Source organism: Microbacterium phyllosphaerae (assembly GCF_050628115.1).
Classification (GTDB): Bacteria; Actinomycetota; Actinomycetes; order Actinomycetales; family Microbacteriaceae; genus Microbacterium; species Microbacterium phyllosphaerae_A.
Genome location: NZ_CP192502.1, coordinates 3,373,183 through 3,597,580 on the forward strand (window position 1 = coordinate 3,373,183; position 224,398 = coordinate 3,597,580).

Consider the following 224,398-nt stretch of genomic DNA (forward strand, 5'->3'; position numbering starts at 1 on the left):
CGCATTGGCGATCTGCAGCCACGCCAGCGCCCGCCGGTCGACGACGCGTCCGCGTCGGTGCTTCACAGCCTCCGCCTCGTCGAGGTAGCGCTGCGCGATGTCCGCACTGGGCGGCGCGATAGCCTCGTGCCCCTGGATCGGCTTCTGCTCCATCGCGTGACCCCCTTCGCTTTCCATCTGGAAAGCTCACTACTTTCCTAATGGAAAGCGCGTGCGAGATCAACCCCCAGGACATGACGAAGGCCGCCCCACACCTGGGGCGGCCTTCTCAAGAATGTTCTGCGCGATTGTACGCTGGCTCGCTTCGCCTTATCGGCGGAGACCCAGGCGTGCGATCAGCGAGCGGTAACGCTCGATGTCGACGCTCTGGAGGTAGCCGAGCAGACGACGGCGCTGACCCACGAGCAGGAACAGGCCACGACGCGAGTGGTGGTCGTGCTTGTGCTCCTTCAGGTGCTCGGTGAGGTCCTTGATGCGCTGCGTCAGCATCGCGGCCTGCACCTCGGGGGATCCGGTGTCACCGGGGTGCGTCGCGTACTCTTCGATGATCGCCTTCTTGACGTCTGCTTCCAGTGCCATAGATTCGATCCCCTCTCTGCTTGTTGCGCGGCGCCCGACGCCTGATGCGAGGGCTCTCTTTATCCGCGGCCGATCGAACGGCAACCTGAAGAGTCTACCAGGACTGAGTGGCGCTGCGTGACCGCCGGCGGCCTCGACTCCTCGCGCCTCGGATACGCTCGGATCATGCACGACAGGCACGCGGCGTGAGCACGGCTCGCAGTCATCTGATCGATCTCAGTCCGCTGAAGGCCAGCCCGGCGTTCGCCCGCATGTGGACCGGCTCCGTGCTCGCCGGCATCGGCGGGCAGCTCACGATAGTGACCGTGATGCTGCACGTCTTCGCCCTCACCGGAAGCACCTTCGCGGTATCGATGATCGCCGTGGCGGGGCTCGCGCCGATGATCCTCGCCGGCCTCTACGGCGGGATGCTCGCCGACGCGTTCGACCGACGTCGTGTCGCGCTGGTCGCCGCGACCGTGACCTTCGCATCGACCGCCCTGCTCGCCGCTCTCACCTGGACGGGTGCCGAGACGATCTGGTGGCTGTACATCCTGAGCATCGTCAACTCGGCCGCCAACTCCGTCGGGATGGCGACCCGTACCGCCATCGTTCCGCGCCTCATCCCCCGGGACCTGCTGGCCGCGGCATCCGCGCTCAACGGCGTCGCGTTCGGCCTGACCGTGATGGCGGGCCCCGCCCTCGCGGGCGTCCTCGTCGCCCTCACCGGATACGGGTGGACCTACACGATCGACGTCGTCCTGATGCTGTCGATGTTCCTCGGGCTCTGGACCCTTCCGGCGTTGCGGCCCGAAGGCGAGATCGTTCGTCCGGGACTCGCCTCCCTCGTCGACGGATGGAGGTTCCTGAAGCGGGCGAGCAACATCCGCACGCAGTACGTGATGGACATCATCGCGATGACCTTCGGGCAGCCGCTGGTGCTCTTCCCCGCCCTCGGCACCGTTCTGCTCGGCGGCGGAGCGGTGACCACGGGCATCCTCACCGCGGCGGTCGCCGTCGGGACGTTCGCGTCGAGTCTGTTCTCGGGGCGCGTGGTGCAGTACCGCTGGCACGGCAGAGGAATCGAGCGAGCGGTAGAGGCGTACGGCGCATCGATCCTCGCCTTCGGGGTGGTACTGCTGATCGGCGCGTTCTCGGAGCCCGCGACGGAGAGGACCCCGAACGTCGCACTGATCATCGCCGCGTGCATCGCTCTCGCCCTGTCTGGGGCATCCGACAACGTCAGCTCGATCTATCGGAACACCATGATGCAGGCGGCCGTGCCGGACACCATGCGGGGTCGACTGCAGGGTGTGTTCATCATCGTCGTCGCGGGAGGACCGCGGATCGGCGCACTGTACGCGGGAACGCTCGCATCGATCACGACGCTGTGGTTCCCCCCGCTGCTCGGCGGAATCCTGGTGATCGCCCTCGTCGCCCTGCTCGCACGACGCAGCTCCCGATTCCGGGCCTACGACGCAGAGAACCCCGAGCCCTGAGGGCCCGGGGTTCTCGAGATCACCTGATGATCAGTCCTGCTGCAGAGCGCCCTGCAGGTCGAGGCTGATCGTGACGTCCTTGCCGACGAGCACGCCACCGGTCTCGAGCGCCGCGTTCCACGTCAGGCCGAAGTCCTCGCGGTTGATGACGGTCTTCGCCGAGGCACCGGCCTTGTAGTTGCCCCACGGGTCGGAGCCGAAGCCGCCGAAGTCGAGCTCGAAGCTGACCGGCTTGGTGATGCCGCGGATGGTCAGGTCACCATCGACGAAGAGCTCGCCACCCTCGGCGCGTGCACCGGTGGAGACGAACTCCATCGTCGGGAAGTTCTCGGTGTCGAAGAAGTCGCCCGAGCGGAGGTGCGTGTCGCGGCCCTCATCCTTCGTGTCGATCGAGGTGACGTCGACGCTCGCCTCGACGCGGGCTTCGAGGGGGTTCTCGGGGGCGACGAGGGTCGCGCTCTTCACACCGAAGGTGCCGCGCACCTTGGAGATCATCATGTGGCGCACGCTGAAGGTGACCTCGCTGTGCGACGGGTCGAGCACCCAGGTGCCTGCGCGGTAGCCGGGAATGTCGATGCTGGTCATGGTTTCTCCTCGGGAGACATCAGCCGCACTGTGCGGCAACGGATGAGGGGCCGCGTTCACGGCGTCACGGGTAACAACTTACATGCAGATGCATGTATTCCCCTGAATGCAGAAGTTCTTGCCGGTGTATGACGAAGGCGCCGTGCCCCGAGGGGCGCGGCGCCTTCCTGTGTCGAGCGACTCAGCCGACGGCGACGAGGTCGATGATGAAGATGAGGGTCTTGCCGGACAGGAAGTGCCCACCTCCGACGGGGCCATAGGCCAGGTGCGGCGGGATGATCAGCTCGCGGCGTCCGCCGACCTTCATGCCGGGGATGCCGTCCTGCCAGCCCTGGATCAGGCCGCGCAGCGGGAACTGGATGGTCTCGCCACGACCCCACGAAGAGTCGAACTCCTCGCCGGATTCGAACTCGACACCTGCGTAGTGCACGGTCACGGTGTCGCCGGGCTTCGCCTCGGTGCCGTCTCCTTCGATGATGTCGCGGATCACGAGCTCCGCGGGAGCGGGACCGGTGGGGGCGTCGAACTCAGGCTTTGTGCGATCAGTCATGCTTCCATCCAACCCGAGCCTCGGGGCACTGGTCAACGCGGTGACGACTGCTCAGAGCGAACACGAAGACGGGCCGCCCTGGCCGGGGATCCCGCCGGCTTCCCCGAAGGTCTTGACACTTGCTCTCGCCGGGTGCACCCTGTTTACAGACCAACTCAGCGCCCGGTAGACATGCAGGCATCGCCGCAGCACCGGGCGCTGAGTCTGTCATGAGGCGTCGCGCCAGGCCGTCTCAGATCGCGGCGGGATCGACCCCGTCCGCATATCCGATGAGGATCGATGCGAGTTCCTCGGGACGGCTCAGCGCGACGCAGTGGCTCCCCCGGATCTCATCCGCGACGAGGCCGAGGCGTGTTCGAGCGAGATCACGCAGGAAGTCCGGTGGGAAGAACCTGTCCTCGGTGCACACGACGACACGTGTCGGCATGCTCGGCCATGATGCCAGCGGCCAGCCGGCGACCATCGCCGCTGAGGAGGGATGCGCACGCTCTCGCCGCATCGCCTCCTCGGCCAGCGAGCGGTCGACGTCGTGATAGAACCCCACGAACGGATCGGCGTTTCCCGTGAGCCCGCCGTCCAGGACCGCCTGTGCGGCGGACGCCGCGCCGAAGCCGGTGTTCTGCCACCACTCGTCGGGCGACTCCCCCGGTGAGGGAATCATCGCCGCGAGCATCACGAGGGCGTCGGCGGACAGCCTGTCGGCGACGATCGGCGCCGTGAATCCGCCGAAGGAGTGGCCGACCACGACCCCGCCTCGGCGACCGCCCACATCCGCGACCACGGCATCCGCGTAGTCGTCGAGCGTGAGCGCCTCGTCATCGCCGGGCAGGTCGGGCGCGAAGACCTCGTGCCCCCGCTCCTGGAGAGCCGCCGCCACCAGATGCCATGACCACCCCGTATCTCCTGCACCGTGCACGAGGACGAAGGCGGCCATGGGCTCTCCCTGACTCAGTAGGCCAGCAGCGCAGCTCTGGTGGCGCGTGTCCGCGCGAGCAGAGCCTGCTCGTCTGCCGGAGCCATCGGATCGCGTCCGGTGATCGCGCGCTGGCGGACGGATGCGAGCGTCGTCGCGTCCTTGATGAACTCCCGCATGAGCGGGCGGCGGTCTCCGCGCAGCTGCGATGCCCAGCCGAGCCCCGTCTTGCGTCCGGCCGGCGTCGCCAGCATGGTGACCTCTTCCGGCGTGAACCACCCGGCTGCGGCATAGTCGCCCAGGCGCGCCTTGGTGAGACGTGACTCCTCGCGCCGGAGAGCGATGATCCCGAAGATGAAGCCGACGAACAGCGGCACCTGGAGCACGAAATACAGCAGGAAGAAGTTCGCGAACGACGATCCGTTCCACAGACCGTGCAGGAACATCGCACCCAGCATCCCGAGGAGCCCGAAGCCGAGCACGGCGCCCGTGGACGCATGGCGTCGGGCCGCCAGGCCGATCGCGAGGCCGGTGAGCGAGGTGAACATGGCATGGGCGAACGGCGACATGATCGCGCGGAGGATGAAGGTGACGGTCAGCTGCTCACCGCCGCCCTCGATCAGACTGATCGCGAAGTACTGGATGTTCTCCGTGAAGGCGAATCCCGCGCCCACGAGAGCGCCGTACACGACGCCGTCGACCGGACCGTCGAAGGCGCGACGGGCGATGAGGAAGATGAGGAAGACGCCGAAGCCCTTCCAGAACTCCTCGACGATGGGAGCCTGGATGACCGCACCGGCGACCTCTCCCCTGAACCCGAGGACCGCGGTCAGTCCGAGATCCACGAGAAGCGTGAGTCCCACTGCGGCGATCGCGCCCCACGCGATCGCGAAGAACACGAGCGACTTGGGCTCGGGTTCCCACCGGTCGATCATTCGCACCACGAAGAAGACGATCGCGAGCGGGACGAGCGCGAGAACCAGGCCGATGATCGAGGCGAGCGGGCCGAGGAACAGCCCGAAGTACGCGATCAGGGCGAGCAGCAGCAGCCCGAGGAAGCCGAACAGCGAGTAGAGGGCGATACGGCCGCCGCGACGGGCAGCGGGCAGGGCGGGCAGCCCCTGTGCCGGGGAGGGAGCCGCGGGTGCCGGCGGAGAGTAGGGAGTGGGCTGAGCGAGCACGGACGCGTACGCCGGACGCTGCGTGAACTGCGCGGGCATGTAGTTCGACTGCGCGTACTGCTGAGCGGAGTACTGCTGCGGAGCCGGCGGCTGATACCCCGGCTGCTGCTGCGGGTACGCCTGCGGCTGTGCGTATCCGGGCTGCGGCTGCGGGTATGCCTGCGGCTGAGGGTATGCGGGCTGCGGCTGCGGCTGCGGCGCGGCGGGAGGCTGCCCCGGTGTCGGCGCCTGCTGGGCCGGAGGCTGCTGCGGCGCGGGCGGCGGCGTGTACGGCGATGGCTGGGACGGTCCTCCGGAACTCATAGGCAAAAGCATATGGGGAACAACCAACTTCCCCACGGTCTGGTGACTTCCTCCAGCAATTCCCGTTGCTCACCGGATAGCGTAGGAGCATGCGGTTCGCTCATCTGCGTCGTGCCGACTCTCCCGCTGCGCATCTCGCAGTGGTGGAGGGTGCCGATGCCATCCTCGTCTCCGACCTCCTTCCCGACCCCCCTGCATCGCTGCAGCAGCTGATCGAAGGCGGAGAGCAGACGCTCGCCGCGCTGCGGTCGGCTCTCGCAGGTACGCATGCCCCTCGGCATCCGCTCGACGGCTGGGAGTTCGCCTCCGCGGTCATCGCTCCCCCCGCCGTCCTCGCGGTCGGTCTCAACTACGCGGCCCACTCGAGCGAGCTCGGCCTGAAGACCGACGCGGCGCCGACCGTCTTCACCCTGTGGCCCAACTCGCTCACCGGACACGAGCAGACCACATCGTGGCCGCGCGCGCTGAGCGAGGCCGTGGACTACGAGGCCGAGCTCGGCGTTCTGATCGGCACGCCCGCCAAGGACGTCACCGAAGCAGAGGCACTCTCACACGTCTGGGGCTACACGGTCGTCAACGACATCACCGCACGCAACGTCCAGTTCTCCGAGGCGCAGTGGTCTCGGTGCAAGTCCTTCGACGGCTTCACACCGACCGGTCCGTTCGCCGTCACGGCCGACGAGATCGCCGACCCGCAGGACCTGCACATCTGGGCCGTCGTCGACGGTCAGACCGTGCAGGACGCGAGCACGGGTCAGATGGTGCGCTCGGTCGCGAAGCTCATCGCGCACCTCTCGCAGTCCTTGACGCTTCTGCCGGGCACGCTGATCTCGACGGGCAGCCCCGGCGGTGCCGGCTACTCCCGTGACCCACAGATCTTCCTGCGCGATCGTTCGACGGTGACCGTCGGCATCGACGGCATCGGCGAGCTGACCACCCACACCCGCGTCGAGGGCTGAACGCCTGGCACTCACACACGCAGAAGGGGCCACGGCGGATATCCGCCGTGGCCCCTTCTGCGTGACTCGTCAGATCTCGATGAGATCCTCGGGGGCGATGACCGGGATCGCCGCTGTGATCGCCTCGAGACCGGAGAGGCGCGCCGGCGACAGCTGCTTGATGACCTCTTCACGCGACATCAGACCGGCCTCGACGACCAGATCGGCCACGTTGCGGTTCGTGAGAAGCGCGGTCTTGGCCAGCGCCGCCGCCGCGGCGTAGCCGATGAACGGGGTGAGTGCGGTGATCACGCCGACAGATGCTCCGACCATCGCCCCGAGCCGGTCGCGGTTGGCGGTGATGCCGTCGACGCAGTTCACGCGCAGCGTCCACATCGCCTGGCGCATCCAGGTGATCGACTGGAAGATCGAGTGCGCGATGACCGGCTCGAAGGCGTTGAGCTGCAGCTGACCGGCCTCGGCCGCCATCGTGACGGTCATGTCCGCACCGGCGACGGCGAAGGCGACCTGGTTGACGACCTCGGGGATCACCGGGTTGACCTTGCCGGGCATGATGCTCGAGCCCGCCTGCATCGCAGGCAGGTTGATCTCGCCGAAACCGGCCTGCGGCCCCGACGACAGCAGCCGCAGGTCGTTGCAGATCTTCGAGAGCTTCATCGCATTCCGCTTCAGCGTCGACGAGAACGACATGAACGAGCCGGTGTCACTGGTGGCCTCGACGAGGTCGGCCGAGGTGACGAGGTCGAGCGACGTGATCTCGCGCAGGTGCTTCAGCACGGCGGGCGCGTAGTCGACGTGGGTCGTGATGCCGGTGCCGATCGCCGTGGCCCCCATGTTGATCTCGAACATGAGCGAGGCGTTCTCGGTGAGACGCGTGTGGTCGAACCCGAGCGTCGACGCGAACCCGTGGAACTCCTGGCCGAGCGTCATCGGCACGGCGTCCTGCAACTGTGTGCGACCGACCTTGAGCACGTCGTGGAACTCATGCGACTTGTTGAGGAACGACACGCGCAGCAGGTCGAGTTCCTCGAGCAGCGAGCGCAGCGTCAGCGACAGGCCGATCTTGACGGCCGTCGGGTAGACGTCATTGGTGGACTGGCTGCGGTTGGTGTGGTCGATCGGTGACAGGAACGCGTAGTCGCCCTTTTCGTGACCGGCGAGCTCGAGGGCGATGTTGGTGATGACCTCGTTGGCGTTCATGTTCGTCGAAGTCCCGGCACCGCCCTGGATGACCCCGACCGTGAACTGGTCGTGGAACTCCCCGTCGATCACGCGCTGCGCCGCGCGGTCGATCAGGTCGGCCCGCTCGGCATCGAGGACGCCGATCTCGCGGTTGGCGCGAGCGCTGGCCTGCTTGACCATCGCGAGCGCGACGATCAGGTCGGGGTAGACCGAGATCGGACGCTTGGTGATCGGGAAGTTCGCATCGGCGCGAGCAGTGTGGATCCCCCAGTACGCGTCGGCGGGAATCTCCATGCTCCCGAGCGAATCGGTCTCGGTACGGGTGAGGGCAGGCGCGGCAGAAGCCATGTCACATCCTTGTGGGTAGTGGCGAGTGTGTGGTGCGGGGGATGCATCCAGTCTACGCCCGAGCGCATGCGCCGACAGGGATACGACGGCGCGTCAGCGTTTGCGCGAGAACGCCTCGAGCCGCTCTTCCGGGCTGAGCCCCGCCATCCGCTCGAGCCACGCCGGAGAGAAATGATCGCCGGTCGGGGCGTCGGTGACCGGAACGACACTGTGCGTGATCGTGTCGGGTCGCACGTGCACGATCTGGAACGCCTGAGCCGCATCCATCCCGTTCACGTCGGCCGCCGGCCGGGCGACGTTCATCGTGTAGCACGTCGCCGAGGAGACGCTCACCGGCACTCCGGCGAACGTTCCATGTGCCGAGTAGTGCAGATGCCCTGCGAGGATTCCGCGCACATCGCTCCCCCGGACGACCTCGGCGAGCTCGTCCTGATGCCGCAGCTCCAGGATGTCGAACAGCGGGACGTGGCTCGGGAGGGGCGGATGATGCATCGCGAGCAGAGTGCCGTGCGGTGCGGGTTCGTGGAGCAGGTCGGCGAGCCATTGGAGCTGCCCGTCGTCGAGGTCGCCGTGATGCCAGCCGGGCACGCTCGTGTCGAGGGCGATCAGTCGGAGCCCGTCGAGATCCCAGACCCCGGTGATCGGCTCCTGGCTCGGCTCCTGGTCGAGCAGTCCTTCGCGCAGCGCCGGACGCTCGTCGTGGTTGCCCGCGACCCAGACCACGGGGGCGCCGAGCTCCTCAGCCACCGGCTCGACGGCGGTGCGCAGGCGCCGATAGGCGTCGGGCTCCCCGAGATCCGTGAGGTCACCCGTGATGACGATCGCCGCAGGGTGCGGGTGCACGGTCCGGATCGCGTCGAGTGTGCGAGCGAAGTTCGACTCCACGTCGTAGCGACCGCCGAGTCTCGCGCCTCCGGCGAGGAAATGCGGATCGCTCACGTGGATGATCACGTGGGACGCCGGCTCGTGACGGCCGAAGATGAACTCGGAATGCGCTGCCATGATCTCCAGCCTAGGCGCGACCCCGACACCGCCACGAGGAGCAGCACCACGTCAGCTGTAGTAGTCGAGATAGGGTTCGTGCATGGCGAAGAACCAGACCAGACGACGACTGATCGCGGACGCCGGGCTCTCAGTCCTCGCGACGGAGGGGTCGCGCGGACTCACGCATCGAGCCGTCGACCTCGTCGCCGGCGTCCCCGTGGGCACGACGTCGAACTACTTCCGGAGCCGCGACGCCCTGGTGGAAGGGCTCGTCGACCGAATCGGGGAGCGTCTCGCCCCGAGCGAGGCAGACCTCGCTCGACGCTCGTCGGAGACGCCGAGCAGGGAGCTGTTCGCGGACTACATCCGCGACATCGTCCGACGCCTCACCGAGGATCGCGACGTGACGCTCGCACTCTTCGAGCTCCGGCTCGAGAGCAGCCGCCGACCCGAGGTCGCTGCTCTCATCGGCGCCTGGCAGCGTGCCGGGCTCGCCGGAGACGTGGAGTTCAACTCGTCTGCGGGACTCCCGGGCGGCCGACGTGAGATCGCGCTGTTCCACTACGCGATCGACGGACTGATGCTCGATCGGCTCACCACTCCGATCGATCCGGACACCTCGACGGATGACATCGTCGACGACCTCGTCGCAGGACTGCTGCGCTGACTACACCCGACTCTCGGCGACCGGTCAGTGCCCGACGACGATGATGAGGATGCCGGCCACCACCGCGACAGCGCACAGTGCGAAGCATCCGTAGGCCCCGAAGAGCGCCACACGCCGTTGCCCGTCGGTCAGAGGGCTCTTCTTCGCCGCCTTGGCGGCCTGCTTCGCGGCACGCTTGAGCTCTTTCTCAGTGATCACCGTGATCGCATCGGTGAACTCGGCAGGGCTCACGACCGGCGCGCGCCCGCTGCGGACCAGCAGACGGAGGCCGAAGGCGTAGAACGTCACCACGGCGCAGGCGCCGACGAGTGCTGCGATGAATACCTGGACGAATGCGATCCAGTCGATGTCGACGCTCACTTCGACTCCTCACTGCTCGCCGTGTCGGCATCCTCGATCTTCTTCGCCGGTTCGAGGCCCTTCGCCGCCTTCTTCGCGGCTTTCGCCCTCGCGTCGGCCTTCGCTTCAGCCTTGGCCTTGGCATCGGCCTTCGCCTGGACCTTGACCTGCTCGCGCGCCTCCGCACGAGCCTTCGCCTCGGCCTTGGCGTCGGCGATGCGCTGCTGACGGCGGGTGGGCGGCGTCGTGTCGGGCTGCTCGATCGCGAGACCCGACTCCGCCACGTCGCTCATCGCGTTCGCGGGGGTCACGGCGTCCTTGCGCGAACGCAGGAACAGTCCGACGATGACCGCGAGCGCCAGCACGGTGTCGATCGCGATGCCCCAGTTGCCGAGCCACGTGATCAGGAGCGCTGCGAGAGCACCGACGGCGCCGGCTGCGGGAAGCGTAAGCAGCCAGCCGATCGCGATGCGGCCGGCGGTGCGCCAGCGCACGGTCGAACCACGACGGCCGAGACCCGATCCGATCACGGATCCCGACGCGACCTGCGTCGTCGAGAGAGCGAAGCCGAAGGCGCTGGATGCGAGGATCGTCGCGGCCGTCGAGCTCTCTGCCGAGAAGCCCTGTGCGGGCTTGACGTCGGTGAGACCCTTTCCGAGGGTGCGGATGATGCGCCAGCCACCGAGATAGGTGCCGAGCGCGATCGTGACCGCACACGCGATGATCACCCAGAGGTGCGGGTCGGCCTGCGAGCTGCTCTGCCAGCCGACCGTGATCAGCGCCAGGGTGATGACGCCCATCGTCTTCTGCGCGTCGTTCGTGCCGTGCGCGAGCGCCACCAGCGACGAGGTGAAGATCTGTCCCCAGCGGAAGCCGTCGCGCCCGTCTGGCTTGCCGTCGTAACGCCGCGTGATCGAATACGCCAGCTTCGTGGCGGCGAACGCGATGATTCCCGCGGTGAGCGGGGCGATGAGAGCGGGGAGGATGATCTTCGACAGCACCATGCCGAAGTCGATCCCGCCGACTCCGACTCCGATCAGTGTGGCCCCGATGAGGCCGCCGAACAGCGCGTGGGAGGAGCTCGACGGCAGACCGAGCAGCCAGGTGAGCATGTTCCACGTGATCGCGCCGATGAGACCGGCGAAGATCATGGGCAGGAACACATCGCCTTGGATCGTGTCCTCTCGGATGATCCCGTGCGACACGGTCTTGGAGACCTCTGTCGAGAGGAATGCCCCGACCAGATTCAGGACTGCCGCGAGAAGCACCGCGGTCTTGGGCTTGAGAGCACCCGTCGCGATGGGCGTCGCCATCGCGTTCGCGGTGTCGTGGAACCCGTTGGTGAAGTCGAAGAAGAGTGCCAGCAGGATAACCAGCACGACGATGAGGGCTGCGGTTTCCACCGTTCGCTTTCGGTCGTTGAGGAAGAAGGAGGTGTCGACGGGATCGACGTGACGAACGAAGAGTTCACCGTGGGTTTGACTTCCGTTAACCGGCCCCGGGCAATCTTCCCACCCTGTCGGGTGCCGGTCAACTCGACCTGGGCTAGCGTGGGAGCCGTGACTGATGCCCCGATCGCAGACCGCCGCTCGACACTCCGCACTCACCACGGGGACACCTTCGATGACCCGTATGAATGGCTCCGTGAGAAGGACTCCCCCGAGGTGATCGCGCATCTCGAGGCGGAGAACGCTCACACCGAATCGGAGCTCTCCCACCTCGCCGACCTTCGCGAGACGCTGTTCCAGGAGATCAAAGGTCGGGTGCAGGAGACGGACCTCTCCGTGCCGACGCGGCGCGGCGACTGGTGGTACTACAGCCGCACCGAGGAGGGCTCCCAGTACGGCATCCACTGCCGCACCGCCGCAGCGGAGGACGATTGGACTCCCCCAGTGCTCGAACCGGGCGTGCCCGTGCCCGGTGAGACCGTGCTGCTCGACGGCAACGTCGAAGCCGAGGGCCACGAGTTCTTCTCGCTCGGTGCGTTCGACACCTCGGACGATGCCACCAAGCTCCTGTGGGCGACGGACTTCGAGGGCGACGAGCTCTACACCGTGCACGTCCGCGACCTCATCACCGGAGAGACTCTCGCCGACGAGATCCCCGACACGGGAGGCGCTTTCTTCACCCCGGACGGCACAGGGATCCTCTACACGACCAGAGACGACGCCTGGCGACCCGACACCCTCTGGCTGCACCGCCTCGGCACTCCTGTGGCCGAGGACGTCAAGCTCTTCCACGAACCGGATGAGAAGTACTGGCTGGGTGCCGGCATCACGCGCAGTCGCCGGTATCTGGTGATCGCCGTCGGATCCAGCATCACGAGCGAGGAGTACCTCGTCGATCTGGCCGGCGATCTGACCGCGCCACCCGAGATCGTCTGGCCTCGGCGCGAGGGCGTCGAGTACTCGCTCGAGCATGCCGTCGTCGACGGAGAGGATCGCCTGTACATCCTCCACAACGACGGCGCACTCGACTTCGAGCTCGTCTCGGTCGCCGCATCCGCCCCGCAGGGTGAACGTCGTGTCATCCTGGCGCACGAAGCGGGGCGCCGACTGCTCGGCATGGACGCGTTCCGCGAGTTCGCGACCGTCGAGTACCGCAGGGAGGGACTCGAGCGAGTCGGGCTGCTCGACTACTCGACGGATGCCGTGCAGGACATCGTCTTCGACGAGCCGCTGTACTCGGCGGGAGTCAGCGGCAACCCTGAATGGCACTCGCCGTACCTGCGCCTCGGCTACACCTCGTTCGTGACACCCGGCACCGTGTACGAGCTGAACCTCGCGACGCGCGAGCTCGAACTCCGCAAGCAGGTCGCTGTCCTCGGAGGCTACGACCCGCTCGACTACGGGCAGCAGCGCGCCTGGGCCACGGCATCCGACGGCACCAGAGTGCCGATCTCGCTCGTCTGGAAGCGCTCCTTCGGCGATCCGGGCTCCGAGGCTCGCCCTGTGCATCTCTACGGCTACGGGTCTTACGAGCACTCGATCGACCCGGGCTTCTCGGTCGCCCGCCTGTCCGAGCTCGACCGAGGTATCGTCTTCGCCGTCGCACACGTGCGCGGTGGCGGCGAGATGGGACGGCAGTGGTACGAAGACGGCAAGCTGCTGAACAAGCGCAACACGTTCACGGACTTCGTCGCGTGCGCCGAGCACCTCGTCGCGCAGGGCATCACGACTCCCGGGCGACTCGTCGCCGAGGGCGGCAGCGCCGGAGGCCTGCTCATGGGCGCCATCACGAACCTCGCTCCCGAGCTCTTCGCCGGAGTGCTGGCCGCAGTTCCGTTCGTCGACGCGCTCACGACGATCCTCGATCCCTCGCTCCCTCTCACCGTGATCGAATGGGACGAATGGGGTGACCCGCTGCACGGTGCTGACGTCTACGAGTACATGAAGTCGTACTCGCCGTACGAGAACGTGCGTGATGGCGTCCAGTATCCGCGTATTCTCGCGGTCACCTCGCTCAACGACACCCGAGTGCTCTATGTGGAGCCGGCCAAGTGGGTCGCGGCGCTGCGGGTCGCAGGCGCCTCGGACGCGCTGCTCAAGTGCGAGATGGTCGCCGGGCACGGCGGAGTGAGCGGACGGTACAACTCCTGGAAGGAACGTGCCTTCGAGCTCGCGTGGATCCTCGACACGGTCGGGCTCGCCGCGCGCTGATCCCCCTGCGACGAGAACGGGCCGATCCGGTGAGGATCGGCCCGTTCTCGTGAGGGGTATCTCGCCGTCGGCTCAGCCGAACAGGGCCGCAGCCTCGTCGTAGCGACTGCGGGGAACCGTATTGAGCTCGCCGAGAGCCTCGGCGAACGGGACCCGCACGATGTCGGTGCCCTGCATGGCGACCATCTGGCCCCACGCGCCGTCGACCAGAGCATCGGCGGCGTGCAGTCCGAGTCGCGTGGCGAGCACGCGGTCGAATGCGGACGGTGATCCGCCGCGCTGGATGTGGCCGAGGATCGTCGCGCGGGTCTCGATTCCGGTGATCCGCTCGATAGCCGGTGCGAGCTGGTCGCCGATACCGCCCAGACGGGGGCGGTTGAATGCATCCATCCCTTTATCGCTGTACGCCTCATCCATGCCGAGCAGCTTGAACCCCTCGGAGACCACGACGAGAGGCGCGCGTCCACGATCGTGGGCGCTGGAGACCAGCTCGGTGATGTCGTCGATCGACATCGGAACCTCGGGGATGCAGATGGCGTGCGCGCCCGCCGCCATACCGGCGTGCAGCGCGATCCAGCCGACGTGGCGGCCCATGACCTCGGCTACCATGCAGCGCTGGTGCGAGTCTCCGGTGGTGCGCAGACGGTCCATCGCGTCGGTGGCGATGTTGACGGCCGTGTCGAAGCCGAACGAGTAATCGGTGGCACGGAGGTCGTTGTCGATGGTCTTCGGCACGCCGATGACGTTGATGCCGTCCTTCGCGAGGCGGTCGGCCGCGGCGAGGGTCCCCTCGCCGCCGATCGCGATGATGCCGTCGATCTTGTGGCCATAGAGCGTCTTGGCGATGTTCTCCGCGCCGCCGCGCTCGCCCTCGTAGGGGTTCGTGCGGCTGGTGCCGAGGATCGTTCCGCCGACCTTCGACAGGCCCTTCACCTCGTGCCGGGTCAGGGGGAAGAAGTCTCCGTCGACGACTCCTCGCCATCCGTCGCGGATGCCGACGAACTCGAGGTCGTAGGTCGTGGTGCCCTTGAGCACGATGCCGCGGATAACCGCGTTGAGTCCGGGGCAGTCGCCACCGCTCGTCAGAATGCCGATCTTCATGCTTGCCTCAGACGGGTTCAGGGGAAGGGGAAAAGGCGACGCTGCCTGCGATCGACACTAGTGCCCCGACGCGCGGACGCGCCATTCGAGGTGACGAAAACCGGCGATCTTGCGGTCGCTTCGGGACGATTCGCAAGAAATGCGCCGCCGGGGACTTCAGAACGAGAAATCGGCGCCAAGAATAGAGATTCTTAACGCCGATCTTTCGAGAGCTTCTACCGTCAGGCCGCTCCGAGGGCTTCGCGCAGAAGGTGCATGAGAGCCCCGAGCTGCACGGGCTCCGCAGCCGCGTCATCGACGGCCTCGCCGTCGAGAGCCCGCGCCGCGAGCCCCTGCTTCTGGTCGATGAGCTCGGCGATCTTCGCGTCGACGGTGTGAGCCGCGATGATCCGCCACGCAGTGACCGGCTCGTCCTGACCGATGCGGTGCACACGGTCGATCGCCTGAGTCTGCTCCGCAGCAGTCCACGAGAGCTCTGCGAGGACGACGTTGGATGCCGCCTGCATGTTGAGGCCCACGCCGGCCGCCGTCAGCGAGCACACCGCGATGCCGACGTCCGGATCGCTGTTGAAATCGTCGATCGCCTGCTGACGCGCGGTCGAGGTCTGGTCTCCACGGATGGACACCGAGCGGATGCCGGCCGACGCGAAGTGCGCCTCGGCCTGATCCATCACGTCGATGTGCTTCGCGAAGAACACGACCTTGCCCACCGAGCGCTGCAGCTGTGCTGCATAGTCGGCCGCGAGCTGCGCTTTCGCCTGTCCGATGCGACGCACCATGGTGAAGACGTTGTCGCCTCCGGTGCCTGCGGCCTTCGACTCCTCGAGTTCGTTCTGCGCGACCAGGCGCACGATGTCCTCGTCGATCTCACCCGGTGCGAGTCCGCGTTCGCCGCGAGCCTCGATGATCCTGCGGTAGCGCGCCGCGAGACGCTCTCCGAGCTCGCGCTCGGCCTGACGGATGCTGCGCCCGAACTCGTCGTCCAGTTGCACCGGCAGATCGGCGATGAGCTTGTCGGGGAGGTCGGCCGCGACGTCCTTCTTCTTGCGGCGGACGATTCCCATGGAGATGACCGCTTCACGGGCCTCGGGATAGAAGGCCTTGTCGGCAGGCGTGAAACCGGTCGCGTCGAGCTTCTCCATCAGCTCGGGGCCGGGCTTCTCGCCCGTCGTCCAGCCGAGGAAGCGCCAGATCGCGTCGAAGTCCTCGACGTCGTTGATCAGGGGCGTTCCGGTGAGTGCGAGCATCAGCGGGTTGCCGCCCGGCGTGCGTTCGCGGACTCGGTTGGCCAGCGACAGCACGTTCTGGGAGCGCTGCGAGCTGAGGTTCTTGATGAAGTGCGCCTCGTCGACGACCATGCCCCGGAGGCCGATCGACGCGAGCCACGACATGTGGCGATCGAGGATCTCGTAATTCACGATGAAGATGTCGGCGAACGCGTCGATATCGGCGCCATCGCCCTGGATGACCGTCGCCCTGCGCTGCGGCGTCCATCGCTCGACCTCGCGCGCCCAGTTCATCTTCACGACGTTGGGCACCACAACGAGAAGCGGGTACGCGCCCGCGACGGATGCCGCCAGCACGGACTGAGCCGTCTTGCCGAGGCCGGGTTCGTCGGCGAGGAGGAAGCTCCTGTGCCCCTCACGCACAGCCTCGAGGAAGCGCGACTGGTGCACCATCACCTCGAGACCCTTCGGCGAGAGGTGGTCGTACTCCGGTGCGGCCGGCAGATCCATGCTCGCTGCGCCTCCGCCGGCGCCAGTCTCGAACGCCTTGTAGAGGGGGCCCATGAGCTCCCAGCCGTCGAGCCGACGACGAGGGGTCGTGCTGGCCCGCGGGGTGAGGTCCGGAGCGAGGAACGGGTTCGCGAGCTGGCGCGATTCGACCGACGGCGGGGTCACCTGACGCTCGGCGATCGCCGCGGACACGACCGACGTCTGCACGGGCGCGATGTCGGCGATGATGAGCTCTTCGGGTGCGAGTTCCGCGCCCGATTCGAGCAGCCAGTCGCGACGCATGCGCTTCGCCACCGGCGACGTCGCCTGATCGGCTTCGAGCAGCTGGATCAGCGACGTGTCGCGGGCAGCGGTCTTGGCGAGGATCGTCGCCACGCCGTCGAGCCGCTTGAGCAGCTCCGCACGGGCGGCATCGGCGATCTCGGTGTCCGCCTTGACCCTGGCGCGCTCTTCGCGAACCAGGAACGCGATCACCTGGAACTTCACCCGGTTCGTCGGGCCCAGCTTTCCGCGCTGCGACTTCGCCTCGATCTCGCGCACCTTGCGTGCGAGGATCGGGATGAGGGGCGCCTCATCGTCGCGACGAGACGTCTTCTTGCGCCGCGTTGCGGCAGTCGCCGTGGTCGGCATGCTCCTCCTGAGCGTGAAGGCTGAGCATCCACAGGATGCGGCAGCCGTTCTCGATGTCCGCGTGTGGCGTGAGCCAGGACCGTACGAACAGTAGTTCCGGTGGTCATCGACGCGCGACTCGGTCGCGAGATCCGTCAACCACCGTCGCCTATTCTACGCCATGCCGACCATCGGACCGAGATCACGTCACGGAGAGTTGGCGTGGAGTTCAGCTTCGCGGAGCTTCGAGGACCCGTTCGGCGTCGGTGACGTCGGCGGCCATCTGCGACTTGAGCTTCTCGATGCCTTCGAAGGCGACCATGCCGCGCAGACGCTCGACGAACTCGACGGTGACGTCGTGGCCGTACAGATCGAGGTCGGTCTCGCCGAGCACGTGCGCCTCCACCTGCCGCTCGAGGACGTCGTCGAAGGTCGGGTTGGTGCCGACCGAGATCGCAGCCCGGTGACGGATCCCGGTCTCGTGGTCGACGAGCCATCCGGCGTAGACCCCGTCGCCCGGCACGAACGAGTCGACCGAGGCCGAGAGGTTCGCTGTCGGGAATCCGAGTTCTCGACCGCGCTTGAGACCGTGCACGACCTCGCCCCGCACGTCGACGTGGCGGTCGAGCACGCGCGCGGCAGTCGTCACATCGCCGTCCATCAGCAGCTCGCGGATCCAGGTCGACGAGACCCGTCGATCGGAGCCGTCCAGGAAGACATCGTCGACGACTTCGACCGTGAAACCGTGCTTCGGCCCCAGCTCCCGCAGCAACGCGGGTGTACCCGCTCCCCCGCGTCCGAACCGGAAGTCCTCGCCCACGAGCACCGTCGACACGCCGAGCGCTCCGACGAGGATGCTCGTGACGAACTCCTCGGCGCTGCGCGCGGCGAACTCTGCGTCGAAGGTGAGCAGCAGGGTCGCGTCGAGTTCGAGTTCGCCCAGGAGCTCGAGCTTGCGCTCGACGGTGACGACGTTCTCGGGGCAGCGATCAGGTCGCAGCACGGCGAGCGGGTTCCGGTCGAACGTGACGGCCACCGTGCGAAGGCCGGACTCGTCGGCGACCTGCTTCAGCCGGCGGATGACCGCCCGATGACCGGCATGGACGCCGTCGAACTTTCCGATCGCGACGACGGAGGGGCCGAAGTCCTCCGGGACCTCCTCGGGGTCGCGGAAGACGATCATGCGGACACCTCGGCGGCGGGTGCCTCCTGCACAATTCGGGTCGGTCGATGGGTGCGCAGCCACCAGATACCGAAGACGGGCAGCACGAGCGGGATGAAGACATAGCCGCGCCCGAACATCGACCAGACTGTGTCGTGCGGGAAGAGATCGGGGAAGAAGACGCTGAGCGCGCCGATCACCAGGACACCGGTGAGCTCGAACACGATCGCGACCCACGCCACGACGTACCAGCCGCGCCGATCAGCGAGCACGAGCGCCAGGGTCGCGAGGATGTAGACGACAGCCGCCAGCGCCGAGAGCGAGTACGCCAGTGGCGCCTCGTCGAACTGCCGGAAGATCTGCACGAAGCTTCGACCGGTCGCCGCCAGCGCCATGACGGCGTAGACGATCACGAGGACACGGCCGATGCCGGTCATCCGGGAGGTGGGGACGGTGGTGCTCATAGCGCCACTCATTCTAGTTCCGGGCCGGAGACCTCGGATGCGCACCAGGACGCTCAGGCCACCTGTATCGTCCAGATGACGTGCATTCGCCAGACCATGATCGCGACGGCGAGCCCGGCGACTCCGAGGATGACCGTGCTCCACCGGCTTCTCTCCATCAGGGCCCACAGCACAGCGCCGATCGGCAGCAGCACCGCGGAGACGAGATAGACCCAGTACTCCAGCAGATCACCGGTCGGGGGGTTGCCGACGAGCGGCGCCACGATCGCGACGACGACCTGGACGATCAGAAGCAGTTCGACGAGCGCGAGCGCACCGACGGAGAAGTCGCTCGGACGCCGACCCGCGAGGCCGAGGATGATGCAGAAGAGTCCGGCCGCGGTCGCGACCGCGATCTGAGCGATCGTCAGCCAGAGGATCACCGGGTCACCTCGGGCATGTTCATCGCGCTCTTCAGGTCGGCCCCCCGGCGCTCGACGACGCCGATGAGCACGCCGTCCTCGTCGATCGCGGCGGCCAGAGTACCGCTCAGTCGAGAGGCCTGATCGGTGAGCCGTTTACCGTGCCGGAGATCCCTGGCATCCACCGCCGAGACGGGGAGCGGATCGAGCACACGTGCTGCCGCAGCAGCCGGAGTGAGAAGCGCCTTCTCGACGATGTCGTCGATCACCACGGCATCCGCGACGTCGAAGTCGCCGACTCGGGTGCGTCGTAGAGCGGTGAGGTGTCCTCCGACACCGAGGGCTGCGCCGAGATCGCGGGCCAGTGAGCGGATGTAGGTTCCGGACGAGCAGTCGACCACGACGTCGAGGTCCAACGATCCGTCGCCCGAGCGCTCGGCGACGATGTCGAACCGGGAGACCGTGACATCGCGCGCGGCGAGCACCACCTCTTCCCCCGCCCGCACCCGGTCGTAGGCGCGTCGGCCATCGACCTTGATCGCCGACACCGAGCTCGGCACCTGCGAGATCGCCCCCGTCAGCGCGGCGACACCCGCCGCGACCCGCTCCGGTGTCACCGCATCCCACGCCTGCTCGGGCGCGCGCGTCAGGATCTCACCGTCGGCGTCGTCCGTTCCGGTCGTCTGCCCGAGTCGGATCGTCGCCTCGTAGGTCTTGTCCGCGCCGACGATGTAGGTCAGCAGCCGCGTCGCGCCTTCGACGCCGATCACGAGGAGGCCGGTGGCCATCGGGTCCAGAGTCCCCGCGTGCCCGACCTTGCGGGTTCCGAGTGCGCGGCGCGTGCGCGCGACCACATCGTGGCTGGTCAGTCCAGCGGGCTTGTCGACGAGGAGGATGCCGGGCGAGACCATCCATCAAGCCTACGGTGCGACCGGCTGCTCAGCGTCCCGCCTCCGGTGCGCTTCGGTTCGCCTAGGCTGACGAGGTGCCCTCGACGTCTCATTCCGCTGCTGCGACGATGGAGCCTCTGGCTGCATGGTATCGGGAGGCCGCACGCGATCTTCCGTGGCGACGCCGAGAGTTCCACGAGGAGTTCGGCGCCTGGGGCACGCTCGTCAGCGAGTTCATGCTGCAGCAGACGCCGGTGACCCGGGTGATCCCGCATCTCGAGGCCTGGCTCGCGCGATGGCCCACCCCGCGGGCTCTGGCAGGCGCCACCCCTGCCGAGGTCGTGCAGCAGTGGGCGAACCTCGGCTATCCCCGGCGCGCACTGTGGCTGCACCGTGCCGCGATCGAGATCACGGATCGTCACGAGGGCGTCGTCCCCAGGGACGTCGAGCCGCTTCTGCTCCTCTCAGGCATCGGCGACTACACCGCCAGAGCGGTCGCCGTCTTCGCATACGGTGACCGGCATCCCGTCGTCGACACGAACACGCGTCGCGTGCTCGCGCGGGCGATCCTCGGGCAGGCGCAGCCCGGCTCGCCGTCTCGCCGGGACCTCGACCTCATGGACTCTCTGCTCCCCGCCGGCGACGCCGAGTCCGCCGTGTTCAATGCAGCCGCGATGGAGCTCGGCGCGACGGTCTGCACGTCACGGTCGCCTCGGTGCGAGATCTGTCCACTGATCGACGACTGCGCCTGGGTCGCGGCCGGACGCCCCGACACGGGCGACACTCGCCGGCGCCAGGCGACTTTCGAGGGTTCGGACCGTCAGGCCCGAGGCGCGGTGCTGCGCGTCCTTCGCGCTGCCGCCCCGGGACCGGTGCTGTTGCAGGGCGTGCTGCCGGACTGGCCGGACCCGCTTCAGCGCGACCGGGCGATCGATTCGCTCATCGCCGACGGGCTCGCCGAGGCCGACGGCGAGACCCTCTCACTCCCCCGTTGACACTCGAGCGTCGAACAGGTCCCTCAGACGTACTGGCCGATGCGGTGCGCCGTGACAGTGAGCTCGACACGCGTGCGTACCGCGAGCTTGACGAACACGCGCCCGAGGTGCACCTCGACGGTACGCACCGAGATGTGCAGCGCCTCGGCGATATCACGGTTCGACGTGCCTTCGACGACCAGCATCGCCACCTCGAGCTCTCGCACTGTCAACAGCCCCTCCCACACCCGTCGGCATGACGCGAGCGGATCCGAGGTGGGAACCGAAAGATGCTGACCCGCATCCAGACGATCCAACCTGATGCTGACCGCACGAGCCCACGCGGTCGCCCCCGATACCTGCAAGAGGCTCAGGGCGGAGGTGAGGTGCTCACGGCCTATCTCGGTGTCTCCGCGGATGAGCGATCGCGTTCCGATCATCGCTTCGACGCGTCCACGTGAGAATGGAGACGTGAGGCGCCTCGCCGCATCGGCCACGTGAGCGCGTTCTGTCCGCCACTGCTCGTCAGAGCATCTCGTGATGCGCAGACGAAGTTGCTGGGCGAGCGCTATCTCGGGCGGTTCGATCCGCTGCGGTCCGCCAGCGATGGGCTCCGCACCGACGATCGCCTCCTCCAGTCCGGGCACGGAGAGCGTCGTCTGAGGCGCGCCTCGTTCGAGCCACAGCCGCATGAACGAGACGGCATCGTCGGTCGAACCCGCCAAGAACGCCTCGATGCCGCGGTCTACGAGCTGGTCGAAGCGCGCCGGAGCCGGCAGCGCGGCACTGAGGGCCCGCGAGAACGGCCCGAGACGTCCGAGGACCGCCAGATCGAGGCGACGGGCGATCACGACACCCAGTCCCGCGAAGGGCAACGTCACTGGCAGCTCCAGTGATGCCCGGATCATCAGGGCGCGGGCGGCTGCTATGTCGCCACGCCACATCAACAGCAGCACCTCGACGATGGCTCGGTAGGCTCCGACGAGCGGGCTGAACTCGAACCCTGCGACGAACGGATCGACCTCGATGCCCAGACCCGAGTCCCCGACGGCGAGCAGCCGCAGGCCTCGATCGACATCGCCATCCATCGCTGCGCGCAGGGCCCGCACCATCCCACCGGTGAGCGGCCCGGCACCTCGCACGTCCGCGATCTCCCGATCGCCGAGCACGAGCCATGCGAGTGCCACCACGGGGTCGCGGAGATCCTTCTCCGTGTTCGTCCTCGTGCTGCCCTCCCGCAGCGCATCCAACCACGATCGCATGCCCTGACGGTCGCCTCTCTCCGCGCAGAGGACGGCAGCGAACGCCGACGCACGTGTCCAGGAGTACCAGTCCTCCGCGTCGTCGCTCTGCGGCTTGAGCGCCTGCGCGTCGACCTCCGGTACAGCGCCTCGCAGATGCGCCAGCGCGACGAGTAGACCACCGAGTCCTTGCAGCCTGTACCGTTCGTCTCCGCCGGGGAACAGATCAGCGAGCTGCTTCGCTGCCTCGATCGCGAAGCCCGCGGCTATCGCCGCGACGCCCGCCACGACGGTCGCCTCGTCTCGCTGCGTCCCACTCGCGTGCGCCGCCGCCTCGGCAGCGAGATGGAATGCACGCTCGCTCAGACCGGACTCGGAAGCCTCTCGAGCGATGCGGATCAGCTCACGCGCTGTGCCCGGCGATCCTCCGAGAGACGCTCGCGCCCGATGCCACTCCGCGTCGACATGCTCCCCCCGGCTCTCGAAGATGAGGTGCAGCCGTTCGTGCACGGCGGCTGCCGCCGAAGATGAGCTCGTTGCACGGAGCCAGATGGCCAGACGCGGGTCGGCGAGTCTCACCCGACCCGCGTGGATGTCGAGGAGCGGACCGACGGCGCCGACGGCGAGATCGGCTGCCGAGCGGCCCCCGAAGTCGAGGAGCGGATCGAGCCTGTCGTCGAGACGCAACGAGACTGCGATGAGCAGGTCGCGATCACCGGGGTCGAGCACGAGATGCGCGTAGAGCGCCTCGATCGATTCGACCATGGGCACCGGCGTCGGGAGAGGCCTCAGCCCGTGGCGCTGACCGGGATCGAGCTGGGACACGACCGCTCTGACGGTCGGCGGATCGGCCGTGAGCTCGGAGATGAGGCGCGCGACGACGTGCGGCGCACAGCTCAGATCATTCTCGAGCAGATCCTCGAGTATCTCTTCCACCGCAGCTGAGGCGACCGAAGCCGCTCCGTACGCACTCAGAACGTCGATTCCGAACCCCCCAGGCCCCCGGGGCGAGCGCCCGTTGAGCTGAGGGTATCAAGCCCCTCGAGCCCTCAGACGAGGGCTCCGATATTCAGGACTGCGTGTCGTCGTCGTCCTGGCGGATGTACGGGTCTGCATCGCCTGCGTGGGATGCGGAGGACGCGAGCTTCGCCACGTCGGCATCGCGCTGCTGAGCTTCGCGGAGGAGCGCCGAGATGTGGTCGGCGTTCTCCGGCAGCGCGTCGGGGATGAACTCGAGCGTCGGGACGAGTCGAGTGCTCAGCTGCTTGCCGACTTCGCTGCGCAGCATCCCGGTCGCGGACGTCAGAGCCGCCCCGCTGGAGAGACGCTCCTCCTCGGTGCCGAGCACCGTGTAGAAGACCGAAGCGTGCTGCAGGTCCCCGCTCACGCGGACGTCGGTGATCGTCACGAAGCCGAGGCGCGGGTCGCGCAGCCCCTTCTCGAGTCGCTCAGCGAGGATCACACGAATGCGATCGGCCAGACGTGCCTGTCGTTCACCAGCCATTGTTCTCTCCCTCTACGTACCCTTCGGGCGAGGATGCATGACGCATCCTCGCCCGAAGACATATATCTGACTCGATCAGCCGCGAGGCTTCTCGACCAGCTCAGTGGTCTCGATCTCGTCACCGATCTGGATGTCGTTGAACTTGCCGAGGCCGATACCGGCCTCGTAGTCCGTGCGCACCTCGGTGACGTCGTCCTTGAAGCGACGCAGCGACTCGATGGCGAGGCCGTCGGCGATCACCACACCGTCGCGGATGACACGAGCCTTGGCGTTTCGCGTGATCGTTCCCGAGCGCACGATGACACCGGCGATGTTGCCGAACTTCGAAGAGCGGAACACCTCGCGGATCTCGGCGACACCCGACTGGACCTCTTCAAACTCCGGCTTGAGCATGCCCTTGAGCGAGCTCTCGATCTCGTCGATCGCGTTGTAGATGACCGAGTAGAACCGGATGTCCACGCCTTCACGCTGAGCGCGCTCGCGCGCCTTCGTGTCGGGGCGGACGTTGAAGCCCACGATGATCGCGTTGTCGATCGTCGCGAGGTTGACGTCGGACTCCGTGATCGCACCCACACCGCGGTGGATGATGCGGAGCTGCACCGAATCATCGACCTCGATCTTGAGCAGCGACTCCTCGAGTGCCTCGACGGCACCGGAGACGTCACCCTTGATGATGAGGTTGAGCGACTCGACCTTGCCCTCTTCGAGAGCGCGGGTGAAGTCCTCGAGCGAGATGCGCTTGCGGGCCTTGGCCAGCTGTGCGTTACGCTCGACCGCTTCACGCTTCTCAGCGATCTGACGGGCCATACGGTCCTCTTCGGTGACGATGAAGACGTCGCCGGCACGCGGCACGGAGTTCAGACCCTGCACCTGCACCGGACGCGACGGGTAGGCCTCGAGGACCTGCTCGCCGTTCTCGTCCGCCATCGCACGCACTCGGCCGTAGGCCGTTCCGGCGACGATAGCGTCTCCGACGCGGAGCGTTCCGGACTGGATCAGCACCGTGGCGACCGAACCGCGCCCCTTGTCGAGCTTCGCCTCGATGGCGACACCGCGAGCGGCCTTGTTCGGGTTGGCCGTGAGGTCCAGACCCGCGTCGGCCGTGAGCAGCACCGCGTCCAGAAGTTCCTGGATGCCGGTGTTGGCACGTGCGGACACATCGACGAACATGACGTCTCCGCCATACTCCTCGGCGACCAGACCGTACTCGGTGAGCTGCTGACGGACCTTGGCCGGGTTGGCGTCGGGCTTGTCGACCTTGTTCACCGCGACCACGATCGGCACGTTCGCCGCCTGGGCGTGGTTCAGCGCCTCGACCGTCTGCGGCATGATGCCGTCGTCGGCCGCGACCACGAGGATCGCGAGGTCGGTGACCTGCGCTCCACGTGCACGCATGGCGGTGAATGCCTCGTGACCCGGGGTGTCGATGAAGGTGATGGCACGCTCGATGCCCTCGTGCTCCGTCCACACCTGGTACGCACCGATGTGCTGCGTGATGCCGCCGGCTTCACCGTCGATGACGTTGGTCTGACGGATCGCGTCGAGGAGTCGGGTCTTACCGTGGTCGACGTGACCCATGACGGTGACCACCGGAGGACGGATCTCGAGGTCGTCCTCGCTCTCCTCCTCGAGCTCCTGCTCGAGGTTGAGACCGAAGCCTTCGAGGAGCTCCTTGTCCTCGTCCTCGGGCGAGACCATCTGGATCTTGTAACCGAGCTCGGCACCCAGGACCTCGAACGTCGCCTCGTCCAGCGACTCGGTGGCCGTGGCCATCTCGCCGAGGTTGAAGAGGATCGTCACGAGGGTTCCGGGCTGAACCGTGTAACCGGTCAGCGTCTCGATCTTGTCGGCGAAGTCCGCGATGGATGCCCCACGGCGCATGCGGATGATCTCCCCGTTACCGCGGGTGACATTGACGCCACCGACGACCGGGGCGCTCCGCATCTCGAATTCCTGCCGCTTCGCCCGCCGCGACTTGCGCTGCTTGCTCTTGCCGCCACCCTTGCCGAACGCACCAGCGGTACCTCCACCGGGGCCACGACCGCGACCGCCACCGCCACCGGGACGACCTGCGAAGCCACCGCCGGGACGAGCGCCTGGGCCCGCACCGGGTCCACCGGCACCGCCGGGACGACCGGGTCCACCCGGACGCTGCTGGAACGGTGCACCACCGGGACGACCGCCCTGACCGCCGCGCGGAGCGCCGGGACGGGGGGAACCGGGACGAGGCGCACCAGGACGCGGGGCGCCGGGACGCGGGGCCTGCGGACGCGGGATGTTACCCGGCGTCGGGCGCTGGCCCATTCCCTGCGCCGAGGCGAAGGGGTTGTTCCCCGGACGCGGACCGGTGGGACGCTGTCCCATGCCCTGCGCGGTGGAGAACGGGTTGTTGCCGGGGCGCGGAGCGCCGGGCTTCGGAGCTCCGCCGTCGTTCGACTTCGGAGCAGCGGGTCCGGGGGTCGCCGCCGCCGGAGCAGCAGGCTCGGCCTGAGCCTCGGCTGCAGGAGCAGCGACGGGCGCCTCCGGAGCAGGCGCCGGCTTGGGTCCGGGCTTCGGACCGGGAGTCGGCGCACCGGAACCGGGCTTCGCAGCACCGGACGTCGCAGCATCGGGCGTTGCCTCTGCCGACTTCGCAGCGGTCTTGGCAGCACCGGGCTTCGCAGCACCGGGCTTGGCAGCACCGGGCTTGGCAGCAGACTTCGCTGCTGCAGCGGGCGCGGCGTCGCCGGACGACTTCAGCGAGGCGTCCGACTCGATGGCAGCGCGCAGCTTGCGCGCCACCGGAGGTTCGATGGTCGAAGAGGGGCTCTTGACGAACTCTCCGAGTTCCTTGAGCTTTGCAAGTGCGATCTTGCTGTCGACGCCGAGTTCAGCGGCGATCTCGTGTACGCGTGGTTTACCAGCCACAATTCTCCTGTCTGGGGTCGGTCCACCCAGACAGGGCAGACCACTAGTCGCGGACGGGTCTCATTTCGAGCCGTTCACTTTGTTTCCATAGCCGTTCAGCCTTTGTTTCTTGGTGGGTGCTGTTCGATGTTCCGCGTATCCAGATCGCTGGAGACGCGCAGTGCTCGTCCGAAAGCCCGACGCCGCAGAGCGGCATCCATGCATTCCGGTGTCGGATGAACCCACGCGCCTCGCCCCGGCAGGACAGCACGCTCATCGACGATGAGCGTCTCGTTCTGGGACACCACCCTGAGAAGAGCGGCGCGGGGAGCACGTGTGCGACAGCCGACGCACATTCGTACGGGTTCCATCTTACACCTGTGTTCCCGTCCGACTCACGCGAGGCGCGCGAGTCGGACGTGACGAGCGGTCAGTCCAGGACGCTGTCGGGCTGAATATCGATCTTCGCGCCGGTGAGCTTGGCAGCGAGGCGGGCATTCTGCCCCTCCTTGCCGATCGCGAGCGAGAGCTGGTAGTCCGGCACCAGGGCGCGCACCGCCTTGGTGTTCGCGTCGAGGATGAACGCGCTTGTCACCTTGGCCGGCGAGAGGGCGTTGGCGACGAAGGGCGCGAGTTCCGGATCGAAGTCGACGATGTCGATCTTCTCCCCGGCGAGTTCTTCGGTGACGGCACGGACGCGGCGGCCCATCTCGCCGATGCAGGCGCCCTTGGCGTTGATGGCCGGGTCGTTCGCCCGAACGGCGATCTTCGTGCGGTGGCCGGCCTCGCGGGCCAACGAGACGATCTCGACGAGCCCGGCGGCGATCTCAGGGACTTCCAGCGCGAAGAGCTTGCGGACGAGCCCGGGGTGCGTGCGCGAGACGGTGATCTGCGGCCCCTTGAGGCCCTTCGCGACACTGGTCACGTACACGCGGAGGCGCGACCCGTGGGTGTATTCCTCGCCCGGCACCTGCTCCTCCGGAGGAAGGATCGCCTCGACGGCTCCGAGATCGACGTGGATCATGCGGGGATTCGGGCCCTGCTGGATCACTCCGGCGACGATGTCGCCTTCTTTGTCCTTGAAGTCGCCGAGCACGACGTCGTCCGCGATGTCCCGCAGACGCTGGCTGATGACCTGCTTGGCGGCGAAGGCCGCGATACGTCCGAAGTCGTCGGGCGTGGCATCCTCTTCGCCGATGATCGCGCCCTCTTCGTCCTTGACGACCTGCAGCACGGCGACGTGCCCGGTACGACGATCGAGGTCGACGCGAACGCCTTCGGGGGTGACTCCGTCTGCGGAGACGTGCTTCGAGTACGCGGTCAGGATGGCCTGTTCGATGATCGAGACGAGTTCATCGAAGGGAATCGCCTTCTCCTTCTCGATCCCACGCAGCAGACTCAGTTCGATATCCATGACGGCTCCCTATTCAGCTCTCGTCGCGCGGGTGTGCTCGCACGACATCCGTACCACGATACCCTGTGCCCACCGCCCCATGCCACGGCGGCCGCCGCACCGTCGCGGCGCCAGGACCGCAGGAGGACCCAGTGACCACGTACGACACCATCGTCATCGGAGCCGGGATGTCAGGACTGACGGCTGCGCGCATGCTCGCCGATGCCGGTGAGAGGGTGCTGGTACTGGAGGCTCGCGATCGCGTCGGGGGTCGGATGAACACCGACAGGACCGCCGGGTTCCCGGTCGATCTCGGCGCGTCCTGGGTGCACGGGATCGAGAGGTCGCGCCTGTGGGACCTCGTGCAGGCTCTGGACATCCCGACGATCGAGTACACGGTCGGCAGCTTTCAGGCCGGTGGCCGCCCGATCGAGAACTTCGACGGGGACGGCAGGCCGCTGGATGCCGCGAGCACGGCGCAGTGGGTCGATGACGTCGCGATGGCCGACCTTCTTCTGGTCGAGGAGATCGCGGCGTCCTCCCCCGGCGACACCTACCTCGACGTGACCGAGCGCGCGCTCGACCGCTCCGGGTTCGATCCGGAGCGCATCGACGAGGTCCGCGAGTTCTTCCGGCACCGCGTCGAGGAGCAGTGCGGGGCCTGGATCGGCGACCTCGACGCGCACGGGCTCGACGAGGACGCCATCGACGGCGACGAGGTGATCTTTCCGCGCGGATACGACGAACTCCCCCGTCGCATCGCTGTGGGGCTCGACATCCGGCTCGAGCACATCGTGACGCGGGTCGCTCGGACGCCGGACGGGGTCGTCGTCTCGACCGCCGCCGGCGACTTCTCCGCCCGCAGAGGGCTGGTCACGGTGCCGCTCGGCGTGCTCAAGGCCGGTTCGATCGACTTCACCCCGCCCCTGCCCGACGCCGTCGCGGGCCCCGTCGGGCGTCTCGGAATGGGCGTCTTCAACAAGATCTTCGTCCAGTTCCCGGAGCGCTTCTGGGAGGAGGAGAGCTATGTGATTCGCGCGCTCGGCGACGCCGGTGAGCACTGGCACTCCTGGTACGACGTGTCAGCGGTCAGCGGGCTGCCGACCCTCCTCACCTTCGCCGCCGGCCCGTTCGGACGTCGCATGCAGGAACTCGCCGACGAGGAGATCGTCGCGGACGTGCTCGCCGCGCTGCACAGGCTGTACGGCGACGCCGTCGGCGCGCCCACAGCGCACTGGATCACCCGCTGGGGGCATGACCCGTTCTCGAACGGGTCATACTCGCACCTGGCCGTCGGGTCATCGCATCACGATCACGACGACGCGGCAGGCCCCGTCGACGGCGTGCTGCACTTCGCGGGCGAGGCCACCTGGGGCGATGAGCCCGCCACGGTGGGGGCCGCCTATTACTCAGGCCACCGCGCCGCCGAGCGCATCCTCGGGCACGAGGTCGATCTCTCCTCGTTCGCTGCAGGGATCAGAGCGCGGGAGCAGAATCCAGCGAGTTGATCGCACCGATCAGACGGAAGAGGTTGCCGACCTGGCGCTGGTCGAGGTGAAGCGCGAGCCGCGGCAGGTGCAGCACGTCGTCGTCGGCGACCTCGGGCGACCGGGGCGCGGACCGCTCGATACTGCCACTCACCAGCATCCCGCCGAACTGCCCGTTCAGACGATCGAGCTCGGCATCGGTCGGTTCGGTGCGGAGGCGGAGCACGAGGGTGTCCCCCACCCAGCGCAGCGAATCGTAGTTGCGCCAGAAGCCGGCGATCACTGCGGCCGCCGACTCGACCGAGTCCGTGATGACGACGCGGTCGAAGTCGCCTTCGGAGATCACTCCCGTCGGCGCGAGATCCTCGTCGATGAAGCGCTTGAGACCGTTCCAGAACGTACCGCCGGGTTCGTCGAGCAGCACGATCGGCGTCGGCTCGGCCTTGCCCGTCTGCTGCAGAGTCAGAAGCTCGAACATCTCGTCCAGAGTGCCGAATCCGCCCGGAAGGCAGATGAAGCCGATGGACTCCTTGATGAGCATGAGCTTGCGGGTGAAGAAGTACTTCATCGCGACGACGTGGTCGCTTCCCGCGACGAGGCTGTTCGCCTTCTCCTCGAACGGCAGTCGGATCGAGACCCCCAGCGAGAGTGCGGGACCCGCGCCTTCAGCCGCGGCCTGCATGATTCCGGGGCCGGCGCCCGTCACGACCATCCAGCCGTCTGCGGCGAGGGCCTCGGCGACGGCTCGCGCCTGGACGTAGAGCGGATCGTCCTGCCGCGTGCGCGCCGATCCGAAGACGGTGACCTTCGGCACTCCCTCGAAAGGAGCGAAGAGCCGGAAGGCGTCGCGCATCTCGGCCAGCGCCGCGGACGCGATCTTGAGGTCGAGCCTGTTGGTGCCGTCCTCGCCCAGCAGGATCGCCGTTCGCATCATGCGCATCACCAGACGCCGATCGGTCTTGACACCGGCCCCGTCCAGCACGGCGTTGATCTCAGAGCTGAGCGTTTCCGGCAGCGGTTCCTCGGTCATGTCTCCAGACTGTCACGCGTGGTCCGACGCGTGTGCGTCGCAACGCCGCTGGCGATCATGTGGCGCTCTTCCTGTCAATCCCCGTGCCTCTCGGTCGCGCGAGTACGAAGCTGTCGACATGACAGAGATCACTGGACCTGAAGCCCTCGCCCGAGTCGCCGAGCTGGTGGAGGACATCGACTTCACGATGCTGACGACGACAGACGACGACGGCAATCTCGTGAGCCGCCCCATGTCGACGCGGCAGATGGACGACGCCGGCGACATCTGGTTCTTCACTGCGGAAGACACCGAGAAGGTCGAAGAGGCGCGCGCACACCGTCAGGTCGGCCTGTCGTACTGCGACGCCAAAGGGATGCGATATGTGTCGGTCGCCGGCAACGCATCCGTGGTGCACGACCGCACGAAGATGGAGGAGCTGTACTCGCCGTCGCTCGATATCTGGTTCGAGGAGGGCCTCGACACGCCCGGCATCGCCCTGCTGAAGGTCACTCCCACGGTGACGGAGTTCTGGGAGCCCGCGAAGGGGAAGATCGCCATGGCAGCGGGAGCACTCAAGGCGCTCGTCACCAAGGACACGCCCGACGACGACATCATGAACCACGGTCGCATCGTCTGCTGATCTCGACCCGCTCATGAGAATGCCGCGCACCCCCGGGCAGGGGATGCACGGCATTCCGCGTGGCGGCGATCAGAGTCCGCTGAGCCTTTCGAAGGCTTCGGACACCGAGACCGCGTCGCGCTCACCGGTGCTGCGATCCCAGAGCTCGACCTGACCTTCGGCCGCACCGCGCCCGACGATCACGATCTTCGGAACGCCCACGAGCTCGGCGTCGCCGAACTTGACTCCGGGCGACACCTTCGGGCGGTCGTCGTAGAGCACGTCGAGACCTGCGGACTCCAGCTGCGCCGACAGGTCGGCGGCCACATCGAACGCGACCTGATCGCGACCGGCGGCGACGACCTGCACGTCGAACGGAGCGACCGATGCGGGCCAGATGAGGCCCTTCTCATCGTTGTTCAGCTCGGCGATGATCGCGAGGATGCGCGTCACGCCGATGCCGTACGACCCCATCGTGACGGTGACGAGCTTGCCGTTCTCGTTCAGGACCTTGAGCCCGAGAGTCTCGGCGAAGAAGCGGCCGAGCTGGAAGACGTGCCCGATCTCCATGCCGCGTGCGAGCTCCACCGGGCCGGAGCCGTCAGGAGCCGGATCGCCCGCGCGGACGTTGGCGATCTCGACGATGCCGTCGGCGAAGAAATCACGCCCTGCGACGACCGAGTGTGCGTGCTTCTCGTCCTGGTTGGCGCCGGTGATCCAGCTGGTGCCCTCGCTCACGCGGGGGTCGACGAGGTAGCGGATACCCGTCGCGGACTCCTCTCCGAGCACAGCGCCGGTCGGTGACCAGGGGCCGATGTAGCCCTTGACGAGCAGCGGATTCTTCTCGAAGTCGTCTGCCGTGGCGGTCTCGACCTCTGCGGGCGCGAACGCCACCTCTGCGCGCTTCTCATCGACCTCGCGGTCACCCGGGATGCCGACGACGACGAGCTCTCGTGTGCCGTCGACGTGGGTCAGCGCCAGAACGACGTTCTTGAGCGTGTCTGCAGCGGTGTAGTCGCCGTCGAGATGCGCGTTGGAGTGCGCCACGAGCGTCTGGATCGTCGGCGTGTTCGGCGAGTCGAAGATCACCGGGGCGGCCTCCGCATCGAATGCGATCGCGTCGGGCACGGCCGTCGTGAACGCCTCCACATTCGCGGCGTATCCGCCGGCGCTGCGGACGAACGTGTCTTCGCCGACGGGAGTCGGGTGCAGGAACTCCTCGCTCCTCGCCCCGCCCATCAGGCCGTTGTCCGCGTTGACGATCACGTACTCGAGTCCCAGACGCTGGAAGATGCGCTCGTACGCGTCGCGCTGAGACTGGTAGCTCGTCTCGAGCCCGGCATCCGAGGAATCGAACGAGTACGCGTCTTTCATCGTGAACTCGCGACCACGGAGCAGACCGGCGCGCGGACGTGCCTCGTCGCGGTACTTGTCCTGGATCTGATAGATCGTCAGGGGAAGATCCTTGTACGACGAGTAGAGATCCTTCACGAGCAGGGTGAACATCTCCTCGTGCGTGGGAGCGAGGAGGTAGTCCGCGCCCTTGCGATCCTGGAGGCGGAAGATTCCATCGCCGTAGGACTCCCAGCGACCTGAGAGCTCATACGGCTCGCGGGGAAGCAGTGCGGGGAAGTGGACTTCCTGCGCACCGGCGTTCGCCATCTCCGCACGAACGATGGCCTCGATTCGCGACTTGACCTTGAGCCCGAGCGGCAGCCACGTGAACACTCCTGGAGCGGCACGCCGGATGTAACCGGCGCGGATCAGCAGCTTGTGACTGGTGACCTCTGCTTCTGCAGGGTCTTCGCGGAGGGTGCGGAGGAAGAAGTTCGAAAGACGAGTGACCACCGGGCAAGTCTACTGACCGGTGGTCACTCGTTCTCGCGATGCGTCAGTTGAGGGCGGGGAGTCCGTTCGGGATCACGCCGCCGGCGTACAGGCTCGCCGCGAGGTCCTGCACGGCCGTGAGCGCCACGCGCTGCGGAAGCGGGCCGTAGGAGATGCGAGCGACGCCGAGCTTCTCGTACTCCGAAGCCGCGAGGGTGCCGGGCAGCCCGATCACGCTGAGCTTGCCCTCTCCGAGGCCCTCGACGAGCTGACGCGTGATGTTCGCGTCGAGCATGCCGGGAACGAAGACAGCGGTGGCGCCGGCATCGAGGAACGCACGTCCGCGCTGGATCGCGTCGGCGACGCTCTCGGCCACCGGCCGGTGACCCGCGCGCACGAACGCGTCGGTGCGGGCATTGAGGGCGAACGGGACGCCCTCGGCCTCGGCCGCCTTGACGATCGCCTCGACAGCCGCGACCGACTCGTCGAACGGCTTGAGGCGGTCTTCGACGTTCGCGCCCACCACGCCTGCGCCGATCGCGAGGCGCGTGGTCTCGCCTGCGTCACCGTATCCGTCGTCCAGATCCGCGGTCACCGGCACGGAGACGGATGCCGCGATGCGCCCGACCATGTCGATCATGATGTCGCGGGTGATGGTGCCGTCCTCGAATCCGAACGACGCGGCGATGCCGTGCCCGGCGGTGGCGATCGCCTTGGTCTCCGGGAGCTTCGCGACCGCTCGGGCGGATACGACGTCCCACACATTGACGACGCGGAGGATCTCCGGTGCTTCGTAGAGTCCGATCAGGGTCTGGGCTTTCGCAGCAGTGGTCATGCCCCCACGCTAACGCCCAGTATTCCGGTCGGGGCCGGACGGACACGCGAATCACTGATTTGGGGGATGTTTTGAGAACCATCCGACGGCGTCGATTCTGCCGGTTGAGATTCGCCGGCGGCACGTCCCGCGTAGCGGGCGACATAGTGTGGGGTCATGCCTCAGCGCCGATCCCACGTTGCTCCGTCCGCCGCGCAGACGGAACTCGCTGCGGCGCTCGCCGCTCTGAAAGAGTCTCTTGATGCTCCGGCAGACTTCCCCGCTGCAGTACTGGCGGAGGCGGCGGCTTCGGATGCTGCGACTCCCGAACTCGACCTGCGCGACATCCCGTTCGCCACGCTCGATCCACATGGGTCTCGTGATCTCGACCAGGCCTTCCACCTCGAGCGGCGGGACGCCGGATACACCGTTCGCTATGCGATCGCTGATGTGCCCGGATTCGTGGCGCCCGGCGGTGCGGTGGACGAGGAGGCCCGTCGTCGAGGCCAGACGCTGTACGCGGCGGACGGCATTATCCCCCTGCATCCGAAGGTGCTGAGCGAGGATCGTGCGTCGCTGCTGGCGGATGTGGATCGTCCCGCGCTCGTCTGGACCTTCGCCCTCGATTCTGCAGGAGCTGTCGAGGAGTTCCGGCTCGAGCGGGCCCTGATCCGGTCGCGCTCGCAGCTCGACTACGTCAGCACCCAGGCAGCGCTCGACCGGGGCGAGGAAGGCCCCGCCACTCTGCTCCCCGAGATCGGTGCTCTGCGGATCGCACAGGAGAAGCGCCGAGGCGGCGCGAGCCTGAACCTCCCGGATGAAGAGGTCGTGCGAGGACTCGACGGCACCTATTCGATCGAACGTCGGCACCCGCTTGCCGTCGAGGAATGGAACGCGCAGCTCTCTCTCATGACGGGTATGGCGGCCGCTTCCCTGATGATCGAGGCCGGCATCGGCATCCTGCGGACGATGCCTCAGCCCGACGAGAAGTCCTTCGAGGCGTTCCGTCATCAGACCGAGGCGCTCGGCCGTCCGTGGACGACGGGGCGATATGGCGACTACCTGCGCGAACTGGATCGCGCTGACCCCATGACCCTCCCGATCCTCGAGGCGGCGGCGTCGCTCTTCCGCGGAGCGGGATACGTGGCCTTCGACGGCTCAGTACCGCCCGACACCGAGCAGGCGGCCATCGCCGCACCTTACGCGCACGCCACGGCACCACTGCGTCGTCTCGTCGATCGCTGGTCGCTCTCGATCTGCCTCGCTCTGTCCGAGGGGCGTGAGGTGCCGGTCTGGGTGCGCGAGTCCCTCGCTGATCTCCCCCAACTGATGCAGGAGTCCGGTCAGCGCGCGTCCAGGCTCGATTCCGCGACGATCAACTGCGTCGAGGCTGCACTGATGACTCCCCTGGTCGGCTCCACTATCGATGCGACCGTGATCGAGATCCGCGGCGAGCGGGCGACGGTCCAGATCGCCGATCCTGCCGTCACCGCCTCCGCCCCGATCCCGGACGGCGCCGCCCCCGGAGCCGTCGTGCAGCTCCACGTCGTGCGCGCCGACATCAGCCGAGGTGAGATCGAGTTCTCTGTCTGAGCGCCTAGGCTCTGGGCCATGCCGATCTCGCCATACCTGAGCGACCTCCGTAGGCGCGTGGGTCATGCTCTCCTTCTGCTCCCCGCGGTCACGGCGGTCATCCGGCGGGACGATCGATTTCTGCTGTGTCGGCAAGCGCACTCGCTCGAGTGGGGACTCCTCGGCGGCGGAATCGAGCCACACGAGAAGCCGGAGGACGCGGTCCTCAGGGAAGTGCGGGAGGAGATCGGCGTCGCTGCCACCGTTCACGGGATCGTGGGGGCTTACGGAGGCGGGGATCTGCTCGTGAGCTATCCGAACGGCGATCGTGTCGGATACACGACGATCGCCTACTCGTGTTCAATTCCGGTCGACACGGAGTTGCTGCTCACAGACGGTGAACTCATCGAGACGGGGTGGTTCACCACGACGGAGATCGCGCGGCTTCCGCGCGATCGATGGGTGGACAGGATCATCCGCGATGCCTCCCATCCCGGTGGGGTGCTGGTTGCGGATCAGATGAGCGTGGTTGAGAAAGCCGTGTGCTACGTCATCGCGCACGATCGTCTGCTCGTCTTCACCCACGACGACACCGACATACTCGCCACCGGCGTTCAGGTTCCTGCGGGAACCGTGCGCGACGACGAGAGCCCGGCACAGGCCGCTGAGAGAGAGTTGTTCGAGGAGACCGGCCTCCGAGGCTCCGTGACGCGCAGCCTCGGCGCCGAGTTCTACGATCTCACCCCGCTCCGCGATGAAGTGGCCCTCCGACACTTCTTTCGGTTGGAGGTCGTCGATCCCGAGGTCTTCGCCGTCTGGCAGGCCGGCGAGGCCGATCCAGAGATCGGCGACTCGCCCGTCTCATGGACATGCCGGTGGATCCCGCTCGCTCAGGCGCATGTGCTCGCCGGTGGCCTCGGCGCTCGACTCGGCGCAGCGCTCCGCTGACGCCGGAACGCGCACGGGCGATCGCTACTCTTACGACGTGGACCACCTCGCTGTCGCTGAACGATTCGTCGCCGCCCGCTACCCGGGGGCAGGCGTCGCCATCGTGGCGGGCAGCACCGCACGCAGCGAGCGCACCCCGACGAGCGACATCGACCTGCTGCTCCTCGGAGACGAGATCTTCGACGCCGATGACCAGACGAGCGAGGCCTCGACTCACGAGTTCGAGGGCGAGATCGTCGAGGTGTTCGCGTACACACCGGCAGGATTCGACGAGTGGGCCGACCGAGGCATCGCGCAGCACCGACCGGTGATCGTGCACATGCTCGTCGAGGGCACCGCGATCCGAGACGACGGCCGCCTCGCCGCTCTCCGCCGTCGATGGCAGATGATCCTCGACGCGGGTCCCTCACTCAGCGCGCAGGAGTCCGCCTTTCGTCGCTATGTCATCACCGATGTGCTCGACGACCTCAGAGACGCGGCAGACCCCCTCGAGCAGCAGGTCGAGGCCGCAATCCTGTTCGAGAGGATCGCTGAGCTCATTCTTCTCAGCGGGGGACGCTGGATCGCGACCGGCAAATGGCTTCCGAGACGGCTCCGGAACTTCAGCAGCGAGCGCGCCGATCTGCTGAGCATCCCGCTGCTCGACCGCGACTACGCGACCTTCGCCGCCCGTGTCGAAGACGAACTCGACCGTGCAGGCGGCCGGGTACAGAGCGGCTTCGTGCGCTGACCACGGCTCAGGACGCGGGCACAGCCCGCGTCGTCATGACCAGAAGCTGCGGATCCGTCAGGTCGAGCGTCACCGAGATCGAGACGAACTCGGCGAGGGATGCCACGTGCGTGCCGCCGCACAGGATCTCCGCCGTGCCTTCGGGAAGCTCGCAGTGCCAGCTGCGGCGGTCCACGATCGTCGGGCCCTCGGTCACCACTCGGCTCGACGCGCCCGACGCGACCCACGCGGCCAGCCGTGCGTTGATCGACGCCTCACGATCCGCGAGTGTGGCCACGAACGTCTCGGTGTCGAATCCTGCCCTGCGCAGGCTCTTGCCCAGGCGGTACTCGTCGACTGCGCCGTCCGCGTGGATACGGCTGGACTGATTGGCCTTGCCCTCGAAGTTCGGCGCGCCCAGAGCATCCTCTCCCGGATCCTTGCGCCACAGATCCGCGAGGGTGCGGTCGAGTGCCAGAGACGCCAGATGACACGCGGTGTGCCCTCGGCTGAGACCGGCCCGACGGGTCGAGTCGACAGACAGTTCCACGCGTGCGCCCTCCACCAACCAGGACGGGGCCTCTCCGTCGAGCGGATGACCGACGAGCCAGGTCCACCCCTCGGCGCCGCGCTTCGCGGGGATGTCGGAGCCGACCGCGAACTCGCCCTCGTCGGACACCGCGGCCATCACAGCCTCGGTGACGCGGACGGCGGACCCCTCGAAAGCGATCTCGCCGCTGTCGCCCGGCTGATCGGGCCACGTGTGATCGACCGGGTGGAACGGCGTCGCGTCCACGATGACGACCGAGCCTGCGGACGTCGATTCGACCCGGGCGACAGTGCTCGATCCCGAGACATCGCCGCCGGCGAAGGACACGACGGTTGACGAGGACATGGGGCTCCTTGAGAGGTTCATGACGAGCGCCGCCCCTCGCAGGAAGGGTCGTGCGATCGAATCAGTGGGACGGCGGGATGGTGAAGCTCGCGAGCTTGTCCCGGTCGACGACGAGGATCCCATCGGATTCTCCGGTGAAGACGCTGCTGGTCCACCCGAATCTGATGCGGGTGGTGTCGCCCTCCGTCGTCGCGGACAGGACTGTCATCCGGGCTCCGGCACCGATAGCGTCGGTATCGGCCCAGCTGCGCACGCCGTCGCGCCCCCCTTTGACGGTGCCCCAGTCGCTCACGAAGCCCCCTTCAGTGAAGGCACCGACGAAGGCCTCGGTGTCAGCCGCGTTGATCGCATCGACAAGCGCCTGGACGGGGGCGGGTACGGCCGGCTTCGGCGACGTCATCTCACGCGTCCCGACACTCAGACCGTGACGACCTGGGCGGTGCCGAGCGGCGCCTCCGGTCCCATGTCCGCGGCGATCCGGTTGGCTTCTTCGATCAGTGTCGCGACGATGTCGGCCTCGGGCACGGTCTTGATGACCTCGCCCTTGACGAAGATCTGGCCCTTGCCGTTGCCGGAGGCGACCCCGAGGTCTGCCTCGCGAGCCTCGCCCGGTCCGTTCACGACGCAGCCCATGACCGCGACGCGCAGCGGCACCGTCATGTCCTTGAGTCCCTCGGTCACGTTCTCGGCGAGCGTGTACACGTCGACCTGCGCGCGTCCGCACGACGGGCACGAGACGATCTCGAGCTTGCGCTCACGCAGGTTCAGCGACTGCAGGATCTGGTGCCCGACCTTGACCTCTTCGGCGGGCGGCGCCGAGAGGGACACACGGATCGTGTCGCCGATGCCCTCGCCGAGGAGGATGCCGAACGCCGTGGCGCTCTTGATCGTGCCCTGGAACGCTGGCCCTGCCTCGGTCACGCCGAGGTGCAGGGGCCAGTCGCCTCGCTCGGCGAGCAGGCGGTAGGCCTTCACCATGACGATGGGGTCGTTGTGCTTGACCGAGATCTTGAAGTCGTGGAAGTCGTGCTCCTCGAACAGCGAAGCCTCCCAGACGGCACTCTCGACGAGCGCCTCTGCCGTGGCCTTGCCATATTTCGTGAGGATGCGGCGGTCCAGCGATCCGGCGTTCACGCCGATGCGCAGCGAGACGCCGGCGGCCTTGGCTGCCTCGGCGATCTTGCCGACGTTGCCGTCGAACTCGCGGATGTTGCCAGGGTTCACGCGCACGGCACCGCAACCGGCGTCGATCGCGGTGTAGATGTAACGCGGCTGGAAGTGGATGTCCGCGATCACCGGGATCTGACTCTTCATCGCGATGATCTTCAGCGCGTCGGCGTCATCCTGATGGGGAACGGCGACACGGACGATCTCGCATCCGGATGCGGTCAACTCGGCGATCTGCTGGAGAGTCGCGTTGATGTCCGTCGTCTTCGTGGTCGTCATGGACTGCACGGTGACGGGGGCGTCACCCCCGACGAGCACCTTGCCCACCTTGATCTGGCGAGACTTCCGGCGCGGGGCGAGGACTTCGGGGATCTTCGGCATCCCAAGGTTCACTGCTGGCACAACCCCCAGCCTACGCCGCCTGGATGCACACAGGCTGGATGTCGGGCGGCTCGGACGCGCGTCATCCGGCCGGGGCGGCGGTTCCCGGTGTGATAGTTTTCAGCCCATGCTCGCGAACTTCACCTGGTGGCCCGCCTCTTAGGCGGTGTGTTCGCGTTCCCACGAATCCAGACCGCCTCCGGGGCGGTCTTTTCGTTGAGCCGAGCCGGAGCCACGCACAGGAGACACCGATGACCCTCTCACGTCTTGCCGAGCTCACCGCAGATCCCACGGCCTCGTTCGTGCTGATCGCGCGCGACGGCGCCGCCACCGTCGAGCTGCTGACAGGCGAAGTGGTCGACGTCGACGTGCTCGCCGACATCCCGCTCACGATCGACGGGACTCCGCGCGAGATCTTCGCCATGGTGCCCTACCGCCAAGTGCGCGAGCGCGGATTCGTCGCCCAGGATGACGGAGCGCCGCTGCGCTGCATCGTGGTCGACGAGCATCTGACTCTCCCGGCTCCTGCGCTGATCGCCGATCTGCCGTCCGCTGCCGTCCCCCTCCGCAACGGCGGATTCGACATCGCCGACGAGGAGTACGCCGCGATCGTCGAGACCGTGATCGCCGACGAGATCGGCCGCGGCGAAGGCGCCAACTTCGTGATCCGCCGCGACTTCACCGCCGAGATCGACGTCGACGACCGCACTGCCGCCCTCACGTGGTTCCGCGCCCTGCTCACGCACGAGCGCGGCGCCTACTGGACCTTCGCCGTCATCACCCCCGGGCACATCGCCGTCGGCGCGAGCCCCGAGGCGCACGTCGTCGCCCGCGGCGGCGTCGTCACGATGAACCCGATCTCGGGCACCTTCCGACACCCCGCCGGCGGTGCCACCAAGGAGACGCTGGTCGACTTCCTCTCCTCCACGAAGGAGACCGAGGAGCTGTTCATGGTCGTCGATGAGGAGCTCAAGATGATGAGCGCCGTCTGCTCCGACGGCGGACGCATCACCGGCCCGCACCTCAAGGAGATGTCGCGCCTCACCCACACCGAGTACATGCTCCGCGGGCGCAGCGCGCTCGACCCCCGCGACATCCTCCGCGAGACCATGTTCGCGCCCACCGTCACCGGCTCGCCGATGCAGAACGCGTGCGCGGTCATCCGCCGCCATGAGAAGAAGCCACGCGGGTACTACTCCGGCGTCGCGGCGCTGTTCACTCCGAATGCCGAAGGCGGGCACGATCTCGACGCCCCCATCCTCATCCGCACGGTCTATCTGCAGGGCGGCTCGCTCAGCGTGCCCGTGGGAGCGACGCTCGTGCGCCACTCCGACCCTCACGGCGAGGTCTCCGAGACACACGGCAAGGCGGCCGGAGTGCTCGGCGCGATCGGCGCGATCGACCGGGACAGTGCTGCTGAGGCTCGCGAGGACGCGGATGCACCGGGAGCACCGCAGTCCCTCGCCGCCGACCCCACGGTCGCCGCGCTCCTCTCTTCGCGCAACGCGCGTCTCGCGGACTTCTGGCTGAACCCCCAAGGCGACGACCTCACAGGTCCGTTCGCGGGGAAGACGTCGATCGTGGTCGACGCCGAGGACCGTTTCACGACGATGCTCGCCCACCAGCTCCGCCACCTGGGCCTCGACGTCACAATCCGCGCATGGAGCGAGGTGACCGATGCGGAGCTCGACTCCGCCGACCTCGTCGTCGCCGGCCCCGGACCCGGCGACCCTCGCGACACCGACAGCGATCGCATCGCCCGGATGCGACAGGTCGTCTCGGGCCGCGTCGACGCGGGCGCGCCGCTTCTCGCGGTCTGCCTGAGCCATCAGATCCTCAGCGACAGCCTCGGCATCGACCTCGCCCCGCTCGGCGCACCGCATCAGGGGTTGCAGAAGGCTGTGCCCGTCTTCGGCGAGGATGCGTCGATCGGCTTCTACAACACGTTCACCGCCAGGGTCGCACCGGGAACCGCATCCGTGGGTGCCGTCCAGGTGTCCGCGGACCCCGTGTCAGGAGACGTCTACGCACTGCGCGGCGATCACTTCGCATCAGTGCAGGGCCACTTGGAGTCGATTCTCTCCCGCGACGGCATCCGCACTCTGGAGCGCCTGGTCTCGCACGCGCTCTCCTGAGCGGCGCTGCGGCCGCTCGCTCAGCCCCCGAAGAGCTTCACCGGGTTGAAGAGATCGGCGAGCAGCAGCACAGCGCCCATCGCGATGAGCAGCGTGGCGACGACGACGGTCAGCGGCACGAGCCGTGTGGCGTCGACCGGCGCGGGCGGCGGACGGCGGAAAAGCTTCGCCCAGGCGCGACGGATGCCGTCCCACAGGGCGACGACGACGTGACCTCCGTCGAGCGGCAGCAACGGGATCAGGTTGAACACGAACAGAGCCACGTTCAGCGAACCGAGGAGGCTCAGCAGGATGGAGAAGCGATTGAGGATCGGCGCGTCCGTGGCTGCGACCTCGCCGGCGATGCGACCGACGCCCACGACGCTCAGCGGTCCGTTCGGATCCCGCTCGCTGCCCGTCACCAGAGACACGCCGGTCTCCCAGATGCGGACGGGGAGGGTCAGGATCATCGAGCTGACGCGCGCGACGGTGTCACCGGCCATCTGCGGGCCGGCCGACAACGGCTGCTGCACGAAGCCCATCTGCGCGCCCATGCCGACGTAGCCGACCTCCTTGACCACGGGTTGGCCGTCGTCCCCGATGACCGGCTGTCCGCTCGCATCCGTGATGGTGCGCTCGGCCTCGATCGGCGTGATGGTCAGAGTCTTCTCCGCGCCGTCGCGGAGTACGACGAGATCGAGCGTCTCGCCCGGAGCCGCCTGCACGATCGCGGTCGCCTCCGCGAAGGTCGACACCGGCTGACCGGCCACCGACACCAGCACATCACGAGGCTTGATCCCCGCCTCCGCGGCCGGCGTCGCCGGGTCATCCGCCGAGCACTCCGTCGCCGTGGAGCCGGCCGGCAGCACGCACTCGCTGACGGATGCGATCGTGGTCGTTCCCTGCTGGACGCCGATGCCCGACAACAGGACGGTGAAGATCACGATCGCGAGGAGGAGATTCATCAGCGGGCCGCCGAGCATCACGATGACGCGTTTCCACACGGGCAGGCGGTAGAAGACCCGATCCTCGGCACCCTCCGCGATCGTCTCGTCGTTCGCGGATCGCGCGTCCTGCACGAGAGCCCGGAAGACGCCCTTCGCAGGTCCCGATGCGGCGGATGCCGGGTACATCCCCGACATCGAGATGAAGCCGCCGAGCGGCAGGAGCTTGAAGCCGTACTCCGTCTCGCCGATCCGCTTGGACCACAGCCTCGGCCCGAAGCCGATCATGTACTGGCCGACACGAACGCCGAAGAGCTTCGCGGGCAGGAGGTGGCCGACCTCGTGCAGGCCGATCGAGAGGCCGAGGCCGATCAGCATGAACACGATGCCACCCAGATAGAGCAGTGCTTCCACTCCCCCAAGCTAGTGCTCGCACCCTAGGAATAAGCCCCACGCCGCGACAGGGCTCGCCGCACAATCCCATTAGGCTTGTCAGGTGACCTCCCGCCAGCTGCGACTCCTGCGCGCGGCTTCGGCATCGGCGGTCGCCACGCTCCTCGCGGCGACATCGCACACGGTCGCCGGCGGCGCAGCGCCGCATCCGCTTCTGGTGCTCGCCGTCATGACGCTCGTCGTCCCGATCGCCGCTCTGATCATCGGCGCGCGCGCCTCTCGGCTCCGGGTCGCTGCGACCGTGCTGGCGAGCCAGGCGGCTTTCCACGTCATGTTCCAGCTGCTGGGCGCTCCGACCGGGACCACCGTGCTCTCCGGGCACCAGCACCACCTGGATCTCTCCGCCCTCGGCCCGGTGGCTGCGGCAACCGCCCCCGACCTGCTCATGGTGATCAGTCACCTGGGCGCGGCGACGATCACGATCGCACTGGTCTGGCATGGCGAATCGATGGTGCGTGCCGTCGCGGGTTGGATGCAGGCACAGCTGCGCCGCGCGGTCACCGTCTTCCGCCCGAGCCACCCGCATCCGAACCCTCCCGTCTTCGCCCTGCCTTTGCCGGTCGATCGCGCTCTCTCCATCTCTCTGTCGCGTCGAGGCCCCCCGGCGATCATCTGATCGTCACATCGCCTCACCGAGGCCTTCCTCACCCCGCGGATGCCGCGCTCATCTCTGCGCGCCCGCACGACAGCAATCAGGAGTTCCACCATGCCTTCCATCACCCGTCGCAACACCAGCGCCCACCGCACCCTCACCACCCGCCGCAAGGTCGCCGCCGGACTCATCGGAGGCGCCGTGCTGGCCCTCGCGATCCCCGCGATGGCCAGCGCCCATGTCAGCGTCAGCCCGGACGAGCTCACCGCAGGAGACCACGGCGTGCTCACCTTCTCGTTCGCCCACGGCTGCGACAACTCGCCGACCACCTCACTGAAGGTGACGATGCCCGAGGGGCTCGCCTCTGTCGCTCCCACCATGGACAGCGACTGGACGATCGACATCGAGAAGGGGGATGACGGTCTCGTCAGCGCCGTGATTTACACAGCCGTGACACCGGTGCCGAACGAACTGCGCGGCGCCGTCAGCATGTCGGTCGGGCTCGACGAGGACACTCCCGAATCCCTCGCGTTCCCAGTGATCCAGACCTGCGTCGAGGGCAGCACCGAATGGACGCAGCTCGCAGAGGACGGCGAGGACCCGCACAGCCTCGATGCCCCCGCCCCCGTGGTCGAGGTCACCGCCGCAGCAGTCGACGGCCACGGCGAGCACAGCTCTGCTGAGGAGGCCGGAGACGCGGACGACGCCGACTCCGCTGCCGCTGAGACGGACTCCTCGAACGCACTCGGCACGGCGCTGGGCGCGGGTGGCCTCGTCGCCGGCGTCGCCGCCCTCGTGGTCTCCGTACTGGCCTACCGCCGCAAGGCGTGACACCCCGGCGCGTCTCCTCGGCTCGATGGGGCCGAGGAGACGTGCCGCACCCCGTGATCTCTCCGGAGCCGTGAGATCATGGATGCGACATGTCGATTGAACAACAACCGAGCCTGCCTCCCGTGCTCCGCCCCGCGAACCCGCCCCGGCGTGAGCTGTCCGAACTCGCCTCTCGATTCGCGCGAGACGTCCGCGGGGAGGTGAGCGGTGTCGCCCTGTCGGGGATCACGCTCGCCACTGCCGACCTCCGCCCGGGCGAGGCCTTCGTCGCGATCCGAGGTGTGAACCGCCACGGCGCGGAGTTCGCGGTCACCGCCGCCGAGAAGGGCGCCGTCGCGATCATCACCGACGAGGCCGGCGCCGAGATCGCGGAGCCCGCGGGCCTCCCCGTGCTCGTCGTCGACGACCCGCGCGCGGTTCTCGGCGCCCTGAGCGCCTGGGTGTATGGCACCGGAGCAGGCGAACCTCTCCCGCTGCTGTTCGCGACCACCGGGACGAACGGCAAGACGAGCGTGTCGCACCTGCTCGAGGGCATCCTCGACCAGCTCGGCGTGGTCACCGGACTCTCCTCGACCGCCGAGCGGCACATCGCCGGCGACGTCATCGTCTCGAGACTCACCACCCCTGAGGCATCCGAGATGCACGCTCTGCTCGCGCTGATGCGCGAGCGCGACGTCGAGGCAGTGGCCGTCGAGGTCAGTGCGCAGGCGCTCTCGCGTCACCGAGTCGACGGCATCCGCTTCGATGTGGCCGGTTTCACGAACCTCAGCCACGACCACCTCGACGACTACGCCGACATGGAGGAGTACTTCGAGGCGAAGCTCCCCCTCTTCCGCCCTGACCGCGCGAGGCGCGGTGTCGTCTGCCTCGACTCCGCCAACGGGGCGATCGTGGTGGAGCGCGCGGAGATCCCTGTCGTCACCGTCGGGACGCCGTCCATCGCGGCCGACCCCGATGCCGCGGCTCGCGCCGACTGGGTCGTCGCGATCGATGACGAGCGCGCGTCCGGGACCACCTTCACGCTGACGGGTCCCGCGGGATCCCTCACGACCACCGTCCCGGTGATCGGACCCCACATGGCCGCGAACGCCGCTCTGGCGATCGTGATGCTGCTCGAAGGCGGCTACGCGTGGGACCGGATCGTCGCAGCCCTCGAGCGCGACGGCGGCATCGACGCCCACCTGCCCGGTCGCACGCAGCTCGTGTCCGGCGACACGGGCCCCGTCGTCTTCGTGGACTTCGGGCACTCCCCCGACGCCTTCGAGAAGACTCTCGCCGCCGTGCGCCGCGTCACCCCGGGCAAAGTGCTGATGCTCTTCGGCGCAGACGGCGACCGCGACGCCAGCAAGCGCTACGACATGGCTCGCACGGCCGTCGAGGGCAGCGACATCCTCGTCATCACGGACCACCACCCTCGCTTCGAGGACGCGGAATCGATCAGGGCCACTCTGGTCGCCGGAGCCCGCCGAGCACGCCCGGACGCAGAGATCCACGAGTACTCGCCCCCCGAGGCGGCCATCGTCGCCGCCGTCGGCCTCGTCGGCGAGGGCGACTCGATCCTGTGGGCGGGTCCCGGACATCAGGACTACCGCGACATCCGCGGGGTGCGCACCCCGTACTCGGCGCGCGAACTCGCTCGCCGCGCTCTGCGCGCGGCGGGATGGCCGGTGCCGGACTCGCACTGGCCCGTGCCCTATCCCGACGAAGACTGATCGCGATCGGTGGCCGCGGTGATCGGCTGCGGCCACCGGTCGTCTCAGGTTGTGGCGATCAGCTGGTCCGCCGTGCGCCGAGCCCAGTTCTCGGCCTCGGCCAGCGTCTCGACCGTGAGCGTCTGCGGCGGCTCATGGGCATCGACCACCCGGGCGATCGTGTCGACGATCCCGAGGAACGGCAGCCGCCCTTCGTGGAACGCGTCGACCGCCTGCTCGTTCGCGGCGTTGTAGACCGCGGGGAACGTGGCCCCCGCACGGCCCACGGCCTTGGCGAGAGCGACAGAGGGGAAGGCCTTGTGATCGAGGGGTTCGAAGGTCCAAGACGTCGCCTCGGTCCAGTCGAGCGGGCGCCCCACTCCGCCGACGCGACTCGGCCAATCGAGTCCGAGTGAGATGGGCAGGCGCATGTCGGGCGGTGATGCCTGGGCGATCGTCGACCCATCGACGAACTCGACCATCGAGTGCACGATCGACTGCGGATGCACGACCACCTCGATGTCGTCGTAGGCGACGTCGAAAAGCAGGTGGGCCTCGATGACCTCGAGCCCCTTGTTCACGAGCGTCGACGAGTTCGTGGTGACCATCCGGCCCATGTCCCAGGTGGGATGGGCGAGGGCCTCCTGCGGAGTCACCTCGGCCATCTCGTCACGCGAGCGTCCGCGGAACGGTCCGCCGGATGCAGTGACGACGAGACGTCTCACCTCGGCGTGGGTTCCGCTGCGCAGCGCCTGAGCGATCGCGGAGTGCTCCGAGTCGACGGGGACGATCTGATCGGGGGCCGCAGCCGCGAGAACGAGCTCGCCGCCGACGATGAGCGACTCCTTGTTCGCGAGAGCGAGAGTCCGCCCCGCTTTCAGCGCCGCGAGAGTGGATCCGAGCCCGATGGATCCGGTGATGGCGTTGAGCACGACGTCGGCTTCGACATCGCGCACCAGCTGCTCGGCCTCGGCGGCGCCGAGCGCCGTGCTCTCGACCTGGAACGTCTGAGCCTGTTCGGCCAGCATCTCGGCGTTCGAACCGGCAGCGAGGCCGACGAGCTCGAATCGACGGGGGTTGGCACGGATGACGTCGAGCGCCTGCGTGCCGATGGAACCTGTGGAGCCGAGGACGATGATGCGACGCATGCCGCCAGCCTATGGCAAGCCCTCGGCTCCTCAGCCCTTACGGAGCCTGCTCGATGGGCGTGGTCGCGAGGACGTCGACGACGAAGACCAGGGTCTCGTTCTGCAGCTCGTTGCCCTCGGATGCGCCGTAGCCGTCCTTCGGGGGCATCGCGACGATGACCTGGGATCCGACCTGCTGACCCTCGAGTGCCATCTTGAAGCCGGTCACGACGCCGCTCGTCTGGAACTGCGAGGGCTCCGCGTCGCGGCTCCAGCTCGAGTCGAACTCGGTGCCGTCCGACCACTTGACGCCGCGGTACTGCACGGTGACCAGGTCGCCCGCGCCGACGACGGCTCCGTCACCCTGCTTGAGGACGGCGACCTCGGTCTCCGTGGGCGCTTCCGAGTCCGGGATGGTGATGGTGGGCGAACCTGCGTCGTCGAGCTCCACGGTGGGCATGCCCTCGGTCGCATCGACGTCCGAGCCCGAGGCGGTCTTGGGAAGCTGCTCGATGGTCTCGACGTAGAGGACGCTCGGGTTCATGCCCTCCTGAGCGGCCGGCAGCGTCAGCACGACACTCGAACCGATCGGGAGGCACTCCGCGGCGACCGTGAAGACGGTCGACTGGGTGGGATCGACGATCTGCTGAGGCTGCTGCACCGCGAGAAGAGCGGACAGCACGCCGTCGGGGCCGCGCTCCGAGGTGCTGAGCACCTCGTTGGTCGTGGCATCCACGAGCTGGTAGCGCAGCGAGACGAGATCGCCCGGCATGACATCGTCGCCGTCGCCCTCGACCACGACGGAGCGCTGGGCTTCGGCGAGATCTGCATCTGCGGGAACCGTGACCTTCGCGTCGGCTCCGGTGCCCTCGACGGACACGGCGTCGGAGCCTGCGCCGGATGCGAGGTCGGCGAGGCAGGAGCTCTGCGCCGACGGATCGGCCGTTCCTGTCGATTCCGGTGCCGCATCGCCGGAGCAACCGGCGAGGAACAGGGTCGCCGCAGCGACGGTGGACAGGACGATGAGCGGACGCTTGCGCACAGTGAGACCTCAGGATCGCGGGCGGGACACCCCATCATCCCCCATACCCCTTTGTCGATGCTGGGAGGCGCGCTCTGGCGCTTCATTCCCACCGAGGCATGGATCCGGGGGTAATCTGCTCTGATGACGTCAGAGCAGTCCGTGGAGCCCGAATCCTCGCCCGCAGAGACTGAGAAGCCTCGTCACGCCGGCTTCGCCTATGCGCTCGGACGCAGTCTCATCACGCCGCTCGCGCGCACGATCTACCGTCCTCGCATCGAGGGAAGGGAGAATGTGCCGAAAGACGGACCCGTCATCTTCGCGAGCAATCACCTCTCCTTCATCGACTCGATCGCGATTCCGGTCGCGGCTCCACGCCCCGTGCACTTCCTCGCGAAGTCGAGCTACTTCGAAGGACCAGGACTCAAGGGCTGGTTCAGCAAGACCTTCTTCGAGTCCATCGGGGCGATCTCGGTGCGCCGCGGCGCCGGCAAGGCCGCTCTCGATGCACTCGACGTGCAGCGTCAGCTGCTCGACGAGGGGCTCGCGGTCGCGCTCTACCCGGAGGGAACGCGCTCGACCGACGGACGTCTGTACAAGGGACGCACAGGGGTCGCCTTCCTCGCACTGCAGACCGGTGCACCGGTAGTCCCCGTGGGGCTGATCGGCACGGACAAGGTGATGCCCGTCGGCGCCAAGGTGCCGACGCTCAAGGAGCGCATCACCGTGCGGTTCGGCGAGCCACTGGATCTCTCCCCTCACGGCCCCGCCACGAGCGGCCGCGCGCGTCGACTCGCGACCGACGAGATCATGGCGGCGATCCACGCACTGTCCGGGCAGGAGCTCGCCGACGCGTACAACGAGGCGCCCGCTCAGGGCACGATCGAGAAGATCAAGCAGGCCCTCCCGCACGAGCGCCGCTGAGGTCTCGGATCCGGAGATCTCCTGCAACGGCGGTCGCGCGGCGATGACCGGGTGCGGCCCGCAGCGTCAGCGCACGCGTCAGGGCTGAGCGCGCACCGTGGCTTCGTGGCGCACCGGGAAGTTCATCGAGTTCGCGATGAAGCACCACGCGTTCGCCTGTGCGTGCGCGCGCTCGGCTGCGTCGATCATGGACGCATCGGCGACCACCACCTCAGGGCGCAGCATCACCTCGACGAAGGCACCGCCTCCCGTGCCGTCCTCGCGCATCATGCCCGAGGCTGTGTCTCTGTATGAGACGACCACGACACCGGCGGTGACGCACGCGTGCAGATACGAGAGCAGATGACATTCGGAGAGTGAGGCGAGCAGGAGGTCCTCAGGGTTCCACCGCGACGGATCGCCGCGGAACGGCTTGTCGGCGGATGCCAGGACCTCGGGCTTGCCCTCGACCTCGAGCGTGACGTCGCGGCGATAGTCGCGATATCCGCTGGTGCCTGTGCCGGAGTTCCCGGTCCACGTCGACGTGAGTGAGTAGCGGTGCTCGCCGAGAGGCGCGGGACGATCTGCCATGCCGACAGTCTGCCAGCCGCCTGGAACATCCGGCGCGCACGGCGCTGTCGCAGCCCCCTGCTGAACGGACGATATCCTTGGGGGGTGCTGGAGACTCTCACCGTTCAGGATGCTGTTGAACTCGCCGTCGTCGAACGGAGCGGGTTCGTCGAATCCCGCCATGCGGGAGCGGCGGTGGTCCTCTCCCCCGACGGCGACGTCATCGCCCGTCACGGCAATGCGGATGCTCTGATCCTGCCCCGGTCGAGCCTCAAGCCGCTCCAGGCGGTGGCGTGCATCACGGCCGGCGCCTCTCTCGAAGGCGAGCAGCTCGCCATGTCGACGGCGAGCCACAGCGGCACGGATCGGCATGCGGCCGTCGTGCGCGATGTGCTCACCGAAGGCGGACTCACCGAAGACCACCTCGCGTGCCCGCCGGCCTGGCCCGGAGACACATCCGCTCGCGACGAGCTGGTGCGCGAGCACGGGGCACAGACCCGCATCCGCATGAACTGCTCCGGCAAGCACGCGGCGATGCTGCGGGCCTGCGTGGCGACTGGCTGGCCCACCGACGGGTACCTCGATCCTGCGCATCCTCTTCAAGCGCACATCCGTGATGTCATCGAACGCCTCACCGGTGAAAAGGTCGCGCACATGGCGATCGACGGATGCGGAGCACCGGTGTACGCGCTCACGCTGACGGGCCTCGCACGGTCGATCCATCGGATCGGTACCGCCTCTGACCGCTCCCCGTTCGCGCTGCATCGTGTCGCTGGATCGCTGGTGCGCGCAGTCCGCGACAATCCTTGGACGATCGACGGCCCCGGTCGCCCTGACACGATAGCCATCGAGAAGCTCGGAGTCTTCGCGAAGGGCGGCGCCGAGGGCGTCATGGTCATGGTCGCTCCGAACGGGACCACGGTCGCTCTGAAGATGCTCGACGGCGGTGCTCGCGCCTCCACGATCGTCGCCGCGACGCTCCTCGCACGAGCAGGCGGACTGACGGACGCCGAGGTCGCGACGCTCGGCGCCGCGCTCTCGCTCGAAGTGCTCGGCGGAGGCAAGGACGTCGGAGTCATCCGCCCCGGCAGCGGCATCTGAGGCCACCCGCGGCAGGCTGGTCCTTCTCGCTAAACCCGCAGCAGTCCTCGCGGGAGCCGACATCACCGCGCTCCGACGAGCGCGGGGATCACCACGCGTCGCGGCGCGGAATCTCCCGACAGCGACCATGCACGCCCGGCATGAGGGCGCGCATATGGAGGGAGTTCTCGGATGCCAGCCAGCTGCCGCAGGTCCGTGGCGCTCTCGGATCTCACGAGCACCTCGCCATCACTGCGAACCCGCTGCCACAGCCCCCAGTGGCGCTGCCATGCGTCCGACTCGCCGATCAGGATCATCGGACGCCCGGTATCCGATGGCTCTGCCGGCTCACCCGAGACCGAGAGGACATCGCACTCGGGATAGGCGCGAGCCAGCATCGCGGCGACCACGGACACGCCTGGCGTGACGAGAGCGGTCACTGCTGAGCGTGGACTCCACGTCGCCCACTCATCGGCGTGTGCCGTCGCGCGCAGCATGCCGGTGGCGCGAGGCGGTTCCTCCGGAACCCATGCGATCTGCAGCTCACGATCTCCCAGCCGCAGACGACCCGTCGGACGATCGCGACCGTACCCTTCCGACTCCCCACCTGCGGCCAGATGGTCGATGCGGCTGGGCATGCGCAGCAGCCCACGCGTCGGCAAGGAGTCGAGCAGCCTCCCGACCTGCCCGGACGCGCGCGTCGCCGTCACCACGAAGGTGGTTCCTCCACCACTCCGCAGAATCTGCTCCCACAGCTGCGCCAGATGCTGGCCGTACTCGATCGGCAGGTCGTTGATCTGCGCATCGATGTCGTCGCAGAGCACGAGTGCGCGCCTCGGCCCACCGCCCGACGCGAGAGCGACCACCGCATCCCACGCGCGCTCGGCATCTCGGGGGATCCACAGCGCCTCCGGATGCTGCCTCGCCAGAGCGCGCAGGGCCGACGTCCGGCCGGATCCGGGCGCACCGATGAGGCTGATTCCGCGATCCGCGCCGACCGACAGGACCTCGAGCGGCTGACTCTGATGCTCCGGGTCGTCGACCCGCCCGAGGATCAGTTCTCCTCGCGCGAGCTTCCCGGGGCTCAGATCGGCCAGAGGGAGTACCGTCGGCAACGCGGGAAGCCAGGGGCTCTGAGGCGTTTCAGCCCCGGCCCAGGTCGCTGCCACAGCACGGAGGTCTGCAGCGCCGGTGAGGGCGACTCTCAGAGAGACAGGTTCAGAGTCCTGAGGGCGACGGGCGAGGGCGAGCCCCCTCGACTCCACACCACCCGGAAGCTCGGCGGCCGCATCGGTGCCGATCACCGCACGACTGTCTGCGGCCTCACCGACGCGCAGACTCACCCGCAGCGGACAGTTCGCCGCGAGCGCATCCCGGATCACCCCGGATGCGCGCTGGGTTCCGAGGATGAGATGCATGCCTAGCGCTCTGCCGCGAGCCGCGATGTCCGTGAACACGACACCGAGGTCGGTGTGCTCCTGCAACAGCGCAGCGAACTCATCGACGACGATCACCAGCCTCGGCATCCCGATCTCTCCGACGTCGCGCACTCCGGCTGCCGCAAGGACCGCCTCTCGTCGACGCAGTTCCGCCGTCAGGCTCGAGACGCCTCGCCGTGCGCCCAGCTCATCGAGATCGGTGATCACCGCCGCGACCTGCGGGAGTGCCCGCAGCGGCTCGAAGGCTGTCCCGCCCTTGAAGTCCGCGAGCACGAAGATCACCCGCTCCGGGCCGTACGCGCTCGCGATGGCCGTCACCCACGACACCAGGAGCTCGCTCTTGCCGCTGCCGGTCGTTCCCGTGACGATGGCATGGGGCCCGTCGTCGACGATGTCGAGAATCAGGTCGTCGCGCTCGCCCCGGCCGATCGCGGCAGGCAGCCCGCGCTCAGACACCGGTTGGGTGAGATCTTCGAGCCGCACTCCAGCGGGCAAGGTGTCGAGCTCCCCGGTGTCGTCGACGCGGGACTCGCCCACGGCCACCGCCTGTGCGTGCGACAGGCACTCCGCAGAGACCTCCACGATGCCCTCGGGGGTGCGGACTGTCGCGCGATGCGGCTCGACGATGTCGATCACCGTGGTGATGCCCTCCGGCACATCGTCGTCGCAGGCAAGCAGCCAGAACATCGCATCCACCGCCGGTCGCGTATCACCGCTCCGCGCGATGCCCAGCCGGAACGCCCTGCGACGAACGGGCCCGGCATGAGGGAAAGCAGACACACCCCATTCATCGAGGTGGTCTCCCACGATCGCGAGTTGCGCGGCGCCGAAACGCAGACACAGCTGGACGACCAGTGCTCGTGCAGCGGCATCGACGATCGGTGCAGCGCCGCGCAGCGCGACGCCACTACCGAGAGCCACGGCGATCGGCACCTTCTCGAGCCGGCCGCACCTCGAGCGGAACTCCCGCTCGCGCTCTCCATCCCCTCCTGCCGCCCTGACCGTGCTTCGGGCGATTCCGCTGCCGACGACGATGTCGGTGCCCGCATCCGGCGCATCCAGTCCGCGCAGCGGGGGCTGCTCCAGGCACGACGCGGCGTCCGGCTGCCGGTGCCAGCGGATCTGACGCTCTTCATCGTGAAGCCGGGCGAGCTGGGCCTCTGCCGCCGACCAGGCTACGGCGCTCTCCGCTTCTGCCAGCCGATGCGCCTTGCGTCGGGAGCGCGCACCGTCGATCAGCGATGCGAAGATCATCAGCGGTCCGAGCGCCGCGAAACACAACGAGAAGAGCGAACCGGTCACGAGCCAGAGGACCACGCCGGCGACCACCGGCACGAGCGCCGCGATGAACGGGGTCGGCGGTCGGCGCGGCGGGGCGGGGGCAGCAGGGATCGTGATCGGCAGGGAGTCCATGCCGATCAGTCGACACCATCGAGGGGCCGCGTCGGGCGCCCTCCACAGCAGTCGGGACCTATTCGGTGGGAGCGTCCGATGTGGAGGAAGATTCGTCCGCTACCTGCACGATGACGAGCGTCACGTTGTCACGCCCGCCGTTCTCGAGAGCTGCGGCGAGCATGGCATCGACAGCCGCCGCAGGATCGGCGTGCTCACGAAGGAAATGCTGGATCCCGTAGTCCGTCAGCTCTTTCGTGAGGCCGTCCGAGCAGATGACGAAGCGATCTCCGGCGCGTACCTCGAGAGTGACGTAATCGGGAGCGGTCAGCTCGCTCGCCCCGACAGCGCGCGTGATGACGTTGCTGTACGGGTGCCCCTCGGCCTCTTCCGGGCTGATCTTGCCCGCGGCGATGAGCTCCTGGACGACCGAGTGGTCGGTGGTCACCTGCACGAGACGGTCGTCGCGAAGAAGATAGACCCGCGAATCGCCGATGTTGAGTGCGGCCCAGTGCGGCTCGTCATCCTCGAACTCGAGGAACACTCCGGTGAGTGTCGTTCCCGTCCCCTCGTCGGTCGTCTCCGGGTGGTCGGCGATGTCACCGACAGCCAGCTGGAGAGCACCCTCGATGGACTCACGCTCGACGGATCCTGAGGCGACGACGGCCTCGAGCCGGTCGACCGTGCTCCGGCTCGCGATCTCGCCACCGGCATGGCCGCCCATGCCGTCGGCGACGATGAACAGGGGATAGTCCGCGAAGAACGCGTCCTGGTTCGTCTCGCGTCTCTTGCCGACGTCGGTGACTCCTGCCCAGGAGAGCAGCAGCGTGCGCTGCGCAACCGTGACGCTTCGCGTCTTCGTCGTCGTGTCAGACACTCATCGCCTCCGAAATTCCTGCGGGTCGGGCCGCGCCGGGATACTCACACATCGTAGTGGACACAACGACGCTCGCACCCGCGCGCCCGGGTCTCGGCAACGCGAGAAGAACGGTGGCGCCGACCCGGCGCTGCGACGTGAGCATTCCCCCACGCTATCGTCTCCACCCGACACGCCTGGAATCGGCGAACACGATCCCGATACGCAACAGAGCCCCCGACCGGAGTCGGGGGCTCTGCATCACGTGATCAGGCCGGAGGCTGCGTGGGGTTCGTCGGCGGCACGGGCGGTGCTGCCGGCGGAGCTGCGGGCGGTGCCGGCGGGACCTGCGGTGCGGCAGGAGGTGCCGACGGTGCTGCCGGGGGCACGCCGGGAGCCGACGGCGCCGACGGAGCAGCGGGAGGCGCATAGCCGGGCTGAGCGGGCGGCGCGTAGCCGGGCTGAGCCGGGGGCGCGTAGCCCTGAGGAGCAGGAGGTGCGTAGCCCTGGGGAGCGCCGTAGCCCTGCGGGGAGCCGTAGCCGGGGCCGGCCGCCGGACGCGGCTGCACGGGGATGCCCTGCCAGACGGTGCGGTCGGCGAGGAAGCCGTTGTTCGCCCACGATGCCGGAGCGATGTTCGGGTTCCAGCGCGACTTGTCGAAGGCGTTGATTCCGAGCCACACGAGGGAGAGGAAGACGTACAGGATGACCCAGACGGAGTCCTTCTGCAGCTTGAGACCGACGCGCCACGCGGCGAGGACCGCGACGATCGCGAATCCGATGCCGACCAGCCAGCCGAGAACCGGGATCCAGGTCAGCAGGCTGGCGAAGACGAGCCACGGGCTCACATCTCCGAGCTTGAAGAAGATCATGAGGTTGTAATACGGAACCCAGGCGCGCCACTTGCCCTCGACGCCGGCCTTCTCGAAGATCTTCATGAGGAAGAGAGCACTGAGCACGTAGCCGCCGACGGCGAACACGAAGATGAAGATGGCGTAGATCGCCCAGAAGGCGGCCGCTGCGGCCCCGCCTCCGTCGTAGTTATACGATGACGCGATCGCCGCGCTTACGTCGCCGATAAATGAGAACATGAACCCCTCCGGATCCGATGGAGCAGACGCCTTGCGCGCCGCGACACCCACCATAGCGGGGTCGCGATATACGGGGCAACGACACACGCAGGAGAGCCCGCCTGTGTGACGCTGTGTCACTCGGCGACGACGAACTCCAGGATTCCGGGCTCCGGCGCGTCTCGGAGCACGATACCCCGTGACGCGGCCCAGGTGCGCAGGGTGCGCGCCGACCGCACCCGCGGACGGTCTTCGGCAAGGGCCCGGGTCAGCAGTCCCTTGGACTTCTTGTTGAAGTGGTTGAGCGCCCGCCCGTGCTCGGTCACCACCCGCACGTACGCGGAGGGGACGGAAGCAGGCACCGGCCCGAGCGCGACGTAGGCCTCGCTTCGCAGGTCGAGGACGAACGCCGGGTCCTCCCCCGCGATCGCTTCGGTCGTCGCGTCTGCCCAGTGACGGCGCAGCGCCGACAGTCCCGGCAAGGACGTGCCGGCCGCCAGCCGGTATGGCGGGATGGCGTCGAGGGCGCCGATGGGCCCGAGCGGCGCCGAATGGATCCACGCATGCGACCCGAGCCAACGTCGGGACGCCGATGACAGCGTCTGTGCGTCGAGGGCGTCGTAGAGCACTCCCGTGTAGCGATCCACCGCGGGCATCGTCGCGGCGGAGCGCAGCATCCGGTTGTGGACCACGTCAGCCGCCTGCTTCGGGCTCAACTTGAGCACCTTGAGTGCGGCCGCCTCGTCGGCTGCGAGATCGATGAGCGAGTCGATCACGGCATGACGTTCGCCGTGCAGACCGGGAAGCGCGAGAGCGCTGACATCGAGGGGTGCACCGTTCCCGCCGGGGCGCTTCGTCTCTGACGGGGGAAGCAGGATCTTCATGGGACCTCGGGAATACAGACGCGTCCGCCTCGGCTCCCACTGGGGGCGCCGAGGCGGACGCGATGAACTGAACTGATCAGGCGATGAGAGCCGCGTTGCCCGCCACGATCGTCAGGACGTCGCTCTCCATCGAGAGGAAGCCGTCCTGTGCGTTGGCGAGCACCTTGGTGCCATCCGTCTGCGTGATGCGGACCTCGCCCTGGGCGAGGATCGCCAGAACCGGCTCGTGGCCGGTCATGAAGCCGATCTCACCTTCGACGGTCTTGGCGACCACGAGGCTCGCCTCTCCCGTCCAGACCTCCGCGTCCGCGGAGACGAGGCTGACATGCAGCGCCATGGTCAGCCGTTCTCCTTCTGGATCTTCGCCCACTGCTCTTCGACGTCGGAGATGCCACCGACGTTGAAGAATGCCTGCTCGGCAACGTGGTCGAAGTCACCGCGCGTGATCGCATCGAAGGACTCGATGGTCTCCTTGAGCGGGACGGTCGAACCCTCGACACCCGTGAACTTCTTTGCCATGTAGGTGTTCTGCGAGAGGAACTGCTGGATGCGACGTGCACGCGACACGACGATCTTGTCCTCTTCGGAGAGCTCGTCGACACCGAGGATGGCGATGATCTCCTGCAGTTCCTTGTTCTTCTGGAGGATCTGCTTGACCGTGGTGGCGACGCGGTAGTGGTCCTCGCCCAAGTAGCGGGGGTCCATGATGCGCGACGTCGAGGTCAGCGGGTCGATGGCCGGGTACAGACCCTTCGACGCGATCTCACGCGAGAGCTCCGTGGTGGCGTCGAGGTGGGCGAACGTCGTCGCCGGGGCCGGGTCGGTGTAGTCATCGGCGGGCACGTAGATCGCCTGCAGCGAGGTGATCGAGTGGCCACGGGTCGAGGTGATGCGCTCCTGGAGGAGGCCCATCTCGTCGGCGAGGTTCGGCTGGTAACCCACGGCGGAGGGCATGCGGCCCAGCAGCGTGGAGACCTCGGAACCGGCCTGCGTGAAGCGGAAGATGTTGTCGATGAAGAGCAGCACGTCCTGCTTCTGCACGTCACGGAAGTACTCCGCCATCGTCAGAGCCGAGAGGGCGACGCGCAGACGCGTTCCCGGCGGCTCGTCCATCTGGCCGAACACGAGGGCCGTCTTGTCGAAGACACCCGCCTCTTCCATCTCGTGAATGAGGTCGTTGCCCTCACGAGTGCGCTCACCGACACCGGCGAACACCGACACACCACCGTGGTCCTGCGCCACGCGCTGGATCATCTCCTGGATGAGGACGGTCTTTCCGACACCGGCGCCACCGAACAGACCGATCTTTCCACCGAGCACGTACGGCGTCAGGAGGTCGATCGACTTGATGCCGGTCTCGAACATGGTGGTCTTCGACTCGAGCTGGTCGAAGTTCGGAGCCTTGCGGTGGATAGGCCAGCGCTCGGTGACTTCGATCGTCTCGCCGGGCTCGAGGTTCAGGACCTCGCCGATCACGTTGAAGACCTTGCCCTTGGTGACGTCGCCGACGGGGACCGAGATGGCCTCACCGGAGTCGCGCACCTCCTGGCCGCGGACGATGCCGTCGGTCGGCTTCAGGGCGATGGCGCGAACGAGGTCGTCGCCGAGGTGCTGAGCGACCTCGAGCGTGATCTCGACGGACTCGTCGCCGATCGTGATCGTGGTCTTCAGCGCGTTGTAGATGTCGGGGATCGAGTCGTGCGGGAACTCGATGTCGACAACCGGACCGTTGACGCGTGCGACGCGCCCGACGACCGCGGTCGCCGGCTGGTCAGCCGTGGCGGTGGTGGTCATTTTCGTCTCTTTCCTGATGGTCTATTTGCTCGACGAGAGTGCGTCGGCGCCGCCGACGATCTCCGCGATCTGCTGCGTGATCTCCGCCTGACGCGCGTTGTTGCGCAGGCGGGTGTAGTCGGTGATGAGCTTGTCGGCGTTGTCGCTGGCCGACTTCATCGCCTTCTGCGTCGCAGCCTGCTTGGCAGCAGACGACTGCAGGAGAGCGTTGAAGACGCGGCTCTGGATGTACACCGGCAGGATCGCGTCGAGGACTGTCTCGGCATCCGGCTCGAACTCGTACAGCGGGTAGACGGCGCTTCCCGCTTCCGAGTCATCGGCTTCCGCGATCTCCAGCGGAAGCAGGCGCACGGATTCCGGCGACTGCGTCATCATGCTGACGAAGCGGTTGTACACGAGGTGGATCTCGTCGACGCCGCCCTCGTCCGCACCGCGGGAGAAGTCCTCGAGCAGCGTGGCCGAGATCTCCTCCGCCGTGTGGAACGACGGGGTGTCGGTGTCGCCGGTCCACTCCGCGGCCGCCGCGATACGACGGAACTGGAAGTAGCCGACGGCCTTGCGACCGACGAGGTAGAACACCGGCTCCTTGCCCTGCCCGCGCAGGAGCTCCGCCACCTCGAGACCCTCACGGAGGATCTGCGAGTTGAAGGCTCCGGCAAGACCGCGGTCCGACGAGAAGATCACGACCGCGGAGCGGCGGATCGTCTCGGGCTCGCGGGTGAGCGGGTGGTCGACGTTCGAGTGCGTCGCGACGGCGGACACGGCCCTCGTCACGGCTCGCGCGAAGGGGCTGGACGCCTTGACGCGTGCCATCGCCTTCTGGATGCGCGAAGCCGCGATGAGTTCCATCGCCTTCGTGATCTTCTTGGTCGTCTGAGCAGAAGAGATCTTCTGCTTGTAGACCCTGAGTTGAGCGCCCATGAAATCAGTTCCTCACGCGATTACGCGCGACGACCCTTGACGATCTTCTCCTGGTTGACGTCCTCAGCCTCGGCTGCAGCGTGCTCCTCGTGACCGGGAGCGCCGATGGCCTGCCCCTTGCCACCCTGGAACTCCAGGAGGAAAGCGTCGGTGTGCTTCTCGAGCTCAGCCACCGTGTCGTCGTCCAGGACGTTGGTCTCGCGCAGGGTGTCGAGGACCTTCGTGTTGCGACGGAGGTAGTCGAGCAGCTCGCGCTCGAAGCGCAGCACGTCCGAGACCTCGATCGTGTCGAGCTTGCCCTTGGTTCCGGCCCAGATCGAGACGACCTGCTCCTCGACGGGGTACGGCGAGTACTGCGGCTGCTTGAGCAGCTCCGTCAGACGCGCACCACGCGAGAGCTGGCGACGCGACGCCTGGTCGAGGTCGGACGCGAACATCGCGAAGGCCTCGAGCGAGCGGTACTGAGCGAGCTCGAGCTTGAGCGTTCCGGAGACCTTCTTGATCGACTTGACCTGAGCGTCACCACCGACTCGCGACACCGAGATACCGACGTCGACCGCAGGACGCTGGTTGGCGTTGAAGAGGTCGGACTGCAGGAAGATCTGGCCGTCGGTGATCGAGATCACGTTGGTCGGGATGTACGCCGAGACGTCGTTCGCCTTGGTCTCGATGATCGGAAGACCGGTCATCGACCCTGCGCCGAGCTCGTCGGACAGCTTCGCGCAACGCTCCAGCAGACGGGAGTGCAGGTAGAAGACGTCACCCGGGTAGGCCTCGCGGCCCGGCGGACGACGCAGCAGCAGCGAAACGGCGCGGTAGGCCTCTGCCTGCTTGGACAGGTCGTCGAAGATGATCAGGACGTGCTTGCCGCCGTACATCCAGTGCTGACCGATGGCCGAACCGGTGTAGGGAGCCAGGTACTTGAAGCCGGCGGGGTCGGAGGCGGGAGCTGCCACGATCGTGGTGTACTCCAGGGCGCCGGCCTCTTCGAGCGCGCCCTTCACCGAGGCGATGGTCGAGCCCTTCTGGCCGATGGCGACGTAGATGCAGCGCACCTGCTTGTTGACGTCGCCCGACTCCCAGTTGTCCTTCTGGTTGATGATCGTGTCGATCGCGATCGCGGTCTTGCCGGTCTGGCGGTCGCCGATGATCAGCTGACGCTGGCCGCGGCCGACGGGGATCATGGCGTCGATCGCCTTGATACCGGTCTGCATGGGCTCGTGCACCGACTTGCGCTGCATGACGCCGGGCGCCTGCAGCTCGAGCTCACGCGAGCCTTCGGTAGCGATCGAGCCGAGGCCGTCGATCGGGTTTCCGAGCGGGTCGACGACGCGACCCAGGTAGCCGTCGCCTACGGGCACGGAGAGGACCTCACCCGTGCGGGTGACTTCCTGTCCTGCTTCGACACCGGTGAAGTCGCCGAGGACGACCACACCGATCTGGTCCTGGTCGAGGCTCAGCGCGAGGCCCTTGGTGCCGTTCGCGAAGGCCACGAGCTCGTTGGCCATGACGCCGGGCAGGCCCTCGACGTGCGCGATTCCATCCGCTGCGTCGATGACGGTGCCGACCTCGGTCGCCGCTGCCCCGGTGGGCTCGTAGGCGGCGGCGAAGTCCTTCAGCGCGTCACGGATGACGTCGGGGCTGATCGATAGTTCTGCCATTGTCTTCCCTTTGTATCTGGGTGCGCGGTTCCCCGCGCGAAGTCGTGTTAGCCCGCGAGCTTCTGGCGAAGGTCGGCGAGTCGAGCGGAGATGCTGCCGTCGATGACATCATCGGCGATCTGCACGCGCAGGCCTCCGACGACGGCGGGGTCGAAGACCTCGTTGAGGGATACGTTGCCGTCGTAGCGGCTCGAGAGTGCGGCGCTCAGGCGGGTGCGCTGTGCGTCGGTCAGCGGCTTGGCGGTATGCACCGTCGCCACCACCCGGTCACCCTGGTCCGCGACGATGCGCGTCGCCCGCGACAGCATCTGCCGGATGCGACGTTCACGCGGCTGGCGGACCAGCGACGAGACGATCAGCGCGGCGGCGTCACTGACGCCCCCGGCCAGGAGCCTCTCGACGAGAGCACCCTTGGCGTCCTCTCCCCCGAGGCGGGTTCCGAGCGCGAGCTCGAGATCCGCGTTCGCGGCGATGACCCGGGAGAAGCCGAACAGCTCTCCCCCGATGTCGGCCTGGGGACTGGAGATCGCCGCGGCACGGATGGCCAGTTCCTCGACGCCGTCGACGAGCTGCGACGTGGAGGACCAGCGCTGAGCGACGACGGTCTTCAGGACGTTCTGCACGTCCTGGGAGAATCCGCCGAAGACCGCCGACACGACGTTCTGTCGCGCCTCTGCCGGAGCCGAGGGATCGGTGAGCGCGCCGCTCAGCTGAGACGACTCCGCGACGGTCCTGGCAGCTGCGAACAGCTCCCTGGCCGAGTCGAGAGTGACGTCCTTCGCTGCGGCAAGCGACTGAGTGGATGCCGCGAGTGCCTGAGTGGTCGCGCTGCCCATTACTGAGCCGCCTTCTCGGATGCTTCGAGGTCGGCGAGGAAGCGGTCTACGACCGCCGTCGCGCGAGCATCGTCCGAGAGCGTCTCGCCGACCACGCCACCGGCGAGGTCGATGGCGAGCGAGCCCACCTCGCTGCGCAGCGACACGAGAGCGGTCTGACGCTCTGCCTCGATCTGCGTGTGCGCGGTCGCCGTGATGCGGGCTGCCTCGCTCGACGCGGTGTCCTTGGCCTCGGCCACGATCTTCTTGCCGTCCTCGCGGGCGGCCTCGCGGATCTCTCCGGCCTCGGTGCGCGCCTCGGCGAGCTGCCGGGTGTACTCCTCGAGAGCGGCCTCAGCCTGCTTCTGGGCCTCGTCGGCCTTGGCGATGTTGCCCTCGATGGCGGCGGACCGCTTGTCGAGCATCGCCGTGAACTTCGGAAGGGCGACCTTCCACACGACGACGAGGATGACGAGGAACCACAGGCCCGACCAGATGATGTCGTACCACGCAGGGATCAGCGGGTTGTGTGTTTCACCCTCTGCTGCGAGGTTCGTGACAAGAGCGTTCAGCATCCTGTCTCCTTCAGAAGTCGGTAGAGATTACGGGAAGGGGATGAATCCGACGGCGATGCCGACGAATGCAAGCGCCTCGGTGAAGGCGATACCGATCCACATGAGGACCTGGAGGCGGCCGGCCAGCTCGGGCTGACGAGCGACACCCTCGATGGTCTTGCCGACGACGATGCCCACACCGATGGCCGGGCCGATTGCGGCGAGGCCGTAGCCGACCGAAGCGAGGTGACCGTTGATGTCTGCGAGAACCGTAGTAGCGTCCACGGGTTTTTCCTTTCGTTGGGTGGGACGGCAGTTGCCGACCCGCTCAGTGCTCTTCTGCGACCGCGAGCTGGATGTAGACCGCGGTGAGGACGGTGAAGACGTATGCCTGGAGGACGGCGACCAGAATCTCGAAGAGAGTGAAGGCACCGCCGAAGGCGAGGGTTCCGACACCGAGGGCGGCCCAGCCGCCACCTGCGGTGAAGAAGAAGAACTGGGTGGCCGCGAAGCACAGCACCAGGAGCATGTGACCGACGACCATGTTCATCAGCAGTCGGAGCATCAGCGTGACGGGCCGGATGATGAAGGTCGAGAGGAACTCGATCGGCGTCACGATGATGTAGACCGGCCAGGGCACGCCCGCCGGGAACAGCGCGTTCTTGAAGAAGCCCAGCGGGCTCTTCTTGATACCCGCGTAGATGAAGGTGATGTAGCTCACCAGTGCGAGCGTCAGCGGCACGGCGGCGATGCTCGTTCCGGCGATGTTCAGGAACGGGATGATTCCCGTGATGTTCATGAACAGCACCATGAAGAAGATCGTGGTCAGGATCGGCAGGAATCGGTTTCCGTCCTTGCGCCCGAGGAGGTCGTGCGCGATGTTGGAACGGACGAAGTCCAGCCCCATCTCGACGACGCTCTGGAAGCGGCCGGGGACGATCTTCATCCGGCGGGTTCCGAGAACCAGGATCAGCACGACGGCGACCACCGCGATGAACTGGACGAGGTGGATTCGATGGACGGGGATACCCGCCACAGTGAAGAGGATCTCCGGGAAGAACTCGTCGATCGAAGGTCCGTGGAACTCGCCATCAGTGGCGAGTTTGGGCATCAGGGTCGCAGCAAGATTGAACAGCGCGGGCTCCAGCTTCGGGGCACCGGTCAGAACCGGGGCGACGATGGTCGGTGTGCTTCAAGCGCAAGCGCTCGCGAACGAGCGGCGGGCACGTCATAACACTATCAGAATCTGAGGGTGTCCTAAGACCGCGGGGCGTCTTCTGCCGACCCGTCTTCGTCGCGGGACTCGGGGATCAGGTCGTGGCGTCCTGGGGCACGATCCTCGGGCACGACGGTCGGCAGCTGCACACCCGGGGCATGGTCGGTCGGCGCCTGCGTGGGCAGAGACGCGTCGCTCACGTTCGGCAGTCGCATCTTCGTGATGACGATCACATCGATGATCAGCGTCGCCACGACGCCCGTGACGATCGAGAGGAAGAACACCATCGGGCTGACCCACGGCTGACCGCTCAGAACGATCATGATCACCACGAACAGACCGAGCTTGAGCAGCCAGCCGCCCAGGACGATCGCGAAGAACAGCTGCACGTAGAGCGGGTCGCCGAACCAGCGGTTGGCGATCAGGATGCTCAGCGCCGTGATCCCGAGGAACAGCATGGCGAGCACGACCCCGAGCAGGCCGCTCACGAGCCCCTCCACCCCGTCGACGAGAAAGCCGATGCCGCCGGCCACGAGCGCGAGGACCACCATCGAGAACGCGGACCAGAGCAGAGTCCTCCGCAAGATCGGATTGCTGGAAACGGGGCTCGGGCTCACGGGGACTCCACGGGTGTCGGGTCGGGCTCAGCAGACGCCGCGGACTTCCGTCGGCGCAGAGGATTCAGGGTGATGACGAGGCACGCGGCGATGCCGATGACTCCGAAGGCGACGCCGGGGATGTACTGGCCGGGCCAGTCCTCACGGGCGCCCACGTACATGAGGAGGACGGCGAGGGAGATCACAGCCGTCCAGGCGTAGAAGATCAGTACGGCATCGCGATCGCGGTGACCGAGATCGAGCATGCGGTGGTGCAGGTGCTTGCGATCGGGAGAGAACGGCGACTTGCCGGCGTTCATACGGCGGAGCACAGCAAGGCCGAAGTCGAGGAGCGGCAGCAGCACGACCAGCAGCGGCAGCAGGATCGGGATGAAGGCTCCGAGGAGCTGGGAGCGGCCGAGGCGCTCCGGGTCGAGCGCTGACGGCTCGAGCTGACCGGTCACCGCGATCGCGGAGGTGGCCATCAGCAATCCGAGGACCAGAGCGCCGGAGTCTCCCATGAACAGCTTCGCCGGGCTCCAGTTGAACGGCAGGAATCCGAGGCACGCGCCGATCAGGACCGCCGCGAGGAAGGAGGCGAGGTTGAAGTAGCTGGAGGCACCGGTGTCACGGGTCAGGATGTAGGAGTACGCGAAGAACACGCCGTTCGCGATCAGGCACACCCCGGCGACGAGACCGTCGAGGCCGTCGATGAAGTTGACCGCGTTCATCACGATGACGATCGCGAACATCGTGATCGTGATGCTCAGCCAGCTGGAGAACACGATCAGGTCGCCGAAAGGCAGCGACAGGATCTGCAGCCCGCCACCCACCGTGATGATTCCCGCGGCGAGGAACTGCGCGCCGAGCTTGATCATCCAGTCGAGATCCCAGAGGTCGTCGACCACGCCGATGATCGCGATCAGCAGCGACGCGGCGAGGATCGACCACATGGTCTGGGGAGGCATCCACATGTTCGCGAAGAACGGGTTCGCCGCAGACACTCCGATCGCCGCCGCGATTCCGAGGAAGATGGCGACCCCACCCAGACGCGGGGTCGGCGTGGTGTGCACGTCCCGCTCGCGGATGCTCGGGTAGAGCTTGAACCGCAGGCTCAGCCGCCAGACCGCCCAGGTCAGCGCGAACGTGATGGCTGCGGTCAGGATGATCGTGAAGAGATACTGCTTCACGAATCCCCGTCCGATTCCGCAGGCTCCTCAGCGGGCTCGAGCAGGTCGCCGAGCACCTCCTCGAGCCGTTCACGGCTGACAGCGCCGGCGCGGAGGATGCGCACTCCGCCCGTCGCCGGCTCGGCCCCACGAGGAACGAGAGAGGTGGCGTCGACGATGGTCGAGGCGATGCCGTCGCGGCTCACGCCGTCGGCGAGGTAGACGGAGACGCTGTCACCGAGCATCCGCTCGGCATCGAACGCCGAGATGGCCGCATCGCGACCGGTGAGGTTCGCGCTCGACACCGCGAGCGGACCGGTCTCGGCGAGCAGTTCGAGCGCGACACGCCCTTCGGGCATGCGCACGGCGACGGTGCCCTGGGTCTCCCCCAGGTCCCAGACGAGCGACGGCTGCGCCGGCAGCACGATCGTCAGGCCACCGGGCCAGAACGCGTCGACGAGTCGCTGCACGGGCTCCGGCACCGACTCCGCGAGCGCATGCAGGGTCTCCTTGGTGCCGACGAGGACGGGCGGCGGCTGGTCGCGACCTCGGCCCTTCGCATCGAGGAGTCGCTGCACCGCGGCGGGCGAGAAGGCATCGGCGGCGACGCCGTAGACGGTGTCGGTGGGCATCACGATGAGTTCGCCGCGGGCTATGGCCTGGCGGGCGTGGCGCATGCCGGCGAGGAGCTGGGACTCGTCGCCGCAATCGAAGATGGAGGACATGACGATCCGATTCTAGTTGGGGATGCCTGGGCGGTTCGTGTCCGCTTTCAGGGGCGCAGAGCGGTCGTGGCCCGATCGCGCAGGGTCAGGTCGCGATGCGTCGCCGCTGCACGCCATCCGTCGCGGGTGAGGATGCTGCGGATCTCCTCCCCCTGCAGTTCCCCGTGCTCGATGACGAGCAGTCCGCCCGGATGCAGAAGCTCGAGGGCGCGGACGCTGAGGACACGCACGATGTCGAGTCCGTCCTCTCCTCCGTACAGAGCCATCGAGGGGTCGTACAGTCGCACCTCGGGGTCGCGGGGCACCGCTGCGTCCGGCACGTACGGAGGGTTGGAGATGACGACGGACGCCGTGCCGTCGAGATCGCCGAAGGCGTGGGCGAGGTCCTCGTTGACGAGGGTCAGGTTGTCGATCCCTGCGGTGTTGCGCGCCGCCCACGGATAGGCATCGGGAGACAGCTCCGCCGCGAAGATCCGGGAGTGGGGAACCTCAGTGGCCATGGCCAGGGCGATGGCTCCGCTCCCGGTGCCGAGGTCGACGCCGATGGGCTCGGGTGACGGCGACCCCAGAAGGGCGTCGATGGCGTACTGCACGACGGTCTCGGTCTCGGGCCGGGGGACGAACACGCCGGGTCCGACCGCGAGCTCGAGGTGCCGGAACGGTGCCGTCCCGGTGATGTGCTGCAGCGGCTCTCTCGCGGAGCGGCGAGCGACGAGCGCGTCGAAGGCGGCCGCAGCATCGTCGGGGATCGTGTCGCCCCTGATCACGGCAGCCTGCACCTCGCCGCGCCGCGCGCCGAGGACGTGCCCCGCCAGGAGTTCCGCATCGACGAGCGGATCCGAGACGCCGGCCTCCCCGAGTCGTCGGGCGGCGGCGTGCACCGCGGATGCGAGGGAGATATCAGGCATGAGCACAAGCGTAGAGCGCGGGAAGGTGTCATATTGCCCGACCCCCGGGAGTGCTCGCCTAGGCTGGAGCCGCAGTCACCCCGCACAGGAAGGCTCCCCATGCCCGGTATCCATTCCGACATCACCAGCGCGTTCGGCAACACTCCCCTGGTTCGCCTGAACCGGGTCACAGAGGGTCTCGGCGCGACCGTGCTCGCCAAGCTCGAGTTCTACAATCCGGCGTCGAGCGTCAAGGACCGGCTCGGCATCGCGATCGTCGACGCTGCTGAGGCATCCGGCGAGCTGAAGCCCGGGGGCACGATCGTCGAGGCGACGAGCGGCAACACCGGTATCGCACTGGCGATGGTCGGTGCGGCGCGCGGCTACAAGGTGATCCTCACGATGCCCGCGTCGATGTCGAAGGAGCGGCGCATGCTCCTCAAGGCTTTCGGCGCCGAGCTCGTCCTCACCGACCCGACGAAGGGCATGACGCACGCGATCTCCGAGGCTGAGTCCATCGCCGCCCGGACGCCGGGTGCCGTGCTGGCGAAGCAGTTCGCCAATGAGGCGAACCCCGCCATCCACCGCCGGACCACAGCCGAGGAGATCCTCCGCGACACCGAGGGCTCCGTCGACTACCTCGTCGCGGGCATCGGCACCGGCGGAACCATCACCGGCGTCGGCCAGGTGCTGAAGGAGCGCGTCCCCGGCGTACAGATCGTCGCCGTCGAGCCCAAGGACTCCCCCATCCTGACCGAGGGACACCCCGGACCGCACAAGATTCAGGGCATCGGACCGAACTTCGTGCCGCCCATCCTCGACCGTGACGTCCTCGATGAGGTCATCGACGTCACCTTCGACGATGCCATCCGGGTCGCACGAGAGACGGCGAGCCGTGAGGGCATCCTCGTGGGCATGTCGAGCGGTGCCGCGATCTGGGCCGCTCTGCAGGTCGCGGGGCGCCCGGAGGCCGCTGGGAAGACCATCGTCGTCATCATCCCCTCGTTCGGTGAGCGCTACCTCTCGACCGCTCTGTACGAGCACCTGCGCGAATCCTGATCCGTCCGATGGGCATGATCGGCCGAATGCGCGAGGACATCGCGGCAGCTCGACTTCGCGACCCCGCCGCTCGCAGCGCAGCAGAGGTGGCACTCCTCTACCCCGGGCTGCACGCCATCTGGGCGCATCGCGTCTCTCATGCTCTCTGGCGCCGGCGTCTCCGTCTGCTGGCACGTGCGACATCGCAGGTCTCGCGCTGGCTGACGGGCATCGAGATCCACCCCGGTGCGCAGATCGGGCGGCGGTTCTTCATCGATCACGGCATGGGCGTGGTCATCGGAGAGACCGCCGAGGTCGGCGATGACGTGATGCTGTACCACGGGGTCACGCTCGGAGGACGCACCAGGGACTCCGGCAAACGGCATCCGACTCTCGGCGACGGCGTCGCCGTGGGTGCGGGAGCGAAGATCCTCGGACCGATCACGATCGGCGAGGGCTCTGTGGTCGGCGCGAACGCCGTGGTCACCCGCGACGCACCCGCAGACAGCATCCTGGTCGGGATCCCGGCGAAAGCACGGGCACGCGTCCTCGGCGAAGACACCAAGGCGATGCTCACGGCGCCCGACTACTCCATCTGAGAGTCCCTCCGGCTCCTGTCCGGATGCCTCAGCGCGCCCGCGACTTCTCGACCTTCTTGCGCAGGAAGATCAGCGGCAGCAGCACGCTGCCGAGCGCCGTGATGAGCCATACGATCACGGCTCCGAGCAGCCAGCCGGTGAGATCGACGATGCGCAGGCCGCCGACCGGCAGCAGCACGACGACCACCAGGGCGATCAGAGTCGACACGATCCCGATGCCGCCCATCAGCACCGGCGCATAACGGTCGGCGATCTTGCTGACCCAGGGAGCGAGCACGCTCTGCACGATCGCGAAGATCAGGATGCAGATGACGAAGCCCCACCACTTGTCCCACTGGATCTGGAAGCCGTCGAGCACGAGATCGGCGACGATGAGGCCGAGACCTGCGGACACGACGTACAGGAGCGCGCGGAAGAGGAACGTGATCACGGCCCGAGCCTAGCGCCACCACACGGAGCAGCAGGGAAAAGCAGTGTGATCGTGACAAGTGCGAGAAGTGCGCCCGAGCACGACCGTGGGGAGCCGGCGCACACCGGCTCCCCACGGTCTCGCGTCACTGCGCCACGAAGAAGGGGATGGCCCCGGACAGGATGCCGACGCCCAGCATGACGAGCGATACGACCGTCGCACGCCACAGCACCTTGCGGTGGTGATCGCCGAGGTTGACGCTCGCGAGCGAGACGAGCAGCAGGATCGCCGGCACGAGCGGACTCTGCAGGTGCACAGGCTGTCCGATGATCGACGCGCGCGCCATCTCGACAGGGTCGATGCCGAACGCGGCGGCGCTCTGGGACAGCACAGGGAGGATGCCGAAATAGAACGCGTCGTTCGACATGAAGAACGTGAACGGGATCGACAGGAGCCCCGTGATGGGCGCGAGGAACGGTCCGAGCGCCGGCGGGAGCACGTCGGTGATCCAGGTAGCCATGGCATCGACCATCCCGGTGCCCGACAGGACCCCGACCAGCACGCCGGCGGCGATCACCATCGACACGACCCCCACGATGCTCGGCGCGTGAGCGACGATCTCGGACGCCTGATCCTTGATCCCGCGGAAGTTCACCAGAAGGGCCACAGCGGCACCGACCATGAAGACGTACGGGAGCGGCATGATGTCGAGCACCAGCAGCACCATCACGGCGAGCGTGAGCGCGAGGTTGAACCAGATCAGCTTCGGTCGGAGTGTCGGACGCGCGGGGTCGAGCATCGTGTCGGCCATCGCGGTGTCCGCGAGGTCGACGCTCGCAGCGGCGACGGGGCCGCGCCCACCGGACACCACGACGATGTTGCCGGTGCGCAGCGCGGCACGGGCGCCCGGTGTCGCATCGGAGCCGCGGAAGAGCTTGGGAAGCGTCGAGAGCGCCCCGCCGTCGACCCCGGTGAGCCGCCCGTCGGAGTCGAGCCGTCCGAGCCGTCTGCGCTCCTGCAGGCCGAGCATCCACGCGAAGCCCAGCGTCACGAGGATGCCGACACCGAGGGCTGGGAGCATCGGCACGAAGATCTCCGTGGGCTGCAGGCCGAGGGCTGTCGCCGCGCGCACCGTCGGGCCACCCCACGGCACGATGTTCAGCGTGCCGTTCATGAGTCCGGCCACGCAGGTGAGCACCACGGGGCTCATGCCGAGCCGCAGGTAGATGGGCAGCATCGCAGAGGTCGTGATGATGAACGTCGTGGACCCGTCTCCGTCCAGGGAGACCGCACCCGCGAGGATCGCCGTGCCGAGCACGACCTTCGCGGGGTCGTCGCCGAGCAGGCGCGTGATCATCCGGATGAGCGGGTCGAACAGGCCGACGTCGATCATGATGCCGAAGAACATGATCGCGAACATCAGCAGCGCGGCGGTCGGCGCCATGGTGGCGATCGAGTCGAGGATCATGTCGCCGAGGCCAAGGCCCGCACCGGCGAAGAGGCCGAAGACGGTGGGTACCAGGATCAGCGCCACCATGGGCGTCAGGCGCTTCGTCATGATCAGCGTCATGAACGCCAGCACCATGGTGAATCCGAGGAGGACGAGAACCCACTCCGGCGGCACGAACGCCACGTCGTACGTGGGTGCCTCTTCTGCGGCCGCGGGCAGGGCGGTGAGCATGTCGGGCATACGGTGACTCCTTCGTCGTCGCACCGTCATCTGCGACGGATCCTGACGAGACTAGGCAATGCGCCGTGTGCGGGTGCGGTATCCCGCATTCCCGGACGTTGTGCGCGTAGCGTGGGTTCTGCGCATATTGCGCGAAAGGAGCACCGTGTCGAGGACGACGACGATCAGACCGCGTTTCGCGACGCGCACGCTCCTGCTGCACCTCGCCACCGTCGCGCTCGTGGTCGCGCTGTGCACGGGCGTGTACCTCGCTGTCGCCGTCCAGCAGCTGCGCGCCGAGGCCGAGTCCACCGCTCTCGGCATAGCCAGGACGCTGGCAGAGGATCCGCAGGTGCGGGCAGAGGTCGCGCTCATCTCTGCCGCGAACGATGCACCGGACGCCGAATCGCTCAGAGACGGAGATCTGCAGCGCATCGCGATGGGCGTGTCGGCCCGCACGGGTGCACTGTTCGTCGTGATCACGGATGAGGATGGCATCCGCCTCGCCCATCCGATCAGCTCGCGCATCGGCGAAGTCGTCAGCACTCCCTTCGAGGAGGTCCTCGAAGGGAACGAGATCGTGGACTGGCAGACCGGCACGCTCGGCGAGTCCGCGCGGGCGAAGGTCCCCGTCCGCGACGACGCAGGGACGCCCGTCGGCGAGATCAGCGTCGGGTTCGAACGAACAGGGGTCTTCGACGACCTGCCCCCGCTGCTCGCCGTGATCGGGCTCACCGCGCTCGGAGCTCTGGCGCTGGCCGCTCTCGCATTCCTCGTCCTGCGCGGCCGCTGGGAGCGCCTCACTCTCGGAGTCCAACCCGAGGAGCTCGTGGCGCTCGTGCAGAACCAGACGGCCGTGCTGAACGGCGTCGATGACGGAGTGCTCGCCGTGGACACCGCCGGGATCGTCAGGGTGAGCAACGACGCCGCGGACCGGATGCTGGGACTCGACACCGCGGTCGGCCGCCCTCTCGCGGAGCTCGGGCTCCCTTCTGCAGTGCTCGAGACCGTCACGGGCGATCGGATGCGATCCAGCGCCGTCGTGGACGACCGAGTGCTGTACCTCGATTCGCGCCCCGTGGTGCGTGACGGACGCGCGCTCGGCGATGTGCTGATCGTCCGCGATCGCACCGACCTCATCGCCCTGACCGAACGGCTGGAGACGGTGCGCACCATGACCGCTGCGCTCCGCGTGCAGCGGCACGAGTTCGCGAACCGGATGCACGTCGCCGCAGGACTCATCGACGCCGAACGGGTAGCGGATGCGCGGGCTTTTCTCGGAGAGCTGGTCGAGCGCGGCTCGGTCGCCTTCCCCGTCACGGGCCTCGATCTGCTGGGCGACCCTTTTCTGCACTCCTTCCTCGGCGCCAAGGGCGTCGAGGCGGGTGAGCGCGGCGTCGCGCTGCGCATCGCAGACGAGACACAACTGGTCGGAAGTGTGGCAGCGCCGGAGGACGTCGCTGCCGTGCTGGGCAATCTGATCGACAACGCCGTGACAGCGGCCGTCGCCGGAGAGAGGTCCCCGCGCTGGGTCGAGGTCGCCGTGCTCGGCGACGGTGATGCGCTCGTGGTCACGGTGGCGGACTCGGGAGCGGGTCTCGGCGATGTCGACCCTCTGTCGCCGCGCCCCTCCTCCGACGCCCGCACCCGCGAGAACAGCAGCACCTCCGAGGACGCCACCGGCCCTGGCGACGCCGACACCGGCGTGCACGGTCACGGCATCGGGCTCCCTCTGGCCCGCGAGATCGCACGACGAAGCGGCGGCGAGCTCTGGATCATCGACCCCGGAGGAGCGCACCATGGCGCCGTGTTCGCGGCGCGCATCAGCGGCGCCGTCTCCCCCATCACGACAGCTCAGAAGGAGAATCCATGACAGACCCCGTGCGCGTCCTCATCCTCGACGACGACTTCCGCGTCGGGCAGCTGCACAGGGGAATCGTCGACGAGCAGCCCGGCTTCATCGCGCTCGAGCCGGTGCGATCCGTCGCGGAGGCTCGGGAGAGCATCCGCTCCTCGCGTCCGGATCTGCTGCTGGCCGACGTCTATCTGCCGGATGGCGACGGAATCGCACTCGTGCAGGATGCCGGCGTCGATGCGATCCTCATCTCGGCGGCCGATGACGCTCCGACGGTACGTCGTGCAATGAGATCGGGCGCCGCGGGGTATCTTCTCAAGCCGTTCGACCGACGCGCACTCACCGGACTGCTCGACCGGTACGTGCGCTACCGCAACCTCCTCGCCGGGGACCGTCCTCTGCAGCAGGACGACGTCGACCGGGCGCTCGCGATCCTGCACGGCTCGGGAGAGCCGGTCTCGGTCTCGCGCTCCGCCACCGAACAGCTCGTGCTCGCCGCCCTCGGCGACGGAGAGGCGTCGGCGGCAGAGGTCGGAGAGCGCGTCGGGATATCCCGGGCCACGGCACAGCGTCATCTCGCCGCGCTCGCTGCGCGGACCGTGGTCGAGGTGAGGCTGCGTTATGGAGCCACCGGACGACCCGAGCATCGTTACGCGGCACGGATCTGAGGACGAGCAAGCGTCGACGCTCGGCAGCGGAGCAGGACTCCGGTCAGGACTCCGAGCCGACGGCGGCGAGCCGCGCCTCTTCGTCCGCCTGAATCGCACTCTCGATGATCGGCTCGAGCGCGCCGTCCATCACCTGGTCGAGGTTGTACGCCTTGAATCCGGTGCGGTGGTCGGCGATGCGGTTCTCGGGAAAGTTGTACGTGCGGATGCGCTCGGAGCGGTCCATGCCGCGGATCTGCGACTTGCGCGCGTCGGATGCCGCGGCATCCAGTTCTTCCTGCTGCTTCGCCAGCAGTCGTGCACGCAGCACGCGCATCGCAGCCTCGCGGTTCTGCAGCTGCGACTTCTCGTTCTGCATCGACACGACGATGCCGCTGGCAAGGTGCGTGATGCGCACGGCCGAGTCTGTCGTGTTCACCGACTGACCGCCAGGCCCCGAAGAGCGGAAGACGTCGATCTTGAGATCGTTCTGGTTGATCGCGATCTCGTCGGGCTCATCCACCTCGGGGAACACCAGCACGCCGGTGGTCGAGGTGTGGATGCGGCCCTGCGACTCGGTCGCGGGCACACGCTGCACCCGGTGCACGCCGCCCTCGTACTTGAGGTGGGCCCAGACGCCCTGAGCGGGATCCGTGGACGATCCCTTGATCGCGACCTGGACGTCCTTGTACCCGCCGAGATCGGATTCATTGCGCTCGAGGAGCTCGGTCTTCCAGCCCTTCGACGCCGCGTACTGGATGTACATCCGAAGCAGGTCAGCGGCGAACAGCGCCGATTCGGCACCGCCCTCCCCCGCTTTGATCTCCATGATCACGTCTCGCGCGTCGTCCGGATCCCGCGGGATCAGCAGGCGCCGGAGTTTCTCCTGCGCCGCTTGAACGCTCTCTTCGAGACCGGGGACCTCATCGGCGAACGCATCGTCCTCGCGGGCGAGTTCACGTGCCGCGTCCAGATCGTCGGATGCCGCCACCCACGCCTCGTGGGCGGCGACGATCCTGGACAGCTCGGCGTAGCGGCGGTTGACGCGCTTCGCTCGAGCAGCATCGGCGTGCACCGCCGGGTCGGAGAGTTCCTCCTGCACCCGGCGATGCTCGTCGATCAGAGTCTGGACGGACTCGAACACAGTGGCTCCGCTCAGCGGATGTTGTTGTCGTGACCGTGCGCGCCCGAGGGGAGCGTCGGGATCGACTTCTGCATCTGCACCAGGAACTCGACGTTCGAGTGGGTCTCCCTGAGCTTGCCCAGGACGACCTCGAGAGCCTGCTGCTGGTCGAGGCCCGCGAGGGCACGACGCAGCTTCCAGGTGATCTTGACCTCATCGGTCGACAGCAGCATCTCTTCGCGGCGGGTGCTCGACGCGTTGACGTCGACGGCCGGGAAGATGCGCTTGTCGGCGAGCTGACGCGACAGACGCAGCTCGCTGTTGCCGGTGCCCTTGAACTCCTCGAAGATGACCTCGTCCATCTTGGAGCCGGTCTCGACGAGAGCCGTGGCGAGGATCGTGAGGGATCCGCCGTTCTCGATGTTGCGCGCGGCGCCGAAGAAGCGCTTGGGCGGGTACAGCGCCGACGCGTCGACGCCGCCCGAGAGCACGCGTCCGGATGCCGGAGCCGCGAGGTTGTACGCACGGCCGAGGCGGGTGATCGAGTCGAGCAGCACGACGACGTCGCGGCCCAGCTCGACGAGACGCTTGGCGCGCTCGATGGCGAGCTCGGCGACCGTGGTGTGGTCTTCTGCCGGACGGTCGAAGGTCGAGGCGATGACCTCGCCCTTGACGGTGCGCTCCATGTCGGTGACCTCTTCGGGGCGCTCGTCGACGAGCACGACCATGAGGTGGACCTCGGGGTTGTTCTGCGCGATCGCGTTGGCGATCTGCTGCAGGACGATCGTCTTGCCGGCCTTGGGCGGAGCGACGATGAGGCCGCGCTGTCCCTTGCCGATCGGGGCGACCAGGTCGATGATGCGCTGGGTCAGCTTCTCGGGAGCCGTCTCGAGACGCAGACGCTCCTGCGGGTAGAGCGGGGTGAGCTTGCCGAACTCGACGCGGGTGGCCGCGTCGTCGATCGACAGGCCGTTGATCGAGTCGACCTTGACCAGCGCGTTGTACTTCTGACGGCCCTGCTGCTCGCCCTCGCGAGGCTGCTTGATCGAGCCGACGATCGCGTCGCCCTTGCGCAGGTTGTACTTCTTGACCTGTCCGAGCGAGACGTAGACGTCGCTGGGGCCGGCGAGGTAGCCGGTCGTGCGGACGAAGGCATAGTTGTCGAGCACGTCGAGGATTCCGGCGATCGGGATCAGGACGTCGTCCTCGCCGATCTCGGTGTCGAACTCGTCGGTCGGCGCTCCGCCGCGGCGCTTGTTGCGCTGACGGTTGCGGCCGTTGCCGCCCTCGTCATCGGAGACGTTCTGCTGCTGCGGCTGCTGAGCCTGCTGCTGCTCGCCGGCCTGACCGTTTCCGTTCTGTCCGCGTCCCCGGTTGCGGCTGCGGTTGCGGTTGCGACCGCGGCCACCCTGCTCGTCGCCGCCGTCAGCGGAGTCGGAGGAGGAATCGGCGGCGGGTGCGGAGTCTGCCGGGGCGGACTCGGCGGGCTTCTCGGCGGCCGGAGCGTCGGAGTCTGCCGCAGGCTTCTTGGCGGTGCGTCGTCCGCGACCGGTGGTCTTCGCAGGCGTGTCGGACGAGTCGGCGGCAGGAGCCGCATCGCCGGCCGGAGCAGCGTCAGCGGCAGGAGCTGCAGACGACTCGGCCGCGGCGGGTGCCTCGGCGGCGGGCTCGGCGTCGGCCTTCTTCGCGCGGCTGCGACGAGGAGCCTTCGCCTTGGGTGCGGCCTCGGCTGCCGGAGCGTCGGCGGCGGGCGCCTCGGACTTCGCGGGCGCCTCGGACTTCGCGGGCGCCTCGGACTTCGCGGGTGCGCTGTCCGCGGCAGCAGCGGCCTTCTCAGCCTTGGCGGACGCCGTCGCGGTGGTCGCGCGGCGCGGTGCACGCTTGCGGGCCGGGGCGACTTCGGTCGCAGCGGTGGTCGCGGCGTCGGAGCTCGCGGCCTTGGCCGGAGCAGCGGCGGCGGGTGCCGCCTGGTCGTTCTGGGTCTCGGAGAAATTCTCCACGAGTACTCCCTCTTTGGTCTCGGAGACGTGAGCGGTACGCGCACAACGGGTGCTGCGCGCGGTCGCACGGGCTGACGCTCGGCGTCAGCCAGCCTCGGCACTGGGTTCTCGAAAAGAACGAGTTCTCGGTGAGAGCAGTGCCACAGGGGTTTGCGTGCGGGTCTTGCAGAGTTGCAATGGGGCCAGATTCACGCAGTTACGTGGAGCCCTCCGCTCGATTCCCCACTGTACCACCACGCACGTCGACCGCGAGCAGCAGCGCTTCCCACGGGGTGTCGGTGGTGGACTCGGCGAGTTCCACGGCATCCTGACGACTGCCGGGGCCGTCGGCGAGCACGAGCACACTGGGTCCGGCGCCGGACACCACAGCGGCGAAACCCGCGGAGCGCAGAGCCTGCACGAGGCGCTGCGTCTCGGGCATCGCCTCGGCGCGATAGTCCTGATGGAGGCGATCGGCCGTGGCGTCGAGCAGCAGCTCGGGGCTCTGGGTGAGAGCCGCGATGAGCAGCGCCGAGCGAGAGACGTTGAACACCGCATCGGCGGTCGACACCTGAGGCGGCTGCAGCGAACGGGCCTTCGAGGTCGACATCGTGTACGAAGGGACGAGCACCAGCGGAGAGACACCGCGGTGCACGAGCAGCTTCTTGTGCTGCGCGCCCCGCTCCCCCATCCACGCGATCGTGAGTCCACCGAAGAGGGCGGGTGCCACGTTGTCGGGGTGCCCTTCGATCTCGGTAGCGAGGCGCAGCATATCGGCGTCGCTGATCTCGACGTCACCCTCGAGCAGGCCCTTGGCCGTCAGGATGCCTGCGGCCACGGCCGCTCCGGAGGAGCCGAGACCACGACCGTGCGGCACCCCGTTCTCGGCCACGATGCGCAGACCCGGAAGCGGACGATCGACGTCGGCGTAGACATGCGCGATCGTACGGACGATCAGGTTCGACGCATCACGCGGGATCTCGGCCGCGCCGGAACCCGAGACCTCGATCTCGACCTCACCGGCGGGGAGTTCCGTGACCACGAGGGTGTCGTAGACGCTCAGCGCGAGACCGAGCGTGTCGAAGCCGGGGCCCAGGTTCGCGCTGGTGGCGGGTACGGTCACCTCGACCGTGCGCGCTGATGCCACCGTCATTCGCCTTCCACGCGCAGCACAGACACGACGCGCTCGACGACCGAGCTGTCGGCGAGTGCGTCGACGGTCGCGCTGAGAGCCGCATCGGTGGCGCGGTGCGTACCGATGACGAGACGGGCGGTGGGCTCGGCTTCGCCCTCGACCGTCTGGACGACAGTGGCGACCGAGACGTCGCCGTCGCTCAGGATCCCGGCGACGGTCGCGAGGACACCGGGGGCGTCCGAGACCTCGAGAGTGATCTGGTAGCGCGTGGTGACGTGGCCGATCGGCACGACCGGCAGGTTCGCCCTGGTGGACTCCCCGACGCCCACGCCGCCGGCGATGTGGCGTCGAGCTGCCGAGACGACGTCGCCGAGAACGGCGGATGCCGTCTGCACGCCACCGGCACCTGCGCCGTAGAACATGAGCGATCCGGCCGCCTCCGCCTCGACGAACACCGCGTTGTTCGCGCCGTGGACCGACGCGAGCGGGTGGGTCTTCGGGACGAGCGCCGGGTAGACGCGCACCGAGATCGACTCGGCGCCGTTGGCCTCGATGCGCTCGCAGACGGCGAGCAGCTTGATCACGAATCCGGCCGCCCGAGCCTCGTCGATCATCGATGCGGTGATCGAGGTGATGCCCTCGCGGTAGACGGCGTCGAGCGGGACGGCCGTGTGGAAGGCGAGGCTGGCGAGGATCGCGGCCTTCTGCGCTGCGTCGTAGCCCTCGACGTCGGCCGTCGGGTCGGCCTCCGCGTAGCCGAGGCGCTGTGCGTCGGCGAGCACGTCGGCGAAGTCGGCGCCCTCGGTGTCCATGCGGTCGAGGATGTAGTTGGTCGTGCCGTTCACGATGCCCATGATGCGCACCACCCGGTCGCCGGCGAGCGAGTCGCGCAGCGGGCGGATGATCGGGATCGCACCGGCGGCAGCGGCCTCGTAGTAGACGGAGGCGCCGACACGGTCGGCAGCCTCGAACAGCTCGGGGCCGTGCGTGGCGAGCAGCGCTTTGTTGGCGGTGACGACGTCTGCGCCGGAGCCGATCGCCTGCAGGATGCTCGTGCGCGCCGGCTCGATTCCGCCGATCAGCTCGATCACGATGTCGGAGCCGAGGATCAGCGACTCCGCATCGGTCGTGAACAGCTCCTTCGGCAGGTCCGTCTCACGGGGTGCGTCGAGGTTGCGCACGGCGATGCCCGCCAGTTCGAGCGAGGCCCCCGCGCGGTCGGCGAGCTCGTCGCCGTGACGCAGCAGGAGGTCGGCCACCTGGGAGCCGACCGCGCCGGCGCCCAGAAGCGCCACCCGAAGTCGTCGGTACTCAGTCGTCATTGCTACTCCTTAGGAGGGTGGATCAGTCGTGTGTCGTCGGTCGCCGCATCGCGTGACGCGCGGCTCACCGGTGGTTCTGGGGCATGTCGATGCCCGCATCCCGAGAGAGGACATCGGCGATCGTCTCGCCGCGGACGATGACCGTCGACCGACCGTCGCGAACGGCGACGATCGGAGGACGCGGAACATGGTTGTAGTTGCTCGCCAGCGGAGCGCAGTACGCACCCGTCGCAGGGACCGCCAGGAGGTCGCCGGGCGTGACGTCGGCCGGGAGGAACTCGTGATCGACGACGATGTCACCCGACTCGCAGTGCTTGCCGACGACGCGGCTGAGCTGCGGAGCGCCGACGCCGACTCGTGAGGCCAGGCGGGCCGAGAACTGGGCTCCGTAGAGTGCGGGACGGGCGTTGTCGCTCATGCCTCCGTCGACGCTGATGTATCGACGGGTCGCACCGGACTCCAGCGCCACGTCTTTCGTCGTCCCTACCTCGTAGATCGTCACGCCGGCGGTGCCGACGATGGCTCGGCCGGGTTCGAACGAGAGTGCCGGAATAGCGATGCCGCGTGCCGCACAGCCTTCGGCGACCGCGGTCACGATCTCTCCCGCGAGCGTCTCGATCGGTGTCGGGTCGTCGACGCTCGTGTAGGCGATGCCGAAGCCGCCGCCCAGATTGAGCTGAGGCACGGGCCCGCCCTCGAGGAGTGCGGCATGGAGCTCGAGCACGCGGGACGCGGATTCACGGAAACCGGCGACGCCGAAGATCTGCGAGCCGATGTGGCAGTGGAGACCGGCGAAGTCGATGCCGGAGATCTCGCGGATGCGAGCGACGGCCTGCTCCGCTTCGGGCAGCGGGAAGCCGAATTTCTGGTCTTCGTGGGCGGTCGCGAGGAAGTCATGCGTCTCGGCGTGCACGCCGCTGATGACCCGCACCAGCACGCGCTGGGTCGTGCCGGTCCGAGCGGTGATCGCCGCCAGCCGCTCGATCTCGATCTCGCTGTCGACGATGATCGTCCCGACGCCCACCTCGACGGCGCGTTCGAGCTCGGCGACGGACTTGTTGTTCCCGTGGAAACCCATCGATGCCGGAGCGACTCCCGCGGCGAGAGCGACCTCGAGCTCTCCCCCGGTGCACACGTCGATGCGGAGTCCCTCATCGACCACCCATCGGGCGATCGTCGTGGTCAGCAGCGCCTTGCCCGCGTAGTAGACCTGAGCGGTCGTGCCGTGGTCGGCGGCGGCCGTGTCGAAGGCGAGCCTGAACGCCCGTGCGCGGGTGCGCACCTCGTCCTCGTCGATCACGAGGAGCGGTGTGCCGTAAGTCCGGGCGAGCGCGGTGGCGGCGATGCCGGCCAGCTGGACGACCCCGTCGGAGTCGCGGATCGTGGACGCAGGCCACACGGCGGTCGGGAGATCGTTCGCGTCGTCGGGCTCGACGAGCCATTCCGGGGCGAGCGAATCGGCAGGGGAAAGCAAGGAACACCAATCGTGGGACGGGTCTCGGGCGGGAACGCGCACTGCGAGGTTGACCCCGATTCTAGGGCACCCTCCATGCCGCATCCGTCATGGTGACGCCCGACGTCAACCCCCTGAAAGCACTTGTCGGCCACTCGTAAGGTGGTGGCATGAGCACCGACTCCGCAGCACCCGATGCCGACCGTCCCGGCCCGATCGCGCGAGTGAGCGCGGCGGCCATCCGCTGGGCGCTGACGCGGCGGCCGGTCCGCGCTTTCCTGCTGTACTCGGAGCGTCGAGGCCCCATGCTCGCCGACAGCGTGACGTACCGGGCGCTGTTCAGCGTGTTCGCGGGCGTCCTGCTCGGGTTCTCGATCGCGGCGCTGTGGCTCGCAGGCAATCCCGACGCATGGAAGGCGATCATCGCGGCAGTGCAGTCGGTCGTTCCCGGTCTCATCGGCGAAGGAGGCGTCGTTGATCCCGACGACCTGCGCGAGCCGATCTCACTGTCGATCACTGGTGCAGTGTCGACCATCGCTCTGGTCGGCTCCGCGCTCGGCGCGGTCGGGTCGCTGCGTACAGCGGTCCGGGTGCTCGCCGGCACCTCGCACGCGGACATCCTGTTCATCTGGGTCATGCTCCGCAACCTCCTTCTCGCAGTCGGCGTCGCTGTGCTCTTCGTCGCCGCGGCGGCGGTCACCTTCATCGGGCGTATCGGCATCACCTGGATCTCAGGCCTGTTCGGCATCGCCGACGACTCCCCCGCGGCGACCTGGAGCATCCGCATCGTGTCGCTCGTCGTCGTGCTCGCGCTCGACACCGCCCTGATCGCCGGTGTCTTCCGGCTGCTCTCGGGTACTCGTCCGTCTGCACGATCGCTGTGGGCAGGCTCGCTGCTCGGCGGGATCGGGCTCCTCGTGCTGCAGGAGCTGTCGGGGCTGTTCATCGGAGGTGCCACCAGCAATCCGCTGCTCGCGTCGTTCGCCTCACTGCTGGCGCTGCTGATCTGGCTCAATCTGTCGACCCAGGTGATCCTGATCTCCTGCGCGTACATCGTCACATCGGAGGAGGAGCGTCGCGACCGCGTGCACGCCCGATTCGGTGCGACGACGTTCCCGCAGCGGCGCGTGCAGCGTGCCGAAGCCGAGGTCGCTCTCGCGACCACGGAGCTCCGCGCCGCGCAGAAGGCCGAGAAGGAGTTCCGCACCGGCACCACCGCCGACTGACCTCAGCTCTGGGGGCACACGCCGTTGTCGAGCAGGCTCGCGTCGGTCGCGATCGCACCGTCGACGTCCACGTCGATCACAGCCTCCGTGCCGTCGATCTCGAGCCCCGTCAGGGTGATGCCGGCGGGGAGCTGGTCGGCGATGCACACACGTTGCGTCTCGGTGAGGCGATCGCCCAAGGATCCGAGAGAGGATCCGACCTGATCGGCGTCGACCTCGAGGCCGCCGATCGTGAGCCCCACGGGCGTCAACTCGAGGTCTCCCTCCGCGATGCCCGGCGTCACAGTGAGCGAGACCGGGATCGCGATGCCGAGGACGCTCACAGTTCCGGCGACGGTCGCGTTCGGAGCCTCGAGCGTCACGGTGTCGACGGGAAGATCGGTGCCGGCGAGCAGGGTGGTGAACTGCGATTCGTCGATCCGGATCGTCCCTGTCGCCCCGCTCAGGTCGCCGCCACGCAGCGGAACCCCGGTGGCGGTGACGTCGACCGCGCCGGTGATCCCCTGCAACGTCACCGAATCCGAAGAGAGATGGAGGGTGTCGAGCGTTCCCCCGATCAACTGCGGGATCAGGATGCCGTCAGCCTGTACGTCGAGCTTCTGGTCGGCGGGCAGATCGAGCTGATCGATCACGATCCCGCGGACGATTCCGGGAAGGACCGACCGCACCACGAGCTCCGCTGCGACGGCCAGCAGTGCCAGCACGACCACGATGATGAGCAGCACCCACGGCCACCTCTTGCGCTTGCGCTTCGCGGGCGCGGCGACAGCATCCGCAGCCCCCTTCTCGCCCGGGATCACGAGCGTCGGATGCTCGGAATCAGCGGCGGGATAAGGGAGGGTGTGGTTGTCGTCGCTCATGCTGCCATCCTGCCCTACGGCGCGGACGGAAGCCGAGTCACATCCGCTCGGGAGCGGACACGCCAAGGAGGTCGAGACCGTTGCGGAAGACCTGCCCCGCGGCATCGTTGAGCCACAGGCGCGTGCGATGCACTGTCTCGATCGGGTCGTCGCCCTGGGGGATCACGCGGCAGTTGTCGTACCAGCGGTGGTACAGGCCGGCGAGCTCCTCGAGGTAGCGCGCGACGCGGTGCGGCTCACGGACCTCTGCGGCGAACGCCACGATTCGCGGGAACTCCTGCAGAGCGCCCAGCAGCGCGCCCTCCGTCTCGTGCGTGAGCGTCTCGGGTGCGAAATCCGAGCGATCGACGCCAGAGTCGGCGGCATTGCGCGCCACGTTGTGCGTGCGGGCGTGTGCGTACTGCACGTAGAAGACGGGGTTGTCGTTCGTGCGCTTCTGCAGAAGTTCCGGGTCGAGCGCCAGCGGTGAGTCGGCAGGCGAGCGCTCCAGCGAGTAGCGCAGTGCATCGGTGCCGAGCCACTCGCGCAGGTCGTCCATCTCGATGATGTTGCCGGCACGCTTGCTGAGGCGCGCCCCGCCGACTGAGACGAGCTGACCGATCAGCACCTCGACGTTCTTCTCGGGGTCCTCGCCCGCAGCCCCCGCGATCGCCTTGAGGCGGTGGACGTAACCGTGGTGGTCGGCGCCCAGAAGGTAGAGCTTGTATTCGAAGCCGCGGTCGCCCTTGTTGAGGTAATACGCGGCATCGGCGGCGAAGTAGGTGTACTCGCCGTTCGAGCGACGGATCACACGGTCCTTGTCGTCACCGAAGTCGGTCGTGCGCACCCAGACGGCGCCCTCGTCGTCGAAGACATGTCCCTGCTCGCGCAGACGATCGACGGCCTGGTCGACGAGGCTCGTTCCGTCGGCGCCCTTGGCATGCAGCGTGCGCTCAGAGAACCAGACGTCGAAGTCGACGTTGAACTTCGACAACGACTGCTTCTGCTCATCGAGCTGGTACTCATAGGCGAGTTCGCGCGTGACGATCACCTGCTCGTCGTCGGGAAGCTCGAGCAGGTCCGGGCGTGCGGCGAGGACTCGCGCGGCGAGATCGCCGATGTAGCTTCCGGCGTAGCCGCCCTCGGGCGTCGGCTCGCCCTTGGCCGCCGCGAGCACGGAGTTCGCGAAGCGCTCCATCTGCACGCCGGCGTCGTTGATGTAGTACTCACGGGCGACGGTCGCACCGGATGCTGCGAGAACGCGCGCGATCGCATCGCCGAGCGCTGCCCAGCGCGTGTGGCCGATGTGCAGCGGACCGGTCGGGTTCGCGCTCACGAACTCGATGTTGATGCTCTGCCCGGCCTGGGTGACGTTGTGGCCGTACTCGATGCCAGCGTCGACGATGACCTTGGCCAGCGCGCCGGCGGCCGCCGCGTCGAGGCGGATGTTGATGAACCCGGGGCCTGCGACCTCGGTGCTCGCGATGCCGTCGACCTCGGCGAGTCCGTCGGCGATCTGCTGGGCGAGTTGCCGGGGGTTGGTGCCGAACGGCTTCGCCAGGCGCATCGCGATGTTCGAGGCCCAATCGCCGTGATCCCGGTTGCGCGGACGGTCGAGCACGATGTCGGATGCGGCGAGCGCGAGCGGCTCGCCCGGACGTCGTTCCTCGGCGATCGGTGCGAGGACGGCGAGGAGGGCTTCGGCGAGCGTTTCAGGGTTCATAGCCGTCCCAGTTTACGGCGCGTCACGCGCCCGAATTTGCGAGGGCCGGATCGTGATCTACAGTCATGCCATGAAGGCCGCATCCGTCCGCCACCGCCTGCCCGTCGCGGGCCTCGCCGTCGCCGTGATCCTGGCTCTCGCCGCGGTCGTCCTCGGGGTGTGGCGTCCGTGGGTTCCGGTGCCGTCTTCTGCGCCCGTCGGAGCCGCTGCCGCCGCCGACGAGGCAGTCACGATCGCCCCCGTGCCGCTGCTGCTCCCCGAGCATCCGACCGTTCTGGTGTTCGGGGATTCCTGGACCTACGGGTCAGCTGCGACCGAGCCGACGCTCGGCTACGCGTACGTTCTCGCGGATCTGATCGACGGAGAGACCATCGTGAACGGCGTCCGCGGCAGCGGGTACCTGAAGCCCGGACTCGACGGTCCTGCCTTCGGCGAGCGCATCGCCGCACTCGACCCGACGCTCACCCCCGATCTGATCATCATGCAGGGGTCGATCAACGATCGAGCCCAAGGAGAGGCCGGTTACCGTGAGGCCGTGACCGCGGCGTGGGACGCGATGTCCGCGAAGTACCCTGCGGCAGCGATCGTCATTCTCGGTCCCGCGCCTCACGAGCTTCCCGTCGGAACCGAGACCGCCCGTATCGACACCGACCTCGGTGAGCTCGCCGCAGCCCGGGGGTGGTGGTACATCTCCCCCATCGCGCAGAACTGGATCACGGATCAGAACTACCTGTCGGTGATCGACGTCGAGGTCGGACGCCGGCATCCCTCGACCGACGGCCACCGGTACCTGGCGGAGAAGCTCGCCGCAGCGCTCGCGGAACTCGGCGACGCGCCGGTCACCGAGGCCGGAGGGTCGGAGACCACGCCCGAGCAGTGATATTGTCGACCGGTACGCCTCCGTAGCTCAGTGGATAGAGCGCCGGTTTCCGGTACCGTAGGTCGCTGGTTCGATTCCAGTCGGGGGCACACATAGGTTTACGCGGAACTTTGACAGTTCGCACGCGGATCCCATGGATACGAACGAAAGGCCGCCTGGCTTCAGGCGGCCTTTCGTGGTCCGCGCCGACTCCAGAGCCGGTCGCACGGTGCCTGATGAGCATCCGATCCAGCCGCTGTGATCCGCTCGGTCACCTCACCTGGGAAGGGTGAGTCCACGCATGCCGCATCGGCGCGGCCCTGAGAAGGTCGACACACGGATGGTGTTTCGGCAGATTCCAGGAGGCGACGATGGTTCAGAACGATGCGACACCGGCGATCAGAAGGCAGCAGGAGGCGCTCAAGGCGGCGCTGCCCTTCGATGACACCCGGGACTTCGAGGCCGCGGACCGCGGGTACCTCGGCACGCTCAGTCCCGCTGTCGTGCACGATGACGACGGCAACGTCGTCTGGGATGCCGACAGCTATGACTTCATCACCGGCGATGCCCCCGACACGGTGAATCCGAGCCTGTGGCGCCAGTCGACGCTCGTCGCCAAACACGGCCTCTTCGAGGTCGTCGAGGGCGTCTACCAGGTACGCGGTTTCGACCTGTCGAACGTGAGCTTCATCGAATCGGACACGGGCGTGATCGTCGTCGACCCGCTCATCTCGAAGGAGACCGCCGAAGCAGCTCTCTCGCTGTACCGGCAGCATCGCGGAGACCGCCCGGTGGTGGCCGTCATCTTCACTCACAGTCACATCGACCATTTCGGCGGGATCTTCGGCATCGCGTCGAAGGACGATGTCGAGTCGGGGCGAGTGCAGATCATCGCCCCCGAGGGGACTGTCGCCGAGGCGGTGGCGGAGAACGTCTACGCGGGCACGGCTATGGGGCGACGGGCCGGATACATGTACGGCGCCGCCCTCGAGCGCAGCGCGAAGGGTGCTCTCGGCGCGGGCCTCGGACAGACCACGTCCACCGGACACGCGGGAATCATCCCGCCGACGATCGAGATCGCGGAGACGGGCGAGTCCCACACGATCGATGGACTCGTCATCGAGTTCCAGATGGCTCCTGGCACCGAGGCTCCGGCCGAGATGCACTTCCTATTCCCGAAGTACCGCGCGCTGTGCATGGCCGAGAACGCCACCCACACCCTGCACAACCTGCTGACTCTCCGCGGCGCTCTCGTGCGGGATCCCCATGTGTGGTCGCGATACCTCACCGAAGCCATCGAGCGCTACGGAGATCAGGCCGACGTCGTCTTCACCTCGCACCACTGGCCGACGTGGGGCAACGCCGAACTCATCGAGTTCCTCGGCCTGCAGCGAGACCTTTACTCCTATCTGCACGATCAGACCCTGCGCATGACCAACCAGGGCATGACCGGCACCGAGATCGCCGAGGAGATCCAGCTGCCCCCGATCCTCGAGAACTCATGGCACGCCCGCGGGTACTACGGCAGCGTGAGCCACAACGTGAAGGCGATCTATCAGCGGTACATGGGCTGGTTCGACGGCAACCCCGCCCGCCTCTGGCCGCATCCGCCGAAGGCTCTCGGCGAGCGCTACGTCGCGCTGGCCGGCGGCATCGAGCGCATCGTCGATGCCGCGCGGGCAGCATATGACGAGGGCGATTTTCGATGGGCTGCCACGCTCCTCGACCACGCAGTATTCACCGCCCCGGACAATGTCGCGGTGCGCGAGCTCTATGCGGCGACTCTCGAGCAGTTGGCGTACGGCGCCGAGAACGGCACCTGGCGGAACTTCTACATGTCGGGAGCGACCGAGCTGCGCACTGGCAACTTCGGCACTCCGACCACCACGAATGCACCCGAGATCGTTGCACAGCTGACCGCCGAGCAGCTCTTCGACTCGGTCGCGATCTCGGTCGACGGTCCGCGCGCGTGGGACCTCGATGTCGCGCTCGACTTCACGCTCACCGACGAGGATCGCAACTTCCGCGTCACCCTTCGAAACGGGGTGCTGGTCTATATCGAGAAGACGGCCGACGCCTCGACCGCGCAGGCATCGCTGTCGCTGACGAAGCCGCGCCTGCTCGCACTCGTCGCGGGAGATGCGGACAGTCCCGGCGTGGAGATCACCGGTGACGCGTCTGCCTTCGGCACCCTCACGTCCGTTCTGGCCGTGGGCGATCCGGGGTTCGACATCGTGACCCCCTAGAGCAGATCACGACACACGGGACGAGGGACGAGGACTCGGAATGAACGCGCAGCGAGGGCGAGTGGATCGATGACCGATCTGGTGCTGTCCCTGCTGCCGCTGGCACTGGGTGTCGTGATGAGCCCCCTCGCGATCATGGCGCTCGTCGCGGTGCTGCTGTCGCAGCGAGCGCGCGTGAACGGTGTGATGTTCCTGATCGGCTGGGCCCTGGGCGTCTTCATCGGCGTGTTCGCGAGTTTCGCCGTGCTCGGCTTCTTCGAGATCCACGAACGCAACGCCCCGCCCCTCTGGGTGCCGATCGTGCGACTGCTGATCGGCATCTCCCTGCTCCTGGGCGCCGTCTGGATCTACCGCCGCGGGCGAGCCCACACGCTGGCGATGGCACAGGCATCCTCACCGACCGAGGTCACCGCTGCCGCGCCTCAGCTTCCGGGATGGCTGAAGTCCGTGGAGACCTTCACCCCGACCCGGTCACTGGTGCTGGGTACCGGGATCTTCCTGTTGAACCCCGTCGACCTGTCCTGCGCGATCCTGGCGGCGCTCGACGTGCGGCTGGCCGCACTCGACACGATGGCCGGTATCGTCGTGCTCCTCGTGTTCGGGCTCGTCGGCGTGCTGCCGATCGGCATCCCCGTCGTCCTCGTCCTCGTGAAGGGCGAAGCCGCCGACCCCGCGCTGCATCGAATCCGGGCCTGGATCGCCTCCCACACGAGCGTCCTCAACGCCGCGCTCGTGCTCGTGATCGCCGTGCTCCAGCTGCAGAAGGCGATCTCGGCGCTTCTCGCCTACTGATCTCGCATCGACGATCAGCAGGCGAGAGGCCGACCTCGCTACTGCTTGAGCATCGCGACGGCGAGCTTGTGCTCATCGTCGATGAGATGCGAGTGGTCGTCATCACCGAGATCGATGCGCACCCACTCGATCTCTCCGGTGAACTCGTTGCCCGTCGCACCGTAGTCGGGTGAGACGGGCGAGGCGAGATCGGCGCCGACGTCGACCGTCTCGTCGAAGGTGAACTGGAACGGGATCGTCTTGTTCACACGACCTTCTCCGATGGACACCCCGTCGGCGAAGAGCGTCACCGTGCCGCCCTTGGCCAGTCCTCCCCCGTCGTACCCGAAATGCGCGCGCAGCTCTGTGGCGCCAGCCGGGATCGGGTCGGAGGAGCGCACGATATCGATGTCGATGCCCAACAGGTTGTAGGCGAAGACCAGTGATCCCTCGTGCGCGTAGAACGACCAGCCACCGTAGGCTCCTCCCTGCGCGATCACCACCCCCGATGCACCGTCTTCGGGGAGTCCGACCTGCGCGGTCACGGTCCACGACTTGTTCTTGATGTTGATCGAGGTGTTCTCGCTGAGCCGCTTCATGCCCGGGTAGAACTTCTGCGAGTCGCTCACGACGAGCTGCGGACGCCCCGCGATGTCGGGGTTCATCCTCTCCGCCGAGCGGATGTCGAGCGGCAGCACGTTGAAACGCGCCGCCTGGATCAGGAAGAGCCGCTGCAGATGCGCGAGTCGCTCGGGTTCTTCGGCCGCCAGATCGTGCGACTGCGTCCAGTCCTTCTCGACGTCGTAGAGTTCCCACACGTCGTCGTCGAGTCCGTGCGAGGAGCCTGCCCACGGGTCCTTGTGCTTCGCGACCGCCGTCCACCCCTTGTGGTAGATCGCCCGGTTGCCGAGCATCTCGAAGTACTGGGTCTCGTGCTGCTCGTCGGCATCCGCATCCTCCGCCGCGAAGCTGTAGTTCATCGGCGTCCCCTCGTACGGGCGCTGGGTCACGCCGTTGACCATCGACGGCTCGGGGATCCCGGCGGCCTCGAGAACGGTCGGGGCGACGTCGATGACGTGGCTGAACTGATGACGGACAGCGCCCTGCTCGACTCCCCCACCGGGCCAGCTGACGATGGTGCCGTTGCGGGTGCCGCCCCAATGGCTGGCCACCTGCTTGGTCCACTGATAGGGCGTGTCCATCGCGTGGGCCCAGCCCACCGCATAGTGGTTGTACGACCGCGGGGTGCCGATGTCGTCGATGTGATCGGCGACGTACTGCTCGGTCTCGATGTCGTTCATGTGGTTGATCGTGAAGCCCTCGTTCGTGGTTCCGTGCATCGATCCCTCAGCGCTCGCTCCGTTGTCTCCGATGATCACGTACACGAGTGTGTCCTCGAGGATCCCGAGCTCCTCATACGCATCGAGGAGCCGCCCCACATGATGGTCGGCGTACTCGAGGAATCCTGCATAGACCTCCATCTGACGCGCCAGCGCCGGCTTGATGAGATCGCTCATCTCGTCCCATGACGGGATGCCGGGGCTGCGCTCGGTGAGCACGGCATCCGCCGGGATCACCCCCAGCTCCAGCTGGCGGGCGAATGTCTCCTTGCGGATCTCATCCCAGCCCTGATCGAAGTGCCCCTTGTACTTGTCCGCCCACTCCTCCGGCACGTGATGAGGCGCGTGAGTCGCGCCGGGAGCGAAGTACGTGAAGAACGGCACATCGGGGGCCAGCGACTTCTGCTGCCGCGTCCACGCGATCGCCTTGTCGGTCATGTCGCCCATGAAGTGATACCCGTCATCGGGCGTGCCCCACGGCTCGACAGGTGTCGTGTTCTCGTAGAGGGCTGGGTACCACTGGTTCGTCTCACCGCCGATGAAGCCGTAGAAGTACTCGAATCCGTTGCCCGGAGACGGCCACCCCGAGAACGGCCCGATCGCGCTCGCCTGCCACACCGGGACTTCGTGGCACTTGCCGAACTGCGCCGTGTTGTAGCCGTTCAGCTTCAGGGTCTCGGCGAGCGGCGCGCAGCTGTTCGGGCGCAGCGAGCTGTACCCCGGCGCCGACGTGGCGATCTCGGTGATGCCGCCCATGCCGACCGTGTGGTGGTTGCGACCAGAGAGCAGCGCGGCGCGCGTCGGCGAGCACAGCGCGGTGGTGTGGAACCGGGTGTACTTGAGCCCGGCGGCGGCCACCCGCTCGAAATTCGGCGTGTGCACCGGTCCGCCGAACGCGCTCGATGCTCCGAAACCGGTGTCGTCGATGAGGACGACGAGCACATTCGGCGACCCCTCCGGCGGGCGCACGGGTTCGATCGCCGGGAAGCGCGTGTCGGGATCGGTCGCGTCGTATGTGACCGTGCCGGTGTAGGCCAGATCCGGGATCGGAAGAACAGAACGCTGCGTGTCGGCCATCGCCACTCCTCAGGGTCGCGGCGAACCCGGAAGCCCGCCTCCTGGCGCCCAGCGTACGGTCGCGTCCCGTCGCGGATTCCGACGCATCGCCCGCGGCGGGTGACCCACCATCTCCGCTCTCGCTGAGGCAATGTCAGCATGAGAGCGTCGTCCACTCCAGCGCGACGGCGACCCGACCAGGAGGCGAGGATCAGGATGACGGATGCTGTCGCAGCGTCCTCGCGGACGCCTGCCGGGTCGCGTGGGCGGTGGTGGTTCCCGACACTCGTCGGCTACCGCCGCGAGTGGCTGACACCCGACATCATCGCCGGCCTCGCCGCGGGCGCCGTCGTCGTGCCGCAGGCGATGGCCTATGCCACGATCGCGAACCTCCCGGTGCAGGTCGGTCTCTACACCTGCATCATCCCGATGCTCGTCTACGCGCTCCTCGGCGGATCCCGAGCGATGAGCGTCTCGACGACCTCGACCGTCGCGACCCTCACCGCGACCACCCTCGTCACGACCACCACTGCCGCCGGAGCCGACGATCCGATGGGCGCCCTCATGGCGTTGACGATGCTCGTGGGCGTCATGCTCGTGATCGCCCGGCTGCTGCGACTCGGATCGCTGGTCGAGAACATCAGCACGGCGACGGTGCTCGGCATCAAGATCGGCGTCGGTGGGACGGTCGCCGTCGGGCAGCTCCCGAAGCTCCTCGGCGAGACCTCGAATGCCTCGGGCGAGGGCTTCTTCCGGTCGATCCTCGCCGCTCTCGAAGCGTTCGACAGCGTCAACTGGCCCACGGTGGCGCTCTCTGCCGTGTCGATCATCATCATCCTGTTGTGCCAGCGCTTCGTGCCGAAGATCCCAGGGACGCTCGTGGTCGTCGCCCTCGGAATCCTGCTGGTCTGGCTCGCGCACATCGACGAGGCCGGGGTGGCGCTCGTCGATCCGGTGCCCTCAGGGCTCCCGGTGCCCGGGCTGCCCGATCTCGCGGATCTCGGCTCGCTCGTCCCCGGTGCTCTCGCCATCGCGGTGATGGTGTTCCTCGAGACGGCCGCGGTGGCCCGTGGCATCCGTCGCACCTCCGAGCCGCCGATCGACGCTGATCAGGAGCTCCTCGCCGCGGGGGCCGCCAACCTCGCAGGGACCTTCTTCAGCGTGCTCCCCTCTGCCGGTGGCTTCTCGCAGAGCGCCGTGAACCAGAGCGCCGGCGCTCGCACACAGCTAGCGACGCTGGTGACCGTCACCCTCGCGGTGCTGGTCGCACTGTTCCTCGGCCCCGTGGTGTCGCTGCTCCCCCAGGCGACCCTGGCGGCGATGGTCCTGGTGGCGGTGGCCGGACTGATCGACATCCCGATGCTCGTGCGCTGGGCGCGCATCAGCGCCGTCGATTTCTGGATCGCTCTCGTCGTCGCGGTGATCGGTCTGACGGGCGGACTGCTCGCCGCCGTCGCGGCAGGCGTCGCGGTGACGCTGATCCTCGTGCTCCGCGAACTGAACATCCCCCGCCTCGAGATCGTCGGCGAGCGCGAAGGCCGGGTGGCGATCCGCACACTGCGCGGGCTCTACACCGCGAATGCGCTCGCGAATGAACGAGCGATCATCGATCTCGCCCTGACGCGTCCCGAACCGGTACGAGCCGTGATCCTCGACGCCCGGAGGCTCGATACCGTCACCATCACCGTGCTCGACACACTCGCAGACCTCGACCGCGAACTCGCAGCCCAGGGCATCGTTCTGCACATCGCCGCGCTGCCCGAGCGCGCGAGCGCTATCGCGACGAGGACCGATTGGTATCAGGGCCTGATCGCGGCCGGCCGTGTGCACGCGCACGTCGCTGAGGCGCTCGCCGCGCCTGTCTGAGAACCGTTCGTCAGCGGGCGCAGCGGAACCCGATGTGGGTCATCGCCGTGTCCTCGGCCTGGGCCGACCGGGCAGCGGGTCGGTAGCGCAGGCAGTACTCCGGAGCGCACAGATGCGACCCGCCCTTGAGCACGCGCCGAGGAATGCGCGATCCGGGCTCGGAGGAGAGCAGACTCGGACGCTGTCCGGCATCGAGAGCGACCGCTCCCGGAACGGTGTGGCGGTGCGTCCAGTAGTCGTCCGTCCATTCCCAGACGTTGCCGATCATGTCGTGGAGCCCATACCCGTTCGCCGGGAACATCCCCACCGGGGCTGTGCCGACCCACCCTGCGGCCCCGGTGTTCAGATGCGGGAACTCGCCCTGCCAGGTGTCTGCCATCACGACGCCGTCCGGCCGGAGGTCTTCTCCCCATGCGTACCGCGCACCGACCAGACCGCCACGCGCCGCCCATTCCCACTCGGCTTCGGTCGCGAGCCGCTTTCGCGCCCAGGCGGCGTAGGCGGCGGCATCCGGATACGCGACGTGGACGACGGGATGATCCATCCGGTCATCGATCGTGGAGTCGAGACCGAACGGATGACGCCAGTGCGCGCCGGGCTCCCAGCGCCACCACTGCCGCCAGTCCCCCAGGTCGACGGGACCGCTCGTCGCGGTGAACACCATGGCACCGGGCACGAGATCGTCGGGATGCACGCCGGGATAGTCGGCCGGATCCATCGGCCGCTCCGCGATGGTCACGTATCCCGTCGAGTCGACGAAGGCGGCGTACTCCGCGTTGGTGACCGGATGCTCGTCGAGCTCGAACGCCGCGACCTCACGATCGTGCACGGGCCCCTCTTCGGGGTAGAACGCCTCGGACCCCATGAGCAGGGTTCCGCCGGGAATCTGGATCATCGACACCATCCCTGTCTACACCCCCGTCTCGCCGGTGCGCCGCCTAGCGACCTCGTCGAGTGCCTCGGCGACGGCATCGCCGAGGCGCGGGCGTTCGACGAAGATGTTCTCCTCGCCGATGATGCTGCGCACGCCCGTGGAGACGAGCTGGGCGTGGACGCGGGTTCCGACACCCGCGACCATCAGAGTGGCCCCCGCTGCGGCGAGCTCCTGAGCGTATGAGCGGAGCATCGTGAGGAACGTCACCCCCAGCTCGTCAGTGCCTCGCAGACGGATGATCACGAAGGTGCCGGCCGCCGTGCCGTCGGGGCTCGGAAGCTGCTGCCGGAAAGAGGGCGCCGACGCGAAGAACAGACTGCCGTAGGGCGTGAGCACGGTCGTCGTGCCTGCGGCGAGAGTCGAGGGCGGGTCGGTCTCGGTCGGACGCCCACTCGCGTCGTCGAACACCCACTGCCTGACCCGCACACGGTTGGACTGACGGGCGATGTGGAGGATGACCGCCAATCCGACCCCGCTGAGCACCGCGTACTGCAGGGGTATGGCGAGGGTGAGCCCGAAGGTCACGAGGAAGACCGCGATCTGCACCGGGCCTGTCTTCAGGACCATCGCGATCTGGTGCGGCTTCACCGTCCGCACCCCGACGAGGATCAGGAGCCCCGCCAACGCCGGCATCGCGATGTAACCGATCAGCGGCGCGAACAGCAGCACGCTCAGCACCATCACGACACCGGCGATCAGATTCGCCGACGCGCTGCGGGAACCCGCGGCCCGCGCCAGCGCGGTCGCGGACATGGATCCGCCCACCGGCATGCCCTGGAGCATCCCGGTCGCGATGTTCGCGACCCCCTGGCCGCGGAAGTCCGCCGAGGCATTCGGATATGTGCCGTCGGGATTCGGCATCGAGCCCGAGATGGCTGCGCCCTGCACCAGTCCCACGAGAGCGAGGGACAGAGCGGGAACGAGCATCACGAAGAACAGCGACGGGTCGGGCAGCGAGACGCCGGGGAGGCCCCGCTGCACCTCGGCCACGTCGGAGATCGTGCCGACGCCTGCGGGAAAAGCCACCGCGAGGGCTGAACCGAGCACGATCGCGACCACCATCGACAGTGCTCCGAGTCGGGTGCGCTCGAGCAGGAGGATCGTGGCGATGGTGACCGAGCCGACCAGGATGGATGCCCAGCTCACCTGGCCGAGGTTCAGCGCGACGTCGAGAACCCGCCACAGCCGGCCGTCCTCCGAGCTGTCGTACCCAGTGAAGTTCTCGAGCTGGCTGAGCACGATGTTCACCGCGACGGCGTTGACGAACCCGATGAGCACAGCTGTCGGGATGAAGCGCACGAGGCTGCCGAGTCCGGCGAGGCCCAGTGCGAGCATGGCGATGCCCGCCATCACGGTCAGGGTCGCCATGGCGGCGGCGCCCTCGGCACCGTGCACCTCCGGCACGTCGGCGATGATCACGGCCATCGCTCCGGTCGCCTGCACGGTCATGAAGACCGAACCGGTCGCCAACGCGCCGAAGACCGTGCCGACGATGTAGGCGTTCAGCCCGAACAGCGGATTCACCCCCGCGAGCAACCCCGCCGCGAGTCCGTCGGGCACGCTCTCGATGCCGAGGACGAGTCCAGCCCGGAGATCACCGCCGATCGTGCGCCGCGAGCCGAACCGGCGCCGGTAGCGCGTCCATCCGGTGCGCAGCGTCACAGCGATCCTCCCCCTGTCGCCACGGTCGCCGCGGTCAAAGCTCGCGCCCGCCGTCAGCTCGTCTGCGCGCCGGGTGCCGGCTCCGCGTCGGGCTCGGGCTCGGGCTCGGGCTCGGGCTCGAGTTCAGGTTCACGTTCAGGTTCAGGTGCTGTTTCCGTTTCGACCTCTGTCGGTCGTCGCACCAGCTCGACGACGAGGACGAGTCCGAGGAGCGCGAGGACGAGCCCGATGATGATGCCGAACGAGACGGGTCGGTTCACGATCAGGATCAGCACTGCCAGGAGCATCCCCGTGACGAGGATGGGCCCCCGGAACCTGTCGACACCGGCGCCGAAGCGCCCGGTCGTCAGGCCACGTCGCTCCCCCGCCCGCCGGATCGAGGCGAAGCCGCTCTCGGCCGCCCCGCGGAGCTTGCTCGCGGTCGGGCTCGATCCGGCGATCCATGCCCAGGCGGCGACCACGACTCCGACGAGCGCGAGAGCGGCGATCGTCGAACTCAGCAGCGAGGTGAGCATGTCGAACATCGACTCCGCCGCCGCCGCCGTCATGATCGACGGGCTCACGGCGCCGATGAAGAATCCGCGACCGATTCCGAGACCGGCGGAGAAGAGGAGGAAGACGAGTGCGAACCCGAGGCTCGTCCAGAGCACCGCGCGCGGCCGGTCGCGCGCCAGCAGCACGCCGACGATGAGGAGCCCGAGCACGATCCACGGGAGCCAGAATCCGGAGCTCACCGCCACCTGGTAGACGGTCCTCACCAGCACCAGCGCGTCGGCCTGCGCGATCGGGATGGATCTGTCGATCTCGGGGATGAGATCCGCGAACCCGACTCCCCGCTCTGCGAGTTCGGCCTTCACCCGAGCGATCACGACTCCGAGGTCCACCGACAGCACACCGTCGTCGGCGAGCTGCAGCGCTGTGTCCGGACTGTTCTGCATGATCGCGACAGCCCTCTCGTGCGTGAACCGGAGCGACTCCGCCCAGATCGTCGCGAACTGGTCGGAGGCCACGAGATCATGAACGACGCCGTCGACGAGCCCGACCAGCCCGCTGGCCGCCGGCACCTCGAGCAGAGTCAGTGCGGACTCCGCGCGCGGTGGCAGGTCCAGTTCCCGCAGTCCGTCGAAGACGTCGCCGACGACCGCAGTGAGGTCGACCTGCTCGTGGATCGCTGCGCTGACCTGGTCGGCGACGAACTCCTGCACGTCCGGGTCCTGGGCCAGCGGAGCGAAGGTCGCGACGAACTGATCGGCGTCCACCAGCTGAAGCCGCGCCCAGGTGCCCATCGCCGCGATCGGCGAGATCAGCACCGCGAGCACCAGCACGATGGCCGCGACGACGGATCTGCCCCTCGGCCTCCTCCTCGGCGCACGAAGGCTGGTGTTCTCCTGCTCCAGAGCGCGGACCCGTGCCCTCAGGTCGTCCAGTTCGGTCATGTGCCGTCCTCCTCGTTCATCGACGCCGCCGGCGGCGCATCAGGATCGCCGTGATGATGCCGACGACCACCATCAGGATGGCCAGAGCGAGCAACGCGAATCCGCCGATCATCACCCAGTCCATGTCCGCACCCTTCTCCCGTCCTCGCCGCCGCAGCTCACGAGAACGCGGCGATCCCCTTGCCGATGATCGTGACACCGAGCACGAGCAGCAGCACCGTCATGATGACGGCGTTCTCGGCCTGCAGCCAGTCTCGGAGCCGGCCGAGCGGCTCGCGCAGCGCCCCGGATGCCAGCAGGAACCCGACGACCGGGATCAGGACGGTCGACGCCGCCAGCACGGTGAAGCAGACGATCACGATCGTCACCTCGCCTCCGGACAGGCCGAGCGCACCGAGCGTCATGCCGGCGCTGGCTCCGAGAAGCAGATTCTTCGGGTTCGCGCCCGAGAGGAGCAGCCCGAGTCCGAGCGTCGCGACGAATGACATCCCGTCGATCTGCTTCATCCACTTCGGCATCTCAGGCAGCACGTCACCCTGCGGACGCCCGCGCCACTGCTTCACCGCCATCAGCACGAGCAGCACCCCGAGAACGAGCTGCACGACTCCGAGAACGGGCTTCGACGTGTCGTCGGACGCCTCGGGAAGAACTGAGGACAACAGCGTGAAGACGGTGGCGACGATGGCGATCCCCGCGATCCAGCCCAGCAGGAAGCCGACGCTCGTCGTCCGGGCGCGCGGCGACATCAGCATCAGGATGCCCGCGATGATGGGCAGAGGGCTGATCGCGATGCCGAGCGCGAGTGGCAGCAGCTGTCCGATGGCCTGGCCCATGAGAGTCTCCTTCGCCCGCGGGCTAGCTCAGCAGCTTCTGCTTGGCGGCGGCGAACTCCTCCTCCGACAACACCCCGGAGTCCTTCAGCGAGGCCAGCTGCTGGAGCTTCGAGATCATGTCGTCGGCGCTCGTCGATGCGGCGGCAGGCGCGGCTGGCGCGACAGGGGCGGCATACTGCGCCGCCGCGTTCTGCGCGGCCGCATCGATCTGCGCCTGCTGCTGCGCGGCAGCGTACTGCTCCTGTTCGTACTGACCCTGCGCGCGCTGCTCGCGGTTGCGCATCGCCGCGCCCTGCACTGCGGTCGCGGTTCCTGCGACGACCGCGGTTCTGGCGGCGAGGCCGATCAACCCGGGGCGGCCGAATCTTCTGAATGGCATGTCATTCACCTTCCTGGTCGAGGATGTCCATCATGGCGTTCACAACGGGTGCCGGAACGCGCTCACTGCGCAGCACCTGACCACCGGCGGCCGCCAGCTTCTGCGCGAGTTCTCGGGCGAACGAGAGCTCGAGGACGACGATGGCGGCAGACTGCCCCGGCGGGATCAGCTCGGCCAACGCGTCGACATCCTCCTCCCCCGCGATCCCGGAGGCTATCGGGGTGATGTCGCCGAGGCTCAAGGGGCCGCCGTCCGAATCGAGTTCGAGGATCTCGATGTCCCCCTGCTCGGATTTGGTGAGGACGACGAAGTCGAGGAGACGCACGACCCCGCTGCTGATGAGATCGGTGAGAGCTCGAAAGGTGGCCGGATCCGGCCTGTCCCCCTCGAAACCGACCAGATAGAACTCCGCCGGTCCGAAACGGAAGTCATTCATGAAGGTGCCCTTTCTCTGGGTGGGACGATGTCGACGATGTGCTGCGAGCCTGGTCCTGCAGTGAAGAGACGGCCGCCCTGTTGGTGTCGAACACCTGCTGGCCCGTCAGTATCCCGAGCCGCTCGAGACGCGGTCGAGCGCTCGAGCGCAGGCGACTGAATGCGAGTGAGACGCCGTGATCGTCGAGCCAGTCAACGAGACCCGCGAAGGACTCGGCGGCAGTGACGTCGGCGTCGGTCACTGCTTCGAGGTCGATGACGACGTGATGCACGACATCTGCGCCCGGTGCAGTGACCGCGGCGCGGATCGCCTGCGCGAAGACATCGCCGTTCGCGAAGAAGAGCGGAGCCGCCATACGCACGACGACGATCCCCGGTGCCGTCACGGACCCGGCGGTCCCCTCTTCGAGCAGGGAGTCCCCGGGCTCGCCATCGTCCGCCAGGACGTCGATGGCGGGATTCGCCGCACGCTTGGCGAGATTGATCAGCGCGAGCACGAACGCGACGACGATGCCGGGGATCGATCCGACGAAGAGGGTCACGAGGAAGCACACGGCCCCGACCGCGAATTCGAATCTGTCGAGTCGCCACAGCGAGACGAACTCGCGGAACCCGAGGAGCGGCAGGATCGCCACTCCGACGATGGCTCCGATGGCGGGAGAAGGGATGTCCTCGAGCAGACCGGTGCCGAAGAGCAGCAGGAGCAGTGTCCCGACGGCCAGGACGAGAGACGGCAACTGGGTGCGAGAGCCCGCCTGGTCCATCGCCGCCGTCCGGCTCGTCGACGATCCGACCGCGAAGCTTCCTTGCGCCCCCGCCGCGATGTTCGCGACTCCGAACGCCATCAGGTCGCGATTCGGGGAGGTGCGGTAGTGGCGCTTCTCACCGTACGACCGCGACACGAGCAGCCCTTCAGCCGTGGTCACGAGCGTCAGCGCTATCGCCGAGGGGATCAGGAGAAGCCAGGTCTGCCAGTCGATCACGGGCCAGGTGAACGACGGCGGACCGGCGGGCACCTCCCCGAGCACCGCGACGCCCTTGTCGCCGAGGCCGGCGATCACCACCACGACGGTCGCCACGACCAGCACGATCAGCGCCCACGGCACCATGCGAAGGAACCTCTTGCCGAGAAGCAGCACCGCCACGGATGCCGCGGCGATCGCCACCGACCAGCCGTTCGCCGAGCCGAGCCCGCCGAGAAGGTCACCCACCTTCTCGACGAACTCACCCCCCGAATCGATCTTCACGCCGAGCATCTTGGCGATCTGCGACACGAGGATGTCGAGCGCGAGTCCCCCGACGAACCCGATCAGGATCGGCTTCGACAGGAAGTTCGCGAGGAAGCCGAGTTTGAAGATCGCGAGCAGGATGAACATCACGCCGCAGATGATCGCCTGAGCCAGCGCGAGCACGGCGTAGTCCGCTGATCCTGCGACCGCGAGGCCGCCGATCGACGAAGCGACGAGCGCGGCGGCCGCGGCATCCGGCGAAGCGACAAGCTGGCGCGACGACACCACGAGCGCGTAGATGACGGTGGGGACGACGAGCGCGTAGAGGCCTGCGGTCGCCGGAAGCCCGGCGATCTGCGCGTAGCCGATGTTGAGCGGGATGGCGATCGCGAGCAGCGTCACGCCGGCGAGCAGCTCGCGCACGATGTTCGCACGCGTCAGTCCTGCCAGCGGTTGCTGCACCTGGTCACCTCCGTACCGTGCCGTCGCCACGGGTGCGGGCGATGTGCGACTCATGCTCGCACCGGTGCGCAGGACGGCGATCGGTGCGCTCACCCCAACGGGGTGACCGAGGCATCGAGCGGCGTCGCGCAGGGCTCGGACAGGGGCTCGCCCGGTCTGGGTGAGGTGGCGGCACAGCGGACGGTGGGCGCTGTCAGGATCTCGGTACGCATTACCTCAACGAAAGGAGTCGATGATGTCGATCTGGGACAGCTTCTGGGCCATCATCTGGTGGTTCTTCTGGGCATTCGTGTTCATCTCGTACCTCATGGTGCTCTTCAACATCGTCGCCGACCTCTTCCGCGACCACTCGGTCAACGGCTGGGTCAAGGCCATCTGGATCATCTTCCTGATCTTCGTGCCGTTCCTCACGGCGCTGGTCTACCTCATCGCCCGCGGGCAGGGGATGGCCGAGCGGGGGGCCTCCGCGTATCAGGAGCAGCGGCATGCAGCCGACTCGTACATCCGCAGCGTGGCGTCGCACAGCCCGAGTGATGAGATCGACAAGGCGTCGAAGCTCCTCGCCGCGGGGACCATCACGAACGAGGAGTTCGCGTCCATCAAGGCCCGAGCCCTCAGCTGATGACATGGGCGAGATGGTCGGTGTGACGCGAGCTCTCGGCGACGTCGAGTTCTTCGTCGTGAGACTCGACTCCGACCATCTCCGCCCGAGTGTTCTCGAGGCGCTGCTGAGGCAAGTGGAGGCCGGCACCGTGCGCGTTCTCGATGTGCTGCTCATCCGGCGCCCGACGCCACACGAGTTCGGTCTCATCGAGGTGGACTCCGACGAGTTCGCCCTCGCCGGACTCGAGCTTCATGCTCGGGGCCTGGTCGCCGAAGACGACGTGCGACATTTCGCCGCCGTGCTCCCTGTGGCAACGTCCGCCCTGCTCATCCTGGTCGAGCCGACGTGGGCCGAGCAGTTCTCCGCGGAGCTGACGTTCAACGGCGACACCGTCCTCGCGACGCAGTTCATCCCTGCCGCGGTGGCGAACGCGGTGCTCGGGTCGACGCGCGACCTCCGCTGAGCTGCGCCTCAGACCGTGGTCTGCACCGCCTCGCGACGCGAAGAGACGCCCAGCTTGCGGTAGATCGACCGCTGATGCGTCTTCACCGTGTTGATGGACAGGTTCAGGACCGCCGCGATCTCCGGAAGAGTGCGAGCGGTCTGGAGCTGCTGGTAGACATCCCGCTCTCGATCCGAGAGGGCGTCGACGCGCGAACCGGACACCTCGACGACGAGGCAGCGAGCGATGAAGTCCTCGAACTGGCTGCCGAAGTGCACGTGCTCGTGGAGCAGCTTGCGCACCGCGGATTCGCGCGGACCGAACGGCAACCGGATGTCCTCCGCCGACGCGACGGCGAGCGCAGCCTCGCAGAGCTCGTGTGCCCCATCGTGATAGCCCGCGTGACGCCGCAGGACTGCAGCGGTGATCAAGGTCGACACCTTCACGTATGAGACCTCCGAGAACGTGCGGAGGCTTCGGAGCATCTCGAGGGCTGTGGCGTACTCCCCCGCCCGGCGGAAGACACCGGCGAGTGCCACGCACACCACCGGGAGGTCGGGGCACTGCACGTACTTGCCCGCGATCCGCAGCGCCCGATCCTGACGACCGACGGCCTCTTCCAGAAGTCCGATCGAGGATTCGCGGAACACCGGCCAGGCGATCCCGTGCACGGTCTCGAGCGGGATGTCCTGGATTCCGATCGCCGCACGGCGGCAGGCCGCGGCGTCTCCGGTCTCTGCGGTGGCGTAGGCGATCATCATTCGTGCGATGCTCGTGAACGACCGATCCGCGCCGCCGTTCGAGAGCAGGGCGCCGAAGTCGTCGATCGCTTCGTCGACGTCGCCGGACCAGTAGGAGACATACCCGGCGGCCGCCTCTGCACTACCGCCGGCATACGTGTTCCAGGACAGCCGCACACCGTCCATCCGCTCGACGGCCGCGAGCGACGCGCGCGCAGCGGTGAACTGTCCCGCCCACGTCTGCCCGAAGGCGAGATGACCCAGAGCACGTTTGGCGAGCTCGTCGTCTCCCGAGTTCTGTGCCTCCCTGGCCGCCGCCGCGAAGTACTCCACAGGCAGGGAGGGCTCGGTGCGGTGGCGGATCTCCGTCCAGCCCATCAGGTAGTTGATCGCGGCACGATCACTGAGCGCCGTCGCATCCTCGCTCAGGAGCATCTCGCGCACATCGGCGCTCGCCTGAACGAGCTGATCGCGATCGTCGGCGATGAACAGGTGCGCCAGCTGCAGAACCGCAGGGCGCCGGGTGCGGTCGGCTGCGTCGATCAGGCCGACCGCCCGGTGGAAGAGCTCTCGTGCGACGTGCCGGTCGCCGAGCACATCGCTCGCGCAGGCACGGATGAGGAGCACTTCGGCATCGTCGGGTGCGTGGCGCAGCATCTCGGTCGCGGTGCGCTCGACCTCTGCGGCCGCCGACCCGACGACGAGTCCCACCCAATGGTCGAGAAGCGTCTGACGGGCGCGCTCGGTGTCCTCCGCTCTGAGCGAGTGGGCGATCGCGGAGATGGGGTCTGTGTCGTCGAGGTGCGCGGCAGCCCGACGATGACACGCCGCAGCGCGAGCGGGGTCGGTCTGCAGTATCTCGGCGCATTGCTTCGCGAATGCCGCATGCCACCGATACACCGGGCAGTGAGGGCCCTCGAACTTGTCGAGGAACAGTCCGAGCCGCACGCAGGTCTCGAGCAGTTCAGCCGCACGAGGATCCTGGGTCACCGCCGCTGCGAGGTCACCGGTGAGCTCGCCGCAGACACTCGCCTCGAGGACGAAACGCGAGATGTCTGCCGACAGCACCTCGAGGACGTGCTCTCGCACGTAGTCCCCGAGGAAGGCCGAGGCGATCGCCGCATCGGAGTCGGGGCGGGTTCCGCCGATCAGCATCAGGCGCACGGCGATGGGCCACCCCCGCGTCTCCTCGAGGATCGACTCGGGGGCGAGATCGACCGGCTCCCTGGCGTGGAGCGTCCGCACCTCGGATTCGGTGAAGCTCAGGACGTCGGAACCGACGAAAGACTCCGGGTTCATCAGCCGCTGCCTGGACGAGGTCACCTCGAGGAGAGTCGTTCCGACGAGGATGATCCTCAGCCGATCGGGCGCCTGCTCCGCGAGAAGCCCCAGCAAGCCGTTCCGCCAGTCTTCTCCCGCCCGGTGCGCGTCGTCGACGACCAGATGGATCGTGCTGTCGACGTCGGCGAACACGCGGCAGATCTCCTGATAGGCGCGGCCCGGATCCTCGAGATCGCGCGGGAAGAGCAGCGGACCCCCGGCTCGCTCGGAGGCGACATTCAGAGCATCCACGACGCCCTGCGCGAGCCTGCTCGGATCGCAGTCGTAGGCGTTCAGCGCGAGCCAGGCGACCTCGTCTTCGGACTTGGCCCATTCTGCGGCAGCCATCGTCTTGCCGAAGCCGCTCGGCGCGCTGATCACGGTGAGCGGGCTGCTCTCGACCGCGGCGTCGATCGCTGTCGTGACCCGCTCCCGGGAGATGACGCCAGGTGGCCGCGAGGGAGCTCTGAATCGCACTTCGGGCCCGGGCTTCGTCAGGCGGGGGAGACTGACCATGCGTTCAACGTACTGATATATCGGGGTGGGGACAAGGACTCATGCGCGCGCATCCATCACTGCACCTGCAGGCGCAGAATGCGTCGCATTCGTCGCGGCGGCGTCGCGCGTGAGAGCATCCGCGGTGCGGATGAACAGGATGATCCAGGTGAACACCAGCACTCCCGCCACGAGCTCAACCGCTGTGAGTGTGTAGTAGCCGACGGCGAACAGCACCGCCAGCGCCACGATCACGAGGATGAACACGAAACCGAGCATGAGGAACGTGCGCGACACTCCGGGAATCCACCGCCGGAGCATGAACACGAGTATGCCGAAGGCCACGACCATGCCTGAAGCGACGCCCGTGTGCAGGGCGAAGAACTCATCGACCGGGAACACCCCGACGAGGCCGAGGAAGATCCCGACGACGACGAGGCTCGTCCGCACTCCCGTCACGCCGCGGGGGTTGGGGGTCGGAATCCCCCGCGTCGCGGTGCGAGCGAGCGTGGTCACGAGGATCCCCGCCACGATCAGCGTGAGATTGAAGGTTCGCGCTGAGAGATCGTTCGTCATTCCGAGGGCGCTCAGGTTGTCCTTCCACCACAGCGGGTCGCTGGCGGTCAGCATGCTCGTGACGACTCCGAACACCAGGAAGACGGCCAGCACGAGCGCGAGCAGCTGCAGGTCCATGTGGGTAGCGGAGAAGTACACGATGTAGGCCGTGACTCCTGCCGTGGCGGCCGACAGCAGCAGCACGGGGATCGGGAAGACCACCGCGCCCTCGAACCCCTGCTCCATGATCGTGGCGACCAGCGTCCAGCCGAGCAGGGCGATCACGGCGTGCGCGAACGCGACGGCAGCGAGGTCGAGTATCACGAGCACCCGCGCCTGTCTCGGTGCGGTGCGGTCTGAGGCGACGACGTACCCCAGCACGAAGACGACGATCGCTGTCGCGGCCGACGCTATCGCCGCGAACTGTCCGACCGACCCGCTCCCGGCGATCGGCGCCGACCGCAGCCCGAAGACAGGCAGCGCGACGAGGCCGGTGACGATGAACGCGCCGATCGATATCTGCAGGCCGATCGCCTCACGGGCACGCTCTCGTGGTTGGGTGCTCGATCGTGCGACATCGAGGAGATCCTGCGGTGCGGGATTCGTCATCATCATGACAGTGTCGACCCGATGCGATCGCCCCGCGACGGAGTCTTCATCCGATCAGGGCGAGGGGGAAAGACGCACACGGATCACCCGCCGCGGGTGATCGGAGCGCACGCGAGTGACGGATGCAGATCACTCTGGAAGACATGAGAGCGAGGCTGAGCCACTCGAAGGCACGCAGGGGGCTGCCATGAGCCTCGACGATCTGTTCCCCTCAGGCATCACGACCTGGCAGGTCGTACTCGCGATCCTGTCGGTGGTCGTCGGCTGGGTCACGTCCCATTTCGCGCATCGCGCGGTTCTCAAGCTCGCCGCACGCACTCGCGGCATCTCGGACTCGGTCGCACAGCTCGCCGCGCGCGTCACGCAGTACACCCTGCTGCTCGTGGGGATCGGCATCGGGCTCGCCTTCCTCGGCGCGAACGTGCAGCCGCTGCTCGCCATGACGGCGATCGCCGTCGTCGTACTCTTCCTCGTGCTGCGCGGAGTCGCCGACAACTTCGCCGCGGGAGTGCTGCTCCAGTCGAGGCAGTCAGTGAAGATCGGGGAGCAGATCTGCGTGGAGGGACCGGACGGCGCGATCCGAGGGGTCGTCAGGGAACTCACCGGCCGCTCCGTCATCATCTCGACTGCCGACGGCAGGACTGCACACGTTCCGAACGCACTGCTGCTCGCGGGAGTACTGCTCAACGAATCACGCCACGGTGCTCGACGGAGCACCGTCGAGATCCGGGCGGCCCGTGCCGAGGGCCGTGATCTGGAGAGCCTGATCGCGGTCGTTCTCGATGCTGCGGGCGAGATCGACGGGGTCCACCGCAATGAACACCCTCAGGTCCTGACGACATCCGTTTCGCCGACGCGATGGATCCTCTCCCTGCAGCTGTGGCACCATCCCCTGCGCGGCGGGGCAGTGGTGTCCGACGCGGTGCGGCAGGTGGCCGCGGCACTGGACGCCGCCGGTATCACCGCTGTCGTGGTCGCCGGCCGAGGAGAGAACCCCCTAGTCGCCGCCGAGCAGATCTGACTCGCGACGCCTCACCCTCAGGAGGTGAGCAGACCTACCGTGGGCTCCGGCCGGCGTGCACGATCGACATGATCACCATCGACAGCATCACCATCGACAGCGACGGGAGTCAGACATGCAACACGTGACAGCTCGATCAACTCGACAGGCCGGTGCACCGCCGGTGACGACCCATCGCTCGCGCCTCGTCGATCAGGGAGGTCTCTGATGCCTGGCGGCAAGCCCAACATCCTCGTGATCTGGGGCGATGACATCGGCATCTCGAACCTGAGCTGCTACAGCGACGGCCTGATGGGCTACCGCACCCCGAACATCGATCGCATCGCCGAAGAGGGCATGCGCTTCACCGACTCCTACGGCGAGCAGAGCTGCACGGCAGGCCGGTCGTCGTTCATCACGGGGCAGAGCGTGTTCCGCACCGGCCTGAGCAAGGTCGGGATGGCCGGCGCCGACATCGGCCTCCGTGCCGAAGACGTCACGATCGCCGAGGTGCTGAAGCCCCACGGGTACGCCACCGGGCAGTTCGGCAAGAACCACCTGGGCGACAAGAACGAGTTCCTGCCCACAGTGCACGGCTTCGACGAGTTCTTCGGAAACCTCTACCACCTGAACGCGGAGGAGGAACCCGAGGCGGCGAACTGGCCCTCGCCGGAGGAGTTCCCCGGGTTCAACGACCGCGCTCGACCCCGCGGCGTGCTGCACAGCTGGGCGACCGACGAGTACGACGACACCGTCGACGGCCGATACGGACCGCGCGGCAAGCAGCGCATCGAGGATACAGGCCCGCTCACGCGCAAGCGCATGGAGACGATCGACGAGGTCTTCGCCGAGGCCGCCCAGGACTTCATCGGGCGCGCGGTGGCGGACGACACTCCGTTCTTCGCCTGGGTCAACACGACCCACATGCACTTCCGCACGCATCCCAAGCCCGAGAGCATCGGTCAGGCGGGGCGCTGGCAGTCGGAGTATCACGACACGATGATCGACCACGACAAGGTCGTCGGCAGCCTGCTCGACCAGCTCGATGAGCTCGGCATCGCCGACGACACGATCGTCATCTACTCGACCGACAACGGCCCCCACATGAACACGTGGCCCGACGGCGGCATGACTCCGTTCCGCAGCGAGAAGAACACGAACTGGGAAGGCGCGTTCCGCATCCCCGAGATGATCCGCTGGCCCGGGCACATCGAGGCCGGGAGCATCTCGAACGAGATCGTCCAGCACCACGACTGGCTGCCGACCTTCCTCGCGGCGGTCGGTGACACGACGACGGTCGATGAGCTGAAGAAGGGGAAGGAGATCGGCGACGTCACCTACAAGGTGCACATCGACGGTTACAACCTGCTCCCCTACCTGACAGGGGAGGTCGACAAGAGCCCCCGCAAGGGCCTCATCTACTTCTCGGACGACGGCGATGTGCTCGCGCTGCGTTTCGACAACTGGAAGGTCGTCTTCATGGAGCAGCGGGTGCAGGGCACTCTCCAGGTGTGGATGGAGCCGTTCGTGCCGCTGCGAGTGCCGAAGCTGTTCAATCTGCGCACCGATCCCTACGAACGGGCGGACCAGACGTCGAACACCTACTTCGACTGGCTGTTCGAGAACGACTTCCTGATACTCGCCGCGACGAGCCTGGTGTCTCAGTTCCTCGAGACCTTCGAGGAGTTCCCCCCTCGTCAGAAGGCCGCGACGTTCAGCATCGATCAGGCGGTCGCGAAACTCGAGGCGTTCCTCGCCGGGGGCGATTGACCTGATCACGAACATCTCGATACTCCCCGCCGTCGAAGGCCTCGTGCGGATCGACGGCGGGGAGTTCACCATGGGCTCCGATCACCACTACCCCGAGGAGGCGCCGGCGCACCGTGTGCGCGTCGGCGGCTTCTGGATGAGTCCAGCCACGGTCACGAACCGCGAGTACGCGGCCTTCGTGCGCGCCACCGGTTATCGCACCGTCGCCGAGCGACCGCTCGACCCGGCCGACTTCCCCGGCGCCCCGGTGGAGAACCTGCAGCCGGGCTCGATGGTCTTCACCGGCACGCCTGGTCCCGTGGATCTGCGCCATCTGAGTCAATGGTGGGCGTGGACCCCCGGGGCGAACTGGCGACGCCCGTTCGGCCCAGGCTCGTCGATCGGCGACGCGGCCGAGCATCCCGTCGTGCACATCGCCTACGAAGATGCTCAGGCTTACGCCGACTGGGCGAGACTGCGCCTGCCCACCGAAGCGGAGTGGGAGTTCGCAGCGCGGGGCGGTCTCGACGGGGCCGCGTACACCTGGGGCGATGAATCGGAGTCTGCGGGTGAGCGGCGCGCGAACTACTGGCACGGAGACTTCCCCTGGCGTGCCATCCGCGGCTACGGCTCGACCGCCCCCGTGCGCTCGTTCGAGCCCAACGGATACGGTCTGTTCGATATGGCGGGCAACGTGTGGGAGTGGACGTCCGACTGGTACCACGACTACGACGGTGAGGGCGGATGCTGCGCCCCGTCGAACCCCCGCGGGGGAAGCCGCGAGGAGAGCGTCGACCCGTCCGGTCAGTTCGATGTGCCGCGCAAGACCGTGAAGGGCGGTTCTTTCCTCTGTGCCGACAGCTACTGCCGTCGCTACCGTCCGGCGGCCAGACGTGGGCAGATGATCGACACCGGAATGAGCCACATCGGATTCCGAGTGGCCCGCAGCTGACAGCAGAAGAAGAGGAGACGTGAGATGAGTACACCCCTGCCCTCGTGGCGCGAGGGCGCCAGCCGAGATGCGATCGTCGAGTTCGTCGAGGCGGTCACGACCGGACCCGACGCTGTGCCACCCGAAGAGCGCATCGCCGTCTTCGACAACGACGGCACACTCTGGACGGAGAAGCCCATGCCGACCCAGCTGCACTACATCGTGGAGCAGTGGGCCGCGGCCGGTCGCGAAGACCCGGCGCTCGCCGCGCAGCAGCCCTACAAGGCCGCCGTCGATGGGGACTACGCCTGGTTGGGCGGCGCGATCGACAAGCACTATGCCGGGGACGACTCGGATCTGCACACCCTGATCGGTGCTCTCGTGCGCACCACGATCGGTCTGAGCGTCGACGACTATCAGGCGGCCGTCGCCGCCTTCTACCGCGATGCGAGGCATCTGACACTCTCCCGCGCCTATACGACCGTCTCGTATCAACCCATGGTGGAGCTGCTCCGATATCTCGAATCGCACGGCTTCACCTGCTACATAGTCTCGGGTGGTGACCGGGACTTCATGCGCCCGATGACGGTCGATACCTACGGCATCCCGCCCGAGCGCGTGATCGGCTCCGCCGTCGGGCTCCGCTACGACAGCGACAGCAACGACGTGCGTTACGGCGAGACCTTCGACTTCTTCGACGACGGACCGCAGAAGCCGATCCGCATCTGGACGAGGATCGGCCGTCGCCCACTGCTCGCCGCCGGCAACTCCAACGGGGATGTCCCCATGCTGCGGTTCGTGCAGAAGCACCCGCGCTCGCTCAGTCTGCTCGTGCACCACGATGACGACACCGGACGCGGCGACGCCCCCTACGACAAGGGCGCCGAGGACGCGCTCGCGCAGGTCGACTCGTCCGGCTTCACGCGTGTGAGCGTGAAGGACGACTGGGACACGGTCTTCGCCCCGCAGTCGTGACCTGCATCACAGAGAGGGACCCCGCCCGGGTGGGCGAGGTCCCTCTCTGTCAGATGAAGTCGAGTGCCGTCAGCCGATGGCTGCGCGGAGCTCGGCTGCGGCGGCGCCGACATCCGGCGCACTGTAGATCGCGCTTCCGGCGACCGCGATCTGCGCGCCCGACTTCTGCACCGACGCGATGCTCGCGGCGTTCACTCCGCCTGCGACCGAGAACGGCACTCCTGAAGCCTCGCCGTCACGCAGCAGCGTGTCGAACGTGAAGCCCTCCTCGGCCTGCTCGTCGAGGCCCGCGTGCATCTCGACGAACTCGACGCCCAGTTCGACGACCTCCTTCGCCCTCGCGGGCTTGTCCTTCACTCCGATCAGGTCGACGACGATCCCCTTGCCATGCTTCTTCGCTGCCTTGACGGCTCCCGCGATCGTGCTGTCGCCCGCGGTGCCGAGAACGGTCACCAGGTCTGCACCGGCGGTGAAGGCGATGTCGGCCTCGAGCTCGCCGGCATCCATGGTCTTGAGGTCGGCGAAGACGATCTTGTCGGGATGCGCCTGCTTGATCGCGGTGACGGCGCTGAGGCCCGCGCTCTTGATCAGCGGGGTGCCGAGCTCGAGGATGTCGACGTGCGGAGCAGCCGCCTCGGCCAGGGCGAGTGCGGCCTCCGTCGTGAGAGTGTCCATTGCGAATTGCAGCTTCATCGTGTTCCTTTCGTTGCTGCGGTCATGCGAGTGGTGACTGTGACGAACCGGTCACTGCGGTGTGCCGGCCGTCGTGGTCATTCGAGGTTCGAGTGACGAGGCCAGAGATCATCCGCATCCTGGCCGCTCCGTGCCCAGAGAGCGTGGAACAGCGCATCGCCGATCAGCACGACGGCCTGTTCGAAGAGGCTGCCCGCGTACTGGGCCGAGGCCGCACCTGAGCGATCGAGCTTGCCCGCCGCCGGCACGACGATGGTCGCCGGCCCCGAGAGCGCGGCGAGCGGCGAGGATCCGTCGGTGGTGATCGTCGCGACCTTGGCGCCGACCCCCACCGCAGTCTCCGCTGCACGAACGATGCCTGAGGTCGTTCCCGAACCGCTCGCGACGAGAAGGAGGTCGTCCCGTGAGATCGCCGGTGTCGTCGTCTCCCCCACCACGTGGACATCGAACCCCAGATGCATCAGCCGCATCGCGGTCATCTGCAGGGCGAGACCGGAGCGTCCTGCTCCGAGGACGAAGACCCGAGGCGCCTCGGCCACCAGATCGGACACGCGTCCGAGGGCGGCAGGGTCGGTGCGGATCACTGATCCGAGCACGGTGCTGATCTCATTCGACACGAGCCCCAGGGAATGCCCGAGGCCGACCTCCATCACGTCCATCCCTCCATCGTGCGCCCGCGCTCCCGGCGGTGCCCCCGCCCGATCGCATGGTTCCTCCTACCCGAAGGAGTGGGTGGGGCATGATGGGTAGGTGACCACCATCGACCCGACTCCGACGATCGACTCCCCCGCTCTCCGACGCGCGCAGCAGGAGGGCGCGCGGGCGCTCTCGGAGCTCGGCGATCGACATGCCGTGACCCTGGAATCGCTGCTCGCGATCCTGCGCTCCGATCGACTCGATGACCGAGCGGCACGGAACCTCGCGATCGAGGCCGCCGCGAGTGCGCTGGTGCAGCTGCGCGTCGCGAGCGATCAGCACCGCGATGCCGTCCTGGAACCGGTGGTCGGCGCCTTCGCCCGGCTTCAGTCCGACCTCCGCCCCTTGGAGCGGTTCGGCAACCTCGACCTTCAGTTCGTCGAGCCGCCCACGACCGGACGCGCGCTGCCGAGCGAGGTCGCACACGCGGCTCGGGCGATCGTCCGCAACTCGGTCCTCGCGATCGTCGACGACGGCACAGCCCGTCGGGTGCGCATCCAGTGGGACTGCGACGGCCTGAACCTGCTGATCGGGATCAGGGACGACGGGCGCGGTGACCTCTCGGTGCGCGACGATGCGCTTCGCCCGGCTGCCGAGAGCGTCGTCGCATTGAACGGAGATCTGGCCGTGTCGTCAACCGAGGGGTGGGGTTCCGCGATCGACATCCGCCTCCCGCTCGACCCGCCGGCCGCACCCGAGCCTCTGGGCGACGTCACCGAGCTGTCCACCCGAGAACGCGAGGTCCTCCGGCTCGTCGTCGGAGGGTCACGGAACCGGGAGATCGCATCGACGCTCGGGATCAGCGACAACACCGTCAAATTCCATGTGTCGAATCTGCTGCGCAAGACCGGATGCCGCACTCGCGGAGAGCTGGCGTCACTCGCCCGCTGACGCCTCGGGGATGACATCGAGCGCCGTCTCGTCTTCATCGGAGCGAGAGCGGGTCGTCGATCCGAGAGAGATCGTCGAGAGCAGCCCCAGCGTCAGGAAGCCGGCTGCCGTCCACGCGGCGAAGCGCGTGCCGTCGGAGAAGGCGGCCTTGGCGTCATCTGCGATGGCTGCGGTCTCGGGGTTCGCCTCGAGTCCACTGATCGCCGCACCGGCACTGTCGACGACCGATGACACGACCTGGTCGCGCTGATCGGCCGAAAGCCCTCGGTCATCGAGCGAGGAGGCGAGGATCCCGGCGGTGCTCGTGAAGAGCACGGTGCCGAGCACGGCGACTCCGAGCGCGGCGCCGAGCTGCCGGGAGGTCGACTGGGTTCCGGATGCAGCGCCGCTGTCGGCAACCGGCACATCGGCGAGCACGACGCCTGTCAGCTGAGCGGTCGCGAGACCCACACCGAGCCCGTAGACGAACAGGAACGGGATGAGCGGCACCCACGAGGCGTCGGGAGCGATGACGAAGCCGACGCCCGCGACGCCGATGATCTCGGCGATCAGCCCCACACGCACGACCCACACCGGTGCCACCTTGCCGCTCGCTGCCCCGGCGGCGCCACTGGCGACGAACGAGCCACCGGCCAGCGCCAGCAGCAGCAGGCCCGTCTGCAGCGCATCGAACCCCAGCACGAACTGCAGCCAGAGGGGCAGTGCGAGGATGACGCCGAACTCGCCGAGCGAGACCACGGTCGCGGCGATGTTGCCGTTGCGGAACGAGGGGATGGAGAACAGCTTGAGCGCCAGCAGAGTGGACTTGCCGCGGCGCTCACGGTGCACGCCCCAGGCGATGAAGGCGATCAGCGCCACGAGGGCGAGCGCGAAGGCGAACGGGATCGGCGAGAGGTCGAGCGGCCACTTCCAGTCTCCGATCTGCGGACGCTGATCCACGAGCCACCATCCGTAGGTACGCCCCTCGATCAAGCCGAACACGAGGCTTCCCATGGTGACGACCGACAGGATCGCCCCGACGACGTCGATGCGGGAGGCGCGATCGCTGCGCGATTCGGCGACGGTGAGAAGCACGCCGACGACGATGATGATTCCCAGGGGGATGTTGATGCCGAAGGCCCATCGCCACGAGAAGGCGGTCGTCAGCCATCCGCCGAGCAACGGTCCGACGGCGGCCATGCCGCCGATCGTAGATCCCCACACTGCGAAGGCGATGCCGCGTTCCCGCCCGCGGAACGTGGCGTTGATGATCGACAGGGTCGTCGGCAGGATCATCGCTCCACCGACGCCCTGCGCGAGGCGGGCCAGGATCAGCATCCCGCCGTCCGGTGCGAGTGCCGCGAGCACGGATGACGCCGCGAAGACCGCCACGCCGATGAGCATCACCCGACGGCGGCCGAATCGATCGGCAAGGCTGCCGAACACCAGGAGCAGTGCGGCGAAGACCAGCGTGTAGGCCTCCTGCACCCACTGGACCTCGGTCGAGGTGATGCCCAGGTCGTCGACGATCGCGGGGATCGCGACGTTCACGATCGTCGAGTCGACGATGATCAGCGAGACCGCGATGCTGATGAAGACCAGGCCCACCCACCGCAGACGAAAGTATCGTTCCATGACTACTAGCTTAGCTAGCAAAATATGGACTGGCGCTGTGGCGGCCATCGGGCGTGCCCTCGGATCGCCCGAAAGGGGTGACGAGGCCGCTCTCGTCGTGTCCGCTCGATGCCAGGATGATGCCGCCCACGTCGTGCACGGTGCACCGGGGCGAGAGGGTCGAGAGCGCGATGGAAGAGTCGGCGGAGCAGCGATCACGGCCTCGCGGCCGAACTCGCGCCGCCGGCACGAGAGTCCTCGTGGTGCTGGCGTGCGCGGCGATCACGCTGGCCGGCGTGTTCCTGCTCCGGGATGTGATCGCACCGCTCGCCGTAGCCCTGGTCATCGTCGTGATCTGCAGCCCGGCGAGCACTGCCCTCGCCCGACGAGGGTGGCCACGGAGCGTCGGCGTCGCGGCCATCATCGCGCTCGCGTACTCGGTGATGCTCTCGATGAGCGCGCTCGTCTGGATCGCCGGCGTGCAGTTCACCCGGCTCATCCGCGATCTCTCCCCCGGCGGCGATCTGACTCATGCCACCGGGCAGCTCGACACGTGGGTCTCCGGCGCCTTCGGACCACCGGGCGCCGACGCATCCGGCGCTGCCGTGTCCGGTCTGCTCCGCCTCGTCGCCGGTGCGAGCTCGGCGGCCATCGGCATCGCCGTCGCCCTGTTCCTCGTCTGCGCGTACGTGGTCGTGATGGCGGTGGATGCCGGGCGATACCAGAGCGCCTCGATCGTGTTCGGTGCCCGCAGGGCCGAGACGATCGCGCGGATCGCACGCCTGAACTCCGACATCCGTCGCTACTACGTCGTCAACACCGTCTTCGGCGCGGTCGTCGCCACGATCGACGGCCTGGCCCTGTGGTGGCTCGGGGTCCCCGCCCCCCTCCTCTGGGCCGTGCTGGCCTTCGTCACGAACTTCATTCCGAACATCGGTTTCGTCATCGGACTCGTCCCCCCGGCGATCCTCGCCCTCGCCGTCGGCGGCTGGCCTCTGCTGCTCGGGGTCGTGGCCGTCTACTGCCTCGTGAACGTCGTGCTGCAGGTGTTCGTCCAGCCCAAGTTCGTGAGCGATGCGGTCGGACTGAGCCTGACTCTGAGCTTCTTCGCGGTCGTGTTCTGGACGGTGATCATCGGACCGGTCGGCGCCCTGCTGGCTGTCCCACTGACACTGCTCGCCCGGGCCCTGCTGCTCGGCGGCAGAGACGACGACGCCGTGTGGCTGCGGTGGGTGTCCGGAGATCGCGGTGCGATCCCCTCTTCGCGCGAGATCGCGCGCGGCTCTCCGCGCGAGGACACCCGCCGAGCGAGGCGGCGCATCCCCTGGAATCAGCACGGAGTCGGACGGCGACCGTCATGACCGACGACATGTCCGACCGCCCGCGAGCCGCCCGAGAGCTGCCGCACTCGGCCGTCCGCTCGCCGATCAGATCTTGATCGGGAAGGTCAGCAGGATCACGAAGCCGACGACAGCGATGGCAGCGCTCAGAGCGAGGAACGTCCGGCGGCGCCAGGCCGCGCTCTGGTGCTGCGACAGCGCGGCGAAGAAGAGCACCAGGGCGAACAGCACCGTCAGCAGCGAGTAGTCGTCGCCCCGCTGGTTGTTGACGAGAGCTTCGTCGAACTTGGCGTCGGCGCGGGCATTGAGTTCCTCCGCCTCGGCCGCCCCTGGCGGCACATACTCCTCCATCGCGAAGGGGCCCTGGGATGCGCGGTCCTCCGCGTTCCAGGCGTCGAAGGCGAGCGCGAACTCGGGCGTGAACCGATCCTCGATGAACTGCACCAGCTCCTGTCTGCCGTCGGCCTCCGCGAGCACCCATTCCGTGTAGATCGTGAGGTCGTATTGACGCGCGGCCTGCGCCGTCGATTCCGCCGACGCCGCCTGCACACGCGCGCTCGATGCCTGGCTGAAGGCGATCGACATCTCGCCACCCCACTTCGACGCCTCGAAGCCGCACCAGGCGGTGATGACCGCAGTGATCGAGAGCAGGACGACCGTGAGGATGTCCAGGATCCGGTCGACTCGGGGGCGATCGTGGGAGGGCTCGTTCATGCGCCCATTGTCGGCGCGGACGGGGAGCATGTGCGCGGACACTCACCCGACACGGGTGACCGGCAACGAGCGGAAGCGTCGGTCAGTCCGCCGGAGCCGACGTCTCCCGATCCTGACGCGGTATCCACACCTGACGGATGATGATCAGGATCGATGCAGTGATGGGGATCGCGACCAGCGCTCCCAGGAGCCCGAGCAGCGTCGCACCGATCATCGCGCCGATGATCACGAGGACGCTCGGCACTGCGGCGGCTCGCCCCATCACCCTCGGCGTCACGATGTACGCCTCGACCTGGATGTAGACGAAGTAAGCGAGCACGAACACCAGCGCGGCGGTGGGGCTGACGAAGAGAGTGGCGATTCCACCGATCACGAGGAACACCAGCGAGCCGATCATCGGCACGAGTGTGATGAAGAACGCCACGATGGCCAGCAGCGCCGGCGCGGGCGAACCGACGACGAGCTGCAGCACGAGGACCACGGCGGCATTGATGGCCGAAAGCGTCACGCCGCCGGCGACGACGCCGCCCACAGAAGACGTCACCTCGTCGAGCAACCGGGAGAAGCGCTCACGGCGGTAGTCGGGCACGAGTCGCGCCGCCGTCGTCTTGATGCTCTGCAGCGAGGCGACGAAGTACAGCGTGAGAACCGAGACCATCACGAAGCTCGACACGGCGCCGATCACGCCGAATCCCGCCTTGAGCACTCCACCGGAGATGGTCAGGACCGAGGACAACGTGGTGAGAGAGTGCACGCTGTCTGCGATGACGGCGGAGAGATCGACGCCGAGGTTCTGCTCGAGGCTCAGATACCAGTCGCTCTCCTGCACCGACTCGATCGTCTCCGGTGCGTTCGCGATCACCGCCGCGAGCTGGCGCACGGTGGCGGGCACGACGATGACGAGGATCGCCGCGACGAGGACCAGGAATCCGACGGCGACGATCGCCACCCCGACGGGCCGGCGCACCCCGCGACGCTCCAGTGCGCGCACGGCAGGATCAAGGCCCAGGGCGAGGAACCCGCCCAGGAAGATCGACATCAGCACCGTCGAGATGCCCGCGATCGTCGCGGCGAGCGCGATCGCGAGGAGCACGCCGATGGCGACGGCGAAGCCGGAGCGCAGCGGATACGCCGGCAGCACGCGCTGCAGACGCCCCCACCGCGGCGGAGCCGGCGGCACGGTCGAGCCGTCTTCTGCGGATGTGGTGTCGTCCACGTCAGCAGAGTAACGAGATGTTCCCGGCGGTCAGGATCGTCGCTCGCCCGCTTCGGGTGAGGCGGGCGAGTGATTAGATTGTGCACAATCTAATCACGTGCAATACTTTATGGATGCCCGTGACCGATGAGATGGTGTGCTTCTCCCTGTATTCCGCCGCACGCGCGACGACCCAGGCCTATCGCTCGCTCCTGGCACCGTGGGGATTGACCTATCCCCAGTACCTGGCGCTCGCGATCCTCTGGATGGAGGGCGAGCAGACGATCGGGTCACTGGGCGATGCGATGCAGCTCGACTCGGGCACGCTCTCCCCTCTCGTCCGGCGCCTCGAGCAGGCGGGCTATGTCGCACGGGCGCGGAACTCGGCCGATGAGCGTGTCGTCACCGTCGGACTGACCGACGCGGGAACGGCACTCCGCTCCGAGGTCGCACCGGTCCACACCGCGATCGCCGCCCTCGCCGGCATGCAGGACGACGACCAGCGTCACCGTCTGATCGCCGAGCTTCACGACCTCACCGCGCGGCTGCAGAGTTCGGCAGCCGTGCCGGCACCCTCTGCGCGCACGCCGCGCGCCGACTGACCCCAACCCGGAAGGAATCCACACGATGGACGCTCTCTACACCGCCGAAGCACTCGCCACCGGAGCAGGACGAAACGGCCGTGTCGCGACCGGCGAAGGCCGCCTCGACCTCGACCTCGCCATTCCGAAGGAGATGGGTGGCAGCGGAGACGGCGCGAACCCCGAGCAGCTGTTCGCCGCCGGCTACGCGGCCTGCTTCCACTCCGCGCTGCAGACGGTCGCCCGCGCACAGAAGATGAAGATCACCGATTCCTCTGTCGGCGCTCGCGTGCAGATCGGCTCGAACGGCGAGGGCGGATTCGGCCTCGCCGTGCAGCTCGAGGTCGTCATCCCCGACCTCCCTCACGACCAGGCTCAGGCTCTCGCCGATGCCGCGCACCAGGTCTGCCCCTACTCGAACGCCACGCGGGGCAACATCGACGTCGCGATCACCGTCACCGACGACTGATCCGCTCGACACCATCCACCACGACCGATCCCACAAGGAGAACATCATGCGCGCCCTCACCCACGACACCTTCGGCGATCCCGAGCAGGTTCTGACCGTCACCGACCGCCCCACGCCCGAGCCCGGCCCCGGCCAGGTGCGGCTGCGGATCGTGCTCTCGCCGATCCACAATCACGACCTCTGGACGATTCGCGGCACCTACGGCTTCAAGCCCGAGCTGCCCGCAGCATCCGGCACCGAGGCGCTCGGCATCGTCGATGCACTGGGCGAGGGCGTCGAGAACCTCACCGTCGGCCAGCGGGTCGCCACGGGCGGCACGTTCGGCGCCTGGGCCGAGTATGTCGTCGCGAATGCCGCAGGACTCATCCTCGTATCCGAGTCGCTGAGCGATGAGAGCGCCGCCCAGCTGGTCTCGATGCCGTTCAGCACGATCAGCCTGCTGCAGTTCCTGGGAGCCGAGACGGGCGACTGGATCGTCCAGAACGCCGCGAACGGCGCCGTCGGGCGCATGCTCGCTCAGCTCGGAGCGGCTCGCGGCGTGAACGTGATCGGACTCGTGCGCCGCGCTGCAGGCGTCGACGAGCTTCGCGAGCAGGGCATCGAGAACGTCGTCTCGACCGATCAGGAAGACTGGCGCGAGCAGGTCGCGAAGCTGACCGGCGGAGCCCACATCGCGTTCGGTGTCGACTCGGTCGGCGGATCGTCGGCCGGTGACGTGCTGTCGCTCCTCGGCGAGGGTGGAACGCTCGTCGCCTTCGGCGCGATGAACTCCCCCACCATGGAGATCGCCTCCGGCGACGTCATCTTCAAGCAGGCCACGGTCAAGGGCTTCTGGGGCAGCAAGGTCATCCAGACCATGGATGCCGCCACCCGCGGCGCCCTGTTCGGAGAGCTGATCCAGCGCGTCACCGAGGGAACCCTCACCCTTCCGGTGGCCGGCGTCTTCGACGCGGCGGACGCGGCAGACGCCGTGCGTGCGAGCAACACCGCCGGCCGCGTCGGCAAGGTCCTGCTGAAGTTCTGAGCTGCGCGGGGCGGGCTCCGCGCCCGCCCCGTTCGCTGCTCGCCGAGCCCCTCGCGGATGTCGGCACCCAGGTGCAGAATCGGCGCATGGAGATCACACTCGCACAGCCGGCAGGACTCGTCGTGAGCCCTGCCTTCAGCCATGTCGCCGTCATTCCCCCAGGGGCGACGACGATCCTCGTCGGCAGTCAGAACGGCGTCGACGAAAACGGAGCACTCGTCTCGACGGATGCCGCCGAGCAGTCGCTCCGGGCCGTCCAGAACGCTCGCATCGCGCTCGAGTCCGCAGGCGCGGGCCTCGACGATGTCGTCAGCTGGACCATCCACATCCATCAGGATGCCGACCTCCGCTCCGCCTACGGTGCCGTCGCCTCGACGCTCACGCGAGACGGTGCTCCGCCTCTGGTCACCGCCGCACTCGTCGCAGGGCTCGGCGTGCCCGGGGCCCTCATCGAGGTGAGCGCGGTGGCAGCCGTCATCCGCGAGTGACGAGGTCATCCGCGAGTGATGAGCGCGGGCGGGCGACTCAGATCCTGCCACGCACCGGCGTGCGCTCGGCCGAGTCGCCTCCGTCGGGCATGGCCATCTCCGCGCGCACGCCGAGAAGTCTGACCTCTCGCTGCGGATCGATCGTCTCTCCGAGCGCAAGCGCCTCGGCGATCACGTCGTCACGCTCTGTGGTCGGTGCCTCGAGCTTGCGCCCGAAGGTCTTGGTCTCGAACGGCGCGTACCGCACCTTGAGATGCACGCGGACTACCGGTCGCCCCTCGGCGGCGCAGTCGTCGAAGGCATGACCGGCGAGCTCCGCGAGCGCGGCCTGAATCTCGGCGGGGGTGGTGAGGTTCTGCTGATAGGTCGTCTCGCGGCTGTGGCTCCGAGCCACCCACGGAGTCGGATCGACCACGGCCGGCCCGAACCCTGATCCGAGGCCGTGGTACCAGACACCCATCCGCGGCCCGAACTCGGAGACGAGCAGGTCCTCGTCGGCATCGGCGAGCTCGCGAACTGTCCGGATGCCGTGGGCCGCGAGCCTCTTCTGCACCTTCGGCCCGACTCCCCAGAGATCACGGGTCGACTTGTCCCCCATCACCTCGAACCAGTTCTCGCGGGTGAGGCGGAACACCCCTCGCGGCTTGCCGAACTCCGTCGCGATCTTCGCGCGCACCTTGTTGTCGCCGATTCCTACCGAGCAGTGGAGTGCTGTCGCCTCGAGCACGGCGGCCTGAGCCGAGCGTGCCACGCCCTCAGGGTCATCGGTCTCGACCCCGAGGAAGCACTCGTCCCAGCCGATGACCTCGAGCACCACGCCGGGCAGGGCACGCAGCGTTGACATCACCTCGGTCGATGCCGCTTCATATGCCTCGTGGTCGACGGGGAGGAAGACAGCATCGTCCGGCGCTTTGCGGGCCGCGATCTTGAGCGGCATGCCCGACCCGATGCCGAACGCCCGAGCTTCATACGACGCCGTCGACACGACCGCGCGCTCCGTCGGATCGCCTCGGCCCCCGACGATCACCGGGAGACCGGCGAGCTCGGGCCTGCGCAGCACCTCGACCGCAGCGATGAACTGATCCATGTCCACGTGCAGCACCCAGTCGGCCATGCCTAGAGTGTGGCCCGAGTCCGTCGGGATGTCACCCCTCGCGGGCTGTCAGCCGACGGCGACGCCGATGGCTGTCGCGATCACGGCGAGCAGCGGCAGCGTGCCCTGCATCGCTGCCGCGCGGAGCTTGGAGGGATCCGAGAGCACCAGCACGAGAGCGGCAGCCAGCATCATGCCGGTGCCGGCGAACACCAGGGTCAGGCCGACCGTCGTGAATCCGATGATCACGAAGCCGACGCCGAGCAGGGCGGTCAGCGCCAGGAAGAGGTTGTAGAAGCCCTGATTGAAGGCGAGCGCCTTCATCGTGATGGCGTCGGCCTCGGTGGCGACACCGAAGATCTTCCTCGTCTCGGGCTCGGTCCACTTCAGCGATTCGAGCGCGAAGATGAAGACGTGGAATGCGGCTGCGGCCGCGGCGAGGACGAGTCCGACGATGAGCATGAGTCGATCGTATCGACCTGCGGAACTCTAGAGCAGGAAGATCGGCAGGAGTCCTGGGTTGTGTGCATGCACGAGCACGGCGAACACGACCGCGTCGAAGAGCAGATGCACCGTCACCACGTAGGCGAGCGAGTGCGTGCGCATGAAGATGAACCCCTGCAGCAGAGCGAACGGGATCGTGAGCAGCGGTCCCCACTCGCGGTAGCCGAGCTCCCAGAGGAACGAGACGAACACGATCATCTGCAGCACGTTGGCCAGCGCGTCGGGAAAATGGCGGCGCAGCAGGGCGAACACTGTGCAGATGAAGAACAGCTCGTCCCAGATGCCCACCGCGCCGACGCCGACGAAGAGCCGGGCGATGAGGTCGGGCGAGTCGACGACCGGCCAGTTCTGATAGACGCCACTGGTGATGAAGTAGAACGGGAGGATCAGCCAGCCCAACACCAGCACTGCGACGAGCCACCCCCACTGCAGGCGGCCCCAACGACGATGCGCACGCCAGGGAAAGCCGATCGCGCGATCGCGGAAGACGAAGCGCGACACCACGTACGGCACCGCGACCGCCCCACCGAGGGCGAGTGTGAAGCGAAGCATGGCGAGGTTGTCGAGCTCGGCTGCGAGCGGGATCACGCTCACGATGAGCATGCCGAGGGCGATCAGGGAGAGGTCGCGCGTGAGCGAAGGCAGGCGGCTCACCCCGATGACACGAGCGGTCTCGCGCCGCGATCCGACGCTCACGGTCTGGTCGGCGACGACGGGGCGGCCGCGTTCGACGAGCCACGCTCCCCCGACACCGAGTGCGAGCAGCACCCAGCCGAGCCAGGCTGTCTCCAGCACGAAGAAGGCCGGTGCCGCTGCACAGATCAGAAGGGCGGGGATCACAGCGGGCCAGGTCGCAGACCTGCGCTGCACGTCGGTCACGCGCGCGACTTCCGCCGATACACGAGATCGCGGATGTCGCGCCCCTTGGCGATCCCCTTGCGCTCGAAGGCGGTCATCACCCGTCCGTCGAAGCGCCCGGCCCATTCGCCGTCGAAGGCGCGCTCGAACAGCGGATCGGCATCGAGCACCTCACGCATCTGCAGCGCGTAGTCCTCCCAGTCCGTCGCGAGTCGCAGCAGACCGCCGTCACGCAGCGCCCGCGCGGCCGTCTCGCCGAATCCAGATCGCACGAGCCGACGCTTGGTGTGCTTCTTCTTGTGCCACGGATCGGGGAAGAAGATCCAGACCTCGGCGGCTGCCGCCTCCGGCAGATACGACGAGAGCACCTCTGGCGCGTTGGCCTCGACGACGCGCACGTTGCGGGCGCCCTCGCGATCCGCGTCCAGCATGGTACGGGCGAGGCCGGCGCGGAAGACCTCGACGGCGAGGAAGTCGTCATCGGGGCGGGACGAGGCGGCAGCCACGATCGCGTGCCCCTGCCCGGATCCGATCTCGACGTAGAGATCTGCATCTCGGCCGTACTCGGCGCTCGGGTCGAGTCGCGCCTCGGGATGCACCGAGGTCCAGGCGACGTCGCGCGGCACGTCGAGAAGATAGTGCGGACCGAGCTCGTCGAAGGCTCGTTCCTGCGCGTCGGACATCCGCCCGCTGCGGCGCACGAAGGACACCGGTTCGTCACGGAAGGTGCGGGGTTCGGGCATGCTTCCAGGGTAGTCGGCGGCGCCCGGCGTCACGGACCGGAGATCAGTCGGCCGGAGCCGTGACGAAGTCGATGAGCTCCTCGACCCGGCCCAACAGGGCAGGTTCGAGATCACGATACGTGTGCACCTTCGACAGGATGTGCTGCCAGGCACGACCCGTGTCGCCCTGCGTTTCATGCGGCCAGCCGAATGCCCGGCAGATCCCGGTCTTCCAGTCGGTGCCCCGCGGGATCTCCGGCCACTTCGCGATTCCCAGCGCACGTGGGGTCACGCACTGCCAGACGTCGACGAACGGATGACCCACGATGCGCACATGCCGGCCGTGCGGGCCGCGGGCGACCGCCTCCGCGACACGCGTCTCCTTCGACCCGGGAACCAGATGGTCGACGAGCACTCCGTACCGACGCGACGCAGTCGGCGGCTCTGCGGCGAGCAGCTCGTCGAGCAGGTCGACTCCCTGCAGGAACTCGACGACGACGCCCTCGACGCGCAGGTCAGCTCCCCAGACCTTCTCCACCAGCTCGGCGTCGTGCTTTCCCTCGACGAGGATGCGGCTGGGCAGGGCGATCCGTGCACGCTGGTCGGCGACCACGAAGGATCCCGAGGCGGTGCGCCTGGCGCCCTGCTCCTTCGGGGCGGGGACGGTGAGCCGCACCGGCGCTCCGTCGATCAGGAATCCGCCGCCGAGAGGGAAGAGGCGCTTGCGTCCGAGCCGATCCTCGAGCTCGACGTTCCCACCCTGCACGCGTGTGACCGCACCGCAGTAGCCGTCGTCCGCGACCTCGACGACGAGATCGACCTCAGCGGGCACCTGAGGCACCGGCTTCGCCGCGCGCTCCCGCCAACCAGCCGCGAGCACATCCGATCCGTACCTGTCGTCCATGCCCTCCAGCGTATGTGTCTCCGCTGAGGGCGAACGGCTATCGCCGCTCGGATGCTGTCGCGTGTCGGCCTGTATGCATAGACTCGTGCCATGGGGCTCGGCTGCCGGTCGGAGGGAACACGATGAAGACACGGTGGCTGGCGCTGGCCGCACTCACCGCGGCTGCAGCGGCCGGAGCCTTCTCCGCATCTGCCGCGTCCGCGACCGATCCGGTCACGCTCGACTCCGGGTACGTGACTGACGACGCCGGGGTGCTGTCTCCCAGCGAGGAGGATGCGGTCGAGGCGCGCCTCCAGACCCTCAGCGACAACTCCTCCGCCGACCTCTTCGTGGTGCTGGTCGACGATTTCACCTCCCCTGCAGACAACGTCGAGTGGGCAGACACCGTCGCCGAGAACAACAACCTCGGGTCCGAGCAGTATCTGCTCGCCATCGCGGTCGAAGGCCGGAGTTATTACATCTCCGCCGCCCCCGACGGTCCGCTCAGCGACAGCAAGCTCGACGACGTCGAGAACGAGATCCAGAGCCTGGCCGCCCAGAACGACTGGGAGGGCGCGATCGTCCTGGCCGCCGACGAGATCCAAGGCGACGGCGGGGCCGGCGCGCTCCGCACCACGCTCATCGTCGTCGGGGTCGTCGCTCTCGGCCTCATCGTCTGGCTGATCGTCGCGCTCATCCGCCGATCCCGGCGCAACGCCGAGATCCGCCGCCGAGGTGCGATGCCCGAGCGGCCCGACCCCGACGATCCCTTCTCCACGCTGACCGACGAGCAGGTGCAGACCCAAGCGGGCGCCGCGCTCGTGCAGGCCGATGACGCCATCACGTCGAGCAGGGAAGAGCTCGGCTTCGCCGTGGCCCAGTTCGGAGAGGCGGCGACCTCGACCTTCAGCGGAGCCGTCGAGACCGCCAAGGCGAAGATGTCCGAGGCCTTCGACCTCAAGCAGAAGCTCGACGACGAGATCGAGGACACCGTCCACGACCGCCGCGCATGGCACATCCGCATCATCCAGCTGTGCGACGAGATCGACGACGTCCTCGACGACAACACCGAGGCTTTCGACGCACTCCGCAAGCTCGAGCAGAACGCTCCGCAGGAACTCGAGCGGGTCCGCGGCGAGCGGGCAGCACTCGACACGCTGCTCACGAGTGCCGAGCCTGCTCTCGCGGCACTCTCGAGCACGTTCGATCAGGCATCCCTCGTGACCGTCGCCGACAACCCGACACAGGCCCACGAGCGCGCCGCGCTCGCCGACCGCTCCATCGAGGCCGCCGCCCAGGCGATCGGTGCAGGGCGCTCAGGAGAGGCCGCGTTCGCGATCCGCACAGCCGAGCAGTCGGTCGCACAGGCGTCCCAGCTGGTGCATGCGATCACGGCGCTGGGCGCCGAACTCGCGAGCATCGAGTCGCAGGCCCAGGCACTGGTCGCCGAGCTGCAGGCCGACATCGCCACCGCGCAGCAGCTGCCCGACACGGGCGGCGTTCTGTCATCGGCGGCCGCGGTGACCTCACAACAGCTGCAGCAGGCTCAGGCCGCTCTCGCCGGCAACTCACGCAGCCCTCAGCGGGTACTCGAGGCACTCACCGCAGCGAACACCCAGATCGATGCGGCGATCGCGCAAGGAACCCAGGCCGTCGAGCGAGCCCGACGAGCGCAGCAGATGCTCGAGCAGACGCTGACGCAGGCGGGGTCCGAGATCCGCGCCGCGCGCGAATACATCGAGACGCGGCGCGGCACCGTCGGATCCACCGCGCGCACCCGCCTCTCGCAGGCGGAAGCCACCCTCACGCAGGCACTGAACCTGCGTGCCACCGACCCCGAGGCGGCGCTCACCGAGGCTGGTCGCGCCCTCGACCTCGCCCGCCAGGCGACGTCTTCGGCGCAGGCCGATGTCGCGGCGATGAGCCCGAGCAGCTATCAGAACGGCTGGGGCAGCGGTGGCGGCAGCATCTTCGGCGGCGGTGGTTCGGGAGGTTCCGGCCTCGGCGGCGACATCCTCGGTGGCATCATCGGCGGCCTCCTGTCCGGCGGCGGTGGAGGCGGGCGGTCCTCCCGGAGCAGCAGCTGGCGATCCAGCGGTGGCGGCGGATTCCGCAGCTCCGGCTTCGGCGGAGGCGGCGGCAGCCGCTCCAGCGGCCGCAGCGGCCGTTCGGGAGGGCGACGCTTCTGAACCGCGCACACCACGACCCCAGACATCGAGTCCGACCCTCTGAAAGGAACCACGCATGACCAAGCAGTCCATCTTCGGACGTATCTCGACCCTCGTCCGCGCGAACATCAACTCGCTCCTGGACTCTGCGGAAGACCCGCAGAAGATGATCGACCAGCTCGTCCGTGACTACACGAACAGCATCGCCGACGCCGAATCGGCGATCGCCGAGACCATCGGCAACCTCCGCCTCCTCGAGCGCGACCACGAAGAAGACGTCCAGGCGGCCACGGAGTGGGGCAACAAGGCACTCGCTGCGAGCCGGAAGGCCGACGAGATGCGCTCGACCGGCGATGCAGCCGATGCGGACAAGTTCGACAACCTCGCGAAGATCGCGCTCCAGCGCCAGATCAGCGCCGAGCGCGAAGCCACCGGCGCCGAGCCGCAGATCGCCGCTCAGACCGAGATCGTCGACAAGCTGAAGTCCGGCCTCAACGGCATGAAGGACAAGCTGGGCGAGCTGAAGAACAAGCGCAGCGAGCTCCTCGCCCGCGCCAAGGTCGCCGAAGCGCAGACCAAGGTGCAGGACGCGGTCTCGTCGATCAACGTCCTCGACCCGACCAGCGAGCTGGGCCGCTTCGAAGACAAGGTCCGCCGCCAGGAGGCTCTCGCTCAGGGCAAGATCGAGCTCGCGGCCTCCAGCCTCGACGCTCAGTTCGAGAGCCTCGAGGACCTCGGAGAGCTCACCGAGGTCGAAGCACGTCTCGCCGAGCTGAAGTCGGGCGGCTCCGCCCCGCGTCAGGCCATCGAAGGCTCCTGACACACCTCGCGGATGCCCCGGACCAGCATGTCCGGGGCATCCGCTCTTTCCCAGCTGGAGGCACCCATGGTGCGATTCCTCGTCGTCCCGCAGTGGCAGGGCTCACCTGCACCGCGTGCGATGCTCCTGATCGACGGTGCATCTGCGATCGCCGGTGATCTTCCGCGCGCATCGACCACCGTGCTCGATGTGCCCGTCGAAGCGGGAGAGTCACTCGGCACGGGCGTCCGCCGGCTCAGCGCCCTGCTGCGCACTCGCGAGCTCGTCGACGCAGCCATGACCGCCGACACGGTCGTCGTCGGAGGAGACTGCAGCGTCACCGTCGCGGCCCTCGCCGCGCTTCCCGGCGGCACCGACGATCTCGCGGTGGTCTGGTGCGACGCGCACGCCGATATGAACACACCCGAGACCTCGCCGTCCGGCGCTTTCTCCGGCATGGCTCTGCGGGCGGTGCTCGGTGAGGGAGAACCGCAGCTCGCGCTCTCCCCCGGCATCCCACGCGACCGCGTGATCACGGTCGGGATGCGCGACCTCGACGACGCCGAGGTCGCTGCCCTCGACGACCTCACCCAGCTCTCGGTGGCAGACCTCGACGATGCCGACGCTCTGGCCGCGGCCGTCGTAGCCACCGGCGCGAGCCGGGTCTGGGTGCACATCGACGTCGACGTGCTGGATCCGGCCGAGATAGCAGGCGTCTCGTCCGCGTCACCGTTCGGGCTCGCTCCCGCCACCCTGAGCGCGGCGGTGCGCGCTCTCCGCACACGTGTTCCGCTGGCGGGCGCGACGATCGCGGGCTTCGCACCGCGTTCACCGGCCGACGCTGTCGAGGACCTCGGCGCACTGCTGCGGCTCGTCGGAGCGGTCGCATGAGCGAGGACTGGCGCCCCGCGGCGGAACGTGCCCTCGAGCGGGGTCGCCGATTCGACCGCCGCATCCCGTCGTTCCTCCTGCGATCGCCGATCAGTCGCGTCGGCTACTGGTGGGGAACCGCCGTCGGCTGGGTATGGGGATCGCTGTGGAGCACCGGTCCCGTCGAGCGCCGGGCGGGGCTGTGGGTGTTCCGCGGTATGCCGAACTGGACGTTCAACCGCGGCGGGGTGTGCGTGGGTGGGTGCTTCCTCACCGGCGATGCCCGGCCGACCGACGCCGTGCTTCGCCATGAGGCGGTGCACAAGGCCCAGTGGCTGCGTTACGGCATCCTGCTGCCGGTGCTGTATCTGTTCGCCGGGCGGGATCCGCTCCACAACCGCTTCGAGATCGAGGCGGGTCTGGAAGACGGCAACTACGTGCGCCGGACGACCGCTCCTCAGCGCTCGGAGGGAAGAAGCCCGAAGCGCTCCGGCGCGTAGATCTGCGCGGGCTGGATCTCGAGCACTCCGGTGAGGTGCTCGACGATGTCGGCGGTACCCAGGTACCCGCCCAGCAACGTGACGTGGGTCTCGAGCTCGTCGTCGCAGAGCATCTCGTCGGCCCACGCGCAGGTCGCGCGGGCGATGGCCTCTCCGGGTGCGCACGCACGGCCCGTTCCGGGGGCGCCGGAGCGCTCTCCCCGAGCGAGCCACGTCACGGTCATCCGGCCGGGGGCGTCGATCACGCCGATGTCCGAGGCCTCGGCGACCTCGATGAAGATCCGCCCGGATGCGCACAGCGGCAGAGTCGCGAGGAAGACCTCGAGTTCGGCGAGCGAGTGCTCGTCAGCCGTCACCAGGTGGTGTGCGCGGCGACGCGCGGCGCGACGCTCTGCGCGCGTGCTGCGGGTCTCGAGGAAGGTCTCCATGATGCTTCCATGGTACACCACGTGAAGGGTTGCCTAACCTTGGTCGGCGACCGGTTCCACGAGAGCGGCGTGCAGTGCGTCCAGCTCGGGATCCGACATCCCGTTGGCTCGGAGGTAGCCTGCCGCAGACCCCCATCGCGCGTCGACGCCGTCGAGCAGCGCCCGCATGACCGGCGCGGGTGACTGCGTGGCCAGCGCCACCGCGTGCACCGCTTCGGGGTGCTGCGAACGCAGGTAGGCGGCGATCCGCTGCGACCTCTCAGGAGGAAGCTGCGACTCCGTGAGCGCGTAGTCCTCGATGATCGCGTCTCGGTCGGCACCGACGGCTGCGAGGGCGAGGGCGACGGTCACCCCGGTGCGGTCCTTGCCCACCGTGCAGTGGACGAGCGTCGGCTCCCCTGCCGCGATGATCCGGATGGCCGCGACGAGCCTCTCGCCGCTCTCCTCGAGAAGGTGCAGGTAGAGGTCCTCCAGGCTGGTGTCCGTCTCGAAGAACGACCGGACCGACCCGAGGAACAGAGGAAGGTGCGTCGTATCCGGCCCGTCGATCTCGGTCGGCTCAGCGGCGACCTCCTCGCCGTCCCGCAGATCGACGATGTGTGCGACCCGCTCTCGGACCGCGTCGACACCGACGGTCGTCGCCCCGGACAGCTGACCGGAGCGCAGCAGGATGCCGGAGCGGATGCGTCCGCCCTCGGCGGGCATGCCTCCGACGTCTCTGACGTTGTTGACCCCGTCGAAGTCGAGGACGGTCATGCCTTCGCCTGCGGGGCAACGCGGGGCGGAACAGGGTAACGACCGGCGATGACCACGCGGTTGAACGCGTTGATCGACACGCAGGCCCAGCTCAGCGCGGCGTACTCCTTCTCGGTGAAGACGGCACCGACACGGTTGTACAGGTCATCCGAGATCCCGTCCTCCGAGATGAAGGTGAACGCCTCTGCCAGCTCGAGCGCCGCCTCCTCCCGTTCGGTGAAGACGCCGCTCTCCCGCCAGGTGGCGATCTGCATGAGCGTGTCCGTGTCGATGCCCGCCTTGGTCGCGCGGTCGACATGGATCCGGGTGCAGTAGCCGCATCCGTTCAACTGCGAGCAGTGGATCATCACGAGCTCCTTGAGGCGATCGTCGATGCCGTTCGTCGCGCAGATCTCGCCGACCGTCCGCGAGAACGCGTCGAGCGCCTGATAGGCGGCGGGCTCGGTCTTGGAGAGGTGCACTCGCGTCTCGCTCATACCTCAATGATATTCCGTCGTATGGGCAACTCGGTGGGCCCTCCGAAGATGAAGAGAATGCAGATAGCCATCCCCTCGGTGTGTATAGACAGCATTATGCGCGTTGGTACGGTGCCATCTCTTGGCATTCTGACTCCGCATTTCCCGCACGTGCGTTCACCAGAGCAGAATATGCAGGTGGCGATCGACATCACCGAGTTCAGCTATCTTCCCGCACAGGCCGAGGCGCTGGGCGTTCCCGTTCCTCAGAGCGAGCGACTGACATTGCCGCTCCCGGACGGTCGCCGTGTGAGCGGTGTCCGCTACGGCACCGGATCGCCGCAGATCACGCTCCTGCACGGGGCAGGCCTCAACGCGCACACCTGGGATACGACGGCGCTCTCGCTGCAGCAGCCCGTGCTGGCGATCGATCTCGCAGGGCACGGCGACTCCTCCTGGCGCGACGACGCCGACTACACCCCTCGAACGCTCGCCGTGGATGTCGCCGCAGCACTCGACGCTTGGACCGACCGGCCGCAGATCCTGGTCGGACAGTCCCTCGGCGGCCTCACCGGGGCGGCGTTGGCCGCCGCGCGCCCTGATCTCGTCGCCGAGCTGATCGTCGTGGACATCACCCCTGGCATCGACACCTCGGCGGGCCCGGCCGCTCTGCGAGAGTTCTATGCGGGCCCCACCGATTTCGCGACCCGCGACGAGCTGGTCGATCGCGCGATCGCATTCGGCTTCGGTGGCGCACGCCCCGATACGCAACGGGGCGTGTTCCTCAACACGCGCGTGCGCCCGGACGGACGCGTGGAATGGAAGCACCATTTCGCCCACCTCGCTGCACAGGCCCTCGCCGCGCACGACCCCGGCGACGTCTCCGCTCCCTCGGTCCTCAACGCCACGGGGTGGCAGGACCTCGATCAGGTGACGGCCCCGGTGACGCTCGTCCGCGCGACCGACGGCTTCGTCAGCGCTGCCGACGCGGATGACTTCGCCCGCCGTCTTCCCGACGCGAGCGTGGTCGCGATCCCCGCGACGCACAACGTCCAGGAGACCGCTCCCGCGCAACTCGCCGCGCTGATCACGGAGCGCGTCGCGGCCACCGGATTGTGACGTTCCGTTCCACATCCCACCCCACCCGCCCGACACATCCCTAGGCTCGTTCCACCGGCACACAGCAACTGCCGCACCGAGAGGAAACAACCCATGTTCCGACGTACGCGACGGCTCGCGCTCTTCTCCGCGATCGCGGCGAGCGCCGTCATCCTGAGCGCCTGCACGGGCACCGCGGCCCCCGAGACCACGGCACCCACCGGCAAGCCGGATCCCGATGCCACGCTGCAGGTCGGGCTCGTCCTCGAGCCCACGAACCTCGACATCCGTCACACGAGCGGTGCTGCTGTCGAGCAGATCCTCATCGACAACATCTACGAGGGCCTGATCAGCCGCACGCAGGAGAACGAGATCATCCCTCGGCTCGCCTCCGACTACGAGGTGTCCGACGACGGACTCACCTACACGTTCACGCTGAACGACGGCATCACCTTCCACAGCGGCACCGCTCTCACGTCCGCCGACGTCGTGGCCTCGTACGAAGCAGTCCGCACGGACGCCACACTGCAGGGCAACGCCGAGTTCGCTTCGGTGGCCTCGATCACCGCACCTGACCCGACGACCGTGCAGATCGTGCTGACCGAGCCGAACCAGAACTTCCTCTTCTCGCTCACCGGGCCGGCGGGGCTCGTGTTCCAGGCAGGCGACACCACCGATCTCAAGACCGCGGAGAACGGCACCGGCCCCTTCACCCTGACCCGCTGGAACAAGGGCAGCACGATCACGTTCGCCCGCAACGACGCATACTGGGGCGAGCCGGCCGGAGTGGCCGAGGTCGAGTTCCAGTACATCCCCGACTTCACCGCCGGTGTGAACACTGCGCTCGACGGGGGCGTCCAGGTGCTCACCGCCGTGGATCCCAACCTCGCATCGCAGCTCGAGGGCGACTTCACCCTCACGACAGGTCGCACGACCGACAAGGCGACCCTCGCGTTCAACAACGCCAAAGCTCCCCTCGACGACGTCCGGGTGCGCGAGGCACTGCGCCTCGCGATCGACCACGAGGGGCTCGTCGAAGCCGTCGGTGCGGGGTCGACGCTGTACGGCCCCATCCCCGAGCTCGACCCGGGCTATGAGGATCTCTCAGATGTCGTCTCCTACGATCCGGAGAAGGCCAAGGAGCTGCTCGCCGAGGCCGGCCAGGAGGATCTCGAGCTGACCCTCACGATCCCGAGCTTCTACGGCACGACCGTTCCGAAGGTCCTGATCTCCGATTTCCAGAAAGTGGGCGTGACACTCGACGTCGACTCGGTCGAGTTCCCCACCTGGCTGGAGGACGTCTACACGAACCACGACTACGACCTCAGCTTCGTGCTGCACGTCGAGCCACGTGACTTCGGCAACTTCGCGAACCCCGACTACTACTTCGGCTACGACAACGCCGAGGTGCAGGGCCTCTACGCCGACGCACTCGCTGAGGTCGACCCCGACAAGTCGGCGGAGCTGCTGGCGAAGGCCGCTCGTATCGTCTCCGAGGACCATGCGGCCGACTGGCTCTACAACGGGGCGACGATCACCGCGGTGAGCCCGCTCGTCTCCGGATTCCCCCAGGACTCGATCAACTCGCGCATCGACCTGGCAGGCGTCACCGTCGCCACCGAGAAGTGACGACGCTCACTTCGTGATCCGATACGCGCTCGTCCGAGGAGCCCTGCTCGTGGCAGGGCTCCTCGTGTCGAGCGCGCTGATCTTCCTCACTCTCCGAGTGTTCCCCGGCGACGTCGCTCAGCTCATCGCCGGCACACAGGCCTCCCCCGCCGAGGTCGAGGCGCTCCGCGAATCCCTGGGCCTCAACCGTCCTCTGCCGGCGCAGTACGCCGAGTGGATCGGGGGGATCTTCCGCGGCGATCTCGGCACCTCGATGCTCTCCGGCGCATCCGTCGGGGAGGAGCTGCTGCTCAAGGCGCAGGTGACCGTGCCGCTCGGCATCATGTCACTCCTGATCGCCGTGCTCATCGCGGTGCCCTTCGGAATCCTCGCCGCTGTGCAGCGGGGGCGTCGCGGCGGCACCGCCCTCAGCGTCGGCGCACAGGCGCTCGCCGCCGTGCCCGTGGTCTGGGCGGGGATGATGCTGATCGTCGTCTTCTCGGTGTGGCTCGGGTGGCTCCCCCCGCAGGGCTTCCCTCGCACAGGGTGGAGCACGCCTCTCCAGGCGATCGAATCGCTGCTGCTCCCCGCGCTCACGATCGGCATCGTCGAGGGCGCCATGCTCATGCGCTTCGTGCGCAGCGCCACACTCCAGGCGGCGGGTCAGGACTTCGTCCGCACTGCTGCGGCCAAGGGACTCACCCGCACCCGCGCGCTCATCTCGCACGGAATACCCGCTGTGGGCCTGTCGATCATCACGGTCCTGGGGCTCCAGATCGCCGGGATCATCGTGGGCTCCGTCGTCATCGAACAGCTGTTCACCCTGCCGGGCATCGGCCGGATGCTGGTCGCCGACGTCGGGACGCGGGATCTGATCAAGGTGCAGAGCGAGCTGCTGGTGCTCACCGGCTTCGTCCTCGTCGTCGGCTTCCTCGTCGACCTGATCCATCGGGCGATCGATCCCCGCCAGAGGGAGGCATGATGCCCGGTTGGCTCCCGAGGCTGTGGCGCACGTCCACAGGGCGGTTCGGCCTGATCGTCGTCGCGATCATCGCGGTGGCCGCGCTCGTCGCGCTGTTCTGGACGCCGTTCGACCCGCAGGAGTCCGACGTGCGCAACCGCTGGGCGGGGCCAGGCCTCCCGCACCTGCTCGGCACCGACGACACCGGACGCGACATCCTCAGCCTCCTCATGGCGGGCGCGCGGACCACGGCGTTCGTCAGCGTCGGAGCGGGGATCATCGCGACTCTCGTCGGCATCGCGCTGGCCGGCCTCGGCGCGCTCACCGCCCGGTGGCTGCGCGAGACGGTGGCCGTGCTCGTCGACATCCTGATCGCGTTCCCCGTGCTGCTGATCGCCATGATGATCTCCTCCGTCTGGGGCGGTTCGCTCTGGGTCGTCATCTGGTCGGTCGGGATCGGCTTCGGTGTGAACATCGCGCGGGTCACCCGCCCCGAGCTGCGCCGGGTGCAGCAGAGCGACTTCGTGCTCGCCGCCCGGGCGTCCGGGCTCACGACCTCGCAGAGCCTCGTGCGCCACCTGCTGCCGAACGTCGCACCCGTGTTCATCGTGCAGCTGTCGTGGTCGATGGCCGTCGCCGTGCTCGCCGAGGCCGGACTCTCGTATCTCGGGTTCGGCGCCTCGGTCACCGAACCGAGCTGGGGACTGCTCCTCGCCGACCTGCAGCGCTACATCGGCGTGCATCCGCTCTCGGTCATCTGGCCGGGGCTCGCGATCACGCTGACGGTGCTCGCGCTCAACCTTCTCGGCGACGGCCTGCGCGAGGCCACAGACCCGACGCTGCGCCACCGCGCGGCGGAGATCCACACCCCGGCGGTGGTCGCATGAGTCTCGTCGTCGAAGACCTCGTCGTCCGGATCGACGGTCGTCCCGTCGTCGACGGCATCTCGTTCGAGGTACCGGACGGCGCCAGAGTGGGCCTGATCGGCGAATCGGGCTCCGGCAAGTCGCTCACCGCGCTCGCGGTGCTCGGACTCCTCCCCGACGGCGCGACGGCGAGCGGCAGCATCCGCTGGAACGGCACGGAGCTGATCGGCATGCGCGACCGAGAACTCGCCGAGCTCCGCGGCGACGAGATCGGGATCGTCTTCCAGGAGCCACGCACAGCGCTCAATCCCATCCGCACCGTCGGCCGGCAGATCGCCGAGTCGATCCGCATCCACGAGGGCATCGGCAGACGCGAGGCGCGAGGCCGCGCCATCCAGGAGGCCGCCCGCGTGCGGCTCCCCGACCCGGAGTCGATCGTCGACCGGTACCCGCATCAGCTGTCGGGCGGGCAGCGACAGCGTGTGGCGATCGCGATGGCTCTCGCCTGTCGCCCTCGACTGCTCATCGCGGATGAGCCGACGACCGCGCTCGACGTGACCATCCAAGCCGAGATCCTGTCGCTGCTGCTGGGCCTCGTCGAGGAGCAGGGCATGTCGCTCGTGTTCATCACCCACGACCTCGCCGTACTCGCACAGGTCGCGACTCGGGGCGTGGTGCTCGAGGGCGGCAGCGTGGTCGAGGAGGCGCCGGTGAGCACGTTGCTGAGCGCCCCCGCGTCTCCGGTGACACAGGGTCTGCTCCGCGATGCGACCGCCACGCTCTGGCGCCCGGACGGGGGCCCCCGATGAGCGTTATCGAGGCACGCTCCCTCCGTCGAGACTTCGTGGTGCCCAAGCGTTCGGCATTCGAGCGCACGAGGACGCAGACGGCACTGGCACCCACAGACCTCGACATCGCAGAGGGTTCGTCCGTCGGCATCATCGGGGAATCCGGGTCGGGCAAGTCGACGCTCGTCCGGCTGCTGCTCGGACTCGATCGTCCGACATCCGGCACCGTCGAGGTCGACGGCAGGGCGGTGGATGCCACGGCTTCCGCGCGTTCCCTGCACTGGCTGCGACGGCAGACCGGTCTCGTGTTCCAGGACCCTTACGCCTCACTCGACCCTCGGATGACGGCCGCCCAGATCATCCGCGAGCCTCTGTGGGCCCTCGGCATCGAGGGCGACCATCGCTCGCGGGTCCGGGAGGTGCTGCTGCAGGTGGGTCTCGAGCCGGACATGGCCGACCGCTATCCGCACGAGTTCTCCGGTGGGCAGCGTCAGCGGATCGCCCTGGCGAGGGCGATAGTGCACGGGCCGCGCATCCTCGTCGGGGACGAGCCGCTGTCCGCCCTCGACGTCACGGTGCGCGCTCAGATCCTCGAACTGCTGATCGAGCTGCGCCGCTCCTCGGACCTCACCCTCATCCTCGTCTCGCACGACATCGGAGTCGTGCAGAACCTGTGCGACACGGTCGTCGTGATGAAGGACGGGAGCATCGTCGAGCGGGGCGCCACCGAAGAGGTGCTGCTGCACCCGACGCACGAGTATACGAAGACGCTGCTGGCCGCGATCCCGGTCATCCCCGCTCCCCCGGAGTGACCTCGGCACTCACCGACCCGAGCTCGTGCTGAAGAATCTCCGGCGCCTGGTGGGACGCAATGCGCGGCGCATGTAGACGGTGCCGAGGTCGCGACCGAACTTGTGTCCGACCCGGCCCATCCGCCCGGCCTCGACGAAACCGAGCTTGGCGTGCAGTCGGATCGACGCGTCGGCCTTGGTGTCACTGATCACGGCGACCATCTCTCGGATGCCGAGCTGCTCGCATGCGTCGATGAGAGCCTGCAGCAGAGCCGCTCCGAGCCCTTTGCCGCCGGCTCCCGGCCCCAGATAGATCGAATCCTCTACCGTGTAGCGGTAGGCGTTCTTCCCGGCCCACGGCTGGGCGAGCGCGTAGCCGATCACGACGCCCGCAGGCGAGACGGCGACGAGGAACGGCAGTCCGAGCCTGCTCAGCAGGGCGAACTTCTCCCGCCAGTAGGGGATGCTGCTGCGCCTCTCGTCGAGGGTCACCACGGAGTTGCTCACGAAGTGGTTGTAGATCTCGCGCACGTACGGGAGGTCTCCCGCGCGCGCGGCGCGGATCGAGTACGAGAACACGTCGGGCTCGGGCTGCGGGCGCAGATGGCGCGGCAGCACACGGCGACGATCACCGGGCTCGAACTGCATGCGATCAGCTTAGACGCGGCTCCCCGTCGACGCGCCAGTCGACGGGGGCCGCGCCCTGCCGTACGAGCAGCTCGTTCGCACGCGAGAACGGCCGGGAACCGAAGAAGCCACGACGGGCGGACAGCGGCGAGGGGTGTGCCGAGGCGATCACGGGGGTGTCACCCAGCAGAGGCGTCAGGTTCTCGGCGTCCTTGCCCCACAGGATCGCGACGAGGGGCCCGTCGCGCGCGACCAGGCTGCGGATCGCCAGCTCGGTGACCGTCTCCCACCCCCACCGACGATGCGAGCCCGCCTCACCGGGGCGCACGGTCAGCACCCTGTTCAGCAGCAGCACACCCTGATCGCTCCACGCCGTGAGGTCCCCGTGAGGGGCAGGAGGGATGCCGAGATCGGTCTCGCGCTCCTTGTAGATGTTGCCGAGGCTCCGAGGCAGCGGACGGACGTGGCCGTCCACCGCGAATGACAGCCCGATCGCATGACCGGGAGTCGGGTACGGGTCCTGACCGGTGATCAGCACCTTGACCTCCGACATCGGGCGCCGGAACGCGCGCAGCACCTGGTCGCCGGCCGGCAGGTAGCCGCGCCCTGCGGCCTGTTCCTCGCGGAGACGCTCACCCAGCGCCGTGATCACATCCTGCGCCGGTGCCAGAGCGGCCGCCCACTCGGGGTCGATCCGGCCGTCGGCTGCGAGTTCGACGAGCGTGTGCGCAGCCATCGATCAGTCGGTCGGGCGCACCCGCAGCGGGCCGCGCGCGAGCAGATGGTTCGCGGACTGCGCGACGGGGCGCATCGTGATGAGATCGAGGTTGACGTGGCCCGGCGCGTCCAACGCGTAAGCGATGACATCGGCGACGTCCTCGGCGAGCAGTGGCGCCTCGACACCCGAGTACACCGCCTCGGCGGCCACCGCATCCCCGCCGAGACGGTTGAGCGTGAACTCCTCGGTGTGCACCATCCCGGGAGCGATCTCCGCGACGCGGATGGGCTCGCCGTTCAGCTCGAGGCGCAGGGCGTGCACCAGCATCGACTGCGCGGCCTTCGCCGCGTTGTACCCGCCGCCTCCCGCATAGGCCACCTGCGCGGCGGTCGAGGTCACGAACACCGTGTCCGCGTGCCCGTCCGCCGCTGCCGCGCGGCGGAGCAGGGGCAGCATCCCCGCGACCAGCCGCTGGCTGGACAGGACGTTGGCGTCGTACATCCACTGCCAGTCGTCGGTCGACGCGTTCTCGATGCGGTCGGTACCGCGTGCCCCGCCGGCGACCTGCACGAGTGCGTGCACGGGGCCGGATGCCTCGAGCTCTCGGATCAGCGCCGCCACGGCATCCGGGTCCGTCAGGTCGCAGGCGATCGTCGATGCTCCGGTCTCCTCCGAGAGCGCGGCCAGACGGGACGCACGTCTGGCGACGCCGACCACTCCCCAACCGCGGGCGCGCAGAGCACGCACCGTCGCCTCCCCGATTCCGGAACTCGCACCGGTCACCACTGCACGCCTGTTCACCATGCCTCCACCGTACGATGTTCCGGCCGCGAACGCGGGTGCGCGCCGTCGGGTCGCATTTTCCCGTCATCATCGTCGGGTTGCGTCTTCCCGTCATCGTCGGGGCGGGTGTCGCCGATGAGGACGACGGCGACTCCGATTCCGCACAGCACGAATCCGATGACGGTGACGAGGGTGAGCGGCTCCCCGAGCAGCATGCCGCCGGCGAGCGAGGTGGCCGGCGCGATCAGGAACAGCAGCGCCTGCAGCGCAGTGATGCCCACACGTCGCAGGAGCCACCAGTAGAGGCCGTACGCCGCCAGGGTCGGGAACACGGCGGTCAGGACGACCGCGAGCCAGAACGACGCCGACGACGGCGGGGCCAAGGCGCCTGCCACTGCCGCGATCACCAGCAGCAGCAGCGCCGTCACAGTGACGTGGACGGTGAGAGTCAGGAGCACGCCGGTCTCGACCGACGACTTCCGCTGCAGCAGCGTTCCGACGATGAGGCACACCATCGCGACGGCAGGCAGCAGATAGGCGAGCGGCGGGGCAGCCGAGGATCCGAACTGCGAGCGCACGACCAGAAGCACTCCGACCGCCCCGACCCCGAGTCCCACCCACTGCGAACCTCGCACGCGCAGACCGAGCACCGGGCCGACGAGCACGGCGACCACGAGGGGCTGCACGGCGTCGATCAGAGCGACCGTCCCCGTCGCGATGCCCGCGGCGACGGAGCCGTACACCGCGACGCAGTATCCGAACTGCGCGAAGAGTCCGATCGAGGCCTGAGACCGCAGGTCACGACCGCTCACTCCCCTGCCCGCGCCGGTGATGAGGACGACGGCGAGGAGGACCACGGCCAGCGGCACGAAGCGCCAGACGAGGAGCGTCAGCGGAGACACGTCGACGGTGGCGAACGCCGGGATGATGAAACCCGAGCTCCAGGTCACGACGAATGCAGCCGAGGCGGTCACCGTCACCGCCGCGCGAAGTACACCGATCTGTTTACCCATGACCCTGACTATACAGACTGGTATAGTCAGGGTCATGACGCAGCCTGTTCCGGAACTCGTCCCCCTGACCCCGGGAGGACGGCGTGTCCTCGACGCCGCCTCGAGGCTCTTCTACGAGCGCGGCATCCATGCCGTCGGCGTCGACACGATCGCCGAGGCCGCCGGGGTGACGAAGAAGACGCTCTACGACCGGTTCGGGTCGAAGGAGGCCCTCGTCGTCTCCTATCTGCAGCACCGTGACGCCCGGTGGCGCGACCATCTGGCGTCGGAGCTCGCCAGGGTGCCGGAGCCCGGCCCCGAGCGGGTGCTTGCGATCTTCGATGCCGCGATCTCATGGTCCGACGAGAACAGCCCCAAGGGATGCAGCGCCATCAACGCCCGCGCCGAGATCGGCGAGGGCAACGACGACCACCCGGTGTTCCCCGAGGTCTCCCGGCAGAAGAGCTGGCTGCTCGACGTGTTCGAGGAGCTCTGCGCCGAGGCCGGCGTGCGCGATCCCCGCGCGACGGCCCAGGCGATGATGCTGCTCTACGAAGGAGCGATCGTCACGGTGGGCATGGGGACATTCGCCGAACCGTTCGTGATCGCGCGCACGTGGGCTGCAGCACTGCTGGCGCAGGACTGAGGACACCCGCTCCGTCGCGATGTCGGGTCGGAGTTCATTACGTCACATTTCCCACTCGCTGTTGACACTCCGCGATATTCCGTACTGTCGCTTGCAACGACATCAGTCGAATCGACCTTCCAACAGTTCCAGGGGGAACACATGTCCGCACCCGAGACCTGGCGTTTCGAGACCAAGCAGATCCACTCCGGCGCTGCTCCCGACCCGGTGACCAAGGCCCGCGCCACTCCGATCTACCAGACCACGTCCTACGTGTTCGACAGCGCCGACCACGCGGCGAACCTGTTCGCACTGGCCGAGTTCGGCAACATCTACACCCGCATCCAGAACCCGACCCAGGACGTCCTGGAGCAGCGCCTCGCCGCGCTCGAGGGGGGCACCGGCGCCCTCGTCCTCTCCAGCGGTCAGGCAGCGTCGACGTTCGCGGTCCTGAACATCGCGCAGGCCGGCGACCACATCGTGTCGTCGAGCTCGATCTACGGCGGCACCTACAACCTGTTCAAGTACACGCTCGCGAAGCTCGGCATCGAGGTCACGTTCGTCGAGAACCAGGACGATCCCGAAGAGTGGCGCCGCGCTATCCGCCCGAACACGAAGCTGTTCTTCGCAGAGACCATCGGCAACCCGCAGATCAACATCCTCGACATCCGCACCGTCGCCGACGTGGCGCACGAGGGCGGCGTGCCGCTGATCGTCGACAACACGATCGCGACCCCGTACCTGATCCGTCCGTTCGAGCACGGCGCCGACATCGTCGTGCACTCGGTGACGAAGTTCCTCGGCGGCCACGGGACCACCATCGGCGGTGCGATCATCGACGGCGGCACGTTCGAGTGGTCGAAGAACGTCGAGCGGTTCCCCGGTCTCACCGAGCCCGACCCCTCGTACCACGGCGCCAGCTACACGGCGGCGGTCGGCGACCCGCTCGCCTACATCATCAAGGCGCGAGTGCAGCTGCTCCGCGACCTCGGATCGGCCATCGCACCGCAGAGCGCCTGGAACCTCATCCAGGGCATCGAGACGCTCTCGCTGCGCATCGAGCGCCACGTGCAGAACGCCCAGGAGATCGCCGAGTGGCTCGACAGCCGCGATGACGTCGCCTCGGTCAACTACTCCGGCCTGCCCTCCTCCCCCTGGTACGCGAAGGCGAACCAGTACGCCCCCAAGGGCGTCGGCGCCGTGCTCTCGTTCGAGCTGAAGGGCGGCGTGGAGGCCGGTCGCGAGTTCGTCAACAGCCTGTCGCTGTTCAGCCACCTCGCCAACATCGGCGACGTGCGCTCGCTCGTGATCCACCCCGCATCGACCACACACGCACAGCTCACGCCCGAGCAGCAGCTCACCGCCGGCGTCACGCCCGGCCTCGTGCGCCTGTCCGTCGGCATCGAGAACATCGACGACCTGAAGGCCGATCTCGACGAGGCTCTCGCCGCGGCTCGCCGCGTGTCGGAGGCCGCTCGCGCCTGATCCGGCATCAGAAGTCAGGAGATGCCCCGGGCTGCGGCTCGGGGCATCTCCGCGTCCGGGCGCGGCCCTTCCCGCGCCCGACGGCCCGAGCGCTCGGCTGGCGCACAGACGTCTGCATCGAGAATGGGAACCCTGCCCGGAGGAGCTCATGATCGACGTCACCACGACACCGACGGCACGTCGACGCGCGTCGGCGCGTGCCGGACGCGTCATCGCCGTGGTCGGCCTGGCTCTTCTCGTCGGGATCGTCTGCACCTGGGTTCCCGGCGTCGTAGGCACCGCTGCGGCCGCTGCCCTGCCGTGGTGCGGGCTCGCCCTCGCCGTGCTCATCGTCTTCGCGCTGATCCTGGCCCGCCGCGTCACACTCGTCCTGCTCGCCCCAGCCCTCGTCTGGAGCCTCGCGATGCTGCCGTCGGCTCCCGGTCTCGCCGCACCCGCGCCTGCGCAGAGCACTCCGATCGAGATCGTCAGCCAGAACGTGCGCGCCCATTCGGGAGGAGCTGCGGCATCGGCGGCCGAGCTCGCCGACATGTCCGCCGACGTGATCGCCCTGACCGAGCTCGACGGCGACAGCCTCGCAGCCGCACGGGACACCCTCGCCTCCGCCTATCCGCACTCGTACGCGATCGGCACGGTGGCCGTCTGGAGCCGTTATCCGATCGCGGACGCACAGCCGCTGACCCTCGGGCTCGACTGGAAGCGCGCTCTCCGGGTCGTCGTGAACACGCAGGATGCCGACGTCGCCGTGTACGTCATGCACGCGGCGTCCGTTCGTCCTGGCGTGCAGCAGGAGCGCGACACGATGCTCTCGGGGATCGCCGATGCCGTCGCCTCCGACCCCGCAGCGTCGATCGTGGTCGTGGGAGACTTCAACGCCGCATCGGCCGATCCGGCCCTCAGCGCCGTCCGCTCGGAGCTCGACTGGGTCAGGCCGACCGACGGGACTCTCGGCCTCACCTGGCCCGCAGCACTTCCCCTCGCCCGCATCGATCATGTCTTCGTGCGCGGACTGACGGTGCTCGAATCGACGACGGCGCGCGTCGGGAACAGCGATCACCTCGCCACGGTCACGACGCTCGCCGGCTGAGAGCCATCACGCCGCGGCCTCCGCGCGACGCACCCGGGAACCGTAACGTTCGTCCGACGCTTCGCCCGCCAGGCGAGAATGGAAGCATGGACTGGCAGACGACCTCTGAAGACACGGTGCCCTCGGCGCCCGTGACGGAGGCCGACGTCCGTCTGCTCCGCGCGCGACCACCCGCGACCGGCGCCTGGCGCGACGGAGACCCGGCCGGCGGACGCCGATTCGCCTCCTTCGGCCCCTTCCCCACAGAGAGCGGATCGGAGCTCCCCGGCATCCGCGTCGCCTACGAGACCTGGGGAGAGCTGAATGCGGCGCGCGACAACGCGATCCTGATCCTGCACGCGCTCACCGGCGACAGCCACGTGCGCGGCGCCGCCGGAGCGGGACACCCCACGACCGGGTGGTGGGAGGACATCGTCGGACCCGGTGCCCCCATCGACACCGACCGCTGGTTCGTCATCGCGCCGAACATGCTCGGCGGATGCCAGGGATCCACGGGCCCCGCGAGCATCGCGCCGTCCGGATACGAGTGGGCATCGCGCTTCCCATACCTGACGATCCGCGACCAGGTCGCCGCCCAGGTCCGACTCGCCGACCTTCTCGGCATCGACGCGTGGGCAGCCGTCGTCGGCGGCTCGATGGGCGGAATGCACGCGCTCGAGTGGGCGGTCTCGCACCCGGAGCGCGTCGAACGCCTCGCCGTGCTCTCGTCTCCCCCGGTGACCACCGCCGACCAGATCGCCCTCAACACCGTGCAGCTCGAGACGATCCGCATGGATCCGCGCTTCCAGGGCGGCGAGTACTACGACCTCGCCGACGGAGACGGTCCACACCGTGGCCTGGCTCTCGCTCGCCGCATGGCGCTTCTGAGCTACCGCAGTCCCATCGAACTCAATCAGCGGTTCCAGCGTTCGTGGCAGTCCGGTGTGTCGCCTCTCGGACACGGCGGACGATTCGCGGTGGAGTCGTACCTCGACTTCCACGGCAACAAGTTCACCCGACGCTTCGACGCGAACAGCTACATCACCGTCGTCGAGGCGATGAACTCGCACGACGTCGGACGCGACCGCGGAGGGGTCGAGGAGGCGCTCCGCACCGTGACCGCCATCAGTCTCGTGCTCGGGATCGACAGTGACAGACTGTTCCCGATCGACGGACAGCACCGCATCGCGCGGAGCATCCCGAACACCCTCGACGGCGACGAGGCGGTCGTCCTCAGCAGCGACTTCGGACACGACGGATTCCTCATCGAGACCGAAGCTGTCGGCAGGCATCTGCGGCGCCTGCTCGACAGCTAGTCAGCTCGGGACGATCCGCCACGGCAGCGAGCCGGTCTCGAGGCGCAGCCCCTCCCATTCGAACGCGGTACCCAGGTCCGATTCGACGACTTTCGTAGAGAAGTGCTGCACGAAGCCACCCGCGGCGAGCGCCTCCTCGGCCCCTCCGAACCGACTCAGCTGATGCAGCGTCACCCAGGTCGGCGGAAAGAGCCTCCACTCACCGGCGGAGTGCTTCTGCAGCGCGTCAGCGGGCGTGGCCCAGGTCGCCTCCACGACCTCATCGGCAGAGACCCGAAGCGCGCCGTCCGGGGCTTCCGAGGCGATCGCCAGGAAGAACCAGGTCCTTATGCGGACGGGCGCCTCGACGGGAGGTTGCCATCGGGATATGACGACAGGGTCGGTGATGACCAGGCCCACCTCTTCGAGAGTCTCGCGGACGGCGGCGCGACGGGCGTCACCCTGCTCGTCGTCGACGGCGCCGCGATCGCGCTGCTCGACCTTGCCTCCGGGGAAGACCCAGGCGCCGGGGAACGACCCGCGGTCGGGGCGGCGTATCAGCAGCACCTCGAAGCCGTGCGCGGCTGTTCGCAGCAGCACAGCCGTCCCCGCGACGGGGAGGTCGTCGGGCTCTGTCACACCCTCACTCTACGACCGTGGTTCCGGGTCACACCGAAGCGAACGCGGGCCTGCGGGCCTCCGCGCGGAACGAGAGGAGGGCGATCAGCAGTCCCGCCACCGCGAGCGCCGCGCCGGTCCACGACGGAGCCGTGAAACCCCAGCCGCCGGCGATCACGACACCGCCCAGGAAGGCGCCGAGGCTGTTGCCGATGTTGAGCGCGGAGTGGTTCATGGCCGCTGCGATCGACTGGTTGTCTCCCGCCACGTCCATCAGCCGGGTCTGGATGGTCGGCGACAGCACCGACGACACGAAGCCCACGACGAACACGAGCAGAGCGAGTGTGATGATCCAGAACGAGAGCACGGCGAGAAGCGCGAACACGACGGCCATCGCGGCGAGTCCGAACAGCAGTGTGCGGCGGAGATCGATGTCGGCGAGATGGCCGCCCACGAGATTTCCTGCGGTCATCCCCAGTCCCATCAGCACCAGGACGATCGGAACGGCCCATTCGGGCGACCCGGCGACGTCCGTCACGAGCGGGGCGATGTAGCTGTAGACCGCGAAGAAGCCGCCGAAGCCGATCGCACCCACCCCGAGGGTGAACCAGACCTGCGGGATGCGGAAGACACCGAGCTCTTCACGCATCGTCCTGCCGGGTGAACCGGGGTGCTCCGGCACGAAGAAGACGATGCAGACCGTCGCGAGCGCGAACACGAGCGTGACGACGGCGAATGCCGCCCGCCATCCCCACAACTGGCCGAGGAAGGTTCCCAGCGGCACGCCGACGACGTTCGCCACGGTGAGCCCCGTGAGGATGAACGCGACGCCCTTCGCTCGGTTGCCCGGCCCCATGACCTCGGCCGCGACGAGCGCCCCGATGCCGAAGTAGGCACCGTGCGGCAGTCCCGCGAGGAAGCGCGACGCGCCGACGAGCTCGAACGTCGGCAAGAAGACCGTGAGCGCGTTGAAGACGGTGAGCGCCACCGCGAGGCCGATCATCACGCGGTGCCGCGGGTAGCGCGCGACGAATCCGGCGATGGTCGGCGCGCCGACCACGACGCCGAGGGCGTAGAGCGAGATCAGCCAGCCGGCCTGGCTCAGTGCGTCTTCGGGGCTGCTGGCCCACAGCGTGGGCAGGAGCTCGCTCGCGATGTTGGGCAGCAGGCCCATGACGACGAACTCGGTCATGCCGATTCCGAAACTGCCGATGGCGAGGGAGAGGAGCGCCCACTTCGCCGCACCCCTCGATTCAGTCGAGGGATTCACCCGTCGATTCTACGGGGTCGCAAAGGCCCCTGGCGTCGTGCCCAGCACCCGTCGGAAGTGGCGCGTGAGGTGGGCCTGGTCGAAGAACCCTGCATGCGCCGCGGCCGACGCGGGCGAGACGCCGTCGACGAGCATCCGCCGCGCGAGGTCGATCCGTCGGCTGAGCACGTACTGGTGCGGCGCGAGCCCGTACGTCTGCGTGAACACCCTCGAGAGGTGGCTGGGGTGCACCCCGAACTCCGCTGCGATCTCGGCCATCGTGAACGACTCCGAGAACCGCTCGTCGAGGAGTGCGTGCGCCCGGCGGGCGAGTGGCGCGTCGTCTAGGCCGTTCCCCGCCGACCCGAGATGGGTGAGGATCAGCTGCCGAAGCGCGAGCGTCCAATGCTCGGCGGCGAGCAGGTCTCCGGGCTCGGCGAGGGCCGCATGCACGCGTCGCGCCGCCATCAGCGCTGCGGTGCTCGTCACCGTCGGACGCGAGACCGACAGGCCCGAAGCATGTCCGGGGAGCCAGGCGCTGTCGAGATACACCACGCGCTTGCGATAGATCCGACCGTCGACCGCGGACCGGCCGTTGTGCGAGATCCCGGGAGGCAGCACGGTAACCGCCCCGGGCGCCGCGATGTGTGCGGATCGCCCCAGATCATACGAGACGGCCCCCGAGTCGACGAGCATCACCGTCCACCCGTCATGCGCGTGCGGCGGATACGCATGGTCGAACGCCGCGTGATAGACCTCGCGCACCGACGGCACCGCAGGGTGCCACGCTCGCAGAAGTTCCGGCATGCAAGAAACGTACAAGACGTTCCTCTGCCGGTGGGCGATCGTGGTGGCCATGACCTCTCCCGCAGTGCCGACCGTCCCCCTGCCCGCTGCTTCACCGCGATTCGACACCAAGGTCGTCGTCCTCCTGAGCGACGGACTCACCGCATGGCAGGAGCTGAACGTCACGTCGTTCCTGATGTCCGGCATAACCGTGAGCGCTCCAGGGCTCACCGGCCAGCCGTACAGAGACGGCGACGACAACGTCTATCTCCCCATGCTCCGCCAGCCGGTCCTGGTGATGACGGCGGGTGCCGCTCTGCTCCGCGCCGCACGCGCCAAGGCGACAGCACGGGCGGACGTGGCTGTCGCGGTGTACACGCGGGAGCTGTTCGCGACAGGGCACGATGACGCCAATCGCGCTGCTGTCGCGGCCGTCGGAGCCGATGACCTCGATCTCGTCGGAGTCGCACTCCGCGGCCCCCGCAATGCCATCGACCGCATGATCAAGGGCGCACGCCTCCACGACTGAGGCCTCCACGACCGCGCGGGGCGGTGCAGCGCTACTCGGCCTCGTCGATCGCCGCCTCCAGCCGCTCGATCTTCGCGTCGAGCTCGCCGGAGTAGCCGGGGCGGATGTCGGCCTTGAGCACCAGCGACACCCGCGAGCCGAACGGCATCACGGCTTCCGTGGCGCGCTTGACCACGTCCATCACGGTGTCCCAGTCCGGGCCTTCGACCTCGGTGAACATGCTGGTCGTTCGGTGCGGTAGGCCGGACTCTCTCACGACGCGCACGGCGGCGGCCACCGCGTCGTGCACGGAGGCGTCCGAGCGCTCGGATCCGTCGGAGGGTGCGCCGCTCGGGGCGACGGAGAAGGCGATCAACATGGTTTCACTCCCGGTTCGTTGAGGGTCGATGTGCAGGTACTCGGACGACGGCGCGCATGCCGACGACCAGGGCCACGACGAGCAGGACGTTCCGCAGGGTCAGGATCGCCACCGGGAACATCTCGGCTCGCAGCAGTGCGTCGTAGTTCAGGGGGTAGACGAGGCACGTGAGTGCGCAGAGTGCCAGCACGATGGCGGCCGGAACTGCGGCCCGCGCGCGGTCCAGCACGAGCCAGAGGATCACCGGCGCGAACAGCCAGGTCTGGAACTGCGGCGAGCCGACCTTGTTGAGCACGATCAGCGCGGCGACGAGCGAGAGTGCGAGCGGCGGGAAGAGGCGGAGGAACGATGCTCCCTGCATCGCCTTGGCCGCGCCGATGACCGTGATGACGACGACGAGAACCGCCATCAGCGGGGTGAGCAGCGCACCCACGGCATCCGCTCCCTGCGCGTCGATCTGGAACGTGAGGATCTCGAAGCTGTACTCGATGCGAGCGGATCCGACCAGCGCAAGCCACAGGAACGGCGTCGCGGCGACCGCCTCGATCTGCAGACCGCGTCCGGTCTGCTCAGTCAGGAATCCGAGGATCTCGCTGTCGGCACCGAGTACGAACAGCAGAGCGATGATGCCGGCCGTCACCGCGGCGGCGGTGAGCAGCACCCGCATCCGGCTTCTCGCCGCCACCAGCGCCGCGAGCAGCAGCGCTCCTGGCCAGATCTTGATCCAGGCGCCGATCGCGAGCAGGGCAGCCGCCGTGGCCGGTCTGCGGGTGAGCCAGAGCCCCGCGATCACCGCGATGGGCACCGTGATCGCATCGATCCGGTAGAGCGCGATCGGTCCGAGGAGGAGCAGCGCCGCGGTCCAGAACCATGCGGCCGTCCGTCGAGGTCGGGAGGGAGAGCGTCCGACCAGCACGGCGAACGCGACCGCATCGAGAACAGTGACGAGCACCGCCCAGGCGATCAGGTACGCCTCCGAGACGCCCAGCACCGCGATCAGCGGCACAGACAGGACCTTCGCCAGGAGCATGGGCACGAGCGCGAGCTGGGGGTAGACCCACGTCTCGGTGATGCCGACGATCGGACCGCCCGAGAGCGCGGCCGACGACCAGGGTTCATAGACCAGCACGACATCGCCCATCGGCTGGCTCGGGTAGAGCCAGCCCGTCACGGCGACGAGCAGGTGCACGAGCAGGAAGGCGCCCCAGAGTACGAGGGTGCGCGTGGTCGGGTTGCGACTCACGCGAGGACGTCCGCGATCGCGAGAGGAAGCGCCTCCGCGACATCGAGTGCGACGATCGGATGCCCGTGCTCTCCGCCCTCCGCTCCGATGCCCGCGGCGATGCGCCCGGCGTGTCCGTGCAGCCAGGCTCCGGACGCTGCGACCTCCGCGATCGGCGCGTCGGGATTCGCGGCGAGCAGCGCACCGAGCACGCCGCCGAGCACGTCGCCGGTCCCCGCCGTCGCCAACCACCCCGTGCCCGCGTCCACGCGGATCACCGAGCCGTCGGTGTCCGCGATGAGTGTCTGCGCACCCTTGAGAAGCACGACCGCGCCGAGCCGCGTCGCGGCGTTCGCCGCCGCGCGCGCACGGTCCTCATCCGGAGCCGATCCGATCCGCTCCTGGAGCCGGGCGAACTCCCGCCCGTGCGGGGTCAGCAGCAGCGGCGCTCGTGATCCGGGGGCCAGATCCAGCGCGCCGGCATCGACGACCACCGGAACCGCACCGTCGAGGATCTCCCGCAGTTCATGCTCGTCGTCTGCCGTGCGCGTCGCCGCGTCGGTCCCTGATCCGATGACCCACGCTCCGACGCGCGCACCTGCGGCTTGCGGGCTGACGACGGTCTCAGGGCGGCGGGCCATCACCGCATCCGCCGCGCGGCCGACTCCGATGTACCGCACGAAACCTGCACCCGCGCGCCAGGCGGCTTCGACCCCGAGCACCGCGGCACCCGGATAGGACGGCGAGCCGGTGCGCAGTCCGACGACTCCGCGCGAGTACTTGTCGTCCTCGGGTCCCGGAATCCGCAGAGAACTCGCGGCGTCTTCGCGGGACCATTCACGCACATCGGACATGACTCCACGTTAGTGCGACGACCCACACCGCCTCACCTCGGCAGTAGCGTCGAAGGGTGAGTACTCTCTTCTCCCCCGTCAGCATCCGATCCGTCACCTTCCGCAACCGGCTCTGGGTCTCACCCATGTGCATGTACAGCGCCGTCGAGGGCGTCGTGCAGGAATGGCACCACACGCATCTCGTTCAGTTCGCCTCGGGCGGCGCCGGTCTCATCGTGGCCGAGGCGACCGCCGTGGTGCCGGAGGGCCGCATCTCCCCCCGCGACGTCGGACTCTGGAACGACGAGCAGCGCGATGCCTGGAAGCCGATCGTCGCAGCGATCCACGCGCGCGGCGCGGTCGCCGGAGTCCAGCTCGCGCACGCCGGGCGCAAGGCGTCGACGTGGTGGCCGTGGGCCGACGAGCGCGGCTCCGTGCCCGAGACCGAGGGCGGCTGGGTCACGACCGCACCCACCGCCCTCGCGTTCGAGGGTTTCGCCTCCCCCGTCGCGCTCTCCGCGGACGGCATCGAGGCCGTGGTCGACGGCTTCGCCACGGCTGCGCGCCGGGCGCTGGATGCCGGCTTCGACGTCCTGGAGCTCCACGGAGCGCACGGGTACCTCCTGCACCAGTTCCTGTCGCCCCTGTCGAACCTGCGGCAGGACGAGTACGGCGGGTCTCTCGAGAACAGGGCTCGGCTGCTCCTGCGCGTGGTGGAGGCCGTGCGCGTCGTCGCCGGTGACGACGTGCCCCTGTTCGTGCGCATCTCCGCGACCGATCACGCAGAGGGCGGCTTCACGCCCGACGAGGCCGCGACCGTCGGCGAGTGGGCGTCCGAACGAGGTGCAGACCTGATCGACGTCTCCAGCGGCGGCCTGGTCGCACACCAGCAGATCAGCGTGTTCCCCGGCTACCAGGTGCCGCTCGCCGAGACCGTCCGCCAGGGCGGACGCATACCGGTGTCGGCAGTCGGCCTGATCACCGCGGCGGAGCAGGCAGAGAAGGTCCTCGCCGACGGAGCGGCCGACGCGATCTTCGCAGGCCGGGAATGGCTGCGCGACCCGCACTTCGCGCTGCGCGCTGCTCACGAACTCGGCGCCGACGTCTCGTGGCCGCCGCAATACGAGCGCGCCTACTGGCGCTGACCCGCTCCGAGAAGACGATGAAGCCCTCCGATCCGCACGGGATGGGAGGGCTTCATCGTGATGCCGTGTTGTCGTCGCGATGCCGTGGCTCAGTGTCCGCGGATGCGACGGGTCGCGTCCTGCACCTCTCCGACGAGCTCTTCGAGGATGTCCTCGAGGAACAGCACGGCGGTGGTGCGCCCCTGGGAATCCCGCACCTTCGCCAGGTGCCTGCCCGCACGACGCATGACCGCCAGAGCATCCTCGAGGTCCGTGTCCTCCTGCACAGGCACCATGTGGTGGATGCGCTTGGACGGCAGCGGCTCGACGAGCTTCTCGGCAGCATCCGGGCCGTCCGAGGCCCGCAGGATGTCCTTGAGGTGCACGTACCCGACGGGCACGTCGTCGCCGTCGACGATCACATAGCGTGAGAACCCGTAGCGGGCGACTGCCTTCTCGATGTCATCCGGGGTGGTCGAGTGCGGCAGCGTCACGAGGTCGCTGAGCGCGACGGCCACATCGCTGGCCTTCTTGTCGGTGAACTCGACGGCGGCCGCGACCGTGCCCGCCGTGTCGGTGAGCACGCCCTCGCGGCGCGACTGATCCACGATCGTCGCCACCTCGTCGAGGGTGAACGTCGACGCCGCCTCGTTCTTGGGCTCGACCCGGAACAGCCGCAGTACGCCGTTGGCGGCCGCATTGAGCAACCAGATGACCGGCATGAAGATCTTCGACACCAGCACGAGCGGCGGCGCGAGGATCAGCACGGCACGATCCGGGATCGAGAACGCGAGGTTCTTCGGCACCATCTCGCCGAACACCACGTGCAGGAACGACACGATCAGCAGCGCGATCGCGAACGACACGGCATCGACGACTCCGTCCGACCATCCGATCGCGTGCAGCGGCACGGCGAGCAGGTGGTGGATCGCCGGCTCCGAGACGTTCAGGATCAGGAGCGAGCAGATCGTGATGCCCAGCTGCGAGGTCGCGAGCATCAATGTCGCGTGCTCCATCGCGTAGAGCGCCGTCTTCGCGGCGCGTGATCCTCGATCGGCCTTCGGCTCGATCTGCGAGCGACGCGCGGAGATCACCGCGAACTCGGCACCCACGAAGAACGCGTTCGCGACGAGCAGCACGACCAGCCAAGCAAGTCCTCCCCAGTCGTTCATCGGGAGACCACCTCTGCTGGATCGCCGGGACTCGGAACGTATCGGATGCGGTCGACGCGGCGTCCGTCCATGCGCACGACCTGGAGCTTCCCGGTGTCGAGGGCGACCTCGTCGCCGACGGACGGCACGCGCTCGAGCACGCTCATGACGTAGCCGGCCACGGTGTCGTACACGTCGCCTTCTGGCACCTCGACGCCCGCACGGTGGCGCAGCTCGTCCGGCCGCAGCTCACCGGGGAAGGTGATGCCGTCACGGCCGCGGATGACGCCGGCCCTGGTGCGGTCATGCTCATCGGACACCTCTCCCACGAGTTCCTCGACCAGGTCCTCGAGAGTCACGAGTCCGGCGGTGCCGCCGTACTCGTCGACGACGACCGCGAGCTGGTATCCGCGGGCTCGGAGTTCAGAGATCAGGGCATCGACGTGCACGGTCTCGGGCACCCGGAGCGGATCGGTCGAGATCGCACCGACCGGCACCTCTGCCCGCCGGTCGCGGGGAACCGAGATCGCCGCTTTGAGGTGCACGACGCCCGTGATGTCGTCGAGATCGTCGTCGTACACCGGGAAGCGACTGTGCCCCGTGCGACGAGCCAGCTGGATGACGTCGTCCGCCGAATCTCCCGCGGCGAGCGCGTGCATGCTGGGGCGAGCGGTCATCACGTCGGCGGCCGTCAGCCGCGAGAAGGTGAGCGTCCGGTCGAGGAGGCTCGCGGTGTCGGCCTCGAGCAGGCCGGCGCTCGCGGAACGCCGTACCAGGGAGGACAGCTCCTCGGCGCTGCGGGCGCCGGAGAGCTCTTCCTTCGGCTCGATCCCCATGCTCCGGAGCACTCCGTTGGCGCTGCCGTTGAGCACGACGACGGCGGGCTTGAAGATCGTCGTGAAAGCGACCTGGAACGGGATCACGAGCTTGGCTGTCGCGAGGGGGAGCGCGAGCGCGAAGTTCTTGGGAACCAGCTCGCCGAGGATCATCGAGAGCACAGTGGCGACCAGCATCGCGACGATCGTCGCGATCGGGCCGACCGCCGCCTCGGGGATGCTCCACGCGACGAGCGTCGGACCGAGCAGGTTCGAGAGTGCCGGCTCCATCGTGTAACCGGTCAGCAGCGTCGTCAAGGTGATGCCCAGCTGCGCCGACGACAGGTGGGTCGACGTGTGCTTGAGGGCGCTGATCGTCAGGGAGAGACGGGATTCACCCCGGGCCTGACGGGCCTCGAGGTCGGCACGGTCGAGATTGACCAGAGCGAACTCGCTCGCGACGAACAATCCGGTGCCGACAGTGAGCAGGAGCCCCACGCCCAGCAGGATGTAATCCATCAACGATTCCCCTCGCGAGCGAGAGGCGGGCAGTGGGGCGATGTACTACAACTGGGAGGGTCGTCCATAGTGAGCACGATTCTACGGGATCGCTCTGCGGGCGAGGGCGGCTACCAGCTGACCGGGAGGGCCTTGCCCTCTTCGTACCCGGCTGCGGACTGGAGACCGACCAGAGCCCGCTCGTGGAACTCCGGAACGGACGACGCTCCGGCGTAGGTGAACGACGAGCGCACGCCGGACGTGATCATGTCGAGGAGGTCCTCGAGGCCGGGACGGAGCGGGTCGAGGTAGATCTTCGACGACGAGATCCCCTCCGCGAAGAGCTCCTTGCGCGCCCGCTCGTACGCGTCGAGGCGCCCGAAGCGCGCCTGCACCGCCTTCGTCGACGCCATGCCCCACGACTCCTTGAAGACACGTCCCTCTGCGTCGCTCTGCAGCTCGCCCGGCGCCTCGATCGTGCCCGCGAACCACGAGCCGACCATGACGGATGCGGCGCCGGCGGCGAGCGCGAGTGCGACGTCGCGCGGGTAGCGCACTCCCCCGTCCGCCCACACGTGCGCACCGAGTTCGCGTGCGGCCTGGGCGGTCTCGAGCACTGCGGAGAACTGCGGACGGCCGACTGCCGTCATCATGCGTGTCGTGCACATGGCGCCGGGACCCACGCCGACCTTGAGTATCGAGGCACCGGCCTCGACCAGGTCCCTGACGCCGTCTGCGGTGACGATGTTCCCCGCCACGATCGGGATGCCGAGCCCGAGCTCGGACACGGCGCTCAGGGCGCGGAGCATCCCCTCCTGGTGTCCGTGCGCGGTATCGACCACGAGCACGTCGACGCCGGCGGCGGCGAGCGCCTTGGCCTTCGATGCCACGTCGCCGTTGATCCCCACCGCTGCGGCGACGGCGAGACGGCCGTCGCGGTCGACCGCGGGGCGGTACAGGGTCGAGCGCAGCGCACTGCGCGCGCTGAGCGTGCCGACGAGGTGTCCGTGGTGCGCGATCGTCACCATCTCGACGCCGGCGTCGGTGATGACGTCGAAGGCGTGGCGCTCGGATCCGATGTCATCCGCATCGAGCGAGGGTGTTCCGGTGTGCACGAGGTCGCCCAGCTGCGCGTCCGGCAGCGCCGTCGCGAGCCGTGTCGCGGGGAGGACTCCGAGGATCCGATCGACGTGATGCGGGGCGGGGCCCGATGCGACGACGATCCCGTGTCCGGGTGTCGGCGGCATCAGGCGGAGCGCGTCCGATACCGACGCTTCAGGGGGCAGGACCAGGGGCGTGTCCCAGAGCACCGGCTGCGCCTTGACGTCGCGGATCGCCGCGTCGAGATCCTGCAGGGGCATGTCCTGCGGCAGCACGCCGAGTCCGCCGCGCCGCGCGAGGACGGCCGCGAGGCGTGGGCCCGTGACGGAGTTCATGTTGGAGGCCACGAGCGGAAGGGTCGCAGGCGTGCCGTCCTGCGGAGCGAGGTCGACCTGGAGACGGCTGGTGACGGCCGAGCGGCGCGGCACCAGGAACACGTCGGAATAGGTCAGATCGACTGTGGGCGACTCACCGGAGAACTCCATACCCCCACGCTACTCAGATCGAGCGTCGAAGGCGCACGCCTTCGACGATTGCATGTGGAAACAGGTTAGGCTTGGAGATCGAGAGTGTGCGGGCCCGGACGCATCCTGCGTCGTGGCGTGCACAGATGGGATTCAGCGATGAAAGAGGGCGATCCAGCGTGTCGAACCAGGTGACCGGCGTCGGGGGCGACGGGGGGTTCGGAGCCAATTCCTGGCTCGTCGAAGAGCTCTACGAGCAGTTCAAGGTGAACCGCGACTCCGTCGACAAGGAGTGGTGGCCGATCCTCGAGAAGTACCAGTCCGATGCCGCGACCGGTACCGCAGCGCCTGCACCCGCTGCCGAGCAGCCCGCGCACCCTGTGACCGCCCCGATCCCCGTCATCGGCGCTCAGCCCGTCGCTCGCACGACGACGAAGCCCGCGGCACCCGCGCCGATTCCGGCACAGGCACCGAAGCCCGCCCCCAAGGCCGAGGCACCGGAGTCCGCCGAGCCCGTCGAGGAAGACAAGGTCACGCCGCTCCGCGGCCTCCCCAAGACTCTCGCCGCGAACATGGACGAGTCGCTGACCGTCCCGACGGCGACCAGTGTGCGCACCGTGCCCGCGAAGCTGATGATCGACAACCGCATCGTCATCAACAACCACATGGCTCGCACCCGCGGCGGCAAGATCAGCTTCACCCACCTGATCGGGTGGGCGCTGATCCGCACGCTCGACGAGTTCCGCAGCCAGAACGTCTTCTACGCCGAGGTCGACGGCAAGCCGTCGGTGGTCGCCCCCGCGCACGTCAACCTGGGCATCGCGATCGACCTGCCCAAGCCTGACGGCACCCGTGCGCTCATGGTCCCGAGCATCAAGCGCGCCGACACCCTCTCGTTCAGCGAGTACCTCGTCGCGTACGAGGACCTGGTCACCCGCGCCCGCAACAACAAGCTCACCGCTGCGGACTTCCAGGGCACCACGGTCTCGCTGACCAACCCGGGCGGCATCGGCACCGTGCACTCCGTGCCGCGCCTCATGAAGGGCCAGGGCTGCATCATCGGCGCCGGCGCCCTCGAGTACCCGGCCGAGTTCCAGGGAGCGAGCGAGCGCACGCTCAACGAGCTCGCGATCGGCAAGACGATCACGCTGACCAGCACCTACGACCACCGCGTCATCCAGGGCGCGGGCTCGGGCGAGTTCCTCAAGAAGGTGCACGAGCTGCTCATCGGCCAGCGCGGCTTCTACGACGACATCTTCGCGGCGCTGCGCATCCCCTACGCTCCGATCCGCTGGAACCCCGACATCGCGGTCGATCTCGCCGAGCGCGTCGACAAGCAGTCCCGCGTGCAGGAGCTCATCAACTCCTTCCGCGTGCGCGGCCACCTGATGGCCGACATCGACCCGCTCGAGTACGTCCAGCGCTCTCACCCCGACCTCGAGATCGAGAGCCACGGCCTCACCTTCTGGGACCTCGATCGCGAGTTCGTGACCGGTGGATTCGGTGGACGACGCATCGCGAAGCTCCGCGACATCCTCGGCGTCCTGCGCGACTCGTACTGCCGCACGCTCGGCATCGAGTACATGCACATCCAGGACCCCGAGCAGCGCCGGTGGTTCCAGGAGAAGGTCGAGGTCAAATACCAGAAGCCCGGCCACGACGAGCAGCTGCGCGTCCTCCGCAAGCTGAACGAGGCCGAGGCCTTCGAGACCTTCCTGCAGACGAAGTTCGTCGGCCAGAAGCGGTTCTCGCTCGAGGGTGGAGAGTCGCTCGTCCCTCTCCTCGACGAGATCCTCCAGGGTGCTGCGACCGCGGGCCTCGAAGGCGCCGCGATCGGCATGGCGCACCGCGGTCGGCTGAACGTGCTGACGAACATCGCCGGCAAGACATACGGTCACGTCTTCCAGGAGTTCGAGGGCACGCAGACCCCCGGCAACCAGCGCGGGTCCGGCGACGTGAAGTACCACCTCGGCACCGAGGGCACGTTCGTGGCCGACGACAAGTCGGAGCTCCCGGTGTACCTCGCCGCGAACCCGTCGCACCTCGAGACGGTCGACGGCGTGCTCGAGGGCATCGTCCGCGCCAAGCAGGACCGCAAGCCGATCGGCACCTTCGCCTGGCTTCCGATCCTCGTGCACGGAGACGCCGCCTTCGCAGGCCAGGGCGTGGTCGTCGAGACGCTCCAGATGTCGCAGCTTCGCGGATACCGCACGGGTGGCACGATCCACGTCGTCGTGAACAACCAGGTCGGCTTCACGACCCTCCCGAACGACTCGCGCACCTCGGTGTACTCCACCGACGTCGCGAAGACGATCCAGGCACCGGTCTTCCACGTGAACGGCGACGATCCCGAAGCCGTCATCCACGTCGCGCAGCTCGCGTTCGAGTATCGCGAGCGCTTCCACCGCGATGTCGTCATCGATCTCGTCTGCTACCGCCGCCGTGGACACAACGAGGGTGATGACCCCTCGATGACGCAGCCGCTGATGACCGATCTCATCCAGGCGAAGCGCTCGGTGCGAAAGCTGTACACAGAGTCGCTCGTCGGACGTGGTGACATCACCGAGGAGGAGTACGACGAGGCAAAGGCAGACTTCCAGAACCGCCTGGAGATCGCCTTCGCCGAGACGCACGCCGCCGAGACCGGCGCGAACCCGGTCGCTCAGGAGCTCCCGCCCGTCGACGAGCAGGTCGGCGCCCCGGAGGTCACAGGGGTCTCGAACGAGGTCATCCAGCTCATCGGCGACGCGTTCGTGAACAAGCCCGAGGGCTTCACCGTGCACCCCAAGCTGCAGCAGCAGCTCGAGAAGCGCCTCGACATGAGTCGCAACGGCAACATCGACTGGGGCTTCGGCGAGCTGCTCGCCTTCGGCTCGCTCCTCGTCGAGGGAACCCCCGTGCGTCTCGCCGGTCAGGACTCTCGCCGCGGCACATTCGTGCAGCGTCACGCGACCCTGCACGACCGCGCCAACGGCCAGGAATGGCTGCCACTGTCGAACCTCTCCGATTCACAGGGCCGCTTCTTCGTCTACGACTCGCTGCTCAGCGAGTACGCAGCGCTCGGATTCGAGTACGGATACTCCGTCGAGGCGCCCGAGGCGCTGGTGCTGTGGGAGGCGCAGTTCGGCGATTTCGTCAACGGCGCGCAGTCGGTGATCGACGAGTACATCTCGGCGGCCGAGCAGAAGTGGGGCCAGCAGTCCAGCGTCACCCTGCTCCTCCCCCACGGCTACGAGGGCCAGGGACCGGATCACTCGTCGTCGCGCATCGAACGGTTCCTGCAGATGTGCGCGCAGGACAACATGATCGTCGCGCGCCCGTCGACGCCCGCGTCGTACTTCCACCTGCTGCGTCGTCAGGCATACGCCCGTCCGCGCAAGCCGCTGATCGTCTTCACGCCGAAGGCGATGCTGCGCCTGCGCGGCGCGACGAGCCCGGTCGAGGCCTTCACTCAGGGCCGGTTCGAGCCCGTGCTCGACGATTCCCGCGATCTCGACCGCAACGCCGTCAAGCGCGTGCTCGTCCACTCCGGCAAGGTGCACTGGGATCTCCGCGCCGAGCTCGAGAAGAACCCGAACCCCGAGGTCGCGCTCGTGCGGCTCGAGCAGCTGTACCCGACCCCGATCGAGGGGCTGAAGGAGATCACCGACTCCTACCCGAACGCGGAGCTGGTCTGGGTTCAGGAAGAGCCGGAGAACCAGGGCGCATGGCCGTTCCTCGCGCTCGCCTTCGCCGACGTCCCCGGTGACAGGACCTTCCGTCCGGTGTCGCGTCCGGCATCCGCATCGCCGGCCACAGGATCCTCGAAGGTACACGCCGCAGAGCAGGCGAAGCTGCTCCGCGACGCCCTCACAGTGAGCTGAGAGACATCACCGCATGAAGAAGGAGCCTCGACGACATCGTCGAGGCTCCTTCTTCATGCGCGCGGCGGAATGCCGCTTCGCAGACCGTCAGTACCAGATGTCGAGCGCCGGCGCAGGGAACGAGACGAACGCGCGGTCCAATGACTCGACGACATCCCGATCGGCGACGATGCGTCCTGCACCGTGCAGCGATGCGGCGCGGACTCCCCCGGCGAACAGGATCGAGAGCGCCGAGATGTCGAGCTCAGCGTCGACCCGGTCGGCGTCGCCGACCGCCTCGAGGGCAGGAGTGCCCTGAGCGTCCACCCGCAGGCGCCAGTCACCCGCGGTGAAGCCGAGCGGATCGCTGACGCGGAGCACCACGTCGAGCGGCGCGGAGTACGTCCGGGCGGTGAGCGCGGTCGCGATGTCGAGTATCCGCAGCCAGCCGTGATCGTGAACGGTCTGCGTGACACCGCGCGGGTCGCGCACGAGCCAGGGCAGAGCGTCGTCCAGCGGACGGAGATCCGCAGTGACCTCGTCGACGAGGTCGTGCTGCAGCGCGAACTGCCAGAGCGCGGCCGTCGCCTCCGGGGTCTCCGCGACGAGCAGCCGCACGTCGAGGGCGAAGCGGAAGGATCCGCTGACGTCACGCAGGGCTATCGCCATCGCTCCGCGCACCTCGCCGTCCCGATCGATGAAGCGGATGCCGCGCACCTTGGCTCCGTCGGTGTTGCCCGGCGCGAGCCCGGCGATACCCGTCCACCTCGTCGGCCAGCCGGGGATCTGTCCGGAGCGAGCGCGCCGTGCGCGGTCGTGCACGGCGCCGAGTGCCTCAGCGAGGGCTTCCCGATCGATGTACTCGACACGCCCTTCGACGGTGGGACCGGCCCACCCGGCGCGGCGCGTGTCCACAGTGAACTTCGCCATGGGCAGGGCCGAGCCGAAGCCGTACCTGCCGTAGATCGTCGCCTCCGAGACGGTGAGGCCGGCGATCGGCACTCCCGCCGCCGCAGCGGACCGCAGCTCGCCTTCGAGAAGAGCCCTGGCGATGCCCCGGCGTCGATGCGTGGCGGAGACTGTGACACCGCTGATCGCCCACATGGGCAGCTCCGCGCCACCGGGGAGCGTCACCGGAGTCACCCACGAATCGATGGTCGCAACCGGCATCGTGTCGGCCGCAGCCGTCTCGTACACGCCGGTGTTCCGGCGGGCGTCGAAAGTGTGCTGACCGAATGCCAGCTCTTCCGGCGACGGCTCAGCGCCGAGGAAGCCACGCGTGGTCGCTCGCTGGAAGATATCGGCCCGAGTCTGGTCGGACCCGTCGACGACGCGGTAGGTCAGCGACCCGGCGGCGAGACGCTCGGTCGATTCTGGATCGGCAGGGATGTCGCGTGAGTCGATGACCGTCATGCATCCACCCTACGGGCAGCCGCGAGCCGCGGAGGGCCCGCTCAGTGCTGAGCGGACTGGACCTCGCGAAGTCGCGCGAACACCTGATTGCGCAGCTCCTCCGGGGCCGTCTCCTTGCATGCACGCGCCACGACCTCGGTGAGGGTCGTCGCGACGAGCGCCTCGTCCCTGCAGGACGGGCAGTTCTCGAGATGCTCACGGATCTCGGTGTGCTCGGTGTTGCACACCTCGTTGCGGAGGTACTCCTCGAGATCCTTGCGGGCTTTGTCGCAGCCGCAATCGGTCATTTCGTGCTCCTCGGGTCGGCCGCGGAGATTCCCCGCTCCGCAGCGTAGTCAGCCAGCAGCTCCCGCAGCATCCGTCTGCCTCGATGCAGACGGCTCATCACGGTGCCGATGGGTGTCTTCATGATGTCCGCGATCTCCTGGTAGGCGAAGCCCTCGACGTCCGCGAGGTACACCGCCAACCGGAAGTCCTCGGGGACGGCCTGCAACGCGTCCTTCACGACGGATGCCGGCATGTGGTCGATCGCCTCAGCCTCAGCCGATCGGCCGTGCGTCGCCGTGGTCGACTCCGCACCGCCCATCTGCCAGTCCTCGAGCTCGTCGATCGTGCCCTGGAACGGCTCGCGCTGCTTCTTGCGGTAGATGTTGATGTACGTGTTCGTCAGGATCCGGTAGAGCCACGCCTTCAGGTTCGTGCCCTGCGAGAACGTCGCCCACGAGCCGTACGCCTTCACGAACGTCTCCTGCACGAGATCCGCTGCGTCGGCGGGGTTCCTGGTCATGCGCATGGCCGCGGCGTAGAGCTGATCCATGAAAGGGATCGCCTGCTCCTCGAACTCGCGCCGAGGGTCGCTGACCGTTTCTGCCGTTGCCGTGTCATCCATCACCGGCCAGTCTAGGCCGCTGAGGTCCACCGACTCGCGTTCCAGCGTTGCGAGCATGCTCTCTCCTCCTCGTCGAGCGGACGCCATTCTCTCTGGCGGACACTCGCGTTCACTAAGGTGGGAACCGATGAGCGCCAACAGGTATTCCCCCTCCCCTGTCCAGGGCGTCTATGTCGCGCCCTCCACCACCGATTCCGTCCATGCCACGGTGACGATTCCGGGCTCGAAATCCCTCACGAATCGTGAGCTCATCATCGCCGCGATCGCCGATGGTCCCGGTCGTCTGATCGCGCCTCTGCACTCGGATGACTCCCGCCGCATGGTCGATGCTCTGCGTGCTCTCGGCGTCGGAATCGAAGAGGTCGAGGGCGGCGGCGAGTTCGGACCGGACCTCGTCATAACCCCCGGCAAGCTCGTCGGCGGCACGACGGTCGACTGCGGCCAGGCGGGCACGGTGATGCGGTTCATCGCGCCGCTGGCAGGGCTGGCTCAGCACGATGTGCATCTCACCGCCCACGAGACCGCTCTGCACCGGCCCATGGGCGGGCTCATCAGTGCCCTGCGCGACCTCGGGGTCGACATCGACGACGAGGGCACCTGGTCGCTGCCGTTCACCATCCGCGGCCACGGTCGGATCCGCGGCGGGCGCGTCGAGATCGACGCCTCTGCCTCGAGCCAGTTCGTCTCGGGGCTGCTGCTCGCCGCCCCGCGCTTCGACGTCGGACTCCACCTCGTGCACACGGGGTCGCACCTGCCGAGCCTCCCCCACATCGACATGACGATCGAGGCGCTCAGCCGCCGCGGCATCCGCATCGAACGTCCCGCGACCGGAGAATGGCTCGTCGAGGCCGGAGTACCGCGCGCGAAGGAGATCGCGATCGAGCCCGATCTCTCGAACGCGGCGCCGTTCCTGGCTGCGGCGCTCGTCACCGGCGGTTCGGTGTCGGTGCCGGGATGGCCGGTGCACTCCACGCAGCCCGGAGCGCTTCTTCCCGAGATACTGCAGGCCATGGGCGCCCACGTGGGCCGCCACAGTGGCACGCTGACAGTCAAGGCCGCTTCCGAGATCCACGGACTCGACATGGACCTCTCCGCAGCGAGCGAACTGACCCCGACGCTGGTCGGGCTGGCGGCCTTCGCCTCGAGCCCCACGACGATTCGCGGCATCGGCCACATCCGACTGCACGAGACCGATCGGATCGCCGCCCTCATCGGCAACATCCGCGCCCTCGGCGGCGAGGCGGAAGAGCTCTCCGACGGCCTCCGCATCATTCCGCGCTCGCTGCACGGCGGCGGATGGGCCGCGCATCACGATCACCGGATGGCGACGACAGGGGCACTCATCGGCCTCCGCGTGCCGGGCGTCGAGATCGACGACATCGGCACGACGTCGAAGACACTTCCCGAGTTCACTCTTCTCTGGGAGCGGATGCTGCGGGGCGCATCCGCGTGAGCTGGCTCGACGACTCAGACGACCTCGAGGACGACTTCGAGGAGTACGACGAGAGCAACATCCGCACGCGCCCGAATCCGAAGGCGAACCGCCCTCGCACCAAGCGTCGTCCCGCACACGACGACGCGCAGATCGGACGCGTCCTGGGCGTCGACCGCGGTCGGTACTCGGTGCTGCTGGACGAAGACACCCCCGACGAGCGAATGATCACCGCAGCACGCGCTCGAGAACTCCGTCGCAACCCGATCGTCACCGGAGATCAGGCGAAGGTCGTCGGAGACACGTCCGGTGAAGACGGGACGCTCGGGCGGATCATCGGCATCGTCGATCGCTCCTCTCTGCTGAGGCGCAGCGCCGACGATACAGACCAGGTCGAGCGGGTGATCGTGGCGAACGCGGATCAGATGCTCGTCGTGGTCGCCGCCGCCGACCCGGAGCCGAGGGCGCGACTCGTGGACCGCTACCTGGTGGCTGCGCTGGATGCCGGCATCAGACCCCTTCTGGTCGTCACCAAGACCGACCTCGCGGATCCGACCGCCTTCCTGTCGCATTTCGACGGACTCGATCTGCGTGTCTTCACCAGCGCCCAGGAGGAGATGCCCGTCGGTGAGATCGGCGCGGCACTGGTCGGTCACTCGACGGTGTTCGTCGGCCACTCCGGTGTGGGCAAGTCCACGCTGGTGAACGCCCTCGTGCCGAGTGCGCTGCGCGCGACCGGCCACGTGAACCAGGTGACCGGGCGCGGTCGTCACACCTCCTCTTCGACCGTCTCGCTGCGCTACGAGGGTCCGGAAGGCACGGGCTGGGTCATCGACACCCCCGGCGTCCGCTCCTTCGGCCTCGGGCACGTCGATCCGGCGAACATCCTCGCCGCCTTCACCGAGCTCGCGGTCATCGCCCAGGACTGCCCTCGTGGCTGCACCCATCTGGCGGATGCTCCGGACTGCGCCCTGATCGAAGCGGCCGAACGCGGTGAGCTGAACGAGACGGGTCGCGCGCGTCTCGACTCGCTGCAGCGGCTGCTGCAGACCTTCGCGGACAAGGCCGAGCAGGCACCCGGGCGCTAGGCTGGAGACGTGACTGTGCGCCTCGAACCCGGAACCGCTGCCCCCGACTTCGCCCTTCTCGACCAGGACGGCGAGACCGTCCGCCTCGAGGATCTGCGTGGCAAGAAGACCGTGCTGTACTTCTACCCCGCCGCGATGACTCCCGGGTGCACGACTCAGGCGTGCGACTTCCGAGACAGCATCTCCTCACTGCAGGGCGCCGGGTACCGGGTAGTCGGTGTGTCGCGAGACGAGCCGGCGAAGCTCGCCGAGTTCCGCGAGCGCGACGGACTCACCTTCACCCTGCTGAGCGACCCGGACCACGCCGTGCACGTGGCTTACGGCGCATGGGGCGAGAAGATGAACTACGGCAAGGTCCTCGAGGGCGTGCTGCGCTCGACCTTCGTCCTCGACGAAGAGGGCACGATCACTCTGGCCCAGTACAACGTCAAGGCCACCGGGCACGTCGCGCGGCTGCGCAAGCTGCTCGGCATCGACGCCTGAGCGCGGGCGACCGACGGCCGGCTCTCAGTCGACCGGAGGCCGGTTCTCTGCGCGCGTGCTCGCGATCAGAAGGACGAAGCACAGGAGCGCAGGGACTCCGACCGCGAAGGTGAAGACCCACGCGATCGGCTCGATGGTGAGCGATGCGAGCGCCAGCGCCACCGCGAGGACCTGGAAGACGATGCCGCCCGAACGCGCCCACGAATGACCGGCGCGGGTGCCGATCGCGAACGCCACGAGAGCGCCGGCTCCGATCAGCGTCAGCACGATCAGCGCGAGCGCCGTGGGCAGGGATGCCGCGTCGCCGGCCCCGAGGCCGAAGAGCTCGATCAACGCGAAGACGGCGAGCGCCACGCCTTCCGTCGCGAGGACTGCCGCAGCTGCCAGAGCGAGGCCGGGTGAGCGCACGATGTGTCTCCTGAGAATCGAATGAGAACCGGCGAAACCCTTGATTTCGCCGGTTTCATGTAACAGAATAGACAGCGTCATGTGCTCCCACAGCGGCGTGGGGCGGGCTTCGTGCTCGCATCACAGAATGCGGGCATCCGTCCGTATCTCATACAGGGTAGCCGAACCCGATCTGCACCCGAAATCCGAGTCGTCGCGTCGCGATGATCTACGCAATCCACACCGAGGAGCCCCCATGGACTGGCGCGACAAGGCCGCCTGCTTGACTGTCGATCCCGAACTGTTCTTCCCCGTAGGGAACACCGGTCCGGCCGTCGACCAGATCGAGAAGGCGAAGACCGTCTGCGCCACCTGCACGGTGACCGAGATCTGTCTGCAGTACGCGCTCGAGTCCAGCCAGGACTCTGGCGTGTGGGGCGGCCTCTCCGAAGACGAGCGCCGCGCTCTCAAGCGCCGCGCCGCCCGCGCCCGCCGCGCCTCCTGATCATCGAAGAAGCGGCCCGAGACGAATCGTCTCGGGCCGCTTCTTCGTACCCTGGCCGGCGTGGCGAGGTTCGTCTACTTTGTCAGCCAGCGAAGCGGGATGTCGATGACGACCTCGGTGCCTCCGCCGTCGCTCCCCCGCCATTCGATCGAGCCGCTGAGCTCGCCCTGGATGAGCGTCCGGATGATCTGCGTTCCCAGCCCCTGACCGATCCGCCCTTCGGGCAGGCCCTTTCCGGTGTCCCGGACCGTGACCCGCAGGTTCTCCTCGGTGCGATGGGCATCGATCGTGACCATGCCCTCCTGCCCTGCGAGGCCATGCTCGACCGCGTTCGTGACGACCTCCGTCAGCGCGAGCGCCAGCGGTGTCGCGTACTCGCTCGGCAGCACTCCGAAACGACCGGTCGACTGCGTGCGTGCGCGGGTGTTCGGCGCCGAGGCGACCTCGGCCACCAGCTTCAGCACCCGGTGGAAGACCTCGTCGAAGTCGACCTTCTGTGTCAGCCCCTGTGCCAGGGTGTCGTGCACGACGGCGATCGAGTCGACGCGGCGCATCGCCTGGGTCAGAGCGTCGCGGGCCTCATCGGAGTGCGTTCGCCGAGCCTGGATGCGCAGCAGCGATGCCACCGTCTGCAGGTTGTTCTTGACGCGATGGTGGATCTCACGGATCGTCGCGTCCTTGGTGATGAGCTCCTGCTCCTGATGGCGGAGCTCGGAGACGTCGCGGCACAGGACGATGGCGCCGATGCGCGTGCCGTGATCCTTGAGTGGGATCGCGCGCAGTGACACCGTGACGCCCCGCGCCTCGATGTCAGTGCGCCACGGAGCGCGCCCCGTCACGACCACCGGAAGCGACTCGTCGACCTGACGAGAGGGCGGAACGAGTCGCGTGGTGACCTCGGCGAGGGACTCCCCTTCGAGCTCGTCGTCGAACCCCATGCGATTGAACGCCGAGAGGGCGTTGGGGCTCGCGAAAGTCGTGATGCCGTCGACATCGATGCGGATCAGACCGTCCGATGCGCGTGGGGCGCCGCGTCGCGGCGAGGTCGGCGCCGCCGGGTCGGGGAAGCTGCCGTCGGCGATCATGCGGAAGATGTCGTTCGCGCATTCGTCGAAGGTGATCTGCTGTCGTGACGGCGTGCGAGCCTCGCCGAGGTTCGTGTGGCGTGTGACGACTCCGATGACGGCAGCCGGGTGATCACGACCGTGACGCTCATTGACGATCGGCACGGCTCGCACACGCGTCGGCGTCTCCTCGAACCAGTCCGGAGACGAGGAGTCCACGATCTCCGCCGACTCGAACGCGCCCTGGACCTGCGTGCGCCATTGCGGGCGCACCCGCTCACCCACGATGTCGCGGTAGAACAGGGTCGCGGCGCCACTCGGACGGGCGTGCGCGACCGCGATGAAAGAGCCGTCGTCCGTCTGGATCCAGACGACGATGTCCGCCGAGGAGAGGTCAGCGAGGAGCTGACCGTCGCCGGCGAGACGATGCAGCCACTCGACGTCGCTGTCGGTCAGGCGACCCTGGGCATGGGCGAGATCACTGAGGGTTGACACCCCACCAGCCTAGAGTGCGTGTGCTCAGAGAACGGCCAACGACGTCGCCCGCCAGCGTCGATCCAGACCCTCGAGCCGGATCGCCACCGCCCTCGTGCGTCCGGGCCCGGCGACGATCACCACGGCCTCGACCTTGCCGTCCACCGGTTGCGTCACGCGGATGGAGAGTATCTCGAACGACGGGCGCGCAGGCGAGACCCCCCTCGCGCTGCGCGCCCTTGCCGACAGGTTCGCACGCGTCACCAGACTCCGGTATGCGTCCTCGTTGAACCAGCGTGCGAGCTGATCGACTTCTCTGACGCCCGCGAGAACCTCGAGCACACCCTGCGTGAGGCTCCGCAGCAGCGGTTGCGGGTCCGGAAGCTCCGCGCTGGAGGTGGGCTGGGGTGCGAAGTACTCGTGAAGCGTCATCTGTGGCACTCTCGATCGGGGAAGACTGCGGCAAGTAGAGCACGCGCTCCCGTGCCGCTCGGGCCGAATCCGACATCTATGTGGATAACTCGTACATGCGCGCGCCGAGATCACCTACGGTGGGGCGCGTGCACTGGGATCGACTGTTCGAAGACCTCGAAGGCCAGCTCGCTGCCGAGTGGGAGAGCGAGCGTGCGGCGCTCGACGCAGAGTCGGAGCGATTGCGGGTGTCCCGCCTCGAGCTTCGAAGCCGTCTCAGAGTGCTGTGCGCGGCGGCTGCGCCCGCGACACTGGATCTGCCCGGCGGCACGCGCATCCGGGCACGTCTGCACTCGCTGGGTTCCGACTGGGTCGCGGCCACGATCGTCGAGGCGGACGAGTCGAGCGCGGCCCGCTCGACACGCATCCTCCCGCTGCATGCAATCCGCGGTCTCAGCGTCGATCACGGTCTGCTCCTCGCGAGCCTGGACGACTCGGACGCCGCGGCCCCGGTGCTCCGCGAGCGGATGTCGCTGGGCTTCGTCCTTCGTGATCTCGGGCGTCGTCGAGTCCCGGTCCGGATCATCAGCGTCGACGGGTCCGACTTCCACGGCACCGTCGACAGGGCCGGCGCGGATCACCTGGACATCGCACTGCACGATCCGGGCGAACCGCGCACGGCACAGGCGGTGCGGGGTTTCCGCATCATTCCGTTCTCAGCGGTGACCTCAGTCCAGACCGTCGGCGATCACATGCCCTGACTGTGAGACGTGCCCCACACCTCAGGAAAGCTCGCCTCATTCGCCTGGCGCCACAACGCCATCCGCCGCGCCTCTTCGGACTGCTCCGCGAGATACTCCGAGAGGCTTGGCTCTTCTATGCGCCACCGCGCCGGGGAACCGAGCTGGGAACCGCGCAGTCGCCCCTGATAGACGAGCTCGATCACCTCGTCTACTTCGATGCTCAGGAGCTCCGCCACCTGCGCGGGCGCGAGGTACCGCTGCGCGGTCGGGGACGAGTCAGGCATCCCCCCATTGTCCCCCCACCGTGCGGATCCGCCACCACCGGGTCGGTGCTGTGGATAAGTCTCGAGCAGACCGACCGATTTCTGTGACCATGTCGACATGCACAAGTTCGCCCGTCCTCGTCGAGCCGTCTGGGGCGATGCCCGCTTCCTGATCGGCATCGCGCTCGTCCTCCTCTCGACCGGCGGAGTCTGGGCCGTCGTCTCTTCAGCGGGCGCGACGACACCCGTGCTTCAGGCGAACCGAACGATCGTCCGGGGCGAGGCGCTCGTCTCAGGAGACTTCCGAATCGTCGAAGTCGGTCTCGGCGCCGTCACCGATCGGTATCTCGCCCCGCAGGACCTCGCTCCGGGGCAGGTCGCCTCCCGCACCGTCGCCGAGGGCGAGCTCATGTCCGGCGATGCTGCGCAAGACGCGGACGCGAACAGGACCACCACGATCGTCGTCGAGAGCAGCACCGGCGTCCCGGCCGACGTCGCCGGCGGTAGCGTCGTGGAGCTGTGGCATGCACCCCCGCTCGACGACGGGGGCCCTGCCCAGGACTCTCCGCGCATCCTCGTGCCCGAAGCCGTAGTCGCATCCGTCACCCGGACCGACGGGATGCTCGCCGCCGACGACACCACGGTGGAGATCGTGATCGACCGCACCGAGGTCGCAGATGTGCTCGCAGCGATCACCGGGGGTTCCGTGCTGTCGGTGGTGCCGATAGGGGCGGGCTCGTGACCTCGGTCGTCGTGGCGATACCCGCGGCACGGGCGGCAGAGCTGGCCTCAGAACTCGAGATGGAAGGCATCGGCGTGGTCGCCGTCGTGCCGCCCAGCGGAGTCCTGCCGCTTCCGAAAGGCGTGGATGCCGCGATCGTCGCCGCCACTCGTGCCGTTCTGACGCCGGACCTGGTCGCGGCGTGCGACCGGGCCGGCGTGAGGATCATCGCACTGGGCGACGGTGACAGCAGAATGCTCGCCCGATACGGCCTCGCTGTCGCGTTGCCGGCGGATGCGAGCGGATGGGAGGTCGCCGGGGCTCTGGCTGCGGAGGTCCCCGACGCCGCCAGCGCGCGCTCCGCACCGCATCGCGTATCCGTCGTCTGGGGTCCGTCCGGAGCTCCCGGGCGCTCGACCATAGCGATCCAGCTCGCCGTCGAACTGCGGCGAATCGGCCGCCGGACGGCCCTGGTCGATGCCGATACGGTGGCGCCGTCGCTCGCGCTGCTCCTGGGGCTCGACGACGACGCTCCCGGTGTCGCAGCCGCGTGCAGGCGGGCGGATCTCGGCGCCCTGGACTCCGCAGAGCTCACCCGTCTGGCGAGCGTCCTCACCACGAGCGGGGGCGAGATCGAGGTTCTCGGAGGGATCAATCGGCCCGGGCGCTGGCAGGAGCTCGGGGCTCACCGCCTGCAGGCAGCACTCCGCGCCTGCCGCGTGTGGGCCGAGGAGACCGTCGTCGATGTGTCGAGCGCCTTCGACGCCGATGATGAGGCCACCTACGACCTCGCCGGTCCGCGACGTCACGCCGCGACCGTCGCAGCGCTGCAGGAGGCCGACGAGATCATCGCCGTCGCGGCCGCCGATCCACTCGGCATCAGCCGCTTCGTCCGGGAGCACGCCGAGCTGCGACGGCTCGCCGGTCCCGCGCCGGTACGAGTCCTGGTCAACCAGGTGCGCCCCGGTCCTCTCGGCATCGATGCTCGCGGACAGGTCCGGCGCACCCTCGAGCGGTTCGTCGGGATCACCGACATCACATTTCTGCCGTTCGATCAGCGCGCTGCCGATGCCGCCCTGCTCCACGCGAGGCCCATGGCAGACCTCACCCCGCGTTCCTCCCTGGTCGCCGGTGTGCGCCGCTTCGCGTCGGCGCACGCCCCGGCCATGACGGATTCCGCTACTGCCGGTAGCTCGAGAGGAAGTTCCCGAGGCGCTCGACGGCTTCGGCGAGCACGCGCGGCTCGGGAAGGGTGACGAGTCTGAGGTGATCAGGAGTCGGCCAGTTGAAGCCCGTCCCCTGCACCAGGAGGATGTGCTCCGAGACGAGCAGGTCGTAGACGAGCTTGGCATCGTCCCTGATCTCGTGGACGTTCGGATCGAGGCGCGGGAACGCGTAGAGAGCACCCTCGGGTTTGACGCACGAGACACCGGGAATCGACTCGAGACCCTCCCACGCGATGTCGCGTTGCTCGTGCAGACGACCCGTCGGGGCGATGAGCGAGTCGATCGACTGCACCCCGCCGAGTGCCGCCTGCACCGCGTACTGGGCCGGGACATTGGGGCAGAGTCGCGTCGAGGCGAGAAGATTGATGCCCTCGAGGAATCCCTTGGCGTGCGACTGCGGGCCGGTGATCACGAGCCAGCCGGAACGGTAGCCGGCCACGCGATACGTCTTGGAGAGGCCGTTGAAGGTCAGGCACAGGAGGTCGGGCGCCAGCGTCGCGGTCGGGATGTGCACGGCGCCGTCGAACAGGATCCGGTCGTAGATCTCGTCCGAGAGCAGCAGAAGCTGGTTCTCGCGCGCGATCTGCACCATCCCCTCCAGCACCTCGCGGGAGTACACGACGCCCGTCGGGTTGTTCGGGTTGATGATCACGAGCGCCTTGGTTCGCGGGGTGATCTTGGAGCGGATGTCCTCGAGATCGGGCTGCCAGCCGTTGTCCTCATCGCACAGGTAATGCACGGGGGTTCCGTCTGCCAGACTCGTCATGGCCGTCCACAGCGGGTAGTCGGGAGCCGGGATGAGAACTTCGTCGCCCTCGTCGAGAAGCGCCTGCATCGTCATCGTGATGAGCTCGGACACCCCGTTTCCGAGGAAGACGTCCTCGGGGTCGAATCGCGGGAAACCCTCGATCTCCTCATACCGGCTGACGACGGCACGGCGAGCCGAGATGATCCCCTTGCTGTCGCTGTACCCGTGAGCTGTGGGAAGTGCGGCGAGCATGTCGTGCACGATCTGGTGGGGCGCCTCGAATCCGAAGATCGCGGGGTTCCCCGTGTTGAGCTTGAGGATCCGGTGGCCTTCTGCCTCGAGCCGCGCCGCCTCGACGAGCGTGTTTCCACGGATCTCGTACAGGACGTTCTTGAGCTTCGACGACTGGTCGAAGTGGCGCGTTGGTGTCATCGGCCAAGCCTACAGCGACAGAAAGAGGGGCCGGATCCACTCGGATCCGACCCCTCCGCTACGCGTTGCGCCTACTTCTTCTTCTTGCCCTGAGCTCGGCGCTGCTCACGGTTTCCCGCTGCAGGTGCCGATCCCTCGGTGCGCTGGCCGAAAGCTCCGCGGGCAGTCTGCTCCGGTTCGGCCGCCTCGGTCGGCGCCTGCCGGGCAGCAGCCGCCTGGCGCAGCTTGTCGGTCGCAGCCTGCTGCACCTGACCGCGATCGTTGCGGACCTCCACCTCGCCGGCGTCGTTCGCCGCGGAGTACTCGAGTCGCTGCTCGCCACCGCCGTCCGCCAGGCCCTTCGCCTCGACCTCGGCTGTCTGCGAGTCGCCTGCGCGGCGAACCTCCACCTCGAGGTTGTAGAGGTATCCGACGGACTCCTCCTTGATCTGGCCCATCATCGACTGGAACATCGCGTAACCCTCGCGCTGGTACTCGATGAGCGGGTCTCGCTGGGCCATGGCGCGCAGGCCGATGCCGTCCTTGAGGTAATCCATCTCGTAGAGGTGGTCACGCCAGCGACGGTCGAGGACCTGCAGCACGACTCGACGCTCGAGCTCGCGGGTGGCCGCGTCTCCGAGCGACTCCTCGCGTGTCTCGTAGGCGATCTTCGCATCGGAGAGCAGTTCACGGGTCAGGCCGTCGGCGGTGATCCCACCCTTGCGACCCGCGGCTTCGGAGACGACCTCGTCGATCGTCACGCTCACCGGATACAGCGTCTTGAGCTCGGTCCAGAGCGCGTCGAAGTCCCAGCTCTCGTTGTGGCCCTCACCTGTGTGGTCGCGCACGACGCCGCTGATCGCGTCTTCGATGAAGTGCTGCACTCGATCGGCGATGTCGTCGCCCTGGAGGATGTGACGGCGGTCGGCGTAGATCGCCTCGCGCTGCCGGTTCAGGACATCGTCGTACTTGAGGACGTTCTTGCGCATCTCGGCGTTGCGGGACTCGACCTGCGACTGGGCACTGCGGATGGCGCGCGAGACGAGACCGGACTCGATCGGGACGTCGTCGGGGAAGTTGGTGCGCGCGAGGATCGCCTCGGCGGCTCCCGACTGGAACAGCCGCATCAGGTCGTCGGTGAGGCTCAGGTAGAAGCGGCTCTCACCGGGGTCTCCCTGACGGCCGGAGCGACCGCGCAGCTGGTTGTCGATACGACGGGACTCGTGGCGCTCGGTGCCGAGGACGTACAGACCGCCTGCCTCGATGACCTTCTCGGCCTCCTCCGAGACGACGGCCTTCATGGCCTCATACGTCTCATCCCACGCGATCTCATACTCTTCAGGCGTCTCGACGGGGTCGAGCCCCTTGCCCTTGAGTTCCTGCACGGCGAGGAACTCGGCGTTCCCGCCGAGCATGATGTCGGTTCCACGACCGGCCATGTTCGTCGCCACGGTCACGGCGCCGAGGCGACCCGCGCGAGCCACGATCTCGGCCTCGCGCGCGTGGTTCTTCGCGTTGAGGACCTCGTGCTTGACGCCCTTCTTGGCGAGGAGTCGCGAGAGGTACTCGCTCTTCTCGACGCTCACCGTGCCGACGAGCACCGGCTGGCCGTTCGAGTGGCGCTCGGCGATGTCCTCGACGACCTGGGCGAACTTGGCGGTCTCGTTCTTGTAGACGAGGTCGGACTGGTCCTTGCGGACCATCGGCCGGTTCGTCGGGATCGGGATGACGCCGAGCTTGTACGTCGACATGAACTCGGCCGCCTCGGTCTCGGCGGTACCCGTCATGCCGGCGAGCTTGTCGTAGAGCCGGAAGTAGTTCTGCAGCGTGACGGTCGCGAGGGTCTGGTTCTCGGCCTTGACCGGCACGGCCTCCTTGGCCTCGATCGCCTGGTGGATGCCCTCGTTGTAACGGCGCCCGACCAGGATGCGGCCGGTGTGCTCGTCGACGATCATGACCTCGTCGTTCATGACGACGTAGTCGGTGTCCTTCTTGAACAGCGCGAGGGCCTTGATCGAGTTGTTCAGGAACGAGATCAGCGGCGTGTTCGCGGACTCGTAGAGATTGTCGATGCCGAGGTAGTCCTCGACCTTCTCGATACCGGGCTCGAGGACTCCGACGGTGCGCTTCTTCTCGTCGACCTCGTAGTCCTCGCCGGCCTCGAGCGTGCGGGCGATCTTCGCGAACTCGGCGAACCAGCGGTTCGCCTCGCCCGACGAAGGACCCGAGATGATCAGCGGCGTTCGAGCCTCGTCGATGAGGATCGAGTCGACCTCGTCGACGATGGCGAAGTAGTGCTCGCGCTGAACGAGATCGTCCTTGCGCCACGCCATGTTGTCGCGGAGGTAGTCGAAGCCGAACTCGTTGTTCGTGCCGTAGGTGATGTCGGCCGCGTACTGCTCACGACGCACCGCCGGAGTCTGGCCGGACACGATGATGCCGGTCGACATGCCCAGCGCGCGATACACGCGACCCATGAGCTCAGCCTGGTAGCTGGCGAGGAAGTCGTTGACGGTGATGACGTGGACGCCCTCGCCCGCGATCGCGTTGAGGTAGGCGGGGAAGGTCGCGACGAGCGTCTTTCCCTCACCGGTCTTCATCTCGGCGATGTTGCCCAGGTGGAGTGCTGCGCCACCCATGATCTGCACGTCGTAAGCGCGCATGCCGAGCGTGCGCTTCGCCGCCTCACGGACCGCGGCGAAAGCCTCTGGCATGAGCTGATCGAGGGACTCGCCGTTGGCGAAGCGCTCGCGCAGCTCGACGGTCTCGTTGCGCAGCTCATCGTCGGTGAGCTTGGAGATGTCCTCTTCCAGCGCGTTGACGGCCTTCACCACCTGGTTCAGGCGACGGATGACCCGCCCTTCACCCGCGCGCAGCAGCTTCTCAAGAGGATTGGCCACAGATGTCATCTCCCTGTCGATGGTTCCGGCGGCGCCGCTGGTCGGGCGCGTGCCAGGCATACCTTGCCATGTTACCCGTCCGTGACCTGCACGTCGTCTGCATGGCGCACCCGCTTCGCGTTTCCGAGTATGTATATATTGATCCACGACACCGGGAGGTACACATGTCGGTACGCCAGAGCCTGCTCGCGATCCTCGCGCAGGGTCCGTGCTACGGCTACCAGCTGCGTCATGAGTTCGACCGGCGCACAGGCTCGGTCTGGCCCCTCAACGTCGGCCAGATCTACAACACTCTCGAGCGCCTCGAACGGGACGGGCTCGTGGACCGTGGCGACGCCGATGCGCAGGGTCACGTCTACTGGGAGATCACCGAGGTCGGGATGACGGAGGTCGACCGCTGGCTCGCAGCACCTGTAGAGCGGAGTCTGGCGACCAGGGACGAGCTCGCGATCAAGCTGGCGGTCGCGGCGACGCTTCCCGGGGCAGACGCCGCGGACGTGATCGCAACGCAGCGTGTGGCCTCGCGACGTCATCTCGGGACACTCCGCGACGTCAGAGATTCGCGGGAGGACGACACATCTGAAGGCCTCGCCTGGTCGCTCGTCGTCGATTCGATGATCTTCGCGGCCGATGCCGAGCTGCGGTGGCTCGACCATGTGCAGGACCGCCTCGCCGGGCATCCGGAACACGCGCTCGCGCTCGAGCTGACGGCCGACCGCCCCAAGCGCGGGCGGCCGGCTCGACCTTCCGTCGTCGCCCTCGCCTGATCGGCGTTCGCCTGGAGCGGATGCACAGCCAGCACTCTCGTTCGGGAAACTAGGATCAGTCCTATGGCTGGAATATGGGGCAGACGCAAGCGCGAGCAGGAAGAACTGGTCGCACAGGATGCCGATCTGGCACGCCGTGCCGAGCAGGCGCTCGTCGCCGCGGACGAGCGGATCCGGAGCACATCCGACGAACTGGCCTTCGCCGAGGCCGAGCTCGGAGGACAGCTCACCGGGGATCTGAAGAAGGCGTTGAGCGCGGTGCGCACGCATCTGCGCGAGGCGTTCCAGATGCACCAGCTCAATCACGACGAGATCCCCGACACGGCCGAAGAACTGCGCACCCGCAATGCGCGCATCGTTCAGCTGTGCGATTGGGCCCAGGATCTGCTCGACGAGAAGACGTCAGACCTCGCCGCCTCGATCGCGAAGGTCCGCCGTGCACCGGAGGTCATCGCCCAGGTGCGCAAAGACGCCGCCGAGCTGAGCTCCCGCATCCCGCACACCAACGAGACGGTCGCCCGTCTCTCCGCGCGATACGCGGACTCGGCGATGCATCAGATCACCGCCAGCGCCGCCGAAGCAGAGCAGCTCATCGCCTTCGCCACGCACGGCGCCGCGGTCTCCGAGCGCCGACGTGCAGCCAAGCAGAACGAGGAGGCGAACCTCGCCCTCGAGACGGCGACCGAAGCCACACGGCGCGCATCCGCCCTGCTCGATGCGGTCGAGGATTTCGAGATCGAGGCCCTGCGTGCGGAGTCGACACTCGCCGAGGTCGTCGCCGACTCGCGCGGCGATCTGATCGCCGCGCGCACAGCGCCGCAGACCCCCGCAGTCGCCACGGCCGTGACCGCCCTGCAGGACGCTCTCAGCGCCCTCTCCCCTGCGGGCTCCCCCGGCGACCCGTTCGCCGAGCTTTCGCAGCTCCGCGAGGCGAACACCGCACTCGACGATGCGATCGCCACGGCTCGCCACCGCGCAGAGCACCCGCTCCCCAGCATCCAGCAGGTCCAGCACGCGATCGACGACGCTGACCGCCAGCTCGGCGTCGCCCGCGGGCTCATCGCCGGACACCGCGGCTGGATCGGGGCGGACGCCCGTACCCGACTCGCCGAGGCCGAGCGCCTCCGCGTGGATCTGTCAGACCTCCTTCCTGCCGAAGAGACCCGAGACGAAGCACTCGCGAGCGCTCGCCGGGTAGCGCATCTCGCCGCAGAGGCATTGCAACTCGCCCAGCGCGACATCGACTCGTCCCGCCCGCAGGATCAGGGCTGGGGTGGCGGCGGAGATGGCTGGGGTGGCGGCGGGTGGAGCGGCGGCGGGCGACGAGGCGGCGGCGGCGACATCGCGTCAGGAATCCTCGGCGGCCTCGTGATCGGCAGCATCCTGGACGGCATCTTCGACTGACCCGCACGGCGCAGACGCGACAACGGCCCGGCTCCTTCAGGAGCCGGGCCGTTGTACATGTCAGTCTCAGGAGGCGAGGGCCTCAGATGGCGGAGCCGCCGTCTCGAGAGCGATCACGCCGTAGTCCCAGCCCTTGCGTCGGTATACGACACTCGGGTGATCGGTGCGCACGTCGACGAACAGGAAGAAGTCGTGCCCGACGAGCTCCATCCGATCGACCGCCTCTTCGACGGTCATCCACTCGGCACCGAAGTTCTTGGTGCGGATGACGACGGGCGAGTAGACCTCGTCCTCGTCGTTCTGGATGGGCACCGATCCCGTCGCGACCGCGCGCAGGACGTCGACGGAAGCCGGCTGGACATCGATGCCCTCCAGCGCTCCGCTCTCCTTCTCGAAGTGCGCTCCACGGGGATGCTGTCGGCCGTCGACTCGCTTCTCCTTGGCTCTGCGCAGCTGCTCGGCCATCTTGTCGACCGCGAGGTCGAGGGCGACGAACTTGTCGCCGTCGGTGGCCTCTGCGCGGACGACCGGGCCCTTGCTGACGAGTGTCAGCTCGACCGTTTCGTCGGGCACACGCCCGTTTCGATACACCCGATGGGTGACCTTGACGTCCAGCCGTTGCGCCCGCGACGCGAACGTCTGAATCTTGGCGATCTTCTCCTCGACAACGGTGCGGAATCGGTCGGTGATACCCACCCCGACGCCAACGATGCTCGTTTCCATTGCTGCCTCCTTGTCCCGGTCCTCCCGGCCAAGGGCGGACCGTGGTCGCCTTGTGACCCCCAACGGTAGTCCGCCTGACCGCCGATGTCACGGGTCATTTCCTGCGTGTCCCTGATGCGTTCGCATTCCGTTCGCTGTGACGTGGTGTGGCGGCCAACGCGAGCGCCGCGAGCACACGGAAGTCAGCAGCGCGGAGCGACCGCGCGGCCTCATCGAAGGTCGCACCCGTGGTGACCACGTCGTCGACGAGCACGACGGCCTGCCCCTCACCAGGCCGACGCACCCGCATGCTGCCCTGCACGTTCTCCGCCCTTCGGTCGGCGTCGAGCCCTCGCTGGTCCGTGCTCCGCCCGCGCGTGAACAGCAGCCTGGCTGGCACGGCCCCCGCACGCCGAATGAGGAGATCGGGCACCCGATAGCCTCGTCTCCGATATGCGCTCCTCGTCGTCGGAACGGGCACCACGAGGACGGCTTCTCTCTGCGACTCCGCCAGCACCTTGCGGAGAACCTCGCCGAGCGCGTCCCCCAGCGGACGAGCGAGCAAGGTCTCGCCCTCGTCCTTCACCCGTCGGATGCACCGGGCTGCGACAGATTCGAAAGACATCGCGGCGCACACACGCAGACCGCCGGGCGAGGTCCACTCGCGAGGCGCAGCCCGAAGGTCCTCGCGACACGACGGGCACAGCATCGTCTCGGGTTCGCCGCAGCCCGCACACGACGCCGCGAGCAGCAGGGTGAGCATCTCCACACCGACAGCGTGGACGGAGGCGAGTGAGAGCATCCGTCGATCCTGGCTGGTCGGCGTCTCCGGGGAGCACTCGGCCGGTCTGGAACCCCGGTCGCTGTCAACAGCTCCGCTCTTCGGACGGTTGTGCAGAAGAGACGGTCAGTGCCCGGCCCTGGTCGCCAGCAGCGTGACTCCGTCGATCGACTCGCTCCACGCGGAACCGCTCCGCGCGAACACTCCCCCTTCGGCACCGAGCACCCGCACACCGGCCGGGGCGCGCGACCCCGCGATCGAGACGGCCCCCGTAGGAGCGACCTCGGATGTTCCCGGTCCTCCCACGATCTGCGTGAGGACCATCCGGTCATCAGGATCGGTCAGCAGCCCGAGACGGTCGGCACCCAGCCAGACGAGCCCGCTGACCCCGCCGTCGAGCTGCGCCAACGGCTCAACAGGACCGAGTTCGGTCGGCACGCCGGCCTCGTCGCGGACGATCGCGGAGACGACGACCCAGCGTTCACCGCCGATCACGACGACCGCTGCGATGCGAGCGCCGTCTGCGGAGACGCGCACGGCGGAGATCGACGAGGCATCCGGCCATGCGCCGGTGATCGCATGCGGAGTCACGTCGCTGCCGATCGCCTGAAGGGCCGACGGCGCGTTGGACGGCACAGACCAGGTGAAATCGAACGGGTCCATCGACGGTCGGATTAGTGACGCTCGGGCATCGAGCTCGTTGAACCCGTCTTCTCCCGTCACATACACATGCCCGTCGGCGAGCAGAGCGGCCGCGTGCGAGCCGTCGATCGCGACATCGATCGCGCTGATGGGCTGGGTGACACCGAGGATCTCCTCCGACACGCCCGGGATGGGTGTGATCTCGCTGCCCACGAGTGCGCCGAACTCGCCGTCCTTCAAGATGAGGCTGCCCGTGTCCGGAGGGTCCTCGATGATTCTGACGACGCCGGCGTCGAGTGTGCGCCCGTCGACGCTGAACCTCACCTGGTCGACCTGCACCCCCGCGGCGTTCAGCGTGGACTGCAGCTGCGTGCGCATGCGTGCGAGCGTCGTCGCGTCGAGGCCGAGGGCCGCACGATTCAATGCGACATCGGCGACCTGATCGGGACCGATCGGCACGGCGTCACGGGCGAGCTGAACGCCCTGCGGGAAAGCGCTCTGGACGGCGGGGTCGAGCCACGGACTCGGCGCTCCGCCGATCAGCGACTGCGCGATCGTGGTGGCGACGGTCGCACGGCGGGGGAACCACCGCACGTCCGGCACCAGTCGCTCCCACGTCTGGTCGTAGTACTGCAGCGCATAGTCGTCATAGACCCGGGAGAACCGGGACTCGTCGATCACGACACCGTCGGGCGCCTCCGCGATCCGCCACTGCCCATCCTCGAACACGACGACGAAAGCGGAGTTCGACGGCCCGAAGGCCTCGGAGTACGCTCCGGTCGCGTCGACGCTCGCGACCTGGTCGAACCTGACCCGCACCTCGGCCGAATCCCCGTCACGGGCATCCACGTCGTCGTCGACACTCGAGGTGAAGGAGCGCGTCGCCCCGCTGATGTCGATCGACACCCCGGTGTTCGGGCGCCAGGTCGATGCGAGATCGGGCGTGAGGAACTTGCGTGCGGTGTCCCAGTTGTCCGCGGGTGTGATCGCGGCCTCCATGAAACCCTCGACGATCGCCGCGGGTCCCGCTCCCTCAGCAGGGCCGGAGGCGAGTGGGAGGAAGTCCTGGTCTTCGGGTGACGCTCCGAGCGCGAGCCCCGGTTGCACATCTCCCGTCGTCGGAAGGCCCGAGCACGCAGACAGAAGCAGAGCAGCCGTGGCGATGGCCACCCCGCGCAGCACGCGTCGAGTCCGCGAGATCATTCGAGGCTCCCTCGGTCGAAGAGGTCGGCCGGAAGGTCGGCGAGTTGGATCGGCTGTGTGGCATCGCCGATCTCCCCGAGCGAATCCTGGGGCTCGAGGGGGATCGGCGAGGGGCCGTCGGAGGCATCGCCTCGACGCGGCAGGGTGAGTACGAAGTTCGTGCCGACGCCGAGCTCGGACCACACGCCGAGCGTGCCACCGTGCAGAGTCGCGTCGCCGAGGGCTATGGAGAGCCCGAGACCGGTGCCTCCGATGGTGCGCTGACGAGACGGGTCGGCTCGCCAGAACCGGTCGAACACGCGCTCGGCATCCGCCGGATCCATTCCCAATCCGAAGTCGCGGACGCCCGCAGCCACCGCATGCTGATTGCTGTCCACCGTCACGACGATGGGACGCCCCTCGCCATGCTCGATCGCGTTGCCGATCAGGTTGCGGAGCACGCGCCGCACGCGGCGCGGATCCATGTCGACCGGAGAGTATCCGCCGGGTGCGACGAGGCGCAGTTCGCTGCCCCGTCCGTCGGCGAGGGGCTGCATCTGCTCGATGATGTCCTCGGCGAGGTGCGCGAGGCTCGTCGCCTCGAGCTCGAGCTGCACGGACCCGGCGTCGTAGCGGCTGATCTCCAGCAGGTCCGACAGCAGCGTCTCGAAACGCTGCACCTGGGTGTGAAGGAGCTCTGTGGTCCGCGCGGTCGTCGGGTCGAACTCCCCTCGCTGATCATTCAGCATGTCGGCCGCGAGCCGGATGGTCGTGAGAGGCGTCCTGAGTTCGTGCGACACGTCGGAGACGAACCGCTGCTGCACGAGGGAGAGCTCTCCGAGTTCCTTGATCTGCGACTCGATGCTGTCGGCCATCGCATTGAAAGAACGACCGAGAGTGGCGATCTCGTCTTCGCCGTGCACGTCGATGCGCACGGCGAGATCGCCCGACGCCAGGCGCGCACTGGTCTCGGCGGCCTCGACGATCGGGGTCGAGACGGTGCGCAGCACGACGAAAGAGATCGCGGCGACGATCGCGATGAGACCGATGCCGGCGATCCACAGTGTGCGCTGCACGAAGGTGAGGGTGTTGTCGGCGTCGGCCAGATCGTAGGCGAAGTACACCTCGAAGGGTCCGGCCTCCGGCACCTGAAGCTGCTGCCCCACGATGACCCCCGGCACCGCCCGGCCGTCGACGTCGAGCGACGCGGACTGCCAGGACTGCCAGTCGTCGAACTTCACAACCCGGTTCCTGAGGGCGGGGCTGATGCTGTTGGCACTGAGGCCGGCGGTGAAGCCGTTGAGGGACACGGCCGCCGCGTCGTCGTCGACTCGGAACCCGGCGAGACCCTCCGCGGTCGAATTGCGGCCGAGGTCCTCCTGCACGCTGTCCCACAGCTCCCGCAGTGCTGCGGGGTCATCCCCCAGCGCAGTCGCGTCGAGCGTCGTCTGCGCCTGGTTCACCGAACGCGCCGCATCTTCGAGCGCCTCGTTCTTGCGCGATTCGAACAGGTCGTTCTGGATCACGAGCGCCATGGTCACGCAGGTGATCAGGATTGCGGTCGAGGTGAGGAGCAGCGTGATCGTTAGCGTCCGGAATCGCAGTGATCGTCGCCACAGGGCCCGGGTGACGGTGGGCCAACCGCGCCAGTCGCGGATGACAGCGACCGCCGTGGTGGTCGCTGCGGTGGCGGCCATGGTGCGCTTAGCCCGCGCTCCCGGCACGGTAGCCGACGCCACGCACCGTCATGACGATCTTGGGGTTGTCCGGGTCGAGCTCGACCTTGGCGCGGAGGCGCTGGACGTGCACGTTCACGAGGCGAGTGTCCGCCTTGTAGTGGTAGCCCCAGACCTGCTCGAGCAGCATCTCGCGCGAGAACACCTGCTGCGGCTTCGAGGCGAGGGCGACGAGCAGCTGGAACTCGAGCGGGGTGAGAGCGATCGGAGCCGTGCCCCTGCGCACCTCATGCGCGTCGACGTCGACGGTGAGGTCACCCACACGCAGCTGCTCCCCCACCGTCTGTGGCGAGGGGCGCAGGCGGGTGCGGATGCGGGCGACGAGCTCCTTCGGGTTGAAGGGCTTCACGATGTAGTCGTCCGCGCCGACCTCGAGGCCGCGGACCACATCGGCGGTGTCGCTGCGAGCGGTGAGCATGATGACGGGGACTCCGGACTCGGCGCGGATCCGTGCGCAGATCTCGATTCCGTCCATGCCGGGGAGCATCAGGTCGAGCAGCACGAGATCGGGACGCTGCGTGCGCCACTCCTCGACGGCCCGTGCACCGTCGGCGCAGAACACCGGCTCGAAGCCCTCCGTGCGCAGCACGATGCCGATCATCTCGGCGAGCGCGGTGTCGTCGTCGACCACAAGAATGCGTGAGGTCATAACTGTTACCTTATGGCACTCAGTACCACGACCCCCATGTCTACGCGCCCGACCGGTGTTGTGACACGATGGGAGCGCACGACGGAGGGAGTGCCGGTGAGCGGCCAGACGTGGACCCCTGCCCCCAAGAAGGGCATCATCCCCCTGCATCCCATGACGTTCGGGATGCTGTTGACCAGGTCGTTCGCGGCGCTGCGACACAACCCGAAGGTGCTCTTCGGTTTCGGCGTCGTGATACAGCTGGCCGTGGTGGTGCTCAGTGCCACGGTGATGGGCTTCGTGTTCGTCACGACGTTCACACGACTCGAGTCGCTGTCTGCCGCTTCGCCCGACTTCGAGGCCGTGTTCGCCGGCACCATCGCGATGAACATCGTGGCCGGCATCGCCGTGGGTCTGGCGTCGATCGCCTTCACCGCGCTGATGCAGGGCGTCGTCGCGGCCGAGATCGGCTTCGCCGCGATCGGGGTCAAGGCCACCCTCGGCACTCTCTGGCGCAAGATGATCCCGTCGTTCTGGCGGCTGGCGGGCTTCGCCTCCCTCTCGATCATCTTCGTCTTCGGCATCATCGTGATCGTCTTCCTCGTGATCGCCGGCTTCATCGCCGGCGGGCTCGGAGGCTCGGCTGAGGCCATCGGCGGGATCGTCATCCTCGTGGTGCTGCTCGTGCTGGCGACCATCCCCCTCGTCGTCTGGCTGACGACGAAGCTGCTGCTCGTTCCGTCGATCCTCGTTCTCGAAAAGGCGAAGTTCCGCGATGCGCTCGTGCGGTCATGGCGCCTGACGCGTGGACGGTTCTGGGTCGCTTGGGGCGTCACCTTCCTGATCGGCGCGATCATGGGCGTCGCGATGCAGGTGGTGAACCTGCCCGTCTCGCTGATCGGATCGATGCTCGGTTCGGTGATCGCACCGACGGGGTCAGCGGACACCGCGTCGATCATGGCGTTCGTCTTCGCCCTGCTCGCACCTCAGATCCTGCTTCTCGTGCTGCAGGCGATCACCCTCGTGGTGCAGAGCAGCGCGGGCACCCTCGTGTACCTCGACAGCCGGATGCGCTACGAAGGCCTCGACCAGGCGCTCATCAGCCACGTCGAGCGCCGCGATCTCGGATGGACGGATGAACAGCTCGGCGACCCGTTCATCGTCGACGCGGAGCGGGCCGTGTCGAGCGCTCCGCCGCCGAAGCAGGTTCCGGAGTGGGCGATGATGACGCCGACGGGCTACGAGATGCAGCCGTACCCGGGCCAGCAGTACGGCGGACAGCCGTATCCCGCCCAGCAGTATCCCGCCCAGCCGTACGGTGCACCGCAGTACCCCGCGCCACCGCAGTACCCGGGGCAGTACCCCGCGGCGCCGCCGTACCAGGGACAGCCGTACCAGGGACAGCCATCTGCCGCGCCGCAGTACCCCGCTCAGCAGGCTCCTCCCCTCCCGCCCTATGCCCAGCAGCCGGCAGCGGCCCAGCCTCCGGCAGCACCCCAGCCACCTGCCACGTTCGCACCGCCGCCGGCGTACTCCCCGCCCGCATCGCCTCCGGCCGAGTCCGCCGACTCGACCTGGGCCGCGCCCGGCACGGGCGGCGAAGGGTCGGCATGATCCGTCCTCTCGACGACGTGCTCATCCCCGACGGGGAAGAAGCACGCAAGTGGGCGGAGCGGGAGCTCTCCGACCCGCGCTACGCCGATGCGAAGCCGACGTGGTTCGACCTGCTCGCCCGCGACATCGGACGATTCCTCGCCGATCTGTTCAACTCCGACAACAGCGCGAACGTCGGCCCTTCCGCCTTGATCATCGTGAGCATCATCGTGTTCGGAGCGCTCGTCGCGGCCCTCATCATCTGGGGGCGCCCGCGTCGGGCCCAGGCCGTCCGCCGCGCACGAGGCGATCTTCTCGGCGCCGACGATGACCGATCCGCGACGCAGCTGCGCACCGACGCCGATCGCTGCGCGCGCGCAGGCGACTGGGACGAGGCCACGATCCTGCGGTTCCGCGCACTCGCCAGAGGTCTTCTGGAGCGGGATCTCATCGATCCCTCCCCTGGAGCCACCGCGCAGGCGATCGCCCGGGAGGTCTCCGGTGTGTTCCCGGCCGAGACGGCTCCCGTCCGCGACGCGGCGGTCTCGTTCGACGACGTGCGCTATCTGCGGCATCCCGCCACAGAATCGAGCTATGCGGCGCTCGCCGCGACCGACGAGCGTCTGAGTGCCCTGCGACCGGAGACGGTGAACGCGTGACGGTCATCGAGCAGCGCGATGCACCGGCATCCACGGCAGAGCGTGCCCCGCGCGGGCGGCGTCTGAAGTCTCTTCTCGGGTGGGCGATCGTCGTCGCGCTCGTGCTCGGCGGCGTGTTCGTGGCGACCCAGGTCGCCGTCCGCATGCCCGATCAGCGGGGCTCGCTCGATCCCGAGAGCGTCAGCGACTCCGGTGCGATGGCGCTCGCTCAGATCCTCGCGGAGCAGGGGGTCGAGGTCTCGGTCTTCCGCTCCCGCGCCGAGGCACGGGCAGCACTCGACGAGAACTCCACACTCGTCATGGCCAATCCCTACACGCTGTCCGACGATGGGATCACCGAACTGGTCTCCCCAGCCGACCGGGTCGTCTTCCTCTCGAGCAGCACGCACCTTCTGAACCTCCTGCACATGGGAGATAACGCCGCATCGGACCCGAGCCCGGTGGAGGCCGACTGCAGCGCGCCTGAGTTCGCCGACGTCGGCACGATCCGCCCAGACCGTATGTTCGCCCCCGCCGACGGCGTCGAAGGATGCTTCGGCACCGACGACGCCTCGGCCGTGCTCGTCGACGAGGACGACGGTGCGACGCGCATCGTCGTCGAAGGCGCACGTCTGTTCAGCAACGCCTACCTCGCGGACGACGGCAACGCCGCACTCGGACTCGCTCTGCTCGGCCAGTCGGACCGCGTCGTCTGGTACATCCCGAGCTTCAGCGACACGGACATCGAAGGCGAGACGCCCGAAAGCCTCGGCTCGCTCACACCGGGCTGGGTGACACCGGCGATCCTGTTGCTGATGATCTCCGGGCTCGCGGCCGCACTGTGGCGAGGGCAACGCTTCGGCCCGCTCGTCGCCGAGACGCTTCCCGTGACCGTCCGCGCTTCGGAGACGATGCACGGGCGCGCCCGTCTGACGGCGAAGGCGGGTGACGCCGCACACGCGTCTGAAGCCATCCGCGACGGGAGCAGGCGCCGGCTGGCCCGCAGACTCGGACTCGCCGTGAACGCGACGGCGGAGGAGATCGCGGATGCCGCCTCAGACCGCCTCCGGATTCCGCGCGGCACTCTGCACGAACTTCTCGCGGGTCCCTCCCCCACCGACGATCCGTCGCTGATCGACCTGGCGCGTCGGCTGCAGGAGCTCGAGAGCGCCGTCGACGACTCCACCACCATCGAGCGGAGACCGGAATGATCCACCGACCATCACGCCGAACCGCCGTCCATCCATCCGAACGGAAGCCGAGGACACCACGTGACCGCTGAGAACTTCAACGACGCCGAGCTGCGTCAGGCCATGCACCGCGTGCGAACCGAGGTCGACAAGGCCGTCGTCGGCCAGGCGGGCACGGTGACCGGTCTGCTGGTCTCGCTGCTCGCACGAGGGCATGTGCTGCTCGAGGGCGTACCCGGTGTCGCAAAGACCCTCGTCGTCCGCTCGTTCGCTCGCGCACTGGGCCTCGACACGAAGCGGGTGCAGTTCACTCCCGACCTGATGCCGGGCGACGTGACCGGGTCGCTCGTCTATGACGCACGCACGGGCGAGTTCGACTTCCGTGCAGGCCCGGTGTTCACCAACATCCTGCTCGCCGACGAGATCAACCGCACACCCCCGAAGACCCAGGCAGCGCTGCTCGAGGCCATGGAGGAGCGCCAGGTGTCAGCGGACGGAGTGAGCCGTGCTCTCCCCGATCCCTTCCTCGTCGCTGCCACACAGAACCCTATCGAGCACGAGGGCACGTACTCGCTGCCCGAAGCGCAGCTCGATCGCTTCCTGATGAAGCTGGTCGTCGGCATGCCCGAGCGCGACGCGGAGGTGTCGGTGCTCCGCAAGCACGCGTCGGGCTTCTCGCCCCGCGAGCTCACCGGCGTCGAGGCCACCGTGACCGCGGACGAGATCCGTGCGGCTCAGGCCGCAGCCGGACGCGTGGACGTGACGGACGACGTGCTCGGCTACGTCGTCGATCTCGCCAGAGCCACGAGGCAGTCGCCCTCCGTCGAGCTCGGCGCGAGCCCTCGTGCGTCGACCGGCCTGCTCGCCGCTGCGAAAGCCTGGGCCTGGCTCAACGCGTCGTCGGCCGTCACACCGGACCACGTGCAGACGATGCTCGTACCCGTCTGGCGCCACCGTCTGCAGCTGCGCCCCGATGCCCAGATGGAGGGCGTCTCGGCAGATGCCGTCCTGACCTCCGTCGTGCAGCAGACCAGGGTGCCGATCTAGGTGTTCGTCACCGGCCGTCTCGCCCTCGCCGTCGCCGTCGGCATCGTCCCGCTCGTCCTCGCAGGACTCGTGGGCTATCCGCCGTACGCCGCGCTCGGCATCTGGGTGGGGCTCTGCGTCGTCCTGATCGTGCTGGACGTGCTGCTGGCGCCCAGCCCGCGCTCGGTCGTCGTGACCAGGCGCGTGCCGACGCGCACCCGACTCGGTGAACTCGTGCCGGTGAGCGTCGCGCTGCAGAACCAGGGCTCCCGCACTCTGCATGCGCTGATCCGCGACGCGTGGCAGCCGACGGCCGGGGCCGTCGAGGACCGTCAGCGTCTCAGCATCCCTTCGGGCGAGCGTCGCCGCGTGTCGATCCCTCTTCTCCCCCGGCGCCGGGGCGAGCTGTCGAGCGAGTTCGTGATGATCCGCTCCCGGGGACCGCTCGGGATCGCCGGCAGGCAGGCACGCCACCGGGTGCGCGGGACCATCCGCGTCCTTCCCGCCTTCTCGTCGCGCAAGCACCTGCCTTCCCGGCTCGCACGCCTGCGCGAGCTCGACGGCAACACCAGCATCCAGGTCCGCGGCCAGGGCACGGAGTTCGACTCGCTCCGCGAGTACGTGCGAGGCGACGACGTCCGCTCGATCGACTGGCGCGCCACCGCTCGCGCCGGCACCACGATGCTCCGCACGTGGCGCCCTGAGCGCGACCGCCACGTCGTGATCATCATCGACACCGGCCGCACCGCCGCCGCGCGCGTCAGCGACGGCACCAGAGTGGACGCCGCACTCGAAGCGTCCCTGCTGCTCGCCGCACTCGCCGCGCGCGCGGGCGATCACGTGCATCTGCTGATGTACGACCGGGTCGTGCGCGCACGCGTCACCGGCGTCGAGGGCACCGCTCTCCTCCCCGCGCTGACCGACGCGATGGCGCCTGTGCATGCCCGTCTCGTCGACACCGACTGGCACGGCGCGTTCGCTGCCGTGCGCACGCTCACGACGCGTCCCGCGTTGATCGTCGTGTTGACGGCGCAGGATGCGGCGGAGTCCGCAAGAGGGTTCCTCGGAGCCTTCCCCGATGCCTCTCGGGCGACGTCCATCCTCGTGGGGTCGGTGACCGACGACGGCATCGCCGATCTCGCGCGGCAGCGCGGATCACGCGAGGACATCTATCTCGCGGCTGCTGCGGAGCGGACGATGCGAGATGCCGAGAACGTCGCGGATGCCGTCCGGCGCGCCGGCGGCGAGGCGATCGCCGCGGACCCCGAGACACTGCCCCCGCGCATCGCCGACAGGTACCTCGAGCTCAAAGCCGCGGGACGACTGTGAGCACACGAACAGGAGCCAGGAAGTGACGAAGACCACGAGTGACGCGCGCCACGGATCCTCCACGATGACGGTCCGGCTGACCGCCGAGGCTTTCGGGTCGTCCGCACTCGTCCTCGCCATCGTCGGCGCCGCGATGTTCGCGGCACGGTTCGGTGCGGGTACGGAGACGACCGACCAGGGCATCGGCTTCATCGGCATCGCCCTCGCGGCGGGATTCGCCCTCACCTCCGTGTTCTACGCGTTCGGACCCATCTCCGGCGGCCACTTCAACCCCGCCGTGACCGTCGGCGTCGCCGCTGCCGGTCGGATGCCGTGGCGCGAGGTGCCCGCGTACGTCATCGCCCAGTGCATCGGAGGTCTGATCGCGTCGACCCTGGTCTTCCTGATCGGCCTCTTCGGTCCGGAGGGCTGGCTCGAGGCGCGGCGCGTCGAGGGTTTCGCCAGCAACGGGTTCGCGGCCGCCTCACCCGCAGGGTTCGGCCTCGGCGCCGCGATCATCGTCGAGGCGCTCTTCGCCGCGGTGCTCGTGCTCGTGATCCTCGGGGTGACGCATCCCGTGCGCGGCACCGCTTTCGGCGGTGTCGTGACCGGCCTCACTCTCGCCGTCATCCATCTGGTGATCCTGCCGATCGACTTCGCCTCGGTGAACCCGGCCCGGTCGATCGCCACGGCCGTCTACGGGAACGTTGAAGCCCTCACCCAGTTGTGGGTCTTCGTCGTCTTCCCCATCGTCGGCGCGCTGCTCGCAGGGTTCGCGTATCGAGGGCTGTTCGACGTGCCGGACCGGAGCGTCGACAGCGCAGCGGAGCGCGACAGCTGATCAGCCAAGAAGTCGGAAGGACTCCGGTCAGCCCGCCAGAAGTCTCGGCGTCCCCGCTTCGTACTCGACGAGATCACCGGTCTCGCCGCGGCGATACGCTCGTCCGCCGATCACGAGCATGTAGATCAGGAAGGCGGCGAGGGCTGCCACGCCGACGCCGATCTTGACGGGCCAGGGCAGTGCCCAGCCCGTGACGAACCCCTCTATCAGCCCGGAGACGAACAGTGCGAAGACGAGTCCGATCGCGACAGTCGCGAGCGACCGCCCCTCCGCGGCGAGGGACTCTCCGCGTGATCTGTTGCCCGGTGCGACCCATGACCAGAACAGGTGCAGCCCGCCTGCAGCGGCGACGAAGATCGAGGTCATCTCGAGCAGACCGTGCGGCAGGATGTAGAGGATCATGACGTCGACCTGGTCGTGCGCCGTCATCACCGCAGCGGACACGCCGAGCCCCATCGCGTTCTGCACCAGCACGTTGATCGGCCACAGCCCGGTGATGCCGAAGAGCACACACTGCAGGGCGATCCAGGCATTGTTCCACCAGACCATCCCCATGAACACCGCTGCGGGGTTCTCGGTGTAGTAACCGGTGAAGCTCTCGTCTGCATACTGCTCGAGCGCATTCGGGGGGCCGAGGGTCGCGAGCAGCGCAGGATCCGACGAGATCCAGGCGGCCGTCCCGACGACGATCGCGATGAAGGAAAGAGCGATCACCAGAGTCGTCCAGCGCAGCCGGTACAGAGCGGCGGGCAGCTGCAGAGAGAAGAACCGCGCCGTCTGGGTGAGGATGCTGTCGGAGGCTCCCGTCAGCCGCAGTCGTGCGCGCACGAGGATCGTGGACAGATAGGCGCCCTGCGGTGATTCACCGACGGAGGTCTTCAGCTCGGCGAGATCCGCGGATGCCGCACGGTATCGGACGATCATCTCGTCGACTCCCGCCCCGTCGAGCCGGGCGCGGCTCAGCTGTTCCAGCCGCTCCCACTCGGCGCGGCGTGCATCTGTCAGTGCATCGGCATCCACCTGATTTACTGTACTCATGTCTGCCCCGCTCGATACATCCGACGAGGTGCTCTCCGGCGAAGCCGTGGCGATCGACGTTCAGCCGATCGGCTTCGTGCTGCGAGCAGCCGGCGCGATCATCGATCTCCTGGTCGGTTTCGCCGTATTCCTCCTGACGCTCTTCTTGCGGCTGTGGCTGCTGGACCTCGGCATCCTCGACGAGGCGACCGACACGATCGCCGCTATCGCGTCGATCGTGGTCAGCTTCGTCGTGCTCCCGATCACGATGGAGGTCGCGCTCAAGGGACGGAGCCTCGGCAAGCTCGCGGTCGGCGGGCGCATCGTGCGCATCGACGGAGGCGCGACCGGATTCCGCCACGCGTTCATCCGCGCCCTCCTCGGGGTTCTGGAGATCTACATGACGCTCGGCAGCGTCGCCGTACTCGCCGGTGCTTTCAGCGCCCGCTCTCAGCGCCTCGGCGACATGGTCGCGGGCACCTACAGTCAGCGCGTCCGCGCGCCGAAGCTCATCCCACAGGTCCCGGTCCTCCCGCCGATGCTCGTCGGCTGGGCTCAGATCGCTGACGTCGCCCGACTGCCCGATCGTCTCGCCCGCCGCATCTCCCAGTTCCTGCAGAGCGCACCGCGGATGGTGCCGGCCGCTCGTGCGCGGGTCGCGCAGGATCTGCTCACCGAGGCCTCCCCCTTCGTGTCGCCGCTGCCCGCGGCAGCGCCGGAGGTCGTGCTGGTCGGGATCACGGTCCTCCGGCGTGAACGCGAGCGCCGGGCTCTGCAGAACGCCGACCGTCGCGCAGAGAAGCTCACCGGACGTCGCGTCGGGGTCTGACACCTCAGCGTCGTCATCCGCCCTGTCAGAACCGGATCGCGTCGATGACCTTCACTCGCAGTGCGACGAGCGCGGGGATGAATCCGGAGACCGCACCCACGACGATCGAGGCGGCGAGGCCGACGAACGCGGCGCGCATCGGGAAGGGCGGGATGTCCTGGATGCCGTAGAAGAGCGACGTCACCACCCACTCCGAGCGGAGCACGGCGACCACGATCGCGATACCGACGAGCCCGGCGACGGTGGTCGCGACGAGACTCTCGAGGAAGACCGAGAAGAAGACCCGACCGGACGTCGCCCCGAACGCACGTCGAACCCCGATCTCACGCACCCGCTGACGCATCGCGACCAGCTGGATGTTGATCAGACTCAGGGCGCCCAGCGCGAGGATGACCGCTGCGATGCCGCCCGTGACCATCTCGAAAGTCGCCTGCGCGTCCAGGGCTCCCGGCTGCGCCGCCCAATCGGAGCGACTGACCGATACTGTCTGCCCCTCGGGCAGACCTGCCCGCAGGTCCATCGCGAGCACGGGGGCGATCTCGTCGACCTCCGTCTGTCCGAGCCACACCTCGTACTGCGGCCAGGCTCCTTCGGGAAGGGCGTCGACCCGAGCACGATACGCCTCGTACAGGATGTCGACACGGAGCTCCTCGTCGCCGAAACCCTGTCGGGGCACGACGCCGACCACCTGATAGGTGCCGCCTGCCGCTCCTGAGAGGGTGAGGGTCGGGTGCTGCGCCACCGGGACCCGACCGATCCGGTCCCACAGCGCCTCGGTGATCACGACCGGCGGCGCGAGAGCCTCGACATCGCCGTCTCTCAGCCAGCGGCCCTCCAGCAGCTGCTCGCGGTGGATCTGCGAGTACAGCGGATCGATCAGTCGCGCGTTGACGTCGACGATCCCGTCCGGAAGCTGCACGGGGACGACCATCCCCTGCGCGATCCGCGCGGTGTGACTGAATCCGAATCGTTCCGACACGCGTGTGAACCGTTCGTCGAAGGCATCGACGTCGACGGGCAGGCCGTCTGCGGTGCTGATGCCGACCACGAGAGTCGCCGCCCGTCCGCCCCATCGGTCCGACTGCTCCGCCTGGAACTGCCTCTGGTACTCCGAGAGCGCGACGACACCCGTGAGCGCCGCCACTGAGACAGCGATGCCGATCAGGCTGAGCAGCACCCGCAGCTTGTGCACCCGGATCTCCGCCCACGCGTCGGAGAGGGCGCCGAGGATCCCGGTCATGAGGTCGCCTCCCGGCGCGTCGCCGGCATCGATGCCACCGGCGCGGACGGAACCGACGCAGCCAGTGTCGACGCCTCGAAGGCGCGGCTGAGATCGGCCGTCTCGAGCACGCCGGCATCGAGGCGATAGTGCCTGCGTGCGCGGGCTGCGACGTGCAGGTCGTGAGTGATCGTCACGAGCGCGGCATCCGTCTCGGTCGCGACCTCGTCGAGCAGCGACATGACAGTGGCCCCCGTGTCGATGTCCAGGGCGCCGGTCGGCTCGTCGGCGAGGATCAGCACCGGGCGACGCACGAGCGCTCTGGCGATCGCCACTCGCTGCTGCTCGCCGCCGGAGAGCCGGTCGGCGATCTGCTCGACCCGGTGGCCGAGGCCCACCCGCTCGAGCATGTCGGCTGCTATCTGTCGTCGATTCCAGAAGAGTCGCCCCTTGGCATGACCGAGCGGCATCATGACATTGTCGAGCGCGGTGCGCCCGGGAAGCAGGTTGAACTGCTGGAACACGAAACCGACGTTGTCGCCGCGCAGGCGATCCAGTCGCCCCGACCGCATGCGCCGCACCTCACGCCCTTCGAACGCGACCGTACCGCTGGTGGGGGTGTCGAGCATCCCGAGGATGTTCAGCAGGGTCGATTTGCCGGAGCCGGAGCGGCCGACGATCGAGACGTGATCGCCGGCGCTCACGTCGATCGTGATGCCCCGGAGGATCTCCAGCTCCGAGTCGTCGGGCAGTCGCACGCTCTTGGTCACGTCGGCCAGAGCGACGAGAGTCACCAGCTCGTCCCGCTGTCGCACTGCTCGACGCCCGGAGCGACCTCGTAGCAGAACTCCTCCACAGGAGCGACGAAGCCGGGGACGAACTGCCTGATCGACTCACCCTCTTCGAGGCCGGACACGACCTCGACCATGGTGCCGTCGTTCACTCCGAGCGTCACCGGTCGCTCTGCTGGCTCACTTCCGTCACCCTCATCCACCCAGACGTTTCCCGTGCCCGCACCGCCCTGCACTGCGGTGACCGGCACGACCAGTGCGTCGTCGACCTGCCCGAGCGCGAGATCCATCGTCGCGGGCAGTCCTGCGAACACGACCTGATCGGCCGGAACCGCACAACGCACGCTCGCAGTGCCCTCTGTGCTCACCTGCACGCGCACCCCGGTGCACGTGAACGGAGCCGGTCCTCCGGTGATGCTCACGGAGGCCTCGGCGGGCGCGTTCACCAACCGGTACAGCTGCGCGGGTTCCACCGTCGCGAGCAGGTGGTACCGCGCGGGGGTGAGGGTGTAGCTCTCTGTTCCCGCCGAGGTGACCTGGCCCTTCACGAGGGCGATCTCCGACACGTCCCCCGCTTCGGCGGCGACGACGTCGATGTCCTTCTTCGGCTCGTCCTGCCTGATGGTGAAGAGCTTCTGGCCGGCGGCGACGGTCGCCCCCTCTGCGACGTGGACCGCGAGGACGGTTCCGTTGATCTCGTTGCGCACCGGGAACGAATCGTCACGCGCGACGTTGCCACTCAGGGTCAGCGCATTCACGACGGAGCCGCGTTCGACCGGGATGACCGGATCACTGACAGACGACTCCGGGCTGACCATCGCCTCCGTGCGGTCAGGGAAGAACGCGATCTTCACGAGTGCCGCCGCACATGCCCCGAACACGAGCACGAGAAGAAGAGGGAAGATCCAGCGTCGCCAGACGATCACGGCTGCCTTTCCGGCCGCGCCGCCTTGGCGCATCCGCGGTCAGCGTAGCCGGGATGCTCGAGCGACCCGGGCGCGGCAGGCGGCGTGTCCCGGGCGTTCTGCGATCAGATCGGTCAGGCGCGCAGCGCCTCGTGCCGAACCACGAGCCATCCGGCGGGGACCGACAGCCGATCCGCATGCTGCGCGCAGAGGTCGTGCGCGTGCGGATGGTTCGCCATGCCGAGGGGGCCCAGCGCCGCCATCTGATCGCCGTAGTCGTAGGTGAGCGTCGCCACGGCTTCTCGCGCGCAGCCGACCTTCGAGCAGAGTCTTGCGTCCATTCCCGTCAGGATACGGGCCGCTGCCGACGGTCGACGGATGCCGCGCCGCCCACGGCCGCAGACTCGGCCTAGACTTTCGCTATGCCTCGTCGTCCCCGCACCTCCGCCGCTCCGCGCCGTGGTGCTCGACACGGCCGCCATGGGCGCCTCGGGCGCAGCGAGGTCGTGCGTCCTCCGCTGGCACCTCTCGACGGTCGCATCGACCGGTTCGACCTCACCGTGGGCACGGCAGTGGAATTCCTCCGAGGCACCTGGCCGGAACTGCAGGAGGTCCGGTTCGAGATCGGCGCGATGCCGGCGTTCGAGGCGACGGACGAGGTGCCTCGATGGCACCTCGACCATGAGAAGCAGCGCATCGTGCTCTTCCGTCTCCCGATCGAGCGACTGCTCCCCCCAGGGCACGACGACGGCGCCCACCGGCGGATGGCCATCGAGAGCGCCGTCTTCCGGGCTGCGGCCGAATACGTCGGACGCGAGCCCTGGGACCTCGGCGGCCACGACCACTGAGTTCGAGCCGCCGCATCGGCGCTGCCCGCACCTCAGGGGTAGACGGTGATGCTCTGCTGAGCTCCCGCCGAGGGCCACACCGGCCAGACGGCGAGCGCCCCGGTTGCCGTCATCGCGACGGATGCGTGCACAGGACCCGAGGTCGACAGGGCGTAGACCGTGCGCTCCGTCACCGGCACCGACGCGGACGACCCCGAGGGGACCGTCACCTCGATGGGCTCCCCGCCGTCGACGGGGGCCAGCTGCACGGTGCAATCGGAGTCCTCGCTGTTCACGAGCACGAGACGAGGCGACGGCCCTGCCGGGATCGACACGTAGACGTCGTCCTCGACCTCCGGCGCGGGAAGGACCCAGGCGAAGTCGGTCTGCGGACCTGCCCCGTCCTGCTGTCGGACGGCGGCCAGCACAGGGGCGTCGGATTCGATCCGCGCCGTGTACTCTCCCGGCGCGAGCGTCGAGAGCGAGAGCTCGGTCGGCACGTCGGCCGTGAGCGGCACCTCGAGTTCCGCAGCGGTCGCAGAGGAACCCAGCTTGCTCAGGGTCACCACCGCCTCGGCGTCGACGTCGGGCGAGAGCAGCCGCACGACCGCCATGTCGGAGTTGTCGCCTTCGTTCTCGAACACCTGGATCCCCGGGAGAACGGGATTGCGCTGAGGTGCAGCGACGGCATCCTGCAGGTCGGCACCCGCAGGGTCGAGCGTCCGCGTGAGCGACGACTGCAGCACTGCGCGCACCGGCGAACCGGTCGCGGTCACCTTGACGACCGGATAGTCGGATCCGACCGCGATCGAGGTCAGCGGAAGGGCGATCTGGGACTCGGCCGGAACGATCACGGTGCTCGACGCGCGGACCGACCCGTACAGGCCGAGAGTGACGGTCGAGGGCACGACGCCGGGGTTGGTGAGGACGATGAGGTCCTCCGTGCCGGTGGCGACGGTGCCGCCGACGAGCCAGGACTCGAGGCCGGCGGGTCGACAGGGAGCGGCGGCGAGACCGAAGAGGTCGTCCTCGGCGAGCGAGAACGACTCGGTCGCGCCGAGCAGCGGCGCTTCTCGGCCTTCGACCGCTCCGACCAGACGCTGGGCCGTGCCGCCGTCGGCGAGATCCTTCGCAGGCAGCGGGCTCGATTCCGGACGCCCGGACGACCCCTGAGCGGTCAGGCGCGGCTCCGCCGCCGAGACCATCTCGAGCGACTTCGAGGGGTTGCGCCCGATCGCGCGGAAGTCGCCGTTGCAGACGAGCACCGTGTCCCCGGGAAGCGGCGTGACCTCGGCCTGGGCGGGCTCATGCGTGACGGTGGGCCACGGCGCGGTCACCGCGATCGCGGCCCCGATGACGCAAGCCGCAGCGACGACCGCGCCGGTCAGCACTCGAGCGCCGGTGGCGGCCACCCGGAATGCACGGTTGGTGCTCATCGTCGCGCCTCCTCATCGTGGTCCGGTCCTTCGTCGGGGGCGCCCTCTGCGCCCTCCGCCGCGGGTTCCGCAGCCGACACGTCCGAGGCGGGCTCTCCGTCGCCCTCCGGGGATGCCTCGCCGGCAGATTCGCCAGCGGCCGAGTCGACGGCATCCACCTCTTCCTCCGGGTCGGACGGAGTCTCCGGCACAGCGTCCGGGACTCCCGACGCATCATGGTCGTCGCGATCTTCCGGGTGCCTCGGCAGCACGAGGGGCTCTTCGGCCGCTCGCCCCACGATGCGCGACTTGGCGCGGGCCGCGCGTCGAGACGCACGTGTGGGCACCGACAGCAGGAGCGCGGCGAACACGAGGACCAGCTGGAGCGTGATCACCAGACGCGCAGTCGCCTCCTGGCCTGCGGAGAGCGGAGCGCGCGGCGATGCCTCAGCTTCGAGCCGATAGAGGACGCCGCGATCCGTGGTCCCCGCCTGGACGAAGCCCGCACGCTGATCGAGAGATGTCACGGCCACGGTTCGCAGCGTGCGCGCACGGTCCGACTCGTCGTCGGACACCTTGGCCAGGAGCACGTAGGAGATGCCCTGCTCCCCGAGTTCCGCCGCGGCGTCGAAATCGCGCGCCGAGAGCAGATCGACCGCGAGGGTCGTGAGGTCGGTTCCTCGTAGCTCTGTGGCCGTCGACAGGATCGTCGTCTGGGCGCTCAGGGTCTCGCTCCCACCCCACGCCACCTCGGTCGCGAGCCCACCGTCGTTCTGCGGCGTGAGCACCAGCGTCCCCACGGGTCGATCCGCGCCCGCTTGCGCGGCGACGTACGCCGGCAGTGTCGAGGCGGGACCGTCGCGGAGCGCCGAGGAATCCAAGTGGAACGCGGAGAGCGACGGGACGGCGCACACCGCGATCGCGAGACCCGCGACGGCGGCACTCAGAACGCGCAGACGAGGGATCGTCAATGCGGTGTCGAGCGTCACGAGCGCAGCCCCCGTCACGCCGATCCACGCGAGGCTCAACCCTGTGCCCGGCCAGATCGCGACCGGCATGCCCTGGGCGAAGGAGACGGTGACACCGACGGCGAGGAATGCTGTGGCGAGGCCGGAGAGGGCGACGATGAGGAGGGTGATACCTGCCCGCCAGCGAGGTGCGACGGCCGAGACGAGAGCGAGCAGAGCGAGAGGTGCGAGCAGCAGCGCGACCCAGGGCGCCATCTCCAGCCCGAGCCACGATGCCCAGCCCCAACCGGCCATGTCTCCCGAGGGGAAGCCCGTGGCCAGCGCGAGCCGGCCTGCGGCATCCGCTGTCGCCTGGGGACCGGCCCAGATGGACCCGGGGTCGGCGAGGACGGCGATGAGGCTTCCGTGGCGCAGCTGCCAGAGCACGAGGGGTGCGAAGAGGGCGATGGCGGGCACCGGCACCCAGAGCAGGCGGATCGCTCCGCGGATGCGCGCACCGGCCAGCGTGATGCCGAGTGCGACGACCCAGAGCAGCAGGAGAGCGGGCGCGAGCGAGGGGGCGCACGCTGTCACGGCGGCGAAGAGGAGCGATGCCGCGCCCGCCGCGCCCCATGAGCGATGCGCGACGACCGCAGCGTGGAAGAGCCACGGGAGGAGCAGGTGCACCAGCACGCCCGTGGGACGACCGTCTACCAGGGCGGTGAGGAAGGTGGGTGCGAGCGCCCACACGATTCCGGCGAAGATGCGGAGGCCTGCTCGGTCGGTCACCCGAGTGGCGGCGAACCAACCGCCGAGCACGGCGAGCGGCAGAGCGAGAACCCAGAGCAGCACGAGAGAGAAAGAGGGGGCTCCCGGCCACAGCGATCCGAGGACGGCGATCACCGCGGCGAAGGGATCCGCCGGACCGACCACCCCTGCGCCGAGTCCGCGCAGCCCCCAGGCGGCGTCACTCCACAGTGCTTCGACGGTCGCCCGCAGCGGCAGGAGCGCCCCGCCACCCAATACGGGCCACGCGAGGACGGTGGTGAACGTCGCGATGCTCACCACGAGCGCTGCGAGCACGGCCCAGGCGCCGCCACCCGAGAAGAACCGGAGCTCGCTGACGGCTCCGCCTTCACTGCCGTGCCCGTCGTCGAGGCGCCGGCGCAGATCAGAGCTGCTCACGCGGAGCGGCGCGATGCTCGACCAGCTGGAGGTGCGGAACGCGCGGATGCTGCCGCGCGAGCGCGCGATCGCCGCGAAACGGAACATCGCGGTCACAGCGGCGCCCCATTCCGGGGCCACCGCCTCCGGACGCTTGCCGACGAGGTGCGTCACCGACCGCCAGAGCGCGAGAGGAAGGAGGGCGAGCCAGTGCAGCGGCACGGCGACCGCGGGTGCGTAGGCGAGGCGACGATGCAGCTGGGCGAGCCTCGTCGCGAACGCGCGCTTGCTGCGGCCATGCGGCAGAGCACCGGGGCCGTCCGGCGAGACCGAGACCCGAGCCGATGGAGCCAGCACGACACGTCCGCCGCCGAGCCGCGCGCGAACGCCGAGATCCAGTCCGAGATCTGCTCCGGGAAGGGCGGGGTCGGGGCGGAGGGCATCGCGCACCTCGCCACGGATGAGCATCCCTCGGACGTCTGCTCCGAGCGCGTCGTCGGTGCCGTCGTGCTGTCCCTGGTCGAGCTCGCCGGCGGCCAGTTCGACCGTGCGGCCGAGAGTCGTCATACTCACGCCCAACGAGACGATCTCACGATCGTTGTCGGTCTGCACGAGCTTGGGAGCGACGATCGCGGCGGATGGCGAGCGCTCGAGGGTTCCCACGAGCCTTTCGAGCGCGCGCTCATGGGGCGCCGTGTCGTGCGCGAGCAGCCAGACCGCACTCCCCTCGAGGACGCGGGGTCGGGCGAGTTCGACAGCGTCGGCGAACGACGTGCCGCTGCGCGCCTGGATGATTCCCTCGACAGCGGCCGCCACGGTCTCGCTCTCACGTGCCGATGCGGCGTCACCGCACATGACCAGCGTGATCGCCGCCGGCGGACTGGTCTGGGATCGCAGAGCATCCAGCGTGCGGAGCAGTTGCGCACGGGCGGAGGAACCGGGGCGCGCGACGATGATTGCATGAACTCGGGCTGGCATGACCTGGTCAGCCTATGCGCGCCGCGGTATTCCGCGGACCAGCTGCCCCGGCGTGGCCGCGAAGCCAAGAGCGAAGCATGCATCCCGACGGAGACGGCAACGGCGCCGCACCTCGACCGTGGTCGTGATGCGGCGCCGATGAAGATCGTCAGCTTGCGCGGCGCTTGAGCTTGCGGCGCTCGCGCTCTGAGAGCCCGCCCCAGATTCCGAACCGCTCGTCGTTGTTGAGCGCGTATTCGAGGCATTCGCCGCGAACATCGCACGACGTGCAGATGCGCTTGGCGTCGCGAGTCGAGCCGCCCTTCTCGGGGAAGAACGCCTCGGGATCGGTCTGCGAGCAGAGCGCGTCGCTCTGCCAGGCGAGAGCATTGTCGTCGTCGGCCTCGGCCTTCCGGACCCCGGGAACACCGAGGTTGATCGGATCGACGAACCAGTTCTCCGGTACGTCTGAACGGTAACCCGTCATCTCGCTCTCCAACCCCTAAATTCCGCCCCCTCGGCGGGCCGTGCTCAACTAATTACACCCGTGTCATTCCCATCGGTCAAGTCGCGGATCGTAAACCCTCAATCAGGTCTTGAAGGTTCTTGAGCCTCGTACGGCGTGTCGCGCCGGCATGCGAGGCTCAGGCGGCGGCGCCGGATCCGCCCGGAGATGCGATGAACGCCTCGCCCTGACCCGACAGGGTCACACGCCCCTCGTCGGGCGTCGCGAAAGCCGCCGTGCCGATCGGGATGGCCACCGCGTCGCCGCTCGCGCCGCGGACCTCGACGCGACCGGCTGTGACGAGCACCATCGTCGGCCCGCTGACCTCGACCGGCACCTCCTCGCCGTCAAGGACGACGCGGCTCAACGCGAAGTCCTCCACGGGCACCGGGTATTCGGTGATCGCGCCGACCTCGGCCGGGCGGAGCACCGGCACCTCACCGGTCGTCGTATCGAGGATGGAGAGCAGCTCGGGCACATCGATCCGCTTCGGAGTGAGTCCGCCGCGCAGCACGTTGTCACTCGCGGCCATGATCTCGACCCCGAGACCCGAGATGTAGGCGTGCAGGAGGCCCGCGCGGAGGAAGACCCCCTCGCCGCGGTGGAGCACCACGTGATTCATGAGCAGAGCGACGACGACGCCGGGGTCACCCTGGTACGTATCCGCGATCGCAGCGACCGCCCGCAGTGTGGTCGCCCACTCCCCCGAATCCTTATCGGCCGCGGCCCGTACCGAGGCGATGATGTCGTCGACCACGGCCTGTGCTTCCCCGGACAGCAGCCAGCCGATCGTGTCGCGGAGCACATCTCCGTCGGCGCCCAGTCGAGAGGACAGCTCGGCGACTCCCGTGCCTTCGCCCAGCGCGGACAGCAGACGCTGGGTGTCGGGGAGAGGACGCAGTCCGCTCAAGGACTCGAAGCGCTCGCTCAGCGCGACGATCAACTCGGGCTTGTGGTTGTCGTCGCGATAGTTGCGGTTCGGGTCGTCAGCCGCGACCTCGGACTCCCGCGCCCATCCGGCCTTCGCCTGCTCGATGGTCGGATGCACCTGGATCGACAGCGGAGAGTCCGCAGCCAGCAGCTTGAGCAGGTAGGGCAGCGATCCGCCCGTGACGGCGTCGAGCGTCCCGCCGCCCCGCACGTCCGCCGGATCCCCCGGGTGGTCTCCGAACCAGACCTCGGCCTCAGGGCCGCCGGCGGGAACGCGACCTTCGAGGTCGGCGAGGAGCGTCGGCGATCCCCAGGCGTAGTCGCGGGGCACATTGGAGAGACTGAGCAGCATGCCACCAGAGTATTGGCACCGGAACCCGCCGTGCCACGAGCACCACGATCAGGTGCTCCGCGAGCTGCGCGCTGTAGCCTGAACGCGATGGCGCACTACACGAAGCATCCGGCCGCCGCCCCGCCCACCGCGCCCGAGCGCGAGTCGACGGGGCATCTTCTGCTGCGCGGATACATCATCCTCGTCCTGTTCGTGGCGTTCGCTCACTCGGCGGTGTACAACCTGCTGGGCGAGATCGGCGCGGCGATCACGCTCGTCGTGTTCCTGCTCGCCACCCTCGGCATCGGCATCCCGATGATCGCCCGCAAGCGCCCGCACCCCTTCGCCTGGCGACGGCTGCCCTGGGCAGCGACCGCGTACACCGTCGTCGCGCTGCTCTCGGTCGCCTGGTCTCAGTGGCCGGGGGCGACGATCATCACCTGGGTGCTGCTGGCGACCGTGACCGTGAACGCACTGTTCATCGTGCACGTCCTCACCTGGCACGAGATCGTTCGAGCCCTCGCCTCGGCTTTCAAATGGATCCTCGGCCTGTCGCTCGCGATCGAGCTGTGGGTGGCGCTCGTCGTGCACGGACCGATCCTGCCGAACTTCTTCGTGCGCCCCGAGGGCGAGACGAACGCGCACTGGTATTGGGTGCGCGGCAACCTCCTCGACGGCGGCCGCATCCAGGGCATCGTGGGCAATTCCAACCTGCTCGCGATCATCTGCCTGTTCGCGATCCTCACCTTCGGCGTGCTTTTCGCCGCGCGCACGCGCTGGCGGACGACTCTCGCGCTCTGGGGCCTGCTCGCCGCGTACTTCCTGCTCAGGGCAGGGTCCGCCACCGCATACGCCTGTGCGGCCGCAGCGGGAGTAGTGCTCGTCGTGGCTCTCTTGATGCGCCGCGCCAAGACGCCCGGCGGACGCACCAGGCTCTACGTGCTCTTCATCGGCGGCGCCGCGGTCATCGGCACCGCCGTCTGGCTGCTGCGCGAGCCGCTGTTCGCTCTGCTCGGACGCAGTGCGGATCTGACGGGACGTTCCGACAAGATCTGGGAGAAGGTCCTCGAGCGCGCCGCCCAGCATCCGCTCTTCGGCAACGGCTTCTCCAGCCCGTGGGTGCCCTTCGACCCTGCCTTCGCCGGGTGGATCGAGGATCACGGGATCACGGTGTTCCACGCGCACAACATGTGGCTCGACGTTCTGATGCAGCTCGGCGTGCTCGGCGTGGTGCTGATGGCCCTCGCGTATCTCAGCCTGCTGTGGCGCTCCTGGTTCTTCGCCATCGACCGGCCGCGCTGGGATCTCCAGTCCGATCGGTCCTACTCCGCGATCACCCTGCTGCCGAGCCTCTTCACCGTCGTCCTTCTCGTGCAGGGGCTCACGGAGTCGACGCCCATCATGCTGTGGGGATGGATGCTGCTGGTCCTGCTGTCGTTCAAGATCAAGGCCGTGCCGCTCGTCGGCGTCGGCGAGCGCGAACGCGTGACCGAGCGTGGCGAGAGAAGTCGGCGGGTTCCGTGACCTTCGGTCGCCGTGTGGCGGATCTGCTCGGCTCGGCGGAGTTCGCCCGCGCCTACACGATCGCCGTGCTGACGGCGGTCTTCGCGGCCTTCACGATCGAGCGCGCGGCGTCGCCGGTGACGCTCGCCACGGTCATCGGCGTCCTCTGCGCGCTCGGCGCCTGCATCCTCTGGGTGCGACGCGAAGAGCTCTCGCTGCTGCGGATCGCTCCGTCGTCGCTGCTGGCGTTCCTCGCCTGGGCGGCCGTCAGCGTCCTGTGGTCGACAGACAAGTCCGACACTGCGCTCGGGTGGATGGAGCTCTTCGGCTTCGCGTTCCTCGCCATCACCGTGGGACACATCCGCGACACTCTGCAGACGGTGCGGGCGCTCGGCGACACTCTGCGACTGCTCCTGATCGTCTCCCTCGCCCTCGAGATCCTCTCGGGCGTGCTGCTGGACACTCCGTTCACCTTCCTCGGTATCGAGGGCCAGTTGGCGGTCGGGGGTCCGGTGCAGGGAATCTTCGGCAGCCGCAACATGCTGGGCTTCGTGACCGTGATCGCGCTGATCACGTTCGTCATCGAGTGGCGGTCACAGTCCCTGACCGCGCGCATCGCCATCCCGTCCATCGCGCTGGCGGGCCTCCTCGCCTTCTTCTCCTCCTCCCCCATGGTCCTGGTGCTCGCCGCGGCCGTGGGCGTCGTGGCGGTGGCTCTCACGATCGTGCGGCACGCGCCCGCCGAGCGACGCACGATCGTGCAGTGGGTGCTCGGCGTGCTCGTCGCGCTGGCGCTGGCAGCCGCATTCGCCCTGCGGCACGTGATCATCGCGCTGCTCGACGCGGGATCCGACTTCTCGGTCAGGGCGACCCTGTGGAACACGATCCTCGACTTCGTCGCTCTCAAGCCGATTGAAGGGTGGGGCTGGTTCGGATCGTGGGCTCGTGGCGAATACCCCTTCACCTACATCAACTTCCTGCTCGACGACCACCACCAGAGCGCGCTCAACGCGTACTTCGACGTGCTGCTGCAACTGGGCACGGCCGGGCTCGTGCTCTTCCTGCTGTTCGGCGGCATCGCCACCATCCGCTCCTGGCTCGTCGCGAGCGTCCGTCGCTCCGTCGTGTACGCATGGACGCCGCTGATGCTGGTCACGCTCGCCGTGGAATCGATGTTCGAGAGCTTCACCCTCGTCGGAGCCGGCTGGTTCATGCTGGTGCTGTGCGCCCTGCGCGCGGGCCAGACGAGGTCGTGGCGAGAGAGCATCGACGCGGCGCACACGGGGGCCATCCCGACCCTGAAGCCTCAGGTATGAGGGCACCGACGCGCCCTCGGCGGATTCCGAAGCTCTTCCGGGTAGGGTGGGATCTGCTCGCGGCGCCCTGCGGGCGCCCAGCCACCGGAGAAATCACCTCGTGACACACGCCCCCTTCGACCCGGCGTCCGCGACGATCGTCATCGTCACCTTCAACCGATCGCACCTGCTGACCGGTCTGCTCGAGAGCATCACCGCGATGGACCCGAAGCCCGGCCATGTCGTGATCATCGACAACGCCTCCTCCGACGACACGACCGAGGTCGTGGACTCGTTCCGTCCGCGCCTCGGCACCGAGCTCGTCTATCGCCGACTCGACACGAACACCGGTGGATCCGGTGGCTTCAGCGAGGGGATGCGCACGGCCTACGAGATCGGCTCCGAGTGGATCTGGATGATGGACGACGACGTCGAGGTCGTCCCCGACGGCCTCGCGAAGATGGGCAAGTGGGCTCCTCGCTTCAAGAGCATCCAGGGACGCCGTTACGACTACGACGGCAGCGAGTTCTACTGGCAGTACCGGATCGCCGAGCGCATGGGCATCCCGATCCCGTTCGCTCCCTCGGGGTTCGACGCCTCCGGCTACAAGGAGATGAACAGCGGATGCTTCGAGGGCATGTTCATCCACCGCTCGATCGTCACGCAGATCGGCCTCCCCGACCACCGCTTCTTCATCTACTGGGACGACCAGATGTACGGGTGGCTCGCCTCCCGCAAGACCACCGCGGTGATCGTCGACGAGTTCGTTCTGCGGCGCACCCGTGAGATCAAGCAGTGGGACATGGGCATCCGCCACATGAATGCCTCGAGCAACGCCTACCGCTTCTACATCATGCGCAATCGCGCGTACATCAAGCAGTACTACCGCATCCACGACAACTACAACCCGGTGCTCTTCGGTCTCGGAACGTCGATGACGTTCGCGAAAGAGCTCATCCGTCTGCTGTTCGTCGAGCGGACGGTGCGGGGGACGAGCAATCTGTTCCGTGGGCTCAAGGAGGGCGGCAAGCTCGGCCGCGACCGCTCCTGGAAGCCGATGCCCGCGCTGGAGGACTGACGAGCATGGCCGACGAACAGCAGCCGGACGTCCGCTGGGCACCGATGGATCCCCAGCCGAGCAACCGCGGTCGCATCGCGCTCATCGTGGGGCTCATCGTCGCCGGTCTCGTCATCGTCGGTGTGCTGCTGTTCTTCCTCCTGCCTCGGGGCGAGTCCCCGGCACCCGGTGCCAGCGAGACGCCGTCGGCATCGCCGTCGCCGTTCGAGAGCCAGCCCGGAGATCCGACCGATCCCCCGGTCACTGTCGCTCCTGAGCCGGTGGATCCCTCCATCGAGACGTTCCGCGATCAGGTCGGCTTCTGGCTCGAGGATGCCGCGCGCGGCCTCGACATCGCCGCAGCCAGCAGCGGCCCGGATGCCGTGCAGGTCGTCGAGACGCTGCAGGAGGACGCTCAGCGCCTCTCCGACACTCTGCCGCCGTCGTCGATCGCGACGGAGTGGACTGACGGAGTCGCCGACTACGCTCAGAAACTCGCCGATCTGAAGACCGCAGCGAGCGAGGGATCCGACACGACGAGCGCGGCCGATGCGGCACGCACCTCGCTGCAGGTGCTGACGGACCTCGTCGGAGCCTGAGGCATCCCCATCGCTGGCCTCAGCCGGCGTTGTAGTCCTTGTTGTAGCGGTCGAGCACCTCGGCGATCGGCGCATCCAGCACCAGTGCGCCCTTGTCGAGGTAGAGGCCACGCGTGCAGAAACGTCGGAGGTCGCGCTCGTTGTGACTGACGAAGAACAGCGTACGGCCCTCGGCCAGCAGCTCGTCGATGCGCTTGTAGCACTTCTCGCGGAAGGCCTTGTCTCCGACTGCGAGGACCTCGTCGACGAGCAGGATCGGTTCGTCGAGCTGTGAGACGACGGAGAATGCGAGGCGCACCTTCATGCCGTTCGAGAGGTGCTTGTAGGGCGTGTCCTCGAAACCTGCGAGCTCTGCGAAATCGATGATGTCGTCGTAGCGTCGCGAGACCTCGTCGCGCGACATGCCGTGAAGGCCGGCAGTCAGTCGTACGTTCTCGCGCACGGTCAGATCGCCGACGAAGCCACCTGTGATCTCGATCAGGGGCGCGACTCCCCCGTTCACGGTCACCGTTCCCTCGTCGGACAGGAGGACCTTCGCGACGAGCCGCAGCAGCGTGGATTTGCCCTGACCGTTGCGACCGACCACACCGATCGACTCCCCCTGCTGCACAGTGAACGAGACGTCGCGCAGCGCCCAGAACTCGCCTGGGCGCGAGCGCCGCGATGCTCCGGCGAACAGATCCTTGAAGCTGCGCCGTCCGCGGCGGTTGCGGCGGAAGTGGACGCCGAGCCCCTTCACCTCTATGGCGGTCGACATCACAGCTCCTTCAGCACGGGTCGTTCCAGCGACCGGAACGTCCAGATCCCGAGGGCCAGGATCACGAGAGTCATTCCAATGCTGATCAGCAGGGTGAAGAGGTTCCACTGATCGGGGAAGAAGGGCATGCGATAGAGCATGAAGATCCCGGCGAGCGGGTTGAAGGCTCCGAGGGTCTGGAACATCCCCGGCAGATCCGTGACGTTGTAGATGATGGGGGTGGCGTAGAACATCGCCCGCAGGATCAGCGCCGTCGTCCGCTCCAGGTCGACGTAGAGGACGCACAGCGGCGCGACGAGCAGTCCGAGTCCCACGAGCAGGACAGTTTGGAGGATCATCGCCACCGGCATCCAGAGAATGCCCCATCCGACGTGGACGGTGTTCGCGGGGTTCTGCTCGACGAGCAGGTTGATGATCACGAAGGCGGCGAGCACCGGCAGGGAGAAGAGGTACTCCATGCCCTTGCTCAGAACGATGCGGTTGACCCAGATCGAGCGAGGGATGGCCGTGGAGCGCACCAGCCGGGAGTCCTTCTTGAAGGCTCTCGTGAAGTCCGACACCGAGGCGTTGAACCACACCCACGGCAGGAGCGCGCTGATCAGGAAGACGATGTACGGCTCTTCACCGACATCGCGGTGGAAGATCTGAGTGAAGACGAACCAGTAGATGGCGCTCATCACGAGCGGATCCAGCACCGACCACAGATATCCGAGGAAGCTCGTCGAGTACCGCACCTTGAGGTCTCGGGCCGACAGCAGCCACAGGGAATGCAGATAGCGCCGGGGCGTCCCGGGCGCCCCGACAGCAGCGTGACTCATAGGGTCGAGTCTACGAGAGCGTGTTGTTCCACAGCGACAGCGCCGAGCCGATCGCCATGTGCATGTCGAGGTACTGATAGGTGCCCAGGCGTCCGCCGAAGTGGACGTCCTTCTCCCCCTTGGCGAGTTCGCGATAGGCCAGCAGGCCCTCGCGGTCGGTGTCGGTGTTCACCGGGTAGTACGGCTCGTCGTCGCGGGTCGCGAAGCGCGAGAACTCCCGCATGATGACGGTCTTGTCGGACTCGTAGACGTCCTTGCGCTCGGGGTGGAAGTGCTTGAACTCATGGATGCGCGTGAACGGCACGTCCATGTCGGGATAGTTCATCACCGTGGTGCCCTGGAAGTCCCTGATGTTCAGGACCTCCTGTTCGAAGTCGAGCGTCCGCCAGCTCAGCGCACCCTCGGTGTAGTCGAAGTACCGGTCGACGGGTCCGGTGTAGACCACGGGAACCTGGCCGACGGTCGCCCTCTTGCTGAGCGGCTGCGTGTCGTCGAAGTAGTCGACGTTCAGCTTCACCTCGATGTTCGGGTGATCGGCCATCCGCTCCAGCCACGCGGTGTACCCGTCGGTCGGCAGGCCTTCCCACGTGTCGTTGAAGTAGCGGTTGTCGTAGGTGTACCGGACCGGCAGGCGGCTGATGATGTCACCGGACAGCTTCTGCGGGTCGGTCTGCCATTGCTTGGCCGTGTAATCACGGAAGAAGGCCTCGAACAGCGGGCGTCCGACCAGGGCGATGCCCTTCTCCTCGAAGTTCGCCGCCGTCTTCACGTCGAACTCGCCCGCCTGCTCGCGCACGAGGGCTCGCGCCTGATCGGGCGTGTACGCCGACTGGAAGAACTGGTTGATGGTGCCGAGGTTGACCGGCATCGGGAAGACGGTGCCCTTGTGGGTCGTGTAGACGCGGTGCACGTAGTTCGTGAAGGTGGTGAAGCGATTGACGTACTCCCACACCGTCGCGTTCGAGGTGTGGAAGAGATGCGCGCCGTAGCGGTGCACCTCGATTCCCGTCTCGGGCTCCGCCTCGCTGTACGCGTTGCCGCCGATGTGATGACGACGGTCGATGACCGTCACCTTGCGGCCGGCGTTCGCGGCACGTTCTGCGATGGTCAGGCCGAAGAAGCCCGAACCCACGACGAGGAGATCCATGTTGCTGTTTCCTTCCACGCCCGGGCGCGACAACGAATCGACATCGTCGAAGCCACAGGCAGGCGACGGGTACTATCGATCGTGATGTCCACTGATCTACCCGCCTACGAGCGTACGGTATCCGTCATCGTCCCCGTCTACAACGCGGTCGCGCACCTCGGACCATGCGTCGCATCGATCCTGTCGCAAACACATCGCGAGCTGGATGTGATCCTGGTCGATGATGGTTCGACAGACGGGTCGGGAGCGCTGTGCGACGAGATCGCAGAGGGCGACCCGCGGGTGCGGGTGATCCACCAGGCCAACGGGGGCATCGGCGCGGCACAGAACGCCGGTCTGGATGCGGCCACAGGCGACTTCATCACCTTCTGCGACAACGATGATCTGATGAGCCCTCACCTCGTCGAGCGGCTGCTGAGCATCCTCATCGATGCGGACGCCGACATGAGCTGCTGCCGGTGGTGGAACGTCGGTGCGAGCGCGGCCGCAGAGGCGCTCGAAGAGCATCGTGACGACCCGCCAGGGAATGCCATCGCATTCGACGATCCCGGAAACAGCTACCAGAACGTATTCAGCGTGGCGCTGCGGCGTCTGAAGAAGCAGGAGCTCCGGTACTTCAGCGAAGCGAACTGGGGCAAGCTCTATCGAGCCTCACTCTTCGACGGACTCCGGTTCCCAGCCGGCCGATTCGCCCAGGACGTGGCGATCGCGATGGATCTCTATCTGCGCATGCGGCGTGTGGCCTCGTGCAGCGATCGGCTCTACTTCTGGTTGCAGCGCGGCGACAGCGTCTCTCACTCTCTGCGCTCGGCGTCCTACTACCATGACATCGTGCAGGCCCACGCGCGATCGTTCGAGACCGCGCTGGCGAAAGGCATTCTGCCCGCCAGGGCCTTCTACGGCCTCACAGCCCTGCAATTCGAGCAGCGAGCAGTGCAGACCGCAGCGGACGCTGAGCGTCATCGTGCTGACCGCGCACTCGTCCGGTCGCTCAAATCCCGGCTCACGTGGATGCAGCGGTTCCGCTGCACAGGGATGCTGCTTCTGCGTCGCGCAGAAGTCTTCGTCTACGACCGGACCATCCACCGGCGCTCTTGAGCACCCCGAGGCATCGTCTCGAAAAGACTCCGAACTATGCCGCGAGGCCCGTTTCCCTCTCAGGATGCGGCTGTGATGCGAGCCGACAGCGGGCCGAGATTCTTCGTCTCTTCGAGAACGTTGAACTTCGCTCCCTGCCAGAGGATGTGCGAGTCGATGTCGATGATTTCGGAGACGTTGGCGTTGATGAAATACTGTCCGGCGCCGAGGTTGACCTCATCGATCCGGAAGTCCATGTGCCCGTCTCCCGCATCGATCGCCGGGAGCGCGATGCCCAGACGCTCCGTATTCGCGGCCAGGAGCATCTGGCCCAGCGGCGTGTCGATGCTGAACCCGGTCTCCCAACGATCCATCGCTTCACGAGCACGGACATGCAGACGGATGATGAGAGGATCGCCACTGCGCACGGACTCCACGTCACGCCCGTCCCCATCATGCAGAGAGATTCTCGTGACCTCGATCGGACGATCTTCGTCGGGCTTCGGAAGTTCACCGACCCGACGTCCTTCGAGCACGTCGCGAAGCGCCGAAACGCCCTCGTTCACGTCGCCGTCGAACACCAGCTCGCCCTCATTCAGCACGAGCGCCCTGTCGCACAGCTCCTGCACCTGTGCCGCGGAGTGTGAAACGAGGATGATGGTGCAGCCAGCCGCGCGGAACTTAGCGATCCGGTCCATGCACTTCCGCTGGAACGCTTCGTCACCGACCGCGAGAACCTCATCAACCAGGAGGATGTCGGGTTCGGTGTGGATTGCCACCGCGAACGCGAGACGCACGAACATCCCGGAGGAATAGAACTTCACCTGCGTATCGATGAATTCGCCGATGCCGCTGAACTCGTGGATGGCGTCGAAACGGCTCGCCGTCTCTTCGCGGGTCAATCCCAGGATCGAGGCGTTCAGGTACACGTTCTCGCGCCCGCTGAGGTCGGGGTGGAAGCCCGCACCGAGCTCCAGCAACGCCGCCATGCGTCCACGTGTGAGGATCTGCCCCGTCGAGGGGGCGATGATTCCGCCGATGATCTTCAGCAGGGTGCTCTTGCCCGAGCCGTTCGGGCCGAGAAGCCCCACCGTCGTCCCAGCCTGGATGGTCACGTCGACGTCATCCACGGCGGTGTAATGGCTGCGGTGCTGGCGACCCAACTTTCCCAAATGGAAGAGACGGTCTTTGAGCGTGTTGTCCTTGCGGATCTGGAACGTCTTCGTGACATTCTCGATACGGACGACGTCCGGTCCGGGTGTTGATGAGACGACCATCAGAGCTCCTGGGCGAAGTTGCCCTGCAGGCGCGTGAAGACACGGTGTGCAAGGTATACGAGGACGGTGCCGACAAGACCGGCGATCAGCATACGCATCCCCAGGTCGGGCGGATAGTCAGCATTCGTTCCGCCGCTCCAGAAGGCTCGGTGGAATCCGAGCACGCCCAAGGTGACGGGATTGTTGACGTAGATCTCGAACAGCCATGTCGGCAGCTGCATGGTCTTGAACGCCGACGAGACCATCGTCCATGTGTAGACGATGGGCGAGCCCCACATGGCGAGCATCATGAGCAGGTCGGTCAGGTACTGGACATCACGAAGGTAGACGTTCACCGCGGAGAGGAACAATCCCGCTGCCAGGCCGTAGACGAGTATGAGAGCGACAGAGGGGAAGAACCAGAGCATCTCGACCGGCGCCGGGAGCGCCTTCATGATGATCGCGGCTACGAGCAGCACGAGGCACTGCACGAGGAACATGAATCCTGCGCCACCGATGCTCGCGAGTGGGAAGATCTCGCGCGGCAGGTAGATCTTCTTGACCAGCCCGGAGTTCGCGAGTATGGACCCGGTCGCCCCGACGACCATCTCGGCGAAGAGGCCGAAAAGTGTGAGCCCGGAGAAGAGATAGATCGCGAAGTCGGGGACGCCTTCCGCGGCACGCAGGAACTTCCCGAGAACTACGTAGTACATCAGGAAGACGATGATCGGGCGGATGATCGTCCAGAGGAATCCGAGAACGCTGTCGCGATAGCGCGACTGGAGGTCGCGGCGTACGAGGAGCCTGAGGAGCTCCCTGCGCTCGAAGATCTCTCTGATCTTTCCGCCGCGCGCGGCTACACGGAATCCTGCTGCGTCCGTGCGCATGAAAGGGGCCGCCTCGAGACGGGTGTACCGGTCGTTCTTCTCCACCAACTCCACCATCGTCCGGGTCAACGTGAACACCTCATCCTACGCGACTCCGCTGATGACCCGATCGCGACGCCCGGAGCATCACGAATGCCGTCGCGCGTTCGGTGTCGCCGCGCGGGATCAGGTTCGGAACCGGCTCGTCCGGTAATCTCGACTGGATATGTCTGCACGAATCAGCAAGAGAGGGTCTTCATGAGCGAGGCCACACACGGGGGCGTTCTGGTCACCGGTGGAGCGGGCTTCATCGGCTGCGCGCTTTCCCGCCTGGCAGCGACCCCGGATCTCCGTTGGGTGGCCGTCGACACGCTGAACCCGAGAATCCACGAGAGCCAGGAGCGCCCCTCGGCACTGGCTCCGCATGCCGAACTCGTCGTCGGTGACATCGTCGACCCCGCGACCTGGGATGAGGTGCTCACGGACTGGTCTCCTGATGTCATCGTGCATCTCGCTGCAGAGACGGACACCGGTCTGTCACTGGACCATCCCTCGCGTTTCACGACGGTGAATGTCGAAGGCACCGCGCAGCTGATGGAAGCGCTGCGCCGCCACGATGTGACACCACGACGGATCGTCGTCGCATCCTCGCGCGCTGTCTACGGAGAGGGTGTGTGGCGCGACGACAGCACTGGCGAGGAGCGGACGCGTCCGCAGCGCTCGCATGATGAGCTCGAATCCGGGCAATGGGATTTCCCCGGTGCGCGGCCTCTCGCCGCACATGCGGGAATCACGCCCGCGAACACGAGCAACGTGTACGCCGCGACGAAGCTCGCACAGGAAGGCCTGCTATCGGCCTGGTGCGCGTCTCGCGGCGTCGACCTCAGCATCCTCCGCCTGCAGAACGTCTACGGCCCCGGCCAGTCGCTGATAAACCCCTACACGGGGATCCTCGCGCTCTTCGTGCGTCTCGCAGCCGCGGGCAAGGAGATCCCCGTCTACGAGGACGGCGCGATGCTGCGCGACTTCGTCCATATCGACGATGTGGCGCCGGCTTTCGCGAGGGTCATCTCAGCGGATTACACCGAGACGGGCACCTCGATGTACGACATCGGAACGGGAACCCCGGCATCCGTCCTCGAGGTCGCCCAGGCCATCGCAACGGAGCTCGGGGCACCTGCACCAGTCGTCACAGGCAGATACCGCGAAGGCGACGTTCGCCATGCCTGGTGCGAGGTGCAGGATGCGGTCGCCCGGCTCAGATGGGCGCCGCAGATCGACTGGCGGAGCGGTATCTCGGCATACGTCAACTGGTACCTCGAACGGAACGGCGCAGAGCGATGAGCAACACAGCACAAGGACCCGTGGTCGTCACCGGTGCGGGCGGATACCTCGGCCCGCACGTGGTCACCGCTCTCGCTGATCGTGGTCACGACGTGGTCGCGGTCGTCCGCCCCGGTTCGGCCGCGATCTTCGATGATCGGGCCACCGTCGAGGAGGCCGACATCCTGAATGCCGACTTCAGTCCCAGCCATTGGGCCGACGCGTCTGCTCTGGTGCACCTCGCGTGGAAGGACGGCTTCCAGCACAACTCCCCCGCCCACATGGAACAGCTCTCGGCGCACTATCGCCTCCTCACCGCGGCGGCGTCCGCGGGTGTGCCGCGAATCGTCGCGCTCGGGACCATGCATGAGGTCGGGTACTGGGAAGGTGCCATCACGGCTGCGACGCCGACGAATCCGCGGTCGCAGTACGGCATCGCGAAGGACGCTCTGCGTCGAGCTCTGCCCTTCGCGCTACCCGAGGCCACCAGCTTCGCCTGGGCCCGTGCCTACTACATCTACGGCGACGACCGGCGAAGCAACTCCGTCTTCCGCAAGCTCCTGGAAGCGGCCGACGAGGGGCGCACCGAGTTCCCCTTCACGACAGGGAAGAACCTCTACGACTTCATCCGTGTCGAAGACCTCGGCCGGCAGCTCGCCGCACTCGCCGACGCGACCGACATCGAAGGCACCGTGAACTGCTCCACAGGCGAACCGAAGTCCCTCGCGGCTCAGGTGGAGGACTTCATCGTTGCGCACGACCTCGACATCACGCTGCAGTACGGGGCGTTCCCCGATCGCCCATATGACTCGCCCGGCGTATGGGGCGATGCAGCCACCATCAACGAGGTCATGCAGCGCGAAGGCTGAAGCCTGGATCGCGAGAAGGCCCTCGGGGATCATCCCCGAGGGCCTTCTTCGTCAGTACCCGCTCGTGCCGGGAGGAGCATTCACGAGATGGCGCTCAGCAAGCTGGATGATGACGACGTCCGGCTTGTACTGCGCCACGAGGGCAGCATAGTTCGGCGGATTCGACCAGTCGTCGTAGCGGTGCTGCAGCTGCCAGGTCTGCGCATACTGCTGGTTCCAGAGAGACGACAGTGCGCCCCCCATCGAATCCCGAAGGATCAGCGCGGTCTGCGGGCTCGCCGATGCGTCGTTGATCGTCGTGGCGGGAAGCGCGAGCAGATCGACGGGAGTCGTACCGGAGGTGACCTTCGTCTCCTGCTTGTTGTCGATCACCGTGATCTCCGGCAGCGTCTCCGCGTACTCCGGAGCGTTCCAGGCCGGGCCCGTGTCAGCGACGCCGTACTGCGCGTACTCGTTGAAAGTGCCTGTGTCCTTCACTCCCACGACCGGGGGGACGCCGATCTCAGGGTTGTCCGGGTATAGCGAGTCGTGGCACTCCGCGTAGGTCTGCCACCCGATGTACCCGCCCCAGTCGGTCCAGTGGCTGTTGACAGGCGTGTAGACGGCGTTCTCCCCCGCCGCGTCGCGCAGGTCGGCACGGAAATCCACGATCGGGAGATCGGGCGAGTCCAGGAGAAGCTGATCCAGCGGGGTCGGTCCGCGCAGCTCTTGTGCCCAGTCGGGAAGCTGCTGCGGATAGACACTGGTCGCCGAAGGTGTGATCTGAATGCTCAGCTCGATCCCCTCCTCAGCGAGGGCTTCGTCGATGGAGCTGAAGTAGTCACGCCACTTCGTGATCTCGGAGACCGTGAGCAGACGTCGACCGATCGCCTGCGAGAAGTTCTGCTCGATCTGGTCGTTGTAGAAGTACCAGCCGTCCTTGCCTTCGATGACGGGTCCTGCGAGTTCAGCACTGCGAGCGGTCCACGCCTGCTCCGAGGCGGCGCGATCATCAGTCCACGTCGTCTGAGCGGGAAGATCGACGGGTCGACGACAGACGGAGCCGACATCCGAGTCCGCCGCAGCCTCAGGCACAGCGGCGGCGGCGTTGTTCGATTGATCGAGCTGATACTGCACGGTCCACCCGACGATCGCTGCGATCAGCGACAGCACAGCCAGGATCGTCAGCGGGATGTTCCGGAAGCGGCGCCACCAGACCGGCGACGGGATCTGAGCTCCGTGGACGGGGACTCCGGGCGCGGTCACGCGACGGCTCCTTCCACACGGCGCGGCGAACGTCGTGCGGCGACACGCGCGGGGTATCCCGGGTCTACGCGCCCGATCCACTTCATCCGGAAGTCATGGGTGCGGTCGAGCAACCTGGTTCCCCATCGAGGAGTCCAGTCCTTCAACTGCAGCGCCGGTCGCTCGATCAGATGCCAACTCAGGTAGGCGTACACGTGGCAGGCGGCGACGATCACGAGGTGATAGACGAGCCAGCCCGCCTTCTCCAGCCCGAAGTATGCCGAGAACTGCATCAACGGCCACGCCACGATGTAGATGCCGTACGAGAAGTCGCCGTGCTTGTCCCAGTTGCGCAGGAACTGCACCTTGATAGCGAACCACATGATCACATAGCAGAACGCGTACTGGCCGAAGACCAGCCAGCCACCCTTGCCGTAGGTCCAGACGGCGACGAATGCCAGGACGATCGCGAGACGGTTGTCGATCACGATCTTGTCGTCCCACAGAGCGAACAGCATTCCGAATGCGAATGGAGCCATCAGCAGAAGGAAACGGTAGTCGCTGAAGACGGGCGCGAGGTTGGTGAGCGCGCCGAAGCCGAACCACTGCATCATGGCGAGGCCGATGATGCCGGTCGCGATGATCGTTCCGACGAGGCGATGCGAGAGCGCGCCGACCATGCCCAGGACGCCGACCAGGATGTACGCCGTGAACTCGAATGCCAGCGTCCAGGCGGATCCGTTCCACTCGTAGCCGCCGTGGATGGTGAAGAACGGGATGATCTTTCCCATCCCGGCGATGTTGTGCTGGATGAGCGGCAACCACATGTTGTTCGAGAAATAGGTGAACGGCGAGTCCTCGGTCGCGTTCCAGAAGCCGTCCATCGTGCCGTGTTCGTGGTTGTACGCGATGGGCGCGAGCACGTACGCGGTGAGGAGCAGGACCATGAACCACGCCGGGAAGATGCGCATGATGCGCCGCCAGAAGAAGCGCGCCGTGGACGAACGCCCCATCCTGCTCTTGGTGATCAGGTAACCCGAGAGGAAGAAGAAGCCGGCGACCGCGACGCCTCCCAGCGACTGCTCGGTGCTGAACTGGGTTCCCAGGTCATGCCCACCGTAGAACCCTGCGAGTGGTCCCGCGTGCGAGAAGATGACGACGAAGGCGAGCAACCACCTCAGGAATCCGATGCTGTTGCTTCGAGGGTTGAACGCGTCTTTCAGCGAGGTCATACTTCTTCTTCCCTGCGGAGACGTCGCTCACGAAGATGCTGACGCGGACGGAGGATAGGACGCAACCGACCGAGCACGATCCGCGCCGGTCGATCCAGGGGGCGAAGGAACTCAGCCACCCTCGGGTAGTGCAGTTTGAGGTAGACCCTGGTGAGAGCGCCGATGCCCCCGTGTCCGAGCCAGCCCGCACGGTGCAGGAACTGGATCTGGTCGATCGAATAGCCAGGCATCGTGGCGCTGACCTGGTCGAGCTTGTAATCCAGCGCGGTGTGGCTGATGGAGGCGTGCTCGAGACTCAGCGCCGTGCGGACGTGGAACCCGCGCTCAGCAGCCGCGTACGCGACGAGACGCTCCTGCACGTGGGCGAGGCTGCCATCGCGGTGCTCGTCGGGCGCAGCATAGTCCTCGTACTCCCATTCGTGCTGCGTGAGGATCGACAGCGCTTCGGGACGGGCGACCCACATGCATCCGTAAGGGGCCAGCGGCGAGACGTCGTCGAAAGGCACCCGGATGCCGAGCTCCTTCGCGAGCTTCTCGGCGGGCTTGCGGTTGTCGTACCATCCGCGTCCCATGGTCGGATAGCCGATGTGGATCATCGGCGGGAAGACGATCCCGAGACCCGGCTCCTTCTGGAAGAGGGCGAGGACGTTCGCCGCGAACCCCGGCGAGTGCAGGACATTGTCCAGCTGCTGAGCCTTGAAGTACCGACCGGCGTTGAAGGAATCCTGAGCCGTCTTCTTGGAATGGATCTTGACGACGAGGTCGTACCTGCCCGGCTCGAGGACGTCCTTGCAGGCGATGAGGAAGGCGCTGACATCGCGGCCGCGATTGGAGGGCAGGACGCGGATGTCGATGTTCGACACCTTGTCATCTGCGCGACGCTCCAGCACCTCACGGATCGCCTCGGCCTTCGCATCGCTCGTCGTGGTCACGACGAGGTCGAAGGCCACAGGCAGCATCACCAAGCGGTCGAGCAGCTCGTCGGTCATGTCCTCGTAGAAGATGTGGACCGTGGCGACGATCTTGGGAGGGCGTTCAGGATCGAAGGAGACGTCGACGTCGGGCAGCACCTCGAGCATCGATGCGTCGGCGTGCAGGTCTCGCGGCTTGGAGTGGCGCACGAGATTCTGGAAGATGTGCTCTACCGGGTATCCGTATTGCTCGGCGCGCTCAAGCGTCCATCTGCCGATCACCGCGTGCTGATCGAGGTACGGCGGATAGTGGAAGAAAGCCCGTCGCTTGAGGACGGGGCACCCGTCGTCCATGAGGAGGTCGGCATTGAAGAGCGCGGGATGCGTGGACGGATAGTCCTTGCGGGCGAAGGCCACAGCGCTGCGATAGCCGAGCTCTTCGAAGTGGTGCGTGAAACGCGATTCGTGCCCGAGGATGGAGTCGACGTAGGACTTCACCGGCGGCATCGTGTCCCAGTACTCGTTCCACTCGTCACTCAGGAACATCTCCTTGCGCACGGTGATCCAGTGCGACTGGAGGTGGCGGTGGAGCACGCCCTTGTTGGTGTATGGGTTCGGCGTGAACTTCGGGTAGTCCGTCATGCCCCAGAAATGAGCCGGTTCCTGATCCATCCGCTCGAAGAGAGCGTCGAACGGGCGCACCGGTCCGAACCAGGTGTAGTTCATCAGGATCAGCTCGTCGTACTCGGCGAGGCGATCCCGGCCGAACTGCTCCATGGCTGTCTTATAGCCCCAGACGTCGAAGCCCTCGTTCTCGCGCTCCCAGACCGTGTCGGCGATCCCGTCGAGTTTCGCCTTCTCGTCGGGCTTGAGTCGACCGTTGGAGACGACGAACAGGTGGTCCGCGAACGGCTTGAGACGCTCCAGCTTGTACGGGACGTAGTCGTCGACCTCTCCCCGCTCGTCGTACAACAGGTAGAAGATGACCCGTTTGCCGCCTTCAGGGAAAGGCTTCGCCTGCGGAACGTCCTGACGCTTCACTATCTGCACTCTCAATCGTTGTCCGGGCGCACATGAAAATCCGAGGGACGTCACGCGGCACGCCCTCGGATTCTAGTCGACCTATCTGATGAGACCGCGCTCGACGATGTCGAGCAGATACCGCCCGTATCCGCTCTTCACGAGGGGCTCGGCGCGGGTGCGCAGTTCGTCGTCGCTGAGGAATCCCATCCGCCACGCCACCTCTTCAGGCGAGCCGATCGACAGCCCCTGGCGCTTCTGCACCGTTCGGACGAACTCGGTGGCCTCGCTCAAGGAGTCGAACGTTCCGGTGTCCAGCCATGCGGTACCGCGCGGGAGGATGTCGACCCGCAGGTCGCCTCGTTCCAGGTAGACGCGGTTCAGATCGGTGATCTCGAGCTCACCGCGTGCAGAGGGCTTCAGATCCTTCGCGATTTCGACCACATCGTTGTCGTAGAAGTAGAGACCGGGAATGGCGTAGTTGCTCTTCGGCGCCGAAGGCTTCTCCTCGATGGAGAGCACACGACCTGCGTCATCGAACTCGACCACGCCGTAGGCAGTCGGGTCGGCGACCCAGTATCCGAACACCGCGGCGCCCTGGATGTCGGCGAACTGACGCAGTCGGCTTCCCATACCCGGACCGTAGAAGATGTTGTCGCCAAGCACGAGCGCTGCAGTATCGCCCCCGATGTGGTCGGCACCCAGAGTGAAAGCTTGGGCGAGGCCGTCAGGCGAGGTCTGCTGCACGTAGGTGATGGAGACGCCGAACTGGGATCCGTCGCCCAGCAGCCGCTCGAACGCCTCGGCGTCGTGAGGGGTCGTGATCACGAGGATGTCCTGGATCCCAGCGAGCATTAGCGTGGTCAGCGGGTAGTAGATCATCGGCTTGTCGTACACCGGCACCAGTTGCTTGGATGTGCCGAGGGTGATCGGATGAAGTCGAGAGCCGGTCCCGCCGGCCAGAATGATGCCACGCATGGGACCAGTCTTCCCTATCTCTCGATTCGCAGGCAAACGGCGCGGACTCGAACCACCAGCGCGTCAGCCTAAGACGGTCGCCGTTCCGACTTCAACAGCCAACGAGAGACGGAATCTCGCATCTCGGCATCAGGCAGCGTTGCAAGCACACGAACGGCTTGGTCACCGATCACCCGCTCTTCGTAAACAGCAGCCAGAGCCTCGATGACCGCTACGTCCACTCCGGACCTTGCCATCCCCACGGAGTTCGCTCCGCGCACGGAAGCAGGGTTACCGAAGGCCTTCGCGAAGGGCGGGATCTCCTTGACGACGACCGAGCCCATGCCGAGCATGCTCCCCTTCCCGATCTCGCAGAACTGATGCACCGACGCGCCAAGGCCGAGGTTCGCGCCATCTCGCACCGACACGTGACCGGCGAGAAGAACGCTCGAGGCGAGCGTCACGCGGTTGCCGATGACGGTGTCGTGCGCCACGTAGCACTGGTTCATGATGAATGCGTCATCGCCGATACGGGTCTGCCCCTTCCACCCCTGATGGACCTGGGCATACTCGCGAATAGTGTTGCGATCACCGATCACCACGCCGCCCCCCATAGAATCCGACTCGGACCGGGGGTGCCCGAAGCTGCGGACTTCGGGCGGCGCACCGATCACGACACCGGCTCCGATCCAGTTGTCATCGCCGATGACTACCGGCCCAGTGATGACGGCGAACGGCCCAACGGTGTTGCCCTTGCCCAGCAGGACATCATCGGAGATCAGCGCCGATGGGTGCACGGTGTTCATTTCTGCCTCGCTGTCGCTTGTCCCATGGGGCTGTACACTCGGATAGATTTGTGGGGCATCTGCATGCCTCGATGCCTAGTTGAACATACGGAAGCACATGATACCTATCACCAACGTCCGCTTCGGCGAAGAAGAAGAAGCGCTGGTCCTCGAGGTCCTTCGTTCCGGTCTGATCGCACAAGGACCCAAGGTCGCCCAGCTGGAAACCCAGTTCGCTGAGCGGTATGGTTCCGCGCACGCGATCGCGGTGAACAACGGAACGACTGCTCTCATCGCAGCTCTTCAGGTCTTGGATCTGAAGCCTGGCGACGAAGTCATCACCACGCCGTTCACCTTTGTCGCCACGCTGAATGCGATTCTCGAATCCGGCGCGACCGCTGTGTTCGCCGACGCTCGCGACGATGACTTCAACATCGATCCTGAGTCGATCAGGGCCCGGATCAGCGGTCGGACGCGAGTCATCGCACCTGTGCACCTGTACGGGCAGATGGCCGACATGGATCCGATCCAGGAGATCGCCTCGACGCACGATCTGAGGATCCTGGAGGACTCCGCTCAGGCTCAAGGAGCGACCTACCACGGCCGCTTCGCTGGCTCCTATGGGCTTGGAACGTTTTCGTTCTACGCGACGAAGAACATGACGACGGGCGAAGGAGGCATGATCACGACTGACGACGACCAGCTGGCAGATCGACTCCGGTTGCTCCGGAATCAGGGAATGCGCGCTCGGTACCAGTACGAGATGGCGGGCAACAACTACCGTCTGACTGATCTCCAGGCAGCGCTGGCACTCCCCCAGCTTGCGCGCTACGACCAGACGGTGTCTCGCCGTCGAGTCAACGCATCCCGTCTGTCGTCAGCTCTCTCGGCAGTTCCAGGGATCACTGTCCCGAGCGAGATGGCGGGACGCGGACATGTCTGGCACCAATACACGATCCGCGTCACGGACGAAGCGGGAATCTCTCGCGACGAGCTCTCGCTGAAGCTCACCGAGAAGGGCATCGGCAACGGGATCTACTACCCGAAGCTCGTGTTCGATTACGACGCATACCGATCCAACCCGCAGGTCCAGGTCAGCGATGTTCCGATCGCACGATCTCTCGCGAAGCAGGCGCTCTCGCTCCCGGTTCATGCCGCATTGACCGACGGCGAGCTTGACCGCGTTGCTGAGACCGTGGCCGAGATCGTCTCCGCGGCCTCATGAGTGTCAAGAAGCAGGTCGTGCTCGTCGGTGCCGGAAATATGGGCTCGCACCACGCGCGCGTCATCAGTCAGTCCGACTCGGCCGAGCTCGCTGTTCTTGTAGACCCTCGCGAAGACGTGGGTTCGGCGGTCGCCGCTCGGTTCGGTGCCACCTGGCATCCGGAGCTTCCCGACCTCGAACCATACGATGCAGTTGTGGTCGCTGCCGCGACGGAGGCGCACCATGAACTGGCGATGCAGGTTCTTGGTAGTGACCGCCCCCTCTTGATCGAGAAGCCTGTGGCGGACAGCCTGCTGAGGACCGAAGAAATCCTTGCGCTGGCCGAGTCTCGTGATCTTCCGATGATGTGCGGGCTACTCGAACGGTATAACCCCGCAGTTATCACCGCCCGAGCTGCGATGCACGCGCCGCTGCATATCACCGCCACGCGCCATTCGCCCTACGCGCCCAGAATTCGCACCGGAGTCGCCTGGGATCTTCTCGTCCATGATGTCGATCTGGCGATCAATCTGATCGGAACGCAGCCGACAACTGTCTCGTCCAAGCTCGGCTTCTTCCACCCGGAGTCGGCCGCAGACGCCGAGGACGTCGCCTCTACGATCCTCGGCTTCGAAGGCGGCGCTGTCGCCCAGATCTCTGCGAGCCGTGTCGGTCAACACAAGGTCCGCACCCTTGCAATCCACGAGTTGGATCGACTGATCGAAGTCGATCTGCTTCGCCGGAACCTGACGATCTACCACCACGTCTCTGAGGATTCGGTAGATGACGGCCCCAGTTACCGACAGCAGACCATCATCGAGATTCCCGAGATTCCTCCCTCCCCCGAGCCACTTACAGCGCAGTTCGCTCGGTTCATGGAAGTCATCGATGGAGGTGCGGACGCTGCCGCTGAGCGAGCCACGATCCTGCCGTCCCATCAGGTGATTGATCACGTGATCCAGGAACGGAAACAAACATGACGTCCGTCCCGCCGAGAGACGATGACTCGGCCGGGACCAAGAAGCGGCGTTACAGCGGAGTCCGCTATCTCCTCGCCGGAGGACTAGCCTTCCTCGTCGATCTGGGCCTTCTCGCCCTCTTGCACGAAGTGTTCGGTTGGCCAACCTGGTTGGCCGCGGGCACAGCCTTCGTGATCAGCTTTGTTTTCACCTACTCGATCCAGCGCTACTTCACCTTCGGTTCACAGGAACCGCACGGGAGGGCATTGCTGAAGTACTCACTTCTCGTGGCTTTCAATACGGTCGCGACCGCCGGGATCGTCGCTCTGATCGATCTCACACCCGCGGGTTGGGCGATGGGGAAGATCGCGTCCACCGCCGCAATGACAATCTGGAACTATTTCGCGTATCGGTACTGGGTCTTCGCAGACCGCAGCCGCTGAAAGAGAGGACACCGTGTACAACGGAGCCCGGATCGCCGCCGTCGTGCCGGCGTACAAGGAAGAGAAGATGATCGGGACGGTCATCACGACCATGCCCGACTATGTCGACCACATCGTGATCGTGGATGATCACAGCCCCGACGACACGAGTGGAGCCGCAAACGCTGTTTCAGATCCGCGAGTGACCTTGATCCGTCATGAGGTCAATCAAGGAGTCGGCGGAGCCATCGTAACCGCACATCGCGCCGCCATGGAGCTGGGCGCTGACGTGAACGTCGTCATGGCCGGTGACGCTCAGATGAATCCCGACTTCCTGCCGGATCTTCTGGATCGTGTCACTAAAGATGGCTACGGTTTCGCGAAGGCAAACCGGTTCTTCGCTCCGGAGTCTTTCGAGGGAATGCCCGGCTACCGCGTCTTCGGAAACATCGTCCTGTCATTCATGACCAAGGTCGCATCGGGCTACTGGAATCTCTTCGATCCTCAAAACGGGTACACGGCGATCCGAACAGAGGTCTTGGCACGCGTACCGTTGGACCGCGTCTCCCCCCGGTACAGCTTCGAGAACGACCTTCTCATCCATCTGAACATCCTCCAGGTCGGAGCCGTCGACGTACCGATCCCCGCCAAGTACGGCGAGGAGGTGTCCAGTATTCGTCTGTCCAAAGTCGTTCCGGAACTAATGAACCTGCTGTTCCGTGGGTTCTGGCGGCGGGTCTGGTATCGCTATGTGTTGTGGTCGTTCTCGCCCGTCGCACTTCTCCTCTTCTTCGGCCTCGCGCTTTCGATAGTCGGTCTCGGCGTCGCCGTGTGGGTGTGCTTTCAGATCGCCAGCTCAGTGGTTGCCACAGCTGCCACGGTCATGCTCGCGGCATTGCCTCTCATGTTGGGGACGCAGATGCTCATCAGCGCCTTGCAACTCGACATTCAGGGAAGCCCCTCCTCGCCCGAGTTCGAACCCTTCAACTGACAAACTGTCACCTGGGGTCAAGGGATCCCAGGTGACAGTTCATCGTCTCAGCGCGTTGTAGGTGTCCGGAGTGGAAGGATGAGGACTACTCCCTCGCCATTCCGATCCACCGGTGTCTCACTGGCGCCAGTCGTCGCCCTTGTCAATAGTTCGACCCGAGTAGGTGGCGTTCACGGTTCCCTGGTAGGCGACCATCCCTGGTGCGAACGTGCCCCAGCTGGGGCGACCTTGAGGCGGGCCGAACGACGGCAGATAGGCGCCGTAGTGGTACAGGGTTTCTTGGATCGGCCGGTAGCACGCCCCGCCTGCGTCCGTGAGTGCGACGACAGTCCCCAACGCGCGCAATCCGTTGGAGTCGTACCGCCAAACCGGTCCACCGACATCGCCCGCTGACGCAGCTGCGTCAGTGCACAACAGCAGTTCGCCGAAGCGGCCCGGCGCTATGCCGAGAACCTTCCCCTCGGTCCACCCGGTATCGATGCCCATCTTGCCGACGAGTAGCCCGACAGGCTGGTCGACGCTGCGAGTCCAGCCTTGAACCATTCCGCTGCCGGGAGAAGAACCTGTCGTCGGGTCGACGATAATTTGGTAAGCGTTATTGCCGGGCCGCATCTTGAGCAGCACTGTCGGATCTTCTGCGCGAGTGGCAAACACATCCGCATAGTTGCCTGCTTCGCCCCGGATGCTCCGATCGGAGGCGATCATCCATCCACAGGTCGCGGCCGTCGTCAGGAAGAAGCCTGAATCCCCGGCGATCGCGTAGCCTCCCGTGCAGGCCTTGTCGTAGTAGGCACCCACCGTACCGCCCACGCTTCCCCAGATGGCCGGCTCACCGGGGAGGTACTCGTACCCCTCGGCTTCGGGAACCGGACGGATCTCCGCGCTTGCCTGAGTGCCAGGCGCCACCAAAAGCAGTCCGATCGCAACGGCGACAATCACGCCTGCCCTGGTGCGAAGACGAGAAACACGTCCGCATGCTGGCGGTGCTGAAGAAATATCCACGTCCTCACCGTACCGCTATCGATAAACTCCGCACTACAACTGCTGACGGACTCGCTAGGTGTTGGAACGCGGACCCCGTCCTGCGTTCGCCGGGTCCCCATCGACAGAGTCGAGGATGGAGGAAGAGTCGTGTGCTCGAGCGGCGACTCGGTCACCGACTTCGTCGAAGCTCGCGAGGTCAGCGGCCGCGCGGTCCAAGAACATCGTCTGAGCGAGAACCGCGAGTGTCGCTGCAAACGCGACCGATCCGAAGATCCACACAACGATTGGTTGCGGCACGCCCGCTTCCCACCACCAACTCTCCTCCGAGCTCAGCCAGACGCCTGGATCACCTGCAAGTGTATAGCGCCGGATATTGCTGTACATCGCCACAGAGTTGGCGATGGAGAGCACAGCGACAGCGACCCACATTTGCAGCCGTGTGAGTCGGACCAGTCGGCGTCCCACAGGGAAGATGGCGAACCCGACGAACATGATGATGAGCGGGAGCAAGTAACGCGGGTGGACGAGACCGCCGACTTCGGTGCCGCTGCGCTGCAGCAAATATAGGGGCAGGACCACGAGGGCGACGGCTGTCACAGCGAGGACGAGCAGCTTTCGAGGAGCCATCATCGCGATGCCAGTGAAGATCGCTGCCGAGGCGACGAACATCGTACCTACCCAAACGAATGGAGGAATAGCCGCATCGTTCCAACCGAGTGGCCACGTTCCCAAGGACCCGACCCAGAGTGATGGAAGGTTGAGAAGGTTGTAGGCGAGGAGTCCAAGACCCTGGCGAGCGCTTCCCCCGCTCCCGGGTGCTGCGCCGTTCTGCCATATTCCGATCTGCTGGGCGGAGAGGAAGAGCAAGAAGCAAACGACGGAGAGAACCGCAGGCAGGATCAGTGACAGCCAGAATCGCCTACCGCGCTGTGTCTTTCCGGCCAGCACAACGGCAGCGACCATTCCTAGCACGGCGTAGGCGGCCATGTCGGAGCGGGCACCCGCTCCGATGACCGCCGTGATGGCCGCAACAACGCCCAGCGCCACCCTTCGCTTGCCTGTCGTCTCCATGAATCCGAGGACGGCCAGCCACAACGTGCCGCCTGCAAGCACAGCCCACCCGTTGGGGTTCACCGAAGCGAGCAGATATATCCCCCACGGCACCAGCGTCACGGCCATTGAAACCACCAGCAGAGGTCGTCGACGCACGGGGAGGAGGAAGAACAGCGTGGAGGCGATCAGGACGAAGATCAGTGCATTCAGGATGCGTATCGCAACTACGGATGCCGGCACGTTGGTGGACGCGAGCGGGCTCATCACGGCGTAGTAGATCGGAGAGTAGAAACGCGCCGTCGCGTTCACATGCTCGGTGAGCACCAGGCGCTCGGGGTTCGATCCGAGGACGTCCTCCTGGCAGCTGGCCGGAATGTCTGGTCGGAAGGCAAAGCACTGTGCACCGACCGTGCCCCAAGGCACCAGCTTCCCAGGCTCGTCAGAGTCGGTCTCGCACAGCCCGGGGCGGTCGCCGGCGCCACACCAGATGCTTGCGATGTGGAAGTTCTCATCGGGAGCGCCGCCGACAGGCGACGCAACGGCCCAAGAACTCAAGGCGATCATGAGAAGCAGCGGGACAATCGCCACGATTCGCCATCGACGGAATGGTGCAGTCTTCTCGGGATGTTCAGCCACCTGGCGAGTATATCCGGCGTTGACTGCTGTACCCGAAGCCCTCCCTCCCGACCGATCCCGGAAGACCCGACAGGTACTATTGCTGGATGCGCAGACTCTTGGTCACTGGAGGCGCCGGCTTTATCGGCTCCAACTTCGTTCACTTTGTACTCGAGAACACAGACGACACCATCACGGTGCTGGACAAGATGACCTATGCGGGTAATCGTGCTTCGCTGGCCGGTCTTCCGGCAGATCGATTCCGCTTCATCGAGGGCGACATCTGCAATGCCGAACTCGTGGGTCAGCTCTTCTCAGAGCACGACGCTGTGGTGCACTACGCCGCTGAGTCCCACAATGACAACTCCCTGACGGGCCCGGCTCCGTTCGTCGAGACGAACATCATCGGCACATTCACGCTGCTCGAAGCCGCCCGCAAGTCGGGCATTCGCTACCACCACGTCTCGACGGACGAGGTGTATGGCGATCTCGAGCTCGACGATCCCGCACGGTTCACCGAGAACACTCCGTACAACCCGTCCAGCCCCTACTCCTCCACGAAGGCCGGTTCGGACCTCCTTGTGCGCGCATGGGTGCGATCGTTCGGCGTTCAGGCCACGATCAGCAACTGCTCGAACAACTACGGTCCGCGACAGCACGTCGAGAAGTTCATCCCGCGCCAGATCACCAACCTCATCGACGGTATCCATCCGCGTCTCTACGGCGACGGACTGAATGTCCGGGACTGGATCCATGCCGACGACCACTCGTCCGCTGTGCTCCGCATCCTGGATGGCGGCCGGATCGGTGAGACCTATCTGATCGGTGCCGATGGAGAGAAGACGAACCGCGAGGTCATCGAGCTGATCCTCGAGGCGATGGGTGAGAGCCCGGATGCATACGACCTCGTCAACGATCGCCCCGGCCACGATCGTCGGTACGCGATCGACTGGTCGAAGCTGCGCGACGAGCTGGGCTGGTCCCCACGCTACTCCGATTTCTCCTCCGGAATCGCGGATACTGTGCGCTGGTACAAGGAGAATGAGGAGTGGTGGCGTCCCCAGAAGGCCGCCACCGAGCGGAAGTATGCGGAGACGGGACAGTGAGAGCCGACGAGTTGCAGTTCGGCCTTCCGCTCTCTGTCGAGCCGACGCCCATCGATGGCCTCAAACGCCTCGACATTCCTGTCCATGGCGATAACCGCGGGTGGTTCAAGGAGAACTGGCAGCGGAAGAAGATGCTCGACCTCGGCCTGCCGG

210 protein-coding genes, 1 tRNA gene and 1 pseudogene (2 of these 212 running past the window's edge) are annotated in these 224,398 nt (G+C 67.6%); 85 read left to right on the forward strand and 127 right to left on the reverse strand.

The window, feature by feature from the left end; all coding sequences use genetic code 11:
- Together ACQ4LY_RS16240 and rpsO are read right to left on the reverse strand one after the other, a co-directional pair.
- Window positions 1–153, reverse strand: partial view of a hypothetical protein gene (locus tag ACQ4LY_RS16240; RefSeq protein ID WP_431073151.1) — the 5' portion only. It extends 708 nt beyond the left edge of the window; the window shows 153 of its 861 coding nt (coding positions 1–153); the start codon lies at window positions 151–153; its stop codon lies beyond the left edge, outside the window.
- A gap of 156 nt (window positions 154–309) precedes the next feature.
- On the reverse strand, window positions 310–579 hold the full coding sequence (gene rpsO, locus ACQ4LY_RS16245; RefSeq protein WP_017203073.1) for a 30S ribosomal protein S15: 270 nt from the start codon (window positions 577–579) through the stop codon (window positions 310–312).
- A 185-nt stretch (window positions 580–764) separates the two neighbouring features.
- On the opposite strand from rpsO, the gene ACQ4LY_RS16250 reads away from it, so the two are divergent.
- A complete protein-coding gene (locus tag ACQ4LY_RS16250) occupies window positions 765–2,057 on the forward strand; it encodes an MFS transporter (RefSeq protein WP_431073154.1) in 1,293 nt (430 codons plus the stop codon).
- Between the two features lie 30 nt (window positions 2,058–2,087).
- On the opposite strand, the gene ACQ4LY_RS16255 is transcribed toward ACQ4LY_RS16250, so the two are convergent.
- From ACQ4LY_RS16255 to ACQ4LY_RS16270, 4 genes are all read right to left on the reverse strand, one after another.
- Entirely contained in the window at window positions 2,088–2,642 is a 555-nt protein-coding gene (locus tag ACQ4LY_RS16255; protein ID WP_056308168.1) for a YceI family protein, read from the reverse strand.
- Between the two features lie 181 nt (window positions 2,643–2,823).
- Window positions 2,824–3,192 (reverse strand): FKBP-type peptidyl-prolyl cis-trans isomerase, encoded by a 369-nt coding sequence (locus tag ACQ4LY_RS16260; protein WP_431073156.1) that lies wholly within the window; start codon window positions 3,190–3,192, stop codon window positions 2,824–2,826.
- 232 nt (window positions 3,193–3,424) lie between these two features.
- The gene (locus tag ACQ4LY_RS16265; protein WP_431073158.1) at window positions 3,425–4,126 is read right to left on the reverse strand and encodes an alpha/beta fold hydrolase; all 702 of its coding nucleotides are present in this window, start codon (window positions 4,124–4,126) and stop codon (window positions 3,425–3,427) included.
- Window positions 4,127–4,140: 14 nt separating this feature from the next.
- Entirely contained in the window at window positions 4,141–5,589 is a 1,449-nt protein-coding gene (locus tag ACQ4LY_RS16270) for a PrsW family intramembrane metalloprotease (protein WP_431073160.1), read from the reverse strand.
- 89 nt (window positions 5,590–5,678) lie between these two features.
- Between ACQ4LY_RS16270 and ACQ4LY_RS16275 the strand changes: the two genes are divergently transcribed.
- On the forward strand, window positions 5,679–6,548 hold the full coding sequence (locus ACQ4LY_RS16275) for a fumarylacetoacetate hydrolase family protein (protein WP_431073162.1): 870 nt from the start codon (window positions 5,679–5,681) through the stop codon (window positions 6,546–6,548).
- Window positions 6,549–6,617: 69 nt separating this feature from the next.
- Here ACQ4LY_RS16275 and ACQ4LY_RS16280 read toward each other — a convergent pair whose 3' ends face one another.
- Window positions 6,618–8,078, reverse strand: coding sequence for an aspartate ammonia-lyase (locus tag ACQ4LY_RS16280; RefSeq protein WP_056308175.1), 1,461 nt, complete (start codon window positions 8,076–8,078; stop codon window positions 6,618–6,620).
- A 93-nt stretch (window positions 8,079–8,171) separates the two neighbouring features.
- Complete coding sequence (locus tag ACQ4LY_RS16285) at window positions 8,172–9,080, reverse strand: metallophosphoesterase (protein ID WP_431073165.1); 909 nt, start codon at window positions 9,078–9,080, stop codon at window positions 8,172–8,174.
- Between the two features lie 82 nt (window positions 9,081–9,162).
- On the opposite strand from ACQ4LY_RS16285, the gene ACQ4LY_RS16290 reads away from it, so the two are divergent.
- A complete protein-coding gene (locus tag ACQ4LY_RS16290; protein WP_431073167.1) occupies window positions 9,163–9,729 on the forward strand; it encodes a TetR/AcrR family transcriptional regulator in 567 nt (188 codons plus the stop codon).
- A 24-nt stretch (window positions 9,730–9,753) separates the two neighbouring features.
- On the opposite strand, the gene ACQ4LY_RS16295 is transcribed toward ACQ4LY_RS16290, so the two are convergent.
- Together ACQ4LY_RS16295 and ACQ4LY_RS16300 are read right to left on the reverse strand one after the other, a co-directional pair.
- A complete protein-coding gene (locus tag ACQ4LY_RS16295) occupies window positions 9,754–10,089 on the reverse strand; it encodes a peptidase (RefSeq protein ID WP_431073169.1) in 336 nt (111 codons plus the stop codon).
- The gene (locus ACQ4LY_RS16300) at window positions 10,086–11,471 is read right to left on the reverse strand and encodes an inorganic phosphate transporter (RefSeq protein WP_431073171.1); all 1,386 of its coding nucleotides are present in this window, start codon (window positions 11,469–11,471) and stop codon (window positions 10,086–10,088) included. Before ACQ4LY_RS16300 ends, ACQ4LY_RS16295 begins: the two co-directional genes overlap by 4 nt.
- A gap of 156 nt (window positions 11,472–11,627) precedes the next feature.
- On the opposite strand from ACQ4LY_RS16300, the gene ACQ4LY_RS16305 reads away from it, so the two are divergent.
- Complete coding sequence (locus ACQ4LY_RS16305; RefSeq protein WP_431073173.1) at window positions 11,628–13,727, forward strand: S9 family peptidase; 2,100 nt, start codon at window positions 11,628–11,630, stop codon at window positions 13,725–13,727.
- A gap of 72 nt (window positions 13,728–13,799) precedes the next feature.
- Here the strand turns inward: ACQ4LY_RS16305 and ACQ4LY_RS16310 are convergent, their stop codons facing one another.
- The 6 genes from ACQ4LY_RS16310 to truB all read right to left on the reverse strand — a co-directional run bounded on the left by ACQ4LY_RS16310 (window position 13,800) and on the right by truB (window position 20,111).
- On the reverse strand, window positions 13,800–14,828 hold the full coding sequence (locus ACQ4LY_RS16310) for an ATP-dependent 6-phosphofructokinase (RefSeq protein ID WP_431073175.1): 1,029 nt from the start codon (window positions 14,826–14,828) through the stop codon (window positions 13,800–13,802).
- Between the two features lie 221 nt (window positions 14,829–15,049).
- On the reverse strand, window positions 15,050–17,194 hold the full coding sequence (locus ACQ4LY_RS16315) for a DEAD/DEAH box helicase (protein WP_431073177.1): 2,145 nt from the start codon (window positions 17,192–17,194) through the stop codon (window positions 15,050–15,052).
- 208 nt (window positions 17,195–17,402) lie between these two features.
- Window positions 17,403–18,356: a bifunctional riboflavin kinase/FAD synthetase gene (locus ACQ4LY_RS16320; RefSeq protein ID WP_431073179.1), complete on the reverse strand. Its 954-nt coding sequence runs from the start codon at window positions 18,354–18,356 to the stop codon at window positions 17,403–17,405.
- Window positions 18,353–18,772 (reverse strand): hypothetical protein, encoded by a 420-nt coding sequence (locus ACQ4LY_RS16325; protein WP_431075712.1) that lies wholly within the window; start codon window positions 18,770–18,772, stop codon window positions 18,353–18,355. Before ACQ4LY_RS16325 ends, ACQ4LY_RS16320 begins: the two co-directional genes overlap by 4 nt.
- A gap of 80 nt (window positions 18,773–18,852) precedes the next feature.
- A complete protein-coding gene (locus tag ACQ4LY_RS16330; protein WP_431073181.1) occupies window positions 18,853–19,221 on the reverse strand; it encodes a hypothetical protein in 369 nt (122 codons plus the stop codon).
- Complete coding sequence (gene truB, locus ACQ4LY_RS16335; protein ID WP_431073183.1) at window positions 19,218–20,111, reverse strand: tRNA pseudouridine(55) synthase TruB; 894 nt, start codon at window positions 20,109–20,111, stop codon at window positions 19,218–19,220. Before truB ends, ACQ4LY_RS16330 begins: the two co-directional genes overlap by 4 nt.
- A 107-nt stretch (window positions 20,112–20,218) precedes the next feature.
- Here truB and ACQ4LY_RS16340 point away from each other — a divergent pair, with 107 nt between their 5' ends.
- Window positions 20,219–21,085 carry an A/G-specific adenine glycosylase gene (locus ACQ4LY_RS16340; protein WP_431075713.1) on the forward strand — a complete coding sequence of 289 codons (867 nt, stop codon included), beginning with the start codon at window positions 20,219–20,221 and terminating at the stop codon, window positions 21,083–21,085.
- Between the two features lie 23 nt (window positions 21,086–21,108).
- Here the strand turns inward: ACQ4LY_RS16340 and ACQ4LY_RS16345 are convergent, their stop codons facing one another.
- From ACQ4LY_RS16345 to nusA, 5 genes are all read right to left on the reverse strand, one after another.
- The gene (locus tag ACQ4LY_RS16345; RefSeq protein WP_431073185.1) at window positions 21,109–23,241 is read right to left on the reverse strand and encodes a response regulator transcription factor; all 2,133 of its coding nucleotides are present in this window, start codon (window positions 23,239–23,241) and stop codon (window positions 21,109–21,111) included.
- A 133-nt stretch (window positions 23,242–23,374) separates the two neighbouring features.
- Window positions 23,375–23,809: a 30S ribosome-binding factor RbfA gene (gene rbfA, locus ACQ4LY_RS16350; protein WP_056308204.1), complete on the reverse strand. Its 435-nt coding sequence runs from the start codon at window positions 23,807–23,809 to the stop codon at window positions 23,375–23,377.
- Window positions 23,810–23,884: 75 nt separating this feature from the next.
- Window positions 23,885–26,716, reverse strand: coding sequence for a translation initiation factor IF-2 (gene infB, locus ACQ4LY_RS16355; protein ID WP_431073188.1), 2,832 nt, complete (start codon window positions 26,714–26,716; stop codon window positions 23,885–23,887).
- Window positions 26,717–26,811: 95 nt separating this feature from the next.
- Window positions 26,812–27,066 carry a YlxR family protein gene (locus ACQ4LY_RS16360; RefSeq protein WP_310503415.1) on the reverse strand — a complete coding sequence of 85 codons (255 nt, stop codon included), beginning with the start codon at window positions 27,064–27,066 and terminating at the stop codon, window positions 26,812–26,814.
- A 59-nt stretch (window positions 27,067–27,125) separates the two neighbouring features.
- Window positions 27,126–28,109, reverse strand: coding sequence for a transcription termination factor NusA (gene nusA / locus ACQ4LY_RS16365; RefSeq protein WP_431073193.1), 984 nt, complete (start codon window positions 28,107–28,109; stop codon window positions 27,126–27,128).
- Between the two features lie 131 nt (window positions 28,110–28,240).
- Between nusA and ACQ4LY_RS16370 the strand changes: the two genes are divergently transcribed.
- A complete protein-coding gene (locus ACQ4LY_RS16370) occupies window positions 28,241–29,596 on the forward strand; it encodes a flavin monoamine oxidase family protein (protein WP_431073195.1) in 1,356 nt (451 codons plus the stop codon).
- On the opposite strand, the gene ACQ4LY_RS16375 is transcribed toward ACQ4LY_RS16370, so the two are convergent.
- A complete protein-coding gene (locus ACQ4LY_RS16375) occupies window positions 29,565–30,605 on the reverse strand; it encodes a TIGR00730 family Rossman fold protein (RefSeq protein ID WP_431073197.1) in 1,041 nt (346 codons plus the stop codon). The genes ACQ4LY_RS16370 and ACQ4LY_RS16375 overlap by 32 nt on opposite strands.
- A gap of 118 nt (window positions 30,606–30,723) precedes the next feature.
- Between ACQ4LY_RS16375 and ACQ4LY_RS16380 the strand changes: the two genes are divergently transcribed.
- Complete coding sequence (locus ACQ4LY_RS16380; protein WP_431073199.1) at window positions 30,724–31,227, forward strand: pyridoxamine 5'-phosphate oxidase family protein; 504 nt, start codon at window positions 30,724–30,726, stop codon at window positions 31,225–31,227.
- 69 nt (window positions 31,228–31,296) lie between these two features.
- Here ACQ4LY_RS16380 and ACQ4LY_RS16385 read toward each other — a convergent pair whose 3' ends face one another.
- Window positions 31,297–33,054, reverse strand: a complete 1,758-nt coding sequence (locus ACQ4LY_RS16385) for a proline--tRNA ligase (RefSeq protein ID WP_431073202.1) — start codon at window positions 33,052–33,054, stop codon at window positions 31,297–31,299.
- Between the two features lie 43 nt (window positions 33,055–33,097).
- On the reverse strand, window positions 33,098–33,868 hold the full coding sequence (locus ACQ4LY_RS16390) for an isocitrate lyase/PEP mutase family protein (RefSeq protein WP_431073204.1): 771 nt from the start codon (window positions 33,866–33,868) through the stop codon (window positions 33,098–33,100).
- Between the two features lie 156 nt (window positions 33,869–34,024).
- Here ACQ4LY_RS16390 and ACQ4LY_RS16395 point away from each other — a divergent pair, with 156 nt between their 5' ends.
- From ACQ4LY_RS16395 to ACQ4LY_RS16405, 3 genes are read left to right on the forward strand one after another with little or no spacing between them, the layout of a single operon-like run.
- Window positions 34,025–35,440 (forward strand): RNB domain-containing ribonuclease, encoded by a 1,416-nt coding sequence (locus ACQ4LY_RS16395; protein WP_431073206.1) that lies wholly within the window; start codon window positions 34,025–34,027, stop codon window positions 35,438–35,440.
- Between the two features lie 18 nt (window positions 35,441–35,458).
- Entirely contained in the window at window positions 35,459–36,367 is a 909-nt protein-coding gene (locus ACQ4LY_RS16400) for an NUDIX domain-containing protein (RefSeq protein WP_431073208.1), read from the forward strand.
- A 37-nt stretch (window positions 36,368–36,404) separates the two neighbouring features.
- On the forward strand, window positions 36,405–37,097 hold the full coding sequence (locus tag ACQ4LY_RS16405) for a nucleotidyltransferase domain-containing protein (protein WP_431073210.1): 693 nt from the start codon (window positions 36,405–36,407) through the stop codon (window positions 37,095–37,097).
- A gap of 7 nt (window positions 37,098–37,104) precedes the next feature.
- Here ACQ4LY_RS16405 and ACQ4LY_RS16410 read toward each other — a convergent pair whose 3' ends face one another.
- The 3 genes from ACQ4LY_RS16410 to ispG all read right to left on the reverse strand — a co-directional run bounded on the left by ACQ4LY_RS16410 (window position 37,105) and on the right by ispG (window position 39,540).
- Window positions 37,105–37,971, reverse strand: coding sequence for a hypothetical protein (locus ACQ4LY_RS16410; protein ID WP_431073212.1), 867 nt, complete (start codon window positions 37,969–37,971; stop codon window positions 37,105–37,107).
- Window positions 37,972–38,032: 61 nt separating this feature from the next.
- Window positions 38,033–38,371, reverse strand: a complete 339-nt coding sequence (locus ACQ4LY_RS16415; RefSeq protein ID WP_431073214.1) for a nuclear transport factor 2 family protein — start codon at window positions 38,369–38,371, stop codon at window positions 38,033–38,035.
- 17 nt (window positions 38,372–38,388) lie between these two features.
- Window positions 38,389–39,540 carry a flavodoxin-dependent (E)-4-hydroxy-3-methylbut-2-enyl-diphosphate synthase gene (ispG, locus tag ACQ4LY_RS16420; protein ID WP_187249498.1) on the reverse strand — a complete coding sequence of 384 codons (1,152 nt, stop codon included), beginning with the start codon at window positions 39,538–39,540 and terminating at the stop codon, window positions 38,389–38,391.
- 230 nt (window positions 39,541–39,770) lie between these two features.
- On the opposite strand from ispG, the gene ACQ4LY_RS16425 reads away from it, so the two are divergent.
- Window positions 39,771–41,654, forward strand: a complete 1,884-nt coding sequence (locus tag ACQ4LY_RS16425) for a chorismate-binding protein (protein WP_431073216.1) — start codon at window positions 39,771–39,773, stop codon at window positions 41,652–41,654.
- A gap of 20 nt (window positions 41,655–41,674) precedes the next feature.
- Here ACQ4LY_RS16425 and ACQ4LY_RS16430 read toward each other — a convergent pair whose 3' ends face one another.
- Window positions 41,675–42,991, reverse strand: a complete 1,317-nt coding sequence (locus ACQ4LY_RS16430; protein ID WP_431073218.1) for a M50 family metallopeptidase — start codon at window positions 42,989–42,991, stop codon at window positions 41,675–41,677.
- 82 nt (window positions 42,992–43,073) lie between these two features.
- Between ACQ4LY_RS16430 and ACQ4LY_RS16435 the strand changes: the two genes are divergently transcribed.
- From ACQ4LY_RS16435 to ACQ4LY_RS16445, 3 genes are all read left to right on the forward strand, one after another.
- Complete coding sequence (locus ACQ4LY_RS16435; protein ID WP_431073220.1) at window positions 43,074–43,646, forward strand: hypothetical protein; 573 nt, start codon at window positions 43,074–43,076, stop codon at window positions 43,644–43,646.
- A gap of 90 nt (window positions 43,647–43,736) precedes the next feature.
- Window positions 43,737–44,453 (forward strand): YcnI family protein, encoded by a 717-nt coding sequence (locus tag ACQ4LY_RS16440; RefSeq protein WP_431073222.1) that lies wholly within the window; start codon window positions 43,737–43,739, stop codon window positions 44,451–44,453.
- Window positions 44,454–44,542: 89 nt separating this feature from the next.
- Window positions 44,543–46,165: a Mur ligase family protein gene (locus ACQ4LY_RS16445; RefSeq protein ID WP_431073224.1), complete on the forward strand. Its 1,623-nt coding sequence runs from the start codon at window positions 44,543–44,545 to the stop codon at window positions 46,163–46,165.
- A 44-nt stretch (window positions 46,166–46,209) separates the two neighbouring features.
- Here the strand turns inward: ACQ4LY_RS16445 and dxr are convergent, their stop codons facing one another.
- Entirely contained in the window at window positions 46,210–47,292 is a 1,083-nt protein-coding gene (gene dxr / locus ACQ4LY_RS16450) for a 1-deoxy-D-xylulose-5-phosphate reductoisomerase (RefSeq protein ID WP_431073226.1), read from the reverse strand.
- A 37-nt stretch (window positions 47,293–47,329) separates the two neighbouring features.
- Window positions 47,330–48,313: an FKBP-type peptidyl-prolyl cis-trans isomerase gene (locus ACQ4LY_RS16455; protein ID WP_431073228.1), complete on the reverse strand. Its 984-nt coding sequence runs from the start codon at window positions 48,311–48,313 to the stop codon at window positions 47,330–47,332.
- Between the two features lie 123 nt (window positions 48,314–48,436).
- Between ACQ4LY_RS16455 and ACQ4LY_RS16460 the strand changes: the two genes are divergently transcribed.
- Complete coding sequence (locus tag ACQ4LY_RS16460) at window positions 48,437–49,216, forward strand: lysophospholipid acyltransferase family protein (RefSeq protein WP_431073230.1); 780 nt, start codon at window positions 48,437–48,439, stop codon at window positions 49,214–49,216.
- 78 nt (window positions 49,217–49,294) lie between these two features.
- Here the strand turns inward: ACQ4LY_RS16460 and ACQ4LY_RS16465 are convergent, their stop codons facing one another.
- Window positions 49,295–49,786, reverse strand: a complete 492-nt coding sequence (locus ACQ4LY_RS16465; protein ID WP_431073232.1) for an OsmC family protein — start codon at window positions 49,784–49,786, stop codon at window positions 49,295–49,297.
- 84 nt (window positions 49,787–49,870) lie between these two features.
- On the opposite strand from ACQ4LY_RS16465, the gene ACQ4LY_RS16470 reads away from it, so the two are divergent.
- The gene (locus ACQ4LY_RS16470) at window positions 49,871–50,866 is read left to right on the forward strand and encodes an asparaginase (protein WP_431073234.1); all 996 of its coding nucleotides are present in this window, start codon (window positions 49,871–49,873) and stop codon (window positions 50,864–50,866) included.
- Window positions 50,867–50,928: 62 nt separating this feature from the next.
- Here ACQ4LY_RS16470 and ACQ4LY_RS16475 read toward each other — a convergent pair whose 3' ends face one another.
- From ACQ4LY_RS16475 to prmC, 16 genes are all read right to left on the reverse strand, one after another.
- On the reverse strand, window positions 50,929–53,697 hold the full coding sequence (locus tag ACQ4LY_RS16475) for an FtsK/SpoIIIE domain-containing protein (RefSeq protein ID WP_431073236.1): 2,769 nt from the start codon (window positions 53,695–53,697) through the stop codon (window positions 50,929–50,931).
- A 58-nt stretch (window positions 53,698–53,755) separates the two neighbouring features.
- Complete coding sequence (locus tag ACQ4LY_RS16480) at window positions 53,756–54,553, reverse strand: PP2C family protein-serine/threonine phosphatase (RefSeq protein WP_431073238.1); 798 nt, start codon at window positions 54,551–54,553, stop codon at window positions 53,756–53,758.
- A gap of 248 nt (window positions 54,554–54,801) precedes the next feature.
- The gene (locus tag ACQ4LY_RS16485; RefSeq protein WP_431073240.1) at window positions 54,802–55,623 is read right to left on the reverse strand and encodes a large exoprotein; all 822 of its coding nucleotides are present in this window, start codon (window positions 55,621–55,623) and stop codon (window positions 54,802–54,804) included.
- A 116-nt stretch (window positions 55,624–55,739) separates the two neighbouring features.
- Window positions 55,740–56,486 carry a YaaA family protein gene (locus ACQ4LY_RS16490; protein ID WP_431073242.1) on the reverse strand — a complete coding sequence of 249 codons (747 nt, stop codon included), beginning with the start codon at window positions 56,484–56,486 and terminating at the stop codon, window positions 55,740–55,742.
- A gap of 76 nt (window positions 56,487–56,562) precedes the next feature.
- Window positions 56,563–56,823, reverse strand: coding sequence for a F0F1 ATP synthase subunit epsilon (locus ACQ4LY_RS16495; protein ID WP_056308253.1), 261 nt, complete (start codon window positions 56,821–56,823; stop codon window positions 56,563–56,565).
- A 2-nt stretch (window positions 56,824–56,825) separates the two neighbouring features.
- A complete protein-coding gene (atpD, locus tag ACQ4LY_RS16500; protein WP_045255375.1) occupies window positions 56,826–58,280 on the reverse strand; it encodes a F0F1 ATP synthase subunit beta in 1,455 nt (484 codons plus the stop codon).
- A gap of 21 nt (window positions 58,281–58,301) precedes the next feature.
- A complete protein-coding gene (locus ACQ4LY_RS16505) occupies window positions 58,302–59,201 on the reverse strand; it encodes a F0F1 ATP synthase subunit gamma (protein WP_053095762.1) in 900 nt (299 codons plus the stop codon).
- Between the two features lie 20 nt (window positions 59,202–59,221).
- Window positions 59,222–60,862 (reverse strand): F0F1 ATP synthase subunit alpha, encoded by a 1,641-nt coding sequence (atpA, locus tag ACQ4LY_RS16510; protein WP_056509274.1) that lies wholly within the window; start codon window positions 60,860–60,862, stop codon window positions 59,222–59,224.
- Window positions 60,863–60,909: 47 nt separating this feature from the next.
- Entirely contained in the window at window positions 60,910–61,698 is a 789-nt protein-coding gene (locus ACQ4LY_RS16515; RefSeq protein WP_431073245.1) for a F0F1 ATP synthase subunit delta, read from the reverse strand.
- Window positions 61,698–62,252 carry a F0F1 ATP synthase subunit B gene (locus tag ACQ4LY_RS16520; RefSeq protein ID WP_056308258.1) on the reverse strand — a complete coding sequence of 185 codons (555 nt, stop codon included), beginning with the start codon at window positions 62,250–62,252 and terminating at the stop codon, window positions 61,698–61,700. The genes ACQ4LY_RS16515 and ACQ4LY_RS16520 overlap by 1 nt, the downstream gene beginning before the upstream one ends.
- A 27-nt stretch (window positions 62,253–62,279) precedes the next feature.
- Entirely contained in the window at window positions 62,280–62,516 is a 237-nt protein-coding gene (gene atpE, locus ACQ4LY_RS16525) for an ATP synthase F0 subunit C (protein ID WP_042541851.1), read from the reverse strand.
- A 43-nt stretch (window positions 62,517–62,559) separates the two neighbouring features.
- Window positions 62,560–63,342: a F0F1 ATP synthase subunit A gene (gene atpB, locus ACQ4LY_RS16530; protein ID WP_056308260.1), complete on the reverse strand. Its 783-nt coding sequence runs from the start codon at window positions 63,340–63,342 to the stop codon at window positions 62,560–62,562.
- A 146-nt stretch (window positions 63,343–63,488) separates the two neighbouring features.
- A complete protein-coding gene (locus ACQ4LY_RS16535) occupies window positions 63,489–63,998 on the reverse strand; it encodes a hypothetical protein (protein ID WP_431073248.1) in 510 nt (169 codons plus the stop codon).
- A 62-nt stretch (window positions 63,999–64,060) separates the two neighbouring features.
- A complete protein-coding gene (locus tag ACQ4LY_RS16540; RefSeq protein WP_056308264.1) occupies window positions 64,061–65,233 on the reverse strand; it encodes an MraY family glycosyltransferase in 1,173 nt (390 codons plus the stop codon).
- Window positions 65,230–65,937: an L-threonylcarbamoyladenylate synthase gene (locus ACQ4LY_RS16545; protein WP_431073250.1), complete on the reverse strand. Its 708-nt coding sequence runs from the start codon at window positions 65,935–65,937 to the stop codon at window positions 65,230–65,232. The genes ACQ4LY_RS16540 and ACQ4LY_RS16545 overlap by 4 nt, the downstream gene beginning before the upstream one ends.
- A gap of 47 nt (window positions 65,938–65,984) precedes the next feature.
- Complete coding sequence (gene prmC / locus ACQ4LY_RS16550; RefSeq protein WP_431073251.1) at window positions 65,985–66,845, reverse strand: peptide chain release factor N(5)-glutamine methyltransferase; 861 nt, start codon at window positions 66,843–66,845, stop codon at window positions 65,985–65,987.
- A gap of 99 nt (window positions 66,846–66,944) precedes the next feature.
- Between prmC and cysK the strand changes: the two genes are divergently transcribed.
- Window positions 66,945–67,883, forward strand: a complete 939-nt coding sequence (cysK, locus tag ACQ4LY_RS16555) for a cysteine synthase A (protein WP_431073252.1) — start codon at window positions 66,945–66,947, stop codon at window positions 67,881–67,883.
- Window positions 67,884–67,891: 8 nt separating this feature from the next.
- Window positions 67,892–68,461 carry a serine O-acetyltransferase EpsC gene (gene epsC / locus ACQ4LY_RS16560; RefSeq protein WP_431073253.1) on the forward strand — a complete coding sequence of 190 codons (570 nt, stop codon included), beginning with the start codon at window positions 67,892–67,894 and terminating at the stop codon, window positions 68,459–68,461.
- A 28-nt stretch (window positions 68,462–68,489) separates the two neighbouring features.
- On the opposite strand, the gene ACQ4LY_RS16565 is transcribed toward epsC, so the two are convergent.
- Both ACQ4LY_RS16565 and ACQ4LY_RS16570 read right to left on the reverse strand, forming a co-directional pair.
- Window positions 68,490–68,891, reverse strand: a complete 402-nt coding sequence (locus tag ACQ4LY_RS16565) for a hypothetical protein (protein ID WP_431073255.1) — start codon at window positions 68,889–68,891, stop codon at window positions 68,490–68,492.
- Window positions 68,892–69,015: 124 nt separating this feature from the next.
- A complete protein-coding gene (locus ACQ4LY_RS16570) occupies window positions 69,016–70,560 on the reverse strand; it encodes a CitMHS family transporter (RefSeq protein ID WP_431073256.1) in 1,545 nt (514 codons plus the stop codon).
- 145 nt (window positions 70,561–70,705) lie between these two features.
- Here ACQ4LY_RS16570 and ACQ4LY_RS16575 point away from each other — a divergent pair, with 145 nt between their 5' ends.
- Together ACQ4LY_RS16575 and ACQ4LY_RS16580 are read left to right on the forward strand one after the other, a co-directional pair.
- Window positions 70,706–72,412, forward strand: a complete 1,707-nt coding sequence (locus tag ACQ4LY_RS16575) for an ATP-binding protein (RefSeq protein WP_431073257.1) — start codon at window positions 70,706–70,708, stop codon at window positions 72,410–72,412.
- Window positions 72,409–73,062 carry a response regulator gene (locus tag ACQ4LY_RS16580; RefSeq protein ID WP_431073258.1) on the forward strand — a complete coding sequence of 218 codons (654 nt, stop codon included), beginning with the start codon at window positions 72,409–72,411 and terminating at the stop codon, window positions 73,060–73,062. Before ACQ4LY_RS16575 ends, ACQ4LY_RS16580 begins: the two co-directional genes overlap by 4 nt.
- Before the next feature lie 43 nt (window positions 73,063–73,105).
- Here the strand turns inward: ACQ4LY_RS16580 and prfA are convergent, their stop codons facing one another.
- From prfA to lysA, 5 genes are all read right to left on the reverse strand, one after another.
- Window positions 73,106–74,185 carry a peptide chain release factor 1 gene (prfA, locus tag ACQ4LY_RS16585; protein ID WP_056308280.1) on the reverse strand — a complete coding sequence of 360 codons (1,080 nt, stop codon included), beginning with the start codon at window positions 74,183–74,185 and terminating at the stop codon, window positions 73,106–73,108.
- An 11-nt stretch (window positions 74,186–74,196) separates the two neighbouring features.
- The gene (gene rho / locus ACQ4LY_RS16590) at window positions 74,197–76,164 is read right to left on the reverse strand and encodes a transcription termination factor Rho (RefSeq protein WP_431073259.1); all 1,968 of its coding nucleotides are present in this window, start codon (window positions 76,162–76,164) and stop codon (window positions 74,197–74,199) included.
- Window positions 76,165–76,360: 196 nt separating this feature from the next.
- On the reverse strand, window positions 76,361–77,296 hold the full coding sequence (thrB, locus tag ACQ4LY_RS16595) for a homoserine kinase (protein ID WP_431073261.1): 936 nt from the start codon (window positions 77,294–77,296) through the stop codon (window positions 76,361–76,363).
- Window positions 77,293–78,600 carry a homoserine dehydrogenase gene (locus tag ACQ4LY_RS16600; protein WP_431073263.1) on the reverse strand — a complete coding sequence of 436 codons (1,308 nt, stop codon included), beginning with the start codon at window positions 78,598–78,600 and terminating at the stop codon, window positions 77,293–77,295. The genes thrB and ACQ4LY_RS16600 overlap by 4 nt, the downstream gene beginning before the upstream one ends.
- Before the next feature lie 64 nt (window positions 78,601–78,664).
- A complete protein-coding gene (lysA, locus tag ACQ4LY_RS16605; protein ID WP_431073265.1) occupies window positions 78,665–80,074 on the reverse strand; it encodes a diaminopimelate decarboxylase in 1,410 nt (469 codons plus the stop codon).
- Window positions 80,075–80,223: 149 nt separating this feature from the next.
- On the opposite strand from lysA, the gene ACQ4LY_RS16610 reads away from it, so the two are divergent.
- Entirely contained in the window at window positions 80,224–81,279 is a 1,056-nt protein-coding gene (locus tag ACQ4LY_RS16610) for a YhjD/YihY/BrkB family envelope integrity protein (protein ID WP_431073267.1), read from the forward strand.
- A gap of 2 nt (window positions 81,280–81,281) precedes the next feature.
- Here the strand turns inward: ACQ4LY_RS16610 and ACQ4LY_RS16615 are convergent, their stop codons facing one another.
- Together ACQ4LY_RS16615 and argS are read right to left on the reverse strand one after the other, a co-directional pair.
- Complete coding sequence (locus ACQ4LY_RS16615; RefSeq protein ID WP_431073269.1) at window positions 81,282–82,139, reverse strand: LmeA family phospholipid-binding protein; 858 nt, start codon at window positions 82,137–82,139, stop codon at window positions 81,282–81,284.
- A gap of 37 nt (window positions 82,140–82,176) precedes the next feature.
- Entirely contained in the window at window positions 82,177–83,841 is a 1,665-nt protein-coding gene (gene argS, locus ACQ4LY_RS16620) for an arginine--tRNA ligase (RefSeq protein WP_431073271.1), read from the reverse strand.
- A gap of 70 nt (window positions 83,842–83,911) precedes the next feature.
- On the opposite strand from argS, the gene ACQ4LY_RS16625 reads away from it, so the two are divergent.
- The 4 genes from ACQ4LY_RS16625 to ACQ4LY_RS16640 all read left to right on the forward strand — a co-directional run bounded on the left by ACQ4LY_RS16625 (window position 83,912) and on the right by ACQ4LY_RS16640 (window position 87,738).
- A complete protein-coding gene (locus ACQ4LY_RS16625) occupies window positions 83,912–84,721 on the forward strand; it encodes an SGNH/GDSL hydrolase family protein (RefSeq protein ID WP_431073273.1) in 810 nt (269 codons plus the stop codon).
- 16 nt (window positions 84,722–84,737) lie between these two features.
- Window positions 84,738–84,810, forward strand: a tRNA-Arg gene (locus ACQ4LY_RS16630).
- A gap of 261 nt (window positions 84,811–85,071) precedes the next feature.
- Window positions 85,072–86,946 (forward strand): alkyl/aryl-sulfatase, encoded by a 1,875-nt coding sequence (locus ACQ4LY_RS16635; protein WP_431073275.1) that lies wholly within the window; start codon window positions 85,072–85,074, stop codon window positions 86,944–86,946.
- A gap of 69 nt (window positions 86,947–87,015) precedes the next feature.
- Window positions 87,016–87,738, forward strand: coding sequence for a GAP family protein (locus tag ACQ4LY_RS16640; protein WP_431073277.1), 723 nt, complete (start codon window positions 87,016–87,018; stop codon window positions 87,736–87,738).
- A gap of 38 nt (window positions 87,739–87,776) precedes the next feature.
- Here ACQ4LY_RS16640 and ACQ4LY_RS16645 read toward each other — a convergent pair whose 3' ends face one another.
- Complete coding sequence (locus ACQ4LY_RS16645) at window positions 87,777–90,134, reverse strand: sulfatase-like hydrolase/transferase (RefSeq protein ID WP_431073279.1); 2,358 nt, start codon at window positions 90,132–90,134, stop codon at window positions 87,777–87,779.
- A 195-nt stretch (window positions 90,135–90,329) separates the two neighbouring features.
- Between ACQ4LY_RS16645 and ACQ4LY_RS16650 the strand changes: the two genes are divergently transcribed.
- On the forward strand, window positions 90,330–91,979 hold the full coding sequence (locus tag ACQ4LY_RS16650; protein WP_431073281.1) for a SulP family inorganic anion transporter: 1,650 nt from the start codon (window positions 90,330–90,332) through the stop codon (window positions 91,977–91,979).
- A gap of 10 nt (window positions 91,980–91,989) precedes the next feature.
- Here the strand turns inward: ACQ4LY_RS16650 and ACQ4LY_RS16655 are convergent, their stop codons facing one another.
- The 7 genes from ACQ4LY_RS16655 to ACQ4LY_RS16685 all read right to left on the reverse strand — a co-directional run bounded on the left by ACQ4LY_RS16655 (window position 91,990) and on the right by ACQ4LY_RS16685 (window position 99,442).
- Window positions 91,990–92,883: a formylglycine-generating enzyme family protein gene (locus ACQ4LY_RS16655; RefSeq protein WP_431073283.1), complete on the reverse strand. Its 894-nt coding sequence runs from the start codon at window positions 92,881–92,883 to the stop codon at window positions 91,990–91,992.
- A 6-nt stretch (window positions 92,884–92,889) separates the two neighbouring features.
- Entirely contained in the window at window positions 92,890–94,575 is a 1,686-nt protein-coding gene (locus ACQ4LY_RS16660) for a SulP family inorganic anion transporter (protein ID WP_431073285.1), read from the reverse strand.
- A 53-nt stretch (window positions 94,576–94,628) separates the two neighbouring features.
- Window positions 94,629–96,011, reverse strand: coding sequence for a hypothetical protein (locus ACQ4LY_RS16665; RefSeq protein ID WP_431073287.1), 1,383 nt, complete (start codon window positions 96,009–96,011; stop codon window positions 94,629–94,631).
- Between the two features lie 158 nt (window positions 96,012–96,169).
- Window positions 96,170–96,844, reverse strand: a complete 675-nt coding sequence (locus ACQ4LY_RS16670) for a GAP family protein (protein ID WP_431073289.1) — start codon at window positions 96,842–96,844, stop codon at window positions 96,170–96,172.
- 22 nt (window positions 96,845–96,866) lie between these two features.
- Window positions 96,867–97,223 (reverse strand): SHOCT domain-containing protein, encoded by a 357-nt coding sequence (locus ACQ4LY_RS16675; protein ID WP_056308312.1) that lies wholly within the window; start codon window positions 97,221–97,223, stop codon window positions 96,867–96,869.
- A gap of 1 nt (window position 97,224) precedes the next feature.
- Entirely contained in the window at window positions 97,225–97,659 is a 435-nt protein-coding gene (locus ACQ4LY_RS16680; RefSeq protein ID WP_431073292.1) for a DUF6325 family protein, read from the reverse strand.
- Window positions 97,652–99,442, reverse strand: a complete 1,791-nt coding sequence (locus ACQ4LY_RS16685) for a SulP family inorganic anion transporter (protein WP_431073294.1) — start codon at window positions 99,440–99,442, stop codon at window positions 97,652–97,654. Before ACQ4LY_RS16685 ends, ACQ4LY_RS16680 begins: the two co-directional genes overlap by 8 nt.
- Before the next feature lie 142 nt (window positions 99,443–99,584).
- Between ACQ4LY_RS16685 and ACQ4LY_RS16690 the strand changes: the two genes are divergently transcribed.
- Window positions 99,585–99,971 (forward strand): hypothetical protein, encoded by a 387-nt coding sequence (locus tag ACQ4LY_RS16690; RefSeq protein WP_431073296.1) that lies wholly within the window; start codon window positions 99,585–99,587, stop codon window positions 99,969–99,971.
- 4 nt (window positions 99,972–99,975) lie between these two features.
- A complete protein-coding gene (locus ACQ4LY_RS16695; RefSeq protein ID WP_431073298.1) occupies window positions 99,976–100,416 on the forward strand; it encodes a DUF6325 family protein in 441 nt (146 codons plus the stop codon).
- A gap of 8 nt (window positions 100,417–100,424) precedes the next feature.
- Here ACQ4LY_RS16695 and ACQ4LY_RS16700 read toward each other — a convergent pair whose 3' ends face one another.
- Entirely contained in the window at window positions 100,425–102,971 is a 2,547-nt protein-coding gene (locus tag ACQ4LY_RS16700; protein ID WP_431073300.1) for a LuxR C-terminal-related transcriptional regulator, read from the reverse strand.
- Window positions 102,972–103,010: 39 nt separating this feature from the next.
- Window positions 103,011–104,117, reverse strand: coding sequence for a DUF998 domain-containing protein (locus ACQ4LY_RS16705; RefSeq protein WP_431073302.1), 1,107 nt, complete (start codon window positions 104,115–104,117; stop codon window positions 103,011–103,013).
- Window positions 104,118–104,301: 184 nt separating this feature from the next.
- Between ACQ4LY_RS16705 and ACQ4LY_RS16710 the strand changes: the two genes are divergently transcribed.
- The 4 genes from ACQ4LY_RS16710 (at window position 104,302) to ACQ4LY_RS16725 (ending at window position 108,769) form a co-directional block, all read left to right on the forward strand.
- Window positions 104,302–105,135 carry a mechanosensitive ion channel family protein gene (locus ACQ4LY_RS16710; RefSeq protein WP_431073304.1) on the forward strand — a complete coding sequence of 278 codons (834 nt, stop codon included), beginning with the start codon at window positions 104,302–104,304 and terminating at the stop codon, window positions 105,133–105,135.
- A 207-nt stretch (window positions 105,136–105,342) separates the two neighbouring features.
- Window positions 105,343–106,884: an arylsulfatase gene (locus ACQ4LY_RS16715; RefSeq protein WP_431073306.1), complete on the forward strand. Its 1,542-nt coding sequence runs from the start codon at window positions 105,343–105,345 to the stop codon at window positions 106,882–106,884.
- A 70-nt stretch (window positions 106,885–106,954) separates the two neighbouring features.
- On the forward strand, window positions 106,955–107,815 hold the full coding sequence (locus ACQ4LY_RS16720; protein WP_431073308.1) for a formylglycine-generating enzyme family protein: 861 nt from the start codon (window positions 106,955–106,957) through the stop codon (window positions 107,813–107,815).
- Between the two features lie 24 nt (window positions 107,816–107,839).
- Entirely contained in the window at window positions 107,840–108,769 is a 930-nt protein-coding gene (locus tag ACQ4LY_RS16725) for an HAD family hydrolase (protein WP_431073310.1), read from the forward strand.
- Between the two features lie 69 nt (window positions 108,770–108,838).
- On the opposite strand, the gene hxlA is transcribed toward ACQ4LY_RS16725, so the two are convergent.
- On the reverse strand, window positions 108,839–109,462 hold the full coding sequence (gene hxlA, locus ACQ4LY_RS16730) for a 3-hexulose-6-phosphate synthase (RefSeq protein ID WP_431073312.1): 624 nt from the start codon (window positions 109,460–109,462) through the stop codon (window positions 108,839–108,841).
- 77 nt (window positions 109,463–109,539) lie between these two features.
- On the reverse strand, window positions 109,540–110,121 hold the full coding sequence (hxlB, locus tag ACQ4LY_RS16735) for a 6-phospho-3-hexuloisomerase (RefSeq protein WP_431073314.1): 582 nt from the start codon (window positions 110,119–110,121) through the stop codon (window positions 109,540–109,542).
- A 91-nt stretch (window positions 110,122–110,212) separates the two neighbouring features.
- Between hxlB and ACQ4LY_RS16740 the strand changes: the two genes are divergently transcribed.
- Window positions 110,213–111,049 carry a LuxR C-terminal-related transcriptional regulator gene (locus ACQ4LY_RS16740; RefSeq protein ID WP_431073316.1) on the forward strand — a complete coding sequence of 279 codons (837 nt, stop codon included), beginning with the start codon at window positions 110,213–110,215 and terminating at the stop codon, window positions 111,047–111,049.
- Here the strand turns inward: ACQ4LY_RS16740 and ACQ4LY_RS16745 are convergent.
- Window positions 111,035–112,663 carry a DHA2 family efflux MFS transporter permease subunit gene (locus ACQ4LY_RS16745; protein WP_431073318.1) on the reverse strand — a complete coding sequence of 543 codons (1,629 nt, stop codon included), beginning with the start codon at window positions 112,661–112,663 and terminating at the stop codon, window positions 111,035–111,037. The two genes, ACQ4LY_RS16740 and ACQ4LY_RS16745, sit on opposite strands and share 15 nt — an antisense overlap.
- 170 nt (window positions 112,664–112,833) lie before the next feature.
- Here ACQ4LY_RS16745 and ACQ4LY_RS16750 point away from each other — a divergent pair, with 170 nt between their 5' ends.
- A complete protein-coding gene (locus ACQ4LY_RS16750; RefSeq protein ID WP_431073320.1) occupies window positions 112,834–114,003 on the forward strand; it encodes an AI-2E family transporter in 1,170 nt (389 codons plus the stop codon).
- Window positions 114,004–114,069: 66 nt separating this feature from the next.
- On the opposite strand, the gene ACQ4LY_RS16755 is transcribed toward ACQ4LY_RS16750, so the two are convergent.
- Both ACQ4LY_RS16755 and ACQ4LY_RS16760 read right to left on the reverse strand, forming a co-directional pair.
- Window positions 114,070–114,696, reverse strand: a complete 627-nt coding sequence (locus tag ACQ4LY_RS16755; RefSeq protein ID WP_431073322.1) for a hypothetical protein — start codon at window positions 114,694–114,696, stop codon at window positions 114,070–114,072.
- 82 nt (window positions 114,697–114,778) lie between these two features.
- On the reverse strand, window positions 114,779–115,912 hold the full coding sequence (locus ACQ4LY_RS16760; RefSeq protein WP_431073324.1) for an AI-2E family transporter: 1,134 nt from the start codon (window positions 115,910–115,912) through the stop codon (window positions 114,779–114,781).
- Window positions 115,913–116,025: 113 nt separating this feature from the next.
- On the opposite strand from ACQ4LY_RS16760, the gene ACQ4LY_RS16765 reads away from it, so the two are divergent.
- From ACQ4LY_RS16765 to ACQ4LY_RS16780, 4 genes are all read left to right on the forward strand, one after another.
- The gene (locus ACQ4LY_RS16765) at window positions 116,026–116,493 is read left to right on the forward strand and encodes a MarR family winged helix-turn-helix transcriptional regulator (protein ID WP_431073326.1); all 468 of its coding nucleotides are present in this window, start codon (window positions 116,026–116,028) and stop codon (window positions 116,491–116,493) included.
- Between the two features lie 25 nt (window positions 116,494–116,518).
- Complete coding sequence (locus ACQ4LY_RS16770; RefSeq protein WP_431073328.1) at window positions 116,519–116,941, forward strand: organic hydroperoxide resistance protein; 423 nt, start codon at window positions 116,519–116,521, stop codon at window positions 116,939–116,941.
- A 46-nt stretch (window positions 116,942–116,987) separates the two neighbouring features.
- Complete coding sequence (locus tag ACQ4LY_RS16775) at window positions 116,988–117,965, forward strand: zinc-binding dehydrogenase (RefSeq protein ID WP_431073330.1); 978 nt, start codon at window positions 116,988–116,990, stop codon at window positions 117,963–117,965.
- An 86-nt stretch (window positions 117,966–118,051) separates the two neighbouring features.
- Window positions 118,052–118,453 (forward strand): RidA family protein, encoded by a 402-nt coding sequence (locus tag ACQ4LY_RS16780; protein WP_431073332.1) that lies wholly within the window; start codon window positions 118,052–118,054, stop codon window positions 118,451–118,453.
- A 37-nt stretch (window positions 118,454–118,490) separates the two neighbouring features.
- Here the strand turns inward: ACQ4LY_RS16780 and ACQ4LY_RS16785 are convergent, their stop codons facing one another.
- Genes ACQ4LY_RS16785 through ACQ4LY_RS16805 form a run of 5 tightly spaced genes read right to left on the reverse strand, consistent with a single transcriptional unit; the run spans window position 118,491 to window position 122,534 of the window.
- Window positions 118,491–119,567: a DNA polymerase IV gene (locus ACQ4LY_RS16785; RefSeq protein WP_431073334.1), complete on the reverse strand. Its 1,077-nt coding sequence runs from the start codon at window positions 119,565–119,567 to the stop codon at window positions 118,491–118,493.
- A gap of 48 nt (window positions 119,568–119,615) precedes the next feature.
- A complete protein-coding gene (locus ACQ4LY_RS16790; protein WP_120493153.1) occupies window positions 119,616–120,008 on the reverse strand; it encodes a DUF1304 domain-containing protein in 393 nt (130 codons plus the stop codon).
- Window positions 120,009–120,035: 27 nt separating this feature from the next.
- Window positions 120,036–120,929 (reverse strand): CPBP family intramembrane glutamic endopeptidase, encoded by an 894-nt coding sequence (locus ACQ4LY_RS16795; protein WP_431073337.1) that lies wholly within the window; start codon window positions 120,927–120,929, stop codon window positions 120,036–120,038.
- Window positions 120,926–121,651: a tRNA (guanosine(46)-N7)-methyltransferase TrmB gene (gene trmB, locus ACQ4LY_RS16800; protein WP_431073339.1), complete on the reverse strand. Its 726-nt coding sequence runs from the start codon at window positions 121,649–121,651 to the stop codon at window positions 120,926–120,928. Before trmB ends, ACQ4LY_RS16795 begins: the two co-directional genes overlap by 4 nt.
- A 43-nt stretch (window positions 121,652–121,694) precedes the next feature.
- Window positions 121,695–122,534 carry a DUF3097 domain-containing protein gene (locus ACQ4LY_RS16805; RefSeq protein WP_431073341.1) on the reverse strand — a complete coding sequence of 280 codons (840 nt, stop codon included), beginning with the start codon at window positions 122,532–122,534 and terminating at the stop codon, window positions 121,695–121,697.
- 122 nt (window positions 122,535–122,656) lie between these two features.
- Here ACQ4LY_RS16805 and ACQ4LY_RS16810 point away from each other — a divergent pair, with 122 nt between their 5' ends.
- The 4 genes from ACQ4LY_RS16810 to ACQ4LY_RS16825 all read left to right on the forward strand — a co-directional run bounded on the left by ACQ4LY_RS16810 (window position 122,657) and on the right by ACQ4LY_RS16825 (window position 126,850).
- Window positions 122,657–124,702 (forward strand): TPM domain-containing protein, encoded by a 2,046-nt coding sequence (locus tag ACQ4LY_RS16810; protein ID WP_431073343.1) that lies wholly within the window; start codon window positions 122,657–122,659, stop codon window positions 124,700–124,702.
- Between the two features lie 55 nt (window positions 124,703–124,757).
- On the forward strand, window positions 124,758–125,501 hold the full coding sequence (locus ACQ4LY_RS16815; protein ID WP_431073345.1) for a PspA/IM30 family protein: 744 nt from the start codon (window positions 124,758–124,760) through the stop codon (window positions 125,499–125,501).
- Between the two features lie 66 nt (window positions 125,502–125,567).
- Entirely contained in the window at window positions 125,568–126,371 is an 804-nt protein-coding gene (locus ACQ4LY_RS16820) for an arginase family protein (protein WP_431075714.1), read from the forward strand.
- A complete protein-coding gene (locus ACQ4LY_RS16825) occupies window positions 126,368–126,850 on the forward strand; it encodes a Fe-S oxidoreductase (protein WP_431073347.1) in 483 nt (160 codons plus the stop codon). Before ACQ4LY_RS16820 ends, ACQ4LY_RS16825 begins: the two co-directional genes overlap by 4 nt.
- Here ACQ4LY_RS16825 and ACQ4LY_RS16830 read toward each other — a convergent pair.
- From ACQ4LY_RS16830 to ACQ4LY_RS16840, 3 genes are read right to left on the reverse strand one after another with little or no spacing between them, the layout of a single operon-like run.
- Window positions 126,808–127,278 (reverse strand): SIP domain-containing protein, encoded by a 471-nt coding sequence (locus tag ACQ4LY_RS16830; protein WP_431073349.1) that lies wholly within the window; start codon window positions 127,276–127,278, stop codon window positions 126,808–126,810. The two genes, ACQ4LY_RS16825 and ACQ4LY_RS16830, sit on opposite strands and share 43 nt — an antisense overlap.
- A gap of 33 nt (window positions 127,279–127,311) precedes the next feature.
- Window positions 127,312–128,034, reverse strand: coding sequence for a tyrosine-protein phosphatase (locus ACQ4LY_RS16835; protein WP_431073351.1), 723 nt, complete (start codon window positions 128,032–128,034; stop codon window positions 127,312–127,314).
- Complete coding sequence (locus tag ACQ4LY_RS16840) at window positions 128,031–128,510, reverse strand: carboxymuconolactone decarboxylase family protein (RefSeq protein WP_431073353.1); 480 nt, start codon at window positions 128,508–128,510, stop codon at window positions 128,031–128,033. Before ACQ4LY_RS16840 ends, ACQ4LY_RS16835 begins: the two co-directional genes overlap by 4 nt.
- Window positions 128,511–128,681: 171 nt before the next feature.
- On the opposite strand from ACQ4LY_RS16840, the gene ACQ4LY_RS16845 reads away from it, so the two are divergent.
- From ACQ4LY_RS16845 to ACQ4LY_RS16870, 6 genes are all read left to right on the forward strand, one after another.
- Window positions 128,682–129,608, forward strand: a complete 927-nt coding sequence (locus tag ACQ4LY_RS16845) for an alpha/beta fold hydrolase (RefSeq protein ID WP_431073355.1) — start codon at window positions 128,682–128,684, stop codon at window positions 129,606–129,608.
- Between the two features lie 93 nt (window positions 129,609–129,701).
- Window positions 129,702–131,216, forward strand: coding sequence for an ABC transporter substrate-binding protein (locus ACQ4LY_RS16850; protein ID WP_431073357.1), 1,515 nt, complete (start codon window positions 129,702–129,704; stop codon window positions 131,214–131,216).
- A gap of 13 nt (window positions 131,217–131,229) precedes the next feature.
- Window positions 131,230–132,177: an ABC transporter permease gene (locus ACQ4LY_RS16855; protein ID WP_431073359.1), complete on the forward strand. Its 948-nt coding sequence runs from the start codon at window positions 131,230–131,232 to the stop codon at window positions 132,175–132,177.
- Entirely contained in the window at window positions 132,174–133,043 is an 870-nt protein-coding gene (locus ACQ4LY_RS16860) for an ABC transporter permease (RefSeq protein WP_431073361.1), read from the forward strand. The genes ACQ4LY_RS16855 and ACQ4LY_RS16860 overlap by 4 nt, the downstream gene beginning before the upstream one ends.
- Entirely contained in the window at window positions 133,040–133,831 is a 792-nt protein-coding gene (locus ACQ4LY_RS16865; RefSeq protein ID WP_431073363.1) for an ABC transporter ATP-binding protein, read from the forward strand. Before ACQ4LY_RS16860 ends, ACQ4LY_RS16865 begins: the two co-directional genes overlap by 4 nt.
- Window positions 133,828–134,622, forward strand: a complete 795-nt coding sequence (locus ACQ4LY_RS16870) for an ABC transporter ATP-binding protein (protein WP_431073365.1) — start codon at window positions 133,828–133,830, stop codon at window positions 134,620–134,622. Before ACQ4LY_RS16865 ends, ACQ4LY_RS16870 begins: the two co-directional genes overlap by 4 nt.
- Before the next feature lie 9 nt (window positions 134,623–134,631).
- Here the strand turns inward: ACQ4LY_RS16870 and ACQ4LY_RS16875 are convergent, their stop codons facing one another.
- Genes ACQ4LY_RS16875 through ACQ4LY_RS16890 form a run of 4 tightly spaced genes read right to left on the reverse strand, consistent with a single transcriptional unit; the run spans window position 134,632 to window position 137,742 of the window.
- Complete coding sequence (locus ACQ4LY_RS16875) at window positions 134,632–135,249, reverse strand: GNAT family N-acetyltransferase (protein ID WP_311243246.1); 618 nt, start codon at window positions 135,247–135,249, stop codon at window positions 134,632–134,634.
- 4 nt (window positions 135,250–135,253) lie between these two features.
- Window positions 135,254–135,964 (reverse strand): uracil-DNA glycosylase, encoded by a 711-nt coding sequence (locus ACQ4LY_RS16880; RefSeq protein WP_431073367.1) that lies wholly within the window; start codon window positions 135,962–135,964, stop codon window positions 135,254–135,256.
- A 3-nt stretch (window positions 135,965–135,967) separates the two neighbouring features.
- Entirely contained in the window at window positions 135,968–136,750 is a 783-nt protein-coding gene (locus ACQ4LY_RS16885) for an SDR family oxidoreductase (RefSeq protein ID WP_431073369.1), read from the reverse strand.
- On the reverse strand, window positions 136,744–137,742 hold the full coding sequence (locus tag ACQ4LY_RS16890) for a DMT family transporter (RefSeq protein ID WP_431073371.1): 999 nt from the start codon (window positions 137,740–137,742) through the stop codon (window positions 136,744–136,746). The genes ACQ4LY_RS16885 and ACQ4LY_RS16890 overlap by 7 nt, the downstream gene beginning before the upstream one ends.
- A 34-nt stretch (window positions 137,743–137,776) precedes the next feature.
- On the opposite strand from ACQ4LY_RS16890, the gene ACQ4LY_RS16895 reads away from it, so the two are divergent.
- The 4 genes from ACQ4LY_RS16895 to metX all read left to right on the forward strand — a co-directional run bounded on the left by ACQ4LY_RS16895 (window position 137,777) and on the right by metX (window position 142,213).
- Window positions 137,777–138,367 (forward strand): TetR/AcrR family transcriptional regulator, encoded by a 591-nt coding sequence (locus ACQ4LY_RS16895; RefSeq protein ID WP_431073373.1) that lies wholly within the window; start codon window positions 137,777–137,779, stop codon window positions 138,365–138,367.
- A gap of 141 nt (window positions 138,368–138,508) precedes the next feature.
- Window positions 138,509–139,831: a bifunctional o-acetylhomoserine/o-acetylserine sulfhydrylase gene (locus ACQ4LY_RS16900; RefSeq protein ID WP_056308393.1), complete on the forward strand. Its 1,323-nt coding sequence runs from the start codon at window positions 138,509–138,511 to the stop codon at window positions 139,829–139,831.
- A gap of 148 nt (window positions 139,832–139,979) precedes the next feature.
- Window positions 139,980–140,918, forward strand: coding sequence for an endonuclease/exonuclease/phosphatase family protein (locus tag ACQ4LY_RS16905; protein ID WP_431073375.1), 939 nt, complete (start codon window positions 139,980–139,982; stop codon window positions 140,916–140,918).
- A gap of 86 nt (window positions 140,919–141,004) precedes the next feature.
- The gene (gene metX, locus ACQ4LY_RS16910; RefSeq protein WP_431073377.1) at window positions 141,005–142,213 is read left to right on the forward strand and encodes a homoserine O-acetyltransferase MetX; all 1,209 of its coding nucleotides are present in this window, start codon (window positions 141,005–141,007) and stop codon (window positions 142,211–142,213) included.
- On the opposite strand, the gene ACQ4LY_RS16915 is transcribed toward metX, so the two are convergent.
- The 3 genes from ACQ4LY_RS16915 to ACQ4LY_RS16925 are packed head-to-tail and all read right to left on the reverse strand — an operon-like array spanning window position 142,214 to window position 144,866.
- Window positions 142,214–142,831 (reverse strand): NUDIX hydrolase, encoded by a 618-nt coding sequence (locus tag ACQ4LY_RS16915; protein ID WP_431073379.1) that lies wholly within the window; start codon window positions 142,829–142,831, stop codon window positions 142,214–142,216.
- A 28-nt stretch (window positions 142,832–142,859) separates the two neighbouring features.
- Window positions 142,860–144,080: an MFS transporter gene (locus ACQ4LY_RS16920; protein ID WP_431073381.1), complete on the reverse strand. Its 1,221-nt coding sequence runs from the start codon at window positions 144,078–144,080 to the stop codon at window positions 142,860–142,862.
- Between the two features lie 9 nt (window positions 144,081–144,089).
- The gene (locus ACQ4LY_RS16925) at window positions 144,090–144,866 is read right to left on the reverse strand and encodes an AraC family transcriptional regulator (RefSeq protein ID WP_431073384.1); all 777 of its coding nucleotides are present in this window, start codon (window positions 144,864–144,866) and stop codon (window positions 144,090–144,092) included.
- Here ACQ4LY_RS16925 and ACQ4LY_RS16930 point away from each other — a divergent pair.
- Window positions 144,865–145,374 (forward strand): DUF2000 family protein, encoded by a 510-nt coding sequence (locus ACQ4LY_RS16930; protein ID WP_431073386.1) that lies wholly within the window; start codon window positions 144,865–144,867, stop codon window positions 145,372–145,374. The genes ACQ4LY_RS16925 and ACQ4LY_RS16930 overlap by 2 nt on opposite strands.
- A gap of 31 nt (window positions 145,375–145,405) precedes the next feature.
- Here ACQ4LY_RS16930 and ACQ4LY_RS16935 read toward each other — a convergent pair whose 3' ends face one another.
- Genes ACQ4LY_RS16935 through ACQ4LY_RS16945 form a run of 3 tightly spaced genes read right to left on the reverse strand, consistent with a single transcriptional unit; the run spans window position 145,406 to window position 147,808 of the window.
- On the reverse strand, window positions 145,406–145,732 hold the full coding sequence (locus ACQ4LY_RS16935; protein WP_431073388.1) for a thiamine-binding protein: 327 nt from the start codon (window positions 145,730–145,732) through the stop codon (window positions 145,406–145,408).
- A 4-nt stretch (window positions 145,733–145,736) separates the two neighbouring features.
- A complete protein-coding gene (locus tag ACQ4LY_RS16940) occupies window positions 145,737–146,975 on the reverse strand; it encodes a hypothetical protein (RefSeq protein ID WP_431073390.1) in 1,239 nt (412 codons plus the stop codon).
- Window positions 146,972–147,808 (reverse strand): NAD(P)H-hydrate dehydratase, encoded by an 837-nt coding sequence (locus ACQ4LY_RS16945; protein ID WP_431073392.1) that lies wholly within the window; start codon window positions 147,806–147,808, stop codon window positions 146,972–146,974. The genes ACQ4LY_RS16940 and ACQ4LY_RS16945 overlap by 4 nt, the downstream gene beginning before the upstream one ends.
- A 56-nt stretch (window positions 147,809–147,864) precedes the next feature.
- Between ACQ4LY_RS16945 and ACQ4LY_RS16950 the strand changes: the two genes are divergently transcribed.
- Complete coding sequence (locus ACQ4LY_RS16950) at window positions 147,865–148,932, forward strand: NADH:flavin oxidoreductase/NADH oxidase (RefSeq protein ID WP_431073394.1); 1,068 nt, start codon at window positions 147,865–147,867, stop codon at window positions 148,930–148,932.
- Window positions 148,933–149,021: 89 nt separating this feature from the next.
- Here ACQ4LY_RS16950 and ACQ4LY_RS16955 read toward each other — a convergent pair whose 3' ends face one another.
- The 3 genes from ACQ4LY_RS16955 to ACQ4LY_RS16965 form a co-directional block, all read right to left on the reverse strand.
- Window positions 149,022–150,083: a hemolysin family protein gene (locus ACQ4LY_RS16955; protein WP_431073396.1), complete on the reverse strand. Its 1,062-nt coding sequence runs from the start codon at window positions 150,081–150,083 to the stop codon at window positions 149,022–149,024.
- Window positions 150,080–151,396, reverse strand: coding sequence for a hemolysin family protein (locus tag ACQ4LY_RS16960; RefSeq protein WP_056308417.1), 1,317 nt, complete (start codon window positions 151,394–151,396; stop codon window positions 150,080–150,082). Before ACQ4LY_RS16960 ends, ACQ4LY_RS16955 begins: the two co-directional genes overlap by 4 nt.
- Window positions 151,397–151,506: 110 nt before the next feature.
- Complete coding sequence (locus tag ACQ4LY_RS16965; RefSeq protein WP_431073398.1) at window positions 151,507–152,961, reverse strand: GuaB1 family IMP dehydrogenase-related protein; 1,455 nt, start codon at window positions 152,959–152,961, stop codon at window positions 151,507–151,509.
- A 158-nt stretch (window positions 152,962–153,119) separates the two neighbouring features.
- On the opposite strand from ACQ4LY_RS16965, the gene ACQ4LY_RS16970 reads away from it, so the two are divergent.
- Window positions 153,120–156,803, forward strand: a complete 3,684-nt coding sequence (locus ACQ4LY_RS16970; RefSeq protein WP_431073400.1) for a multifunctional oxoglutarate decarboxylase/oxoglutarate dehydrogenase thiamine pyrophosphate-binding subunit/dihydrolipoyllysine-residue succinyltransferase subunit — start codon at window positions 153,120–153,122, stop codon at window positions 156,801–156,803.
- Window positions 156,804–156,890: 87 nt separating this feature from the next.
- On the opposite strand, the gene ACQ4LY_RS16975 is transcribed toward ACQ4LY_RS16970, so the two are convergent.
- Genes ACQ4LY_RS16975 through ACQ4LY_RS16985 form a run of 3 tightly spaced genes read right to left on the reverse strand, consistent with a single transcriptional unit; the run spans window position 156,891 to window position 159,141 of the window.
- Complete coding sequence (locus tag ACQ4LY_RS16975) at window positions 156,891–158,195, reverse strand: GNAT family N-acetyltransferase (RefSeq protein ID WP_431073402.1); 1,305 nt, start codon at window positions 158,193–158,195, stop codon at window positions 156,891–156,893.
- A gap of 41 nt (window positions 158,196–158,236) precedes the next feature.
- Window positions 158,237–158,482 carry a zf-HC2 domain-containing protein gene (locus tag ACQ4LY_RS16980; RefSeq protein ID WP_431073404.1) on the reverse strand — a complete coding sequence of 82 codons (246 nt, stop codon included), beginning with the start codon at window positions 158,480–158,482 and terminating at the stop codon, window positions 158,237–158,239.
- A complete protein-coding gene (locus ACQ4LY_RS16985; RefSeq protein ID WP_431073406.1) occupies window positions 158,479–159,141 on the reverse strand; it encodes a sigma-70 family RNA polymerase sigma factor in 663 nt (220 codons plus the stop codon). Before ACQ4LY_RS16985 ends, ACQ4LY_RS16980 begins: the two co-directional genes overlap by 4 nt.
- A 70-nt stretch (window positions 159,142–159,211) precedes the next feature.
- Between ACQ4LY_RS16985 and aroA the strand changes: the two genes are divergently transcribed.
- From aroA to bcp, 3 genes are read left to right on the forward strand one after another with little or no spacing between them, the layout of a single operon-like run.
- Window positions 159,212–160,537, forward strand: a complete 1,326-nt coding sequence (gene aroA, locus ACQ4LY_RS16990; RefSeq protein WP_431073408.1) for a 3-phosphoshikimate 1-carboxyvinyltransferase — start codon at window positions 159,212–159,214, stop codon at window positions 160,535–160,537.
- A complete protein-coding gene (rsgA, locus tag ACQ4LY_RS16995; RefSeq protein ID WP_431073410.1) occupies window positions 160,534–161,604 on the forward strand; it encodes a ribosome small subunit-dependent GTPase A in 1,071 nt (356 codons plus the stop codon). Before aroA ends, rsgA begins: the two co-directional genes overlap by 4 nt.
- Before the next feature lie 9 nt (window positions 161,605–161,613).
- Window positions 161,614–162,087 carry a thioredoxin-dependent thiol peroxidase gene (gene bcp / locus ACQ4LY_RS17000; RefSeq protein ID WP_431073412.1) on the forward strand — a complete coding sequence of 158 codons (474 nt, stop codon included), beginning with the start codon at window positions 161,614–161,616 and terminating at the stop codon, window positions 162,085–162,087.
- Between the two features lie 24 nt (window positions 162,088–162,111).
- Here bcp and ACQ4LY_RS17005 read toward each other — a convergent pair whose 3' ends face one another.
- A complete protein-coding gene (locus ACQ4LY_RS17005) occupies window positions 162,112–162,495 on the reverse strand; it encodes a hypothetical protein (RefSeq protein WP_431073414.1) in 384 nt (127 codons plus the stop codon).
- A 235-nt stretch (window positions 162,496–162,730) separates the two neighbouring features.
- On the opposite strand from ACQ4LY_RS17005, the gene ACQ4LY_RS17010 reads away from it, so the two are divergent.
- Window positions 162,731–162,979, forward strand: coding sequence for a WhiB family transcriptional regulator (locus ACQ4LY_RS17010; RefSeq protein ID WP_028503730.1), 249 nt, complete (start codon window positions 162,731–162,733; stop codon window positions 162,977–162,979).
- A 74-nt stretch (window positions 162,980–163,053) separates the two neighbouring features.
- Here the strand turns inward: ACQ4LY_RS17010 and ACQ4LY_RS17015 are convergent, their stop codons facing one another.
- Both ACQ4LY_RS17015 and ACQ4LY_RS17020 read right to left on the reverse strand, forming a co-directional pair.
- Window positions 163,054–164,538: a sensor histidine kinase gene (locus ACQ4LY_RS17015; protein ID WP_431073417.1), complete on the reverse strand. Its 1,485-nt coding sequence runs from the start codon at window positions 164,536–164,538 to the stop codon at window positions 163,054–163,056.
- Window positions 164,539–164,562: 24 nt separating this feature from the next.
- The gene (locus ACQ4LY_RS17020; RefSeq protein ID WP_431073419.1) at window positions 164,563–164,949 is read right to left on the reverse strand and encodes an Rv3235 family protein; all 387 of its coding nucleotides are present in this window, start codon (window positions 164,947–164,949) and stop codon (window positions 164,563–164,565) included.
- 128 nt (window positions 164,950–165,077) lie between these two features.
- On the opposite strand from ACQ4LY_RS17020, the gene ACQ4LY_RS17025 reads away from it, so the two are divergent.
- Window positions 165,078–165,689 carry a hypothetical protein gene (locus ACQ4LY_RS17025; RefSeq protein ID WP_431073421.1) on the forward strand — a complete coding sequence of 204 codons (612 nt, stop codon included), beginning with the start codon at window positions 165,078–165,080 and terminating at the stop codon, window positions 165,687–165,689.
- Here ACQ4LY_RS17025 and ACQ4LY_RS17030 read toward each other — a convergent pair.
- On the reverse strand, window positions 165,677–165,955 hold the full coding sequence (locus ACQ4LY_RS17030) for a helix-turn-helix domain-containing protein (protein ID WP_431073423.1): 279 nt from the start codon (window positions 165,953–165,955) through the stop codon (window positions 165,677–165,679). The genes ACQ4LY_RS17025 and ACQ4LY_RS17030 overlap by 13 nt on opposite strands.
- 97 nt (window positions 165,956–166,052) lie before the next feature.
- On the opposite strand from ACQ4LY_RS17030, the gene ACQ4LY_RS17035 reads away from it, so the two are divergent.
- Entirely contained in the window at window positions 166,053–166,676 is a 624-nt protein-coding gene (locus tag ACQ4LY_RS17035) for an SAF domain-containing protein (RefSeq protein ID WP_431073425.1), read from the forward strand.
- Window positions 166,673–167,911 (forward strand): AAA family ATPase, encoded by a 1,239-nt coding sequence (locus ACQ4LY_RS17040; protein ID WP_431073427.1) that lies wholly within the window; start codon window positions 166,673–166,675, stop codon window positions 167,909–167,911. The genes ACQ4LY_RS17035 and ACQ4LY_RS17040 overlap by 4 nt, the downstream gene beginning before the upstream one ends.
- On the opposite strand, the gene ACQ4LY_RS17045 is transcribed toward ACQ4LY_RS17040, so the two are convergent.
- Together ACQ4LY_RS17045 and secA are read right to left on the reverse strand one after the other, a co-directional pair.
- The gene (locus ACQ4LY_RS17045; RefSeq protein WP_056308444.1) at window positions 167,835–169,061 is read right to left on the reverse strand and encodes a pyridoxal phosphate-dependent aminotransferase; all 1,227 of its coding nucleotides are present in this window, start codon (window positions 169,059–169,061) and stop codon (window positions 167,835–167,837) included. The genes ACQ4LY_RS17040 and ACQ4LY_RS17045 overlap by 77 nt on opposite strands.
- Window positions 169,062–169,132: 71 nt before the next feature.
- The gene (secA, locus tag ACQ4LY_RS17050; protein ID WP_431075715.1) at window positions 169,133–171,940 is read right to left on the reverse strand and encodes a preprotein translocase subunit SecA; all 2,808 of its coding nucleotides are present in this window, start codon (window positions 171,938–171,940) and stop codon (window positions 169,133–169,135) included.
- Window positions 171,941–172,104: 164 nt separating this feature from the next.
- On the opposite strand from secA, the gene ACQ4LY_RS17055 reads away from it, so the two are divergent.
- Together ACQ4LY_RS17055 and ACQ4LY_RS17060 are read left to right on the forward strand one after the other, a co-directional pair.
- Window positions 172,105–172,707 (forward strand): PadR family transcriptional regulator, encoded by a 603-nt coding sequence (locus ACQ4LY_RS17055; protein WP_431073429.1) that lies wholly within the window; start codon window positions 172,105–172,107, stop codon window positions 172,705–172,707.
- Window positions 172,708–172,770: 63 nt separating this feature from the next.
- Window positions 172,771–174,111, forward strand: a complete 1,341-nt coding sequence (locus tag ACQ4LY_RS17060) for a hypothetical protein (RefSeq protein WP_431073431.1) — start codon at window positions 172,771–172,773, stop codon at window positions 174,109–174,111.
- 66 nt (window positions 174,112–174,177) lie between these two features.
- Here the strand turns inward: ACQ4LY_RS17060 and hpf are convergent, their stop codons facing one another.
- The 5 genes from hpf to mtrA all read right to left on the reverse strand — a co-directional run bounded on the left by hpf (window position 174,178) and on the right by mtrA (window position 179,803).
- Complete coding sequence (gene hpf / locus ACQ4LY_RS17065; RefSeq protein ID WP_431073433.1) at window positions 174,178–174,834, reverse strand: ribosome hibernation-promoting factor, HPF/YfiA family; 657 nt, start codon at window positions 174,832–174,834, stop codon at window positions 174,178–174,180.
- A gap of 94 nt (window positions 174,835–174,928) precedes the next feature.
- Entirely contained in the window at window positions 174,929–175,615 is a 687-nt protein-coding gene (locus tag ACQ4LY_RS17070; protein ID WP_431073435.1) for a ComF family protein, read from the reverse strand.
- 105 nt (window positions 175,616–175,720) lie between these two features.
- On the reverse strand, window positions 175,721–177,439 hold the full coding sequence (locus tag ACQ4LY_RS17075; RefSeq protein ID WP_431073437.1) for an LpqB family beta-propeller domain-containing protein: 1,719 nt from the start codon (window positions 177,437–177,439) through the stop codon (window positions 175,721–175,723).
- Window positions 177,436–179,115, reverse strand: coding sequence for an MtrAB system histidine kinase MtrB (gene mtrB / locus ACQ4LY_RS17080; protein WP_431073439.1), 1,680 nt, complete (start codon window positions 179,113–179,115; stop codon window positions 177,436–177,438). The genes ACQ4LY_RS17075 and mtrB overlap by 4 nt, the downstream gene beginning before the upstream one ends.
- A 7-nt stretch (window positions 179,116–179,122) precedes the next feature.
- Entirely contained in the window at window positions 179,123–179,803 is a 681-nt protein-coding gene (gene mtrA, locus ACQ4LY_RS17085) for an MtrAB system response regulator MtrA (RefSeq protein ID WP_056308458.1), read from the reverse strand.
- Window positions 179,804–179,899: 96 nt separating this feature from the next.
- Between mtrA and ACQ4LY_RS17090 the strand changes: the two genes are divergently transcribed.
- The 6 genes from ACQ4LY_RS17090 to ACQ4LY_RS17115 all read left to right on the forward strand — a co-directional run bounded on the left by ACQ4LY_RS17090 (window position 179,900) and on the right by ACQ4LY_RS17115 (window position 186,378).
- Window positions 179,900–181,396: a glycerophosphoryl diester phosphodiesterase membrane domain-containing protein gene (locus tag ACQ4LY_RS17090; RefSeq protein WP_431073442.1), complete on the forward strand. Its 1,497-nt coding sequence runs from the start codon at window positions 179,900–179,902 to the stop codon at window positions 181,394–181,396.
- Window positions 181,393–182,034 (forward strand): DUF4129 domain-containing protein, encoded by a 642-nt coding sequence (locus tag ACQ4LY_RS17095; protein WP_431073444.1) that lies wholly within the window; start codon window positions 181,393–181,395, stop codon window positions 182,032–182,034. Before ACQ4LY_RS17090 ends, ACQ4LY_RS17095 begins: the two co-directional genes overlap by 4 nt.
- Window positions 182,031–183,224 carry a DUF4350 domain-containing protein gene (locus ACQ4LY_RS17100; RefSeq protein WP_431073446.1) on the forward strand — a complete coding sequence of 398 codons (1,194 nt, stop codon included), beginning with the start codon at window positions 182,031–182,033 and terminating at the stop codon, window positions 183,222–183,224. Before ACQ4LY_RS17095 ends, ACQ4LY_RS17100 begins: the two co-directional genes overlap by 4 nt.
- Before the next feature lie 102 nt (window positions 183,225–183,326).
- Window positions 183,327–184,250: an AAA family ATPase gene (locus tag ACQ4LY_RS17105; protein WP_311243464.1), complete on the forward strand. Its 924-nt coding sequence runs from the start codon at window positions 183,327–183,329 to the stop codon at window positions 184,248–184,250.
- Complete coding sequence (locus ACQ4LY_RS17110) at window positions 184,251–185,558, forward strand: DUF58 domain-containing protein (protein WP_431073448.1); 1,308 nt, start codon at window positions 184,251–184,253, stop codon at window positions 185,556–185,558.
- 22 nt (window positions 185,559–185,580) lie between these two features.
- Entirely contained in the window at window positions 185,581–186,378 is a 798-nt protein-coding gene (locus ACQ4LY_RS17115; RefSeq protein ID WP_431073450.1) for an aquaporin, read from the forward strand.
- 27 nt (window positions 186,379–186,405) lie between these two features.
- Here ACQ4LY_RS17115 and ACQ4LY_RS17120 read toward each other — a convergent pair whose 3' ends face one another.
- A complete protein-coding gene (locus tag ACQ4LY_RS17120; RefSeq protein ID WP_431075716.1) occupies window positions 186,406–187,398 on the reverse strand; it encodes a stage II sporulation protein M in 993 nt (330 codons plus the stop codon).
- 16 nt (window positions 187,399–187,414) lie between these two features.
- Here ACQ4LY_RS17120 and ACQ4LY_RS17125 point away from each other — a divergent pair, with 16 nt between their 5' ends.
- Window positions 187,415–188,224: an RDD family protein gene (locus ACQ4LY_RS17125; protein ID WP_431073452.1), complete on the forward strand. Its 810-nt coding sequence runs from the start codon at window positions 187,415–187,417 to the stop codon at window positions 188,222–188,224.
- Between the two features lie 25 nt (window positions 188,225–188,249).
- Here ACQ4LY_RS17125 and ACQ4LY_RS17130 read toward each other — a convergent pair whose 3' ends face one another.
- The 4 genes from ACQ4LY_RS17130 to ACQ4LY_RS17145 form a co-directional block, all read right to left on the reverse strand.
- A complete protein-coding gene (locus ACQ4LY_RS17130; RefSeq protein ID WP_431073454.1) occupies window positions 188,250–189,464 on the reverse strand; it encodes an ABC transporter permease in 1,215 nt (404 codons plus the stop codon).
- Window positions 189,461–190,237, reverse strand: coding sequence for an ABC transporter ATP-binding protein (locus ACQ4LY_RS17135; protein WP_431073456.1), 777 nt, complete (start codon window positions 190,235–190,237; stop codon window positions 189,461–189,463). The genes ACQ4LY_RS17130 and ACQ4LY_RS17135 overlap by 4 nt, the downstream gene beginning before the upstream one ends.
- Entirely contained in the window at window positions 190,234–191,193 is a 960-nt protein-coding gene (locus tag ACQ4LY_RS17140; RefSeq protein ID WP_431073458.1) for an efflux RND transporter periplasmic adaptor subunit, read from the reverse strand. The genes ACQ4LY_RS17135 and ACQ4LY_RS17140 overlap by 4 nt, the downstream gene beginning before the upstream one ends.
- Window positions 191,194–191,273: 80 nt before the next feature.
- Window positions 191,274–191,480, reverse strand: a complete 207-nt coding sequence (locus ACQ4LY_RS17145) for a DUF3499 family protein (RefSeq protein WP_056308474.1) — start codon at window positions 191,478–191,480, stop codon at window positions 191,274–191,276.
- A 165-nt stretch (window positions 191,481–191,645) separates the two neighbouring features.
- Between ACQ4LY_RS17145 and ACQ4LY_RS17150 the strand changes: the two genes are divergently transcribed.
- Window positions 191,646–191,987 (forward strand): metallopeptidase family protein, encoded by a 342-nt coding sequence (locus tag ACQ4LY_RS17150; RefSeq protein WP_056308476.1) that lies wholly within the window; start codon window positions 191,646–191,648, stop codon window positions 191,985–191,987.
- Window positions 191,988–192,019: 32 nt separating this feature from the next.
- Here the strand turns inward: ACQ4LY_RS17150 and ACQ4LY_RS17155 are convergent, their stop codons facing one another.
- The 4 genes from ACQ4LY_RS17155 to manA form a co-directional block, all read right to left on the reverse strand.
- Window positions 192,020–193,402 (reverse strand): DUF5719 family protein, encoded by a 1,383-nt coding sequence (locus tag ACQ4LY_RS17155; RefSeq protein WP_431073460.1) that lies wholly within the window; start codon window positions 193,400–193,402, stop codon window positions 192,020–192,022.
- The gene (locus tag ACQ4LY_RS17160) at window positions 193,399–196,470 is read right to left on the reverse strand and encodes a glycosyltransferase (protein ID WP_431073462.1); all 3,072 of its coding nucleotides are present in this window, start codon (window positions 196,468–196,470) and stop codon (window positions 193,399–193,401) included. Before ACQ4LY_RS17160 ends, ACQ4LY_RS17155 begins: the two co-directional genes overlap by 4 nt.
- Window positions 196,471–196,618: 148 nt before the next feature.
- Window positions 196,619–196,936: a WhiB family transcriptional regulator gene (locus ACQ4LY_RS17165; protein ID WP_431073464.1), complete on the reverse strand. Its 318-nt coding sequence runs from the start codon at window positions 196,934–196,936 to the stop codon at window positions 196,619–196,621.
- A 157-nt stretch (window positions 196,937–197,093) separates the two neighbouring features.
- Window positions 197,094–198,236: a mannose-6-phosphate isomerase, class I gene (gene manA / locus ACQ4LY_RS17170; RefSeq protein WP_431073466.1), complete on the reverse strand. Its 1,143-nt coding sequence runs from the start codon at window positions 198,234–198,236 to the stop codon at window positions 197,094–197,096.
- A gap of 87 nt (window positions 198,237–198,323) precedes the next feature.
- Between manA and ACQ4LY_RS17175 the strand changes: the two genes are divergently transcribed.
- The 4 genes from ACQ4LY_RS17175 (at window position 198,324) to ACQ4LY_RS17190 (ending at window position 202,669) form a co-directional block, all read left to right on the forward strand.
- Window positions 198,324–199,739, forward strand: coding sequence for an O-antigen ligase family protein (locus ACQ4LY_RS17175; RefSeq protein ID WP_431073468.1), 1,416 nt, complete (start codon window positions 198,324–198,326; stop codon window positions 199,737–199,739).
- Window positions 199,736–201,034, forward strand: coding sequence for an O-antigen ligase family protein (locus ACQ4LY_RS17180; RefSeq protein ID WP_431073470.1), 1,299 nt, complete (start codon window positions 199,736–199,738; stop codon window positions 201,032–201,034). The genes ACQ4LY_RS17175 and ACQ4LY_RS17180 overlap by 4 nt, the downstream gene beginning before the upstream one ends.
- Window positions 201,035–201,134: 100 nt before the next feature.
- Complete coding sequence (locus tag ACQ4LY_RS17185; RefSeq protein WP_431073472.1) at window positions 201,135–202,091, forward strand: glycosyltransferase family 2 protein; 957 nt, start codon at window positions 201,135–201,137, stop codon at window positions 202,089–202,091.
- Between the two features lie 5 nt (window positions 202,092–202,096).
- Complete coding sequence (locus tag ACQ4LY_RS17190; protein WP_431073474.1) at window positions 202,097–202,669, forward strand: hypothetical protein; 573 nt, start codon at window positions 202,097–202,099, stop codon at window positions 202,667–202,669.
- Window positions 202,670–202,688: 19 nt separating this feature from the next.
- Here ACQ4LY_RS17190 and ACQ4LY_RS17195 read toward each other — a convergent pair whose 3' ends face one another.
- From ACQ4LY_RS17195 to glf, 3 genes are read right to left on the reverse strand one after another with little or no spacing between them, the layout of a single operon-like run.
- Window positions 202,689–203,426 (reverse strand): ABC transporter ATP-binding protein, encoded by a 738-nt coding sequence (locus ACQ4LY_RS17195; protein WP_431073477.1) that lies wholly within the window; start codon window positions 203,424–203,426, stop codon window positions 202,689–202,691.
- Entirely contained in the window at window positions 203,426–204,244 is an 819-nt protein-coding gene (locus tag ACQ4LY_RS17200) for an ABC transporter permease (protein ID WP_431073479.1), read from the reverse strand. Before ACQ4LY_RS17200 ends, ACQ4LY_RS17195 begins: the two co-directional genes overlap by 1 nt.
- A 10-nt stretch (window positions 204,245–204,254) precedes the next feature.
- Entirely contained in the window at window positions 204,255–205,391 is a 1,137-nt protein-coding gene (gene glf / locus ACQ4LY_RS17205; protein WP_431073481.1) for a UDP-galactopyranose mutase, read from the reverse strand.
- A gap of 84 nt (window positions 205,392–205,475) precedes the next feature.
- On the opposite strand from glf, the gene ACQ4LY_RS17210 reads away from it, so the two are divergent.
- Entirely contained in the window at window positions 205,476–206,489 is a 1,014-nt protein-coding gene (locus tag ACQ4LY_RS17210; protein WP_431073483.1) for a glycosyltransferase family 2 protein, read from the forward strand.
- 59 nt (window positions 206,490–206,548) lie between these two features.
- Here ACQ4LY_RS17210 and ACQ4LY_RS17215 read toward each other — a convergent pair whose 3' ends face one another.
- Both ACQ4LY_RS17215 and ACQ4LY_RS17220 read right to left on the reverse strand, forming a co-directional pair.
- On the reverse strand, window positions 206,549–207,745 hold the full coding sequence (locus ACQ4LY_RS17215; protein WP_431073485.1) for an ABC transporter ATP-binding protein: 1,197 nt from the start codon (window positions 207,743–207,745) through the stop codon (window positions 206,549–206,551).
- Window positions 207,745–208,689, reverse strand: a complete 945-nt coding sequence (locus ACQ4LY_RS17220) for an ABC transporter permease (protein WP_431073487.1) — start codon at window positions 208,687–208,689, stop codon at window positions 207,745–207,747. Before ACQ4LY_RS17220 ends, ACQ4LY_RS17215 begins: the two co-directional genes overlap by 1 nt.
- A 159-nt stretch (window positions 208,690–208,848) precedes the next feature.
- Here ACQ4LY_RS17220 and ACQ4LY_RS17225 point away from each other — a divergent pair, with 159 nt between their 5' ends.
- Window positions 208,849–209,934, forward strand: coding sequence for an NAD-dependent epimerase/dehydratase family protein (locus ACQ4LY_RS17225; RefSeq protein ID WP_431073489.1), 1,086 nt, complete (start codon window positions 208,849–208,851; stop codon window positions 209,932–209,934).
- On the forward strand, window positions 209,931–210,782 hold the full coding sequence (locus ACQ4LY_RS17230) for an NAD-dependent epimerase/dehydratase family protein (RefSeq protein WP_431073491.1): 852 nt from the start codon (window positions 209,931–209,933) through the stop codon (window positions 210,780–210,782). Before ACQ4LY_RS17225 ends, ACQ4LY_RS17230 begins: the two co-directional genes overlap by 4 nt.
- 51 nt (window positions 210,783–210,833) lie before the next feature.
- On the opposite strand, the gene ACQ4LY_RS17235 is transcribed toward ACQ4LY_RS17230, so the two are convergent.
- The 5 genes from ACQ4LY_RS17235 to ACQ4LY_RS17255 all read right to left on the reverse strand — a co-directional run bounded on the left by ACQ4LY_RS17235 (window position 210,834) and on the right by ACQ4LY_RS17255 (window position 216,932).
- Window positions 210,834–212,027, reverse strand: a complete 1,194-nt coding sequence (locus ACQ4LY_RS17235) for an alginate O-acetyltransferase AlgX-related protein (protein ID WP_431073493.1) — start codon at window positions 212,025–212,027, stop codon at window positions 210,834–210,836.
- A complete protein-coding gene (locus ACQ4LY_RS17240) occupies window positions 212,024–213,238 on the reverse strand; it encodes an acyltransferase family protein (protein ID WP_431073495.1) in 1,215 nt (404 codons plus the stop codon). The genes ACQ4LY_RS17235 and ACQ4LY_RS17240 overlap by 4 nt, the downstream gene beginning before the upstream one ends.
- Entirely contained in the window at window positions 213,235–215,190 is a 1,956-nt protein-coding gene (locus tag ACQ4LY_RS17245) for a rhamnan synthesis F family protein (protein ID WP_431073498.1), read from the reverse strand. The genes ACQ4LY_RS17240 and ACQ4LY_RS17245 overlap by 4 nt, the downstream gene beginning before the upstream one ends.
- 81 nt (window positions 215,191–215,271) lie before the next feature.
- The gene (gene rfbA, locus ACQ4LY_RS17250) at window positions 215,272–216,147 is read right to left on the reverse strand and encodes a glucose-1-phosphate thymidylyltransferase RfbA (protein WP_431073500.1); all 876 of its coding nucleotides are present in this window, start codon (window positions 216,145–216,147) and stop codon (window positions 215,272–215,274) included.
- A 68-nt stretch (window positions 216,148–216,215) separates the two neighbouring features.
- Window positions 216,216–216,932, reverse strand: a complete 717-nt coding sequence (locus ACQ4LY_RS17255; protein ID WP_431073502.1) for an acyl-ACP--UDP-N- acetylglucosamine O-acyltransferase — start codon at window positions 216,930–216,932, stop codon at window positions 216,216–216,218.
- A 97-nt stretch (window positions 216,933–217,029) separates the two neighbouring features.
- Here ACQ4LY_RS17255 and ACQ4LY_RS17260 point away from each other — a divergent pair, with 97 nt between their 5' ends.
- The 4 genes from ACQ4LY_RS17260 to ACQ4LY_RS17275 are packed head-to-tail and all read left to right on the forward strand — an operon-like array spanning window position 217,030 to window position 220,487.
- Window positions 217,030–218,136 (forward strand): DegT/DnrJ/EryC1/StrS family aminotransferase, encoded by a 1,107-nt coding sequence (locus ACQ4LY_RS17260; RefSeq protein WP_431073504.1) that lies wholly within the window; start codon window positions 217,030–217,032, stop codon window positions 218,134–218,136.
- A complete protein-coding gene (locus tag ACQ4LY_RS17265) occupies window positions 218,133–219,095 on the forward strand; it encodes a Gfo/Idh/MocA family protein (protein ID WP_431073506.1) in 963 nt (320 codons plus the stop codon). Before ACQ4LY_RS17260 ends, ACQ4LY_RS17265 begins: the two co-directional genes overlap by 4 nt.
- Window positions 219,092–219,517, forward strand: coding sequence for a GtrA family protein (locus ACQ4LY_RS17270; RefSeq protein ID WP_431073508.1), 426 nt, complete (start codon window positions 219,092–219,094; stop codon window positions 219,515–219,517). The genes ACQ4LY_RS17265 and ACQ4LY_RS17270 overlap by 4 nt, the downstream gene beginning before the upstream one ends.
- Window positions 219,518–219,530: 13 nt before the next feature.
- On the forward strand, window positions 219,531–220,487 hold the full coding sequence (locus ACQ4LY_RS17275; RefSeq protein WP_431073510.1) for a glycosyltransferase family 2 protein: 957 nt from the start codon (window positions 219,531–219,533) through the stop codon (window positions 220,485–220,487).
- A gap of 117 nt (window positions 220,488–220,604) precedes the next feature.
- On the opposite strand, the gene ACQ4LY_RS17280 is transcribed toward ACQ4LY_RS17275, so the two are convergent.
- Together ACQ4LY_RS17280 and ACQ4LY_RS17285 are read right to left on the reverse strand one after the other, a co-directional pair.
- Window positions 220,605–221,489 (reverse strand): hypothetical protein, encoded by an 885-nt coding sequence (locus ACQ4LY_RS17280; protein WP_431073512.1) that lies wholly within the window; start codon window positions 221,487–221,489, stop codon window positions 220,605–220,607.
- A 54-nt stretch (window positions 221,490–221,543) separates the two neighbouring features.
- Complete coding sequence (locus ACQ4LY_RS17285) at window positions 221,544–223,160, reverse strand: DUF2142 domain-containing protein (protein ID WP_431073513.1); 1,617 nt, start codon at window positions 223,158–223,160, stop codon at window positions 221,544–221,546.
- Window positions 223,161–223,246: 86 nt separating this feature from the next.
- Between ACQ4LY_RS17285 and rfbB the strand changes: the two genes are divergently transcribed.
- Window positions 223,247–224,245 (forward strand): dTDP-glucose 4,6-dehydratase, encoded by a 999-nt coding sequence (gene rfbB / locus ACQ4LY_RS17290; protein ID WP_431073515.1) that lies wholly within the window; start codon window positions 223,247–223,249, stop codon window positions 224,243–224,245.
- Window positions 224,246–224,256: 11 nt separating this feature from the next.
- Window positions 224,257–224,398, forward strand: a pseudogene (locus ACQ4LY_RS17295) (dTDP-4-dehydrorhamnose 3,5-epimerase family protein); its annotated part runs 407 nt beyond the window's last position; the annotation flags it as partial.

What these genes read in the sequence shown, in the direction of transcription:
- dxr (WP_431073226.1), bottom strand. Translation starts at nt 47,292, where the DNA reads ATGCGTCGCATCATCGTCCTCGGCTCCACAGGTTCCATCGGCACGCAG.
- ACQ4LY_RS16980 (WP_431073404.1), bottom strand. Translation starts at nt 158,482, where the DNA reads ATGACCGATTGCGGCTGCGACAAAGCCCGCAAGGATCTCGAGGAGTAC.
- ACQ4LY_RS17195 (WP_431073477.1), bottom strand. Translation starts at nt 203,426, where the DNA reads ATGTCGACCGCCATAGAGGTGAAGGGGCTCGGCGTCCACTTCCGCCGC.
- ACQ4LY_RS16650 (WP_431073281.1), top strand. Translation starts at nt 90,330, where the DNA reads ATGACGGATGCTGTCGCAGCGTCCTCGCGGACGCCTGCCGGGTCGCGT.
- ACQ4LY_RS16545 (WP_431073250.1), bottom strand. Translation starts at nt 65,937, where the DNA reads ATGTCCTCCATCTTCGATTGCGGCGACGAGTCCCAGCTCCTCGCCGGC.
- ACQ4LY_RS16260 (WP_431073156.1), bottom strand. Translation starts at nt 3,192, where the DNA reads ATGACTGATCGCACAAAGCCTGAGTTCGACGCCCCCACCGGTCCCGCT.
- ACQ4LY_RS16930 (WP_431073386.1), top strand. Translation starts at nt 144,865, where the DNA reads ATGCAAGAAACGTACAAGACGTTCCTCTGCCGGTGGGCGATCGTGGTG.
- mtrB (WP_431073439.1), bottom strand. Translation starts at nt 179,115, where the DNA reads ATGGCCGCCACCGCAGCGACCACCACGGCGGTCGCTGTCATCCGCGAC.
- ACQ4LY_RS17225 (WP_431073489.1), top strand. Translation starts at nt 208,849, where the DNA reads ATGAGCGAGGCCACACACGGGGGCGTTCTGGTCACCGGTGGAGCGGGC.
- ACQ4LY_RS16830 (WP_431073349.1), bottom strand. Translation starts at nt 127,278, where the DNA reads ATGGAGACCTTCCTCGAGACCCGCAGCACGCGCGCAGAGCGTCGCGCC.
- ACQ4LY_RS16745 (WP_431073318.1), bottom strand. Translation starts at nt 112,663, where the DNA reads ATGGAACGATACTTTCGTCTGCGGTGGGTGGGCCTGGTCTTCATCAGC.
- ACQ4LY_RS17125 (WP_431073452.1), top strand. Translation starts at nt 187,415, where the DNA reads ATGTCTGCCCCGCTCGATACATCCGACGAGGTGCTCTCCGGCGAAGCC.
- ACQ4LY_RS16870 (WP_431073365.1), top strand. Translation starts at nt 133,828, where the DNA reads ATGAGCGTTATCGAGGCACGCTCCCTCCGTCGAGACTTCGTGGTGCCC.
- ACQ4LY_RS16610 (WP_431073267.1), top strand. Translation starts at nt 80,224, where the DNA reads ATGAGCACCGACTCCGCAGCACCCGATGCCGACCGTCCCGGCCCGATC.
- ACQ4LY_RS16380 (WP_431073199.1), top strand. Translation starts at nt 30,724, where the DNA reads ATGACAGAGATCACTGGACCTGAAGCCCTCGCCCGAGTCGCCGAGCTG.
- ACQ4LY_RS16415 (WP_431073214.1), bottom strand. Translation starts at nt 38,371, where the DNA reads ATGACGTCGCCGAAGCCGGCCGTACCCGCCCCCGTCCAGGCGCTTGTC.
- atpB (WP_056308260.1), bottom strand. Translation starts at nt 63,342, where the DNA reads ATGCCCAAACTCGCCACTGATGGCGAGTTCCACGGACCTTCGATCGAC.
- ACQ4LY_RS16580 (WP_431073258.1), top strand. Translation starts at nt 72,409, where the DNA reads ATGACAGACCCCGTGCGCGTCCTCATCCTCGACGACGACTTCCGCGTC.
- ACQ4LY_RS17165 (WP_431073464.1), bottom strand. Translation starts at nt 196,936, where the DNA reads ATGACGGGTTACCGTTCAGACGTACCGGAGAACTGGTTCGTCGATCCG.
- ACQ4LY_RS16615 (WP_431073269.1), bottom strand. Translation starts at nt 82,139, where the DNA reads ATGAGCGACGACAACCACACCCTCCCTTATCCCGCCGCTGATTCCGAG.
- ACQ4LY_RS16640 (WP_431073277.1), top strand. Translation starts at nt 87,016, where the DNA reads ATGACCGATCTGGTGCTGTCCCTGCTGCCGCTGGCACTGGGTGTCGTG.
- ACQ4LY_RS16720 (WP_431073308.1), top strand. Translation starts at nt 106,955, where the DNA reads ATGGGCTCCGATCACCACTACCCCGAGGAGGCGCCGGCGCACCGTGTG.
- ACQ4LY_RS16445 (WP_431073224.1), top strand. Translation starts at nt 44,543, where the DNA reads ATGTCGATTGAACAACAACCGAGCCTGCCTCCCGTGCTCCGCCCCGCG.
- ACQ4LY_RS17265 (WP_431073506.1), top strand. Translation starts at nt 218,133, where the DNA reads ATGAGTGTCAAGAAGCAGGTCGTGCTCGTCGGTGCCGGAAATATGGGC.
- ACQ4LY_RS16340 (WP_431075713.1), top strand. Translation starts at nt 20,219, where the DNA reads ATGGAGCCTCTGGCTGCATGGTATCGGGAGGCCGCACGCGATCTTCCG.
- ACQ4LY_RS16460 (WP_431073230.1), top strand. Translation starts at nt 48,437, where the DNA reads ATGACGTCAGAGCAGTCCGTGGAGCCCGAATCCTCGCCCGCAGAGACT.
- ACQ4LY_RS16965 (WP_431073398.1), bottom strand. Translation starts at nt 152,961, where the DNA reads ATGGAGTTCTCCGGTGAGTCGCCCACAGTCGATCTGACCTATTCCGAC.
- ACQ4LY_RS17140 (WP_431073458.1), bottom strand. Translation starts at nt 191,193, where the DNA reads ATGCGCCAAGGCGGCGCGGCCGGAAAGGCAGCCGTGATCGTCTGGCGA.
- ACQ4LY_RS16320 (WP_431073179.1), bottom strand. Translation starts at nt 18,356, where the DNA reads ATGATCGTCTTCCGCGACCCCGAGGAGGTCCCGGAGGACTTCGGCCCC.
- ACQ4LY_RS17160 (WP_431073462.1), bottom strand. Translation starts at nt 196,470, where the DNA reads ATGCCAGCCCGAGTTCATGCAATCATCGTCGCGCGCCCCGGTTCCTCC.
- ACQ4LY_RS17045 (WP_056308444.1), bottom strand. Translation starts at nt 169,061, where the DNA reads ATGACACCAACGCGCCACTTCGACCAGTCGTCGAAGCTCAAGAACGTC.
- prmC (WP_431073251.1), bottom strand. Translation starts at nt 66,845, where the DNA reads ATGCCTGATATCTCCCTCGCATCCGCGGTGCACGCCGCCGCCCGACGA.
- ACQ4LY_RS17095 (WP_431073444.1), top strand. Translation starts at nt 181,393, where the DNA reads ATGATCCGTCCTCTCGACGACGTGCTCATCCCCGACGGGGAAGAAGCA.
- ACQ4LY_RS16325 (WP_431075712.1), bottom strand. Translation starts at nt 18,772, where the DNA reads ATGACCGGCATCGGCCGTGTCCTCGTGATCGTCTACGCCGTCATGGCG.
- ACQ4LY_RS16875 (WP_311243246.1), bottom strand. Translation starts at nt 135,249, where the DNA reads ATGCAGTTCGAGCCCGGTGATCGTCGCCGTGTGCTGCCGCGCCATCTG.
- ACQ4LY_RS16315 (WP_431073177.1), bottom strand. Translation starts at nt 17,194, where the DNA reads ATGCCGACCACGGCGACTGCCGCAACGCGGCGCAAGAAGACGTCTCGT.
- hxlA (WP_431073312.1), bottom strand. Translation starts at nt 109,462, where the DNA reads ATGAAGCTGCAATTCGCAATGGACACTCTCACGACGGAGGCCGCACTC.
- ACQ4LY_RS16535 (WP_431073248.1), bottom strand. Translation starts at nt 63,998, where the DNA reads ATGGTGGTCCTCGCGCTCGTGGCCGGCGGCATCGGCTTTCTCGTCGAC.
- ACQ4LY_RS16695 (WP_431073298.1), top strand. Translation starts at nt 99,976, where the DNA reads ATGGGCGAGATGGTCGGTGTGACGCGAGCTCTCGGCGACGTCGAGTTC.
- ACQ4LY_RS17075 (WP_431073437.1), bottom strand. Translation starts at nt 177,439, where the DNA reads ATGATCTCGCGGACTCGACGCGTGCTGCGCGGGGTGGCCATCGCCACG.
- ACQ4LY_RS16390 (WP_431073204.1), bottom strand. Translation starts at nt 33,868, where the DNA reads ATGACCACTGCTGCGAAAGCCCAGACCCTGATCGGACTCTACGAAGCA.
- atpD (WP_045255375.1), bottom strand. Translation starts at nt 58,280, where the DNA reads ATGACCACCACCGCCACGGCTGACCAGCCGGCGACCGCGGTCGTCGGG.
- argS (WP_431073271.1), bottom strand. Translation starts at nt 83,841, where the DNA reads ATGAACCCTGAAACGCTCGCCGAAGCCCTCCTCGCCGTCCTCGCACCG.
- ACQ4LY_RS16515 (WP_431073245.1), bottom strand. Translation starts at nt 61,698, where the DNA reads ATGGGCAGCGCGACCACTCAGGCACTCGCGGCATCCACTCAGTCGCTT.
- ACQ4LY_RS16275 (WP_431073162.1), top strand. Translation starts at nt 5,679, where the DNA reads ATGCGGTTCGCTCATCTGCGTCGTGCCGACTCTCCCGCTGCGCATCTC.
- ACQ4LY_RS16985 (WP_431073406.1), bottom strand. Translation starts at nt 159,141, where the DNA reads ATGCTCGCAACGCTGGAACGCGAGTCGGTGGACCTCAGCGGCCTAGAC.
- ACQ4LY_RS16495 (WP_056308253.1), bottom strand. Translation starts at nt 56,823, where the DNA reads ATGGCGCTGCATGTCAGCCTCGTCTCCGCGGACGCGGAGGTCTGGACG.
- ACQ4LY_RS16700 (WP_431073300.1), bottom strand. Translation starts at nt 102,971, where the DNA reads ATGGTCAGTCTCCCCCGCCTGACGAAGCCCGGGCCCGAAGTGCGATTC.
- epsC (WP_431073253.1), top strand. Translation starts at nt 67,892, where the DNA reads ATGGGCATGATCGGCCGAATGCGCGAGGACATCGCGGCAGCTCGACTT.
- ACQ4LY_RS17020 (WP_431073419.1), bottom strand. Translation starts at nt 164,949, where the DNA reads ATGACGCTTCACGAGTACTTCGCACCCCAGCCCACCTCCAGCGCGGAG.
- ACQ4LY_RS16670 (WP_431073289.1), bottom strand. Translation starts at nt 96,844, where the DNA reads ATGGGCCAGGCCATCGGACAGCTGCTGCCACTCGCGCTCGGCATCGCG.
- ACQ4LY_RS16835 (WP_431073351.1), bottom strand. Translation starts at nt 128,034, where the DNA reads ATGACCGTCCTCGACTTCGACGGGGTCAACAACGTCAGAGACGTCGGA.
- hpf (WP_431073433.1), bottom strand. Translation starts at nt 174,834, where the DNA reads ATGGAAACGAGCATCGTTGGCGTCGGGGTGGGTATCACCGACCGATTC.
- hxlB (WP_431073314.1), bottom strand. Translation starts at nt 110,121, where the DNA reads ATGGACGTGATGGAGGTCGGCCTCGGGCATTCCCTGGGGCTCGTGTCG.
- ACQ4LY_RS17270 (WP_431073508.1), top strand. Translation starts at nt 219,092, where the DNA reads ATGACGTCCGTCCCGCCGAGAGACGATGACTCGGCCGGGACCAAGAAG.
- ACQ4LY_RS17255 (WP_431073502.1), bottom strand. Translation starts at nt 216,932, where the DNA reads ATGAACACCGTGCACCCATCGGCGCTGATCTCCGATGATGTCCTGCTG.
- ACQ4LY_RS16680 (WP_431073292.1), bottom strand. Translation starts at nt 97,659, where the DNA reads ATGAATGACTTCCGTTTCGGACCGGCGGAGTTCTATCTGGTCGGTTTC.
- ACQ4LY_RS16850 (WP_431073357.1), top strand. Translation starts at nt 129,702, where the DNA reads ATGTTCCGACGTACGCGACGGCTCGCGCTCTTCTCCGCGATCGCGGCG.
- ACQ4LY_RS16440 (WP_431073222.1), top strand. Translation starts at nt 43,737, where the DNA reads ATGCCTTCCATCACCCGTCGCAACACCAGCGCCCACCGCACCCTCACC.
- ACQ4LY_RS16395 (WP_431073206.1), top strand. Translation starts at nt 34,025, where the DNA reads ATGCCTCAGCGCCGATCCCACGTTGCTCCGTCCGCCGCGCAGACGGAA.
- ACQ4LY_RS17215 (WP_431073485.1), bottom strand. Translation starts at nt 207,745, where the DNA reads ATGGTCGTCTCATCAACACCCGGACCGGACGTCGTCCGTATCGAGAAT.
- ACQ4LY_RS17105 (WP_311243464.1), top strand. Translation starts at nt 183,327, where the DNA reads ATGCACCGCGTGCGAACCGAGGTCGACAAGGCCGTCGTCGGCCAGGCG.
- ACQ4LY_RS16805 (WP_431073341.1), bottom strand. Translation starts at nt 122,534, where the DNA reads ATGGACGACAGGTACGGATCGGATGTGCTCGCGGCTGGTTGGCGGGAG.
- metX (WP_431073377.1), top strand. Translation starts at nt 141,005, where the DNA reads ATGGACTGGCAGACGACCTCTGAAGACACGGTGCCCTCGGCGCCCGTG.
- ACQ4LY_RS16255 (WP_056308168.1), bottom strand. Translation starts at nt 2,642, where the DNA reads ATGACCAGCATCGACATTCCCGGCTACCGCGCAGGCACCTGGGTGCTC.
- ACQ4LY_RS16765 (WP_431073326.1), top strand. Translation starts at nt 116,026, where the DNA reads ATGCCCGTGACCGATGAGATGGTGTGCTTCTCCCTGTATTCCGCCGCA.
- ACQ4LY_RS16885 (WP_431073369.1), bottom strand. Translation starts at nt 136,750, where the DNA reads ATGGTGAACAGGCGTGCAGTGGTGACCGGTGCGAGTTCCGGAATCGGG.
- ACQ4LY_RS16905 (WP_431073375.1), top strand. Translation starts at nt 139,980, where the DNA reads ATGATCGACGTCACCACGACACCGACGGCACGTCGACGCGCGTCGGCG.
- ACQ4LY_RS16925 (WP_431073384.1), bottom strand. Translation starts at nt 144,866, where the DNA reads ATGCCGGAACTTCTGCGAGCGTGGCACCCTGCGGTGCCGTCGGTGCGC.
- ACQ4LY_RS17240 (WP_431073495.1), bottom strand. Translation starts at nt 213,238, where the DNA reads ATGACCTCGCTGAAAGACGCGTTCAACCCTCGAAGCAACAGCATCGGA.
- ACQ4LY_RS16310 (WP_431073175.1), bottom strand. Translation starts at nt 14,828, where the DNA reads ATGAAGATCGGCATTCTGACGAGCGGTGGCGACTGCCCCGGACTCAAC.
- aroA (WP_431073408.1), top strand. Translation starts at nt 159,212, where the DNA reads ATGAGCGCCAACAGGTATTCCCCCTCCCCTGTCCAGGGCGTCTATGTC.
- ACQ4LY_RS16280 (WP_056308175.1), bottom strand. Translation starts at nt 8,078, where the DNA reads ATGGCTTCTGCCGCGCCTGCCCTCACCCGTACCGAGACCGATTCGCTC.
- ACQ4LY_RS16570 (WP_431073256.1), bottom strand. Translation starts at nt 70,560, where the DNA reads ATGCCCGACATGCTCACCGCCCTGCCCGCGGCCGCAGAAGAGGCACCC.
- ACQ4LY_RS16810 (WP_431073343.1), top strand. Translation starts at nt 122,657, where the DNA reads ATGAAGACACGGTGGCTGGCGCTGGCCGCACTCACCGCGGCTGCAGCG.
- ACQ4LY_RS17190 (WP_431073474.1), top strand. Translation starts at nt 202,097, where the DNA reads ATGGCCGACGAACAGCAGCCGGACGTCCGCTGGGCACCGATGGATCCC.
- ACQ4LY_RS16860 (WP_431073361.1), top strand. Translation starts at nt 132,174, where the DNA reads ATGATGCCCGGTTGGCTCCCGAGGCTGTGGCGCACGTCCACAGGGCGG.
- ACQ4LY_RS16410 (WP_431073212.1), bottom strand. Translation starts at nt 37,971, where the DNA reads ATGTCCTCGTCAACCGTCGTGTCCTTCGCCGGCGGCGATGTCTCGGGA.
- ACQ4LY_RS16840 (WP_431073353.1), bottom strand. Translation starts at nt 128,510, where the DNA reads ATGAGCGAGACGCGAGTGCACCTCTCCAAGACCGAGCCCGCCGCCTAT.
- ACQ4LY_RS17070 (WP_431073435.1), bottom strand. Translation starts at nt 175,615, where the DNA reads ATGCTCTCACTCGCCTCCGTCCACGCTGTCGGTGTGGAGATGCTCACC.
- ACQ4LY_RS16265 (WP_431073158.1), bottom strand. Translation starts at nt 4,126, where the DNA reads ATGGCCGCCTTCGTCCTCGTGCACGGTGCAGGAGATACGGGGTGGTCA.
- ACQ4LY_RS17175 (WP_431073468.1), top strand. Translation starts at nt 198,324, where the DNA reads ATGGCGCACTACACGAAGCATCCGGCCGCCGCCCCGCCCACCGCGCCC.
- ACQ4LY_RS17035 (WP_431073425.1), top strand. Translation starts at nt 166,053, where the DNA reads ATGCACAAGTTCGCCCGTCCTCGTCGAGCCGTCTGGGGCGATGCCCGC.
- ACQ4LY_RS16710 (WP_431073304.1), top strand. Translation starts at nt 104,302, where the DNA reads ATGAGCCTCGACGATCTGTTCCCCTCAGGCATCACGACCTGGCAGGTC.
- ACQ4LY_RS16890 (WP_431073371.1), bottom strand. Translation starts at nt 137,742, where the DNA reads ATGGGTAAACAGATCGGTGTACTTCGCGCGGCGGTGACGGTGACCGCC.
- ACQ4LY_RS16825 (WP_431073347.1), top strand. Translation starts at nt 126,368, where the DNA reads ATGAGCGAGGACTGGCGCCCCGCGGCGGAACGTGCCCTCGAGCGGGGT.
- manA (WP_431073466.1), bottom strand. Translation starts at nt 198,236, where the DNA reads ATGCTGCTCAGTCTCTCCAATGTGCCCCGCGACTACGCCTGGGGATCG.
- ACQ4LY_RS16790 (WP_120493153.1), bottom strand. Translation starts at nt 120,008, where the DNA reads ATGCTCATCGTCGGACTCGTCCTCGCCGCGGCCGCAGCCGCATTCCAC.
- ACQ4LY_RS16485 (WP_431073240.1), bottom strand. Translation starts at nt 55,623, where the DNA reads ATGTTCTCATTTATCGGCGACGTAAGCGCGGCGATCGCGTCATCGTAT.
- ACQ4LY_RS16845 (WP_431073355.1), top strand. Translation starts at nt 128,682, where the DNA reads ATGCAGGTGGCGATCGACATCACCGAGTTCAGCTATCTTCCCGCACAG.
- nusA (WP_431073193.1), bottom strand. Translation starts at nt 28,109, where the DNA reads ATGGATATCGAACTGAGTCTGCTGCGTGGGATCGAGAAGGAGAAGGCG.
- ACQ4LY_RS16945 (WP_431073392.1), bottom strand. Translation starts at nt 147,808, where the DNA reads ATGTCCGATGTGCGTGAATGGTCCCGCGAAGACGCCGCGAGTTCTCTG.
- ACQ4LY_RS16375 (WP_431073197.1), bottom strand. Translation starts at nt 30,605, where the DNA reads ATGACCGAGGAACCGCTGCCGGAAACGCTCAGCTCTGAGATCAACGCC.
- ACQ4LY_RS16285 (WP_431073165.1), bottom strand. Translation starts at nt 9,080, where the DNA reads ATGGCAGCGCATTCCGAGTTCATCTTCGGCCGTCACGAGCCGGCGTCC.
- ACQ4LY_RS16425 (WP_431073216.1), top strand. Translation starts at nt 39,771, where the DNA reads ATGACCCTCTCACGTCTTGCCGAGCTCACCGCAGATCCCACGGCCTCG.
- mtrA (WP_056308458.1), bottom strand. Translation starts at nt 179,803, where the DNA reads ATGACCTCACGCATTCTTGTGGTCGACGACGACACCGCGCTCGCCGAG.
- ACQ4LY_RS16785 (WP_431073334.1), bottom strand. Translation starts at nt 119,567, where the DNA reads ATGGCCGACTGGGTGCTGCACGTGGACATGGATCAGTTCATCGCTGCG.
- ACQ4LY_RS16780 (WP_431073332.1), top strand. Translation starts at nt 118,052, where the DNA reads ATGGAGATCACACTCGCACAGCCGGCAGGACTCGTCGTGAGCCCTGCC.
- ACQ4LY_RS17055 (WP_431073429.1), top strand. Translation starts at nt 172,105, where the DNA reads ATGTCGGTACGCCAGAGCCTGCTCGCGATCCTCGCGCAGGGTCCGTGC.
- ACQ4LY_RS16625 (WP_431073273.1), top strand. Translation starts at nt 83,912, where the DNA reads ATGAAGGCCGCATCCGTCCGCCACCGCCTGCCCGTCGCGGGCCTCGCC.
- ACQ4LY_RS16895 (WP_431073373.1), top strand. Translation starts at nt 137,777, where the DNA reads ATGACGCAGCCTGTTCCGGAACTCGTCCCCCTGACCCCGGGAGGACGG.
- ACQ4LY_RS16705 (WP_431073302.1), bottom strand. Translation starts at nt 104,117, where the DNA reads ATGATGACGAATCCCGCACCGCAGGATCTCCTCGATGTCGCACGATCG.
- ACQ4LY_RS16655 (WP_431073283.1), bottom strand. Translation starts at nt 92,883, where the DNA reads ATGGTGTCGATGATCCAGATTCCCGGCGGAACCCTGCTCATGGGGTCC.
- ACQ4LY_RS16960 (WP_056308417.1), bottom strand. Translation starts at nt 151,396, where the DNA reads ATGGATTACATCCTGCTGGGCGTGGGGCTCCTGCTCACTGTCGGCACC.
- ACQ4LY_RS16935 (WP_431073388.1), bottom strand. Translation starts at nt 145,732, where the DNA reads ATGTTGATCGCCTTCTCCGTCGCCCCGAGCGGCGCACCCTCCGACGGA.
- rpsO (WP_017203073.1), bottom strand. Translation starts at nt 579, where the DNA reads ATGGCACTGGAAGCAGACGTCAAGAAGGCGATCATCGAAGAGTACGCG.
- ACQ4LY_RS17030 (WP_431073423.1), bottom strand. Translation starts at nt 165,955, where the DNA reads ATGCCTGACTCGTCCCCGACCGCGCAGCGGTACCTCGCGCCCGCGCAG.
- ACQ4LY_RS16770 (WP_431073328.1), top strand. Translation starts at nt 116,519, where the DNA reads ATGGACGCTCTCTACACCGCCGAAGCACTCGCCACCGGAGCAGGACGA.
- ACQ4LY_RS16690 (WP_431073296.1), top strand. Translation starts at nt 99,585, where the DNA reads ATGTCGATCTGGGACAGCTTCTGGGCCATCATCTGGTGGTTCTTCTGG.
- ACQ4LY_RS16880 (WP_431073367.1), bottom strand. Translation starts at nt 135,964, where the DNA reads ATGGCTGCGCACACGCTCGTCGAACTCGCAGCCGACGGCCGGATCGAC.
- truB (WP_431073183.1), bottom strand. Translation starts at nt 20,111, where the DNA reads ATGGTCTCGCCCGGCATCCTCCTCGTCGACAAGCCCGCTGGACTGACC.
- ACQ4LY_RS17155 (WP_431073460.1), bottom strand. Translation starts at nt 193,402, where the DNA reads ATGAGCACCAACCGTGCATTCCGGGTGGCCGCCACCGGCGCTCGAGTG.
- ACQ4LY_RS16975 (WP_431073402.1), bottom strand. Translation starts at nt 158,195, where the DNA reads ATGACGGTCATCGACTCACGCGACATCCCTGCCGATCCAGAATCGACC.
- ACQ4LY_RS17145 (WP_056308474.1), bottom strand. Translation starts at nt 191,480, where the DNA reads ATGGACGCAAGACTCTGCTCGAAGGTCGGCTGCGCGCGAGAAGCCGTG.
- rfbA (WP_431073500.1), bottom strand. Translation starts at nt 216,147, where the DNA reads ATGCGTGGCATCATTCTGGCCGGCGGGACCGGCTCTCGACTTCATCCG.
- ACQ4LY_RS16635 (WP_431073275.1), top strand. Translation starts at nt 85,072, where the DNA reads ATGGTTCAGAACGATGCGACACCGGCGATCAGAAGGCAGCAGGAGGCG.
- ACQ4LY_RS16815 (WP_431073345.1), top strand. Translation starts at nt 124,758, where the DNA reads ATGACCAAGCAGTCCATCTTCGGACGTATCTCGACCCTCGTCCGCGCG.
- ACQ4LY_RS16360 (WP_310503415.1), bottom strand. Translation starts at nt 27,066, where the DNA reads ATGGAACCCGTACGAATGTGCGTCGGCTGTCGCACACGTGCTCCCCGC.
- ACQ4LY_RS16505 (WP_053095762.1), bottom strand. Translation starts at nt 59,201, where the DNA reads ATGGGCGCTCAACTCAGGGTCTACAAGCAGAAGATCTCTTCTGCTCAG.
- ACQ4LY_RS16775 (WP_431073330.1), top strand. Translation starts at nt 116,988, where the DNA reads ATGCGCGCCCTCACCCACGACACCTTCGGCGATCCCGAGCAGGTTCTG.
- ACQ4LY_RS16755 (WP_431073322.1), bottom strand. Translation starts at nt 114,696, where the DNA reads ATGAACGAGCCCTCCCACGATCGCCCCCGAGTCGACCGGATCCTGGAC.
- ACQ4LY_RS16475 (WP_431073236.1), bottom strand. Translation starts at nt 53,697, where the DNA reads ATGGACTCCCTGCCGATCACGATCCCTGCTGCCCCCGCCCCGCCGCGC.
- rfbB (WP_431073515.1), top strand. Translation starts at nt 223,247, where the DNA reads ATGCGCAGACTCTTGGTCACTGGAGGCGCCGGCTTTATCGGCTCCAAC.
- ACQ4LY_RS16865 (WP_431073363.1), top strand. Translation starts at nt 133,040, where the DNA reads ATGAGTCTCGTCGTCGAAGACCTCGTCGTCCGGATCGACGGTCGTCCC.
- ACQ4LY_RS17130 (WP_431073454.1), bottom strand. Translation starts at nt 189,464, where the DNA reads ATGACCGGGATCCTCGGCGCCCTCTCCGACGCGTGGGCGGAGATCCGG.
- ACQ4LY_RS17210 (WP_431073483.1), top strand. Translation starts at nt 205,476, where the DNA reads ATGTCCACTGATCTACCCGCCTACGAGCGTACGGTATCCGTCATCGTC.
- ACQ4LY_RS16955 (WP_431073396.1), bottom strand. Translation starts at nt 150,083, where the DNA reads ATGAACGACTGGGGAGGACTTGCTTGGCTGGTCGTGCTGCTCGTCGCG.
- ACQ4LY_RS17230 (WP_431073491.1), top strand. Translation starts at nt 209,931, where the DNA reads ATGAGCAACACAGCACAAGGACCCGTGGTCGTCACCGGTGCGGGCGGA.
- ACQ4LY_RS16725 (WP_431073310.1), top strand. Translation starts at nt 107,840, where the DNA reads ATGAGTACACCCCTGCCCTCGTGGCGCGAGGGCGCCAGCCGAGATGCG.
- ACQ4LY_RS16490 (WP_431073242.1), bottom strand. Translation starts at nt 56,486, where the DNA reads ATGAAGATCCTGCTTCCCCCGTCAGAGACGAAGCGCCCCGGCGGGAAC.
- ACQ4LY_RS16520 (WP_056308258.1), bottom strand. Translation starts at nt 62,252, where the DNA reads ATGCTGAACGCTCTTGTCACGAACCTCGCAGCAGAGGGTGAAACACAC.
- ACQ4LY_RS16900 (WP_056308393.1), top strand. Translation starts at nt 138,509, where the DNA reads ATGTCCGCACCCGAGACCTGGCGTTTCGAGACCAAGCAGATCCACTCC.
- ACQ4LY_RS17260 (WP_431073504.1), top strand. Translation starts at nt 217,030, where the DNA reads ATGATACCTATCACCAACGTCCGCTTCGGCGAAGAAGAAGAAGCGCTG.
- ACQ4LY_RS16820 (WP_431075714.1), top strand. Translation starts at nt 125,568, where the DNA reads ATGGTGCGATTCCTCGTCGTCCCGCAGTGGCAGGGCTCACCTGCACCG.
- ACQ4LY_RS16665 (WP_431073287.1), bottom strand. Translation starts at nt 96,011, where the DNA reads ATGACCGAACTGGACGACCTGAGGGCACGGGTCCGCGCTCTGGAGCAG.
- ACQ4LY_RS16675 (WP_056308312.1), bottom strand. Translation starts at nt 97,223, where the DNA reads ATGCCATTCAGAAGATTCGGCCGCCCCGGGTTGATCGGCCTCGCCGCC.
- ACQ4LY_RS17010 (WP_028503730.1), top strand. Translation starts at nt 162,731, where the DNA reads ATGGACTGGCGCGACAAGGCCGCCTGCTTGACTGTCGATCCCGAACTG.
- ACQ4LY_RS17060 (WP_431073431.1), top strand. Translation starts at nt 172,771, where the DNA reads ATGGCTGGAATATGGGGCAGACGCAAGCGCGAGCAGGAAGAACTGGTC.
- trmB (WP_431073339.1), bottom strand. Translation starts at nt 121,651, where the DNA reads ATGCCCGAACCCCGCACCTTCCGTGACGAACCGGTGTCCTTCGTGCGC.
- ACQ4LY_RS16750 (WP_431073320.1), top strand. Translation starts at nt 112,834, where the DNA reads ATGGAAGAGTCGGCGGAGCAGCGATCACGGCCTCGCGGCCGAACTCGC.
- glf (WP_431073481.1), bottom strand. Translation starts at nt 205,391, where the DNA reads ATGGATCTCCTCGTCGTGGGTTCGGGCTTCTTCGGCCTGACCATCGCA.
- ACQ4LY_RS16600 (WP_431073263.1), bottom strand. Translation starts at nt 78,600, where the DNA reads ATGACGACTGAGTACCGACGACTTCGGGTGGCGCTTCTGGGCGCCGGC.
- rbfA (WP_056308204.1), bottom strand. Translation starts at nt 23,809, where the DNA reads ATGGCTGGTGAACGACAGGCACGTCTGGCCGATCGCATTCGTGTGATC.
- ACQ4LY_RS16645 (WP_431073279.1), bottom strand. Translation starts at nt 90,134, where the DNA reads ATGGCCGACACGCAGCGTTCTGTTCTTCCGATCCCGGATCTGGCCTAC.
- ACQ4LY_RS17200 (WP_431073479.1), bottom strand. Translation starts at nt 204,244, where the DNA reads ATGAGTCACGCTGCTGTCGGGGCGCCCGGGACGCCCCGGCGCTATCTG.
- ACQ4LY_RS16270 (WP_431073160.1), bottom strand. Translation starts at nt 5,589, where the DNA reads ATGAGTTCCGGAGGACCGTCCCAGCCATCGCCGTACACGCCGCCGCCC.
- ACQ4LY_RS16400 (WP_431073208.1), top strand. Translation starts at nt 35,459, where the DNA reads ATGCCGATCTCGCCATACCTGAGCGACCTCCGTAGGCGCGTGGGTCAT.
- thrB (WP_431073261.1), bottom strand. Translation starts at nt 77,296, where the DNA reads ATGACGGTGGCATCAGCGCGCACGGTCGAGGTGACCGTACCCGCCACC.
- ACQ4LY_RS16465 (WP_431073232.1), bottom strand. Translation starts at nt 49,786, where the DNA reads ATGGCAGATCGTCCCGCGCCTCTCGGCGAGCACCGCTACTCACTCACG.
- cysK (WP_431073252.1), top strand. Translation starts at nt 66,945, where the DNA reads ATGCCCGGTATCCATTCCGACATCACCAGCGCGTTCGGCAACACTCCC.
- ACQ4LY_RS16715 (WP_431073306.1), top strand. Translation starts at nt 105,343, where the DNA reads ATGCCTGGCGGCAAGCCCAACATCCTCGTGATCTGGGGCGATGACATC.
- ACQ4LY_RS16290 (WP_431073167.1), top strand. Translation starts at nt 9,163, where the DNA reads ATGGCGAAGAACCAGACCAGACGACGACTGATCGCGGACGCCGGGCTC.
- atpA (WP_056509274.1), bottom strand. Translation starts at nt 60,862, where the DNA reads ATGGCAGAACTATCGATCAGCCCCGACGTCATCCGTGACGCGCTGAAG.